The sequence below is a fragment of the Marinobacterium lutimaris genome (genome assembly GCF_900108065.1).
Lineage (GTDB): Bacteria > Pseudomonadota > Gammaproteobacteria > Pseudomonadales > Balneatricaceae > Marinobacterium_D > Marinobacterium_D lutimaris.
Genome location: NZ_FNVQ01000006.1, coordinates 1 through 230,079 on the forward strand (window position 1 = coordinate 1; position 230,079 = coordinate 230,079).

Genomic DNA, 230,079 nt, shown 5'->3' on the forward strand with positions numbered 1-230,079 from the left:
TGGAAAACCGCCTCGCTGGTCGTCTGCAACCCCGAAGGGCGTGTCGTCTCAAGCGAGGAGGCGCATTCTACAGACCTGCCGGAGGGAGTCAACAGGCTTTTTGAAAAAGTTTTCAAAAAGGTTAAAACAACAAAAAACGGCCGGATCCTAAGAGGAGTCCGACCGTTTTAGTAAGCAGCCTTAGTAGCTATCAACTATCAGCTTCGGGTTCCGTCTCAGCCTGGGGGCGGCGACCGGTAAAACGGGCCATTAACAGACCAAGTTCGAACAGCAACCACATGGGACCTGCCAGAAGACTCTGGGAAATCACATCTGGAGGAGTCAGCAGCATGCCTACAACAAAGCAGCCAACAATGACGTAGGCGCGCTTTGACGCCAGGGTTTTCACGTCGGTAATACCGGACCAGACCATCAACAGCGTGGCCACGGGGATCTCAAAAACGATACCGAAGGCAAAAAACAACTTAAGCACAAAGTTCAGATAGCTGCTGATATCGGTCATCATCGCCACGTTTTCCGGACCGGTGCTGGTAAAGAAACCAAAGATCAGCGGGAAGACCACAAAGTAGGCAAAGGCTATCCCGGAGTAAAACAGCAGAATACTGGAAAGCAGCAGCGGTACCGCCAAACGCTTTTCGTGCTGGTACAACCCAGGGGAGATAAATGCCCAGGCCTGATGCAGCAGAAAAGGTATCGCGATAAAGATCGCCGCAACCAGCGTCAACTTGAACGGCGCGAAGAACGGTGAGGTCACATCCGTTGCGATCATGCTGGTGCCTTCAGGCAACAGGGCGGTCAACGGCGCGGACAGGTACTCGTAAAGATCGTTGGCAAAGTAAAACAGCGCCAGAAAAATCACGAGGACAAGAAAAACACTGTGCAGCAGCCGCTGACGGAGCTCAACCAGGTGCGAGATCAGCGGTTGTTCGGGATCGTGGTGGGTATCAGTCATCGGTGGCGGACTTCTTCACGCTATTCGCTTGCCCGGCTTCATCGCCGGTTTTGTCTGCTTGCGGAGCTGCCTGCTGAGTCGCGTTCGATGATGTAGTGGTATCCGATTCGTTATAGGCGAACGGCTTGCGCATCTCCGCCAGCTCCTCATCGAGCTTCTCTTTTTCCATGGCTGTGGTGCGTCGCAGCTCCTCAACCCTCAACTCTTCGTTGATTTCACGCTGGATATTGTTGACCGAGCGACGGATGCGCCCCAGCCACAGGCCACAGGTTTTGGCAGCCAGCGGCAGTTTTTCTGGACCAAGCACCAGCAGAGCCACTACGCCGATTACGAGCAGCTCAGCAAAGCCGATATCAAACATGCGTCGGCCTTATTTGTCCTCAGACTTCTGCTCAGTTTTAGCTGCGGTCTGATTGTTGTCGGTGAAGTTTGCGTCGTCCTTGTTCAGCGATTTTTTAGCTTCGTCCTCTTTGGCGGACTCATCGTCATTCATCGCTTTCTTGAAGCCTTTCACCGCGCTGCCAACGTCACCGCCGAGGTTACGCAGTTTCTTGGTGCCGAACAGGAGAATGATAATTCCCAGTACGATTACCAGCTGCCAGATACTGATTCCACCAAAACCCATAACTACTTCTCCACTACCGAGAGCTACTCGGACCTTGATAATTAAACCGTTACTTGTCTGCCCTGGAGGCTTTCTCTTCCAGTCCGGAGAGGTCGAACCGGCGCGCCAGCTCGTTTAAAACCGCTTCGGGTTTTTCACCGAGGTGAGAGAGAGCAACCAATGAATGAAACCACAGGTCAGCCGTTTCATAAACCAGTTCGCTGTTATCACCGGACAGTTTTGCATCTTTAGCGGCCAGGATCGTTTCAGTCGCCTCTTCGCCGACCTTCTCAAGAATCTTGTTCAGACCCTTGGCATGCAGACTGGCCACGTAGGAGGAATCCGGTGCGGCCGATTTACGCTGTTCAAGCACTTCGCCAAGCTGCTTCAAAACATCACTCATGATTACTACCCTGCTTGTCGTAGATGGCGCGGGGATCTTTGCGGACCTCATCGGTTACCTGCCACTGCCCCTGCTCATCAAGCTTGCGGAAAAAGCAGCTTTCGCGGCCTGTATGACAGGCGATACCACCAAGCTGTTCGACCTTGAGCAGAATCACATCGCCGTCACAGTCCAGGCGCAGCTCATGAAGCTTCTGCACATGCCCCGACTCTTCCCCCTTGCGCCAGAGTTTAGCGCGGGAACGTGACCAGTAGATGGCGCGCTGCTCCTGATAGGTCAGCGACAAGGCTTCACGATTCATCCAGGCTACCATCAGTATACGCCCGGTATTCACATCCTGAGCGATCGCTGGCACCAGACCTTTATCGTCCCACTTGATCTCTTCCAGCCAGTCATTATTCATCTGCTTTTCCGTGTATCTGTATTCAGTCTAAGCGACGAAGAATAACCGATGATTCTGGCCCCGACCACTGTTGGTAAATCAGCGGCGCGGTCACGCGCGCCAGAGCAGCACCAAGCCCAGCACACCACTAAGCCAGCCGTACCAGGGCATTTCTTCAATCAGAATACGCCCTTCCGGCAGCGCGCTGATCACCCCAAACGCCAGCAGCACCGCACCTGCCAGCAGACCTCGACGTGCGCCTCTGCGACGGCTGGAATCCCGTTCGCTCTGCTTTTGTAGCATCAACTGCTGATTCTCATCCAGCCGGCGCATCTGCTGCAGACCGTCATACACCAGCTGCGGCATATGGGGCAGTTTGTCGAGCCAGTCCGGCGCCTGCTGCTTCATTTTTCGATATACCGCCTTCACGCCCATGCGCTCGCGCATCCACTTTTCCAGGAACGGCTTAGCGGTTTTCCAAAGATCCAGGTCTGGATAGAGCTGACGCCCCAGACCCTCGATATTGAGCAGAGTTTTCTGCAACAGCACCAGTTGCGGCTGCACCTCCATATTGAAACGTCGAGCGGTCTGGAACAGACCCAGCAGCACCATGCCGAAAGATATATCCTTCAGCGGCTTCTCGAAGATCGGCTCGCAGACACTTCGGATCGCGGTTTCGAAGGCATTCACATTGGTGTTCGCCGGCACCCAGCCGGAATCGATATGCAGCTGCGCCACCTGGCGATAGTCGCGCTTGAAGAAGGCCAGGATATTGCGTGCCAGATAGCTCTGATCCTCTGGTGAAAGCGCACCGATAATGCCGAAGTCGACGGCGATGTAACGGGGGTTATCGGGATCTTCACAAGCGACGAAAATATTGCCCGGATGCATATCGGCATGGAAAAAACTGTCGCGAAAAACCTGGGTGAAGAAGATCTCCACTCCACGCTCCGCGAGCAGCTTCATATCTACGTCACGTTGTTTCAGCTGCTCCACATCGGCTACCGGCGTACCGTAGATCCGCTCCATTACCAGCACCTGCTGACGGGTCAGATCCCAGAATATCTCCGGTACGTAGAGCATCTCGGAGCCTTCAAAGTTACGCCGCAGCTGGGAGCCGTTGGCGGCTTCCTTGCGCAGATCCAGCTCATCGAAGATGGTCTGCTCATACTCGTTTACCACCTCGACCGGGCGCAGCCGGCGCCCTTCTGCCCAGAGCTTCTGTACCAGATGCGCCAGCATATAGAGCAGACCCACGTCCTGGCGGATCACCGAAGAGATACCCGGGCGAATCACCTTGACCACCACTTCCTGGCCATTATGCAGACGCGCGCCATGCACCTGGGCCACCGAAGCGGAAGCGATGGGATCAACGCGGAACTCGGCGAACAGTTCACTAACCGGCTTACCCAGCGAGCGCTCGATAATGTCGCGCGCCTGGTCGCTGGCAAAGGGCGGCACCCGGTCTTGCAGACGGGCCAGCTCTACGGCCAGATCATCCGGCAGCAGATCTCGCCGCGTCGACAGCATCTGTCCAAACTTGATAAACACAGGCCCCAGGGCTTCCAGCGCCAGACGCAGACGCTCACCGCGCGGCGCCCGTGCGCGGATAAACCAGCGCGAAGGCAGGAATAGCAGGAAGAAGCGCAGGTAGCGCGGAATCGGCGCTTCCTGAATAAACGTATCTAGGCGGTAAAGCGCGATAACGCGCGCGATCCTGATCAGGCGAAAAACGGTTCGCACGAAGATAACTCCGGTAAAAGCGAAAAACGAAGGGGATTATCCAATAACCGGTTGTACCAGGCTATGCGGTCGATTCCACGACCTGGTTACGGCCCCTTTCCTTGGCTTGATAGAGGGCGGCATCGGCCCGGGAAAACAGCGACTCGGACAGATCCCCGACGTGAACCTCCGCCACGCCCAAAGAGATTGTCACCCGAACAGGTTCGCCACGGAAGTTAAACGGACTTGCCGCGACTGCTTCACAGAGTTTCTCCGACGCCGCCCGCGCATCCTCGAGGCCGGTGGAGGGAAACAGCACGACAAACTCTTCACCACCGTAGCGGGCGATAAAATCGCTGCTGCGGATATTTTTCTGCAGCACTCTGGCTACCAGGCGCAGCACCTTATCGCCAGCGAGATGGCCAAACTGGTCATTGATCGTCTTGAAGCGGTCGAGGTCGATAACCGCTACCGAAAACGCGGTGCTATAACGATCCCAGCGCTGCAGCTCGGCCGCAATGCGGTCGTCATAGGCGGCGCGATTGGGCATCCCGGTAAGCGGATCTGTGCGCGCACGCAGCTGCTCCTCTTCCATACGGGACTTCACCCGGCCGGTCTCGATCTCCATCTGGTCGACCTTATCCAGCAATGACTGATAACGCAGTTCCATGCGCTGCTCTCGCGCTTTCTCCTGCTCACGGAACTCATCCATGGTTTTCACAATGGAACTGAGCTGAAGCGCTACTTCACGCTTGAGTTCGGCCAATTCCGTGGAGGTGTGCACGCTCTGCTGCAGCCTGCTGACATCCTCACGCATTCTGACGTCCATCTGCTGCTGGGCAGCAAAGGCGGTGCCCTCCTCGGCGCGGCTCTGGGTCAGAAACTCCTGCACATAGGCCAGCTGCTCGTTGAGGTTCAGCAGGTAGTGTTCAAACTCGCGATGCTCAATACCACTGGAAAGCCGGGCCAGCTGAACCAGCTGCGCCAGCACTTCCGGTATATCCACAGCCTTGAGGCCAGACTCCACCCGCTGGATCAGCTTGCGCGCCAGCGACAGCCCTGCGGATTCCACATTTAGCGCCTCTATCAGCAGCAGCATCTCTGCCGCGACACGGCTCTCCAGCAGCTCAAGGTCAAGATCCGCGGCATCCTGTCGCCCGTTCAGGGCATAGGCCGCTTCATTAGTCTCTGGCAGCAAACCTCTCTGCAGATCGACTATTTCGAGCAACAGGGCGGAAAGCTTGTGGAGGTGTGCTGTGGCCTCAGGAATACGGCGTTCGGTACATTTGAGCACATTGGAGAAGGGTTCGCTGTCACTGAGCTCGCGCAGCTGCCCGAGCCAGCCCTCCAGCCCCACACGCAGTTGCTGGGAAACAGATAGGCGCTGGCTTTCAAGCAGTTTGACCTGTTTCTCGATATTGCGAAAAACCCTGTTGAAGCCGCTGCCGGGATCGGCATCGCTCAGTTGCTCGGAAAGCTGCTGCAACTCAAGATCCAGTGCTGGGGACTGACCTTTGAGCCCGAACATCAGCTGCCCGGCCAACCCTTTGCCACGAAGGTCAGACGCCTCCTTTGCCCGGACCAGCTGTTCGTAGTCCCGGGCCAGCGCCTGATATTTTTCCTGCCAATCGACCTGCTCTGATGTCACCGAGCTGCTCCATCTAAAGACGAACTCTGCCGCCAGCCTCTTACTGTGCAAGCAATATACCACGGCCATACGGCAGAAAATAAAAAACCGCTCACTATGGAGCGGTTTTCTGCTTCAGGTCAGCGGCTGGAAAACGCTTAGTTAGCGCGTTCCTTGTTGACCAGGTAATCCACTACTTTAAGCATCTGTTCGTGACCACCGGCGCTGCCGGCTGTGACCAGATACTTACCGTCAACGATCATCGAAGGAACACCCTCGATCTGATAGCCGCGGGCCTTGGAGTCGCCCTGTTTCAGCTTCATGTTAACGGCAAAAGAGTCGTACTGTTTGCGGAACTCGTCCGGTTCGACACCGTAATCGGCGTAGAAGTCGGCCAGATCATCTACGGAACGCATACGCTTGCGCTGCAGATGGATCGCATCAAACATCGCTTTGTGGGTTTCGTCTACTTTACCGAGCAGCTCGGCAGCGTAGTAAGCACGTGCCAGCGGCTCCCAGCTGCGACCAAACACCACCGGGATGGTGACCAGTTTTACATCATCAGGCTGTTCCGCCGTCCAGTGCTCCAGCAGCGGCTCGAAGTTGTTACAGTGCGGGCAGAGGTAACCGAACATCTCGACCACTTCTACCACGCCATCATCCGTGCTGGTTGGAACAGGCTGCGCCAGCCGTTTGTACTGAACACCTTCCTGGTATGCCGGGTCAGCAGCCCAGGCGGTAATCGAGAAACAAGCCGCCACGATAGCAAGCACCCATTTCTTCATAAGTCATGATCTCCGGTTTAAAAAGCTTGAAAGCAAAGACTGGCATCGACGACATTAGTTCCCCAGCCCCACCTTCCCACAGAAAGATTCCATAGAAAGAACTAAGGCAGCCGAAGCTGCCCTAGTGTAAATGCCTATCGCTGGCTAATGCTAATCAGTGCAAGCCCTGAACGTACTGGGAAACGGCTTTCATTTCTGCTTCGTTCAGCTTGACCGCGATATCCTGCATCATGCCGGCCGGATCGTTAGCACGTTCGCCAGCGGCGAACTTGTTCAGCGTGCTTTCCACGTAAGTGGCATGCTGACCGCTCAGAGACGGGAAGCCAGCCGCGTTGTTGCCCTTGCCGTTCGGGGAGTGGCACGCGGTGCACGCCGCTACGCCCTTATCGGCGATACCAGCACGGTAGATTTCCTGACCGGCCGCTACCTGATCAGCCGCTGCCTGGCCAATCTGAACATTCTGGCTGGAGAAGTAGGCAGCGATATCCGCCAGATCCTGCTCGCTCATGCCGTTAAGCATGCCAGTCATTTCGACCACGGTACGCGCACCGCCCTGAATATCCTTCAGCTGTTTGAGCAGATAATTTTCGTTCTGCCCCGCCAGTTTCGGGAAGTTGGGAGCAGGACTGTTACCGTCTGCGCCGTGACATGCAGCACAGACTGCAACTTTCTGCTGGCCCGCCGCCGCATCGCCTGCCGCATGAGCAACACCGGTGATACCGAGGCTTACCAGTAAACTGATCAGAATTTTGTTCATGGATTAACCCAGACCCCTGTAAGACAAATTGTGTTCGTTCACGCCGTGAATTTCGGCGAAACATCCATAATCGTGTTATCCCTGACTGGAGCACAACCCAGATCGCGGGTAAAATTGGCGGCATTATAAACCAATAACCCTACAAACTGGAACGTATATGTTCGTAGGGGGCCAGACAGCGAATCCACATGTCCTCCACCGAACCGGTCATCCGTTACAACTCCGCACGCTACCTCACCAGCGCATCCAAACTCAATCAGTGCCCTGAAGATGAGGGTGCCGAAGTCGCCTTTGCCGGCCGCTCCAACGCCGGCAAATCCAGCGCCATCAACGCGCTGACTCAGCAGGGCCAGTTAGCCCGTGTTTCGAAGACACCGGGCCGCACCCAGCTGATCAATTTCTTCGATCTGAATATCGAAGGGATGCGCCTGGTCGACCTTCCCGGCTACGGCTACGCGAAAGTGCCGATCGCCCTGAAACAGCACTGGCAGAAGCATCTCGACGCTTATCTGCAACATCGCCAATGCCTGCGTGGCGTGGTGCTGGTGATGGATATCCGCCATCCAATGAAAGAGTTCGATGAGATGATGGTGAACTGGTGCGAAGTCACCGGCGTCCCCCTGCATGTGCTGCTGACCAAGTCAGACAAACTGAAAAAGGGACCCGCTCAGAGCACCCTGCTGTCACTGCGCAAATCACTCAAGGAAGCGCTGGGCGACAAGGTCTCTGTACAGACATTTTCATCGCTGAAAAAGAGTGGTGTAGACCAGTTGAGAGAGCGTCTCGACAGCTGGTTTCTGCCTGCTGAGGACGAGTAAAAACAGCATTTCGGCTGATTCAGATCAATCAGCAAACCGCTGAAACAGCCGCTTTAGCTCAAGAAGCAAAGCGCAGATAAAAGAAAACCCCGGAACCGTGAAGGGGAGGAACGGTGCCGGGGTCAGTCGATTTGTCATGACAGGGAAGCCACTTTTCTAACTCGCTACGTCCTGAACTCTCGCGGCTTCCAGTTACTGAGAGCGTGCTGCGACACTAAAGTTCCGTAACTGATCAAAAAATTCGCAACCCTGTTCAAAAAACAGGCATCAGTGTGCCTGTTCCCAGTTATCGCCCGCTTCAGCCTCCACCAGCAGCGGCACATCCAGGCTCGCCGCCTGCTCCATCAGCGGGTGAACCTTGGCCATAAACGCCTCGACCTCTGACTCTCGCACCTCGAACACCAGTTCATCGTGTACCTGCATGATCATGCGGGCATCGAAGCCGCTGTCGGTGAGCCAGTCATCCACTTTGACCATCGCCTTCTTGATGATATCCGCTGCGGTTCCCTGCATGGGGGCGTTGATCGCGGTGCGCTCCGCCGCCTGACGGCGCATCGGGTTACGGGCGTTGATCTCCGGCAGGTAGAGGCGACGACCAAAGATCGTTTCGACATAGCCCTGCTCACGGGCGCGCTCGCGAGTATCATCCATGTAGCGCTGCACGCCCGGGTAGGTTTCGAAGTAGTGATCGATATAGGTCTGGGCGTCTTTACGACCGACACCGATCTGCTTCGCCAGACCAAAGGCGGACATGCCGTAGATCAAGCCGAAGTTGATCGCCTTGGCGCTGCGACGCTGATCGGTGGTTACTTCATCGACCTTCACCTTGAATACCTCGGCCGCCGTGGCCCTGTGGATATCTTCGCCCTGGGCAAAGGCATCCAGCAGCCCCTTGTCGCCGGACAGGTGAGCCATGATACGCAGCTCGATCTGTGAGTAGTCCGCGGCGACAATCTTGTAGCCTTCAGGGGCGATAAACGCCTGACGAATGCGACGCCCTTCGGTGGTACGCACCGGGATGTTCTGCAGGTTCGGGTCGGAGGACGAGAGTCGTCCGGTCGCCGTGTTGGCCTGATGATAGGAGGTGTGAATACGGCCGCTGGCCTTGTTGATCATCAGCGGCAGCTTGTCGGTGTAGGTCGACTTGAGCTTGCTAAGGCCACGGTGCTCGATAATCACCTTGGGCAGCGGATAGTCCAGCGCCAGCTCCTGCAGCACCTCTTCCGCAGTGGAGGGAGCACCTTTGGGGGTTTTCTTCTTCACCGGCAGGCCCTGCTTCTCGAACAGGATCTCCTGCAGCTGCTTGGTGGAGCTGAGATTAAACGGGCCGCCCGCCAGCTCATGGGCTTCCAGCTCCAGTTCGGCCAGACGCTTTTCGATCTCCTTACTCTGTTTCGCCAGCAGCGTCGCATCCACCAGGGCGCCGTTGCGCTCGATACGCGACAGCACCGGCACCAACGGCAGCTCGATATCGTGCAGCACCTTGATCAGGTCACCTTCGGCCTCCAGTTTCGGCGTCAGGGTTTCATGCAGGCGCAGGGTGATATCGGCATCTTCCGCCGCGTAGGGTGAGGCCTGTTCCAGTTCGATCTGGTTGAAGGTGAGCTGCTTCTTGCCCTTGCCGGCGATGGTTTCGAAGCTAACCGTCTCATGATTAAGGTAACGCTGCGCCAGGGAATCCATATCGTGACGGCTGGCGGTGGAGTTCAGCACGTAGGACTCCAGCATGGTATCGGAGCCAAGCCCACGGATCTCGATGCCGTACTTGGCCAGTACATTCATATCGTACTTGATGTGCTGGCCGATCTTTTTCAGCTCTTCGCTTTCCAGTAACGGTTTCAGCTGCGCCAGCACGGCGTTGCGATCCAGCTGATCCGGCGCGCCGACATAATCATGGGCCAGCGGCACATAGGCGGCCTTGCCCGCTTCCACGGCGAAGGAGACGCCGACCAGCTCCGCTTCCATATAGTTGAGGCTGGTGGTTTCGGTGTCGAAAGCGAAGCTGCCCGCTGCACGCAGTTTGTCGAGCCAGCGATCCAGCTCCGCCTGCTCCAGCACCGTTTCATACTCTGTCTCGATAGCAGCGACCGGTTCCTCGGCTGCGGTCAGCCCTTCATCTCCGGCCTCTTCCAGCTCACGCACCCAGCTCTTGAACTCGAAACGCTGGAACAGATCAATCAACTTGCCACTGTCCGGCGCCGGCAGAGTGATATCGCCCAGGCCCACATGCAGCTCCACATCGGTCTTGATGGTGGCCAGCATGTAGGAGAGCTCCGCCATCTCGCGGTTCTCTTCCAGCTTTTTCGGCATCGACTTGGCACCACGGAAGCCGAGATCCGGAATCTTATCCAGATTCTCATACAGATCCTTGATACTGCCGATCCCCTGCAGCAGCGCCAGCGCGGTTTTTTCACCCACGCCCGGTACGCCCGGGATGTTATCCACCTTGTCACCCATCAGGGCGAGATAGTCGATAATCAGCTCCGGCGGAATGCCAAACTTCTCCTTCACCCCATCCACATCCATCAGGGTGTCGGTCATGGTGTTGATCAGCGTGACCTTGGCATCAACCAGTTGCGCCATATCCTTATCGCCGGTGGAGATCACCACGTCGCAGCAGGAGGCTTCCGCCTGGCGCGCCAGCGTGCCGATCACATCGTCGGCCTCGACCCCCTCTTCAACGAACATAGGGATACCCATGGCGCGGATAATGTCGTGAATCGGCTCGATCTGGTCGCGCAGGTCATCCGGCATCGGGGGGCGTTGCGCTTTATACTCGGGGTACACTTCGTCGCGGAAGGTTTTGCCCTTGGCGTCGAACACCACCGCCACCGGGCTGTCTGGATACTGCTTGAGCAAACTGCGCAGCATAGAGGTCACAACACGCACAGCGCCGGTCGGAAAGCCCTCCGCCGTTCTCAGGTCCGCCTGCTGGGAAGCAAAAAACGCCCGGTATAAATAGGAGGAGCCGTCAACTAGAATAACGGGTGGTTTCTGTGCGCTCATCGGTGTATCCATCGCCAGGTGGGTGTATATCGGGACTTGTTCGGCCCGTCGCAAAGGCCCACAATCATAGACAAATCAGGCCGCTTCGACCAATGCGAAACGGCCACAGCTAAACAGGAAGATAGCGATGAAAAAAGCGATTCTACTGGCAGGTCTGCTGGCATTGGCGCCTGTGGCCCATGCGGAGGTCGTCACCGATACGGAAACCAGCGAGCCTGAGATCAGCATCTCCCATGATGGAGAAGCCACCTATTACGAATACACCATCAATGGGCAGGTTCGTGAAATCAAGGTTGTCCCCAAGGTGGGCAAGCCGTACTACCTGGTACCCGCTGACGGGTCCGATGAATTTATCCGTGCTGACAAGTCGCAGCTCCTGATCCCTAAATGGGTTATTTTTCGCTGGTAATTATCCACCGTGGCAGTCTATACCCCCGTAACCGAGGCCCAGCTTGATAAGCTGCTGGCCGACTATGATCTGGGCCGCTGCATCGACCTGAAAGGGATCGATGGCGGTATCGAAAACACCAACTACTTTGTCACGCTGGAGGCAGACGGAGAGCAGACCCAGTACGTACTGACGCTGTTCGAAGAGTTCAGCTACGACGAGATGCCGTTCTTCGTCGAGCTGGGCAAATGGCTGGCGGAACGCGGCGTGCCCGTGCCCTACGCCATCGAAGACCGCAACGGTATCGGCCTGAAGCAGCTCAACGGTCGCCCGGCGTTTCTGCAGCCGCGTTTCCATGGCGGCCACGTAGACCAGCAGGATCTGACGCCGGCCCACTGCGCCAGCATCGGCACCGCCCTGGCCAAGCTGCACCTGGCCGGCAAGGACTTTTTCCTCACCCGCCAGGCCCACCGTGGCGTGTTCTGGTGGCGCCGTGAAAGCGCCAGCATCCTGCCGCGCCTGAGCCAAGAGGATGCTGCGCTGCTGAGCGAAGAGGTACGCCTGTTCGACGAACTGCGTGAACAGCACGCCGACGAGATGCCCATGGGCATCATCCACGGCGATCTGTTCCATGATAACGCGCTGTTTGTCGGCGAAAATGTGGATGCCATTCTGGATATCTACAACGCCGCCACCGCCTACCTGTTGTTCGACCTGGCCATCGTCGCCAACGACTGGTGCGTCAACCCGGATGGCAGCATCGATACCGCCCGCGAGCGGGCTCTGCTCGATGCTTACGCCGCGGTTCGACCGTTCGAAGCGATCGAAAAACAGGTCTGGCCGCAGCTGTGCCGCACCGCCGCCATGCGTTTCTGGCTTTCCCGCCTGATCCCCTGGCTCGGTATCAGCCAAGCATCGCGCCAGGGCGGCGAGATGAAGCTGAAGGATCCGGATGAACTGAAACGGATTCTGCTGAGCCGCATCAAGCAGCCTTCCAGCCTCTGAAACGGGCCCTTCGGGGCCCTTTTCCTGTATACTTTTCCAGTATTTCGCGACTTCGCTATACTGCGCCTTTTCCTTTTCTACTCTCTTACAAAGCTGCACAGACCCAATGGACGTTACCCACATCATCGACTCGCTCAACGATGCCCAGCGCCAGGCGGTCACCGCCGACGTCAAAAACCTGCTGGTGCTGGCCGGTGCCGGTTCCGGCAAGACCCGCGTTCTGGTGCACCGCATCGCCTGGCTGATCGAAGCCGAAGGCATCTCGCCCTACTCCATCATGTCCGTGACCTTTACCAACAAGGCCGCCCGCGAGATGCGTGGACGTATCGAACATCTGCTGGGCCTGAACACTCAGGGCATGTGGGTCGGCACCTTCCACGGTCTGGCGCACCGTCTGCTGCGGGCACACTGGCAGGATGCGGGCCTTAGGGACAACTTCCAGATCATGGACAGCGATGACCAGCTGCGCCTGATCAAGCGTCTGTGCAAAGAGATGAACCTGGACGAAACTCGCTGGCCGCCGAAGCAGCTGCAGTGGTACATCAACGCCCAGAAGGATGAAGGCCTGCGCAGCCACCATATCGAGCGCTCCGGCGATATGTTCCAGGACACCATGGTGCGCGTGTACGAAGCCTACGAGCAGGCCTGCGATCGCGGCGGCATGATCGACTTCGGCGAGCTGCTGCTGCGTGCACTGGAACTGCTGCGCGACCGGGCTCCTGCGCTGCTCAAGCACTACCGCGAGCGCTTCCGCTACGTACTGGTGGACGAGTTTCAGGACACCAACGCCATCCAGTACGCCTGGTTGCGCCTGCTCTGCCAGGGTGAAGACAAGCTGATGGCGGTGGGCGATGACGACCAGTCGATCTACGGCTGGCGTGGCGCCCGTATCGAGAACATCCAGAACCTGCCGGAGCACTTCCCCGGTACCGAAACGATCCGCCTGGAGCAGAACTACCGCTCCACCGGTACCATCCTGAACGCGGCCAACGCCGTGATCAGCAACAACTTCGGTCGCCTCGGTAAGCAACTATGGACCAGCCTCGGTGATGGTGAGGCACTGAGCCTCTACGCCGCGTTCAACGAGCAGGACGAAGCGCGCTTTATCGTCGACCAGATCAGCAAATGGGTCGAGGATGGCAACCGCCGCGACGAAAGCGCGATTCTCTACCGCTCCAACGCACAGTCGCGCGTGCTCGAGGAGATGCTGATCCGCGCCGGGATGCCCTACCGCATCTACGGTGGTCAGCGCTTCTACGATCGCCTGGAGATCAAGAACGCCCTGGCCTACATGCGCCTGCTGGCCAACCGCGATGACGATACCGCCATGGAGCGGGTGATCAACGTGCCTACCCGTGGCATCGGCACCCGCACCATCGAGCAGATCCGCGAGCACGCCCGCGCCGAAGGTGTCTCCATGTGGCGCGCCGCCAACGAGATCATCGAGTACGGCAAACTCGCCGCCCGCGCCGGCAACGCGCTGCAGACGTTTATCGACCTGATCAACAGCCTCGACTCCGACACCACGGAAACCGAACTGCACGAGCAGACCGAACATGTGGTGAAACACTCCGGCCTGATCGAGCATCACGAGAAGGAAAAGGGCGAGAAAGCCCAGTCCCGCATCGAGAACCTTGAGGAACTGGTCACCGCCGCACGTCAGTTTGCCGGTCAGTGGCAGGAAGACGAGACACCGGAAGGCTTCAACTCAGTGCTCGCGGCCTTCCTCGACCAGGCAGCACTGGATGCCGGTGAAGCCCAGGCCGATGTAAATACCGACAGCGTCCAGCTGATGACCCTGCACTCCGCCAAGGGCCTGGAGTTCCCGCTGGTGTTCCTGGCCGGCATGGAAGAGGGTCTGTTCCCACACAGCATGTCCGCCGAGGACCCGAACCGCCTCGAAGAGGAGCGCCGTCTCTGTTACGTGGGCATCACCCGCGCCATGCAGAAGCTCTATCTGACCTATGCCGAGTCCCGTCGTCTGCATGGCCAGGAAAACTACAACCGCCCCTCCCGGTTTATCCAGGAGATCCCAGCCGAGTACGTTGAAGAGGTCAGACTCAACGCCAGCGTGCGCCGACCTTACGGCAGCAGTGGTTACCAGGATGACGGCGGTTCACTGTTCGGCAGCTCATCAAGCCTGAGCAGCAGCGAGATCCCGGAAACCAGCCTGAGCCTCGGTCAGCGTGTGCGTCACCCGAAGTTCGGCGAAGGCTTTGTTACCAACTTCGAGGGCAGCGGCCCAAAAGCACGGGTGCAGATCAACTTCGATTACGAAGGCAGCAAGTGGCTGGTGGTGGGGTTTGCAAGGCTGGAGGCGCTCTAAGCCTGAGCAACCGGCTAAGTCTAGAAACAATAAAGGTCCGCAATTGCGGACCTTTATGCTTTTTATCTCTTTATCTGACGCCCACCAAAACAGCCTAGCGCACCCATTTCCCCTTCTGTGCAGCCGAGCATCGCAGACTGAAAGAGAAATAAGGGAAGGGCTGTCTGAGCCGCGAAGCGGCGACTTACTTTAAGGTGAGGTGTCGACCCGCTTTTTCAGGCTAGAAGCACAGGGGAGTCGGCGCAGCCGACCAAACAGCAGGGGCGGTTTGGGATTGTTAAGGGCCTTGTCCGTCACAAGGCCCTTAACTCGCCAGCAGGCGAAACCTGCGCTAGAGAATGAGTGCTGAGGTTCAATATTCAGGTCCGTTAGGACCATCAAACCGCCAGATACTGCCTGATCAGTTCATCACTCAACTTATCCATGCTGTCCGCCGCCATGATGCGGCCGCGGTCTAGGATGGCGAAGCTGTCGGCGTATTTACGTGCGAAGGGCAATTTTTGCTCTACGAGGATAACGGTGAGGCCATCCTCCTCCATCAGGCGGCGGATAACCTCGCCGATCTGGGCGACGATGTTGGGCTGAATTCCCTCGCCCGGTTCATCCAGAATCAACAGCCTGGGTTCGATCACCAGGGCGCGGCCGATCGCCAGCTGCTGCTGCTGACCGCCGGAGAGGTCACCGCCACGGCGGTTTTTCATCTCCTTGAGTACCGGGAAAAGTTCGTAAATACGTTCGGGGATGGTTTTCAGGCCATCCTTGCGTACGGCCAGGCCGGTGCGAAGGTTCTCCTCCACCGTCAGCATCGGGAAGATCTGCCGTCCCTGGGGCACGTAGCCGATGCCGTGGCGGGAGCGCTGTTCGATGCTGAGTTTGGTAAGCTCGGCGCCGTCTTCCAGCTTGATCGAGCCGCTTTTCACCGACTCTTCGCCCATGATGCACTTCATCAGCGTGGTTTTACCTACACCGTTACGGCCCATGACACAGAGACACTGCCCCTTGGGGATCTCCAGGTTCAGATCCCAGAGCGTGTGGCTTTCGCCGTAAAACTGATTGAGTTGTTCAATGTTCAGCATCAGTCATCCTCTCCCAGATACACCTTGATTACCTCCGGGTCTGCGGAGACCTGATCCATGCTGCCCTCGGCCAGTACACTGCCCTGGTGCAGCACGGTCACGTTGCGGGCGATAGAGCGGACAAAACCCATATCATGCTCAACTACCACCACCGACTGCTTGCCGGCCAGGCCCGTAAGCAGCTCGGCGGTGCGTTCCATCTCCTGTTCGGTCATGCCGGCCACCGGCTCATCCACCAGCAGCAGACGCGGCTTCTGCATCAGCAGCATGCCGATCTCGAGCCACTGTTTCTGGCCGTGGGAGAGAATACCTGCCTGGCGAGTTTCCAGCGCCTTGAGGCCGATGATCGCGAGTACTTCATCGATGCGGTCGTAGTGCTCGCCGGCGAGGCGCGAGCGCAGCGATGGCAGCACCCGCTTGTCCGCGGCCATTGAAAGCTCCAGGTTTTCGAACACCGTCAGTGCCTCGAACACCGTTGGCTTCTGGAACTTGCGGCCGATACCGAGGGTGGCAATCTCCGGCTCGTTCATGGTCAGCAGATTGTGGCGGCTGCCGAACCAGACCGAGCCCTCATCCGGCGTGGTTTTACCGGTGATGATATCCATCATCGTGGTTTTACCGGCGCCGTTGGGGCCGATGATGCAACGCAGCTCGCCATCATCAATGGTCAGGTTCAGGTTGTTGATCGCCTTGAAGCCGTCGAAGCTTACGCTCACGCCTTCCAGGTAGAGAATCGGGCCGTGGCGCACATCCACCGGGGATTGCGTCGGCGCGAGGAAATCGAAGACCCGGTCACGACGGGTCAGCTCCGTCATCAGATTCATGCCGCAGCCTCCTGTTCAGTACCGCTGTTGGCGGGGCTATCCGCCTTTTTCTTTTTACCCAGGTTGGCGAACAGACCGGCGATCCCTTTCGGCAGGAACACGGTCACCAGCACAAACAGTGCGCCGAGGGCGAACAGCCAGGCGTCTGGCATCACACCGGTAAACACGGTCTTGGCGTAGTTGACGATCAGCGCACCGATCACCGCGCCATACAGCGTTGCACGACCACCCAGGGCCACCCAGACCACCACTTCGATGGAGAACAGCGGCGAGAATTCGCTGGGGTTGATGATGCCGACCTGGGGCACATAAAGTGCACCAGCCACGCCCGCTAACATTGCAGATACCACGAATACGAACAGCTGTACCCGCTCTACGCGGTAACCGATAAAGCGTGTCCGCGCTTCGGCATCACGGCAGGCCACGCTGACACGACCCAGCTTGGAGCCCACGATGGCACGGCAGATGATGTAACCCAGCGCCAGCGCAATGCCAGAGGCGATAAACAGGCCGAGTCGAGCACCGTCGGTACGCAGATCGAAACCGAGGATATCCATGAAGTCGGTCAGACCATTGTTGCCGCCGAAGCCCATTTCGTTACGGAAGAAGGCCAGCATCAGCGCGAAGGTCAGCGCCTGGGTGATGATCGACAGGTAAACGCCGGTCACGCGGGAGCGGAACGCCAGGTAACCGAAGACGAAGGCGAGGATGCCCGGCGCCAGCAGCACCATGATGAAGGCGAACCAGGCCATATCGAAGCCGGACCAGTACCAGGGCAGCTCCTGCCAGTTCAGGAACACCATGAAGTCGGGCAGATCCGGGTTACCGTATACGCCGCGATCACCGATCTGGCGCATCAGGTACATCCCCATGGCATAACCGCCGAGGGCAAAGAAGGCGCCGTGACCCAGGCTGAGGATACCGAGATATCCCCAGACCAGATCCACCGCCACCGCCAGCAGCGCGTAGCAGAGGTACTTACCCATCAACGTGACGGTGTAGGTGCTCACGTGCAGAGCGCTGTCCTGCGGCATCGCCAGGTTAAGGAAGGTTACCAGCGCCACCGCACCCAGCAGCACGCCGAGGAAGGTCAGGGTGGAGCGTTCGGTGAACGGTCGGGTCAACCAGGACTGGCTGTAATTAACTGCATGCGCCATGGATCAACCCTCCGCCGCACGGCCCTTCTGCGGGAAGAGTCCGCGCGGGCGTTTCTGAATGAACAGGATGATGAACACCAGTACCAGGATCTTGGCGAGAACGGCTCCCGCCCAGGGTTCCAGCAGCTGGTTGATGGTGCCGAGGGTCAGGCCAGCCACCAGGGTGCCCCAGAGGTTACCCACACCGCCGAAGACGACGACCATGAAAGAGTCGATGATGTAGTTCTGGCCCAGGTTCGGACCCACGTTGGTGATCTGTGACAGCGCCACGCCGGCAAGACCGGCCACACCGGAGCCCAGGGCAAAGGTCAGGATGTCGACGCGGGTCGCCTTGATCCCCATGGAGCGCGCCATGGCGCGGTTCTGGGTTACAGCGCGCACCTCCAGGCCGAGGCGGGTCTTGCGCATGATCAGCATCAGGCCGAAGAACACCACCAGCGCGAAACCGATGATGTAGAGACGGTTCAGCGTCAGGCTCAGGCCTTCGTTGATCATAATGGAGCCGCTCATCCACTCCGGCGTAATCACGGTGCGGTTCAGCGGAGAGATAACGGTACGAACCAACTGCTGCAGAATCAGGCTGATACCGAAGGTCGCCAGCAGGGTTTCCAGCGGACGTCCCTTGAGGTGCTGGATTACAGTACGTTCGATCGCCACGCCAGCCAGCGCCGCCACCAGGAAGCCGGCGGGAATCGACAGAATCAGCGCCAGACCCGGCTGGCCCGGCAACAGCTGCTGCATGCCCCAGGTGGTGTAGGCGCCGAGCATGATCAGCTCACCATGGGCCATGTTGATAACACCCATGACACCGAAGGTGATGGCAAGGCCAATCGCCGCCAGCACCAGTACCGAGCCCAGCGAGATACCGAAGTAGAGCGTCTTCGCCGCATCGTTGATCTTCAGCTTCTGCTCGATGCTCTCCAGCGCCTTCTTGGCCGCAGCGGCCAGTTCGGCGTTATCGCTGTTGGCGGCGCTGTTCAATGCCGCGCGGGCATTGGAGTTCAGACTGCCGGAGAGGACTTCTACCGACGCCAGGTCACCCTGCTCGACAACACGGTAGATCGCCACGGCCTCCTGCAGTGCGGCCTTTACCTCGGTGTTCTCTTCCGCGCTCATGATTTCGCTGAGGCGCTCAACCTGGCTTTCGCCAACGCTGCCACGCAGGTCGCGGGCGGCGGCCAGTCGCTTCGCCGGATCCTCCACGGTCAGGTCGATGACAGACAGAATGCCATCGAGCTGACTGCGCAGAGCGTTGTTGATACGGATGCTGTCCAGGTCACGCCGGGAGACTTCGCCGAGCTCTTCGCCGCTCAGTGCATCGGCCACGGTCCAGTTGCGGCCGCGGTTGGTCAGCACGATGACGAACGCACCGGTCTCTTCGTTGCGTGCCAGCTTGCCATCAGAGAAGGCTTCCAGCCATTGCCGCGCACGTTCGTCGCCGCTGGCCGCGATTTCACTGATGATGTCACCCTTTTTAGCGTTGGGCGCATCGGCCAACTGCTGTAACAGGGATTGCGCCTGTGCATCGTCCGCCTGGGCGGAAAACGCAAACAGGGAGAGCAGACAGGCAGTCAGAAGCAGTCTGAGCGACCGGGTGATCCTCATGGTTGCATCCTATCTTTGAGTTAATTCGAAATGGATCTGTCCCAGGCGGGACGGAGGGCGCAGGCACCGGGCCGTTATCGACCGGCGCCTGCGAGTATCGCTACAGCAGACAGTTACTCAGCTGCACCTCAGTTGGAAGCGACTTTCTCGGCACCACCGCAGGTCTTTTCAACCACGTTGTAGTTACCGCAGAACAGCGGCTTGCGCCAATCGCTGATCAGGTCCTTGGAGCCCGGCAGGAAGTCAGACCAGGCATCGCCAGCCACGGTGGACGGGGTTTCCCAGACGACGGAGAACTGACCGTTGTCCTGGATCTCACCGATCAGCACCGGCTTGGTGATGTGGTGGTTCGGCATCATGGTGGCGTAACCGCCGGTCAGGTTCGGTACGGATACACCGATGATAGCGTCTTTGACTGCGTCAACATCGGTGGTACCGGCTTTCTTCACCGCTTCCAGCCACATGTTGAAGCCTATGTAGTGCGCTTCCATCGGGTCGTTGGTGACAGCGTTCTCGTCTTCTTTGTAGGCGGTCCACTTGTCGATGAAGTCGTAGTTGGCGTCGGCATCCACGCTCATGAAGTAGTTCCAGGCGGCCAGGTGACCGACCAGCGGCGCGGTATCGATACCGGAGAGTTCCTGTTCACCCACGGAGAAGGCGACAACCGGGATATCGGAAGCGGAGATGCCCTGGTTACCCAGTTCGCGGTAGAACGGTACGTTGGCGTCACCGTTGATGGTGGAAACCACCGCGGTTTTCTTGCCCTGGCTACCGAATTCCTTGATGTCAGCGACGATGGACTGCCAGTTGGAGTGACCGAACGGCGTGTAGTTGATCATGATGTCTTCTTCGGCAACACCGTGATCCTTGAGGTAGGTTTCCAGGATTTTGTTGGTGGTACGCGGGTAGACGTAGTCGGTACCGGCCAGCACCCAGCGCTCAACGCCGATATCGTTCATCAGGTAATCCACCGCCGGGATCGCCTGCTGGTTAGGCGCAGCACCGGTGTAGAACACGTTTTCAGAGGATTCTTCGCCTTCGTACTGAACCGGGTAGAACAGCAGACCGTTCAGCTCTTCAACCACCGGCAGCACGGACTTACGGGAAACCGAGGTCCAGTTACCGAAGATCACGTCAACCTCTTCCTTGGCCAGCAGCTCACGCGCTTTCTCGGCGAACAGCGGCCAGTTTGAAGCGGGGTCCACAACCACCGGCTCCAGTTCGCGACCCAGCAGACCGCCTTTCTCGTTCTGCTCTTCAATCAGCATCAGCATGGTGTCTTTCAGTGTGGATTCACTGATAGCCATGGTGCCAGACAGAGAGTGCAGGATACCTACCTTGATCGGATCCGCGGCCCAGGCCGCTACGGAAAAGCCAGCTGCACCAACGGTCAGAGCGACACTTGCGGCCAGTGATTTGATCTTCATTGCATGAACCCCCTTGGGTTTAGATGAAAAGTTCTCAGCACAGAGCCGATTATTCTTCCCACTCTTATTGCGCGGTATGCGCACAATGACGCAGTGGACTACGTCATTTGACGTAGTGGGTGTTCAGGTTCGCCTTTTAAGTCAGCCTTTCACGGCAAGAGACGGAAGGGAAAGTCAGGAAAATCTCTGCGCCCAATTTATTCGAACATGCGGAAGATGCAGACAACTTGCAGCTATCTGTTAAAAAAACTAGTCTCGTACCTCCAACCTACGTCATGGAACCGACCCATGTTGAAACCGCTTTCCATCATCTGCCTGACCCTGCTTCTAAGCGCCTGCGGCATGACCGCCCACCACAACATCGCGCTGAAGCGTAATGACCTGGCAAAGCAGCAGCTGGAGCAGAGCGGAAATCTCAACGAGCTAACGGTTAACGGCACACCGCTATGTGCCGCCGCCATGACGAATAATATGGAGATGGTGCGTTACCTTCTCGATAAGGGCGCCCAGGTGAATTACGGCAATGCTGAAGGCTACCTGTCCAAATCCCCCCTGCACGCGGCGGCTGGCGTCGGAGCGGTGGGAATTGCCGAGCTGCTACTCGCAAACGGGGCGGACCTTAGCAGTCGTAACCGGGAAAACCTGACCCCGCTGGAACTGGCCAGAGCGGAGGGTCATCCCGAAATGGTTGAACTGCTAGCGCAGTACGAATCCGCGTTCACCGCCTGGGAAGCAACGAAAAACAGCAACAGCGTTACGGCTTACCAGCAATTTTTGCGCGATCATCCTGGTTCGATGTATGCGGACCAGGCACAGGCGCAGCTACAAACCCTGCAGATGGAAGCGCAGAAGCAGGCTGCTCTGGATGCCATGGAGGCGCAGCTGCCTGTTAGTGTTCGTCGCGACAAATATATGCTGCAGCTCTCCAACTACCTGAAACAGCAGGATTATCAAAAAGCACTGGAGATCTTCCCTAAGCTTGAGGCACTGCCTACGGCGATCGATCCATCGTTCAACTACTTCTACGGCGAAGCACTGCTGAGAACCAACCAGCCGCAGCGAGCGCTGGAAAAACTCTATCGCTACGTTAACCAGCAGGGATCGGGCGCCACTCACTACACCCCCGCGCTGCAGCTGATCAACCAGGCTGAATCCAGGCTTTAACGGCAAGGAGGCCAGATGTTCAATAAAACCCTGCCAGCACTGCTTCTGCTGCTGGCAGCCCTGTTCAGCTTCCCCGCCCGGGCAGAACTAAGCACCGAGGCGTTCGAGAAACAGTTGGATCTCAGCATCCGCAGCGCCTGCCACGGCTACATGGTCGACGCCCTGCCCGATTTTCTCGCCGGCGCCAGAGACTGGCTCAATGAAAACTCGCCCTTCTGTCAGACGGTACGCACACTGCCGCAGAACCGCTCCGCCTATGCCGAACTCAAACGCCAGAACAGCAGTCTCGATTACCGTCAGGACCCCGAGTACCGCGTCAAATACCTGAGCGGTTATAACGCCGACCTGTATCGTCACAGCGACTGTAACGACTGGATGTGTGAGCAGGTGCGTAACCGCGCCTATTCCGCCGGCCACCCGATCAGCCTCAGTGACTACAAGCAGGTGGAACAGTATTGCGGCGGGCGCTACGGCTGCATCGAAAGCTGGTTCAAGAGCTGGCCTCGCGCCCTGCCTCAAGCCAAGCCACAGAACAACGGCATGTCGCTGGACCAGCTGATGGCTGGCGGCGGCACGTCCGGCACCGCAAACAACAGCCGACCGGCAACGGGCGGTCTCAGCCTTGATTCGATGCTGGGTACTCCTGTGACCTCTGCCCAACCAGCGGCACAGCCTGGCGCGGGCTCCCTCGATGCCAGCCTGGCGCTGGAACAACCTTCCAACCGTGCACAAGATGCCAGCGGCGGCTCTGTAAGCCTGGACAGCGTCTTCGAAGGGCGGGAACAGATGGCGATGGAGGAGCTAAACGTCGACCTGAACTACTTCAACGAGCAAATGGAGCAGGCCTGCCAGTGCTCCCTGGGCAACAGCGGCTGTTACCAGCTACCGGCCGAGTCCCTGCTTGCCAAGGCCAACGAAACCGAACAGCAGCGCTATGCCGCCTGTACCGAATGGCAGCAGGCGCGCCAGGAGCAGCCGGCCAACTCCGACCTTCTCAACAACCTGCTGACCCGGGTCGTACATCTGAACGAAAGGGTCGACGATCTGGACGAGGACATGGAAAAAAGGATCGCGGCCTGGCAGGAAGAGCGCCGCCAGATGATCGCGCAACAACAGCAGGAAGCGGAAGATCGTTCCAACTCGGCGTTTTTCGCCGGCGTTGCAACAGTGCTGCTGCAGACAGGGGCGGTCGCCAACGGCAGCCTCTCCGCAGAGCAGGCTGCGCAAAACGCCTTCAACGTCACCCAGAGTATCGAAAACGGTGAAGACTGGGCCTCCAGCATGGACAACGCTCTGACCTCATCGATACCGCAATACTCCTCACCTCAGATAGACAGCAACATCGGCTCCGGTATGCCGGCGGCGTCCGGCACTCAGGCTCAAGCGGCTCGGCCCCAAGCGGTCGCCCAGGCTCAATCACTCGCCAGCAGCCGCTACGCGGTTTGTACCACCGAACGCTCGGGTACCGCAGTTACGGCTGGCTGCATAGGGTTCAGGGAGGAAAATAACGGCAGCAGCGCCTGTTCCGGCCCAAACTGTGCCGACAGCCTGGCAGAACTCTGTCGCCAGGTCGGCGCCAGAACCGGCACTCCGCTGCAGTGGTGGGCATCGGGCCTGGGCACTTTCGCCAGCATGGGCCAGTGCATCGCCAAGTGTGAAAACGATTACGGCGTCGCGAACTGGGGGCAATACGGCAGGAAGTGTCTCGGTTCGGTCAGCCAGTAAGCTCGCTGCAACAGAGGCTTAATCGCTGACGAGTATCCGCAGCGCCACTCCCGCTGCAGCGGTGCGGTTTTCCACTCCCAGTTCCGGATAGACCAGTTCCAGGTGCTTGTTCACCGTACGCGGGCTCATGCCGAGGATCTCACCGATCTCCTTGTTGGTCTTGCCGTTGGCCACCCAGTAGAGCACTTCGGCGGCCCTGGGTGTCAGATCCAGGCGAGCCTGCAGCAGGGTCGGGCCCGTGCCGTCTGACTCATCCACCAGCTTGAGCAGGTAATCGCCGTTCTCCTGGCGGCTCACCAGGCGCACCGCCAGTGGCTGGGGCAATCCTTTCAGCGACAGCCGTTCATTCAGCCCAGGTGTGCTTTGTAACCACTGCGCCAGCTGCGGCTCCAGTTTGTCACGCACCCGGTTTTCATCCACATCGGCTCTGGCCAGCAGCGCATGAGCCTGGGGTGTAGCCCAGCCGAAACGCCCTTCCGCCGTAACGGTGATCAGATGCTGGCCGGTGGTATCCAGCGCAGAGTAGGCGTTTTGCGTCATTCGCGCGTTGCTCAGGTGCACGCGCATCCGCGCCAGCAGTTCATCCGGGTTGATCGGCTTGGTGAGGTAGTCAACGCCACCCACATCCAGGCCGCGCACCACATCCTGGGTATCGGTCAGGCCGGTCATGAAAATCACCGGTATCGCGCAGAGATCAGGGTCCGCCTTCAGCGCCTCGCAGGTTTCGAAGCCGTTCATATGCGGCATCATCGCGTCCAACAGGATGATATCGGGCCGCATTCGCCGGGCGATGCTCAGTGCCTGCCGCCCCTCCAGCGCCACCAGCACGTCGAGCCCCGCGACTTCCAGCGTATCGTTGATCAGACTCAGGGCGTCCGGCGCATCATCGACCACCAGCACCAGATCCTGTCGTTCACTCCATTCACTCATTTGGCCTGCCCCAGATATTCGGCCAGCCGGCCGAACTGCATTCCATCAGATAACTGTGTCAGGTGCGCCAGCTGCGCGCTGCTGAGCAGCTCAGCCTCCTGAATCTGCTCCAACACCTGCCGCACACCGCGGCGATAGCCGATCTCCGCATAGCCGCGCAGCTCACGGACCAGCGGATGATCCGGCACCTCTTCGCCAGCAGCGGAGGTCAGCGGCACCAAGGTCTCAGCCTTCACCGGCTCAGGCGCTTTCGCCTGTTTGCGGGCCCAATCCAGCTTTAAAAAATGGCCAATCCGGTCCAACAGCAGTTGGCTGCTGACCGGCTTCACCAGGTAATCGTCATACACGGCGCTGCCCGCTGGCTGACGACGCTGTTCCTGTACATCGGCGGAGAGCATCAGGATCGGTTCTGAATGCCCCTGGCGGCGCAGTTCCGCCGCCAGATCCAGCCCGTTCATTCCCGGCATGGAGATATCGAGCAGGAACAGGTCCGGCTTCACCTCTGCCATCAACGTAAGGCAGGCGGCGGCATCACGCGCCTCGAAAACCCGGAAACCCAGGGGCTGCAGCATATCGGAGAGCAACCCACGCAGCACCGGATCATCATCCACCACACAGACCGTCTTGCGCTCACCCGCATAGCCGATAACCGGCTCCTGCACCGCCACGGCTGCCGGTGTATCCACCCAGGGCAGCATCAACGAAACCTTGAAACGGCTTCCCTCACCGGGCGTACTGGTAGCCTGGAGGTCGCCACCCATGATCTCGGTGAGCAACTTCACGATGGTCAGGCCCAGGCCGCTGCCCGGCAGATCCGCGGTGGAGGCGGTGCGCACCCGCTCGAACGGATCGAACACCCGCTCCAGATCGGCCTTGTCGATACCAACCCCGGTATCCTCGATCACGAATTCCGCCACCTGGTTACGATATCTCAGCCGGAAGCGTACTTCGCCCTGTGGGGTGTACTTCACGGCGTTGGAAAGCAGGTTGATCAGGATCTGGCGCAACCGTTTTTCATCGGTCATCACCACCTGGGGCAGACGTTCTGGCACCTCGGAGATAAAGTTCACCCCTTTCTGCGCCGCCTGGAAGGCAAACATCTGCTCCAGCTGCACAATCAATTCCGGCAGCAGCACCGGGCCGCGGCAGAGCTCCAGCCTGCCCGCTTCGATGCGGGAGATATCCAGCAATCCCTCGATCAGGTCCGCCAGGTACTGCCCGCTCCTGTGGATAATTTTAAGCCCTTCGCTATCGGCCTTCTCCAGTGAATCACGCCCCTGGATCAGCTGTGCATAACCGATGATCGACTGCAGTGGTGTGCGCAACTCGTGGCTTATACCGCTCATATACCGGCTCTTGGCTTCGCTGGCGCGCTCGGCCACCTCTTTCGCCGCCTGCAGCTCACGGTCGGTCTCTTCGTGGGCCTCGATCTCCTGCAGCAGCTTCAGCGTCTGCCGGTTGGACTCCTGCTGCGCCACCACCCGGCTCTCGTGGGCCAGCAGGAACAGCCAGGTCACCACACCGGCGACGATCAGCAATACAAAGAATAGAGTTATCAGCGCCTGCGCCAGCAGCTGCGCCATCTGCGGTGTAGCCGGGTCCATCTGTCGGTAAACGATCGCCATCAACCCCGCCAGCAGCAGCGTGACGGTCAACAACAGGCTGACAAAGCGCCCCAGGCGGGAATCGATCCGACGAATCCATTTCGGCGAGAAAAACAGCCGCAGAAAACCCACCACCTGGTGACCAAAACGGGCCTCGGGTTTGCAGCTGTCGAGACAGCGCGAGTCCAGCGAGCAACAGAGCGAGCAGATCGGCAGCTCATAGGCCGGGCAGTAGCTCATATCCTCATGCTCGAAGCGGTTCTCGCAGACACCGCAGGTGTGGCGGTTCGCCTTGCCCTCAGGCAGCAGTTCAAGAGTGAGAGAGTCCCTGGCCAGATAGTAACGCCCGCCAGTGGCCCAGCCGATCAGCGGCACCATGACAAAGCAGACACCAAGACTGATAAAATGACTTAACGTGCGGGCTACGTCGCCAAAAAGACCGAGATAAGCCAACAATCCGATCAATACGGCCGTGGCCATGGAGCCTACACCCACCGGGTTTACGTCATAAAGATGGGAGCGTTTGAACTCCACCTTTTTCGGGCTCAGACCGAGCGGCTTGTTGATCATCAGATCCGCCGACAGCGAACCCAGCCAGCTCACCGCGACGATGGCAAATACGCCGAGGATCGCTTCCAGCGCCTGGTAGATGCCCAGCTCCATCAGGATCAGCGCGATGGTCACGTTGAACACCAGCCAGACCACGCGACCCGGGTGGTTATGGGTCAGCCGGGAAAAGAAGTTGGACCAGGCGATGGAACCAGCATAGGCGTTGGTCAGGTTAATCTTCATCTGCGAGATAATCACCATCACCCCGGCAATCAGCAACGCGGCACCTTCCGAGTGGGTCAGGTAGTTAAACACCCGCTGGTACATCAGTGTCGGATCGGTGGCCGCAACCACCGAAGCGGTCTCGGAGAAGATCAGGTAGGCCAGGAAAGAGCCCAGCAGCATCTTGATCGCCCCGATAAATACCCAGCCCGGCCCCGACAGCAGCAACCAGAACCACCAGCGTTTGCGGTTTTCCCGGGTTTTCTCCGGCATAAAGCGCAGGTAGTCCACCTGCTCACCGATCTGCGCCACCATGGCGAAAAACACCGAGGCCGCAGCGCCGAACAGCATCAAATCGAAACCGGCGCCGTGCTCCAGCCCCCGGGGTACGAAGTTGGTCCAACCCTCGTAACGCTCCGATTCATGGGCGATCACCAGCCCCAGGGCGCTGACCTGCAACAGTAGCCAGATCGGTTGGGTTCCCACCTGGAAACGACTGATGGCGGTGATACCGTGGGTCACCACTGGTATTACCGCGATGGCACTGAGCAGATACCCCAGCGCCATCGGAATACCGAACAGCGCCTTCAGCGCGGCGGCCAGAATAGCCGCCTCAATGGCAAAGAAGATAAAGGTGAAACTGGCGTAGATCAGCGAGGTGATGGTGGAGCCCAGGTAACCAAAGCCGGCCCCGCGGGTAAGCAGATCGATATCCAGGCCATTTTTGGCGGCGTGATAGACGATCGGTACGCCGGTCACAAAGAAGAGCGAGCAGACCACCAGAATGGCGACCAGCGTATTGGTAAAACCGTAGGCCAGGGTCACCGCGGCGGCGATCCCTTCAAGCGCGAGAAACGCAGTGGCGCCGAGCGCGGTCATCGCCACGCGCTCGATACTCATCTTGCGCCCCTGGCGGGCGGTAAACCTGAGGGCGAAATCCTCCAGCGTCTGGTCCGCTACCCATTTGTTATAGCGGCGCCTGACCTTGTATATGCGTTGCGTCGCGCTCATGCCGGTGCAAACTTCCCCGATTCGCCGCCAGGCATCGAAATAGTGCCCACCGGGTAAAAAGACGATCTTACATCATAAAGGAAGCCCGCTCCGGCGGCAGGTGCTTTCTTCATCTATATATAAGCATCTACTAAAAACGATATACCCGGGCTGTAAGTGCGGCAATACTGGTTGAACTCCAGAGAGCGCTGTAGAATCCCCCCTCCACCTGACCGGCAAGCCCAAATTCGTTTCTCAAGGAGTTTTACCGTGCCCGGTAGCAAAATAACCTTTCTGATCGCTGTGGCGGTCGCTGCAGCGATCTATTTCCTGACGCCCTATGACCCGGCCCTGCGTACCGGCCTGGCCGTTCTGGCGCTGGTCGCAATCCTGTGGATGACCGAAACCTTCCACATCACGGTCACCGCGCTCCTGATCCCGGTACTGGCAGTATTGACCGGAATATTTTCGACGGCCGATGCGCTGAAGAACTTCGCCAACCCGATCATTTTCCTGTTCCTCGGCGGTTTCGCCCTGGCAGCGGCGCTGAATGAACAGGGGCTGGACCGCTACATCTCTACTCATGTGCTGAGGATCGCGCGCGGCCGTCTGGGCGCTGCAGCGATGCTGCTGTTCGTCACCGCAGCCGGTCTGTCGATGTGGATCTCCAACACCGCGACCACGGCGATGATGCTGCCGCTGGTACTGGGCCTGCTGAAGCAGCTGCCCTATGAAGACAACAAGCGCACCTACTGGTTTGTCCTGCTGGGCCTGGCCTACTCCGCCAGCATCGGCGGTATCGGCACCATGGTGGGCAGCCCGCCCAACGCCATCGCCGCTGCGGCCGTGGGACTGACCTTCCTTGACTGGCTGAAGATCGGCCTGCCGATTGTGATTGTCTCCTTCCCGCTGATGATCCTGATCCTCTGGCTGGTGATGCGCCCTGACCTGAACCATCACTTCGAGCAGGCGGAAGACCACGAAAAACTGAACGGCGCGCAGTGGGCAACCCTGGGTGTATTCGGTCTTACCGTCTGCCTCTGGCTGTTCAGCAGCCCGATCTCCAAGCTGGTGGGCGTTACCAAGGGCTTTGACGCTCTGGTCGCCGTATTTGCCATCCTGATGCTCTGCATGCTCAAGCTGGTGACCTGGAAAGCGGTTGAGAAGTCTGCCGACTGGGGCGTACTGCTGCTGTTTGGCGGCGGCCTGACCCTGTCAGCCATGCTGAAAGAGACCGGTACCAGCCTGTTCCTGGCAAACGGCATCAGCGACATGCTTCACGGCGCGCCGATGGTGCTGTTTATCCTGGTGGTTGCGGCCTTCGTGGTGATGCTGACCGAGATCGCCAGCAACACCGCCAGTAGCGCACTGCTGGTGCCGATTTTTGTCGGTATCGCCGGCGCCATGGGTATGCCGGAGGTGGTGATGGCGATGGTTATCGCGGTAGCGGCGTCCTGCGCCTTCATGCTGCCGGTGGCGACACCGCCCAACGCCATCGTCTATGGCTCGGGTGCTGTGCCCCAGTCGCAGATGATGCGGGCGGGTGTGGTGCTGAACGCTGCGATGACAGCCGTAATCACCGCTGCTGCGATGATGATGCTGTAAGAGTTGGATCTTGATTAAGGGGGGGCTCGACCTGAGCGCCCCTATCAACCGCGCTGCTCACGACTCATTACTCAAAGAGCGGCGCGGTGTTTCCTCAAAGAGCGCTTAAAAGCCTTTCCTGAAGTATCTTCCCTGAAGAGCACTCACCCTTCTGCCGGCGGCAGACGCCGGATGTGCCCATCTGCATCGATAGCCACCTGCACACACTCACAGGCAGTGACCTTGCGCGGCACCTTGCCATCGGGACAGAGCCCCCAGCATTCAACCTCAATGCGCAGCGAGCTGTGGCCACGTTCCAGCACCCGGGTGTAGAAGGAAAGAATTGTCCCCTGCAGCACCGGAGACATAAACGTCATGCGGCCCACCGATACAGTGGCGATACGGCCCTGGGCTTCCTGCCCTGCACGAATCTCACTGGCGAGGACCGCCTGAGAGCTGACCCAGCCACCATAGACATCGCCAAACATGTTCACGGCGTCATGTCCGGCAGGCAGCTGAAGGCTGAGTTCGCCTTCCGGTCGCAGCAGATGATCGTTCTCGTCAGTTCCCATATCACCTCCAATTAATATAAAGCTGGCTCTCGCTCCGGCCACCAGGGCCTCCATGCAACCAACTGCACCTATGATAATCGATTCGCAGATTAACCAAAGAGGACATTAAAAAAATCTCTATACCCAATTGGCGACTGTAACAAATCAGTCATCTTTCAGATCTATAGTGCCGCCCTATCAAGCTTCGATTCAAACACTAGAGTTTTAAGAGGGAATCAGAATGACTATGCGTAACAAGGCACTTGCTATCGCACTGACCGCTGCATCCGGTCTCGGTATGGCAAACGCCGCCGTTGCTCGTGACACCATCAGCATCGTTGGCTCATCCACTGTATACCCGTTCGCGACTGTTGTAGCAGAGCGCTTTGGTACCAACACTGAGTTCAACACTCCTAAGCTGGAATCTACCGGTTCAGGCGGTGGCATGAAGCTGTTCTGCGCAGGCATCGGTACTCAGCACCCGGACATCACCAACGCTTCCCGTCGCATGAAGCCGTCCGAGTTCGAACTGTGCCAGAGCAACGGTGTTGAAGAGATCACTGAATTCCGCATCGGTTCTGACGGTATCGTTATCGCCAGCTCTAACGAAGCAGAAAACCTGGACATCTCCCTGAAGCAGCTGTTCCTGGCTCTGGGCGCCAAGATCCCGGTTGACGGCAAGTGGGTTGCTAACCCGAACAAAAACTGGAGCGACGTTGACTCCAGCCTGCCGAACAAACCGATCCGTGTAATGGGCCCGCCGCCGACTTCCGGTACCCGTGACTCCTTCAACGAACTGGCCCTGGCGGCTGGTTGTGACGAACTGCCGGAAACTGCAGACCTGAGCAAGGACGATCACAAAGCGAACTGTGAAAGCATCCGTGAAGACGGCGCCTTCATCGAAGCTGGCGAGAACGACAACCTGATCGTTCAGAAACTGATCAGCGATCACGGAATGTACGGCGTATTCGGCTTCAGCTTCCTGGAAGAGAACGCTGACCGTCTGCAGGCTGCCAAGCTGAACGGCATGGTTCCGACCGCTGAAGATATCGCTGCCGACAAGTACCCGGTTGCCCGTTCACTGTTCTTCTACGTGAAGAAAGCACACATCGGTGTTGTTCCGGGTATCCAGGAATACATCAACGAGTTCACCAGCAACGGTGCCCTGGGTGCCAACGGTTACCTCAAGGATGTAGGTCTGATCATCCCGCCGCGCGAGCAGCTGGCTAACCTGATGGACAAGGCTGAAAACCTGACCAACCTGACGATCGAAGAGCTTCAGTAAAACGTCAGGATCAACCTGGTCCTACAGGGTGTGGTCCTTATAAAAGGCCCACACCCTTTTGCACGTCTGGAGCGAGAAAAATAAACTCTCCTTTTCAAGCCGTGCAGGCGCCTCAAATCCACTGATTAGAGCGCCCCACAGAAACATCGCAGACAGGTAGATACATGCAACCGGCAAACCTGCTTCTTATCACGCTGGCATTCGCCGCCATCGCTTACGGGCTCGGCTACTTCCGCTCCCGCGCACTGGCAATGCCTCTGGGTGGGATCCGACATCTCAAGTCGCTTCCTTTTTACTATGGCGCACGCGCCGCACTCTGGTGCGGTATTCCGGCTCTGATCGTTCTTGGACTATGGGCGGCCTTTCAGGGGCACGTTATCCAGACGCTCGTCATTGGAACGCTGCCGGAAAATCTGCTGCCGGGTAATGAGGGCGAGGCCAGCCTGCTGCTCAGCAAGATCAGCAACATAGCCTCCGGCGCTCTGCCGAAGGATTTTGCGGATCCGGCCATCGTCGCGGCTGCAGATCTGCTGGTCCACCTGCGTGAACAGAGCCTGATGTACATGACCGCACTGGTAGTCGCGGTAGCTGTACTTGCCGGTTTTATTGCCTGGGTTCGAATCCATCCGACTCTGAATGCCAGGGTTCAAGTTGAAGCCACGCTGAAATGGATATTCTTCTCCTGCGCAGCTCTGGCGATTCTGACCACTGTCGGCATCATCTTCTCTGTGGCGCTGGAAACATTCAGCTTCTTCCAGAAGATCTCGTTTATCGACTTTATTTTCGGTAGCCACTGGAGCCCGCAGACCGCTCTGCGCGCCGACCAGGTTGCTGCCGAAGGTGCCTTCGGCATGATCCCGCTGTTCACCGGGACCCTGCTGATCTCCTCTATCGCTATGCTGGTGGCGGTACCTGTGGGCCTGATGTCCGCGATCTACCTGTCCGAGTACGCCAACCCACGCGTGCGTGGCATCGTTAAGCCGCTGCTCGAGATGCTCGCCGGTGTACCGACGGTGGTTTATGGCTTCTTCGCCGCACTCACAGTGGCGCCGTTTATCAGCGATCTGGCCGCCAGCCTGGGTATCGAAGCCTCATCGCAGAGTGCGCTGGCAGCCGGTGCGGTCATGGGCATCATGATCATCCCGTTCGTTTCTTCACTGTCGGACGACGTGATCAACGCCGTGCCCCAGTCCCTGCGTGACGGATCCCTGGCACTGGGTGCGACCCAGTCGGAAACCATGAAAAAGGTGATCTTCCCGGCGGCACTGCCCGGCATCATGGGCGGTATTCTGCTGGCGGTATCCCGCGCCATCGGTGAAACCATGATCGTGGTGATGGCGGCTGGTCTGGCGGCAAACCTGACCGGTAACCCGCTGGAAACAGTGACCACCGTAACCGTTCAGATCGTGACCCTGCTGACCGGGGACCAGGAATTCGACAGCGCCAAGACGCTGGCTGCATTCGCGCTGGGTGCAATGCTGTTCCTGTCCACGCTGGTGCTGAACATTCTCGCCCTGCATATCGTGCGCAAGTATCGGGAACAATATGACTAATCACACTCAGGCGGAGATCGTCCGCAAGTCACTGAAAAAGCGCTATCGCAAGGAAAAGCGGTTCCGCGCCTACGGCATCCTGGCTATCGCCATTGCCCTGTCGGCACTGGTGGTGCTCTTTACCGATATCATCGGCAAGGGCTACACCGGTTTTATGAAAACCAGCCTGAATCTGGAGGTCGAGCTCAACCAGGAGATGATGTTCCTGGATGATGCCACCGATCCGAAGCAGATCCGCATGGCCGACTTCGTCGAGCCGCTGGTACAGGCGCTGATGAAAGAGATTCCGGGCGCCACCGAGGCTGACCGGGATGAAGTACGTACGCTGATCAACCCGTACGCATCCGCAGACCTGCGAGAAGCCCTGGTCAACAACCCGGAATGGCTGGGTACCACCCGTGAGATGAACCTGCTGGCTCACACCGACGTGGACGTTTACGTCAAACACGCCGGTGACAGCGCCTACTCCATCAAGCTGTCTGAACAGCAGCGCGAGTGGGTCGATCAGCTGGTGGAGAAAGGCGTGGTTGAAGTCGGTTTCAACGATACCTTCTTTGAGGGTGGTGACTCCCGTGATCCGTCACGTGCCGGTATCCTCGGCGCCGTTGTTGGTTCACTGCTGACCATGTTTATCACGCTGATTCTGTCCTTCCCGATCGGGGTGGCTGCAGCGATCTACCTGGAAGAGTTCGCACCGCAGAACAAGCTGACCGACTTTATCGAGGTCAACATCAACAACCTGGCAGCGGTACCGTCGATTATTTTCGGTCTGCTGGGTCTTGCGGTGTTTATCGGCCTGTTCGGTATGCCGCGCTCGGTGCCGGTAGTGGGCGGTCTGGTACTGACCCTGATGACGCTGCCGACGATCATTATCTCGAGCCGCGCAGCGATCAAGAGTGTTCCGCCTTCGATCCGTGAAGCGGCTGCCGGTATTGGCGCATCAAAAATGCAGGTTGTACTGCATCACGTCCTGCCGCTGGCCCTGCCGGGTATGCTGACCGGCTCCATCATCGGTATGGCGCAGGCACTGGGTGAAACCGCACCGCTGCTGCTGATCGGCATGGTCGCCTTTATCGTGGATGTCCCGGGAGGCTTCCTCGACTCGGCTACCGTCCTGCCGGTCCAGGTTTTCCTGTGGGCAGGCAGCCCGGAGCTGGCCTTTATAGAACGAGCTTCGGCCGCCATCATGGTGCTGCTGAGCTTCCTGATCAGTATGAATGCATTAGCCATCTGGCTGCGTAAACGCCTTGAGCGCCGGTGGTAAGGAGATCTGAGATGACAAGTATTCCTGCAAATGCAAATATGTCCGAAAAAACCCTCCACGATGAGAATCAGGAGCTGCCGACCTTGGCCGAAGAAGCAAGTCATACCGGCGAATCGATCGTCGAAGGAAAAACCGTCGGCACTCCGTACGCAGACGACGCCAAATTCAAGCTGCGCGACGTAGAAGTGTTCTACGGCGAAAACCGCGCCATCAAGAGCGTAAGTCTGGATATCGCCACCAATGAAGTAATCGCCTTCATCGGCCCTTCAGGTTGCGGTAAGTCCACCTTCCTGCGCAGCCTGAACCGCATGAACGACAGCGTCGAGAGCTGCCGCGTCAAAGGTACCCTCGAGCTGGATGGCCAGGATCTGTATGACCCGCGCCAGGATGTGGTTGAACTGCGCGCCCGCGTGGGCATGGTGTTCCAGAAGCCGAACCCCTTCCCGAAGTCGATCTACGATAACGTCGCCTACGGCCCGCGCATCCATGGCCTGGCCAACCGCAAGTCAGATCTCGATGACATCGTCGAGAGCAGCCTGCGTAAGGCCGGTCTCTGGGATGAGGTGAAGGATCGTCTGGATGCGACCGCAACCGGCATGTCCGGCGGTCAGCAGCAGCGTCTGTGTATCGCCCGTACCATCGCCGTGAGCCCTGAAGTTGTACTGATGGATGAGCCCTGCTCAGCACTGGACCCGATCGCTACCGCCAAGGTGGAAGAGCTGATCGCAGAACTGTCACAGAGCTACACCATCGTGATCGTGACCCACTCCATGCAGCAGGCGGCGCGTGTTTCTCACCGTACCGCCTACTTCCACCTGGGCCACCTGGTCGAGGTAAACGACACCAGCACCGTGTTCACCGCTCCCGAACACCAGATGACCGAATCCTACATCACCGGCCGCTTCGGCTGAGCCGGTTCAGGTTTTCGATCCAGGGGCGCTCATTTGAGCGCCTTTTTTGTAACTTAAAAGTAACAAATTCTCATTACCCTGCCGGATTCATAGTCCCGCAGGAGTTGTTATGTTTGGCACTGTCCGCTTTCGGATACTATTTTTTGCAGCTCTCTGCCTGCTGGCACTGGCGGGCCTTGCCGCTCTCTCCTGGAGCATCATCGTTAAGGCCGAAACGGCGTCCAATAACCTGATTGAGCAGCAGCTCAAGGAAAGCTGGTTATTGAGCGACCTGGGCCAGGATCACCATCGGCTGCAGGATCTTGCCTACAAGACCAAGGGCCAACTGCTGCTCTGGGACGAGATCACCCCCAGCTTTACCGAACTTAGAGAGTCCCTGCCCCAACACTGGCAGGCAGCCTCCGACAACCCTGGTCTCAGCGAATGGACCAACGCACACCAGGCTGACTTTGAGCGCGTGATCGCGCTGATGGAACGGATGGTCGAGGGGATCGAGGCCAAAAGCTATTACCAGATCGGCAAGGTGGTCGATTTTGACCTGGTACCGGCCATGGAGCCGATGCTAAGCGCCATCAGCGAACGTCAGCGTACCAACCGCGAAGATTTGTCCGGCGCCGCACAGGGCCTGATCAGCTTCCTCGCTGACCAGCAGAACTTTCTGTTCATCGGCTCCGGTGTATTTCTGATCATCGTGATCGGCATGACACTCTGGCTTAACCGGACTGTGATTATCCATCTGCTGACCATGGAGCGGGGTCTGATTACCATGGAGCGCGATGCGGACCTGCGCACCACACCGGAACTCAAGGGCAAGGATGAGGTGGCCAATGTCAGTCAGGCTATCCGTCGCCTGGTAGAGCGTTTCCGCCACTTTATCGCTGATATTCAGCAGGCAGCGACCGCCCTGACCGAGCGCTCCTCTCAGTTGGACGCCGAGGCGGAATCACTGCAGAGCACCTCCGGCAAGACCCTGCAGCTGATCAATGACGTGAACACCTCGATGGAGAGCATCATCGATCAGACCGAGTCGATCGAGACGGCGATGGGTCACTCACTGGCTACGGTCAATGAAGCGATCGCCGCCAACACCGAAGCCCAGAAAGGGATGGCCAGCAGCGCCCGGGCCGCCGAAAATACCGTGGAGATCATCGCTCAGGTGGGCGACTCGATCACCTCCCTGACCGAATCCAGCGGCAAGATCAGCCAGGTGATCGATATCATCGCCGAGATCGCCGAACAGACCAATCTGCTGGCACTTAACGCAGCGATCGAAGCGGCCCGCGCCGGCGAGCACGGCCGAGGCTTTGCGGTGGTAGCCGATGAGGTCCGCGTGCTTTCCCAGCGCACCGCAGATTCCACCCGTGATATCCGCCAATGGGTAGGAGACCTTTCCGAGGGTGTCGAGGGCGTGGGCCGACAGCTCGATTCCATGCGTGCAGCGGGCAACGAAAACCGCGCCCATATCACCACACTGCACAGTTTCCTCGAGCAACTGCAGGGACGTTTCATCGAAATGGAGCGCCACAGCGAGGGCGTCAGTAGCGCCATCGCTACTCAGCGCGACGAAAGTGGCCGCATCGGCCGGCGTGCTCAGGCGCTACGCGAGAGCGCCGATTCGCTGGGTCTGTGCGTAGAGAATACGCGCTCGGTTAGCGATGCCCTGCGGCAGGAGTCGGGCTCCATGCAAACACTGATCGCACGCTTCAAAACCTCGTGAAAAGCACTGATTTTTTATGGTTTTTCACGAAACTGTCACAAATGCAATGTACGTTGGCAGCCTCTATAATTTCGACTGATGTTAAAGCAAAAGTTGAATCCGAAGTTTACCCAATTCCCCAGTTTCCAGGCTGCCACAGACCCCGACGGAGAGCGTAACCGTGCAACACGAAGAGGATAGTTACTCCAATCATATTTCCCACCAGTTCAACGAAGAACTGGAAACGATCCGCACGCAGATGCTGACCATGGGTGGTATCGTGGAGCGCCAGGTCTACGACTCTATTGAGGCGTTGCTGACCAGCGATGAGGAGATGGCTGAGCAGGCTCGTTTGATCGACCGCCAGACCAACGAAATGGAACTTCTGATCGATGAGCAGTGCACCAAAACCATCGCTCTGCGCCAGCCAGCGGCCTCCGACCTGCGTCTGATCATCTCGATCAGCCGTGCGGTAGCCGACCTTGAGCGTATCGGTGATGAAGCGACCCGCATCGCCCAGCAGGCGATCGAGATGGCCGGGGATAGCAGCTCTTCCAAGCATGGTTTCCAGGAAGTTCGTCATATCGGCAACGTGGTGCGTGACATGGTACAGGACGTACTCACCGCCTTTGCCCGTAACGATCTTGAGCTGGCTTACCGCGTGGCCAAACAGGATCGTACCGTCGACCAGGAATATCGCACCGCCATGCGTACTCTGGTGACCTTCATGATGGAAGATGTGCGTTCAATCTCCAGCATCATGAACGTGATCTGGGTGCTGCGTAGCCTTGAGCGTATTGGCGACCACGCCCGCAACCTGGCCGAGCACCTGATCTACCAGGTCAGCGGCACCGACGTGCGTCACCAGAGCCTGAAAGTGATGAAGAAAACCGTGCGTGAGGGAACTCAAGCGCAGGACGACGACAGCGACGACGACGACGATAACTAAGTAGAGTAAGGCCTGGCCTTACTCTGTGTTGTCATCGGCTCCAGGCTCTTGTGCATCAGCTCGGGGCCAATAGTCGGCCAGCGGCGGGAAACGGGCGATCAACCCCTCCCGCCCCATCTCGCGCAGGCGCGCGATATTGCGCTCAGGTATCTGCTCCGGATCGGCATAGCTTGCCAGCGCGCGGCTCATCTCATCCTGACGGATCAAGTGCAGCGTCGGGAAAGGCGCGCGATTGGTCCAGTGGCTTAGATCGTCCGCATCCACGCCCTCAAACAGATAGCCCGGATGGAAACTGGCGATCTGAAACAGATCCTCCACACCCGCCTGCTCCAGCAGGGCTTCGGCATCCGCCACCAGATCCAGAAACTCCTCGAAATCCTGCAACAGCCAGGGAGTGATCACCAGCGTTGTGGATAACTCCGCCTGCGGTGTCTCCACCAGGTCCGACAACTGCTGCAGAAAGTCTCGCAGCAGGTCATCTTCGTTGCCCGCTTCGGATACGTGATAACGAATGGTCTCGTTGCGCACCACCGGCGCGGCGAACGGGCAGAGATTCAACCCCACCACCATGGCTTCGACCCAGGCTTGGGTCAGTGTGCGCGCCTGTTCGACCAGACGCTCATCGCTTGCAGTGCTCATAGGACAGTCCTAACTCAGGGATGCTGATGATACACTCTTGCGCGCCGGATTCACCCGCTGCCAATCCAGCAACTGCAGAGGCCAATGTGAAAGCGAACCGCCCCCAGCCCGAAACAGCGCGTCATTGGCGCCAGCTGAAACAGCCAATCTGGGCGCCGCGTCATCTGCGCCGCTGGCTCACCGACCACGGCTCGCTGACTCGGCTGCTCAAACGTGCCAGCAAAGGCCGTTTCTCCGTGCGCGTGGTGCGCCAGGGCTATCACCGTCCGGGGCCCGCCGAGGCTGCTGCGCTGCGTCTGAGGTCACGTCAGCAGGCGTTGATTCGTGAGGTCTATCTCTGTGGCGCTGGCGAGCCCTGGGTCTATGCCCGAACGGTAATCCCGGTCACCACGCTGAGTGGAAGCCACCGCACCCTGAAACTGATAGGCAGCCGCTCCCTGGGCTCACTGCTGTTCCGCGACCCGAGCATGCAGCGCCAGCCATTGCAGATCGCCCGTCTGAACGAAGGGCTCTGGGCGCGGCGTTCGGTGTTCCACCTGGAACGTAAGCCGCTGCTGGTGTGCGAGGTTTTTCTGCCGTCGCTGGAACACATACAATATCCGGCCTGCTAACACCGGCTGACCGGACGCACTGTTAATATAAGTCAGGCGTAACTCCGTCAGGCGCGCTTTCTACAAGAGGCTTTAAGGCGATGTCGAACACTAACAGCCAACAACCCGGCAAACTCGCCCTGTACATTCAGCTGATGCGCGCCGACCGCCCTATCGGCACCTACCTGCTGCTCTGGCCCACGCTCTGGGCGCTGTGGATCGCCGCCGAAGGCGTGCCGCCGCTGAAGCTGCTGGTGATCTTCTCGCTGGGCGTCTGGCTGACCCGCTCCGCAGGTTGCGTTATCAATGATTACGCCGACAGACATTTTGACCGCCACGTAAAACGCACCAAGGACAGGCCCCTAACCACGGGCCGCGTCAGCGAGCGCGAAGCTCTGAGCCTGTTCGCCGGCCTGATGCTGGCCGCTTTCGTGCTGGTACTGTTCACCAACGGCATGACCATCCTGATGTCTTTCGCCGGCCTGGCTCTGGCGTTCGTCTATCCGTTTATGAAACGCCACACCCACCTGCCGCAGGTGGTACTGGGCGCCGCCTTCGGCTGGGCGATCCCCATGGCGTTCACTGCTACTCAGGAGCAGCTACCGCTGATTGCCTGGCTAATATTCCTGGCCAAGCTCGCCTGGACCGTGGCCTACGACACCATGTACGCCATGGTGGACAGGGACGATGACCTGAAGATCGGTATCAAATCCACCGCCGTGCTGTTTGGCCGTCAGGACCGCCTGATGGTGGGCCTGCTGCATCTGGTCGCACTGGGGCTGTTGATCGTTGTCGGTCACCTGGCGGGCCTTGGACTCTGGTTCCACCTGGGCCTGGCCGGCGCCGCCGTGCTGTTTGTTTATCAGCAGTGGTTGATCCGCCATCGCGAGCGCATGCCCTGCCTGAAAGCCTTCCTGAACAACCACTGGGCTGAACTTCTGGTATTGCTGGGCATCATCGCTGATTACGCAGTGAACTGATAACGCACTTTCGTCGCCTGATTCTGCTATTGTCATATTTGTGTAACCTAAACGTCTTGTAATAGTCGCGATTAATAACAGCAGAATTTTTAGAGGCAGAGACTGATGTCTGCATCAAAACGTGTGTTGATCGTTGACGACGAAGCTCCGATCAGGGAAATGATTGCCGTGGCCCTTGAAATGGCCGGTTATGAGTGTCTGGAAGCGGAAAACGCGCAGCAGGCCCACGCCCTTATCCTGGATAAGAAACCGGATATGGTGCTGCTGGACTGGATGATGCCGGGAACCAGCGGTGTCGAGTTCGCCCGCCGCCTGCGCAAGGATGAGGTCACCGCCGATGTGCCGGTGATCATGCTGACTGCCAAAACAGACGAAGATAACAAGGTCAAAGGGCTTGAAGCCGGCGTCGACGACTACATTATCAAGCCGTTCTCCCCGCGTGAGCTGGTCGCTCGCCTGAAGGCCGTGCTGCGCCGCGCTACCCCCAAGGGCGTCGAAGAGCCGGTCACCGTTGACGGCCTGAGACTGGACCCTGTCTCCCACCGCGTCACCGCCGATGCTGCACCGATCGAGCTGGGCCCAACCGAATTCCGACTGCTGCAGTTTTTCATGACCCATCAGGATCGTGCATACTCGCGCAGCCAGCTGCTCGACATGGTCTGGGGCGGCAACGTTTACGTCGAAGAACGGACGGTCGACGTGCATATCCGTCGCCTGCGCAAGGCGCTTGGCGAGCGGCATGATTATCTGGTACAAACCGTCCGCGGTACCGGATATCGCTTTTCTTCACAGGTCGCCTGAACCTTATCAGCGACCTTAGGGACATCTTAGGGACATGAGGTCTTATGCGTCACTCCAGTAATCCGATGATTTTACCCCTTGCGGGTACGGCTCTTGTGGGAGTGGTAATCGGCGGCCTGGTTTCCTACCCGGGCTGGGGCCTGGGTATCAGCCTGCTGGCATGGAGCCTGCTGCAGGCACGCCATTACAACCGACTGATGAAATGGCTGTCGAGGGAGCTGGATGAGCTGCCTCCCGAGGATACCGGCCCCTGGGGCGATCTCCTCGACCAGCTGGCACGACGCCATAAACGCGGGGTAATCCGCGAACAACGGCTGCAATCTGCAATCAGCCGCTTTCAACAGTGCACCGCAGCTCTCTCTTCAGCCATCGTCATCATCGACCGCGACAACCACCTGGAATGGTGGAACCGCGCCGCGGGCAAACTGCTCGGTATAGACGATCGCGACCGCGGCAAATCGATCTTCAATATCGTCCGCGACCCTCGCTTTATCCGTTATTACCGCAAGGGGGTGTACCAGGAACCTCTGCAGCTGATATCACCCAATAATCACGACATGTACCTGCAGTACCAGGTACACCGTTTCGGCGACGACGACCGCGTCCTGGTGGCCCGTGACGTTACCCGACTGTTCAAACTGGAACAGACCCGTCAGGACTTCGTCGCCAATGCCTCCCACGAGCTGCGCACGCCGCTGACGGTGATCAGCGGGTACCTGGAAACCTTCCTCGATCAGGAACTGCCCCGACCGCTGCAGCGCGGTATGAGCCAGATGCAGCAACAGGCGAAGCGGATGGAAAGCCTGGTGGCAGACCTGTTGCTGCTATCCCGCCTGGAAGCGACCCAGCACACCAGCGACGAGCAGCCGATCCATATCCACTCGCTGATCGCCCAGATCCATCGCGACGCGGCCGACCTGTCAGCCGACCGCGAACACAGTTTCAACCTGGATATAGACCCGGATTACGACCTGATCGGCCAGGAGCTGGAGCTACAGAGCGCCTTCTCCAACTTGGTGTTCAACGCCGTGCGCTACACGCCGGAAGCCGGCAATATCGAAATCAGCTGGCGCGTGGATGCCAAAGGCGGACACTTCAGCGTCAAAGACAATGGTATCGGCATCGATCCGATCCATATCCCGCGTCTCACCGAGCGCTTTTACCGCGTCGATGAGAGCCGCTCATCGGCCAGTGGCGGCACAGGCCTGGGCCTTGCGATCGTCAAGCATGTACTGATGCGCCACGGCGCCCAGTTGAGTATCGAGAGTCGCAGCGGGATGGGCAGCACGTTCAGCTGCCACTTCCCGTCGGATATGATTCGCAGCATCAAGCAGGTCGCCAACGGCCAGCACTGATCAGCCTCTGACTACCGCGCTACCTGTGGCGCCGGCAGTTTTGATGTGGCTGTGTTCTTCCACCCAGTAGATAGTGGCGCCTACGACCGCTGCCGGCATGATCAGCAGGTTCACAAGCGGAATCAACATGCCCACCTGCACTACCGAACCAAAGCCTACCGCGGTGAAGCGATGCGATTTCAGCAGCCGCTTCATCTCGGGGAAGCTAACCTTGTTGTTATCCATCGGATAGTCGCAATACTGAATCGACATCATCCAGGCACCGAACAGGAACCAGACAAAAGGCATCACCAGGTTGATCACCGGGATAAAACTCAATACCAGCAGAACCAGCAGCCGCGGCAGGTAATAGAGTAGTTTCTGCACCTCGCGCTGCAACGACCGGGGTATCATTTTCACCAGCTCCGCCCAGCCTTCATCGGTACTCACCGTACCGCGCAGCTTACGCTCCACCATCTCCGACAGAAAACCGTTGAACGGCGCGGCGATAAAGTTCGCCACGATGGAGAAGCTGTAATAGACCACCACCAGTATCACCAGCGCCAGCAGCGGCCAAAGCAGGTAACGCAGAAAGTCCAGCCACTCCCAGGCGGGCAGCCAGGCATTCATCATGTAGTCGATCCAGTTGCCGAACTGGTTGATCAACAGCCAGATGGCGCCGCCAAAAAGCAGCACGTTGATAACCAGTGGGATAAGTACGAAACTGCGGATACCGGGTTCGGGCAGCATCGCCAGTCCGCGCATAAAATAGCTGGCGCCCCTGACGGGATTGGCACTCATAGACCCTCCTCAGGCCATAAAATAAACGGTAAAACGTAAAGCAACGGCGACCAGCATCAGGGTCAGGCCGACACGGTTGATTCTGAACTCCAGCGGTGTGAAGCTGATCAGCGGCTGCCAGAAACGCAGCACGGCGTGCCAGTCCTGGGTCCGTTTGACGTAAAGACCCAGCGAGGTCAGAAATACCAGCAGGCCGCCCCAGAACAGAAACGGCTCGATCATGGCCAGATAGATCATCGCAATCCTTCTCAAGCACTTGGGTTGGACCGGGGACTGCTGAACTGACGCACAGGCCCCGCCTTTTTCAGTGAACGGAGATTAACATGAAAGCGATACGACTCCACGCCTTCGGCACAGCGGAAAACCTGACCCTGGACGAGGTGGAGACGCCGCAACCGGGCCGCGGTGAAGTACGGATCCGCAACCGCGCCGCGGGCATCAACCCAATCGACTGGAAAACCTGCGCCGGTGGCGGCGCCAGTGCTGCTATCGGTGAGCTGCCGTTTATCCCGGGCTGGGAATGCGCCGGTACGGTGGACAAGGTCGGTGAGGGTGTCAGCGACTTCAAGGAGGGCGACGAGGTATTCGCCTTTATCCGCTTCCCGGAAGCCGCTGGCTGCTACGCCGAATACACCTGCGCACCGGCGAACCAGATCGCACTGCGTCCCGAGTCCCTGAGCGCTGAAGCGGCAGCCGGTCTCGGTCTTGCCGGCCTGACCGCCTGGCAGGCGTTGCACGACAAGGCACAGGTCAAAGAGGGGCAGAGAGTACTGGTATTGGCTGCCGCCGGTGGCGTCGGCCATATCGCCGTGCAGCTGGCCAAGGCGGCCGGCGCCTATGTGATCGGCACCGCCTCCGCTGCCAACCAGGATTTTATCCACAGCCTGGGCTGCGATGAGTGTATCGATTACTCCAGCGCCAACCTGGCGGTCAGCGTCAACGATGTGGATATCGTTATCGACGGCGTCGGTGGCGACACCGCTATTGAGGCGCTGCACTGTCTGAAATCAGACGGCATTCTGGTGACCCTGCCATCGGTGACTGCTGCAGAGGTGATGGCAGCGGCAGAGAAGGGGGGTTATCGCGTGCTCGGTATCCGCGTCGAACCTAACGGCAGCCAGCTGGCGGAACTGGCGGCACTCGCAGGAGACGGCAAACTGAGCCTGTCACTGGGCGGCTCTATTCCCCTGGCAGAGGTAGCCCGCGCCCATCAGCTCAGCGCCAGCGGCCATCAGCGCGGCAAGCTGGTACTGAGCATCAATTAGATCCAGCGACAGGTTACTGGCCGGCGGCCTCTGCGTTCTCGGTCAGTAGCCCAGCCTGCGCTGGGTTATTACTGCAGAAATACTGCTGCTGGCGCAGCAGCACACGGCAACCCTCACCACGGATATCCTGATCCCAGCAGGTTTCCCGCGCCCAGACTTTCTCCTCTTCGGTTTTCTCTTCCTGGTAGGCAGGCACGTTGTCACAGAAGGTCGCTGAGTCTGAAGCGGTCTCCAGGCAGGCATTCAGAAACTTGCCGTAGCGAACGGTGCAGCTGAAGCCGGTACACTGGGTATCGAACTCCTGCAGCGCCTCATCCAGACACTCCTGCTGATCGTGGGTGCGGCCATACTCAAGCCCCGCCTCGCGGTAAACCAACGCGTCTTCGGCGCGTTCCCGGTTGAACTCCTCGACAATAGAATCTTTCTTGAGCCAGAGATAACCCACGCCCAACACCGCGATCGCCAACAGCGTCAGCAGGATCTTTTTCATCATTGCAGAGACTCCGGAAAACTCAGGAACGGCCCTTGTAAAGACCGATAAGACTGAAGAAAAGGCCCACCACAGACAGCAACATGCCGCCGTTGACCAAGAGCGGATGACGCATCATGAAAGGAACAAAGGGATACTCGCCAGAGGAGACGCACTGGGCTTCGGCGTAGTGCCAGGCGCCGCCGCCATCGAGACAGGCATCCACCTGAGCCTGTTCAATCATGTACCCGGCCATCAGCGCCAGCGGCGGAACAATCAGCAGCAAAAGACCCAGTCGCAGCATGAAGGAAGCTATGGACAAGTTCATGGCATCTCAGGCTTACAGGCTGGCTCACTATCAAGGCGGACTTTTGCAGGCGTAGTGGCGCTACGGCAAAAAAGTCCAACGCAGCGAGTGGGCCAGCCTGCAAGCCCCGGAGGGCGCGGCATGAAGCACCCATCTACGGCGTTGAGCTTTTTGCCAAGGGCTACTGCCATTGGCGGCAAAGCTCGCCTTGCATCTGGGCACTTCATGCCACGCTGAGACGCTATAGAATTGGTCATAGCTTCCTTATGCGTCTTCGTCACTGATACCGATATTGCTGACGCCTTCGTTTTCAGCAAGTGTACGAAGGTCACGGATAAAGGCCGCATTGGGCTGGCGCTGACCACGCAGGCGCTCCAGCACCTCTTCGCGGAAGGACTCTTCATCCAGCATCAGCTCATGGGTGTTGATAAAGCGTACCAGCTCCTCATCGGACATCTGGTCATCGCCTTCGCTGATTTCGATAAACCCGGCGACACACTCATGGGAAAGGCTGGCCACTTCCAGCGCCTCGGCCGCATCGCCTTCGATGACGCAGGTGAGGGTGGAGTAAAGTGCAACCACCGCCGCATGTGCCGGCATGGCGCCGTACATATCGAACTCTTCCAGGTCCGGGATGTTAGCCTCGACATTGTCGAGCTGAACCTCGGCATTGATACGCGAGCCGGTGCCGGCGAGCTGATTCCAGACTCCGTCGAGAATGCTGCGCAGCTGCTTGTGATCGCCAAACTCCATCAGTCGCGAAAACAGCAGGAAGTTGGGGAACATACGTTCGCTCAATGCCGCTGAGAAAGCGACGAGCTGCCAGCTTTCCAGTCCATTGAGTTGTTTGTCGAGTTTCAGCGGCTCACTCATCTTATCTCCGGTCTAATCAGATCGATCGGGCTTGGTCCCATATTGTACGGCTTGAACGAGGATACCAACAGGCTGATACTCGGTTAATCGGTGCCAGAATAGAAAAGACCCTGTTTTAATAAGGCTTTAACCGATATTTGCGTACTCTAATTATACTGTCTAATTTAAAGAACAAACTCGGTCGCACAGTCACCGGTCAACTGCGCGAACCTTATGGACCCGGTGCCTTAAGGTGTTAACGCGAGCCGCCCAGCGTTAGCTCAGGGATAAGCACCGCACTGAAATGTGGAAGGACTCGCCTATGAGTACCGCTTTCGAACGGCTGGCCATCCCGGAACGTGCGCCCACGGCTGCCGATATAGCCCAACGTCCCGCATGCTGGAAACTTCTCAGCGTCGAGGACGACCCAACCTACCAGGCGTCACTGCTTTATAGCCTGGGAAACCTCGAATACGACGGTATTCCGGTCGAAATTCTCACCGCGGGCTCTGCTGCCGAAGCCGCTTCGCAGCTCAGCGCCCATCCCGATATCGCCGTCGTGCTGCTCGATGTGGTGATGGATGAGGATGACAGCGGCCTGCGCCTGGTCAATACCATCCGCGAGCGTCTCGGCAACCATCGAATTCGTATCATCCTGTTAACCGGCCAGCCAGGCATGGCACCGCGTAATGATGTAATGCGTCAGTACGATATCGACGATTACTGGCAGAAAGCCGACCTCAAGGCCGACCAGCTGATCACCCTGATCACCGGCAACCTGCGTACCTGGATCTATATCACCGAGCTGGAACGGGCACGGCAGGGTCTGCAGCTGCTGGTGGAAGCAAGCCGGGCGCTAACCAGCAAACGTGACCTGAAGAGTTTCAGCCACACCCTGCTGGAGCAGATCGGCAACATCATCGGCGCCGATGAAGGCGGTATTGTCAGCGCCGTCTCCAACGAGAGCGAATCCCTTGCAGAGGCCGAGGTGATGGCCAGCAGCGGCTGCTATTCAGGCCAGGCATCCAAGGTGCCCGGGCTTATCGACGACAGCGCCATACACACCGATATCGGCAACGCCCGCGCCGAGAAACGCCATATTTTCCGTGACAGTTACAGCGTGCTCTACTTTGGCAACGCAGAGATCGACCCGCGTGAATATGTCACCGTGGTGAAGTCGGATACCCGGCCTTCCCGCTACCATATCAGCCTGCTGCAGGTGTTTGCCGAACAGGTCAGCGGCGGCTTCGCCAATATTGCCCTCAACAACCGTCTCAGCGAGCTGGCGTACTACGACGACCTGCTCAACATCCCCAACCGCAACTGGCTGGTCTGGGAGATGAAACGCCTGAGCCGACAGGAACGCGCCAGGCTGCAACTGACACTGATCGACCTGGACCGTTTCTCCGATGTCACCGTAACCCTGGGAACAGCCTTCAGCGACAAACTGATCGAGCAGATGTACAGCCAGTTAACAGAGAAGCTGGAAGATTACATCAGCATCGCCCGCACCGGCCTCGACTCCTTCGCTATTCTCGGCCACCGCGATACCGCCCCCACGGACGCCACCATCAGGTCGCTGATTGGCCAGCCTCTGACTATCGATGGCGCCGAACACTCTCTGTCGATTACCGCCTCATCGCTGCCGCTTTCCGAACTGGACCATCTGCAGCCGCGAGAGATACTGCGCATCGCAGAGTGCTGTATCGATACCGCTCGGCAAAAACACCTCACATTCCTGGAGTACAGCGCCGGTTTCGATGAAGAGATACGCCAGCGCTACGCCCTGATGAACGATCTGCGCCTGGCCCTGGCACAGCGTGCACTGCATATCGAGCTGCAGCCCAAGGTCAGCCTGAGTGATAACCGGCTGATTGGCTTTGAAGCCCTGGCCCGCTGGGAACGCGAGGATGGCAGCCGGGTGCGGCCGGATCAGTTTATTCCATTGGCAGAAACCGCCGGCCTCATCAGCGAACTGGACCAGCTGGTTGTAGAGCTGACCTGTGAAGCGATCAAACAGCTCAACGCGGCGGGAATCGACGTACCGGTGGCCTTTAACGCCTCCAGTGACGAGCTGTTCGACCCGGACTACTTCGACACCCTGATCGGCACACTGAAAAAGTATGGCGTCAGGCCGGAACAGATGAACCTGGAGATCACCGAGTCCCGGGCGATGGAAAGCTACGAGAAGATCGCACCGCAGCTCAAGCGGCTGATCGAAATGGGCATGGCCGTCAGTATCGACGACTTCGGCACTGGTTATTCATCCCTCTCCCATATTACCCATCTGGCCGCGACCACACTAAAAATAGACCAGGTGTTTGTGCGCCAGATCGGCGAATCGCCGCAAGCGGCCCAAGTGGTCGAGATGATTCTGCGTATCAGCGAACGCTTCGGCCTGAACGCCGTGGCCGAGGGTGTGGAAACGCTTGAACAGCGCGATCTGCTGCTGGCGAAAGGCTGCCGGGCGGGCCAGGGGTATCTCTATTCACGTCCACAGAGGCTCGAGGTTCTGATCGATAAACTCGCCTCGAATACAGTCTTTACGCTACCGACACCCGATGAGCAGGGATAACAGCGCCGCGTCCGGGCTGCAGTCACCGCGTCGCCTGGCAACCGGGCTGATCACCCTGCTGATTCTGTTGGTCTCAAGCGGCAGCTACTTCGCCTACCAGCAGCTGCTCAAGCTCTACACCCAACCGATCAGCCAGCAGCAGAGTTCAGACCTCAACTTCAGCGCCGCAACCCTCTCGCGGGAGCTCGGCCACCTGCGTGACCTGACGCTGATGATAAAACGCAGCCCGCCGGTCAGAATCGCGCTTAACCCTTACCGCTCGCTGGATCGAAACCTACTGCAGCGGGAGCTTATCCGTTTCAGCCGCGATCATGCGCTGATCTCGCAGGTGCGCTGGATAGACGCCTCAGGGGAGGAGCGAGTGCGGATCAACTTTGCCTCGGGCGAGTCTGAGATCGTTCCCCCTGAAGAACTGCAAAACAAAGCCAATCGCTACTATTTTCAACAGGCGATGGCCTACGCACCGGGTCAGGTGTATATCAGCCCGCTGGACCTGAATATCGAGCGTGGCCAGATCGAACGCCCCCTCAAACCCACCATCCGCGCTGCGATCCGCACCACTGAAGCGGAAACGATGAGAGAGGGTGTCTTCGTGATCAACTACGATCTACGCGCCCTGCTGAACTCGATCCGAACAACCTACTCCGACAAGTCGGCCACCGAAATCATCAACACCACCGGATTCTGGTTACTGAGCCGTGCACCTGAACAGGAGTGGGGGCAGATCCTCGGCAAGCCCGAGGCGCGACTGAACCGCCAGCTTCCCAAGCTCTGGCAGCAGGTGAATGCACGCTCATCCGCCAACAATGTGTACCTGGCGGGGCGGATCTGGAGCTGGGAACGGCTGGCGCTGATCGAGCGCCCAGGCCAGGGACCGGAAGTACTGATCCTGCTGACCTCCTCATCTGAAGACCTTTTTGCCGGTATCACAGGTCAGCTCAAGCTGCTGGTAAGCCTTTGCGCGCTGGCGGTACTGGCGCTTGGAAGCTGGCTCATCTTGCTGTTTATGCGCTCGGAGGCGCGCCAGAGGCAGCTCTACCAGCGTATCAACCAGGAGCACCAGAAACTGCAGCAGGCACACCACTCGCTGGTCACTGCCCACCGGCGTCAATCCGTGCTGCAGGAAGAGCTGGTCGAAACCCGCAAGCTCTCCTCACTGGGCATGATGGTCGCGGGCGTCGCCCACGAGCTAAACACGCCCACCGGAGGCGCGCTTATGGTGCTCAGCAGCGTTGAAGGCCAACTGTCAGAACTGGAAAAATCTCAGGGCTCGTCGCAACAGCAGGCGGCGCTTGCACGGGCCCGTCAGGGCATGGAGCTGGCCACGCGAAACCTGAACCAGGTCAGCCGCCTGATTACCAGCTTCAAGCGCCTTGCGCTGGATCGCGCGGTCGAGGAGATCCGCGACGTCGACCTCAACGACCTGGTGAGCGATTTGAAGCTGGCGCTCTCTCCGCTGTTGAAGAAAAGCCCGGTCACTCTCGAGATCGATATCCCCGATAATATCCGTCTTTACAGCCATCCCGGGATAATCTCGCAGATACTGCAGAACCTGATCGACAACGCGCTCACCCACGCTTACACCCAACAGCAGTCAGGGCAGATAACCCTGAGCGCCCGTCCGATAGACGCCAGTGGCTCGGTGCTTGAGCTGAGCGTTGCAGATGACGGTGCTGGTATCGCCCCCGGCATCAGAGACACGATCTTCGATCCTTTCGTCACCTCTGGCCGGGGTCGGGGCCACACAGGATTAGGACTTCATCTGGTTCACCAGTGGGTTCACCGACTGCTCCATGGTAGCATCGAGGTCCAATCCGAACCCGGCCGGGGCAGCTGCTTTATCCTGCGTATCCCCGTTGACAGCCGGCTCAGCGCTGAACAGTAAAAGGACTGAAGGATGGCTACAACGCTCTGCGTTTTCTGTGGTTCCCGTAAGGGCGCGAACCCGCGTTTCGAAAAGGTTGCGTTCGAACTTGGCACGGCGATCGCTGCCCAGGGTTCATCGCTGGTCTATGGTGGCGGTTCCGTCGGCTTGATGGGCGCAGTGGCAGACGGCGTGATGAGTGCGGGCGGCAAGGTAACCGGGGTGATTCCGGAAAGCCTGTTCAACGCCGAGGTCGCCCACCAGGGCCTGACTTCACTTGAGGTGGTTCCCGACATGCACGCCCGCAAGGCGCGTATGGCGAGCCTCGCCGATGGTTTTATCGCGTTGCCCGGCGGCATCGGCACCTTCGAGGAGCTGTTCGAGGTCTGGACCTGGGCGCAGCTGGGTTATCACGACAAGCCGGTGGCGCTGCTCAATGTGGATAACTTTTACGATCCGCTGCTCGAATTCCTCGACTACACCCGCCGGCAGGGCTTTATTCAGGACCCGTGCCGCGCGCTGCTGGGAGTGGAAGCGGAGATCCCGGCACTGCTGGAGCAGATGAACCAGGCCATCGACCGCTCCGGCAGTCAGTGGTCACCGGAAAAGATCTAACTCCCAGTATGGGTCGGACCCGCCCATTGCTTTCTACCAACCGGATAAAGCAGAGCTTTGGCCGATACCGCCTGTTTGCTGGCTGGCTTATGGGCGCCCTGCTGACTCTCACCATCCTGCCCGGCGCCGCGACTGCAGAAACGCTGATCCTGGGCCAGGTCAGCGACCGTCCGAAGAAAGATTTCAAACAACTGCTTCCCATGGCGCGCTTTATGGCGGACCGCCTGCAGCAATATGGTTTTGATAATGCCCGGGTACAGCTTTACGACAGCGCGGATGCACTGATCAAGGCGGTCAAACAAGGCGAGGTACACTGGATCAGCGAAACGCCCTACACCTCGGCGCGGCTGCTACAGGAAACCGGCAGCCGGCCACTGGTAAAGAAGTGGAAAAACGGTCAGCGCCAGTATCAAACGCTTATATTCACCCTCAAACAGCGCGATATCCGCTCACTGCAGGAGCTGGTGGGCCAGCGTATCGCGTTTGAACACCCCGACTCGTTCAGTAGCTATCTGCTGCCCCGCCGCATACTGGAAAACAACGGACTCTCGCTGGTCGAGCTGGAGCGTCCGGAAGACCCTGTGCCCGAGGGCAAGGTCGGCTACCTGTTCAGCCGCAACGAGAAAAACAACGCTCTCTGGGTCGACAAGCAGATCGTTGCCGCGGGAGCACTGAACAACGGTGACTGGCAGGACCCGAGCCGGGTAACGCCTGGTATGCAAGAGCACTTCAGAGTTATACACAGGTCAGACTTCTATCCCCGTGCTTTCGAGCTGGCAACACCAGCGCTTGCCGCTGACGCCGCCGAGGCTCTGCAACAGGAGCTGCTGGCACTGGACCAGGACAAGTATGCCGGGCTCTTGGCGCGCTACGAAAATAGCAAAGGATTCAGTCCCGTGGATGAGCAGGACCTCAGCTTCCTTAAGGCATTGATCGAAAGGGGAACCCAGGCACAATGAAACGCCGTTTTTCGGTTATCGTCCGGCTATCTCTGCTACTCACGCTGCTATCTGCGCTAATCATGCTGGCATTGATGATGGCCGTGGATGACTCGCTGAAAACCTACTTTAAAGAATCCAACCGCGCCGATCAGGCAAAACTGACCGAAGTGGCGCGCAACCAGCTGCGCCATGATGCACAGCTGCTGCTCCAGTCCTTGAGCGACAGCCTGGGTGTGGATATCTATAACCAGGACCTGAGCGCCATCGGTGATGCGCTGCAGCGGCTGGGCAGGTTTCACACGCTCGACTACATCTACGTTTACGATCACAACGGCTCCATCCTCCACGATGGCAGCGCCGATATCCCGCTCTATGGGGAGCCGATCACCTCTCACACGCCGCCCCAACTGCTGACCGGCCTGCAGGATGCGTTGGTATGGAGTGACACGCACCTCTATCTGAACAGCCGCGTTCAGATCGGCAACGAGACGTTTGCAGCAATCAGCGCCGGTTTTGACTTCAGCCAGGCCTTCGCTGAACTCGAGGCCCATAACGAGGATCTGATCAGCGCCGAATATGGCCTGTTTCAAAATGTCCGCAAGGCGATCCTGATCACCTTCCTGATCCTGCTGCCGGTGTGCATGCTCAGCGCCGCCTGGATCACCCGTGGCATGCTCAAACCACTGCAGGTGCTGACAAACCGCAGCAGCCGTTTCGCCGAAGGGGAGCGCGACCTATCCTTCGAGCTTAACCGTCCCGACGAGTTCGGCCGCCTGGGTACAGCCCTGGAGCGGATGCGCAGAGCCCTGGAAGAGAGCCACGACCAGGTTGAACAGATGGCCTATGAGGATACCGTCACCCACCTGCCGAACCGCCGCTGGTTTCAAAACCGTCTCAGTGAAATCATGCATCGCAGCGCCAGCCTGGAGGGCGCCTTTGCAGTACTGTTTATCGATCTGGATCACTTCAAGCAGGTTAACGACACCGCCGGCCATGAGCGCGGCGATCAGCTGCTGCGGGAAGTATCCCGGCGCCTGCAGGCCTGTGTAACGGAGAACCGCTCGCGCCGCGGCCCCGCCGCTGAGCTGGCGCGCCTGGGCGGCGATGAGTTCGTCGTGCTGCTGCCGGCGGTACAGGGTGCCGAAGATGCCGCCGAAACCGCCCGTGCCCTGCTGGCATCGCTGGCCCCGCCGTTCCTGCTGCACGGCCAGTATTTCTCCATCTCCTGCAGCATCGGCATCACCCTCTATCCGGATGACGGCGTCAGCGCCAGCGAGATTCTCAAACATGCGGACGTGGCAATGTATTCCGCGAAACAGCACGGCCGTAATCAATTTGCTTTCTTCCAGCCACAGATGACCGAAGAGATTCGCGAGCACCTGGAGATCCAGCAGGGTATCAAGGAGGCGATCGACAAGGATTATCTCTACCTCGATTACCAGCCGCTCTATTCCATGGAAAGCGGCGAGATCATCGGCGCCGAAGCACTGTTGCGCTGGCAGCACCCGATTAACGGCCTGCTGTCGCCGGCACGTTTTATCCCGATCATCGAGGAATCTGACCTGATCGAGGAGGTAACCCGCTGGGTGGCCAACCGTGCCGGCCGAGACCTGCAGAAGATCCTCGGTCTGCGTGAGCAATTTTCCATGTCGATCAATATCTCCGGCGCGGCCCTGCACCAGATGGAGATGTGCGACTACATCTGTCACCTGAAACAGAAACTGGCTCTGCCGGACAACAGCCTGTGCATAGAGATCACCGAAACCAGCATGATCAGCCACCTGGATAGCTGTGAGGCGGTGCTGCGACGCTGGAAACAGGCGGGTATCGAGATCTGGATCGATGACTTCGGCACCGGTTACTCCTCCCTGGCCTACCTCAACAGCCTGTCGATCGACGGCCTCAAGATCGACCAGTCCTTTGTGCACAACCTGATAGACGGCCACTCACGACCGCTGATCGACGCCATGATCGCCCTGGCTGACTCGCTGTCCATCAGTACCGTGGCGGAAGGCATAGAAACTGACCGACAGCATGCAGAACTGAAGGCAATGGGGGTAGAGTACGCTCAGGGCTTTGGACTGGCGCGGCCAATGCGCATCGACAGCCTGATCGAGCTGCTGGATGACGAACATCGGAATGCGGAGGCGCTGGCCGAGCCATGAGATCTGCTTATCCCCTGGCGCTTGCACTGACGCTAAGCTCACCGGTATGGGCTGGCGTCGAGCTGAAAACCCAGCTTGAGTACAGCGACGGCCAGCGGCACAGCGAAACCAGTTATGAGGATGATGGCAGCTTCGACGAGCGCAGCGTGAAACGCAAAACTCGCTGGGAAAGCGACACTCTGTTCAACGCCGAACTTAACCCGGATTCCGACTGGGTCTGGAGCGCCCGCCTGGGATACAACGCCCGGCGCAGCGTAGATTTCAAGCGCGAGTACCGTGAAGATGGCTCTCTGAAGAAGGATAAAACCCGCACCGAATGGCGTCAGAGTCCATACGCCGGACTGGGTCTGCGGTGGGATTTTGGCTCCATGATCGGCGGAGATGCCTGGTCGTTCCGGGCATACCACGACCGCTTTTTCGATGTTGAGTACCGCGCCACCGGCCTGGCGGAGGATGCAAAACCGGTGGCAGGCCGTGGCAACGGCTGGGAAACCAAGCTGACGCTCCAGGCCGAATATCCTTCGCCCTGGTACAGTCTATATCTGCTGCCTAAACTCAGTATCAAGCATGAACAGTACAGCGCCTGGACCAACAGCGCCCAGGATGAGCGGGAAAAGGCGGAACAGGAGCTGCAGTATGAAGCGAGGCTCTGGCTAGACTGGATCATGCCCGTCGATGGCTGGGAGCTGATGTTCGGCCCCACCTGGCAGCTGGAGGACAAAGCCGAACGCAAACCAGGCAAAGCCTGGGAATGGGACAACGAGGAGCAGTGGATCGGCACACTGAAGCTGGAGTACGAATCCCCCATGCCCGGTTTTGAAATGGAGCTGGCCGCCGAGCACTGGCTCAACGGCGCCGACAAAGACGATACACGTTACAAACTTGAACTGAGCTACGAGTTTTAGAAAGATGTTGGATAGCTGAGCAAGGAAGCTTGGCTGGATAACTCCAGGGAAAAGGAGGAACAGAATGAACACCCCACTTTTCTGGTCGGGCGCAGCGTTGTTTTGCCTGACCACCCCCAGCGTTATAGCTGCGACCCAGGCTCCCGCCATCATGAGCGCCGAGCGGCTGCAAAGCAGCCAGACCATCGACAGCCCCGCCTATTTTGTCAGTGAGAAACTTGATGGTGTGCGCACCCGCTGGACCGGCACGGAGCTGCGCACCCGCAGTGGCTTCACGATCCAGGCGCCGGAATCTCTCAAGGCAGGGCTGCCGCCGGTCCCCATGGACGGAGAACTCTGGCTGGGCAGGGCCCGCTTTAGCGAAATGAGCGGGCTGATTCAGCGAGCCGACCCCCAGGACCCGCTCTGGCAACAGGTACAGCTGCAGATCTTTGACCTGCCTGCGCACCCGGGTAACTTCAGCGAGCGGCTAGACGCCCTGGGCCAGCTTATCGGCGCTGTGGATAACCCGCAGATCCGCCTGCTGGAACAGACGCGCGGCCTTTCCCGTGAACAGATCGACCAGTTGCTGGAGCAGACCCGCCGCAGCGGTGGAGAAGGGCTGATGCTGCACCACTTCGCCGCCCACTACGTGAACGCCCGCACCAACCTGCTGCTCAAATACCGCGGCTATGATGACGCCGAAGCAGAAGTGGTCGGCTACACCCGTGGCGAAGGCAAATACGAGGGAATGACCGGCGCGCTTATCGTCGAAACAACCGAGGGGCTGCGTTTCCGCATAGGATCTGGGTTAAGTGATGCCCAGCGCGCCACACCGCCGGAGATCGGCAGCCTGGTGACATACAGGTTTAACGGCCTGACCAGCCAGGGATTGCCGCGCTTCGCCCGGTTTGTGAGGATCTACAACTCGGAGATCTAAACGTTTGCCTTGCAATGTACGAGGCGCGCCTCGCGCCGATCGGGCTGGCTTGGCGGTGATGCAAAACCGCGGCCGGGCGATCACGACGGGGTCGTCGCTCCTAGGAAGATGCACAAAAAAGGCCCCTTTCGGGGCCTTTCTGATGCGATATTCAGGAAAGGATCAAAGTCGGACTTCGACGCCCTTCTCGCGCATATATTCTTTCGCCTGCGGAATGGTGTACTCGTTGAAGTGGAAGATAGATGCCGCCAGCACCGCATCCGCCTTGCCTTCAATACAGCCTTCCACCAGGTGATCCAGGTTGCCGACACCGCCAGAGGCGATCACCGGTACCTGCACCGCTTCGGAGATGGCGCGGGTAACACCGATGTCGTAACCGTTCTTGACGCCATCCTGGTCCATGGAGGTCAGCAGGATCTCGCCGGCACCCAGTTCAACCATCTTTTTCGCCCATTCCACGGCATCCAGACCGGTGGGCTTGCGACCACCGTGGGTGAAGATCTCCCACTTGTCCGGCTCGCCTTCCTTGGAAACTTTCTTGGCGTCGATGGCGACCACGATGCACTGGCTGCCGAAGCGCTCGGCGGCTTCACGCACAAACTCCGGGTTGAACACGGCCGCTGTGTTGATCGAGACCTTGTCGGCACCGGCGTTGAGCATCTTGCGGATATCTTCGCAGGTGCGGATACCGCCTCCGACGGTCAGCGGGATAAACACCTCTGCTGCCATGCGCTCCACGGTATGCACCATGGTGTCGCGCTCTTCATGGCTGGCAGTGATATCCAGGAAGGTGATCTCGTCCGCGCCCTGCTCGTTGTAGCGCTTGGCGACCTCGACCGGATCGCCGGCATCGCGGATATCGAGGAACTTCACGCCTTTAACCACGCGGCCGTTCTCAACATCGAGACAGGGAATAATGCGTTTTGCCAGTGCCATGATCGTCTCCGCTCTTCTTACTTGCTCAGCTCGTCGCTCAGTTGCTGAGCTTCGGCCACATCCAGCGTGCCTTCATAGATAGCACGACCAGTGATAGCACCGAGGATGCCCTGATCAGCCACAGCCGCCAGTTTGCGGATATCTTCGATATCGGTGACACCGCCGGAGGCGATCACCGGGATACCGGCTTCGCGAGCCAGCTCGACTGTGGCTTCCACGTTTACGCCCTGCATCATGCCGTCACGGCTGATATCGGTGTAAACGATGGCGCTGACGCCGTCGTTACGGAAACGCTTCGCCAGATCCACCGCTTTCACGTCGGTGATCTCGGCCCAGCCGTCGATCGCCACGTAGCCGTCCTGGGCGTCCAGGCCGACGATAATGTGACCCGGGAACTGCTTACACATCTCGGTGACGAATTCAGGCTCTTTCGCCGCTTTGGTACCGATAATGACGTACTCAACGCCCGCATCCAGGTACGCCTGGATGGTCTCGGCAGAGCGGATACCACCGCCGATCTGGATCGGCAGGTCCGGATAAGCCTTGGCAATGGCGTTGACGATTTCGCCGTTCACCGGGTTACCGGCGAAAGCGCCGTTCAGGTCCACCAGGTGCAGACGACGGCAGCCGGCTTCAACCCACTTGGCGGCCATATCGACCGGGTTGTCGGAGAATACGGTGGAGTCGTCCATGCGGCCCTGACGCAGGCGTACGCATTTGCCATCCTTGAGATCGATCGCGGGGATAATCAGCATTGTGGATAAAACCTTGAAAGTCTGTCTCGGGGACGCAGGCCTTAGACCTGACCGTCCCAGTTAAGGAAGTTCTTCAGCAGCTGCAGGCCTGCAGTATGGCTCTTTTCCGGGTGGAACTGGGTGGCGAACACGTTCTTGTGCGCCAGCGCCACATCGAAATCCACACCGTAATGGCAGGTTGCCGCGACCTGGCCACGCTGGGCCAGCTTGACGTAGTAGCTGTGGACAAAATAGAAACGGCTACCGTTGTCGATATCTTTCCACAGCGGGTGGTCGATGCTCTGCTGCACTTCGTTCCAGCCCATGTGCGGCACCTTGAGACGGTCACTGCAGCCGGCTTCGCGAAGCTCTTCGCCGAAGAAGTTAACCCGGCCTTCAAACTCGCCGAGGCAGTCGACGCCGCCGTTCTCTTCAGAGAACTCCATCAGCGCCTGGTAACCGACACAGATACCGAGGAACGGCTTACCGGAGGCGATCGCCTCGCGCACCTCTTTATCCACACCCAGACGGCGGATCTCGGCCATACAATCGCGGATCGCGCCAACACCGGGCAGCAGCACACGGTCGGCGCTGCGCACCTGTTCCGGATCAGCGGTTACGCGTACTTCAACACCAGGCTGGACATGCTCGAGCGCCTTCGCGACCGAGTGCAGGTTGCCCATGCCGTAATCGATAACTGCGATACTGCTCATCTCAGAGGCATCCCTTGGTCGACGGCATGATTCCGGCGGCACGCGGGTCTTCCTCCAGCGCCATGCGGATGGCACGGCCGAACGCCTTGAAGATCGTCTCGGCCTGATGGTGGGTGTTCTTGCCCTTGAGGTTATCGATGTGCAGCGTCACCTGAGCGTGGTTAACGAAGCCATGGAAAAATTCACTGAACAGATCCACGTCGAAGCTACCGACGCGGCCACGGGTGAAGTCCACATCCATCGCCAGGCCCGGACGGCCGGAGAAATCGATAACCACGCGGGACAGCGCTTCGTCCAGCGGTACATAGGCGTGGCCGTAACGACGGATCCCTTTCTTGTCGCCCACGGCCTGCTTGAACGCCTGGCCCAGGGTGATGCCAATATCCTCGACGGTGTGATGATCGTCTATGTGCAGATCACCAATGGCATTGATCTCCATATCGATCAGGCCATGACGGGCAATCTGATCCATCATGTGGTCAAGGAAAGGAACGCCGGTATCGGACTCGAACTGGCCTGTGCCATCGAGGTTGATCGATACGGTGATCTGGGTTTCCAGAGTATTACGGGTCACTCTGGCAGTACGATCGGCCATCTCTGTCTCCGCCGTTGCGCGTGCGTGGGCTATCAATTGAAAGTGATTGAAAGCATTTAAGGCCCACATTATACAGCAAGCCGTCGCCAACGGCAGCGCCGGGTAAGCTATGGAGTTCATAGCCTGGGAAAGCCAGCCACTTGTTAATTTCCCAGTGTTTCGAACGGTTTGACCTCCGCTTTGTCACATAGCAGCATAAAACGCACGTTTGCCGGCCAGTTCATAATAAAGACACGTATAACAGGCAATTAGCTACAATGACTGCGGCAGACTCAGCACAGACAGAGGCTTTAAGGATTAAACCCATGAAATTGCTTACACGGCTGTTAATAGGCTTGGTAGTACTGGTTGTTCTCGCGATTGGCGCAGGCGGCATTCTGCTGGGCCTCGTCTTCGACCCGAACGACTACCGCGGCGAAATAGAGCAGGCAGCCCGTGACCAGGCCGGCCTCGATCTGAAGATCAACGGCGACATCGACTGGTCGGTATTCCCCTGGCTGGGACTGGCGGTCAATGAAATCGATCTGCGCTACACCGACAAGCCGGAGCTGGCCCAGCTGCAGCAGGCGCAGGTGTCGGTAAAACTGATGCCACTGCTGAGCGGCAATGTTGAGATGAGCAGTGTTCAGGTGAATGGCCTGAAACTGAATCTCATCGCCAGCGAGCAGGGTAATAACTGGACCGGACCGGAGACAGCCGCCGGTACAGAGGAACCCGCCCAGCAGGAAAGCAGTAGCGGCGAAAGCAACGCATCCTTCCTGAAAAGCCTCAGTATCGAAGAGATAGTGCTCAGCGATGCCCAGGTAATCTACAGCGATGAAACCGCTGGCACCCGGGTAGAGGTCTCCGGGCTGAACCTGACCACCGGCCAGCTGATGCCCAACCAGCCGATCCCGCTGGAGCTGAGTGCCGAGATCAAGCAGTTCCAGAACAATGCAGAAACCCTGTCACTGAGTACTTCACTGACCGCGAATGCACTGCTGGACCTGGCCAGCCAGCGCTATCAGCTCAGCGACATCGTCGCGACTACCGGTATCGCGGGCCTGACCCCGGGAGAACCGCTTGAGCTGAACATCGAAGCCGATGTCGATGCCAACCTGGCTGAACAGCTGGCCAAACTGGATCTTCAGAAGCTGGCCCTGGCCAATCTTAACGCCAGCGCACAGGTCAGCGTGGAGCAGTTCGAATCACCTGTGATCAAGGGCGCCCTGAAGGTCGATGAGTTCAACCTGAAGCAGCTGCTCGAAACCCTGGGCCAGAGCGCACCGGAAACCGCCGATGCGGATGCACTGACCCGGATCGGCCTTAGCGCCACCCTGGCCGGTACCCGCGATACCCTGGCACTGAACCCACTGACGATCAACGTCGACGACAGCAGTTTCAACGGTAACGCAGCCGTTGATCTCAACACCCTGGGCCAGGCGGTCACCCTGAAAGGCGAGAGCTTTAACGCCGACCGCTACCTGCCGCCAGCCAGCGAAGGCTCCGCCAGCGCAGCGGGCGAGGGCAGCAGCCCTGCAAACAGCGAGCGCTGGTCGAAAGAGGAGATCATCCCGATCGAGCCGCTGCAGGCCCTGAATCTCAATGCCAGTTTTGACCTGGGTAAACTGACCATCTCCGGCATCGTCGCCAACAATGTTGGCCTGACCCTGAGCGCTCACAACAGCGTGGTTGAACTGAGCCGCATCAACGCCGATATGTACTCGGGCGCCATTCGCAGCTCAGCGAAGCTCGATGCCAGCAAAAAGCCGTTGAAGATCAATATCAGCGAAAAGATCAGCGGCATCCAGATCGGCGAACTGCTCACCGACCTCAGCGACAGCGCGCCACTCACCGGTACCTTCAGCTCTGACGCTCTGCTCAGCGCCCAGGGACAGTCGATGCATTCGATCATCAACTCCCTCAGCGGCATGCTGAACATCAAGGCCTCCGATGGTGTCATCGAGGGGATCAGCATGGCGCAGACCCTGTGTCAGGGAATCAATAACGTGGCGAGCCTGGGCGTGAATACCCAGCAGGTGGACCAGTCCACACCGTTCGCCGATATGGGTGGCTCGTTCAATATCACCAACGGCGTGGTCAGCAACAAGGACCTTACCGCCAACCTGGATGCGCTGACCCTGGGCGGCAGCGGCAACGTGGATCTGCCTCAGGCGCTGATCGACTACCGCCTGGGCCTGACCATCAAGTCCAACCTGTTCAACGAAACCTGCTCGATCAACAACCGTCTGGAAGGTGTCGAGTTCCCGGTGAACTGCAAGGGCTCCTTCGATACAGATCCGGCGCAGATGTGCCGTCCGGATGCCAGCGCCTTCACCAACCTGATCAAGGCGGAAGCGCAGAAACGGGTTGAAGAGAAAGTGGGCGGCAAGCTCGAAGAACAGAAGAGCAAAATCGAGGAAAAACTGGGCGAGAAGCTCGGCGATGAGGGCGCAAAATCCCTGCTGAAAGGGCTGTTTGGTAACTGATGACCAGTTTGACTCATATCGAAATGACGCCGGATGAGTTCCATTCGGCCGTGCTGGAATGGTTCGACCAGCACGGCCGCAAGGACCTTCCCTGGCAACAGGAAAAGCTCGCCTACAACACCTGGATCTCTGAGATCATGCTGCAGCAAACCCAGGTTGCCACGGTGATCCCTTACTACCAGCGCTTTATGCAGCGTTTCCCGGATGTACACTGCCTCGCCGAGGCCCATATCGACGAAGTGCTGCATCTCTGGACCGGGCTGGGTTACTACGCCCGCGCCCGTAACCTGCACAAAGCGGCGAATATAGTCAGCAACGATTTTGGCGGCGAGTTTCCTCTCAGTGTCGACGAGCTGGAAAAGCTGCCCGGCATAGGCCGTTCCACCGCGGGCGCTATCCTGTCGATCTCCAGCGGCCGTCGCGCCGCCATACTCGATGGCAACGTCAAGCGGGTGCTGGCACGCTGCTACGCGGTGGAGGGTTGGTCCGGCCAGACCGCGGTGCAAAAAAAGCTCTGGAGCCTGGCGGAGCAAAATACCCCCCACCATCGTGTGGGAGACTACACCCAGGCGATGATGGACCTGGGCGCCACACTCTGCACCCGTAGCAAGCCCAGCTGTCTGCTCTGCCCGCTGCAGCCCTCGTGCAAGGCCTTTGCCCTGGGCGTGACCGACAAACTGCCGTCGCCGAAGCCAAAGAAAGTGCAGCCGGTGAAGCAGACCCAGATGCTGATCATCCGCAACGACGAGGGTCACGTGCTCCTCGCACAACGCCCACCGAGCGGTATCTGGGGCGGTCTGTGGAGCCTGCCGGAGGTGCAGGACCTGCGCGACGCACCCGCCGAGCTGGGGCTGGAAATCGCCACAGCAGAGCCTCTGGAGCCGCTGCGTCACACTTTCAGCCATTACCACCTGGACATCACCCCGGTGCTGGTCAGCCTGAAAGACCCCATAAACTGCGTCATGGAAGGCCCGCCGACACTCTGGTATAACACCCGCCAACCACAAAATATTGGCCTGGCCGCACCGGTGAAAAAACTGCTGCACACCATCACCGGAGCCAGCAAAACGGGAGACAAACCATGAGCCGCACAGTGATCTGCCGCAAATACAAAAAAGAGATGGAAGGTCTGGAGCGTCCGCCGTATCCCGGCCCGGTTGGTCAGGATATCTTCGACAACGTCTCCAAGCAGGCCTGGCAGGAGTGGACCGACCACCAGACCATGCTGATCAACGAGAAGCACCTGAGCCTGATGGACCCGAACAGCCGCAAATATCTGCAGGAAGAGATGAAGAAATTCCTCTCCGGCGAAGAGTACGACAAGGCCGAAGGTTACGTGCCGCCATCCGAGAGTAACTGACTAAAGAACTAAATAAAGAAAAGTGAAAACAAGGCGTTGACACCCTCCATCAAGTCGGGTTTAATACGCGCCTCGTTGCCCGGATAGCTCAGTCGGTAGAGCAGGGGATTGAAAATCCCCGTGTCGGTGGTTCGATTCCGCCTCCGGGCACCACTACTTAGAAGGCTTGCACTAGATGCAGGCCTTTTTTGTATCTGGTGCGCGGTAAAAATTCCGAACAATCCATGTGTACTGCTTGGCTTGTGCGCGATTTTTCGCCAGGCTGGCCGCCTCTCTCGCCCGTGAAAAAGGCTCAAACGGCTCCACGCTATCGGGGCAGACGCTACCATCTCGACCTCCTCAAAACTTGTGGTCTCCCTTCCTCACAAGCCCTCTATACCTCTTGCAACAACTAGCTCCTCTTTCCTCAGGCATATTTCTAGTTGCCCGCTGGACCACCCATCCCAGTTATAGGTCTTCATTTAACAAAGTTCCTATCGAAAACCCATCTGCCGCATATCGGTAACACATTGATATTAAATGCCTATAAGCGACCGATGAAAGATTTCTTACACAAGGCGTACGTTTACCTTACCTAGGCGTTCTGCACGAGCCTCGATATGGTTTTTCAAACGAGGGGCCTGAGTCCCCACCCGAAAAACTTTGATCAAAAGGTTTAACACTCAATGCAGAACAAGGTCGTAGCGAGCGCAGTCCAGCACCAGCCAGTAGAGCTGGGCTCCATGGACGATAATCTTGCTTTCATTCTTGATCGATTGAAGGTCGAGGCTTCCCATGGCAGTGAGCTCATCGTTTTCCCCGAAGCCGGATTGACCAGCTTTTTCAAACATGAAGAGGGCGGGCTCAAGCGACTTTGGGAAGAGGGTTCCATCGACCTGGACGGACCTGAGCTAACCGCAATCGTTGAAGCGGCGAAAGAGCTTGGTGTTCACACCGTTGTCGGTTTTAACGAACGCTCGAAAACAATCGGTACCATCTACAACAGCGCGGCACTGATCGGGCCCGAAGGTATAGTGGGCGTGCAACGTAAACGCTACCTTCCAGGCATCGAGAAGCTTTACTACACGCCAGGTACAGAGCGTGTCACCTTCGAATGCTCTCTAGGCCGCATCGGCATCATCATCTGCTACGAAGCGCTTTTCCCCGAGGTTGCCCTTGAGCACTTCATGCAGGGCGCAGACATCCTTGTCGTCACATCTTCGTTCTGGTCTGGCGGTGCCAAGGGCGGTGCCGGGGATCCCGTCACCAAGAAGAGATTCTGGGAAAACGTTTCCACAATCACAGCGATTCAAAACCAAGCGTTTGTGGTGTCTTGCAACGCCTGCGGTTTCCTTGATCTGGGCAAAAAAGTAGGGACTTGGGAACGCCTGGGCTTGAGCCAGATCGTCTCCCCTACGCAAGGTGTTCTTGCTCAGGCAGGCCAGTTCGCGGCAGAGACAATCCGTGCCGAACTGAACCTCGATGACCTGTCCGATTCAAGATCCAACTACCCCTTGATGTTAGACCGAGTGCGCGGAAGAGAGCTCGCTTAACTACCGCAAGTTACCACTCTCAATTTTCACCAACGGAGATAATAATATGAAGGCAATGTTTAAATGTGCGGCTGTCGCTGCACTCGCAGGTTTTGCTGGAACCGCATCGGCAGCAGATTTTAAGTTTAACTTTGCTCATGTCCTGATGGAGGACACTCCCAACGGAAAAGCCGCACGCGCTTTCGAGAAGGAAGTTGAAGAGAAGTCCGGCGGACGTATCGACATCAACGTGATTCCGGCAGGCGGCCTGGGCGGGGATGTCGATATCATCGAACAGCTGCAGGCGAACCTGGTACAGATCGCTATCCCACCAACCGCTACTCTCGGCAACTTTGAGCCCAAGATGCAGGTGCTCGACCTGCCCTATATCCTGCCCAGTGACGAGATGATGACCAAAGTGCTCGATGGCGAAGTCGGTCGCTCAATCCTTGACACCCTGGATCAGCATGGTATGTACGGCGTGAACTTCTGGGGTGCCGGTTTCCGCCAGATCACCAACAACGTTAAGCCAATTACCTCCGTGGAAGACCTGAACGGCATCAAGATGCGCACCATGCAGGCTCCCGTCATCCTAACCCAGTACAACGAGTGGGGCGCTAACCCAACAGCCATGGCGTTCGCCGAGGTCTACAGCGGATTACAGGCTGGTGTCGTTGATGGCCAGGAAAACCCCATTGCTAACATCATGGCAATGAAGTTCTACGAAGTGCAGAAACACATGACCCTGACCTCTCACGCCTACCACGGCTACGCCGCAGTCATGAGTAAAGATGCCTGGGACTCTCTGCCAGAAGACCTTCAGCAGGTCATGACACAAGCTTTCGATAATGCTCGCGACCTGGCTCGTGATCTGACAACCCAATACGAGCAGGAAAAACTATCCGAAATCGAGTCAGATATCGCCATTCATCGCCTCACCGACACTGAGAAAGAAGCCTTCATCCAGGCGAGCTACAAGGTGCATGAGGCATTTGCTGATGTTGTTACCCCTGAACTGATCAGCTCTATCTATGAAGTGACTGGGGCTGGTCCTCAGTAAACGACCAGACCTAACTTCCAAGTCGGCTTGCAGGGAAAGCTTCTGTGAGCCGACTTTTGACGATGGTAAGCAGTATGTTGGCAAAAGTTGATAAGGTACTGGCACGGTTCGAAGATGGATCAATGATCTTCTTCATGGGGCTTGCCATTACACTCACCTTCACTCAGGTCGTTATGCGGTACGTCTTTGATGCGCCGTTATATTGGGCCGAAGAGGTGGTTCTTTATTCTATTATCATAATGAGCTTCATCGGCATCAGTATCGGTATCCGAATGGGCAGCCATATCTCTGTGAATCTGCTCGACGCCGTTGTTCCCGAGAGACACATCCGTATCTTGCGGGGAGGCGTGATGATACTGGGTATAGCTTTCGCACTCGCACTGATCTATTTCGGGGGCCAGCTATTCCTCAATACCCTGAACCGCGGCCAGCTCTCTCCAGCATTGCGGATCCCTGTTGCAGCCATTTACGGGATTATTCCACTAGCCGGCTTACTTTCACTGTTCCGCTATATCCACGCTCTTGTGCAGCTAATACAGCATGAGGAACAGCAGGAAGCGCCCGAGGAAAACCTGCGCGCTATGTAAGCAGGCCCGATATCTATGCCGTCCTGGCTGAAAAAAGGATAACTAAAACCATGCTACCCAGTTTATTGGTCTCGTTCGGTGGCCTGCTTCTGTTCGGCCTACCGATCTTTGCAGCCCTGGCGTTCGCCGTTGTCATCGCGGTTGGCGTTATGGGCCCTTTCGACCCCGTGATTGTCCCGATGCGAATGTTCGCGGGGATGAACAACTTCTCGCTGATGGCGATCCCATTTTTCATCCTTGCATCGGAGCTGATGCGGTTGGGGGGCCTATCACAACGCCTGGTTGATCTTGCGACCGTTTTGGTTGGATGGATCCCTGGGGGGCTCGCGGCAGCCGCCGTACTTTCGTGCCTGTTCTTCGGCGCCATATCCGGCTCCAGCCCCGCTACAGTGATCGCGATCGGCAGTATCATGTTTCCGGCACTGGTAGCGGCAGGTTATGACCGCCTATTCGCAATCGGCCTGATAACAGTCGCGGGTACACTCGGACCAATCGTCCCTCCAAGCATCGGGCTTATCATCTACGGTTCTGTAACCGGCGCATCTGTCGGCAAGCTTTTCGCAGCAGGGGTCGGACCCGCACTGTTAATCGGCGGTTTACTCATAGCCGCTTGCGTAGTGTTCGCCATACGTCGCAAATATCCGCGCAATCCCTTCCCAACTGGCAAGGAGATTCTGCGGGCTATCAAGCGTTCAGCCTGGGGGCTGGGCCTGCCGGTCTTATTGCTCGGCGGAATTTACAGCGGCGTATTCACACCCACGGAGTCGGCTGCGATCGCATGTATGTACGGATGGTTTGTGGGTGCGGTGATCTACCGACAGATCGGGCTTGGTGAGCTTAAAAGCATCTTGAAATCCTCAGGTGCCATTGCAGCTACTCTGTTATTGATTACCGCCGGGGCTTCCGCATTCTCCTGGTTGCTTACAATCACTGGTGCGCCAGGGAACCTGTCCTCACAGGTACTCGAAAGCACTCAAGATCCGTTCGCTGTCGCTGCACTTTTTAACCTGGTGATGCTGGTAACCGGTTTCTTTCTCGATAGCGCATCAGCCATCATCGTTCTTGCACCGCTGCTTCAGCCCATCGCGGAACAGGTTGGCATCGACCCCGTTCACTTCGGTCTGATTATGATCGTAAACTTTTCAGTTGGTATGCTTACACCGCCCGTGGGCCTGAACCTGTTTGTCGCCATGGGCGTGGCCAAAATGTCACTTCGAGATGTACTGAAAGGCTGTATGCCATTCATAGGCATCATGATCATTGCGCTGATCATGATTACCTATATGCCGTGGATCAGCACCTGGCTGCCTGATTTGATCTACTCCTGATCACTCACGCTCGGGCCTGAACTCTCAGGCCCTCATTACCTTCGTAGAAAAGGTCACGATCTCTTTCGCAGATCTCCACCAAATATTTCCAGACCTGCATAAGTCCAGGGAAACGGTGTAAATCGCTGGAAGACGAAATCCAATATTGCCTGTCGAAGGAAATTTCAGGACAAACCCGGACGAGATTAAAGGAACCAGCCAGGTAAATTGGAAATATTCCCAGGCCAAGACCTTCAGATGTTGCAAACAGCTGTGAAACCATACTTGTTCCACGAAAAGAATAATTAAGATTCGCAGATAACTCTTGATGATAATTAAGCCGTTGCGAAAAAATATGATCCCTAACATAACCAACCCACATGTGGTCAAGCACGTCCTGGGAACCTTTTAGCGGGCCAAACTCCTCGATATAAGATTCACTGGCATAGATACCCAGCGTATAGGGAGTCAGGATTCTTTTGATAATATTCTCACCTTCGGGCTCTTCCAAGGTGACACATATATCCGCTTCCCTGTTAGTTATCCGGGTTTGCTTGGGTAAAGAAACCAGTTCGAAATCGATATTCTGACCTTTAAGCCAATGGGACAGTTTTTCGGCAAGGTAGCCGTTGCCGATTCCCTCAACAACGCCAATCCTCATTTTCATGCGCTGAGCAGCACCCTTCTTGTTATCCAGCAGCGCAAGCCTCAGATGGCGTTCACACTCAAGAGCATGCTCGGCAAACTGCCTTCCCTCCTGCGTCAACACATAACCTGTCTTGTCTTGAGAGAACAAACGAACACCGGTTGTACTTTCTAGGTTGGTAATTCGGCTTTTAACGGTGACTCGTGAGGTATCCAGAGTTTTAGCGGCTGCAGAGAGCGTGCCTTCACGTGAAAGAACGAGTAAGAATTTTAGGTCGTCCCAGTTGAGGTCAAAGTGGGGTTCCTGCACTTTTATTATTTCCTGAATGCCGTTTATATTTATTGTGGTTTTTAATGATAGTAAATATTTTTAACTATCTGTCATAAAAACACCTACGTTCTCATATCTTTATATACCGATGCAGTGAAACTTATACTAAAAACCACATAAGAACACAAAAATACTTACCATAGTGGTAATAAAATTACAAAAAGCACGAAATTTTAAAAATATTTAATCCATAATAATACTTACAAAACACACAACATTGACCATGCCTAATATTTAAAAATAAGAATTCACCACAGATATCCCGCCCGTCATGAACACCGGCTTCCAAGAGGATGTAGCGGTGGGCAGAGCAGCTATCGCTTTGTTTTTTCCTAGATATTTCTCATATCAGTAGCCAGAAGCGAGCTTTGTAACCGCCCGATAACATTTGTCGTGTCTAATCCCCGGCTCTATTCGTTCAACTCCTTGTTCAATTTTGGGGGCTCTATGCTCGGCAATATCAGTATCTGGCAGTTGGTTATCGTGCTGGCGATCATCATTCTGCTTTTTGGCACCAAAAAACTGCGCAACATCGGTGGCGACCTGGGCAGCTCCCTGAAGAGCTTTAAGAAAGCGATCAGCGATGAAGACGCCAAGTTGAATGCTGACAGCGCCCAGCGCAGCGTACCTGCCGATCAGGACGCTTCCTTTGCGGAATCCGCCCAGCCGGAGAGCCGCAGCAACCCTCTGCCCAATAAGTAAAGCGCAGCTTCATGGTTGATATCGGCTTCACAGAAATGCTGTTAGTCGCTGTCGTCGCACTGCTGGTGCTGGGTCCTGAGCGGCTTCCGGTCGCGGCCCGCACCTGTGGCCTCTGGCTGGGACGCATCCGCCGCATGGTCGGTTCGATCCAGCAGGAGATCAACGAAGAGCTCAAGGTGGATGAACTGAAGCAGGCCACTGCCGCCAGGAAGGCACAGTTCAAGCAGGAGTTCGACAAGGCACGTCGTCCCTTCGCTGCGGATGCAGCAGATGATGCTGCCACGAACACCGCAACCGCACGCAGTGCCGACGATCTCGCGACAGCCAGCACTTCAACACAGACTTCGCCCAACACAGGCACTCTATGAGCACTCAAACTGCCGATCAGGCGCTGCCTTTGCGCTCGCACCTGATTGAACTGCGCCAGCGCCTGCTGCGTTGCGTGCTGGTTATTCTGGTTATCTTTCTCGCCCTGTTCTCCTTTGCCAACGATCTCTACACCTGGGTTTCCGCACCGCTGACGGCACTGATGCCGGCAGGTACCAGCATGATCGCGACGGATGTCACCTCGCCGTTCTTTGCACCGTTCAAGCTGACCCTGATGGTATCGATATTGATCGCCATGCCGCTGCTGCTGCATCAGGCATGGAGTTATATCGCCCCGGGCCTGTACGGTCATGAGAAGAAGCTGGCGGCACCGATCCTGGCTTCCAGCGTGGTGCTGTTTTACCTCGGCATCGCTTTTGCCTATGGCGTGGTGTTTCCGATCATCTTCGGCTTTTTCACCAGCGTGGGGCCGGAAAGCATCGCGGTGATGACCGATATCAGCAGCTATCTGAATTTCGTGCTGAAGCTGTTTTTCGCCTTTGGCGTGGTGTTTGAGATACCGATCGCCACGTTACTGGTGATCAGCTCCGGCATGACCAGCGTGCAAGAGCTGCAGTCCAAGCGCCCCTATGTGATCGTCGGCTGCTTCGTCATCGGCATGCTGCTGACACCGCCGGACCTGATCTCCCAGAGCCTGCTGGCATTGCCGATGTGGCTGCTATTTGAGTTGGGTCTGCTGCTGGGCAGAGCAATGACACTGGGTTCATCCCAGGCGAGTGCAGCGGTAGAGGAAAACTGAACCGCTGCTCTTTTATCTGTTTATCTGTGTTTTAGCGGCGCTTCACCAGCGCCAGCCGCGTTTAACCACGCCAGTTCCATCTGACACCAGCCCCAGCAGTCTGGCCGGCTCGTCCAGGCTGCTGCCGGGCTCAATGTTGCCCCGCAAGCGGCTGCGGCGGCTCTCCATATCTGCGTAAAACTGCAGCGTCTGTCCCGCTCCCAGGGTGTTGAGCTGCAACCGGGTTGCCTCTCCACAGTTCAACGTCAGGCGTACCTGGCCGAAATCGGTTTTAACCGGCTGCCGCAGCTGCAGCGAATCACTGGAGACCTGCCCCGAGGCTCGCTGACAGTCGATCCCGCTACCTGCCAGCGTGATCTCGCCCTGCCATTCGCCCTGCCAGACAAAGCCGGAGCCCTGCTGCGCTGCCACCCTGACAAAGCCGAACTCACTGGGCTGAGGCTGAATCCTGCTCTGCCACTGCCAGGGCCAGCCCTGCCAGATCGCTGCCCAGCGTTGCTGGGATACCTGAAGATCAACTTCAGCCTGCAGCGGCCAGCCGGGCTTCAGCTGCCAGTTCAGTGCTCCGAGCTGCCAGCCGGGCCCGGACAGGGACGCCAGGCCACCGTTAAGCAGGCTGCCATGCGCCTCGCCAAGCTGAAGATCCTTGGGCAGCGTCACCCGATCCAGCCAGAATGACAGCGGCGCTCCCAGCAGCAGAGTGACCAGGAACAGGCTCAGGGCCGCCAGCCCGCAGGCTGATCGCCAGAGCAGGGATTTAATCTTCATATTGATCCTTCCCGCAGATTGATCGCCTGGAACAGAAACGCGAACTGCACCTCATCGCCACGGTTATCCAGCTGCCAGTCGCGGCTATACCAGCCACGGGCGCTGGCATCCCTGACCAGCCGCTGTACCGCCTCAAGTTCCATCCCCTGGCCTCGCAGCTGCCAGCCATCGCCGACGGGGCTGAGCTCCTGCGCCAGCAGATCGTGTTGCTGCAACAGCTGCCGCCAGTCCGCTTCCTGCATAGGTACACTCAGCAACAGCTGCCCGCTCTGTTGCGACAGCTGCTGCCAGCGCTCGCCGTTCTGCTTCCAGTTGAGCAGCTGCTGCCCCAGCAGCCAGGCGATTAACGCCAGTATGATCGCTCCGGCCAGTGCCAGACGACGACGCTCATCCGGCGAGCGGCTGTGCCAGTATTTTTGCTTCAGGTTCATGATTGCACCTCCGCATCCATTAGCTGTGACAGCTGCAACCGCGCTTTTCCATCCAGAATTTCCAACGCCATATTCACACTCAGGTGCTCCGGAAGCTGAGCCGACCAACTCTCCCTGATCTGTTCCAGCGCGGGTGTCTCACCTTCGCCCTGCCAGATCAGGCTGGCGTGAAAACCGGTCTCGATACTGTTTCCAAGCCGCTGCAGCCGCCACTGGGGATGCTGAGCAAGCCAGTCAGACAGTGCAGTGGTGAGCACTTCCGTCTCGCTCAGCTGCTGTAACGGCAGTTGTTGCATGCGCAGCTGACGCGTCAGTTGCCGCTGCACCTGCTCCAGATCCGCGCTGGATCCAAGCCCCAGACGCTGCGGCAGCAGTTGATTCGCAGCCTGCTGCTCACGCCATTGAAAGACGCCGGTGGCGAGGAGATAAGCAAAGGCGGCCACAGCGGTCAGCTGCAGCGGACGGCGCAGCCCTGCCGGGAGCTTGATCCCCGACACCTTAGCCTGCCGTGTGGGTTTCAGCAGCGAGGTTGCTGCTGAGCTACCTGCTGCCGCCAGCGCCTCGAGTTCATCGACTTCATTGCTGTATTCGCGCCAGCTCTGCACCGCCCATTTTTCCGGCAGCGCGGGCACCTGATTACCCGGCCAGCTGAGGAAGCCCCCGGCACTTTCTTTGTCCGCCGCTTTCAACAGCAGGAGGTTGGCAGGCCCCTGCCAGCCCAGAACACCACCCGGTACGGGCGGCATCAACTGTAGATCGAACAGGACTCGCGTCAGCCTGAAACCCTGCTCAGCCAGCCAGGCTTGCCAGGAGTGCAACAGCGACTTGTCGCAGGCCAGCAGCTGCAAACGCCCCTCGGCCTGGCTGAGTTTCACAATCTGCTGAGTCTCCGGGTCAGACAGCAGCTGCTCTTCCAGCAGAAGCGCGTATTCCTGAGCCTTGAGGCCCGGCGGGGCGACCACATCAAACAGGCTGGCGTCAGCCCCCTGCAGCACCAGGGTGACCGGCAGACGCCGACACTGCGACGGCGGAAGACCCCGCCCCGACGCCTGGGTTTCGCCATGACGTCGCTGCAGCCAGCAGAGTCCTGCGCCTTCATCCGGGAGTCCGGGACTGGCAGGGCGCAGTAGCAGTTCTTCCCGGGAGGAAGCACCGAACCAGCGCTTCCTGCCAGATGCCGTCTGAGCGGTAGCTGCTGCTGTGGCCAGAGCGACCTCTTTTTCCACGTCCATTATTCTGTTCATCGTTATCAATTCTCACCCGGCAGCACGAAGGTGCAGACATAAGGCGCGGGCGCAGTGCCCGGCTTCAGTGCCATCCGGAAATTCAGTTGTACCGCTTCGGTGTGGCTGCCCGGTTGCCCGGGGTATTCCTGCCAGCGCTCACCCACCCGGAAAGCAAGCCGCACATCGCTGACCCGGTCCAGCAACGCCAGGGTTTGCCAGCGTGGAGCTGCCGGTGTATCGAGATCGGCACTGACACCCAACCAGAGCTGTCCCTCCTGCCAGTGCAGCGCCTGGCGCTGCACCGCGCTGTGCTGATGCGCCGCCACCTGCCAACCCTCGGTTACACCAAAGCGCTCCGATACAGGCCCGGCGCTGTCATCAGTCGAGGCGATCACGCCGGCAAGCCCCGGGCCGCTCAGGGCCACCCACTCCAGCCGTTGTCGATCCGGCTGCCAGTCGAGGCGGTCGTTGTAGAGCGCCAGGTTGTGCGCCTGCAACGGACGCAGCACCAGTGCTGCGAAGCGGTTGTCCAGCTGCTGGCATAGCTCCAGCACCTCGGTATCCCGTGTAGAAGCTTCCGTTTTGTGGGTGCGCAGCCCGACCCAACCATCGATCAGCGTGGCCAGCATCACTCCCAGCAGAGCGGTCATCGCCAATGCCAGCATCAGCTCGATCAGCGTCAGACCCTGCTGGCTTTTTTTATCGGCAGTCGACTTCATGGCGCCGCCAGAAACAGGCTGTAGCGATCCAGCGGGCGCTGCTTGTCGGTCTCGTCAAACAGCACCAGTTCGCCGCGTCTAACACCGCGCAGCCCGGTGGAGTTCACATCCATCTGCCAGTGACAGACACGCTCACCCTGCACCATCTCACCCTGCTGTCGCCCGGGAGATGGCCAGTAGGATTCCACTTCAAAGCGCGCCATCAATTCGCGGGCACAGAGCGCGGTGAAGGTACGGTCGAAGCTGGCCAGCTGCAGCTCTACCCGCTGGCCGATCACCTGGCTCACCGCGACTGCCATGGTGGCGGCAATAAACAGTGCCACCATGACCTCGATCAGCGTGAAACCCTGTTGCAACCGCATCACCGGCTCCCCAGATGCAGCTGGCCGCGCTCATCCAGCCGTGCCTGGCCATTGGGCCAGGACCAGCTCAGCGCCTCCCCCAGGCGTTCGCCGCCGGGCATCCAGATACGCTGAGGCTCAGGCAGATCCTCGCCACGAAATGGGTTGATGGATCGCCCGGTGTTTTGAGCCAGCAGGAGATCCTGGGGCCAGTCCTTGCTGTTGCCGGGGCCATCACGGCCCAGATCGGTCCAGCCGAGCTGACCGCTCTCCGGTGAGAGCCGCATAAAGCGGTAAGCACCGGCGCTGAAATACCAGCCGACCACCCAACCGCGCTGGCGTGCCAGGGTATCGGCCTGGGCGAAGCGCACCTCTAGCTGCTGCAGCCGCGACTCGTAGAGGCGTCCGGGATCACCGCCCAGCCAGGCCAGGCCCAGGGCGCTGATCATCCCGATCAACGCCAGCACCAGCATCAGCTCCAGCAGGGTGAAGCCGGACTGGCCCTGTCCTGCTGAGGTACCTCCACGCATCGACCGAACCCGCCGTCAGAGCGACCAGTTACCGATATCGGCATCGCTGCCTTCACCGCCAGGCAGGCCGTCGGCACCCAGGGAGAACACATCGATACGGCCATGCTCGCCCGGTATACGGTACTGGTAGGGCATGCCCCAGGGATCTTCCGGCAGACGGCGAATATAGCCATCTTCACGGTAGCTGCGCGGTTCCGGCGGCTGCGCCGGACGGGTTACCAGCGCCGAGAGCCCCTGTTCGGTGCTGGGGTAGCGCAGGTTATCGAGGCGGTACATATCCAGCGCCTGCTCCAGCGTCGCCAGGTCGGCGCGGACTTTCTGCTCCACCGCCTTGTCCTGGTTGCTGAGCACGTTGGGCGCCACGATCGCCACAAGGAGACCGATGATGAAGATCACCACCATGATCTCCATCAGCGTGAAACCGGCCGAGGAATGATGTTTGCGTTTAATGCTGGGCGACATGATCACCTCCATGAACAGTTAAATCAGAAATCAGAAATTCAGTGCCTGGTTGAGCTGCATGATCGGCAGCAGGATCGCCAGCACGATGAACAGCACCAGGGAGCCCATGCAGAGGATCATCACCGGCTCGAACAGCGCCAGCGTGGTATCCACGCGCTGGCCAAAGCTGCGCTCCTGATGCGAGGCGACGCGATCGAGCATCTCATCGAGACGGCCGCTGGCTTCACCACTGGCCACCATGTTCACCAGCAGCGGGGGAAAATGACCGCTCTGGCCCAGCGCACGGTACAGAGAAGTACCACCGCGCAGATCCTGGCAGCTGTCACGCAGCGCCGCCTGCAATACTCGATTGCCGAGGGTATCGACACTGACCCGCAACGCGTCCAGCAGCGGCACGCCACTGCTCACCAGAATCGCCAGGGAGCGCGACAGGCGTGCGCTGTCGAGCAGCACCAGCAGTCCCCCCAGGCGCGGTAGCCGCAGCAGTGCCCGGTCTCGCCGCAGCGCCCAGGCAGGCTTGCGCAGCAGGATCACCGCGACAACTACACCCAACGCCAGCAGCACCAGCGCCAGCGGCCCGAAGGTCAGCACCGCGTCACTGAGCACAATCAGAATGCGGGTCAGCAGCGGCAGCGCCTGGCCACTGTCGATAAACTGTTCGGTCAGCTTGGGCACCACGAAACTCATCAGGCCGACAACCACCGCCAGAGAGACAAACAGCAGGGCGGCGGGATAGATCAGCGCGGTCATCGCCTTGTGACGCTGCTTCTGCACCTGCTCCTGGTAATCGGCCAGGCGCTCCAGCACCAGGCCAAGCCGTCCGCTGCGCTCGCCGGCGGCCACCAGGGCGCAGTACATGGCGTTAAACTGGCCGCCGCTCTGCCTCAGGCTATCGGCCAGGCTGTGCCCCTCCTGCACGCTGGCCAGCAGCTGCAGCAGCACGGCGCGTAGTCGCGGCTGGGTGCTTTGTTCCGCCAGCAACTGCAGCGACTCGGCCAGCGGCAGCGCCGCCCCCACCAGCGTTGCCAGCTGTCGCGTCAATTCGACCCGCTCGGCATGATTCAATCGCCGGCGTGAGCCTCGCGTACTTTTTTTCTCTCCCACCTCACCCGAAGCACTAGAGGTCGTGGAGGCAAGCTGACGCGGAAACAGTCCGCGATCCCTTAACAGCTGACGCGCCTGGCGCTCGCTGTCAGCCTGAATCAGGTCGCGAACCGTCTTACCGCTGGCATCCAGAGCCTGGTATTTGAACGTCTGCATCGGCCTCTTACCTCAGCTGTTAATCTCAGCGCTCTGTATCAAGCCTGCACAGCGCCGAGCACCTCTTCGAGGCTGCTCTCGCCGGCGGCCAGCCGCGCCAGTGCGGTTTCCACCAGGCTTTGGCGACGGCCCTGGAGAAACTTCTCCAACGCGGTTTCACTGGCGCCGCTGTGGATAAGATCGGCCAGCTCTGAATCCACGCGGATAAATTCATACAGGCCGATACGGCCCTTGTAGCCGCTGCCCTGGCAGGCATCGCAGCCCACGGCCACCGGCAGCTGTTCCAGCCTGTCGAGGCCCGGCAGCAGCTCGGTTTCGGCGGCGCTGGGTACGCGCCAGTCGTGGCACTCGGGGCAGAGCCTGCGCACCAGCCGCTGGGCCATCACACCCTTCAGGGTCGAAGCCAGCAGAAACGGCTCCAGTCCCATATCCAGCAGGCGGGTGATCGCGCCCACGGCGCTGTTGGTATGCAGGGTCGACAGCACCAGGTGGCCGGTAAGGCTCGCCTGCACCGCGATACTGGCGGTCTCCTGGTCACGGACCTCACCGATCATGATCACGTCCGGGTCCTGGCGCAGAATGGCGCGCAGGCCGCTGGCGAAGGTCATACCGGCACGGGGGTTGAGCGGGGTCTGGCCGATACCGGGGATGGCGTATTCCACCGGGTCTTCGACGGTGAGGATGTTGCGCTGACCGTCATTGAGCTCATTCAGGCAGCTGTACAGCGTGGTGGTTTTACCCGAGCCGGTGGGCCCGGTGCTTAGCAAGATGCCGTTCGGCTGCGCCAGGGTTCGCTGCAGCGACTGCAGCACCTGCTCCGGCATACCCAGGTGATCCAGCGACAGCCGCGCCGCCTGCTTGTCGAGTACTCGCATCACCACCCGTTCACCGTGGATACCGGGCAGGGTCGATACGCGGATATCGATCTCACGGCCACCGGCACGCAGGCGGATACGGCCATCCTGAGGAGTACGCTTCTCGGCGATATCGAGCTGCGCCATCACCTTGATACAGGAGACCAGCATCGACGCCAGCGCACGCGGCGGCTGCAGCACCTCGCGCAGGCGGCCATCGATACGAAAACGTACCCGGATCGCATCCTCGAAGGTCTCCACATGCAGATCCGAGGCGCCGAGGCGGATCGCTTCGGCAAACAGGCCGTTAATCAGGCGGATCACCGGCGCTTCGTTCTCGCTGTCGAGCAGGTCGCCACTGCTGGGCAGATCCTGCATCAGGCTGTTCAGATCCACCTGATCGGCGAGGCCATCGAGCAGGGCGGCGGCATCGCCGTGGCGGCTTTCATAGACTGCGGTCAGGCGCGCATCGAAGGTCTCGCGATCTAGCCACTCCAGCTTGGCCGGCAAACCCTTGGTACGCTGCAGCTCCTGCAGTGTGACCGGGTCAAACTCCGGGCTGCAGAACAGCTGCTCTTCACCGTTTTCGCGGATCAGGCAAAGGCCCGAACGGCGCGCGACGCGGTAATTCAGCAGCGCCTCGATCACATCCAGCCCTCCAGCCGCGCCCGCGAGGAGGGGAACAGCTGACGCCAGGCCAGATCCTGGGATTCCTCTTCAGCCTCGCCGCGGCGCTCGCGCTGCTGCTTCAGCTCCTTATGGATATCACGGTATTTCTGCTGGCTGAGCTGCTCCAGCTGCGCCGGATCGCGGACGATTTTCGGCCGGATAAACACCAGCAGATGCTGCTTGGCGTGGCTTTCGCCGTCGGAACGGAACAGTGGGCCGACGCCGGGCAGGTCGCCCAACAACGGCACCTTCTGCTGGCTGTTCTGGCGCTCGTCGCTGATCAGGCCGCCGAGCACCACCATGCCCTGGTCATCCACCATGGCGCTGGTGCGGATCTCGCGCTTGTTGGTCACCACATCACTGGCACTGGCATCATCGGAGATGGACGACACCTCCTGGACGATATCCAGGCGCACCGAATTACCGGCGCTGATCTGCGGCTTCAGCGTCAGCTTGATACCCACATCCTTACGCTCGATGGTCTGGTAAGGGTTGGCGTTGTTCTGCGTCACCGAGCCGGTCACAAACGGCACCTCCTGACCCACCAGGATCGACGCCTCGGCGTTATCCAGGGTCAGCAGAGTCGGGGTGGAGAGCAGGTTAAAGCCACTCTCGGTCTGCAACGCGTTGAGCAGCGCGGCAAAGCTGAAACCGCTGCCGATGCGACCAACACCGGCGGTAAGTCCTTCCAGGCCGCCGAGCAGCTCACCAAGGCTGGCATCGTCACCACTGGCCGCCGCGGCGCCGATCGCGTTAAGGCTGGTGGTGTTACTGAAGTTGGTACCGGCCAGCGGCACGTTGCCGCCGGAGCCATCCCAGAACAACCACTGCACGCCGAGCTGACTGGCGCGGGAATCGGAGATCTCGGCGATGATGGTTTCCACCACCACCTGGGCGCGGCGGATATCGAGGCGGTCGATAATCCGTTTGTAGGCGAGCAGATCCTCCTCGGCGCCCACCAGCACGATCGCGTTGGTGCCCTCATCCGCCTCCAACCGCACGCTCTGTCTGACCGATACAGAGGAGACCGTTGCCGCCGCGTCACGCTCGGCAGCGCCCATATCGAGCTTGTTCAAAACCTCGACCACCTCGGAGGCGTTGGCGTGCTGCAGGTAGATCACCTCGCTGGTGACATCCGGGTTCCCCGGCCGATCCAGCTGCGCCAGCAGGGCGTCGATACGGTTCAGGTTGCTGCGCCAGTCGGTCACCACCAGACGGTTACTGGAGGGCACAGGCGTAATGACCCCGACCTGCGGATCGATCAACGGCTTCAGCGTCGCCATCAGTTCGGCACTGTCGGCGCCGCGCAGCTCATAGACCCGGGTCAGCATCTGTTCGCCGGCGGCTGTGGCCGACATGCCCTGAGACTCCACCGGCAGCGGCTCCAGACGCGCGGCCTGATCCGGCAGCAGTTTGGTCTTGCCGCTGCCCAGATCCACGGCGGCGATGCCCTGGGTACGCAACTGCGACAGGAAGACGGCGTAAACCTCGTCGGCACTGAGCGCCTCGGTACTGCTCAGGTTGACCTTGCCCTGCACCCGCGGATCGATGATGAAGGTGCGGCCGGTGATACGGCCCACGCTGCTGATCACCTCGGTCAGTTCGGTATTGTCGAAGTTGATCTCGTAGCGTGTCTGGGCAGAGGCGCCCAGCGGCAGCGCCAACAATGCCGCCAGCAGCATTCCCTGCCAGCCAGATGCCAGTTTGCAGTGGTCGTTTCGCGTATTCATTCTCTATCCATCCAGCCTGCGTACGCCTGCCAGGGGCTGCAGCTGCGGCCAGGCGAAACGTTCGAGTCGTCCGTTGTTATCGATAATCAGCCCCTGGCTGTCGATCCGCTCCAGGCGGATACCTGGCGCCAGCCGGTCTCCCTGCCCCAGCACCAGTCGCTCGTTGCCATAACCCAGCACAACGATGCTCTGCGCCAGCTGCTGCTCGCGCAGCTGTCCCAGCCAGCGCAACGGCAACTGGGTTGTGGGCAAACTATCCGATGGGGGTTTGCGACTGATGTCGCGGGGTTGCCAGTACTCAACAAGCAGAGACTGGGTAAGCAGAGGCGATGTCGGTTCAACAGAGGCCTGAGGCCCTTGCAGCTCGGCATTCGGCGAGTGCCAAAATGCCAGCACCGTCTGCGCCAGCAGCCAACCGCTTAGCAGGCAGAGCAGCAGCTGCAGCAGCCCGATCGCCAGTTTCACGCCGGGCCTCCGGCTGCCGTCGGCCAGCCCGGATGCCCCTCAACAAACTGCACCTGGGGACGAGCCAACGTCTGCAGCGTCCAGTTCTCGGGGCGGCCGCGCAGATACTGCTCCAACCTCTGCCACAGCGGTTCTCCATCGCCGCCATTGCCCCGGGCGAGGGTTCTGCAGTTCATGCGGCCATCCAGCCCCAGCGCCGGCGCCTTATCGCGCCAGTGCAGCTGATGAATACGGCGGCCACGGCCATAGTCGAAGCGGTAATCGAAATCCAGAATACGTGGCAGGTCTTCGGAGGTATCCAGCAGCAGCGGCTCGGTGAACAGCTGACCGGCACTCTGTTCCAGCAGTTGTTCAAGACCATCCATATCAGCCTCAAACTCCACCAGCCGCGCCTCGGCACTGGCGCTGAGCATCAGCAGATGTTCCCGACGGATCCACTCTCCCGCCGCCAGCGGCACCTCATAACGCCAGCCCGGCAGCACGGTCGTGCCGGCATAATCCTGACCCTGTTCTTCATGGCTCAGAGCCTCATGGATCAGCTGATCCCAGCTGCCGCCGAAAAGATCGCTACGACGCAGTTCCGCCGGAGCCCTGGCGACGGGCTGATCGAGCCAGGCTGCATGCAGCGCACGCTGTTGATCCAGGCGCTGCTGCAACAATAACTGCTGTTCGCGCCCGACGGAGTCCAGCTTTTCCACCAGCGCCGGCAGATAATCAGCCTGGAACTGCCAGCCTTCTGCAGCACCGACGATACGGATGCGAAACAGCCCGGTGCCACCTGAGCCGGGCAGGCACACCGGCGCACGGCCGGGTTCGCCAACCAACTGCGGCCAGAGCGTCTGTCCGCGGGCAGCCAGGATCAGATCCACCCCCTCCAGGCGCTGCGACAGCCAGAGCGCCGGGCCAGTGCCGGTATCAGCCAGCAGAATCACCAGACCCGCCTCGCGACGCGCCAGCTGCACCTGCTGACTGAGGCTTTCGAACCACTCTTTCAGGGAACGTTGCTCATCCAATGCATAGGGGTCGGTGGCGGCCACCACGGCGATATCGATGCCACCACGCTGCAGCAGTTGGTAGGGTTTGATACCGAGGGCCGAGCGGGCGCTGTCATCCAGCGCCCCGGCCAGTGTCTGAGTACCGGCGCGCTGCGCCTGGGCATAAAGTTGCGCGGCGCGGTCTGGCCAGAGGCTGCGCTCTTCGCTGCTGACACGGATCTCACTGCCCAACAGGCTGCTGCCCTGAACGCCGCTTTCACCCTGGGTCAGGTAAGCCAGTCCGCTGCCGTTCCAGCACTGGCCGTTTTCCAGGGTCAGGGTTTGTACGCCACGGCTGTCGGCCTCACGGCGCAGCTGATCCAGCAGTGCGCCCAGGCAGGCATAGCCGCCAACCTGAATCTGAGACTTCGCCTGAGCACCTGCGTCGAACCAGTCGACTACATGCGTATCTGCACCCGCTAACTGTGAGCGAGCCGCGTTGCCGGTAAGCCAGGGCGCCTGGCCCTGACGCGACGGCGGACCCAGCCGCAGAGCCGGCAGGGCCGGTAGCCTTTCAGCGCGCGTATCCAGGGTGTCGGCGTAATAAAGCAGTTCCAGCTCGGCACCCGCGTTGACGGAGCCTGAAGCGGTTGAGGCCTGCGGGGATATTTCCTGCCGCGCCGCGCAGCCTGCCAGGGCGGGAACGGCCATGCCGGCACCCAGCCAGTGCAGTAATCGGCGTCGTGTACGGTCGTAAATCAAAGGTCTTTCCACAACTCAAAATCACGAAGGCAAAGGATTCTAAGAGCGAAAGATGGCGGGGAGATTACAACGGCTCAAATCACAGACAAGCAATAGAAACGAAATAAAACAGAGACATAACAGTCAAATTTCCATCATGTTTCGTCCTTAAGATTGCGGCCTTTCGAACCCCCCGGGGTAATTTCAATCCTGTCAAAGAGAGCCTGAATTTCATGAGTAAATTCACTACCACCGACACTGTTCACAACCACAGCGACAACCAGCCCTTCAGCTCAGTACTGGAGAAAAACCTGTCTCGTCGCACCGTAATGCGCGGTGGTCTGGGTACCGCTATCGCACTTCTGTCCGGCCTGACCCTGAGCGGTTGTAACAGCGATGATGACGACGACGATAACAACGCCGTCAGTGAAGAAACTCTGGAAAGCATCAAGCTGGCGTTTGAATCCATCGCCGGCTCCAAAACCGATGGCTGCGCGGTAGCTGCTGGCTACACCGCCTCTGTACTGGCTCCCTGGGGTACTCCGCTGAACAGCTCAGCCGCGGCCTGGAAAAATGACGGTACCAACACCTTCACCGACCAGCTGAACAGCATGGGCATGCACCACGACGGCATGCACTTCTTCCCGATCAACGGCAGCGCTGACGACGGCCTGCTGGTGGTTAACCACGAATATATCGATCAGGACGCTCTGCACCCGGCCGGCGCTACCACCGATGGCAGCGGCAACCGCCCGGTCGACGAAGTACGTAAAGAGATCTACGCCCACGGTGTCGCTGTCGTTCGCATCCAGCGCACTAACGGCAACTGGTCTGTCGTGGACAGCGATCCGCTGAACCGTCGCTTCACTTCCGACTCTGTTATGGATATCGCAGGTCCGATGGCCGGTACCGACCACCTGGTGACTCCGTTCTCCCTGAACGGCACCCAGACCCGCGGCACCAACAACAACTGCGGTAACGGTTACACTCCCTGGGGCACTTACCTGACCTGTGAAGAGAACTGGCCGGGCTACTTCGTCAGCACTGCAGCGCTAACCGAAGAACAGTCACGTATCGGTCTGAGCACTTCCGGCACCCGCTACGGCTGGGATACCGCGGCTGGCGATGCTACCGAGGTTGACGGTGAGTTCACCCGCTGGGACGTCACCCCGACTGGCGCCGATGCCACCCAGGATTACCGCAACGAAGCCAGCACCTTCGGCTACATCGTTGAGATCGACCCGTTCGACGCCAGCACCCGCGCCGTTAAGCGCACCGCGCTGGGCCGCTTCCGTCACGAAGGCTGCTGGCCGGGCAAACTGGAAGAGGGCAAGCCGGTCGTGTTCTACTCCGGTGATGACTCCCGCTTCGAGTACATCTACAAGTTTGTCTCCAACGCGCTGTGGGATCCGGCTGATGCCAACCCGAGCGACCGTCTGGCAACCGGCGCCAAGTACATGGACGAAGGTACCCTCTACGTTGCTCGCTTCGATGAAGATGGCACCGGCGTATGGATGCCGCTGACCACCAACAGCGTTGCCCAGGATGGCCGCACTCTGGGTTCTATCTTCGGCGACCTGCCGAGCATCATCCTCAACACCCGTGGTGCTGCGGATGCGCTGGGCGCTACTCCGATGGACCGTCCGGAATGGTGTGCCGTAAGCCCGCTGAACGGCGACGTTTACTTCACCCTGACCAACAACACCCGTCGTACCGAAGCTAACGCTGCCAACCCGCGTATCGACAACGAATACGGCCACATCATTCGCTGGACCGAAGCTGACGACATGTCCGGCTTCGAGTGGGATATCTTCGTATTCGGTTCCAACGATTCTGCCGATGCCGACACCAACCTGTCCGGCCTGACCGACCTGAACGAGTTCGCCAGCCCTGACGGCCTCGGCTTCGACAGCCGCGGTATCCTGTGGATCGAGACCGACAACGGTTCCGACGTTGCTGACGACACCAACGACCAGGTTCTCGCCGTGGTACCGTCCAACGTTGTCGACGCTGACGGCAACCAGACCGTGATCACTGCCGAAAACCAGGAGATGCTGAAGCGCTTCTTCGTCGGCCCGAACGGCTGCGAGGTAACTGGCCTGGCGTTCAACGCAGACAACACTGCAATGTTCGTCAACATCCAGCACCCGGGTAACTGGCCGTACTCTGACGATGCCACCGAAGTCACTCCGGACGGCACCACCGTGCGTCCGCGTGCTTCCACCGTGGTTATCCAGAAAGCAGACGGAGGCCCGATCGGCGTCTAAGCCTTAAAGAAAACGCAAAAGGGGATGCTTAGGCATCCCCTTTTTTGTGGCTGAAATACGGCTAGCCGATCTGTTTCTTATCAAGGCTTAAACCGATGAGTGAACTGATTCTGGCCTGAGTCATACTCCTCGACTGGCTGACCAATTCTCAGAATAAGCGCTGCCGCAGCTGCCAACTGATCCGCTGCGCCGGCACCAGGGCGGCCCACTTGGAGACCCCACGCGCCTGTAGATCCTGCTGATAGGTATAGCGCTCTCCGTTTAACTCAACCTCGGTTTGCAAGCGGAAAAACTCCGAATTCAGCAACAGTCCACCCAGCACTGTACTTATCTGCTCCGCACCTGCGCCTGCCAGTACGGCACGTACCTCTTCGGCATCGGCATATCCCTTCTCGGGGCGTCTCAGCAGCAGACGACTCAGCACCGAGGTGGATACCTCACCTTGGTAGAGCGCCTCCAGCAGTGGCAATTGATCAGGCGTCAGCGCGTTCAGGTTCAGCTTCCAGGCACCGGTGTCGGCCAGGGCGCAAAGCTCCGGGTAGCGCCAGCTCCTGCTGCTGTCCGCGGGAAGCAGCAGGTTCAGTTCACTGATATCCACCAAAGCCGTCTGTGCGGGCAGCCTCGCCGGCTCAGACTGCAGATACTCCTGCGACTCGGCACCGCGCGGCATGCGCTGATTATCGGCATCGACCCAGTCCGCCAGCCGGTCTGCCAACTGTTCAGCATCGCCCGCGCCGCGGGATCTCAGCAGGAAGAGCAGCTGTTCACGGGCCTCGGCCGCCTCGGGGCCCGCCAGCGCATTGACGTTAAAACAGGCGCGCCGGTCCTGCAGACGAATGCGCACCGAGGCATCGGGCACCAGTTCGGTATCGATCCCCGCCAGCGACATATCCAGCCATTGCCCCTGCAATGCCTTGCTGAACAGGGCGCTTTCACGCCAGCGCCGCTCGGTCAGCCCCTCTTCTACCAGCAACTGTGCAGCCCGATGCAGCGCCAGCGCCTGACGGCCATCATGCAGGCCCTGCATCTGCTTAACCTCTGTGCGGCTTTGCTCCAGTACCACCGGCAGCCCCAGCGCAATCAGCGCCAGCGCAAACAGCACCATCAACAGGGCAACGCCACGCTGAGGCGGCAATGGCCGGACTTTGCGTGAACCGGCTAGAGACCCTGGCAGGCCTGGGTTCGGGGGCAAGTTAGTGACTGACGATCGGCGGGTATCTGGCATCTGCGGGCGTTCCGGCGTTAACACAACCCGCTAGTAAACGCGCGATAGATGACTGTCTGGTGACCGAAGGCCCTTTTCAGCGGACAAAAGCGGTAAAATGGCCGGAACCAGCGACAGCCTGCTTAGCGGATCAAGAACTCTCCGGAACACTTCCCCCTGGCACTTGTCTACCCAAACCTGTACCTCTTCCAGGGAGTTTATGTGTTGTTTTACCGAGTGTTCGCGTTATTGACCTCTTTCCTAGCGACGGCGGCCCAGGCCAGCAATGTCAGCATCGAGCTGGATAACGGCGACCATCTTAGCGGCGAGTTGATTGAGCAAAACGAGCAGAGCGTCGTGCTGAATAGCCCGGTATTGGGGGAGATCAACGTGCCCCGCTCCAATATTGTCGCGCTGGATTCCGACGCCGCCGTCGCAGTCCAAATGGAAGCTCAAACAGAAACGGAAGCCTCAGCCGAAAGCCCGGCCATCGAAACGCCTATTGTGGATATCGACGATATAGACAGCGCCGAGATCCGCCTGGCTATCGATACCCAGCAGGCGCTTGAGGAGGATTTCGGACTTTTCGGCACCGGCTGGCTCTCCTATTGGGAAAGGCGGCTGGACCTGGGCCTTGCCGGCAGCAGCGGCAACTCCGACAGCATGCAGGGCAACCTGTCGTTCACCGCCGAATACGAGAGCAGCGATACCCGTATCAATCACCGCATCAACTACTTCCGCGCCCAGTCCGATCATGAGCTGTCGGACCACTCCTTCTACGCCTCGGTCAACCGCGACTGGCTGCTACCCAACTCTCCCTGGTTCCGCTTTGCCGAGGGACGTGTCGATGTGGATCAGTTCAATGAGTGGGAATACCGCATCAACGCCAACGGCGGTGTGGGTTATGAGTTCTCAAATACACCGACCTGGCGGGTGCTGGGCCGAACCGGTCTCGGTTTCCAGCGCGCTTTTGGCGGTGAGGACGATGAGCCGATCCCGGAAGCGATGTTCGGCCTGGAGACGCGCTGGAAGATGAACGATTTCCAGCGGGTGGAGTTTGCCAATACCCTTTACCCCAACCTGAACGCCCCTTCGGAGGTGCGTAACCTGAGCTCGCTGGACTGGATTCTCGACCTGAACACTTATATGGGTGTGGCGCTGAAGGTGGGGCTGAGTAACGAATACAACTCCGTTACCGATGAGGAAGAAAACAACGACTTCAAATACACCGCTTCGCTGGCGTGGACGCTCTGATAGAGCTGTTTGCCTGCGCTAACGACGCGCTTGGGCTGTGTATAAGTTAGGTTGGCATTGGGAAGCGGGCGAACGCGAGCGTCTCCGCAAGGGCTGTGGATAAAACAGTTTTTGCGCGTGGAAGGAGGGTTGTGGACAAAAAAAGCCCCGGAAAACCGGGGCTCTCAGTCAGCGGAAAACCACTACTTCAACAGCAGGGCTTAGGCGCAGACTTCGCTGAACGCCTGATCCAGCACTTCGATAATGCGATCGACCTGGGCTTCAGTGATCACCAGCGCCGGCGCGAAGTTCAGCACGTTGTTGTAGCCGGCGATGCTGCGGTTGGTACGGCCGATCAGCAGTCCCAGCTCCTTGCAGCGTCCAGCCACAGCGGCAGATACCGACTCGTGAACAGGTTCGCGGGTTTCACGATCCGCCACCATCTCGATACCGCAGAACAGGCCCTTGCCGCGCACGTCACCAATAACCGGGTGCTTGGCTTTCAGGGTTTCGAAACCGGCCAACAGACGCTCACCCATGCGGGCGCTGTTTTCGATCAGGTTTTCGTTCTCAAGGATCTCCATGTTCTTAAGCGCCGCAGCCGGTGCTGAGGTGCAGCCACCGAAGGTGGAGATATCGCGGAAGAAGCCCAGGTGATCGCCTTCGGCCTCGCTCAGCAGCTCGTAGACCTTCTCGGTGGTCACGGTGCAGGAGATCGGTGCATAGCCGGAAGCCACACCCTTGGCCATGGTGACCATATCCGGCTTGATGCCGTAATGCTGGTAACCGAACCAGGCGCCGGTACGACCCAGACCACAGACCACCTCATCGATGATCAGCAGGACGTTGTACTTGTCGCAGATCTCGCGGATCTTTTCCCAGTAGCCTTGCGGCGGCAGGATGATACCGCCACCGGCGGTGATCGGCTCCAGAATCACTGCGCCAACGGTATCCGCGCCTTCACGCAGAATCACCTCTTCCATCGCTTCGGCAGCACGCACGCCGTAGTCCACGTCGTTGCCATACTGGTTGCGGTATTCCAGGCAGTGCGGGAACTCAACAAAGCCCGGAGTGAACGGGCCAAACTGTTCGCGACGCTCGTTCTGGCCGGAAGCGCTCAGTGCGGTGATGGTGGTGCCGTGGTAATCGCGCTCACGGAACAGGATCTTGTGCTTCTTGCCGCCGTAATGCTTGGCAGCGATCTGGCGCACCATCTTGAACGCTTTCTCGTTGGCCTCGGAACCTGAGCTGGAGTAGTAAACGCGGCTCATGCCCGGCATCTTGTCGATCAGCGCATCAGCAAACAGGGCGCCCGGCTTGGTGGCAGCGGCGCCAGAGAAGTAGTTCAGCGCGCACAGCTGCTCGTGCACCGCATCGGCGATCTCACGACGGCCATAGCCGACGTTGGTAACCCAGACGCCACCGGAGGAAGCATCCAGGTATTCCTTGCCTTCGCTATCCCAGAGCTGCAGGCCTTCACCGCGGACAAACAGCGGCACACCGGCTTTGGCGGCCGCGGTCGGGGTGATGTGGTGCCAAACGTGTTCCTTGTCGAGCGCTTTCAGGCTCGCCACTTCATCAGCTTTTATGTTCATAAATCTCTCCTGAGCCCTGAGGCTTATGATTCACGATGTATAGAAAAAGGTGACCAGGCCTGGGAGACCGGCATGATCTCCAGCTGGTTGACGTTCAGATGGGCCGGCAGAGACGCGATCCAGAACACAGAGTCAGCGATATCTTCCGGTTTGATCGGATTGGTGCCGGCATACAGCTTGTCGGAAGCCGCCTGATCGCCACCGGTGCGTACCAGGGTGAATTCGCTTTCCGCCAGGCCCGGCGCCAGGTTGCTTACGCGCACACCGGTGCCTGCCAGATCGCAGCGCAGCGCATGGGAGAACTGCTCCACAAACGCCTTGGTGCCGCAGTAGACGTTACCGCCCGGGTAGGGCCAGTTACCGGCGATGGAACCGATATTGATGATACTGGCGCCCTTGCCCTGTTCGATCAGGGTCGGCAGCAGGGTATGAGTCACGGTGGTCAGGCCGGCAATATTGGTGTTAATCATGCGCTGCCAGTCTTCCAGGCTGGACTCCTGGGCAGGGCCTGTGCCCAGCGCAAGACCCGCGTTGTTGACCAGAATCTTCACCTGCGCAAAGGCCTCCGGCAGGGAGGTCAGCGCGGCCACAACCGCTTCACGGTCGGTGACATCCAGGGTCAGCGTGTGTACTTCGCACTGTTCGCCCAGCTCTTTGGCGATATCGGCCAGACGCTCGGAACGACGTCCGGTCAGCACCAGGCGGTAACCTCCAGCGCTGGCGAAACGGCGTGCGCAGGCCAGACCAAAGCCCGAGGTTGCGCCTGTAATCAGTACGGTATCTGTCATAAAAACTCCTAAAAACGTAAATCCAAAAACTTTCTAAAAAAGCTTAAACCAGTTGATACAGGCCGGTGCCCAGACCGCTCAGTGACAGCATCACCAGAACGGGCACGGCCACGGGATGAAACGAACTCGGCTGGCGGCGGTGGAACGCCATCTGTCCCAGCTGCACACCTATCCAGGTGGGCAGCAGCAGCGCCAGCAGCGGTACCCAGATACCGGCGTCGATCACGCCACTTATCCACAGCAACAGCAGCGCCAGCAGATCGATACAGGCGAGAAAGATCACCATGGTGGCGCGCTGCACCTTCGGCGTCAGCGGCATGCTCAGCAGGTAGCTGACGATCGGCAGACCGCCCACCGAGGCGGCGGCGGTAAAGCCGCCGGAAAGCACACCCATAAACCGGGTGACCAGGGTGCGCTCCACTGCGGTTTTCTCGGTCTTGCGCAGCAGCATCAGCGTCATCACCAGCACCGCCACGCTGATACCGATCTTCAACGCCAGCTCAGGCAGCTGGATCAGCAGCGTGAGACCTAAGGGAATCCCCACCAGGGCGCCGCTGCCCATACGCAGCATGACGCCGCGATCCGCATCGGGCCAGGCGCCACGCAGCAGCCCCAGGGTGCCGATCACATCCAGGATCAGGATCACCGGCACGCTCTGCTGCGGTGGCCAGATCAGGTTGAGCCCGGTGATGGCGATGGCGGCATAGCCAAAGCCGGTATAACCGCGCACCAGCGCCGCCACGAAAACAGGCAAAATCGCCCAGGCCAGGTTATCGATCGCTAGAAATGAGGACATCACACGCCAGTCAAAAAAGAGAGTGCGCAGCGGCTGCCGCGCTCCAGCCAACGTTAGGGGGTAGGAGGGGAGAGCTGATAGATCCAGATAGAAGAGAATATGGGTCCAGTCTGAGATTCAGGACTGGTAGTGATCCAAGGTGTGGCGCAACAGCTCGATCCCTGGCTCAATTTTGTGCGTGGCGATGGCCGAGAAGCCAAGCCGCATGTAGTTTTTCGGCGGGTTGGGCTCAAAGAAATGGATGCTGCCCTCCTCGATCAACACCCCGTTCCGGGCCGCCTGCCAGGAGAGCTTTTCGGTATCCACGCCCTCAGGGGTTTTCAGCCAGAACGAGGAGGAACCGCCGCGCCCCGCCGGCGAATAGAGATGCGGCAGGTGACGGGCGATGGCAGAGGACATGCGGTCGCGCTTGCTGAAGTAGAGCTCGCGGATCTTACGCAGATAAGTATCGTAATAACCCTGGGAGAGAAACAGCGCGGTCAAGTATTGATTGTTCGTCGCCGGGTGGCGATACATCAGGCGACGCAGGGCACGCGCTTCCGAGATCAGCGACTCATCCGCCACCATAAAGCCGATACGCAGGCCTGGCGAAATCGACTTGGAGAGGCTGCCCACGTAGATCACCCGGTTGTCCGGGTCGTTCGCCTTGAGCGCCGGCACCGGGTTTTCCTTCATATTGATCTCGGCGTCGTAGTCATCCTCGATCAGGATGCAGTCGTGCTCACTGGCCAGGCTCATCAACTGCTGCCGACGCGCCCGTGACATCTCCACCCCGGTGGGCACCTGGTGGCTGGGGGTCAGGCAGATATAGTCACAGCCCTTAAGCCGGTCATCGATCACAATCCCCTCGTCATCCACCTGCTGCAGCTGCAGCCGGGCGCCAAAATTACGGAAGATATTGTGGGCATCACGAAAGCCAGGATTTTCGATCCCCACCACCTTGCTGCTGTCGAGCAGCAGGTTGGCGAGCAGGTAGAGCGAGTTCTGGGTGCCGATGGTGATCAGTATCTCGCCATGCTCGGCGTAGATGCCACGCTTGGGCAGCAGGCGGGTGCGCAGCTGCTCGATCAGCGCCGGGTGGTCAGCATCGACCCGATCATGGATCCAGTCGCGGGCACCGGCGCCGGTCAGCGCTCGGCGGGCACAGTCGCGCCACTGCTCGATAGGGAAGAAGTCGTGCTGAATCTGGCCGTAGATAAACGGAAATTCGAAGCTGCGCCAGTCATTGGGCTTGACGATATTGCGCTCGCTGCTGGGTTTACAGACAAAGCGGCGGTTCCAGTCCGGCCCTTTCTGGTTACGGCCACGCTGCCCCTTGAGCAGATCCGGTTCATGAAAGGCGGGGGCGATGAAATAACCGCGGCGGCTGGATGAGACCAGATAACCCGCCTCAACCAGGCTTTCGTAGATCAGCACGATGGTATTGCGCGATACCCCCAGCTGCTTGGCCAGGCCACGGGAGGAGGGCATCGGCTCACTGACCGGGATATGCCCCGCCAGGATCGCATCCACCAGTCGCTCACGAATCTGCTCCTGCAGCGTACGGTTCGGATCAAAGTCGAAAGCGAGGAAATGTTCGATCATGGGGCACTAAAAATCACTGAGGAGGGCTACTGCATTAAGTTGGAGCAACTTCTACGCCAAACCGGGCAACTGGCCCCATAAGGTGTCAAATCTGGATCTATAGCAGAGTAGCATGCCCCTTCTAAGGTGGATATAGCCAGGCTGAAAGGCTGTTTCAGCCTCCCCGAGCACAACTTCTTTCGGTCAGTACAGACGACCGGCAAGGCTCCAATTTCGACGTAGAGGTCATTATGGGTGATACCTTTCACGGCGTGATCGCATTTGCGCTGCTCGCCACCATGCTGCTTATAGGCAGCGTCCTTCGCACTCGCATTTCGCTGCTGCGACGCTCGCTGATCCCGTCGAGCATCATCGGCGGCGTGATCGGCTTTGTCCTGCTGTCGCTGGACCTGATTCCGGGCTTCTCGCCCCAGGATTTCACCGCCCTGACCTTCCACCTGTTTACCCTGAGCTTCATGTCCCTGTGCCTGACCGGCTCCAGCAAGGACAAGAGCCTTAGCGGTGGCAGCATCGTGCGCGGCGGCCTCTGGCTGACGCTGATGTGGACGCTGAGCCTGGGCCTGCAGGGCGTTATCGGCCTGCTGGTAGCCAAGGGCTACGCGGCGGTATCCGGCCAGTCGCTCAGCGAGTGGCTGGGTGCGATCATCACCCACGGTTTCACCCAGGGTCCAGGTCAGGCACTGACCTACGGCGGTATCTGGGAAGACAAATACGCGATCGCCAACGCGGCACAGGTCGGCCTGATCTACGCATCGCTCGGCTTTATCGTCGCCTTCTGCGTCGGTATTCCCTTTGCCCGTTACGTCATCAAGAAGGGGCTCAACGCCAACCAGGCCTCCAAGATCGACTCCCACTTTATCTCCGGCTTCTACACCCGTGAAGAAGCGCCCTCGTCCGGTCGCCTGGTCTCCCATCCGGCGAACGTGGATAACCTGGCCTATCACCTGGCGCTGCTGGGCGTGGCTTACCTGATCACCTATATCTGGCTCAGCGCCATGCAGCCGGTGGTAGAAGGCTGGCAGCCGCTGGGTATCAACGTATCGGTACTGTTCAGCTTCAACCTGTTCTTTATCCATGGTCTGTTCGTCGCGGTGGTCATGCGCATGGTGATCGACCGTCTGGGCCTGGACCACTACGTCGATGACGAAACCCTGAAGCGAATCACCGGCTCCTCCGTGGACCTTATGGTGGTCGGTACCGTTATGTGCATCAAGTTTGCGGTGCTGTCGGCTCTGCTGGTGCCGATCCTGCTGATCTCCCTGGTGGTCACCCTGGTCACCGCGTTCTTCTGCCTGCTGCTCGGCAAGATGAGCGGACCGCTGGGCTATGAACGCGGCATCACCGCCTTCGGCTGCTGCTGCGGTTCCACCGGCACCGGCCTGCTGCTTCTGCGCATGATGGATGCCAATTTCAGCACCTCGGTACCCAAGGAACTGGCGTTCTTCAACCTGGCGATCATCCTGGTGAACCTGCATATCCTGTTTGTTTTCGCCCCGATCGTTCCCTCCATGGGCATGGGCGGCTACATCGCTGTCTATGGCGGCACCGCGCTGGTAGCACTCTGCTGTGTACCGCTACTGCTGCGCGGACGCTCCCGTTCCACTTCAACCCAGGGCATGGAAACCAAACAGGCATGAGTAACACCAGGATTTTCTCCGCACGCAACGTCATCACCATGAATCCGTCACAGCCGGAGGCGACCCATGTCGCCGTCCGCGACGGCCGCATCCTCGGTGTGGGCTCACTGGAAAGCCTGGCTTCCTTCGCGCCCTACACCCTGGATGAGCGCTACGCCGATGCCACGTTGCTGCCCGGCTTTGTCGAGGGCCACGCTCACGCGCTGGAAGGCGCCATGTGGGAGTATGTCTACCTCGGCTACTTCGAGCGCAAGGACCCGGAAGGACAGATCTGGAGCGGCGTGACCTCCTTTGCCGCCATGCAGGAGCGCCTGCGCGAGCAGGCCGCCCAGCTGCCGGCAGATCAGCCGCTGATCGCCTGGGGCCTCGACCCGATCTACTTCGATGGCGCCCGCCTGACCCGTGAAGTGATCGATGCCGCCGTCAGTGACCGCCCGGTGGTAGTAATTCACTCCAACCTCCACGTGATCAGCGTCAACAGCGCCACCGTGGAAGCAGCGGACCTGGATCGTCATGCCGGTGTCGAGGGGATCGTCCTCGATGAGAGCGGCAAGCCCACCGGGGAGCTGCAGGAGCTGGCCGCCATGCACGCGGTGATCTCGGCTCTTGAGCTGAGTTTCGATCTGCTCAAGGGTAACGATGCCAGGGCGCTGCGCCGTTTTGCCAATGCCGCTGCCAATGTGGGCATCACCACCACCACCGACCTGATCAACCCGCTCAATGAAGCCTCCATGGATCATCTCCAGGCCGCCACCGGCAGCGATGAGTTCCCGGTGCGCCTGGTACCGGCGCTGGCTTCCATGGCGTACACCCCGGAAGCGGGTATCGAGCGGATGCACTCGGTGCAGGACAAGGGCCATAACAAGCTGGCGTTTGGCCCGGTGAAGATGGTCACCGATGGTTCCATCCAGGGCTACACCGCGCGCCTGAAGTGGCCCTATTACCATGACGGTCATCCCAACGGCATGTGGAACGCACCGCCGGAAGCGATGGTGGAGATGATCCACAGCTACCATCAGGCCGGCATGCAGCTGCATATCCATACCAACGGCGATGAAGCGGTGGAACTGGCGCTGGATGCACTGGAAGAGGCGCTGTCGCTCTGGCCCCGTGCCGATCACCGTCATACCCTGCAGCACTGCCAGATCATCGATCATGCCCAGCTCAAGCGCGCCGCCAAGCTCGGTGTCTGCCTGAACATGTTCGCCAACCATCTCTACTACTGGGGCGATATCCACCGCGACCGCACCATCGGCCCGGAACGCGCCCTGCGCCTGGAGCCCCTGGCCTCGGCACGGGCACTGAACATCACCACCACCGTGCACTGCGATGCGCCGGTGACACCGCTGGGGCCGCTGTTCGCCGCCTGGTGTGCGGTCAACCGTGAAACCTCCTCGGGCGCACAGCTCGGCGACCGGGAGAAGGTCAGCGTCGAGGAAGCGCTGCGCATGATCACCCTGGATGCGGCCTACACGCTGAAGCTTGATCATATGATCGGCAGCCTGGAGATCGGCAAGCAGGCGGACATGGTCGCGCTGGCGGAAAACCCATTGGAGGTGGATCCCCACGCACTGCGGGATATCCAGGTGCTCGGCACCGTGCTCGGAGGCGTGGTCTACGATGCTCGCTGAGGCGATACCGCTGACGCTGATCAGCGGTTTTCTCGGCGCCGGCAAGACCACCTGGCTCAACCGGCTGATCCGTCAGGGTCTACCGGCCAACAGCATCATCCTGGTGAACGATTTCGGCCGCATCAATATCGATGCCGACCTGATTGAAGCCGAGGAGGAGCAAGTACTTACTCTTGCCAACGGCTGCGCCTGCTGTTCTCTGGGGGGAACCCTGGCGGACCAGCTGGCGGAGGTACTGAGCTGGGAGAAACCACCCAGCGCGATCTATATCGAAGCCAGCGGCGTGGCCGAGCCCGCCCGTATCGCCGATATCGCCCGGGTGTCGCCACGTCTGGCCGACGCCCATATCGACTGTCTGGTGGATGCAGGGCAGATTGAGCGCCACCGCGATGACCGCTACACCGGCGAGATCTGGCACGCCCAGATCCGCAGCGCTCATCGCCTGCTGATCAACCGCCTGCCCGCCGACGAAAACCTGGCGGCACCGCTACTGGCCCAGCTAAGCGAGCTTAACCCTGAGGCTTCGCAACAGGTGGAAACCACCTCTGAGCCTACACCGGTAAGCAAGCGCGCCATCAGCGGAGGGCCAATGCACAGTTTTACCCTCAACTGCACAGCACCGCTCAGCCAGCAGAAGCTGCAAAGCCTGTTCAGCGACTACTCGGACGTTTTACTGCGCGCCAAGGGGATCCTCGCCATCGAGGAGAGCGACAGGGCGCAGGTGCTGCAGTTTTCCGGCAGTCAGCTGCGCTGTACGCCCAGCCTGCGCAAGGGCAAAGGCGGGCAGCTGGTCTGTATTGGCCTGAAAACTGAGCGTTTTGCTGAGCTGGAGCAGCGAGTGCGACAGCTGACCTGAGGTGGCTTAGCTCTTTCCGTCAGCGGTAATTGGCTTCACAATTACCGCATCGAGTGCAGCAGGAGAGCCAAGGGTGTTTGATTTCAAAGAGCTGGAGGCTTTCGTCTGGATCGTGCGCCTGGGTTCGTTCCGCCAGGCTGCGCGCCACCTGCACCTGACCCAACCCTCAATCTCGGACCGGATCGCCCGGCTTGAAGACACGCTGGGGGAGCAGATCCTTGAGCGTAACCAACGCCCGATCAAACCCACCCTGCGCGGCCGTGAGTTTTTCCGCCATGCCGAAAAGATGCTGCAGGCGCGGCAGAAGGCGCTGTTGCCGTTCCAGCCAGAGTCGAGCTTCAGCGGCACCTTTCACCTGGGCGTGGTTGAAACCATCGTGCACAGCTGGCTGCCGGCCTTTCTCACCGATCTGTCGGGGCGCTACCCGGCGATGACGCTGGAGCTGGAGGTGGATACCACCACCCGCCTGCTGCAGCGACTGCAGAGCCATGAGCTGGACCTGGCCTTTGTCACCGGCCCCGTGGAGCTCGAAGACAGCCTGCACCAGCGGCTCTGTAGCTACCCGGTCAGCTTTATCACACGTCCGTCACTGCTGGAGAGCGTCGGCTCCAGCAAGGAACTTCTGGAGCGCTACCCGCTGCTCACCTATCCGCGCGATTCGCGGCCGTTTCTCGAACTCCAGGGGCTGCTCTACGGCGCCGGCCTCAGCCATATCAAAGTGCACAACTCCGGCTCCCTGTGGACCATCGTACGCCTTGCCATGGCGGGTTTCGGTATCGGCGTTATTCCGCCGGTCATCTGTGCGCCGGAGCTGGCCCGAGGCGAGCTCAGCCTGGTGGATATGCCGATCTCCCCGCCCAACCTGAACTTCTATTCCCTCTGGTCCCCCGGCCACGACTCTTACATTGCAGAGGCAATCTCAGCCCACGCGGTCTCCTTCGATAAGGAAAAGGCGGTGGATTTCTACCGCTGATGAAAGGTTTTACCTATCGTCAAAAATCAAAAAGATCGATTGGACTTATACTCTCTCTCCTTCTTAAATAAATGTCACTAACCAACATATAAGTGCAGGTCTACTGCATATCCAGCTGGTCAGTGCTGCATGTCTGAGCCAGCGAAGTGCCCCTCGAGCAAAAAACCATTGCTCGCATATATTTATAAAGTCCAAAAATGAGGTACGTCGCATGATCAAGAGCGTAAAAACGATTGCTGCCGTCTCCGCGATTTCATCTGGCCTGGTGCTGGGTGCACAGGCGCAGGCTGCAGATCTGAGTGTCGTCGGTAGCTGGAGCAGCCTGGAGCTGTACAAGAAATTTGAGCAGCCGTTCTGGAACGAGGCTCTGCCCGCCGCAGATGCCAGCTTCAATGTCCAGATGACCACCTTTGACCAGATGGGTATCCCTGGCGGTGACGTTTACCGCTACCTGTCAGACGGCATGTTCGACGTCGGTATGACGGTCGCGGACTACACCGTACAGGATGCGCCGGAGCTGGAAGCACTGGATTTCCCACTGATCGCGCCGGATGTTGAGACTGCACGCAAGGTTGCCGAGGCATTCACTCCGATTGCGGAAAGCGCCATGAACAAGCGCTTCAACAGCCATGTGCTGGCCATCGTGCCTTACCCATCCCAGGTGGTTTTCTGTAACAAACCTATCGAGAACCTGGCTGACCTGGCCGGCAAGAAAGTACGCGCCAGCGGCCGCACCACCTCCGAGTTCATCAACGCCCTGGGTGGCGAGAGCGTCGGCATCGCCTTCAACGAAGTGCCTGCAGGCCTTGAGCGTGGCGTCATCGACTGCGCCGTTACCGGCTCCCTGTCCGGTTACAGCGCAGGCTGGTATGAAATGGCCACCCACCTGCTGCCGGTTCCGGTCGGTGGCTGGGATTACGTTATCACCGCGATCAACAACGACAAGTGGAACGGCCTCAGCGAAGCCGAGCAGCAGAGCCTGCAGAGCGCTATCGATACCGAGTTCGCCGACAAGGTCTGGGCCAACGCCGAAGTCGACACCCAGCAGGGTATCGCCTGCCTGACCGGTACTGCCGAGTGCACCAAGGGTGAAGCCGCCAACATGACGCTGGTGGAAGCCACCGACGCAGACTTCGAGCTGACCCGCAAGCTGCTTGAGGAAACGGTTATCCCGGCCTGGGTTGCCCGTGTCGATGACGCCACCGAGCAGGCGTGGAACGAGCAGGTCGGCAGCCTGGTCGGCCTGACCGCTAAATAACCGGAGTTCGTGATGCACGCTCTTGTTGCCCTGAACGATCAACTGATCGCTCTCACTCGACGCGCATCCCGCTACGTGGCTTGGTCGCTCGGCATGCTATTGCTGGCGACCATCGCCTTTATCGTTGCGGCGATCCTGATGCGTAAGTTCGCAGGCCTGGCCCTGCACGGGGTTGAGGAGTATTCCGGCTACATGCTGGCGATTCTCTCTTCCTGGGGCCTCGCCTACACCCTGTATGAGAAGGCGAATATCCGTATCGATATCGCCCACAACCGGCTGCCCGCCGCCGGGCGCGCCACGCTGGATGTTATCGCGCTGTTCTCGCTGACGTTTGTCAGCCTGGTAATCAGCTGGTACGCCTGGCCGGTGCTGGATAAATCGCTGAGCAACAACTCGCTGGCCAATACATCCCTGGCAACACCGCTGTGGATTCCGCAGCTGGTCTGGTTTGCCGGTTATGTCTGGTTCTCGTTCGTCAGCGTTGTGCTGTCGCTGCGGGTGATTCTCGCCGTGCTGCAAAAAGACGCGGGCCGCATCGATGCCCTGGCCGGTATCGAACCGGACCTGCCTGCCGACGACGACGAAACCACCCGGGATCCGGCCGCAAGCGGTCAGTCCCGAAGCTAATTACTGGAGCACCTCCATGCTTGGATTCCTTTCTGTAGGCGTCCTCGGGCTGCTGCTGCTCAGCATCCCGGTTGCCGTAACCCTGTTGTTGCTCGCGTTTGGCGTCGGCACCTTCTTTTCACCCTTCCCGCTGCTCAAGGCACTGGGACAGAACCTCTGGTCGGCGGCGGACTCCTTCCTGCTGATCGCGATTCCGCTGTTCGTGCTGATGGGCGAGATTATCGTCCGCAGCGGCATCGCCGGGCGCGCCTACCGCGCCATGGATCACTGGCTATCCTGGCTGCCGGGCGGCCTGCTGCATGCCAACGTGGTCACCTCGACGCTGTTCTCCGCCACTTCAGGCTCCTCCGTCGCTACGGCGGCCACCATCTCCACCGTGGCGCTGCCGCAGCAGCGTGCGCTGGGCTATGACCCCAAGCTGTTCCTCGGCACCATCGCTGCCGGCGGCACCCTGGGTATTCTGATTCCACCGTCGATCAACCTGATCATCTACGGCTTCCTGACCGAAACCTCTATCCCGTCACTGTTCATGGCGGGCCTGATCCCCGGTCTGCTGCTGGCCATGATCTTCATGCTGATCTCTATGGCCCTGTGCCTGGCGTTCCCGAAACTGGGCGGTCCGCGCCGCAGCTCCAGCTGGGGTGAGCGTTTCGGCGACCTGATCCATCTGGTACCGCTGCTGGCCCTGTTCGCGGCCATCGTCGGCTCGATCTATATGGGCTGGGCGACGCCGACCGAATCTGCCGCCATCGGCGTGGTCGCCTCGATGATCCTGGCCGCGATCAACCGCAAGCTGAACTGGAAAACCCTGCTCGAAGCGCTGGATGGCACCATCAAGACCACCTCGATGATCATCTTCATCATCATGGCGGCCTCCTTCCTGAACTTCGTCATCAGCGCCGCCGGCCTGCCGCGGGTACTCACCGCGTTCCTCAACGCCCATGAGTTCTCCAACTACGAGCTGCTGTTCGCGGTGATCCTGATGTACATCGTGCTCGGTTTCTTCATCGAGACGCTGTCACTGATGGTGATCACCATCCCGATCGTGGCGCCGATCATCTTTGGCGCCGGCTTCGATGCCGTCTGGTTCGGCGTCATCATGATCATCTTCGTCGAAATGGCGCTGATCACACCGCCTGTGGGCCTCAACCTCTATATCGTGCAATCGGCGCGACGGGGCGAGCCATTCAGCGATGTGGTGCTGGGCACGCTGCCCTATATCGTCGCCATGCTGATCCTTGCCCTGCTGCTGATCGCCTTCCCGGCTATCGCTCTCTGGTTACCTGAAACGCTTTGATTTTGGAGTTCTAACACCATGATTCTCAATCTGTCAGTCAACGGTCAGGCGACCGAATTCAGCATCGACAACCTGGCGATCGCCGGCTGGGCCGGCCGCGACCAGGAAGGCGTGCAGCACCATATCGACGAGCTTGCCGAACTCGGCGTACAGCCGCCGTCCACCACGCCGCTGTTCTACCGTGTTGATCCGCAGCAGCTGACCCAGGCCGACAAGGTCCAGGTGCTGGGCGAGGGCAGCTCCGGTGAAGCCGAAGTGCTGCTGATCGCTGACGCCAACCGTCGTCTGTTCGTATCCCTTGCATCCGACCACACCGACCGTGAGCTGGAAAGCTACAGCGTGGCGTTCTCCAAGCAGATCTGCGTCAAGCCGCTGGCCAAGGAAGCCTGGCCGCTGGAAGAGGTAGCACCGCACTGGGATCAGCTGCGCCTTGGCAGCGAGATCGAAGAGCAGGGCGCCCGGGTTGAATACCAGAACGGCACCCTGGCCGAACTGCTGGATATCCCGACGCTGCTGGAGCGCCTGCCGAAAGAGCTGCGCGACAACCAGGGCATCCTGCCGAACACCGCCATGCTGTGCGGTACGGTACCGGCCATCGGCGGTATCCGCATGAGCCCGTCGTTCTCCGGCAGCCTGACCGACCCGGTACTGAACCGCAGCATCCGTCTGGACTACAGCCTGGAAACACTGCCGGTTGCCGTGTAATCCAGGATCAGCCAAGGAGTCGATATGAGCGTGGAAAAAGCCTCAGCGTTCTTAAGCGGTGCGCTGAAACAGCGTCGCATCGCCGATGCGCTGAACGCCTTCAAGGCCGGGGATTTTTCTCCGGCGGAGCTGGCCACAGCGCTGGAACAGCGCAAGCAGGGGATGAACAGCGAGCGTCTGGCAAAGATCTATATCAGCCAGAGCACTGCACCGGAGCACGCCGCCCAGGGCGCCCTGGGCGGCATTCCGATCAGCATCAAGGATCTGTTTGACGTCAAGGGCGAGCAGACTCGCGCCGGTTCCAAGGTGCTGAGTTCAGCACCTGCAGCCTCCGAGGACGCGCCCTCCGTGGCGCGTCTGCGCGAGGCGGGCACCTGGTTTACCGGTCGTACCAACATGACCGAGTTCGCCTTCTCAGGGCTTGGCCTGAACCCGCATTACGGTTCGCCGGAAAACCCCTTCGATGCCAGTCTGATCACCGGTGGTTCCACCTCCGGCGGCGCGGCCTCCATTGCCGATGGTCTGGCGCTGGGGACTCTGGGCAGCGATACCGGCGGTTCTCTGCGCATTCCGGCGGCATTCTGCGGCATCGTCGGTTTCAAACCGAGCCAGGCCAGCGTGCCCGGTGATGCGGCTTTCCCGCTGTCGCCGAGTCTGGACTGCGTCGGCCCCATGGGCGCCAGCGTAGACTGCTGCGCAAGGCTCTGGTCGGTACTGTCACAAACCGAAGTCAGCGACGCCGACATCGGTGATCGCAAGCTGCGTCTGGCGATCCCGGCCGGTGCGCTGATCGACAATCTGGAAGCGCCGGTGGCGGCCGCTTTCGAGCAGGCTGTGGAGCTGCTGCGCCAGCAGGGGCACCAGATCGAGACGCTGGCGTTCGATTCGGTGGATCAGGTCTATGCCATCAACCAGGCCGGCGGTCTGGTGGTGCCGGAGGCGATTGCGATCCACAAGGAGCGCCTGGAAGCCCAGGGCGAGGATTACGATCCGTTCGTACGCGATCGTCTGCAGGGTGGTCTGGAACTGCCTGCCTGGGTTTACGCCCAGCGCCTGTTGCCCAGGGGCAAGCTGCAGCAGCAGTTCGCCGCCGAGAGCAGCGGCTTTGATGCAGTGATTCTGCCGACGGTGCCGATTCTGCCGCCGGCCATCGCCACGCTGGAAAAGGATGCCGCCGCCTTCCATGCGGCCAACCGCATGGCGCTTCACAACACCAATGTCTTCAACTACCTGGATGCCAGCGCGATCTCTCTGCCCTGGCAGCCGCAACAGGCAAAACTGCCAATCGGCCTGATGCTGGCCCGCCCCCAGGGCCAGGATCTGGCGCTGCTGGCCCTGGCACGCCGTATCGAAGCTCTGATCGAAACTCAGACAGAGACATCGATCGGCTAAGCCTGACTAAATAGCACTCGTTGCCGGTTGTACTGCCCGTTTCACGGGCAGTACGCCAAACCTGTACTTCTATCCCTCTCTGGTGAGGTGCAGGCTTTTTTCGGGGTCGGCTTGCACCAGTCAGACCCCGTTTTTTTGCCCGCCAATCACAAACCCAGCCATCCCGTAAAACAGCTGAATAACCCAGGGTGCGGGTTATCCAGCCGATCCGGTTTATCCGTCAAAGGTCTGTGCGGTTCACTTCAGCCAATGGAATACGCCGGCTTGATAAGCGGCATTCTCGGCCTGATATGTATAGGGAAGGAGCGGTGGTCAGGGGTTCGATCAGGCAGACATGAAGTCGTGCCAGCGGCGTACCAGGTAGTTGTGCTCGTCCATTACCGAGTTCCACACCGCCACCTGGCTCATGCGCTGGATGTAGCTGCCGCCTTCGCGCACTTCACCCTGGCGGATAACCGGTTTGCCTCCCGCCACGCCGGGCAGGTCCTCGCTGGCCGCCTTACCGTCGTACCAGTAATCCCATTCCGCCTTGGACATCAGCGGCCGGGAACGCTGGGGGTTGGAGATATAGTAACCCTGGCGGGCGATCATCGACCCCGGCCAGCCGGACAGCCACCAATTCATGTAGTCGTAAGCCGCATCCAGCACCCTGCCGGTCGCACAGCGGGAGATCGACATGCCGCCATACCAGGCGCGGTAGCCTTCGCGGGGCGCCGCCATGCGCAGGTCGAGCTGCTGCGCCTTGAGCTCGATCAGGGCCGGGGACCAGAGGCTTTCGATGCCGACGGCGCCCTGCTTCATCTGTTCGACCGCGGCAGAATGGTCGCTCCAGAAGGAGCGGAAATGATTTTTACGTTTCAGCTTTATAAGGCATTCGATCAGCTGATCGATCTCTTCGATCGACAGGTTGCCGATATCCTTGAACTTCGCCAGACCCTTCGCTTCCACGGCCAGCGCGGCATCCAGCGCACCGATCGCGCAGTCGCTCTGCAGACCGACCAGGCCACAGCAGCGCTCATCCACCAGCCAGCCCCAGCTTTCCTCTTCGGCAATCAGGTCCGCGGGCAACAGATCCCGGCGGTAGCCGAAGCTGTCGGCGTTGTGACTGACAGGCAGCATGGTGATTTTGCCGGTAGGGCGCGGGCCAAAGTTGCCATCCGGCTGCACGTAGAGCCTGTCCACCGGCTTGCAGCCATCGCCCAGCGGCGCATGCAGGGTGATCCGGCCGGTTTTCGGCAGCGAGTTGATCTCTTCCCAGTGGGTGATCCGCTTGATATCGATCGGCTGCACCGCCGAGGCGGGCCAGATAAAGTCCACGTTGTGGAACCACTGGTCGTAGATATCGAACGACTCCGGCGACAGCACGCCCCGGGTCTGCGCTTCCACACCGTCTAGCACCTCAAAGCGAATATCGATCCCCAGATCCTTGCGTGCCTGATCGCGAATGCAGTCGAGCAGGGTCACAGAGGTACCCAGCACACGCAGCACCGGGGCTCCTTTAAGAATCGCCGGTGCTTTAGATGTTTTCGGTGCTTCCGGCGATTGCGATGAAGAGGTTGTCGCAGATTTAGCCATTGAGGATCCTTGGCGCGGGGAAACGGCTGATGCTTTCCATAAATGTTTGCAGCGAACGCCTTATTGTAACCTCTGAAAGATTGCGAGTGATAAATATAAGGTATGAGTCACGCTCTTCCTTGGGCCACTGGGTCAGCAGCTCCGGCGGATACACCGTGTGCTGTACGCCGTGCAGCACCAGCGGGACTTCACTGTCCTTGGGGTGCAACACCCCTTTGACGCGCAGAAGATTGGCGCCGTGGCAGTCAAGCAGCAGCGACAGCCAGATACCCAGGCAGGTCCAGTCCAGCTCACCATCCAGCTGCAGGCGGAAAGACGCAATACCATCCAGGTGCTGGCCTGCAGGCTGTTGCTTATTAGAAAACGCGGAAAAGGCGGGGGATCCCAGCCAGCTCTGAATCTGCACCGGTCGCCACTGCTTGCCGCCCGAGACGCCGACAAACAGGTTCTCCAGCTGAGCAGGCTCGACCTCGCCACTGATCAGTTCAGCCGCAGGGTTGATACGCTGAACAATCTCCCGAACCTTATCCAGCTGTGCAGACTCCGCCTGGGCAACTTTCGAAAGCACGACTCTGTCTGCAGCCGCCACCTGGTCGGTCCAGACCGGATAAGACTCGTAGCTGGCCAACCCGTTCTGCGCATCGACCAGACAGATACCCGCCGCCGGCTTCAACTGATTGCGCAGCACAGTATCGGCGGCCAGGGTCGAATTGATCGGGCCGGGATCAGCTAGCCCTGTGGTCTCAAGGATAATGCGGCGGAAAGGAGGAATCTCCCCGGATTCACGCTGCGACAACAGCTTTTTCAAAGCCTCGGACAGCTCTCCACGGATGGTGCAGCAGACGCAGCCGCTTTTCAGCAGCACCGCTTCCTGCTCAAGATCGCCCAACAGCAGGTTATCCAGCCCCACCTCGCCAAATTCGTTGATCAGCACCGCGGTATCGCCGAAGGCCTCGTCACGCAGCACCCGCTTCAGCAAAGTCGTTTTGCCGGCGCCGAGAAAGCCGGTAATCACATGGACCGGAATCCTGTTATCCAGATCAGCCATTAGCCTGCTCCTCGCCGATAAAGACCGCCGACAGCGGATCGACCGCGCGCCCAGTCAGATCTGCGACCGCGCGCCAGATCTCACCCAGGTCGGTGGCCAGCGCCTGTTTACCTGTAGCCGTAGATATCAGGTAACTGGTGTTCTGAAAGTCCTTCACCGTCACCCGGGCCGATTCCAGCACACTGTTGATCAGCGCGATCCGGTAAGCCCGCTCGCGCCGACGCTCATCGGCGGCTTGTTCGGGGTCAAGCGTATGGGTCGCGCTCCAGTGGCTTTCGCCACCTAGGGCTCCGCACAGTCCGCACATCAGCAATCTCCTCTAGCGAGCATCAACGATCAGCGCCTCGACTGCGGTGGCGCTACGCAGCAGCCACTCATCCTCTCCGCAAGGAGCGCTGAGCTGCAGACCGGTGAACTGATTATCCGCATCAATCCCGCTGGGTAGCGCTACAGCTGGGCAGTCCAGCAGACTGGCCACCATCGACAGCTTGAGTGTTTTCAGGTTGGTTGCGGCAAAGAGCTCCGGGTCTTTTGCCAGCGGCTCAAGCTCCGGTGCCACATGGGCCACCGTCGGTGTCAGCAGCACGGCACCATCGAGATCCTCTTTAAGGGAGTGAATCATGCGGTTGCGTTCACGATAGAGCACCAGCAGGCGTTCACCGCTGACACTGGCCGCTCCGCCCAGGCGCTGTCTTACACGCGGGTCCATCTGCTCGCCGAGATCGCTGTTCACCAGGTGGCCATATTCTGCATAGGCCTCCACGGCGCCCAGCCAACCCAGTGCTTCAATACAATCCAGCGCCTCATGCACCGGAGCGACGGCGCGCTCCTCAACGCTATAGCCCGCGGCGCGCAGCTTATCGACGGTCTGCATCAGATTACGCCAGACCGCCGGTTCTATATCGATCCGCTCCGGCAGCGCCATATCCACCACAAACCGCACCGCGTTTTGTGCCAGCGGCTTTCTCGGCCGGTAAGTCTCGCCACGCATGGCATCATCCACCGCCACACAGTCCGCCAGCGTATGCGCCATCACGCCGATAGTATCCAGGGTATCCGCCAACGGCGTGACGCCCTCCCGGGTATGGCGGTTCTGGGAGGGGCGGTAGGAAACCAGGCCATTAAACGCCGCCGGTACGCGCAGAGAGCCTGCGGTGTCTGTCCCGATCGCCGCCGGCACCACACCCTGGGCCACGGCCAGCGCCGAGCCGGAACTGGAACCACCCGGTACACGCGGCGTATCTCCACTGGCAATCGACACCGGCGTGCCGTAGTGAGGATTGAGGCCAAGGCCGGAGTAGGCCAGTTCCGTAAGGTTGGTCTTGCCGACACTGACCAGACCGGCAGCTGCGGCGTTATACGCCGCACGGGCATCGGTTTCCGCCGGCTGGTTCGACAATACCCGGCTGCCCGCCGTGGTCACCGTGCCGGCAAGATCAAACAGATCCTTCCAGGCCAGGGGGACGCCATCCAGCGGCCCCCTGCGCAGCTTCAGCCGCGCGCGATCGGCCGCCGCCTGAGCTTCCGCCAGGGCTCGCTCGGGGCAGAGCGAGATAAATACGCCCTCAGCCTCCAGGGCCTTGGCCAGGGCTTCGCGGGTCAGGGCAATAGGGTCCAACCGACCGGCCGCTATCTGCTCACCCATCTCCAGGGCGGTCAAGGTAGGGTTACTCATGCTATCCGCCTCAGAGATCTTCGCGTTTCTGTTTCAATGCAGCGGTATCGGCATCGCTGAGCCTGCTGAAACCCCGTTCCTTATCGAATACCCAGTTACGGCCAACGCTGGTCGCAAGATACTGGTCATCAAAGCCCGAGTTGACCTCCTGCTGCGGATAGCGCGGCATGATCCAGGTTTTCATCAGCAGCCAGTAGATCAGCAGCGCCGACAGGAAGCCCACCGCGTATGCGTATTCAAGGAACAGGATCGCCAGACCACCGCCGATAACCCAGGCGATCAGGCCTGCCGGGTTAAAGCCCGATGCGAAGCGGAACTGACCATTGGGGTTGAACAGGTCAGGCACGTTGAGTCGGCGACGGCGCAGCAGGTAGTAATCCGCCACCATGATGCCGCCCACGGCGGACAGCAGCGCACCGTAGTAGCTGAGGAAGGTAAACAGGTTATTCAGGATCAGCCAGGGCATCGCCAGGGTGCCGATAATACCGGCCAGCACCAGTGCAACGGCATAGGAGACGCGCGGCGCGCCGGCATTCACAAAGGTCAGCGCGGCGGGAATCAGGTTAGCGGCATTGTTGGTGGACCACTGCGCCAGGATCACCATCAGCAGTAGAACCACCAGGGTAAAGCCTGCGCCCTGGGCCTGGATCACACTGACCGGGTTCCAGTCGCCCGCGGCGATAAAGGAGACGCCGCCGATCAGCGCGATCCACGCCTGGGTCGCAGGCAGCGCGATGAACTGAGCCACGAACACATTGCGGTTACGCTGACGGAAGCCTTTCGGGTTTGCGGGCACTTTCAGGAAGCGGGTCAGGTTGGGGATATCCACAGCCAGCGCAGACCAGAAGGCCATGTTGGCGAAAAACAGGCCGATCACGGACACATCTTCGCCACCGGCGAAGGTCCAGATATTGATGCCCTGGGTCTTCGCCAGCACATCGAGGGTGTAATACATCCAGATCGAGATCGCCAGAATGCATGGCGCTGCAATAGAGGCGAGCATCTCAACCGCGCGGATACCCAGCGCCGTATTGACGATCTGCACCACCGCAAAGATCAGGTACCAGGTCACCCAGCTGTCAAAGCCGGTGAGGTACTCGACGATACCGTTGAGCGCCAGCGCCCCCAGGTAGGTCTGGATACCGAACCAGATGGCGGCAACCACGCCGCGCGATACCGCCGGCAGATGCGTGCCCTTGATACCGAAGGGCGCCCGCAGATAGACCGAGAACGAGAGCCCGTGCTCGGTGCCGATATCGGCGGTCAGCGTCATCACCACGCCCAACACCAGGTTGGCCAGGAAGATCACCACCACCACTTCGGCCAGTGACAGCCCCGCAACGCCGCCGGCGCCCAGCTGGAAGGTGGCGATGATGACGGCCATACCGATCCAAAGCCAGATAAAACCCCAGAATCCAATTGTTCTTTGAGAACGCCATACCGGGAGAATCGACTCCTCCAGCAAATGGCTGTCTGTCTGTGGGCTTGTTCCATCTGCCTCTTGATGACTTTGATGACCGTTCAAACCCTGGCCTCCGCTATAGATGAATTTTGAATACAGAATTCATTTATAGAACACAAAAAGTAGCCAGATCAACCAAGAGTTGAAAAAAACCGTTCATAGACATGTTTCTGTCGCACTGATCAACTTTTCACCAAAAAATATCCAACCCACATCAAATAAAGTCATTTTTCACTAATAAAAACAGAATAACTGGTCTAAAAAACTAACAAAAACCGCAATCACACCATGAAAAATCAATAATCCAGAATCAGGCAGTCGATTTATCAACGCCTGGAAATCTTGCCATATAAAGAAGGGAAACACCGATACCCTTCCAATCCCACATTGACTTAAATGAATTTTGTATCCAGAGTTCATTTTCGATCATGCGAGACCGATCATTTGAGGCAAGGGTTAGTCACTGTCTCTCTACCCCAAATTTCAGAGAAATGCCGCGACCGGGCGGTCTAGGAGATGTTTGCAATGGCCAAGAAAGAAATACTTTGCGCCTTCGGGATTGATGTGGACGCCGTAGCCGGCTGGCTGGGTTCTTACGGTGGTGAAGACTCACCTGACGATATCTCCCGCGGCCTGTTCGCCGGCGAAGTGGGTGCCCCACGACTGCTCAAACTGTTCAAAGAGCACAACCTGAAAACCACCTGGTTTATTCCGGGGCACAGCATCGAGACCTTCCCCGAGCAGATGCAGGCTGTCGCAGACGCAGGCCACGAGATCGGCGTTCACGGCTACAGCCATGAAAACCCGATCGCCATGACCCGCGAGCAGGAACGCGATGTGCTCGATCACAGCATCGAGCTGGTCACCAAGCTGGCGGGCAAGCGTCCCACCGGTTATGTAGCACCCTGGTGGGAGTTCAGCACGATCACCAACGAGCTGCTGCTGGAGCGTGGCATCAAGTATGACCACAGCCTGATGCACAACGATTTCCACCCGTACTACGTTCGTGTCGGCGACTCCTGGACCAAGATCGACTACTCCAAGTCTGCCAAGGAGTGGATGAAGCCGCTGCAGCGTGGCGAAGAGACCGACCTGATCGAGATCCCGGCCAACTGGTACCTCGATGACCTGCCGCCGATGATGTTCATCAAGAAGTCCCCCAACAGCCACGGCTTCGTCAGCCCGCGCCACCTGGGTGAAATGTGGCAGGACCAGTTCGACTGGGTCTACCGCGAAAATGACTATGCCGTATTCACCATGACCATTCACCCGGATGTCTGCGGCCGCCCGCAGAACCTGATGATGCTGGAACGTTTGATCAAGCACATCCAGAGCCATGAAGGCGTGCGTTTCTGCACCTTTGATGAGATCGCTGACGACTTCGCCAAGCGCAACCCGCGCAGCAAGTAAGCCGGCGCCGAGGCTCCAATTCAAATAACTCAAAAAGTGAGATTCAACTCATGAACAGCAAGACTTCTCCGGCTGTGGACGCGGGCACCCGCGTCCCGGCCGACGGGGTCGCTCCCTGGGATGTGGAAATCACCCAGGGGCAGATCCTCTACGCTTCCTTGACCTGTTTTATCGCCTGGGTAGCCTCGGTTTACGACTACACCCTGTTTGGCACCCTGCTGCCGGTTATCGCTGAAGACTTCGGCTGGACCACAGCCCAGGCCACGGCGGTCAACACCTGGGCCACCATCGGTGTGTTCGCCATCTCGCTCATCGTCGGTACCATTCTGGATCGACTGGGACGTAAAAAAGCGCTGATCCTTTTGGTGATCGGCGGCGCGATCAGCTCCGGTCTGTCTGGCCTGGCTGCCGGTGTTGCCTCCATGGTGATCATCCGCTCCTTCTCCGGCTTCGCCGTCTCCGAAGAGGTGGTGAACTCCGTTTACCTGAACGAAATCTACAAAAAGGCCAAAAACCGCGGCCTGATGTTCAGCCTGGTACAGAGCGGCTGGCCGGTGGGCGCACTGCTGGCGGCGTTCATGGTCTCCTGGCTGCTGCCGACCGTGGGCTGGCGTGGCAGCTTCTTCATCGCTGCTGCCGCATCGATCATCGTTATCGTCATGGCGCTGAAACTGCCGGAATCACCGGTGTTCGCCGCCATGAAAGAGGTGGAGCGCCGCCGCAAGGCCGGCGATATGCAGGGCGCGCAGCAACTGGCCGCTAAGCACGACATTGAAGTCGACCACGGCCACGACCTGGGCCTTAAGGGCGTCTTCACCCCGGAACTGCGCAAGCACACCATCTCACTGTCACTGGTATGGCTGCTGAGCTGGATGGCGATCCAGGTATTTGCGGTACTCGGCACCACCGTACTGGTGGAAGCCAAGTCGGTGAGCTTCGAAAACTCCCTGCAGGTACTGATCCTGGCCAACGCGGTCGGCTTTGTCGGCTACCTGTTCCACGGCTGGCTGGGTGACCGTATCGGCCGTCGCGCCACCGTACTGATCGGCTTCGTACTCGGCGGTATCGCCAGCCTGGCTATGCTGGTTGGCCCAAGCTCAGACAGTTTCGTCTACGCCATGTACGCGCTGACTCTGTTCTTCCTGCTCGGCCCCTTTGCCGCGATGCTGTTCTACATGGGCGAATCCTTCCCACCGCAGGTACGCGGCATGGGCGCCAACGTAGCCCACGTTATGGCACCGATCGGCGCGATCATCGGTTCAGCCCTGGTTTCCGTGCTGCTGACCCTGGGCCTGCCCATGGGCACAACCGCCATCATCGCCGGCTCAGTGCCGCTCGTGATCAGCGGCCTGCTGATGTTCGGTACCCGCCGGGTTGACCACACCGCCACCTAATGAGCTTAAGGAATCAGATTGTGGATAGTTTAAAACGAGACGATGGCCTTGCCGGCAAGGTCGCCATTATTTCCGGTGCCGCCAGCGGCATCGGCCAGGCCCTGGCAGTAAGTTATGCACAGGCTGGCGTAAAGGTCGTAGCCGGTTATTTTCCCGGCGACCCGCACGACATCCAGCAGACTGTGGATAAAGTTATTGCTGCCGGCGGCCAGTGCATCCCGGTCTCTCTGGATGTGCGCAGCCAGCAACAGTGCGACGACCTGGCCAGCACCGCGGTACAGGAGTTCGGCAGACTGGATATCGTTGTTGCCGCGGCCGGCATCCTGCGCCAGGCATCGATTGGCGAGATGAGCGATAACGAGTGGGACGACATGCTGTCGGTGGACCTCTCCGGCGTCATGCGCCTGTTCCGCTCAGGCTCCAGGCAGATCGAAGAGGGCGGCTCCATGATCGCCATCTCTTCAATTGCCGGCGGCGTTTACGGTTGGGACCACCACGCTCACTACGCCGCGTCAAAGAGCGGTGTGCTTGGCCTGGTACGCTCGCTGGCCGTTGAACTGGCGGAGCGCAAGGTTCGCGTCAACACCATCATTCCAGGGCTGATCGAGACTCCCCAGTCGCTGGATCCGGTCAACTCTCTGGGTAGCGACGGCCTCAAAGCCGCTGGCGCCTACATCCCGCTGGGCCGCGTTGGACGCGCCGAAGAGGTGGCCAAGGTTGTGCGCTTCCTCAGCGGCGATGATTCCAGCTATATCACCGGGCAGGAACTGATTGTCGACGGCGGCCTGACCGTACGCTGGCCGGGTTGATACAGAGGTAGATAAAGAGGGAGCTTCGGCTCCCTGCTTTTGGAGACTTGAATGAACAAACTAGACAACAAAGTTGCGCTGATCATCGGCGCCGCCAGCGGCATCGGCCAGGCGATCGCGAAACTGTACCAGGCTGAAGGCGCGACTCTGGCGCTGGCCGATCTTAACCAGAATGCCTGCGCCAGCCTTTGCACAGCTGAGGATTCGGCTTATCGCGTCGACGTCAGCTCCGCCGAGTCGGTGCAGGCGCTGGTAAACGCAGTGGTCGAGCGTCATGGGCGGATCGATATTCTGGTCAACAGCGCCGGCATCCTGAACGAATGCCCGATCACCGAGATGTCTCCGGATATCTTCGATCAGATGATCGCCGTTAACCTGCGTGGCGTCTTCCTGGCGTGTCACTACGTGGCGCCGCTGATGGTTGAGCAGCGCTCGGGCCGCATCATCAATATCGCTTCCCAGCTGGCCCACAAGGGCGCCATCGGCATGTCCCACTACAGCGCGGCCAAGGCCGGCATCCTGGGGATGACCAAGTCCATGGCACGGGAACTGGCACCCTACAACGTGCTGACCAACGCCATCGCTCCCGGCCCGATCAGCACCCCGCTGCTGGGTGATGTCAGCAGTGAGTGGATCGGTGAAAAAGAGGCAGAACTGCCGCTGGGTCGCTTCGGAAAACCCGAAGAGGTGGCGCCTTCAGCCCTGCTGCTCGCCGCATCCCCGGACGGCGATCTTTACCTCGGGCAGGCGCTCGGTCCCAACAGCGGCGACGTCATGTAACTCTTCGTCTGACTCTTCATGTAAAGCCGCCCCTCCGATACCGGGTCGAAGGCCCGGTATCCTTCCAAAGACGCTGTACACCTAATATCAGCAGCGCACATAATAGTTCGGCACCCCCTCCAAGCCGGCATCCTAGATTGCCTATTTAATGGACTAGAAGAGAGAACCCGTTCTGTCTGCTCTACAACTAAAACCAGATGATCAACAGACGCGCGAACCGATGTACGAGGTCATCCGCAAGGCCCTCAGAGAAGCGATTCTGGACCGCCGTATTCAACCCGGCCTGGTATTGCTCGAAGGACCTATCGCGAAGCTGTTCGACACCAGCCGTGGCCCTGTTCATACCGCCCTGGAAAAACTGTTTGAAGAGGGGCTGATTCAGCGCTTTGACGGCCGCGGGTTTATACCGAAAACCTTTGCCAGCGATGTTGAGCCGGTCAGAGCCAAGCTGACGTTTGAAAATCTGGGTATCACCCAGGTCGCTGCGCAGCCGGTGGAAAGCAGGCCCGCCGCCGATCGCATTTTTGATGATGTGGAGGAAGCCGTGGCCATGTCCATCGCCTTCGGCCACTTCAAAATCAACGAGATCGCCCTGAGTGAGTACTACGGCGTCAGCCGCACCGTCGCGCGCGAGGTGCTGGGACGTCTGAAAAGCCGGCAACTGGTGGAGAAAACCAAGCAGTCGCCCTGGCTGGCCGGGCCTCTGACCGCAAGGGCCGTGGCCGATGACTTCGAGATTAGAGCGTTACTGGAGCCTGCGTTGCTGATCGATTCAGCCCCGCAGCTGGATCCGGACAAGGTGTCCGCCATGCAACGCCGCCTGGCGCACCTGATTCTGCACCCGGAAGAGCAGACCGCATCCGCGGTCGCCAAAATAGAATCGGAGCTGCACTCGGAATGGCTGAGCTTCGCTCATAACAAGAAAGCGCTGAAGATGATCGCGCAGAGCCAGCTGCCACTGATGGTAAACCGCATCTTTTTCAGCACCCTGGGCATTCCGCCCGGGGACCCGGTGTTCATGGAAAACAAACTGGTGGTCGATCACATCGCCCAGGGCGCTTACGAGGCCGCCGCCGCGAGCCTCAAGGCCCACCTGAAACATGCCGCAGAGCGCACCCGCAAACGCCTGAAGGTGCTTTCGGTGTTCCCGGAACCGCAATTACCGCCCTATCTGGTCCGGGTCACCTGATACCAGCACCCCAAACGCTGAAGCCCGTTCAGGCTTCAGCGTTACTCAGGTCTGACCTCTCTATCCAGTCACACACAATCATCGCCCGTAACAGGACGCATCAGTCAGATGAGCGGATCAGCAGCCGGTCCAACAGCCCGTACGGCAGTATCCTGCGCATCAGTCCCATAAAATGGGTGGGGAAGGTGACGTAATAACGCGGCTTGGGACGACGGCTTTCAATGGCGTGCAGAAGGGGCTTGAGCACCGCCTCTGCCGTCAGGGTGAAGGCTGGTTCTTTGCCAGGCTCCTGGTTAGCCAGCCGAGCGACGACCGCTTCATAGGTTTGGCGGTGGGCGCTGGCCTCAACATCGATATTTTCGTTGAACTTGGCAAAGGCGTTTTTGCGGAAAGCGCTCTCGATCGGGCCCGGCTCGATCAGGCTGACAGCGATGCCGCTGCCTTCAAGCTCCAGCCTCAGGGTGTCCGTCAGCCCCTCCAGGGCAAACTTGGAGCAGTTATAGGCGCCACGATACTTCAACGCCACCATACCCAGCACCGATGAGTTCATCACGATACGGCCATGCCCTTGGCGCCGCATCACCGGCAGTACCCGGTTGGTCAGCTCCAACGTACCCAACAGGTTGGTTTCCAGCTGGGCGCGCATCACATCACGGCTCAGATCTTCCACCGCACCGGGCTGACCGTAAGCAGCGTTGTTGAACAGGGCATCCAGGGTGCCTCCGGTGCGCTCCAGTACCTGATCCACGGCACGGTTGATCGAGTCGCTGCTGTCCAGGTCCAGCTGCAGGCTCTCAAGGCCTGCATCGCTGAGCACCTGTAAGTCGCTTTCCTTCCGCGCGGTGGCAAACACGCGGTAGCCGAGCTCTTTAAGACGCAGTACGCAGTGCCTACCGATACCGCTGGAGCAGCCGGTGACGAGGATCGACTTCATACTCTTTTCCCTGAGGTGATTCCCTGTGGTGATTCCCTATGAAAAGCGTCAGCAGGCATCAGTCCGCTGCCTGAGCGCTCTCGGCAGCTTCCAGCTCTTCAATCTTGGCGTTCTGGCGCTCAATAAAGCCTTTCTGCGAATCCAGATTCAGCTTGTCCAACACCCCCTGAATCTTCAGTTGGGCGTTTTCCTCCGTCAGGCTCTTTACCTGGAAGTACTGAAAAGCATTCAGACCCAGCGAAAGGGCAACGACCAGGGCGATCACGATCGCCGCATCCAGATGAAGGGTGAACTTTTTCAATGCTATGTCCTTAACAGGAGCCAGGAGTAAAGCCGGTTCTACGGCGGTGCCTGCCTGTTATACGCGCAACGGCGGGGCTGGAAAAGATCAGTGCTCAGCGCCGCTTATGTCAGCCATGCCAAATAAGGTACGACGATATTGACAGTCTTTTTGAAAAAAGCTCGGCGCAAGGAATTAAAACATATTAAAAACAGACAGTTAGCATTAATAACCCGCATAACCAAAACTGGCACCCATGTTGCGATAGAAGATGCAGGCAGTCAGCCTCAACCCGAGCAGCAAGGAGAAAGACGATGGTTGCTACTCACAATGACGAGAAGTACGAAGAACTCGGCCTGGTACCCTCAATCCTGATGGTCGTCGTCGGTCTGGTTATCGCTATCATTCCAGCCCTTGTCCAGATCGGGATACTGGCGGCTGGCTAACCTGAAAGACTCCCAAGCAACTGTTTTAGCCCCGGCTCTGTCCGGGGTTTTTTATGCAAAAAACACGGAGATATGGCTGGATGACCCGGCTCATGGGATATGCAGACAGACTAAGCCTGGAAATGAAGCACGGAAAAAGTACGTGAAAAACTGTGTTGAGAGACTGTACTGAGAAGCTGTACTTAAAAACTACACGGGAAAACTTTTGGAGGGGAGATCACCATCGGTGAGTACCGATGGTGCAGATGGGGAGACTCGAACTCCCACGCCCGTGAAGGCACTAGCACCTGAAGCTAGCGTGTCTACCAATTCCACCACATCTGCGTCGGTTATGGCTTTATGTTCCGAGAGAAGTCTCTCTTCGCAACATGCGGCGCCGGACCGATTTAACTTTTGCTTCTTACTGATTCTTGCGAATCTGCACTTTCGAACTTTGCTGTTCAACACCACTTCAGGGAAGTGGTGCAGATGGGGAGACTCGAACTCCCACGCCCGTGAAGGCACTAGCACCTGAAGCTAGCGTGTCTACCAATTCCACCACATCTGCTTCGAAAGTGGGGCGCATTATATAGAGCGCCCCGGGGGTTGTGAACCCCCTTTAGAGATCTTTTTTAAACTCTTTTCAAAAACGCCTCAAGGCTCCAGGCATTTTTCAAAACGACCAGCCAAATCAAGCAGATAGTCCGCGTAGGCGGTCGCGCTCAATTTGGAGTCCACGGCCAGGGGGTCGATCTCGGCGGTTTTCAGCTCCAGACCATCGGTAATCCGCTCCACCAGGGCGCTGCTGAACTGGGGCTCGGTCAGTACACAGGCCGCCTGCTTCTGCTCAAGTGTCTCGCGGATCTCCGCCAGATGGCGAGCACCAGGGCTACGGCCCGGGTCCACGGTGAAGTAGCCCAGCTGGTTCAGGTTGTAGTGTTTTACAAAGCCGGTATAGGCATCGTGGAACACAAAGAAGCCACGCTCATGCAGCGGCTCCAGCTTATCCCAGATCTGGCGGTCTACAGCATTAACCGAGGCTTCGAAGCGTTCAAAGTTGCTGACCAGCTGCGCTTCCTGCTCCGGATAGACCTCGATCAGACGGGCGAGAATATTGCGCGCGGCTTCAAGGCCGGTCATCGGATCCAGCCAGGGGTGTACGTCCAGACCGCCATGATCATGTTCATGGCCGTGGTCATGAGCAGCCTCTTCGTGCCCGTCATGTTCGTGCTCGTCATGATGACTCTCTTCATGCTCATCGGCATGTGAGGCATGCTCGTCGTGATGATCGGCATGTTCATCCGCTTCATGATCCTGGCCCTGTTCATCATGATCCTCATCTTCGGCATGATGCTCATGGCCAGCCTGTCCCTCAGCCTCGCCCGAGATCAGAGCCACCTGTGCCACACCGGCCTGATTCAGGGGCTTTTCGAGAAAGCGCTCCAGCTCCGGCCCGACCCAAACCACCAGGCGAGCGTCATCCAGAGAGCGCATGTCCGAGGGCTTCATGGCATAGTGGTGCGGTGATGCGCCATCCGGCAGCAGCACACGGGTTTCGGTGACCCCTTCGGTCAGCGCCGCCGCAATCATGCCCAAAGGCTTTATACTGGCGACCACCCCGCCGTCATCGGCCATGGCCGGGGCTGTAGACATCAGCGCTGCTGCCGAAACGGCCAGGGCCAGGCTGCGTCGCGCATTGGACAACAATAAATTTTGGATCGAAATCACACACACCTCTAACGTACAGAAATTGCCATGTTATACTATAACAAACCTAATTTCTGACGTTGTCAATACGAGACGATATGAACTGCGAAGACCCGGGCTTTGAAGCCAATCACGACCACGACCACTGCATGGAGTCGGCGTTATCCACTGCCAAGGAACTCTGCCGTGAGCGCAAGCAGCGCCTGACGCCGGTGCGTGAGCTGGTGCTCAAACTGATCTGGGAAAACCACCAGCCGATGGGCGCTTACGAACTCCTGCCCGCACTGGCCGCTGCCGGCTTTAACTCCGCGCCGCCGACGATCTACCGTGCGCTGGAGTTTCTGCAAGAGCAGGGGCTAGTGCATCGCATCGCATCGCTAAACGCCTTTATCGGCTGCCCCCATCCGGAAAACCCGCACCGCAGTGGCTTTCTGATCTGCAGCGGCTGTCAGCGCGCGGTAGAGCTGGATACCGCACCGGTGCACAAAGCGCTGAGCGAGTCCGCTTCGGAGCTGGGCTTCCAGATTGCGCACGAAACGGTCGAGGTGGTTGGTCTCTGCGCCGATTGCCAGAACCAGGAGGCAGTCGATGCCTAATCGCGATCTCGTCCGCCTCAGCCAGATCAACGTGCGCTTTGGTGACGATAACGTACTGCAGAACATCAGCCTGAACCTGCACGATGACTGCATTACGACGCTGATCGGCCCCAATGGCGCCGGGAAAACCACGCTGGTCAGAATCGTGCTCGGCCTGATCAAGCCCACCGACGGCAACATCTGGCGCCGCCCCGATCTGCGCATCGGTTACATGCCGCAGAAACTGCATATCGACCGCACCCTGCCGCTGACCGTAGCCCGCTTTATGCAGACACCGCAGCGCAGCGAAAAAGCCGCCGTACTGGAAGCGCTGAAGGCGGTCGCAGCGGATCATCTGCTGAACAAATCGATCCACGACCTCTCCGGCGGCGAAACCCAGCGCGTACTGCTGGCCCGGGCGCTGCTGCGTAACCCTACGCTGCTGGTGCTGGACGAGCCGGTACAGGGCGTGGATCTGAACGGCCAGATCGAGCTCTACAACCTGATCGCGAGGATCCGCCGCGAGCGCAAGCTTGGCGTATTGATGATCTCCCACGATCTGCACCTGGTGATGGCCTCCACCGACCACGTGGTCTGCCTGAATCACCATGTCTGCTGCTCCGGCCACCCCGAGGCGGTCAGCGCCGACCCCTCGTTCCGCGAGCTGTTCGGACCTGCACAGGCCAGTGCCCTGGCCCTGTACAACCATCACCACGACCATCACCACGATATCCATGGCGATGTGGTCGATGATCAACCCTCTCCCTGCTGTAACGGACACTGAACCATGGCGGATTTTCTTCTACTGGCCCTTGCCGGAGGTATCGGCATAGCCGCTGTGGCGGGGCCTCTGGGCTCTTTTGTGGTCTGGCGGCGGATGGCCTATTTCGGCGATACCCTGGCGCATTCGGCGCTGCTCGGCATCGCTCTGGGTTTTCTGTTCCAGATCAACCTAAACCTGGCCGTGGTGGCCTGCTGTGTTCTGCTGTCGCTGATCCTGGTAGCGCTGCAGCGCCAGCACCTGGTCGCCACCGACACTCTGCTGGGAATCATGGCGCACAGCTCTTTATCGCTCGGCCTGGTGGCGATCGCGCTGCTGGATGATGTGCGTATCGACCTGATGCAGTACCTGTTTGGTGACCTGCTGGCTATCGCCCCCGGCGATCTGATCTGGATTTACGGCGGCGGCGCCCTGGTGCTGCTGGTGACCTGGCGGCTGTGGAACCAGCTGCTGGCGATTACCATCAACGAGGAGCTGGCCCAGGTCGAGGGCGTGAATACCCTGGGGGTCAAACTGGCGCTGATGCTGCTGATCGCCACCGTCATCGCCGTGGCAATGAAACTGGTGGGCATCCTGCTGATCACCTCACTGCTGATTATCCCGGCAGCCGCGGCACGACGAATCTCCTCCACGCCGGAGCAGATGGCGCTCTTCGCGTCCCTGCTGGGCGTGATCGCGGTGGTTGGAGGTCTGTGTGCTTCCTGGTTCTGGGATACACCGGCAGGCCCCTCGGTTGTGGTCGCCGCGCTGGTCGAGTTCCTGCTGCTCTATGCCGCGCCACGCGGCTTATCCAGAGCCTAAACCCGGGTCATGAGGTCGATTACCACCTGGCAGTACTGGCCAGAGAAAAAGCTGCACTCGCGGATCTGGGCACTGGCCTGGCCGATGATGCTCTCCAACATCACCGTGCCGCTGCTGGGCCTGGTGGATACCGCCGTAATCGGCCATCTGCCGTCGCCGCATTACCTCGGCGCGGTGGCCGTGGGCAGCATGATCTTTACGGTCATCTACTGGACCTTCGGTTTTCTGCGAATGGGCACCACCGGCATGGTAGCCCAGGCTTCTGGGCGCGAGGATGGCACCGCGGTGCGCACGCTGCTGGCCCAGTCGCTGATACTCGCCACGGTGATCGGCAGCCTGATTATCCTGCTGCGCACGCCGGTCACCGACCTGGCGCTGCGACTGATGGACCCGGAGGTGGATGTACTGGGCGAAGCCCATGCATACGCCGCCATACGGGCTTTCGGGGCGCCTGCCATGCTGTGCAACTACGCGCTGCTGGGCTGGTTTGTGGGAAATCAGAACACCCGAATTCCGCTAGTCCTGCTCACCGTCAGCAACCTGATCAACATGCTGCTGAACGTGTTTTTCGTCTACGGTCTGGGCATGCACGCCGACGGCGTGGCGCTGGGTAGCGTGATCGCCGAGTGGTCCAGCCTGGCGCTGGGTCTCTGGTTTGTGCGCCGCATGCTGAAGGATATTCCGGGGCAATGGCTGACCGGGCCGCTGAAGCGCCTGCGCGACTACTCAGAGATGTTCCGGGTCAACCGCTACCTGTTCGTGCGTACGGTGATTCTGCTGCTGACCCTGGCGTTTTTTACCTCCCAGGGCGCCAAGCAGGGCACCGATATCCTCTCCGCCAACGCCGTGCTGCTCAACTTTGTCATGCTGATCTCCAATGCGCTGGACGGCTTTGCCCACGCCACCGAGGCGCTAAGCGGCAAGGTACTGGGCAAAGGGAGACGAGAGGAGTTCTATCGCACCGTTGTCAGCGCCGCTATCTGGTCGCTGGTCAGCGCACTGCTGCTGGTAGGGGTCTTCGCTCTCGGCGGTAACCTGATCATCTCCATGCTCACCGGCATCGAAGCGGTGCGCAACGAGGCGGCCATCTACCTGCCCTGGCTGATCGTGCTGCCGTTGATCGGAGTCTGGAGCTTTCTGCTGGACGGGGTGTTTATCGGCACGACTCAGGTGAAGGCGATGCAGAACACCATGCTGTTCTCGGTCTTCTGCGTTTTTGCACCGGTCTGGTGGCTGAGCCAGCCGCTGGGAAATCACGGCCTGTGGATGGCGCTGCTGAGTCTGTTTGCTGCCCGCGGCGCCAGCGGTGCCTGGGTTTTCTGGCGTATCAGTCGGCGTGATGCCTGGGGAGAGAGGGGCTGATTGTTCCGCCCCTGTTTGAACTCACGCCTGGTATCAAAAGCGCTTAGTGATCCCGGCGGTTCAGGCCGGTATCGAAGTTGATCACCTGCACCTGGTCGCGCTCACTGTCGCTGCTGCCCGGCGCTTTGTCGCTGCGCTCGGCGCTGACGCGGGTTTCCAGCTCTTCAGGATCTGGGCGTCCATCCAGACGTAGCGAATCCTCAAAGCCGCATTTCACGCACTCGCGGTATTCACGCTCTTCGTCGCGGTACATCCGTACCGAATCCATCTGCGCACAGCGCGGGCAGACCGCACCGGCAATAAAACGTTTTACTGCACTCATTTCTAGCCTCTCTCGTCCCTTCCGTCCGGCTAACTGAGCCGGACGAACCGAACCTTGATCTATTGAGCCCAGGCTCCTGGGGCCTGGGCTATTGAGACTATTGTACCGTCATTCGATGCCGGAATGGCGCAACAGAGCATCCACGCTGGGCTCACGACCGCGGAAGGCGATAAACAGCTCCATCGGCTCGCGGGAGCCGCCCTGCTCAAGAATACTTTCGCGGAATGACTGACCGGTTTCCGGATTGAAGATCCCTTCCTCCTCAAACCGCGAGAAGGCGTCTGCGGAAAGCACCTCGGCCCATTTGTAGCTGTAGTAGCCTGCGGCATAGCCACCGGCAAAGATGTGGCTGAAGCCGTGCTGGAAGCGGTTCTCACGCGGCGGCTGGAACACGGACACCTCCTGACGCACGCCATCGAGCACCGCCTGGATATCGGTCTTGCCCGGCTCGTACTGGTGATGCAGGCGGAAATCGAACAGCGAGAACTCCAGCTGACGCAGCATCATCATGCCGGACTGGAAATGTTTCGCCGCCAGCATCTTGTCGAGCATCTCCTGCGGTAGCGGCTCGCCGGTTTCGAAATGGCCGGAGATCAGCGCCAGCGCCTGGGGCTCCCAGCACCAGTTTTCCAGGAACTGGCTCGGCAGCTCCACCGCATCCCAGGCGACACCGTTGATGCCACTGACATCGGGGCACTCCATGCGGGTCAGCATGTGGTGCAGGCCGTGACCGAACTCGTGGAACAGGGTGGTCACCTCATCGTGGGTCAGCAGCGCCGGCTGGCCCTTGGAAGCTGGGGTGAAGTTACACACCAGGTAAGCCACCGGCAGCTGCAGGGAGCCATCCGGCAGGCGGCGACGGATCTGGGCATCGGCCATCCAGGCGCCACCGCGCTTCTTGGCGCGGGCGAAAGGATCCAGGTAGCAGTAGGCGATCTCTTCACCATCGCGGCTCAGGCGGTACAGACGGGCGTCCGGGTGCCAGCTGTCGAACGCTTCGATCTGTTCAAACTCGACGTCGAACAGACGACCAGCCACGGCGAACAGGCCATCGAGCACCTTCGGCAACGGGAAGTAGGGCCGTAGCGCCTGCTGGGAAATATCGAAACGCGCCAGCTTCAGCTTCTCGCCGTAGTAGGTCATATCCCAGGCACAGAGCTCATCCAGACCATCCGTTTCCAGCGCGAAGGCTTTCAGCTCGCCCAGCTCGCGCTCGGCCATGCCGCGGCTTTTTGCGGCCAGATCTTCGATAAAGCCGACCACCTGCTCGGGCGACTGCGCCATTTTGGTGGCCAGGGAGTAATCCGCGTAGGAATCAAAGCCGAGCAGCTTCGCCAGCTCCACACGCAGATCCATGATTTCGCTCATCACTGCAGAGTTGTCCCACTGGCCGGCGGTCGGCCCCTGGTCAGAGGCGCGGGTGCTGTAAGCGCGGTACATCTCTTCGCGCAGACCGCGGTCTTCGGCGTGGGTCATGATGGCGTAGTAGGGCGGGAAATCCAGGGTGAAGACCCAACCTTCCAGTTCGCGCTCTTCGGCGGCTTCTTTCGCCGCGCTGACGGCATGATCCGGCAGCCCTTTCAGCTGCGCCTCATCGGTGACCTGCTTGTACCAGCCCTGGGTGGCATCGAGCACGTTCTCGGAGAACTTGGTGGTCAGCTCGGACAGGCGCTGCTGCAACTCGGCATAGCGCTTCTGTTCGGCTTCCGGCAGGGCGATACCGGAGAGACGGAAATCGCGCAGGGCGTGATCGATCACGGTTTTCTGCGCCTGACTCAGACCGGCATAGGCGTCACTTTCGGCCAGCGCCTTGTAGGCTTCATACAGCGCCTGGTTCTGGCCCATCTCGGTGTAGTACTGGGACAGCTTGGGCAGGCAGGCGTTGTAGGCTTCGCGCAGCTCGTCGGAGTTCATCACCGAGTTCAGGTGCGATACCGGAGACCAGGCCTGGCTCAGCTCATCGTTCAGCTGATCCAGCACGCCGATCAGGGAATCCCAGTCCCGCGCCTCTGTATCCTGCGTCAGCTGGGCTATGCGGCTGCGGTTGCGCGCCAGCAGCTCATCGATGGCCGGCTCCACATGCTCAGGAAGAATCCGGCTAAAAGGGGGCAACAGGTGCTGTTCAAGCAGGGGATTGGACATACGTGTAAGTCTCCGGAATCGATATCGTTGCTATACCAGTCGTTAAGATACAATGGAGGGCATTCTGAGCCATTTCAACAGGAGTACCCCATGAAGATTCGCAGTTATCAGGGAATGACCCCCAAGCTGGGTGAGCGTGTTCTGGTCGACCCAAGCGCCGTGGTGCTGGGTGATGTGGAGATCGGCGATGACTGTTCGATCTGGCCCCTGGTGGTGATCCGCGGCGATATGCACCGTATCCGCATCGGCAAGTCCACCAGCATCCAGGATGGCTCCGTGCTGCATATCACCCACGCCGGGCCCTATAACCCGGACGGTTTCCCGCTGATCATCGGCGATCATGTCACCGTGGGTCACCAGGCGATGCTGCACGGCTGCACCATCGGCAGCCGCGTGCTGGTGGGCATGGGCGCCACCGTCATGGATGGCGTGGTTGTTGAAGATGAGGTGATCATCGGCGCAGGTTCCCTGGTACCGCCGGGCAAACGTCTCGAAAGCGGCTATCTCTACGTGGGCCGACCGGCCAAGGCGCAGCGCGAGCTGACCCAGAAAGAGCGCGAGTTCTTCACCTACACCGCCAACAACTACGTGAAACTGAAAGACAAGCACCTGCAGGAAGAGTGGGCTAACGCCGACTGAGCCTGTCCGCTGGCCCTGCGCTAACCTAGATCGGCGCGGGGCTATCCTCTCGATACAGCGATTGTAGGAGCGACGCCCCCGTCGCGATAAACCGCCTTGGGTTGATCCAACTCCGTGCCGGATTCAATCGGCGCGAGGCGCGCCTCCTACAGCTGCTTATTCTCGGTGCGTCGATTGTGGAACGGCGACCCCGCCGCAACTAACCACCCGGTTTGAACGACCTCCGCGCCAGCGCCGATCGGCACGGCTTCGTGCCTCCTACGAAACCACTCCTAAGCCTAAAACCCCCCTGTTTTCAGGGTAAATTTCATTAGGCGTATTGCTATTGATAACAGTTTTCATTTAGATTGCATCAATACTGCACTAACAATAGCAACAGACAGTTTCAAAGGAGTTTTGCCAGGATGAACTTTCGACGCGCTCTGGGAGCAGGCCTGATCGGTGCCGCTCTGTTCGCCCCGCTGCCACTGACCACTGCCGTACAGGCGGCTACGCCTTCCCAGGAAGCCGTGGTTGACCACTATGCAGATATCGCACAGGCGATTTTCGAAGATTCCCTGACCACCGCCAAGACGCTGCAGAGCGCCGTCGATGCGCTGATTGCGAATCCCTCTGAAGAGACGCTTCAGGCTGCACGCGAAGCCTGGGTCGCAGCCCGTGTGCCTTACCAGCAGTCCGAGGCTTACCGTTTCGGTAACGCGGTTGTTGATGACTGGGAAGGCAAGGTCAACGCCTGGCCGCTGGATGAAGGTCTGATCGACTACGTCAGCACCGACAGCTACGGCACCGAGTCTTATGAAAACCCCTTCTACACCGCCAACGTGATCGCCAACCCTTCCCTGGAGATCAGCGGCCAGACCATCGACGCCAGCGAAATCACGCCGGCACTGCTGGAGCAGCTGCACGAAATCGATGATGTCGCCGCCAACGTGGCCAGCGGTTACCACGCTATCGAATTCCTGCTCTGGGGCCAGGATCTGCACGGCACTAATCCCGGCGCGGGCGAACGTCCCTACACCGACTACGACAGCGCCAACTGCACCGGCGGCAACTGCGAGCGTCGTGGCGATTACCTCAAGGCCGCTACCGATCTGCTGATCTCCGACCTGGAAGAGATGGTCGGCAACTGGAAAGAGGGCGGCGCCGCCCGCGCCGATCTCGAATCCAAGTCAGCGGTTGAAGGCCTGGCGGTCATCACCACCGGCATGGGCAGCCTGGCTTACGGCGAGCTCGGCGGTGAGCGCACCAAGCTCGGCCTGATGCTGCATGACCCGGAAGAAGAGCATGACTGCTTCTCCGACAACACTCACTGGTCGCACTACTACGATGCCAAGGGCATTCAGAACGTCTACCTGGGTAGCTACACCCGTGTCGATGGCACCGAAGTGACCGGACCCTCCCTGTCTGACCTGGTAGCGGGAGCCGACGGCGACCTGGACAAGTCGATGCGCGAGCACCTGGACAGCACCATGGCGCAGGGCCAGGCGATGGTGGACTCCGCCGCAGCCGGCGCACCGTTCGACGTCATGATCGCTCCGGGTAACACCGAAGGCGGTCAGCTGGTACAGAACTTCGTCGATGCCCTCGTTGCACAGACCGGCGTAACCGAACAGATCATCGCCAAACTGGAACTGGGCGATGTTCAGGTTGAAGGCTCCGACAGTCTGGATAACCCGGACGCCGTACTGAGCGAGTAAATCTATGGCGTTTGCAGTATTCAAACGCCGCGCCCTGAGAACCTGCCTGCTGGCGTTACTGCCGGCGGCAGGTTTCTCTGTTTATGCCGCCGATGAAAATCCAACGCTGAGCGGCGGCGACACCACCTTTACCGGTGCCAATCACCACTCACCCTTTTCCCAGCCCGCTGCCAACCTGAGCCTGGAACGGCGCATGGACTTTGTTCTGGGCGAGGCGATCTTTGAAAAGATCTGGGTACCCTCTCCCTCATCCACCACCGCCAGTGACGGCCTAGGGCCTCTGCATAACGCCCGCTCCTGCAGCCAGTGCCATATCAACGATGGCCGCGGCCACCCACTGAATGGCGAGAACGATCGCCTGGCCTCTCTGCTGCGGCTCAGCGTGCCGGCCAATACGCCGGAGCGTATGCGCGAAGCCGAAATAAACGGCCTTGCCGGTGACCCGGTCTATGGCGGCCAACTTCAGCCCTTCGCCGTGGCAAGTATTCCTCCCGAGGGCCGCGTCGATCTGAGCTACGAAACCCATAGTGTCGAGCTTGCCGACGGCACCGAGTTTGAACTCCGAAAGCCCGTGGTAAGGGTTATCCAGCCCGGTTACGGCGAGTTCGATCCGGCGCTGCGCAGTTCGTTTCGCATCGCCCCACCGATGATCGGCCTCGGGCTGCTGGAGCAGATTCCCGCCGAGCGGCTGGAGTCGCTGGCCGACCCCGATGACCAGGATGGCGATGGTATTTCCGGCCGTATCAACCGGGTTTATGACCGCAGCAGCGATTCGATAGAGATCGGCCGCTTTGGCTGGAAGGCGGGGCAACCGACACTGGCACAGCAGAACGCCAGCGCACTGAACAACGATATCGGCATCGGCAACCCGATCTATCCCGCCGCGAGCGGAGGCTGTACCGAGCGCCAGCCGGAGTGCCTGAACCAGCTGCACGGCAATACCGAACAGCAGGGCGGCTTTGAAGCCTCTCCGGAGATGGTGCGAGTACTGGAGTTTTATACCGCCATGCTGGCGGTACCGGCAGCGCGGGAGCAGTCGCATCCGGAGGTACAAAAGGGGCGTGAGCTGTTCAAGCAGATCGGCTGCGCCAGCTGCCATACACCCTCGCACCGCACCGCCGACACTGCTGATCGCAACACTGAGTTCCCTGAGCTTGCGGGGCAGACGATCTTTCCCTACACCGATCTTCTGCTGCACGATATGGGGCCTGGACTTGCCGACGAGCACAGTGAGTTCAGTGCCTCTGGCCCAGAGTGGCGCACTCCGCCACTCTGGGGTCTTGGCCTCACCCAAGCCGTGGGTGGCGCCAGCTTTTATCTGCATGATGGACGTGCACGCTCCCTGCCTGAAGCGATTCTCTGGCATGGCGGCGAAGCCGAGCGTACAAAACAACAATTCAGCCAACTTGATAAAGTCGACCGGAGCGCTTTGATCCGGTTCCTGGAGTCACTATGAACCGATCAAAACAGACAGGCCTGATACCTGTGATTACCGGCGCGGGCGCCATGTTCCTTCTCTCCGGCGTGCTGCACAGCCAGATCGCCACCGCCAATGATGTGGACTGGTCCTCCTACAACCGCGAAACCATCGAACAGGATATCCTGCCGGCCTACGCTCGTTTTGCAGAGCAGACAGAAGCTCTGCAAAGCACCACAGCCGCGTTATGCAGTGCCGCCGACGCCGAACACCTGCAGCAGGCGCAGGACGCCTTTATCGCCGCCCAGAACGCCTGGCAGGGGATCTCCGCCGTCCAGTTCGGGCCGGTGCAGTTCCTGATGCGCAACTACAGCATTCAGTACTGGCCAGATCGCAAGAGCATCGGCCGTCGCCAGTTGCAGAGCACCCTGCAGATGCCCGCCGATACCCAGTTCGACCAGGAGTTTTTCCACCAGGCCAGCGTATCGATCAAGGGTTTTCCGGCACTGGAGCAGTTGCTGTTTAGTGAAGATGCACTGGATAAGCTCAACCGCGAGGGCGTCGATTGCCGCCTGACCGCCGCTATCGCGACTAACGTCAACGAGATGGCGCAGGGGATCTACAGCGACTGGCAGAGTTCCAGTGAAGAGATGCTCAGCCAGGAAAGCAGCAGCGATGACGACGAGGAGAGCAGCAGCGATGTGCCCGAACTCAGCGTCAACCTGATGAAGTCGCTGGTGGAGCCGATCGAGCTGATCCGCGACACCAAACTACTGGCGGTGCTTGGCCGCGGCGCCGAAGCCACCTACCCGCATCGCGCCGAGAGCTGGCTGAGCGAGCAGTCACTGGCCAACATCCGCACCAACCTGGATGCCGCCCATGCGCTGTACACGGGTGAATCCGCTGGCCTCGACCAGATGCTGCGCGCTCAGGGGCATGGCGAGATTGCTGACCAGATCGAAGCCGATTTTGCCCAGCTGAACAAAGAGCTCGAGCCTTTGGGTGACTCCCTCGTCGCTGCGCTGGAGACCCACTACGACGAGCTCAAGACGCTCACCGCATCGCTGCGCAAACTGGACGAGTCTCTCAATAGCGCCATGCAGGTGCTGGGTGTACAGCTGGGGTTCAATAGCCGTGATGGAGACTAATCGCCGCAAACTGCTGCAGCTGTTAGCCGGCGCGCCGCTGCTGGCTGCCCTGCCGACCCCTGCCTTTGCCACCAGCAGCACCGGTGATCAACTGCTGATCGCCAGCGCTGCCGATGATGCCCAGGGCAACCACTGGCTGATCGCCATGAATGAGATGGGTGAAGAGAGGCTGCGTCATCCGCTGCCGGATCGCGCCCACCACGTAGCGGCACACCCAAACCGCCCACTGTTGGCCGTGGTGGCGCGCCGCCCCGGCTACTATATCGACCTGGTCGCTTCCGACACCGGTGAACTGGTTCGCCGGATCGAGCCACAAGAGGGGCGTCACTTTTACGGTCACGCGATCTTCACCCCGGATGGTCAGGGCCTTCTCGCTACCGAAATGGACGTGGCCAGCGGCCAGGGCCGGGTAACCCTCAGGTCACTCGACCAGGCCGGCGCCCCGTCAAAGGATATGAGTAGTGGCGGTATCGGCCCCCATGAGCTGCTGCTGGCGCCGGATCAGCGTACTCTCATCGTCGCCAACGGCGGCATTCTTACCGACGGCCGCGACAAGCTGAATATTGAGACCATGCAGCCGTCGCTGGCCTATATCGATCTGGAGTCGGGGGAGATCACGGAACAGCGTTTCCTGGCGGAGCAGGACCATCAGCTCAGCATCCGGCATATGGACGTAAACGCCCTGGGCGAGGTGATTATCGCGTTGCAGTACCAGGGCGACCTGGACGATGACAAGGCGCTGGTTGCGCTGCACCGTCGCGGACAGCAGATCAAACTGCTGCGTGCGCCCGATGCGGTCAACCGGGAGATGACCCAGTACTGCGGCAGCGCCCGCTTCGACAATAGCGGCCGCATCGCCGCCGTCAGTGCTCCACGTGGCAATCTGATCACCTTCTGGGATATGGAAACGGACAGTTTTCTGACCAGTATGCGTGCTACCGATGGCTGCGGGTTAGCGGCCACTTCGGAAGACGCCAGCTTTATCGCCAGCACCGGACGTGGCAACTGCTACGCGCTCTACCCGCTGGAGGATTATCGCGAGGCGATGATGCTGCCACCTGGACTGAGCAGCCTCGCCTGGGACAACCATATGGCGATCAAGGCGCTGACCAGTTAACTCAACTCTTAACTGAGCTGCTAACCGGTCAGCCCGGGTTTAAGCCTGGTTCAAAACAGCCAGGGCGAAGGTCAGGCCTTCGCCTTGGCGATCTCTCTCAAACGTTTGACGATCTCCGCCCCCATACTGCGCTGGGTAAACTGACCATCCGCTTTCACCCGTCCCGCCGGTCTGCCGGTGAGGATCTCCAGGCACTCATCCACGGTCGCTACCGAATAGACGTGGAACTCGCCATCCTTCACCGCCTGCACCACCTCGCTTTTCAGCATCAGGTTGCGCACGTTGGCTTTGGGAATGATCACTCCCTGTTTTCCGGTCAGGCCACGGGTTTTGCAGAGTCGGAAGTAACCCTCGATCTTCTCGTTTACGCCGCCGATCGCCTGCACCTCGCCATACTGGTTGATAGAACCGGTAAGGGCGTACTGCTGACGAATCGGGATATGGGTCAACGCCGAGATCAGCGTGCAGATCTCCGCCAGTGAGGCGCTGTCACCATCGATATAGCCGTAGGACTGTTCCATCGCGATGCTGGCGGACAGGGTGAGCGGGAAGTCCCGTGCGTATTTATGGCCCAGGTAACCCTGCAGAATCAGCACCCCCTTGGAGTGGATCGGCTGCCCGAGAGTCACTTCGCGCTCGATATCGACAATACCGCGGTTGCCCGGGTTAACGGTGGCGGTGATACGCGCCGGCGTACCGAAGGAGACATCGCCCACCTGCAACACGGTCAGGCCGTTGGATTTACCCACCGCCTCGCCATCGGTATCGATCAGCACGGTTTCATTCATGATGCCGTCGAGGATCTTCTGCGCCAGGCGTCCGGTGCGTCGTTCCTTGGAGGCAAGGGCATGTTCCACGTGGAGCGATCCTATCAGATCGTCGCCTTTCTCCTTGCGGCGGTAATCTGCCTCGCAGAGCAGGTCCACCAGTTCACCGATATGCGCCGACAGCAGTTCCTGATCTTCCGCCAACCTTGAGCTGTGCTCCACCAGCCGCGCCACGCCCTCCCGGGTCAGGTGCGCCAGGCGCTCCTCGCTGGCCAGGGTTTTCATCAAACGGGCATATTGACGAATTGATTTTGGATTACGAGCCACGTCCTCGTCGAAGTCCACGACGACACGGAACATCTTCTCAAAGTCGTGATCCAGCTCCTGCAGCAGGTAGTAGGTATCGCGACCGCCGATCAGCACGATCTTAACACCCAGCGGCACCGGCTCAGGGTTCAGTGTGATGGTGTTCACGCCGGTGTATTCGCTGACCGGGTTTTCGATACGGATCTCGTGGGACTTGAGCGCCCGCTTCAGTGCGCCATAAACGAACGGCTGCTCCAGCAGCTTCTCCGCCTCAATCACCAGGTAACCACCGTTGGCGCGGTGCAGGGCACCGGGGCGGATCAACTGGTAGTTGGTCACCATGGCACCCATTTCACTGGTGTATTCGATACGGCCAAACAGGTTGTCGTAGCTCGGGTGTGCTTCGAACACCACCGGCGCGCCCTTGGTCTTCTCGTTGTCGACCAGCAGGTTGACGCCGTAGTTCTCTTCCAGCCAGGCACGGCGCGTGGCATCGGTGCGCAGTTCCACCGGGCTTTCCGCCACCAGCTCGGCGCCGTTCTTGATCAGATCCTTCTCCACATGCACCAGGTACTCGGGCACACCGGAAAGGTTGGTGTAATGCTCCTTAAGCGCCTGGATCGGGCCGGAAACGGCCTGGCGTGAGGTATCGTGCTCAAGCTCACGAATCTGTTCCGCCACCTCACGGCGCCATTTCGGCAGCTCCGTCAGGTTGTCATTCAGCAGATCTTCCAGCTCGGAGATGTTGCGCTGAAACGCTTCGCGCTCCTCCTCCGGCAGGGCGGAGAACTGCGCCTCATCCATCGCCTGGCCGTTGGCCACCGGCGTGAAACCGACCTGGCCCGCCTCACGGTAGACGGCGATGCTGTATTCCCGGCCCTGGCGCTCCACCTGTTCCACGGCGGTGTCATAGCGGCGGTTAAAATCGCGCTCGATGCGGCTTTTCAGACGCTGGTAGGCCGGGCTTTCGAAAGCGGCGGGCAGTTCACTGAGAATATTGTCGAACAGCCGGTCCATATCACGACGAAAACGAGCCGCCTTACCAGCGGGCAGTTTCAGAATCGTCGGGTAGCGGTTGTCGCTGAGATTATTGAGATAGCACCAGTCCTGTGGCTTGCGCTGCTTCTTCGCCACATTGCGAAGGCTGACGGTGGCAAAGGAGAAACGACCGGTGTGCGGGTTGCCCATCACGAAGAGGTTATAGCCTGGGCGCTGCATACCCACACCGAACTCCATCGCCTCAATGGCGCGCTCCTGACCGAAGAAACCGCTGAAAGGCTCCAGCGTTTCAGTGGTCTTGAACGGCAGAAGATCGGTGTCGCAGGTACGGTAAAGAGCCTCGGGCGAAAGCGGAGAGTGCTTGTCCATAGGGCGACCCCTGAGCAGAGAGTTTCACCCCGTTATACCGCCCAAGACTTTGATTATGCAAGGGTCTTAGCTGGTCAATTAGCACTCAATTGTCGCCGAATGACCTCGATCACCTCTGCGGTCTGCGGCTTCACGCCGCGCCAGATACGGAAGGATTCCGCCGCCTGCTCCACCAGCATACCCAGACCATCCATCACTTTGCCGGAGCCCGCGGCCGCTGACCAGGCGCAGAACGGCGTCTGTTTGGCGCCGTACATCATGTCGTAGCAGGTGGTGCGTCGCGCCACCACATCCACAGGGATCGGCGGCAGATCGCCCTGCAGGCTGGCGGAGGTGCCGTTAAGCACCAGGTCAAAGGGCGCCGGGTCGATCTCTTTGAAACCGCAGCCGGAAACCACGCCCAGATCACCGAACGCCTGCGCCAGCTCATGGGCCTTGGATGCAGTGCGGTTAGCGATGACGATCTGCGCGGCGCCCGCCGAGAGGAACGGCTCAAGCACACCGCGCACCGCACCGCCAGCACCGAGAATCAGGACGCGGGCACCCTGCAACCGTGTGCGGTGATTTTCCAGGTCACAGACCAGGCCGATGCCGTCGGTGTTGTCGCCGCAGAGCTGCCCCTGCTCGTTCATGTAAAGCGTGTTCACGGCTCCTGCGCGTTCCGCGGCCGGTGAGCGCCACTGCGCCATAGTCCAGGCGCGCTGTTTAAACGGCACGGTGATATTCAGCCCCTTGCCGCCTTCGCGAAAAAACGCTTCGACGCTGGCCTCGAACTGATCTTCATCGATGCATTGAGCGCTGTATTCCACCGCTTCGCCGGTCTGCACGGCAAAAGCGGCGTGAATCTGCGGTGACTTGCTGTGGTTGATCGGATTACCGAATACCGCGTAGCGATCGCTCATACTCATTCCTCCAACCAATTACGCGGTTTCAGGTAGCGCTCGTAGAGTACCGCCTCTTCGCTGCCCGGCTCGGGCGCCCAATTGTAATCCCAGCGCACTTCCGGCGGCAGCGACATCAGAATAGATTCGGTACGGCCTCCGGACTGCAGCCCGAACAGGGTGCCCCGGTCATACACCAGGTTGAACTCCACATAACGGCCACGGCGATGCAGCTGGAAGTCACGCTGACGTTCGCCGTAAGGAATATCACGACGCTTCTCGATAATCGGTACGTAGGCGGGCAGGTAGGCATCGCCGATGGAGCGCATCAGCGCGAAGCTGTCATCAAAGCCCTTATCGTTCAGGTCATCGAAGAAGAGGCCACCGACCCCGCGCGGCTCATCACGATGCTTGAGATAGAAGTAATCGTCGCACCACTGCTTGAAGCGCGGATAGATATCTTCACCAAAGGGGGCGCAAGCCTGCTCGGCGGTCTTATGCCAGTGAACGCAGTCTTCATCGAAGCCGTAGTAAGGGGTCAGATCGAAGCCGCCGCCAAACCACCAGACCGGAGGCTCTCCCTCTTTTTCCGCAATGAAAAAGCGCACGTTGGCGTGAGAGGTCGGCACATAGGGGTTACGCGGATGGATCACCAGCGACACGCCCATCGCTTCAAAACTGCGGCCTGCCAGCTCCGGGCGATGCGCCGAGGCAGAGGCGGGAAGACCGGCACCGTAAACATGAGAAAAGTTGACGCCGCCTTTCTCGATCAGCGCGCCATCCTTGATAACGCGACTGCGACCGCCGCCGCCCTGTTCACGCTCCCAGCTGTCCTCTTCAAAGCCGGCACCACCATCAACCTGGCCCAGCGTATCGCTGATTCGATCCTGCAGGGCCAGCAGATACTCTTTTACCGCCGCAGCGTCAGGTGCCGACATAATACCTCCGAAGTGAATACTAACTTACGATCTAACCACTTTATTATCAGATATATCTCTGATTGTTGTGGGCTTGGTTTGTGATCCCAGCGCGCCATCAACTATGTAATCAACATCAGAACCGAAGTAAGTCCTTACTTTCAGTTTTGATTTCGCTGGAGGCGCCGCACTAACATTGGCCGACGTGGAAACGATGGGGCCACCGTAGGCACGGCAAAGTGCCTGTACTACCGGGTGTGCGCTGACCCGAACGGCAACACCGGAATGGTTGCCCTTGATCCAGCGAGGGATCAGTTGCGTAGGATCGGGAAGCAACCAGGTATTCGGACCTGGCCAGGTGCTGCTCAGCAACTCCCGCTGCTCGTCATTCAACGGCGCCAGCAGGCCACTGACCTGGAACTCGCTGGCCGCAGCCAGAATCAAACCTTTATGCTCGGGCCTGCGCTTTATTTCGAGAAGACGCGCCACAGCGTCTGGATTAAAAGGATCGCACCCCAGCCCCCAGACAGCTTCTGTCGGGTAGGCGATGATACCCCCCTGGCGCAGAACCCTGACGGCTTGATCTATATGCCAGTCGTTCACAGCGTGTTTCCGTTTAAAAGGCGTGAAATTAGCGACTTGCCGGGGGCTTTGCAACCGCCACACCGATGCTCTTTGGAACTTATCACCGCGTCAGCAAGTCTCGGTACGTATATCTTAAAGGGAAATGTATGATGAATGGATCCTCTGGCAACGCTTCTCTATCACCAAATCGTCAACGCATAATTGCGCTGCTTCTCTGTCTGCTACCGATGACAGCCCTGGCCGACGCCCGGTTTGCAAAAACCGGCGACTTCACCCGTGACCAGGTGACAAAGATGGCGCGAGAGCTGGCGGAGTCTTCGTTTGAGCCTTTGCCGGAAGCCCCCGAATATCTGCGAGAGCTGGATTACGACGAATACCGGGCGATCCGCTTTCGCCCCGACAAGGCACTCTGGGCCGACAGTAATCGCCCCTACCGCATGCAGCTGTTCCATCCGGGAGTCTATTTCAATAACCCGGTGGAGATTGCCGTGGTCGAAGGCAACAAGGCCACGCATCTGAGCTACTCGCCAGACCTGTTTACCGTCGAGCCTCCCGCCACCATCCAGCTGCCCCAGGAAGATATAGGTTTTGCCGGCCTGCGCCTGCATACACCACTCAACAAGCCCGATATCTGGGACGAGCTGGTGGTATTCCAGGGCGCCAGCTACTTCCGCTCCATCGGCCGCCACCAGAACTACGGCCTGTCGGCACGGGGCCTCGCCGTAAAAACCGGCGCCCCCGAGGGTGAAGAGTTTCCCGTGTTCCGCGCATTCTGGGTTGAAAAGCCCAGCGACAAGGCCAACTCGGTAGTCGTCCACGCCCTGCTCGACAGTGAGAGCCTGACCGGCGCCTACCGCTTTACCATCCGCCCCGGCGACCAGACGATGATGGACGTAGAAGCCACTCTGTTCCCCCGCGTAGAGCTCGACAATATCGGCCTCGCACCGGGCACCAGCATGTATTACTTCTCCCAGTCCAACCGCCAGGGCATCGATGATTTCCGTCCCCAGGTGCATGACTCCGATGGCCTGCTGATGGTCAACGGACGTGGTGAACGCATCTGGCGCCCGCTGGCCAACCCCAGCGAGCTGCAGATCAGCGCTTTTATGGATACCTCGCCCATCGGCTTTGGCCTGATGCAGCGCGATCGCGACTTTGCCCATTACCAGGATCTGGAAGCCCAGTACGAAACACGCCCAAGCCTGTGGGTTGAGCCGGTCGGCGACTGGGGCGAAGGCGAGGTGGTGCTCACCGAAATCCCCACCAACGCGGAGATACACGACAACATCGTCGCCTTCTGGAAGCCTGCGACACCGCTGGAGCCGCAACAGCCGTTCAGCTTCGCCTACCGCCTCAGCTGGGGCAACGGGCCTCAGGCCTCACCGGACACCCTCAAGGTGTTATCTACCCGTCAGGGCCGGGCCAACATCGCCGAACCTGGCCCAGAGCGGCTCTTCGTGATCGATTATGCACCGGTGAATGAATCGGCAGCCCTGCCTGAGGCGCTGCCTGAAGCCACCCTGAATGCCTCTGCGGGCCGCACCAGTAACCTGGTGGTGCGCAAGAACCCGAAGACCAACGGCTACCGCGTCTCTTTCCAGCTCGACCCTCAGGACGCGGATCTATCCGAGCTGAGCCTGAGTCTGAAGCTGCCTGACCAACGCCAGGCGGAAGCCTGGGTTTATCGCTGGACCGCAGAATGAGCCCTGAGCAGGCCAACAAACCGGGCATGCCGCCGATAAGAGCGGCCGAGATGCAGACTCAGGATCTGCGTCGCCCGCTGGGCCCAAAAGCCACTCCTGACCGCGCCCCCGGCGCACGCTATGCGGTGTTCGGCGCCAGTGCCCTGCTGCTGGGCTTCGGCGGCTACGAGATGTATGGCGTGCTTTCGCTGGGGGGCACCACACCGCTGGAATGGGCGATGCTCGGCCTGTTCCTGATCACCTTTGCCTGGATAGCCCTCGCCGCCGTCAGCTCCGTCGCCGGATTTATCATCCTGCGCAAACGGGATCGCGCTAACAGCAGTAAGGGCCCGCTTAGGCTCGAAGCCAAGGGCCGCACCGCTGTTCTGGTGCCCTGTTACAACGAAAACCCCGCGTCGGTGGCCACCGCCATCGAAGCGATGGTGCGTGAGCTGGAGCAGCATGGCGCCAACTCAGGCTTCGACTGGTGCCTGCTGAGCGACACCCGGGACCCGCAAACCGCACTACAGGAAGAGGAGGCGGTCAGCCTGCTGCGCCAGCGTCTGGGGAACAGCAGCCGGATCTATTACCGCAGACGACTGGTCAATACCGACCGTAAATCCGGCAATGTGGCGGAGTTCTGCCGCAACTGGGGCAGTCACTACGACTACCTGCTGGTGCTCGATGCGGACAGCCTGCTCAGCGCCGAGGTGATCATCGAGCTGGCCAACAGAATCGACCGGGATCCCAACGCGGGCCTGATCCAGACGGTACCGCGTCTTGTCGGTGGCACCAGCCTGATCGCCCGCCTGCAGCAGTTTGCCAACGCGGTCTACGGACCGATTATCGCCACGGGCCTGGCACGCTGGGCCGGGTCGGAAGGTAATTTCTGGGGCCACAACGCAATCATCCGCCGCCAGGCGTTTATGGAATGCTGCGGCTTGCCGCACTTGAAGGGACGGGCCCCCTTTGGCGGCACAATTCTCAGCCATGACTTTGTCGAGGCCGCGCTGCTGAGGCGCTGCGGCTGGAAGGTGATCATCGCCGATGATCTGGAGGGTTCCTACGAGGAAAGCCCACCCTCCATCGTCGACCTGGCCGTGCGTGACCGGCGCTGGTGTCAAGGCAATCTTCAGCACTCCAAGGTGATCGGCAGCCGCGGCTTTCACTGGGTTAACCGCTTCCACTTGCTGACAGGCATCTTCTCTTATCTCTGCAGTCCGCTCTGGTTCGCGCTGATAGTGGTCGGCGTCATGCTGGCATTACAGGCGCAGTACATTCGCCCCGAATATTTCGACAGCACCCTGTCCCTGTTTCCCTCCTGGCCGCGCCAGGACGCGCCCCGGGCGGTCAGGCTATTCCTGCTGACCATGCTGGTGCTACTGGTGCCGAAAATTCTCGGTATCGCCAGGGTACTGATGGACCCTGCGCAACGTCGTAGCCTGGGCGGCAGCGCCCGCACCCTGACCAGCATGTTGGCGGAGATCCTGCTGTCGGCAGCCATAGCGCCGATCATGATGTGTGTGCACTGTGGCGCGGTGTTTTCAACCCTGATGGGCGGAGACAGCGGCTGGAACCCGCAACGCCGCGACGATGGCAGCCTGCCGTGGAAGCAACTGTTCTACCGCCACCGCTGGCATACCGTCATCGGCATACTGTTGACGCTGATCGCCTGGAACAACTCACCGGCGCTGCTGGCCTGGCTTTCGCCGGCGATCTTCGGGCTGCTGCTGGCTGCGCCTCTGTCGGCGCTGACCTCATCTCTGTCGATTGGTCGCTGGTTTAAGGGCCGACAGATACTCGCCACCACGGAAGAGCTCAACGAGCCATCGATACTGCGTACCTACCGCAGCCTGGAACCGACAATCGAAGCCAAGCTTGCCTGCATCGCCCCCCTGGCCACACATTTCAGTGATCCCGCCCTGGTGCGTCGTCACGAGGCGCTGACACCCACCTATGAAGGAACCCCGTTTAGCGCCGAAGAGGCCCTGGCGCGGGTGAAGATCATGGATGCGTCGAATCATCGCCAGGCGCTGGAATGGCTGAGCCAGAAGGAGCTGGATAAGGTACTGCTGACCCCCTATCTGTACCGGATGATGGTCTCGCTGGCACAGAACCCACGGACGCAGCTTGAGGCCAGAACCGGCTAACCGATACGGGTAATCAGGCTTCCACGTAGTTCAATGTAACCCTCCAGCTCCAGCCGCATCAGTTGCTGCTGAAGTTGCGAGGGCTGCAGCGACAGCCGCTGCGCAAGGTCATCGAAGCTGATCGGGGCGAAGGGCACTGCGCTCAGTACCGGGTCATCCGTGGAGGGTTCGCCGGTCGCTTCCTCAGCCACCGCCTGCGGCAGCAGACTGCCCAGCAGAGGCGCCAGCTCCTCAATGATATGCGCGCTGGTCTCCACCAGCGTGGCTCCCTCACGGATCAGCGCGTGACAGCCTCTGCTGAGCGGGTTGTGAATTGAGCCGGGCAGGGCAAACACCTCACGTCCCTGTTCCAGGGCCTGCCGCGCCGTAATCAGCGACCCACTGCGCGGCGCCGCCTCCACGACCAGAGTGCCTACACTGAGTCCGCTGATAATACGGTTACGGCGCGGAAAGTTCTGCGCCAGCGGCCTCGTTCCCGGTGGGTATTCCGAAACCAGCGCACCGCCGCCATCACGGATCTGTTGCGCCAGCTTCAAATTGACCGCCGGATAACAACGGTCCAGACCGGTACCGATAATTGCCAGGGTTTTACCGCCCGCATCCAGTGCTCCACGGTGCGCTGCAGTGTCTATGCCCCGCGCCAGACCGCTGTTTATCACCAAACCACCCGCAGCCAGATCGGTGGCGAAACGCGAAGCCTGGTTGATGCCGTCAGCACTGGCATGACGACTGCCCACTACCGCCAGCTGCGGCAGGCACAGGAGATCCGGATCACCATCAACCCAGAGCAGGATAGGCGGGTCATGGATCTGTTTCAGCAGGTCAGGGTAAGCGGGAGAATCAAGGTTCAGGAGAGTCCAGCCACGCGCTTTGGCAAGCTCTGCCAGCTCGCTCGCGCGCTGGTAAAGATCGCCACCAGTACGGTAGCTGGCAATGGCATCCCGCACCTGGGGTTTGAGCCCCAGGGCAGCAGCCAGAGATTGATTGGAGAAAAGGTCGGGAGGCGCTACTCCTTCCACCCTGAGTCGTGCCAGCCTGGCGGGACCTATACCGGGTAGAAGACTTGCAGCGATCCATTCCCTTGGATCGCTCATCGGGAAGATTCCTAAGTTTCGAGAAGCCCCTGATCAGGGGGTTCTCAATTCGTCACCGACCTTGATCACGTTGGTGGCGCGCATCACCAAGCCATAGCTGACCTTGTCGAAGGCGCGGAATACCATCAGCTCGCCGGCACGCTCGGAGGGCAGCATCACCGTGTCGTTGGTGACCGGATCCTTGACCACTTCGCCTTTGTTGAAGACCGCAAACACGTTGCCGGTTTCAACCCCTTCGCGTTCGCCCACGTTGAGTGCAACCACATCGAACTGGCCGATCTGTTCGATGCCGCTGAGCACTTCCATGATCACCGCGTTATCGAGATCCGGGCCAGCAGAGGGGTAGAACACAGAGTCGACACGCTGCTCGTCATTCGGAATAACCCGGTCACGGACGCGAACCTCTTTCTCGAAGGAGTCATAGAGGTCCATGGTCAGCACCTGGGTATCGTCATCGCGGGCAGTGATACGACCGTCAGCCACCTTGTCGAGCTCGTAACCGAGCAGCTCGTTGGTCATCGGATCATGGTAAGCGCGGGCCGGACGGTAAACACCCTGCTGGGAAACATCCTCAACCGGCACACCGCGGGCGTATACGCGGTCGCCTGCGCCGGCAACGATACGCTCGTTCTTGCCGCCGATGACGTAAGGAGCACGTTCCAGAATATCCTCATCAACCACCAGGTTCTGGTTGAGGAAAGCAGAGATATCCTTCAGCGGAATCGCCGGGATAGCACGATCCAGCGGGGAGACGCGCGCTGTCGGGCTGAGCTTTTTGACGCCACGCTGCAGGCCGAGTCGCGGCTGACCATCGACCCAGGTCAGATAAATAATATCGCCAGGGTAGATAAGGTGAGGGTTGTCGATCTGGGGATTTACATACCAGACGTCTGGCCATTTCCAGGGGGATTTCAGGAAGTGTCCCGAAATATCCCAGAGCGTATCGCCTTTGACGACGACATACTCTGTCGGGTGACCTTCAGCGAGCTGGATCCGGTCTTCGCGGACCTCTGCCTGTGCCGGGCTGCCAAGCAGCAGAAATGCCGCTGTCAGCGACGCGCAAAGCATTCGGTTCATTCTTCAGTTCCCTTGTAATGCCAACGTCCTTCCGGTTGCGCCGGAATGGCGGATACCCGAGGCGTCTGAGCATGCATTAGACAACATTATCAGTATAATAGGCTGCATCTTACAATTCTCCATCCGACATGCCCGTCGAACAGCGTTTAAGCAGATACTATGTCCAAACTCAAGATTCTTGAATTTCCTGATCCTCGACTACGCACTATCGCCGAACCCGTCGACGTTGTCGATGACAGCATCAAGCTGCTGGTCGACGATATGTTCGAAACCATGTACGACGCACCGGGCATCGGCCTCGCGGCCACCCAGATCAACGTGCATAAGCGTATTGTCGTCATCGACCTGTCGGAAGACCAGTCTGAACCTCTGACCTTGATCAATCCCGAATATACGGTACTGGATCAAACTCTTGAAGAGATGCAGGAAGGTTGCCTGTCGGTGCCCGGCTTTTTCGACAACGTGGTGCGCCCACACAAAATACAGGTCACCTCGCTGAACCGCGATGGCGAAGAGCAGAACTTTGTCGCCGACGGTCTGCTGGCGGTATGTATCCAGCATGAGCTCGACCACCTCAACGGTAAGCTGTTTGTAGATTACCTGTCGGGGCTGAAGCGTAACCGCATCCGCTCCAAGCTGGAAAAGAAACACCGCGCCGAAGCAGCCGGCTGATTCCGGCCTGGCAAGCACCACTTTCAGACAGGTTTGCTTCGGCAAGCCTGTTTTTCTATGCCCGAGACGAAACCGACCATGACCCGCACGCCACTTCGAATCATCTTTGCCGGTACACCCGACTTCGCCGCCTCCAGCCTGGACGCCGTGCTGAAAACCGGGCACGAGGTGATCGCCGTCTACACCCAGCCGGACCGTCGCGCCGGTCGCGGTAAAAAGCTCACTCCCAGCCCGGTCAAGGCCCTGGCGCTGGAGAACGGTCTGCCGGTCTATCAGCCCCTGAGTCTGCGTGACGAGGAAGCTCAGGCCGAGCTGGCGGCCCTGAACGCAGACCTGATGATCGTGGTGGCCTACGGCCTGATCCTGCCCCAGGCGGTGCTGGATACCCCGCGTCTTGGCTGTATCAATGTGCACGCCTCGCTGCTGCCGCGCTGGCGTGGCGCCGCGCCCATCGAGCGCGCCCTGCTGGCCGGCGATACGGAAACCGGTATTACCATCATGCAGATGGATGCGGGCCTGGATACCGGCGATATGCTCAGCATCTCACGCTGCCCGATCAACCCCGAGGATACCGGTGGCGTCCTGCATGACCGACTGGCCCTGCTTGGCGCCGAAACGCTGGTGAATGCTCTCGATCCGTTGGCCGCTGGTGAGCTTACCCCTGAGCCCCAGGACGACGCCGGCGCCTGCTACGCCAGCAAGCTGGACAAAACCGAGGCTGAGCTGGAGTGGAGCAAAAGCGCCGCCGAGCTCGCCCTGCAGGTTCGCGGACTCAACCCGCGGCTGGTGGCCTACACTGAATCTGAAGAGCAGAAGCTCAAGGTCTGGAAGGCCAGCGCTGAAGACCAGGCTGCAGATGCAGAGCCCGGCACTATCCTCGAGCAGCGCCGCAACGCTCTGCTGGTGGCGACGGGGCAGGGCTGCCTGGCTCTGGAGGAACTGCAGTTGCCGGGCGGAAAGCCGCAGCCGGTATCTGCTCTGCTGAATGCGCACAGGGAGCGCTTTGCCGTCGGCAAGCGCCTGGGTTAAGACAGAATGAATATACGGGTTAGGGCGGCGACACTGATCGCCTCACTGCTGCAACAACGTGGCTCACTGAAATCCCTTCTGCCGGAAGCACTGGACGGTTGCGAACCCCGCGACCGTCCGCTGCTGCGCCAGCTCTGCTATGGCACCCTGCGCGACCTTTACCGGCTCGACAGCATCGCCGGCAAACTGCTCAAGCGACCATTTCGCGAACAGGACCAGGATCTGCGCGCTCTGCTGCTGATAGGCCTGTACCAGTTACGCTCCCTGCGCATTCCCGCCCACGCCGCCGTCAGCGAAACAGTCGATGGCGCCGAGCTGCTGAGCAAGGAGTGGGCCGGTAAGCTGATCAACGCCGTGCTGCGCCGCTACCAGCGCGAGCAGGATAAGATCGAGTCCGGTCTCGCTAATGACGAAGCCTTTCGCTGGAACCATCCGGACTGGCTGATCGAAAAGCTCAAGCACAACTGGCCAGATCATTGGCAAGCGATCCTCGCTGCCAACGATAACCAGGCTCCGCTGACTCTCAGAGTTAATAAACGCTTACTAACCCGAGAAGAAGCGCTGCAACAGCTTAGCGATGCCGGCATTGCGGCCACGCCCGGTGAGTTTTCAGCCGAGGCGATCACGCTGGCCGAAGCCCGGGATACCAGCGAGATACCCGGATTTGCCGAAGGCCGGTTCAGTGTTCAGGATGAAGCCGCCCAGCTTGCCAACCTGCTGCTCAACGCCGAGAAAGGCGATCGGGTGCTCGACGCCTGTGCCGCGCCAGGGGGCAAGCTCTGCCACCTGCTTGAGGCAAACCCAAGCCTGGGCGAAGTGGTCGCCGTGGAGATGGAGCCCGTCAGGGTAGAGCGCACCCGCGATAACCTGGAGCGCCTGAAGCTGTCACACGAGTGCGTATTGCACCTGGGCGATGCCAGCGCCGGTGACTGGTGGGACGGCAAGCCGTTCGACCGCATCCTGGTCGACGCGCCCTGCAGCGGTACGGGAGTTATTCGTCGCAATCCCGATATCAAGCTGCTGCGTCGTAACGAAGAGATTCTTGCGCTGGCCAACCTGCAGTTGAGCATCCTCAGCAACCTCTGGCGCATGCTCAAGCCCGGTGGCAGGCTGGTCTACGCGACCTGCTCGGTATTCCCACAGGAAAATGAGCGGATTATGCAACGCTTTGTTAAACTCCACGCCGATGCCCAGGCCGAGCCCGTACCGCTCGCATGCGGTATCGAACGCCCCTTCGGTCGTCAGCTGTTTCCGGTCGATGGCGGGCATGACGGTTTCTTCTACGCGATTCTGACAAAACAGCCCGACGCGGGCACAGACAAGTAACCGAGGCTCTGAGTGAAGATCATTATTCTGGGTGCCGGACAGGTCGGCGGCTCGCTCGCCGATCACCTTGCCAACGAAGCCAACGACATCACCGTAGTGGATACGGACACCGGTCGTCTGCGCGAACTCCAGGACCGCCTGGACATACGTACCATCGAGGGCAAGGCCTCCTATCCCAGCGTACTTGATCAGGCCGGCGCCCAGGACGCCGATATGCTGATCGCGGTGACCAACAGCGATGAGGTCAACATGATCGCCTGCCAGGTCGCGCAGACGCTGTTCAACGTACCGACCAAGATCGCCCGTGTCCGCGAGCATGACTACCTGCAGCGCAACAAGGCGATCTTTGACGCCAAGGCGATCCCCATCGACGTTTTGATCAGCCCGGAAGAGCTGGTCACCATGCATATCAAGCGCATGATTCAGCACCCCGGTGCTCTGCAGGTGCTCGACTTTGCCGAGGGCCAGGCCCAGCTGGTGGCGGTCAAGGCGTATTACGGCGGTCCGCTGGTGGGTCGCGAGATCGCCTACCTGCGCGCGCACATGCCCAATATCGATACCCGCGTTGCTGCCATCTTCCGTCAGGACCGGCCGATCATCCCCACCGGGGATACGGTGATCGAGGCCGATGACGAGGTGTTCTTTATCGCCGCGCGCAACGACATTCGCGCCGTCATGAGCGAGCTGCGCCGCCTGGATAATCCGTATAAGCGAGTGATTATCGCCGGTGGCGGTAACATCGGTGCACGCCTGGCCAGCACCATCGAAAACCAGATGCAGGTGAAGATCATCGAGCGCGATATCGGCCGCTGCAACCTGCTGGCACGACAGCTCGACAAGACCATCGTGCTGCATGGCAGCGCCTCCGACCGTGACCTGCTGCTGGAGGAGAACATTGAAGACACCGATGTGTTCTGCGCCCTGACCAATGATGACGAAGCCAACATCATGGCTTCCATGCTGGCCAAGCGTCTTGGTGTGCGCACCGTAATGACACTGATCAACAACCCGGCCTACGTGGACCTGGTTCAGGGTGGGGCGATCGATATCGCGATCTCACCGCAGCAGACCACCATCGGCGCCCTGCTGACCCACGTTCGCCGCGGTGACGTGGCAGCGGTGCACTCTCTACGTCGTGGTGCTGCCGAAGCGCTGGAAGCGGTCGCACACGGAGATCCCCGGTCATCCAAGGTGGTTGGCCGCACCATCGAAGAGATCGCGCTGCCGCCGGGCACCACCATCGGCGCCATTATCCGCAAGGACAAGGTGCTGATCGCTCACGACGATGTAGTGGTGGAAAACGGTGATCACGTCATCCTGTTCCTGGTCGATAACCGCCGCATCAATGATGTGGAGCGGCTGTTCCAGGTCGGACTGACTTTCTTCTAAGCAAAAGCTTACTCACACGGATCAACCACAGCGAGCCTGGTACATGCATTTCAAAGTGATACTGCGCATCCTGGGTATCCTGCTGATGATCTTCAGCATTACCCAGCTTCCGCCCATGGCGGTCTCGCTGTACTTCAATGATGGCGCGGTCCATGCCTTTGCCATCGCGTTCTTCATCACGCTGCTGACCGGCTTTTTGATCTGGATTCCGGTGCACCAGGTGCGTCAGGACCTGCGCACCCGCGACGGCTTCCTGATCACGGTGCTGTTCTGGAGCGTGCTGGCCGCCGCTGGTAGCCTGCCGCTGCAGCTCTCCGAATCACCGCACCTGAGCTTTACCGATGCGATATTCGAGTCGCTTTCGGGGCTCACCACCACCGGTGCCACGGTGATGACCGGCCTGGATATGCTGCCGGAATCGCTGCTCTATTACCGCCAGCAGCTGCAGTGGCTTGGCGGTATGGGGATTATCGTGCTGGCGGTAGCGATACTGCCGATGCTCGGCATCGGGGGTATGCAGCTTTACCGCGCCGAGACGCCGGGCCCGGTTAAGGACTCCAAGCTGACACCGCGTATCACCGAGACCGCCAAGGCGCTCTGGTATATCTACCTGTCACTGACCATCGCCTGCGCGCTGGGCTACTGGGCTGCCGGCATGTCGCTGTTCGACGCCATCGGCCACAGCTTCTCTACCGTGGCCATCGGCGGTTTCTCCACCCATGACGCCAGTATCGCCTACTTCAACAGCCCGGTGATCGAGGCGATCTGCGTGGTGTTCATGATCGTCTCCGGGGTCAACTTCGGTCTGCATTTCTTCGCCTGGCGCCAGAAAAGCCTGCTGCATTACTTCAAGGATCCCGAGTTCAAGTTCTACCTGACGCTGCTCGGTGTGATTACGCTGATCACCTTTGTCGCCTTGATCCTCAATGCGGTCTACGAGCCGCTGGAAGGGGTCCGCAGGGCCGTTTTCATGGTGGTATCGATCGCCACCACCACCGGCTTCAGCACCGCTGATTTCGCCCACTGGCCGGCAATGCTGCCGTTCATGCTGTTTGTGGCCGCGTTCGCCGGCGGCTGTGCTGGCTCGACCGGCGGCGGCATGAAGGTGATCCGTATACTGCTGATCATCAAGCAGGGGCATCGCGAGCTGCTGCGCCTGATCCACCCCAGTGCGGTGATTCCGGTCAAGCTGGGGCGTCGCCCGATCAGTGACAATGTGCTGGAAGCGGTATGGGGATTTTTCTCGGTTTACCTGCTGGTGTTCGTGATCATGCTGATCGGTCTGCTGGCAACCGGACTGGACCAGGTGACGGCCTGGTCCGCGGTAGGAGCAACGCTGAACAACCTGGGGCCAGGTCTTGGCGGAGTGTCGCTGCACTATGGTGATCTGAACGACACCGCCAAGTGGATTCTCTGCCTGGCGATGCTGCTGGGCCGCCTCGAAGTATTTACCTTCCTGGTACTGCTGTCACCGGCCTTCTGGCGCCGCTAACAGGGCTTTAGCGGCGGGGCAGACGGTAGGGGTTATCCGAACCATCTTCACGACTGTGGAAGCGTTTGTACTCCCACTGGTACTGTGCCGGGCACTCATGGACACAGCGCTCGATACTGCGGTTCATCGCCGCTGCCGCCTCGTTCACATCCTTGCTGTTAACCCCCGCCTCAGCCCGGGAAAAGCGCAGCTCAAAGCCTTCGCCGTTATCCAATCGCTGCGCATAGCCACAGATCACGGCAACGCCGGTCTGTGCAGCCAGTTGGGGGAACAGCTTCATGGTCAGCGCCGGCTGGCCAAAGAAGGGTACAAAGACTCCCGCATCGCGATCCGGCTCTTGGTCCGGCAGCACACCGACAATCTCGCCGCCGCGTAGCGCCTTGATCAGCATCCGCACGCCACGGGTATCCGCCGGCGCCATCTTTGAACCCAGGCGGGCGCGGCGTTTCAGAATCAGCTCGTCGAACTTTTTCTGCCGTGGCGGCTTGTACATGGCGGTGACCGGGTAGCGGCGGGAGAGGTAGAGGTTCATCACCTCCCAGTTACCCAGGTGCGGGGCTATCAGCAGGATGCCGCGGCCGTTGTTGAGCTCATCGGCGATCAACTCTTCGCCCACGACAGACTTCACCTTTTTCAGCACCCGTTCCGGTGACCAGATCCAGGACACCCCCATCTCGGCCAGCGAACAGCCGGTATTTTCCAGGCTCTTCTTCGCCAGTTTGTCGCGCTCGGCCTCCGGCATTTCGGGGAAACAAAGTTCCAGGTTGATCCGCGTGTTGGCGTACAGCCGCTGGCTGTCACCCTGACGGTAGATCCAGCGCCCCATAAACCGGCCTAGCCACTGCGCCACACCCAGCGGCAGCAACGCTATCAGGCGCATGCAGAAGATCCCCAGAACTGCTTTAAACTCTTTCAAATCAGGCCTTCCCGTTGTTGATCCTTAGCCGCATTATAGCGGCCCGCGTTTATGATCCAATGATAAAGCCGGCGCCGTTGTGGCCATCTCGCCCCCAGGCCAGCAATTTAGCGCCTTCTCTTGCCATACCGGCTCCGCAATAAGCGGTCCAATCATGTATAATTCGCGTCTTATTTTGTCCACTTCGAATTCAATGGTGATTTCCGTGACTGACAAGGTTAAACCAGACGTTAGCACTTTCCAGGGACTGATCCTGGCCCTGCAGCAGTTTTGGGCCGAGCAGGGCTGCGTCGTGATGCAGCCGCTGGATCTCGAGGTTGGCGCCGGCACCTTTCATCCCGCGACCTTTTTGCGCTCCATAGGTCCCGAACGCTGGCGTTCAGCCTATGTCCAACCGAGCCGCCGCCCCACCGACGGTCGCTATGGCGAAAACCCGAACCGTCTGCAGCATTACTACCAGTTCCAGGTGGTTCTCAAGCCGAACCCCGACAATATCCAGGAACTCTTTCTGCAGTCTCTTGAGCATATCGGCGTAGACCCGCTGGTTCACGACGTTCGCTTCGTCGAAGACAACTGGGAATCGCCCACGCTGGGCGCCTGGGGCCTTGGCTGGGAGATCTGGCTCAACGGTATGGAAGTCACTCAGTTCACCTACTTCCAGCAGGCTGGCGGTCTGGAATGCTACCCGGTCACCGGCGAGCTGACTTACGGTCTTGAGCGTATCGCCATGTACCTGCAGAAAGTGGACAGCGTTTACGACCTGATCTGGTCCCGCGCTCCTGATGGCAGTGTTATCACCTATGGCGACGTCTACCACCAGAACGAAGTAGAGCAGTCCACCTACAACTTCGAACACGCCGACGTAGACACCCTGTTCAACAGCTTTGACTACCACGAGCGCGAGTGCAACAAGCTGCTGGCACTGGAAACCCCGCTGCCGCTGCCGGCTTATGAGCACGTCCTGAAGGCCTCTCATACCTTCAACCTGCTCGACGCTCGCCACGCGATCTCCGTTACTGAACGTCAGCGTTATATCCTCCGCGTTCGTACGCTGGCCCGCGAGGTTGCTCACGCTTACTTCAACTCCCGCAAGGCACTCGGTTTCCCGCTCGCTGATCCGGAGATTCGAGACGAAGTCATGGCCGCTAGCCAAGAGGAGAACCACTGATGTCGGCAAAAGATTTTCTGTTTGAACTTGGCACCGAAGAGCTCCCGCCGAAAGCGTTGAAGTCCCTTTCCAGCGCGCTGGAAAGCGGTATCCGCAGCGGCCTGGAAAACCTGCTCGGCAAAGAGCAGCTGTCCGGCACCACATTCAAGGCGTACGGCGCTCCGCGTCGCCTGGCCGTTCTGGCTACTGATCTGCCCACCGAAGTTCCTGAAAGCCGCATCACTGTTCAGGGCCCGCCGGAAAAGATCGCCTTCGACGCCGATGGCAATCCTTCCAAGGCGCTGCAGGGCTTCGCACGTAAATGCGGTACCGAAGTGGACCAGCTCAGCGTTATCGGCGGCAAGTACAGCTTCGAGAAAGTCACACCCGCACAGCCGGTAGCACCGCTGCTGAGCGAAGTAATCACCCAGGCACTGGATAACCTGCCGATTCCGAAACGCATGCGCTGGGGTTCATCCCGGGCGGAATTCGTGCGTCCAGTGAAGTGGGTTGTTCTGCTGTTCGGCGATGAAGTCGTTCCCTGCGAGATCATGAGCCACACCGCCGGCCGCCATACCCGTGGTCACCGCTTCCATTACAACGAGCCGATCGAACTGTTCGACGGCCGTCAGTACGCCGAAACCCTGAAGCAGAAGGGCAAGGTACTGGCTGACTTCGAAGAGCGCCAGGAACTGATCCGCGGTCAGCTGCTGGCCGAGGCCGAAAAGGTTGGCGGTAACGTGGTTATCGACGAAGGCCTGCTCGAAGAGGTTTGCGCCCTTAACGAATGGCCGGTGGCACTGACCGGACGCTTCGAGGCACGCTTCCTGGAAGTGCCGTCTCAGGCGCTGATCTCCTCCATGGCGGACCACCAGAAGTATTTCCACCTGCTGGATAACAACGGCAAGCTGATGCCGTACTTCATTACCGTGGCCAACATCGAATCCCGTGATCCCCAGCTGGTGATCGAAGGTAACGAGAAGGTGATCCGTCCGCGTCTGTCTGATGCGGCATTCTTCTTCGAGACCGACAAGAAGCAGACTCTGGAATCACGCACCGAAGCGCTGAAGAAGATCGTGTTCCAGAACGAGCTGGGCACTGTCTACGAAAAGAGCACCCGTATCAGCGGGCTGGCTGGCCTGATCGCCGACCAGATCGGTGGCGACGGCGTCCATGCATCCCGCGCCGGCCTGCTGTGCAAGGCGGACCTGGTGTCTGAGATGGTATTGGAGTTCCCCGAGCTTCAGGGCCTGATGGGTTACCACTACGCACTGAACGACGGCGAGCCGGAAGAAGTGGCACTAGCTCAGAACGAGCACTACATGCCGCGCTTCCACGGCGACGAACTGCCGCAGACCAAGACCGGTATCGCTGTAGCCATCGCTGACCGCCTCGACACACTTGTTGGCCTGTTCGGTATCAACCAGCCTCCTACCGGTTCCAAGGATCCGTTTGCGCTGCGTCGTGCCACCCTGGGCACACTGCGCATTATCGTTGAGAACGATCTGGCTCTGGACCTGCGCACACTGCTTCAGGCTGCGGCAGACCAGTACGGTCAGCTGCCGGCACAAAACACTGTAGTTGAGCAGGTACTCGAGTTCATGCTCGAGCGCTTCCGCGCCTGGTACGAAGAGCGTGGTATCAGCGTCGATAACTACATCGCCGTTCACACCCTGCGCCCGACCAAGCCGCTGGATTTCGACCGCCGCGTACGTGCAGTATCTCACTTCCGTACACTGCCGGAATCAGCATCCCTGGCGGCCGCTAACAAGCGCGTCAGCAACATCCTCAGCAAGCAGGAAGGCGAAGTCGCAGACAACGTCGATAGCTCATTGCTGACCGATGCAGCGGAAGTAGAGCTGGCCAAGCAGGTCACTGCACTGGAAGCGGAGCTTGCTCCATTCTTCGAGAAGGGCGACTACCAGAACGCGCTTGAAGCCCTGGCTAAACTCCAGGCACCGGTGGACCGTTTCTTTGAAGAGGTCATGGTCATGGCGGACGACGAGAAGGTTCGCGGCAACCGTCTCGCGCTGCTCACCAAGCTCCGCAACCTGTTCCTTGGCGTTGCTGATATCTCTCTGATCGCTGGCTGACAAAGTCACGCATCGATCATCAAAGGCCCCGAAAGGGGCCTTTTTTTTGTTCCACGTGGAACAGCAATTTGGTACCGATTCCAATCTGACATCCGATGCAGTTACCTGTCGCCTTTTCAGGGAGCGTTTCACGTGAAACACCCTAACCAACAAACGTTGATTCGTATGTGCTCCATTTCGTCCCATCAATAAACGCTCGTGAAATTACCAGAAGATTCAGGTTGCAAGCCGAGCTGGACCCGCCGCTTTCCGAACCCGATCTATACGCTCACTGCAAGGATGAGAACGGTTTCAAGCTCGCAGACTGAGCTCACAATCAAGTTAAGAAAACGATCGAATCTTCGAAAGGATATGGCCGATCGAGACGGCCCCGGATAACCACGCCTAAACTATTGGGCCGATGCTATATGCGAGACGCTTCTATATATGCAAGTAACAGCTGCACTTAGCAGGCGTTTTAAGGCAGAACTGAAGACCCCTGAATTGACACCTGATACTGAACTAAGAGCGGGGCAGACAGGGCATATCCCGACTTAGACGGCCACGCTAGCCGGCTAATAGACCAGCACAGCGTTGAACCTGGACGGATCATTACCACTGCGGCAAGGACGTCTCAGCATCTTTAGAGCAGTCAACTGTGCCTCCCTAACAGGGGACTCGACCTTTGCTGAAACCCTAATTGCGTCCCACGTAAAAACGCCAAACGTAGATTAGAGACAACCTCCTTACTTCAGTTATCTCGCGCTTGCAGAGATAGGCTATCGATTCTCCTTTCTCAACCCGTCACATTCCACTCCGGTATTGAGACGGCATACCGCATTAACAACGCGTCAGACTCAAAAGCAAAACTAATAAATTTCGCGCCAGCGTGAGATGAGCAGCCTGACCGCAAGCGGTCTACCAACGCGAAGCGCCGTCAGTTAACCTCCACGTTAATAAACCTCACACAACAATAATCAGAGGACGTACACACGCCAATTAGCGATGTGCAGGTTCATGGCGCATTGCCACTAAGGCTAGAAGAGCGCCCGCGCGCAGTGCACCTGAAACACCCACCGCAAGGTTGTTTGTCAGATACCTGGGTGACACCAACGTTAAGACGATCTCAGCGCAGCAACGCTGGTAGACCGCCGCAACTACCCGTGCGGGAAGAAAACTGATCCGGCACCCGTCTAAACTAAACATGCAAGACAAAGCACAGCTGCGCTGATCTTCAGTCGCCCCTAAAGCTCCTATATCGGTATAAGTTACCTTTGGGCATTCTTAGCGCTGCCGGCCATCGTTATTACTCGTGCATCCGTACAGGCAAAAGAGCCGTAGTAGAACGTCTTTACGGCGGAGCGCATATCGCTTTCCACCCTTAAGCAAAGCCCGATTCGAATGGATTAAACGTAAGATCGGACAGCCACTCGACCACATCAACTGAATTTCATTCGGCGTTAACTACAACCCTGATCCCATCGAACCGCTCCACTGGCCTTCGGCCTTCTTCCTTCGAATACAATCAGAGCGTCGGGCAGCAGACGCGGGTAAGTGGTAGTCGGTTACGTTACGGGCCGGCTTTTATTTCGGTGACTCGTTACCGGCTGAGTCTGGAGGCGTCAGCGCCCATGGGAGCCTGACATGAAATATATGCTGATAAGAGAAGAGCCCAAACACTGTTCCATAGCAGGTTTTAAGGTGGCCGACTGACTCCTACACGGTCATTCTGAGGGTCGCATCTACGAGCAGATCGGTAGAGATGATTATCGGTCTATGGATGTTAAGAAGATCTATGCGAAGGCATCCGCTTGATGCTCACTCAATGGCTTCGATCGATGACGCGAATGCCTCAGCAGATATCCAATTTAATGCGTTGATCATCACCCTCTGAGTTTCAGCGCAGCTCAGGATAGTAGTCCAGGGTCGGTCAAATATGAATTTATCTCCCGCAATCACCTTTGGTTTAACAGATCAATCAACCACGCATTTTGAACCCGGACATGTTCCACGTGAAACCTTGCGGCGTTCTCGCAGAGAGCTTGGTCTCACCTGACCAAGATCACTACCTGACACGGATAGTCCCGAGCGCTCACGATGAACTTATCACTGTTCACCGAGATAAATTGACCGCTAAGCCTAACCACTTTCTCAGTAAGCTATGTCTGACCGTAGATTCGAAACCGACTTTATTAAACAAGTAACTAAGCAGCCGCTCTGAGACTGAACACAATCGTCAGCGACTATTCTTGTTCCACGTGAAACATCCTTTCGTCGGCTTTGCGACGAAACTCCTCAGCCAATTCTAACGAAACTCTCCTGGCTGGAATCCAGAACGAGCACCGGCCGCGTGTCCCCGCATATTCCGAAGAATATCCTTAAGCTGGTACCCGTTTTGCAAAACCTTGAAGTTGACCACCAACGGAAGAGGACAGGGCAATGTTGTCAGCCGCCGAAATGCTTTCCCAGTTTGAAAACTGCTACCAACTGGGTGACGCCAGCATGGACAAAACACACCAGGAATCCCTGCGCCACTGCCACGAGACAGCAGCCTCCAGCGGCCCTCAATTTGCTATCGCATTTCAAAGACTGTTGGATCACACGCAAGCGCACTTTGATGAGGAGGAGCAGAGAATGCTGGCGACGCGACACGGTTCGTACAAGGAGCACCGTGCAGACCATCAACGCATCCTCGGAGATATGACGCGTTTCAACGAACGAGTGCAAGCAGGGCGCGGAATGATGGCCAAGGCCTGGCTGACTGACAGCCTCCTGGCCTGGTTCGACATCCATGCCAAAACGATGGACAGTGCGCTTGCGTCCGATCTGAAGGCGGATGCTTGATGAATACCTGGACCGGAAATCTGCAGCAGGGAAGGCGGGATCGCTTCGATACAGGCGCTCTCATCAGCGCACCGCACAACACGAACAATCGTGTATTTGTCATCGAACAGGGGCGTGCCCGAGTCTGCCTTGTTGGCGGAGCAAAGGAGCAGACCCTGCGTTACCTTAAGGTTGGCAGTCTGTTTGTCACTCACACGCCGACCTGGATTGAAGCGGTCGAGCCATCAACGATCCTGAGCTGGCCCATGAGTGAGCTGCGTGACCTGATTATCCGCCAGCCTGATATGGCCATTGTCGCCCTACGCGAGATCGGCGGCATCGTCAGCACCTGCCTCGAGGTGATCGAAGACCTGGCGTTTCGGTCCGTGGAGAGTCGGCTAGCTCGCTATCTACTCACCAAGCATCGAGAGTCCGGCGCTGTACCTTTTACCCTGTGCGACAGCACCGAACGCCTGGCAACGTTGCTGGGTACCTCACGTCAAACCCTTTCCACCATCATCAACCGTATGGAGCGGGAGAACCTGATTCAACGAACCGGCCGACGCAGTTACCAGGTTCTCGATAGCGAGACGCTGACACTGACCACAGACGACCTGTCAGCTGGCTGACAGACAGCCGGATGATGGCGACATAAGCTGACCTCCTGACCAATCATCAGGAAAGGAGGGCAAGAATATGAATGATCTTTCGGTCAAAAAAGACAGGTATGTGAGCTTCTGCGGACTGGACTGTGACCAGCGTGCCACCGATTTTATGCTGCGTATAAATCAGCACCTGGAGACTAAAAATGGCGCAACACCCTGGATCGATTACTTCACCCACAAGCTGAACGAGAAAGCCAAGATGGGCGTGGATGATCTGTTCTTTATCGGTGCGCAGATGAACACGCTGAACGAATACCTGGAGCAGATCGAAGATGAAGAGGGGCTCGAGTTACTTTGGTACCTGGAGCAGGAATGCTGCTGACCGATGCAGGCAGGAGACTTAAACGCCATCCTGCCTCTTTCGACCTAAAGAGCTGCATCCCACAACAGGCGTCCCGCCTGTTTAGCGTTACTCACAAGAGCCTCGCTGCAGCCCTGAACCTGACTCGTAACGATAAGACCTTCCCCCAGCAGGAAAAGCGCGTCAGCCACAGGAGCGGGCTCTCTGGCGCCTGCAGCACTACATAAACCCAGCAGCAGCGCCTTGATCTCCTCCTTGTGCTGATCCGCCAGCCGGTGCGGAACCTGCTCCCTGGCGGCAAATTCCGCTGCGGCGTTGATAAACGCGCAACCGCAGAACTCAGTCTCAGCCACCCAGTCCCCGATAAAATCGAGGTAGGCCAGCGGCCTTGCCTCAGCCTCTACAGCCAGCACATGCTGTTTAACCCTGCCGATAAACTGCTCATGCCGCAGTAGAAGTGCCGACTCAATCAGGTCGTCTTTACTGGGAAAATATTTGTAAAGAGTGCGCTTGGTTACGCCCGCTTCCGCGCTCAACAGATCAACCCCTGAGGCGTGAAAGCCGTTTCGATAAAACAGCGCAAGCGCAGCTGTAACTATTCTGTTTGCGGTCGGCATTGTTGCTCTCTCTGGAATATACCGTTCTGTTTACCTTTGTACACCGATCGGTATACTTACGCAACAAATCAGCAGCAATTAGAAGGCAGGAGCCTCAGTATGCGTTTCCCCTCAGTGTTAAAGTCCGGCGCGCCGGCCGCTCCCTCTCTCAGGTTTATCTTCCTATCGTCCCTGGGCGCTGGCCTGGCGATCGCAATGACCGGCTGGCTCAGTGTCGTATCGGGAACCCCCTGGCTGATGGCGCCCTTTGGTGCCAGCTGCGTACTGGCCTTTGGCGTACCGGACTCACCGCTGGCCCAGCCGCGCGCCATTATCGGTGGCCATCTGATCGCAACACTGATCGGGATTATTACCGCACAACTGCTTGGTGATTCGTGGATCGGCATGGCACTGGCCGTAGCCCTGGCGCTGGCAGCGATGCAAATTACCCGTACCGTGCATGCGCCTGCCGGCGCCGACCCCATCGTAGTGATCATGGCGCATGCGCCATTCAGCTATCTGGTGTCACCTGTCCTGGCCGGATCCCTGGTTATCGTGGCATTCGCCTGGGCGATCAACCATCTGCAACGGCCTGGAACCTATCCTCGCTACTGGCTGTAAATCCAGCCCTAAGCGATGTTTGAACCCAAACGCCAGACACAAAAAAAGCAGCCGAAGCTGCTTTTTTATTACCCGAAACCGATCAGACGTCCAGGTTGGATACGTTTAGCGCGTTGGCCTCGATAAAGTTACGGCGCGGCTCGACCTCATCACCCATCAGCGTGGTGAACAGCTGGTCAGCAGCGATCGCATCTTCAATCGTCACCTGCAGCATACGGCGGGCATCCGGATCCATGGTGGTTTCCCACAGCTGATCCGGGTTCATCTCACCCAGACCCTTGTAGCGCTGTATAGCGTTACCACGACGCGAAAGGTCCATCAGCCAGCGAATACCTGTACCCAGATCGTTCAAGTCAAAACGACGCTCTCCGCGCTTCAGGAAGGCACCATCTTCCAGCAGTGACTGCAGCTCTTCACCCAGCTGAACAATGCTGGTCACATCCCTGGAACGGAACAGATCAGAGTCCAGCACATAATCGTTCGCTACGCTGTGATGGATATGGCGCACATGCGGGATGTAGATGCTCTTTTCCTTGTCCAGCTCAACCCTGCAGGTGTAGCTTTCGGCGCTGTTGGTGGCATAGGCGATCAGCGCTTCATCCAGTGCCTTGACCCAGTTTTCCACAGCTTCCTGTGAGGCCATATCCTCGGCTTTCAGCGTCGGCAGGTACAGCAGCTGGTTCAATACCGCCTGTGGATAAATACGGCTCAGGCGAGAGATGGTTTTTTCCACCTTGCGGTAGCGGCTGACCAGATCTTCCAGTGCCGCACCGGATACCGGCGGCGCGTCTTCATTGATATACAGCTCAGCACCGTCCAGGGCGCCCTGCAGCAGGTAGTTTTCCATCGCCTCGTCATCCTTGAGGTACTGCTCCTGCTTACCCTTCTTGACCTTGTACAGCGGCGGCTGAGCGATGTAGATATAGCCGCGCTCGATCAGCTCCGGCATCTGACGGAAGAAGAACGTCAGCAGCAGCGTACGGATGTGCGAGCCATCCACGTCCGCATCGGTCATGATGATGATGCGGTGGTAACGCAGCTTGTCGATGTTGTACTCGTCACGCCCGATACCACAGCCCAGCGCGGTGATCAGCGTGCCCACCTCGGCAGAGGTCAGCATCTTGTCGAAACGTGCCTTCTCCACGTTAAGGATCTTACCCTTGAGCGGCAGAATAGCCTGGGTACGGCGGTCACGTCCCTGCTTGGCGGAACCACCTGCGGAGTCACCCTCCACCAGGTAGAGTTCAGACAGTGCGGGATCCTTCTCCTGGCAGTCAGCCAGTTTGCCGGGCAGACCTGCGATATCCAGCGCCCCCTTACGACGGGTCATCTCGCGGGCCTTACGTGCCGCTTCACGGGCACGGGCCGCATCGATCATCTTCTGCACCACGGCCTTGGCGTCCTGCGGGTTCTCCAGCAGGTACTCGCCAAGCTGCTGGGACATCAGCTGCTCAACGGCAGTTTTCACCTCAGAGGAGACCAGTTTGTCCTTGGTCTGGGAGGAGAATTTCGGATCCGGCACCTTCACCGAAATGATCGCGGTCAGGCCTTCACGGCTGTCATCGCCGCTGGTGGCGACCTTGCCGCCCTTGTTGAGCTGCTCGGATTCGATGTAGTTGTTCAACGAACGTGTCAACGCAGCGCGGAAACCGGACAGGTGGGTACCACCGTCACGCTGCGGAATGTTGTTGGCGAAGCAGTGCAGGCTTTCCTGGAAGCTGTCGTTCCACTGCATAGATACCTCTACGCCAACACCGTTTTCATGCATGGCGTTGAAGTGGAAGATCTTGTTAACCGGTGATTTGTTCTGGTTCAGGAATTCAACAAACGCTGCCAGACCACCTTCGTATTCGAACACTTCTTCACGACCGCTGCGCTCATCCTTCAGACGGATACGCACGCCGGAGTTCAGGAATGACAGCTCACGCAGGCGCTTGGCCAGGATGTCATACTGGAAGTGGATGTTGCTGAAGGTCTCTTCGGAAGGCTTGAAGCGAACGATGGTACCGCTGGACTCGGTTTCACCGATCACATCCAGGGGCTTCTCCGGCACACCGTGGCGATACACCTGCTCATGCACCTTGCCGGCGCGACGGATGGTCAGGCGCAGCTCGCTGGACAGGGCGTTAACCACGGAGACACCTACACCGTGCAGACCACCGGAGACTTTGTAGGTGTTGTCGTCGAATTTACCGCCGGCGTGCAGCACGGTCATGATAACTTCGGCAGCGGATACGCCTTCTTCCTTGTGGATATCAGTCGGGATACCACGGCCGTTATCGGATACGGTGACGCTTTCGTCCGTATGAATGATGACTCCGATCTCGGAACAGTAGCCGGCCAGCGCCTCGTCGATACCGTTATCGACCAGCTCGAACACCATATGGTGCAAACCGCTGCCGTCGTCCGTGTCCCCGATGTACATCCCGGGCCGCTTGCGGACGGCATCAAGCCCCTTCAGTACCTTGATACTGGACGAATCATAGCTCTGGTTTTCACCGCTCATCTTGTTCTCCTGGTGCAGCAGACTGCGATATTGTTCCCTGGTCGACCCTGAACAGCGCCAACGGCGTGTCGGGCTCCCAAACCTGGCTCAGCAGGCCGGGATCAACGCAGGTGATGAAGCACTGGTTGGCACTGTTTTCCAAAAAACGGCAGAACTGGCGGCAGTGCCTCTCGTCCAGTTCCGACGGCAGGTCGTCAATCAGGTAAACGCAGGCTCTCTGGCTCTGACGATAAAACAACGCCCCCTGAGCCAGCTTAAGTGCGCTGACGACCAGTTTTTTCTGCCCCCGTGACAGTCGCTCTGCGGCGTCCTGCCCATCGGCGCGAAAACGAAGATCCGCACGCTGGGGGCCGCTACTGCTGAAACCCTGACGCAGATCGCGCTCGAAACTCTCTTCCAGCACCTCTGCCAGTGATCGCTTGGCGTCCCATCCACGCGAGAAACGCAGCTCCACGCTGACGCCCTTGAGAAGCTCTCCGAGTATCTCATCGAACACCGGTTTCAGCGCTTCGACATAGGCGGCTCTGAGCTCGCTGAGCGGTTCGGCAAAAGCCACCAGCTCCGCATCCCAGAGCGCCCTGACGCGGGCGTCGATTTTACCACATTTCAGTAATGAATTTCGCTGTTTAAGTACACGATGGAAGCCGCGCCAGAGGCGGATAAAGCCCGGATCCGAGTGGAATCCACCCCAGTCGACAAACTGCCGCCGGATCGACGGCGAGCCTTCCAGCAGCGCAAAGGTATCCGAGTTGATCACCAGCAACGGCATCAGGCTGGCGAGCTCAGCAGAACCGAGGCTTTCGCCGGCGTAACGCACCTTCAGTTCACCCTCCCGGGCGCGACTGATACCGAGCGCACGCTGCTCGCCGCTGCCCTGCGGATCGATCTGCGCGAACACCAGCAGCTCTTCGGTGCCGGCCTGGATCACCTGGCGGTATTGCTGGGTGCGGAAAGAGCGACCAAGTCCAAGTAGATGGATCGCTTCAAGAAGGCTGGTTTTACCGCTGCCGTTCTCGCCGTGCAGCAGATTGATCCGTCGGGAGGGTGTCAGATTAACGTCTGCGAGATTTCGCAGATTACGGACCTGCAGTTGAGAGATCAGCATAAAAGAGGATCAAAGGAGAAGTAAGCGCTCACATTTATGTAAGTGAGCGCTTACTTCAAGATCACATGCGCATCGGCATGACGACGTAAGTGGCATCCGGCTCTTCAAAGCCTTCGATCAACGCGCTGCTGTTCGAATCAAACAGCGTAAAGCGCACCACGTCGGAATTCAGGATGGAAAGCACATCCAGCAGGTAGTTCACGTTGAAGCCGATCTCAAGGGTGCTGCCCTCGTAGTCAACCGCTACGGTCTCTTCCGCTTCTTCCTGCTCCGGGTTGTTCGCCATCACCTGCAGCATGCCGTCAGACAGCGACAGACGCACGCCACGGTATTTCTCATTGGAGAGGATGGCGATACGGCTGAATACCTGGCGCAGTTCCAGGCGATCACCCAGCATCACCTTGTCGCCGTTACGCGGGATAACGCGCTGGTAATCCGGGAACTTGCCATCCACCAGCTTGGAGGTGAAGGTAAAGTCGCCCACGTTGGCGCGGATGTGGTTGGCGCCGATCACGAGGCTTACCGGGTTGTCCCCACCCTGCAGCAAACGGGCCAGTTCCAGGATACCCTTGCGCGGCACGATGATCTGGTGCTGCAGCTCCTTGTCCATCTCCACATCGCTGATAGCGGTGGCAAGACGGTGGCCATCGGTGGACACGGCGCGCAGAGTGCCATCCTTCACCTCGAGCAGCATACCGTTAAGGTAATAACGCACATCCTGCTGCGCCATGGAGAAGCCGGTCTGGTCGATCAGGTGACGCAGTGCAGACTGTGGCAGCGTCAGCTGCATCGCCTGCGGGCTGTCTTCCACGTTCGGGAACTCGCTGGCAGGCAGCGTGGAGAGCGAGAAGCGGCTACGGCCGGCCTTGATGATCATCTTCTGACCGGACAGCTCAAGCTCGATGCGGGCATCGTCCGACAGGGATTTACAGATGTCCATCAGCTTACGCGCCGGAACCGTCACGGAGCCAGCGTCGGCGGGCTCATCCAGTTCGACACGACCGATCAACTCGACCTCCAGATCCGTACCGGTCAGGGAGAGCTGGTTGCCCTCAGCGACAAGCAGGATATTGGAAAGCACCGGCAACGTCTGACGACGCTCCACTACGCCGGCTACCAGCTGCAGCGGCTTGATAAGTGCTTCACGGGAAATTACGAATCTCATGGCTGTCTACCTTGTCAGGATCCGAGTACTACGCCGTCAGATGACGCAGCAGGTTTTTGTAATCTTCGGCGATGTCCGTATCACTCTCGCGCAATTCTTTGATCTTGCGACAGGCATGGAGCACCGTGGTGTGATCGCGACCACCAAAAGCGTTGCCGATCTCCGGCAGGCTGTGGTTGGTCAGTTCTTTCGCCAGGCTCATCGCCACCTGACGCGGACGTGCCACCGACCGGCTACGCCGCTTGGATAGCAGGTCGGACACTTTAATCTTGTAGTAATCCGCAACAACACGCTGAATGTTGTCAATACTAACCTGTTTGTCCTGCAATGCCAGCAGGTCCTTAAGTGATTCTTTTATAAAGGGAGTATTGATGGCATTGCCGGTGAAATGGGCGTTGGCGATAACCCGCTTCAGCGCACCTTCCAGCTCACGGACATTGGAGCGGATTTTCTGCGCCAGGAAGAAAGCGGAATCGTCCGGCAGATCGACCTTCGCTTCCTGCGCTTTCTTCATCAGGATCGCTACGCGGGTTTCCAGCTCTGGCGGCTCGATCGCCACCGTCAGGCCCCAGCCAAAGCGGGATTTGAGTCGCTCCTCAACGCCGCTGATCTCTTTCGGATAGCGGTCGGAGGTCAGAATCATCTGCTGGCCGCCTTCAAGCAACGCGTTGAAGGTGTGGAAAAACTCCTCCTGGGAGCGCTCCTTGCCGGCAAAGAACTGGATATCATCGATCAGCAGCGCATCAACGGAGCGGTAGTAGCGCTTGAAGTCGTTGATGGCATTCAGCTGCAGCGCCTTGACCATATCGGCCACGAAGCGCTCGGAGTGCAGGTAGACGATGCGCGCATTTGGGTTGCGCTTAAGCATCTCGGTACCTACGGCATGCATCAAGTGGGTTTTACCGAGACCAACGCCGCCATATATAAACAGCGGGTTGTAGGCGCCACCCGGGTTATCCGCCACCTGCTGTGCCGCCGCCAGCGCAAGCTGGTTGGATTTACCCTGTACGAACGACTGGAAGGTAAACGACGGGTTCAGGTTCGACTGATGGCGCACGCTGCCTTCGACTTCGACACGACGCTCGCTGCGCATCGGCATGCGATCATCGCTGGGCAGCATATCAAGCTCAAGCTGAGGCTCTATGCTGTAGCCCTCATCCACCGGCTGAGTAGACGCAGGCATCGTCTGAGTCGGCGCAGCGGGCGCTGACGCTGTCATGCTGGGAGCAGCGGGCGCAGGCTCGGGAGCCAGATCCGCCGAGGGTGCCATCTCGTTCATGGCGCTGGTCTGGGGACGCTTGCGGATCGGAGCTGTACGACGGCGCGCGGCCATAGAGCTGGCCGCGCCACTGCTTTGGCCAGCCTTACCGGCAATATCCAGGCGCACCTCAGTGCTGATATCACCGGTGACATCGGCCACCACCTGGCGAATACGGGACAGAAACTTGTCGGCAACCCAGTCGCGGACAAAGCGGTTCGGCGCCAGCAATACCAGTGCAGTATCGGCGTCATCGGCCCGCAACGGACGAATCCAGGTATTGAACTGCTGGGCAGGAAATTCCTGCTGCAGGCTCTTCAGGCACTGCTCCCAAAGTTCGACCGACATTCCTTGACCCCTGAAAATGCACTAAAACGAACGCCAGGAGGTTACCGCTCAGAAGGGTGACCCGCCCGGTCTTGTTATCGATGGTCCGCTATTCTAACCACTCGAACCAAACTTATACACAGCTGTGAGCAAACTTTTTTAGATTAGCTGTAATCGCTTTCTGCAGCGGGATAAACGGCTTCACAAACCCTGCTTATCCACCTTTTGACGATCAGCCACAGTTTGAAAACAGCCTTTCAAAAGACTTACAAACACCTTATCTGTTTATTTTTTAAAAGGTCTTTTAAGTTACGAACAGAAATTCACATAATACTTGTGAAGAACTTTGTGCCATCGCTGATACGATAACGCTGCCCACCTATATAAAGAAGAAACAGGAGACCATCCTGGCTGGTGAGCTGGATAGGGAATCGATAGATAATGTCAGACCTGGCGAAAAACGTTCAAAAAGCATACAAAAGGTTTGCATCCCCCCTGGGGATTCACTAGAATCTCGCGTCTTAATTTTTTTGACCTATACGTGGATCAGCACCTCACGTACAGAACGTAAGTAGGACTGAGGCAATGAAAAGAACATTCCAACCGAGCGTACTTAAGCGCAAACGCAACCACGGTTTCCGTGCCCGCATGGCAACCAAGAACGGCCGTCAGGTTCTGAACCGTCGCCGTGCTAAAGGCCGTAAACGCCTTTCTGCTTGATTCAGCCAGCAGGGTTAAACGACTGCATGGCCGATTTCGATTATCCCCGCCAGTTACGCTTGTTGACTGGCAGGGATTTCAAGCGTGTATTCGACAATGCAGCCTTCAAGGTCTCCGAGCAGCCGCTGCTCATACTTTCCTCGCCCAATGACCTTGGACACCCGAGAATCGGGTTCGTCATTTCCAAAAAAAACATCCGTCGGGCTGTCAAACGCAACCGCGTTCGGCGTATCATTCGCGAGTCTTTTCGCCTGCATCAGCACGAACTCCCTGCCGTGGATATCGTCATTCTCGCCCGTCGTGGCCTGGATACGCTCGATAACCCCGAGTTACACCGGATGATTGAACGCTGCTGGTCCAGATTGATCAAGAAAGCCCAAAAAGCTCACAAAAAAGGTTGATGGTTTCTTCGCCATGGATGTACAGCGAGTCATACTGATTGCCGCCCTGGCATTAATTTCCTACATGCTGGTTTTGCAGTGGAACGACGATTACGGTCCCGCTCAGCAACAGACTGCCAGCGCGCAGCCGGCTGAAACCGTATCGGCCTATGCCAACAGTGGCGAAGCCGAACTGCCCGTCGTTGGCGCAGCTTCCGATGCCGGCGCGGATGTGCCCGAGGCCGCCAATGCTGACGCACAGACCGCTGTTGCAGAGACTCAGGTCAGCGAAGAGCTGATCAATGTCTCCACCGACGTCCTGCAGGTCGTTATCGACCCCCGCGGCGGCGACATCATCAAAGTAGCCCTGCCTAAACACGAAGATGTGCTGAACTCCGGCAACCCGTTCGTGCTGCTGGAACAGAACAGCAACCGCACCTACGTCGCTCAGAGCGGCCTGGTCGGTCGTGATGGTCCTGATGCGCAGAAAGGCGGTCGCCCGCTGTACAGTGCAGCCAGCACCGAATACAGCCTGGATGACAACGACAGCCTTAATGTAGACCTGACCCTGACCCAGGAAAACGGCGTTGCCGTGACCAAGCGCTTCACCTTCAACAAGGGTGAATACCGTGTCGGTCTCGACTACATCGTCGACAACCAGAGCCAGGAATCCTGGAACGGCGTGCTGTTCGGTCAGATCAAACGCGATGGCAGCGCCGACCCGTCTCAGCAGACCTCCATGGGCATGAAGTCCTACCTCGGTGCGGTGTTCTCTACCGAAGAGAACAACTACCAGAAGGTCAACTTCGGCGATATGGATGAAGAGCGCTTCAAGCAGAACAGCCCGGACGGCTGGGTAGCTATGGTGCAGCACTACTTCGTCAGCGCATGGATTCCTGCGCCTGGCGCCGAGTACACCTACCAGTCGCGCAAGCTGAACGGCAACTATATCGTTGGCTTCCTGTCGCCATCATTTGATGTAGCGCCGGGTGAAAGCCAGAGCGTCAGCGCTACCCTCTACGCCGGTCCGAAAGACCAGGAGCAGATGGAAGCTACTGCGCCGAATCTGAAGCTGACCGTGGACTACGGCATCCTCTGGTGGATCGCATCACCGCTGCACACCATCCTGACCTGGATCCACTCCGTCGTGGGTAACTGGGGTCTGTCGATCATCGGCATCACCCTGCTGGTCAAGATCGCCCTGTTCCAGCTGAACGCCAAAGCGTTCAAATCCATGGCCAAGATGCGCAAGTTCGGCCCTGAGATGACTCGCCTGAAAGAGCAGTATGGCGACGACCGTCAGAAGATGTCCCAGGAGATGATGAAGCTCTACCAGAAGGAGAAGATCAATCCTCTGGGTGGCTGTCTGCCGATCCTGGTACAGATGCCGGTATTCATCGCACTGTACTGGGTACTGATGGAATCGATCGAGCTGCGTCACGCGCCGTTCTTCGGTTACATCCAGGATCTGTCGCAGATGGACCCGTACTTCATCCTGCCGATCCTGATGGGCGGTACCATGTTCATTCAGCAGATGCTGAACCCGACACCGCCAGACCCGATGCAGGCGAAGATCATGAAGCTGCTACCGATCATCTTCACCTTCTTTTTCCTCTGGTTCCCGGCTGGTCTGGTACTGTACTGGCTGTGCAACAACGTACTGTCGATCGCCCAGCAGTGGCTCATCAACCGCCAGATCGAGGCGGGAGACGACAAGAAGGCGTGATCGCCTAAGCTTAAAAGGCTCCCTCGGGAGCCTTTTTTGTATCCGGGAAAAGCTCTCCGGTACGCTGTAGCCAAACAATCAACGCGCTCCATCAAGCAACGAGAACAGAACGCTATGCAGATCGCACAGGACACCATCGTCGCCCAGGCCACGGCTCCCGGACGTGGCGGCGTCGGCATTATTCGTCTCTCCGGCCCCCAGGCGCTGGAACTGGGCAAGCGTATACTGCGCTTCGAACCCCTGCCCCGACACGCGCATTACTGCGGCTTTTACGCCCAGCAGGGCGACGAGATCGATCAGGGCATCGCGATCTATTTTCCCGGCCCGAACTCCTTTACCGGCGAGGATGTGCTTGAACTTCAGGGCCACGGCGGGCCCGTGATCCTCGATCTGCTGCTGCAGGAGCTGATCGCTCTGGGCGCTAGGCCTGCACGTCCCGGTGAATTCTCCGAGCGCGCCTTCCTCAACGACAAGCTCGATCTGGCCCAGGCGGAAGCGATCGCGGACCTGATCGACAGCTCCTCGGAACAAGCCGCCCGCAGCGCACTGCGTTCACTCCAAGGGGTGTTCTCGAAACGGGTGCATGCTCTGGTGGAAGCACTGATTCAGCTGCGCATCTATGTGGAAGCGGCCATCGACTTCCCTGAAGAGGAGATCGACTTCCTCGCCGACGGCAAGGTGCTTAACGATCTCAAAGAGATCATCGCCCAACTGGCCGAGGTACGTCAGGAAGCCCGCCAGGGAAGCCTGCTGCGCGAAGGGATGACCGTGGTCATCGCCGGCCGCCCCAATGCCGGCAAATCCAGCTTGCTCAACGCCCTGGCCGGACGCGAGACCGCTATCGTCACCGATATCGAGGGCACCACCCGCGACGTGCTGCGCGAGCATATCCATCTCGACGGCATGCCACTGCATATCATCGATACCGCAGGCCTTCGCGATGCACCCGATGCGGTGGAACAGATCGGCATAGAGCGCGCCTGGGCGGAGATTCGCAAGGCGGACCGCATCCTGATGATGGTCGACAGTACCCGTTCTGCCACCACCGACCCGCTTAATCTCTGGCCAGAGCTCGGCGATCACCTGGATAACCTCAACCATGTCACTCTGATACGTAACAAGGCGGATCTGAGCGGAGAACCCACCCGTATCGAACAGGCGGGTGAACACACCCTGATCGCACTCTCCGCGAAGGAAGGTGGCGGCGTGGAACTGCTGCGTGAGCATCTGAAATCCGTAATGGGGTTCAGCGCCACCACCGAAGGCGGATTTATGGCACGCCGCCGTCATATCGATGCGCTGGAAAGGGCGGATGAACTGCTGCATACCGGCCTGGTGCAACTCCAGACCGATAGCGCCGGCGAGCTACTCGCCGAAGATCTGCGCCTGGCACAACAAACGCTGGGGGAAATTACCGGTGAATTTACCCCCGATGACCTGCTGGGACGAATTTTCAGCTCGTTCTGTATCGGCAAGTAAAAGGGGCAAGTAACAGGGGCGAAAAACCGCCCAGAAACAAACCAGGACACTGTGCAGATACACTGGAAGTACGCCTACAGTGTCCTGGGCTTTTCAGCGAGCAGCGCCCCAGCTTGGGCATTGCGTCGCGTTTTCGCTGAAGCATCTCAGACTGCCCCCCGACCAAGTTCGGCACCTGCTCTATGCCTGCCAGCTCTAGCTGGAGCCGCCGTCATGCAAGAGCATCAACACCAAACGCACTGAACTGGCCATCCCCAAGCGATAGAACGCCTATTCGGGCACAGAGGTCTGCAGGTTAAAGTCAGTCTGAATTGATACCTGCCGACTTTAACCTTACCCCATCCATCTTACTGGTGTGCATCACCGCCCGCCCGACGGAATGTCAGGTTCAGCCGCAACGCTCCCAGCTCTGGATGCTCTCCCTGTGCCAGCGGCGCTACACCGTGGTAGACCATTCTCGACGCACCTCCCCAAACCAGCATATCGCCGTGTTCCAGCGGGAAACGCTTCACCGGATCCTTGCGGTTTAAACCACCGAACATAAAGGTCACAGGCAAGCCGAACGAGAGCGAGACGATCGGAGCACTCCTGTCCTGTTCATCTTTATCCTGGTGCAGCCCCATTTTAGCCCCCGGTCGATAGCAGTTGATCAAGCAGCTGTCCGGGATAAACCCAGGGTAGTCGGCGGCGGCGGCTCCGGTAGACACCAGATCCAGCAACGCAGCCGGTATCTCAGGCCAGGGTCTTCCGGTCATCGGATCGATATCGCTGTATCTATAGCCGGAAAGATCACTGATCCAGCCCAGGGATCCACAGCTACTGGTTCTCACCGACATGCGATGCCCACCGGGAACCTGCATCTGCCGTAGCGGTGAATAACGTAGAACTTCACGCAAAGCGGGCAGTATCCAGGTAGTGGATTGAGCCACATAACCCTTGAATAACCAGCTGCCCTGTTCAATAAACAGCCTATCAGGGGTGCTGAAGAGATCATTATTGATCATATGGGGGAAAAATCGTCACCTGTGGATAAAAAAATTGAAAAACTTACTCACACATTGTCTGCTTTCTGACCAAATGTTTATCCACTTCTCTTTGGCGGAAGCCCATGTTGATAACTTTCAGAGGAGGAAACCGGTCACTTGAAATCAGTTACTTACAGTTTATCCACAAAAAACAATGGATAAATACTCTCGTAGGCATTTGACTTATAAGAATTAAATTATAAAACCAGGTTTTCCACTCTATTTTTATTCACAACCAGAATAGGATGGTAAAACGTTGTGAGTAATTTCAATACCCACTGCTAATCCACAGGCTAGCATAGAAGCTCACGAAGCTGACACAGGGATACACACAGGATCCCCAAAATTTGTGCTACATCTCGTCAACAAGCCCAATTACGCCTGTGTTATTCACAAATATCTGTGTGTAATGTGTATAAGAATAGCGGACTAACAGGTGGACGGTGTGTTGACAGAAAACACCTGTGTAAAACTCCCCTTTTTATCAACAAAGAGTCCAGAGACTGTATCCAGCATGACTGCAGGTGTTTTACAGTACGGCGCACAGGGTTAAGCTATTGATATAAAGGATTTTTAGACGCTTATTCAGGGAAAATTGGCTGCTTAATAGATACAACCACAACAATCTTTCTTTATTTAAAAAGATATATTCTTCTTTATCTCTATACAGAAAAGCGGAAAAACAGAGCTGTACAAACTTTGATCATTCCTTCCGTAGGGCTAAGAAGCTATAATCTGTTCCCCTTTTTCAGCGGCTCACTTCTCGAGCCGTGTAACTCCAAATCCTATGAGGTGCTGAAGTGGACTATCCCGACCACTTTGACGTGATCGTTATTGGCGGCGGACATGCCGGTACAGAAGCCGCATTGGCCTCTGCTCGCATGGGTGCAAAAACCCTGCTGCTGACTCATAACATCGAAACGCTGGGGCAGATGTCCTGTAATCCGGCGATCGGTGGTATCGGGAAAAGTCATCTGGTCAAAGAGATCGATGCCCTCGATGGCGCCATGGCCAGAGCTACCGACCGTGGTGGTATCCAGTTCCGTGTGCTTAATGCCCGTAAAGGACCTGCCGTCAGAGCCACACGTGCTCAGGCAGACCGTATCCTCTACAAAGCGGCTATCCGCGATATTCTGGAGAACCAGCCCAATCTGCAGATTTTCCAGCAGGCTGCTGACGATCTGATGATCGAGGGTGAACGGGTCGTTGGCGTGGTAACCCAGAGCGGTATCCGTTTCCGTGCTCAGAAAGTGATTCTCACCGCAGGTACCTTCCTCGGTGGAGTGATCCACATCGGCCTGGAGCAACACTCGGGCGGTCGCGCTGGTGATCCTCCTGCACTGCGTTTGGCACAGCGATTACGGGAGTTACCCTTACGCGTTGAACGCCTGAAAACCGGAACCCCTCCGCGTATCGATGCACGCAGTGTCGATTTCTCGGTCATGCAGGTTCAGCCTGGTGATACGCCTACGCCGGTGATGTCTTTCATGGGCAGCCGTGATGAACACCCGCAGCAGATCAACTGCTACATCACGCACACCAATGCTCAGACCCACGACATCATCCGCAGCGGCCTGGATCGCTCACCGATGTTTACCGGAGTGATCGGCGGTGTCGGTCCACGCTACTGCCCGTCAATCGAGGACAAGATCCATCGCTTTGCCGATAAGGATCAGCATCAGATATTTGTTGAGCCTGAAGGCCTGACCACTCATGAGCTCTACCCCAACGGCATCTCAACCAGTCTGCCGTTCGATATTCAGCTGGCGCTGGTACGCTCGATGCGTGGTTTTGAAAACGCCCATATCACTCGTCCGGGCTACGCCATCGAGTACGATTACTTCAATCCTCAGGATCTGAAGCACACGCTGGAAACGAAATCGATCAGTGGTCTCTTCTTTGCCGGTCAGATCAACGGCACCACCGGTTACGAAGAAGCCGGCGCCCAGGGATTGCTGGCCGGTATCAATGCGGCTGCTCAGGCACTGGGTCGTGATAGCTGGTATCCGCGTCGTGATGAGGCGTACATCGGGGTAATGATCGATGACCTGATCACCCTGGGTACCTCTGAGCCATACCGCATGTTTACCAGCCGCGCCGAATACCGCCTGCTGCTGCGGGAAGACAACGCCGATCTGCGTCTTACCGAGCAGGGGCGTAAATTAGGCATCGTGGGTGACGAGCGCTGGGCCGCATTCTGCGCCAAGCGTGAAGCGATTGAACTCGAAGCCCAGCGTCTGAAAGAGACCTGGATCCAGCCGGGCAGTGAAGAAGAGGCCAAAATCGCCGCCAAGCTGACTTCGCCGATGACCCGCGAGTACAGCCTTGCGGATCTGATCAAGCGCCCGGAGCTGGGGTACACCGACGTGGCGAATCTGAAAGGTGAGCCGGTCGATCACGAGCAGGCTGCTGAGCAGGTCGAGATTCAGCTGAAGTATTCCGGTTATATTGATCGCCAGAAGGATGAAATTGCGCAGATGCAGCGCCAGGAAAACACCGCGCTGCCGGCGGATTTCGACTATGACTCGGTGGGCGGTCTGTCCAACGAGCTCAAGTCCAAGCTGAAGGAACATCAGCCGGAAACCCTGGCACAGGCATCACGCATCCAGGGCATGACTCCGGCGGCGATCTCTCTACTGCTGGTCTATCTGAAAAAACGTCAGCTGCAGCAGAAGGTGGCCGGTTAATGCAGGAGTACAAAGCAACTCTGCAATCCCAATTGGCAGCGATCGATGTTGAGGTATCTGAGACCCAGCTTGATCGCCTGCTGCAATACCTGGCCCTGCTGGTGAAGTGGAACAAGGCATACAACCTCACCGCGGTGCGTGATCCGCAGGAGATGATTACCCGTCACCTGGTCGACAGCCTCAGCATCCTGCCCTGGATCGGTAAAGGACGCCTGATCGATGTAGGCAGCGGTCCGGGTCTGCCCGGTATCCCGCTGGCGATCATGCTCCCCGAGCTCGATGTCACCACGCTCGACAGCAACGGCAAGAAAACGCGCTTCCAGAACCAGGTAAAGATGGAGCTGGGGCTGAAAAACCTCAAGGTGATCCACGGTCGTGTCGAACAGTGCGAGGGGGGCCCCTACGATCAGATCGTCTCAAGGGCGTTCGCATCACTCAACGATATGCTGAAATGGACGGCGCATCTCTGTTCCGAGCAGGGTGTTTTTCTTGCCATGAAAGGACTGTATCCTGAAGCGGAAGTAGAGCAGCTGCCGCCGGGTTTCCAGTTGCGGGCCAGCCACAGGCTCAACCTGCCGGCTACGGACGGTGAGCGGCACCTGCTGATCCTTGGGGGCATTCCCGAATCCTCGGCCAACGCCACTGCCCCTGATGAATTAGGGAGAGCCTGAGCGTGGCGAAAATCCTCACGATCACCAACCAGAAAGGCGGTGTCGGCAAGACGACGACTGCGGTAAACCTGGCCGCGTCACTGGCGGCCACCCGCAAACGCGTGCTGATGATCGATCTCGATCCCCAGGGCAATGCGACCATGGGCAGCGGAGCCGACAAGCATCAGCTGGAAACCTCGGTTTACGAGTTGCTGACCGATCAGGCCAGCGCCGAAGAGGCGATCCTCAGTGATCTGTCGGTGAAATACGACCTGATCGGCGCCAATGGGGATCTGACCGCGGCCGAGGTGGAGCTGCTGCAGCTGCCGCGCCGCGAATTTCGCCTGAAAATGGCGCTGCTGCCAGTGATGGATCGTTACGATTTTATTCTTATCGATAACCCGCCGTCGCTGAACCTGCTGACGGTGAACGCCCTGTCGGCCTCCCATGGCGTGATCATTCCGATGCAGTGCGAGTATTACGCGCTGGAGGGGATCAGCGCCCTGGTCGGCACCATCGACAAGATCAACCAGCGTCTCAATCCCAAGCTGAAGATCGAGGGCATACTGCGCACCATGTTCGACCCGCGCATGAGCCTGACCAAGGATGTTTCCGATCACCTGGTCGAGTACTTTGGCGACAAGGTCTACCGTACCGTGATTCCTCGTAACGTGCGCCTGGCAGAAGCGCCCAGCCACGGTATGCCGGCGTTGCAGTACGACAAGAATTCACGCGGAGCCCTGGCTTACCTGGCACTGGCCGGTGAGCTGATCCGCCGTACCGAGCAGGAGCTGGCCAGCGAAGACCTGGCCACTGAACAGGAAGACTGAACATGGCTGTCAAAAAGCGTGGACTGGGGCGTGGTCTGGATGCCTTGCTATCGAGCGTGAGCCCGGAAGCGGAAGAGGTTTCCATCGAGCCTGCGGTTGAAGCCGCGGCCGGGACTGAAGAGCGCAAGCCGGTCGATGGCGACCTGATGATGATGGCGGTGGGCCGCATTCAGCGTGGTCGCTACCAGCCGCGTCGCGATCTGGAACCCCAGGCGCTTGAGGACCTGGCCGCTTCGATCAAGCTGCAGGGCGTGATGCAGCCGATCGTTATCCGTCCCGTGGATGACGAGATGTACGAGATTATCGCCGGTGAGCGCCGCTGGCGCGCCGCCCAGATGGCGGGGCTCGATGCGCTGCCGGTGATTATTCGCGATGTCCCCGATGAAGCTGCCATAGCGATGGCGCTGATCGAAAATATCCAGCGCGAGAACCTCAACCCGATGGAAGAGGCGATCGCTCTGCATCGTCTGCAGACCGAGTTTGAACTGACCCAGCAGCAGGTCGCCGATGCGGTGGGTAAATCCCGCTCCACCATCACCAACTTGCTGCGCCTGATGAACCTCACCGATGAGGTCAAAACCCTGCTCGAACATGGCGATCTGGAGATGGGCCACGCCCGTGCATTGCTGCCGCTGAATCCGGAGCTGCAGATCGAAGCGGGTAGAGAGGTGGTTGGCAAAGGTCTGTCTGTACGCCAGACCGAGGCACTGGTGCGCAAGATCTCAGAAGGCCGGAACCAGCCCAAGCCGAAACCCGAGCCCAGTGAGCGCTGTAAATCACTGTCGAGCGAGCTGAGCCGCCGTTTCTCGGTGCCGGTTCAGGTGAAAGCCAACGACAAGGGCAAGGGCAGCATCAGCCTGAACTTCAAGTCAGAAGAGGAACTGGAAGCAATTCTGGACCTGCTGCGCTAAATTTTCGCGTAGAAAAACAGCGAGAGGAGCCGTTCTGGCTCCTTTTTTGTGGCTGATCGGTACAGATCCAGTGAGCGCCTGCTGGCAAAAAGTTGAATTGCAGGTAAATTTTTTTCAGCAGCCCTCCCCACCCTAAGCACTGCCGCAGCGGCCCCGGGGCCTGATTGACGCCCTGCTTTAGTGCTCACCGGTAAGACCTTAGTGCAAAAACTACAACCTTTTATTGAGTGCAGCCCCCTTAGACCCTATAATCTTGCCGCTATTTGAAGGGGACTTTGCGTCCGAAATAGGGTGCCTTTTGCAAAGATCAGGGCCGAGCGAGCAGCCAAATACTCAACCCGTAGTACGTAGCGGGCGGCTGCAAAAACGCAGCAGGCAGGCGTTTCTCAAGGTTTATCTGATCCAGACTGGTGTACTGGCCGTTGTGGCGGCAGCCTGTCTTGTCAAAGGCCCGGTTGAGGCATATTCGGCATTGCTTGGCGGTATGCTGTATCTGCTGCCCAACCTCTATTTCACCTGGCGCGTGCTCTTCAGTAAACGACCGGCCGAGACAGCTCAGCAGGTCGTGATCAGTCTCTATTCCAGTGAAATAGGGAAAATGGTTTTGGCAGCAGGCCTGTTCAGCGCAACTTTTGTGCTGGTAAAGCCGCTGAGCCCATTTCCCCTATTTCTCACCTTCATACTGCTGCAACTATCGGGGTGGATGCTGCAGTGGAGGCTGAATAACCGTTTCCTGAAACTTTGACAATGAGAGACTGAGAATGGCGAGTGGAACAGTTACATCCTCAGAATATATATCGCACCACCTGACCAACCTGACCTTCGGTAACCACCCGGAGCACGGCTGGGGATTCGCACACAGTGCCGCTGAAGCTGCTCAAATGGGCTTCTGGGCGATCAACGTGGACACCATGTTCTGGTCCGTGGCCCTGGGTGTACTTTTCGTATGGTTCTTCAACAAGGTCGCCAAAAAAGTGACCTCTGACGTGCCGAGCGGCGCGCAGAACTTCGTCGAATCGATCATCGAATTCGTCGACGACAACGTGAAGAGCATCTTCTCCCATAAAAATGCCGTGATCGCTCCGCTGGCGCTGACCATCTTCGTCTGGGTTTTCCTGATGAACCTGATGGACCTGGTGCCGGTTGACTGGATTCCGTTCGTGGCCGGTGAAATGGGTATCCACTTCATGAAAGTGGTTCCGACCACCGACGTAAACGCTACTGGCGGCATGGCTATCAGCGTGCTGTTCCTGATCGTTTACTACAGCATCAAAATGAAGGGCATTGGCGGCTTCATCGGCGAGCTGGCGTTCCAGCCGCTGCCGAAGATCTTCGCGCCTTTCAACCTGTTCCTCGAGCTGGTTGGCCTGCTGGCCAAGCCGGTCTCTCTGGCCCTGCGACTGTTCGGTAACATGTACGCTGGCGAGATGATTTTCATCCTGATCGCTCTGCTGCCTTTCTGGGCGCAGTGGATCCTGTCCGTTCCCTGGGCGATCTTCCACATCCTGGTTATTACGCTGCAGGCGTTCATCTTCATGGTGTTGACGATCGTGTACCTGGCGATGGCTCACGATCATCACTAAGCGTAGTGACGGATAGATAAAAACCGAGTTCGTTTTAAAACTTTAACTTCAACTTAAACCTTGAAATTGCTGGAGAAAAAAAATGGCTGAACTGCTGTATATCGCTGCTGCTCTGATGATGGGTCTGGCTGCAATCGGTGCCGCTATTGGTATCGGTATCCTCGGTGGTAAGTTCCTGGAAGGCGCTGCGCGTCAGCCGGAACTGGTACCGCTGCTGCGCACCCAGTTCTTCATCGTAATGGGCCTGGTCGACGCGATCCCGATGATCGGTGTTGGTCTGGGTCTGTACGTCCTGTTCGCTGTTGCTTAATAAGTAGAAATGGCGTTTTACCCAATGTCGGGTACCAACTACTTAATCAACAACCGCGAGAGGTAATGGCGTGAATATCAATCTCACCATCATTGGTCAGGCCATTGCATTCTTCCTCTTCGTCGTATTTTGCATGAAATACGTCTGGCCGCCGATCACCGGTGCGCTGGCTGAGCGTAAGAAGAAGATTGCCGAAGGTCTTGATGCGGCCGACCGTGCAGAGCGCGACCTGCGACTGGCTCAAGAAAAAGCCGCCGCAGACATGCGTAAAAGCAAGGAAGAGGCAGCCGCCATCATTGAACAGGCCAACAAGCGGGCTAACCAGATCGTCGATGAAGCCAAGGACAAAGCGCGCGAAGAAGCTGATCGCGTAAAAGCTTCTGCCCAGGCTGAAATCGAGCAGGAAGTTAACCGGGCGAAGGAAGCACTCCGCGCTCAGGTGGCTACGCTGGCAATTGCCGGTGCTGAAAAGATCCTGGAAGCCTCTGTTGACGAGAAAGCGCACGCACAGCTGGTTGAGAAACTGGCCGCGGAGCTTTAAGCGAGGTTAACGATGGCTGAACTCAATACAGTCGCTCGGCCCTACACCAAAGCCGCGTTCGAGTACGCGCGCGATAAGGGTAGCCTCGATCAGTGGTCTACGATGCTGTCCACCGCCGCTCTGGTGGTTAAGGACAGCACCATGGCCCAGGTGCTGAACAACCCGGCCCTGACATCCGGTCAGAAAGCCGAGGTGCTGATTTCTGTCTGCGAAGAGCAGATGGATGATGCCGGCAAGAACTTTGCGTTCCTGCTGGCGGAAAAACAGCGTCTCGCGCTGCTTCCGGAGATTTCTCTGCAGTTCGATCAGCTCAAGGCAGCACAGGAAAAGTCGGTTGATATCGACCTGACCACCGCCTTCGAACTGGACGATGCCCAGCAGCAGAAACTGGCTCAGGCGCTCAGCACCAAGTTGGGTCGCGATGTGAAGATCTCCTCCCAGGTGGACAAGTCCATCCTTGGCGGTGTCGTCATTCGCTCCAATGACCTTGTGATCGACGGTTCTGTTCGTGCACGACTGGCGAAACTGGCCGAAGCGATGAATTCCTGAGTGTGAGGAATAACAATGCAGCAACTGAATCCATCTGAGATCAGCGAGATTCTCAAGAAGCGCATCGAGAAGCTCGATGTGACTTCTGAAGCCCGTAACGAGGGCACTATCGTCAGCGTTTCCGACGGTATCATCCTGATCCACGGTCTCGCCGACGTAATGTACGGCGAAATGATCGAATTCCCGGGCGGTGTCTACGGTATGGCACTGAACCTGGAGCGTGACTCTGTCGGCGCCGTAGTACTGGGCGACTACCAGACTCTGGTCGAAGGTATGACCGCCAAGTGTACTGGTCGTATCCTTGAAGTACCGGTTGGTCCGGAACTGCTCGGTCGCGTTGTAGACGCACTGGGTAACCCGATCGACGGTAAAGGTCCGGTCGAAACCAAACTGACCGACGCCGTAGAAAAAGTAGCACCGGGCGTTATCGCCCGTCAGTCGGTTGATCAGCCGGTTCAGATCGGTCTGAAAGCGATCGACGCCATGGTCCCGGTTGGCCGTGGTCAGCGTGAGCTGATCATCGGTGACCGTCAGATCGGTAAGACCGCTATCGCGATCGACGCGATCATCAACCAGAAAGACACTGGCATCAAATGTATCTACGTTGCCATCGGTCAGAAGCAGTCCACTATCGCCAACGTCGTGCGTAAGCTCGAAGAACACGGCGCTATGGACCACACCATCGTGATCGCAGCTGGCGCGGCCGATCCTGCAGCAATGCAGTACCTGGCTCCGTACGCGGGCGCGACCATGGGTGAATACTTCCGTGACCGCGGTGAAGATGCTCTGATCATCTATGATGACCTGACCAAGCAGGCGTGGGCGTATCGTCAGATCTCCCTGCTGCTGCGTCGTCCGCCGGGCCGTGAAGCTTACCCGGGTGACGTCTTCTACTTGCACTCCCGTCTGCTCGAGCGTGCTGCGCGCGTTAACGCCGACTACGTAGAAGAGTTCACCAAGGGCGAAGTGAAAGGCAAAACCGGTTCTCTGACCGCGCTGCCGATCATCGAAACCCAGGGTGGCGACGTTTCCGCGTTCGTTCCGACCAACGTAATCTCCATTACCGACGGTCAGATCTTCCTGGAAACCAGCCTGTTCAACTCCGGTGTACGTCCGGCGATCAACGCGGGTCTTTCCGTATCCCGAGTTGGTGGTTCCGCCCAGACCAAGATCATCAAGAAGCTTGGTGGTGGTGTACGTCTGGCACTGGCACAGTACCGTGAGCTGGCGGCATTCGCTCAGTTCGCTTCTGACCTCGATGAAGCTACCCGTGCTCAGCTCGAGCATGGTCAGGCTGTTACCGAGCTGATGAAGCAGAAGCAGTACTCGCCGATGTCCGTCGCTGAGATGGGCCTGAGCCTGTACGCGGCGAACGAAGGTTTCCTGAAAGGCGTGGAACTGGACAAAATCGGTGCTTTCGAAGCGGCTCTGATCTCCTACTTCAACAGCGAACACGCTGATCTGATGGCGAAGGTCAACGAGAAGGGCGATTACAACGACGAAATCGCTGCGTCCTTCAAAGCCGGCATCGAGAAGTTCAAGTCTACCCAAACTTGGTAAGTGCTCTGACAGAACCTTATGTCAGAGTCGGGGGCCGGTCCCTGACCGGCCTGTACTGAGACAAGTTTAATAGGCGGAACTATGGCAGTCGGAAAAGAGATTAAGACGCAAATCGCGAGCATCGGCAGCACGCGCAAGATCACCAGCGCCATGGAAATGGTTGCTGCGTCGAAAATGCGCAAGGCCCAGGATCGCATGCAGTCTTCACGTCCGTACGCCCAAAGCATCCGTGGTGTGGTTCAGCATCTGGCGAAAGCCAATCCTGAATACCGTCACCTCTACATGCAGGAGCGTGAGGTCAAGCGCGTCGGTTTCATTATCGTCGCTTCTGACCGCGGCCTCTGTGGCGGCCTGAACGTCAACATGTTCAAGGCAGCCATTGCCAAGATGAAGGAGTTCAAAGAGCAGAACGTCGAGATCGACATCTGTGCACTGGGCTCCAAGGCGATCAGCTTCTTCCGGAACTACGGCGGCAACGTCGTGGCAGCGAAAGGCGGCCTGGGTGATGCACCCGAGCTAGGCCAGCTGCTGGGCTCCGTGAAGGTGATGCTGGACAGCTTTGACGAAGGCAAACTGGATAAGTTGTACGTCGTGTCCAACGATTTTGTGAACACGATGACCCAGAAGCCCGCTGTTCAACAGCTGTTGCCGCTTCAGGCAGGTGAAGACGAAGAGAAGCTCAGCCACCACTGGGACTATCTGTATGAACCGGACGCGAAAGAGCTGCTGAATGGCCTGCTCAAACGTTATATCGAGTCTCTGGTTTACCAGGCAGTGGTTGAGAATAACGCCTGTGAACAGGCAGCACGTATGCTGGCGATGAAGAACGCAACAGACAACGCCGGCAACCTGATCGATGAGCTGCAATTGGTTTACAACAAAGCCCGTCAGGCGGCGATCACTCAGGAAATCTCCGAGATCGTCGGTGGTGCTGCTGCTGTTTGATGCAGTGAACAGGTTTAAATGTTAAGAGGATCCGAACATGAGTAGCGGACGTATTGTTCAGATTATCGGTGCGGTCGTCGACGTGGAATTCCCGCGTGACAGCGTACCGAAGGTTTACGACGCACTGGTCGTCGATAAAACCGGCCTGACACTGGAAGTTCAGCAGCAGCTGGGCGACGGTGTCGTACGAGGCATTGCAATGGGTCAGACCGAAGGCGTAGCCCGTGGTCTGGAAGTGTCCAATACTGGCGCACCGGTTTCCGTACCTGTAGGTATCGAAACTCTGGGCCGTATCATGGACGTACTGGGTAACCCGATCGACGAGTGTGGCCCGATCGGTGAACAGGAGCGTTATCCTATTCACCGTAAAGCACCGTCTTACGCTGATCAGGCTTCTTCCAACGAACTGCTGGAAACCGGCATCAAGGTTATCGACCTGGTTTGCCCGTTCGCCAAGGGTGGTAAGGTTGGTCTGTTCGGTGGTGCCGGTGTAGGTAAGACCGTAAACATGATGGAGCTGATCAACAACATCGCCCGTCAGCACTCCGGTCTGTCTGTATTCGCAGGTGTAGGTGAGCGTACTCGTGAGGGTAACGACTTCTACCACGAGATGCAGGAAGCTGGCGTTGTTAACGTCGAGCAGTTCGATCAGTCCAAGGTAGCGATGGTCTACGGTCAGATGAACGAGCCGCCTGGCAACCGTCTGCGTGTAGCCCTGACCGGCCTGACCATGGCTGAGAAGTTCCGTGACGAAGGTCGTGACGTACTGTTGTTCGTCGACAACATCTACCGTTACACCCTGGCGGGTACCGAGGTATCTGCACTGCTGGGTCGTATGCCTTCTGCGGTAGGTTACCAGCCGACACTGGCGGAAGAGATGGGCGTTCTGCAGGAACGTATCACCTCCACCAAGACCGGTTCTATCACTTCTATCCAGGCGGTATACGTACCGGCGGATGACTTGACTGACCCGTCTCCGGCGACCACCTTCTCCCACCTTGACGCGACCGTCGTACTGTCTCGTCAGATCGCGGAGCTGGGTATCTACCCGGCGATCGACCCGCTGGATTCCACCTCTCGTCAGCTGGATCCGCTGGTTATCGGTCAGGAACACTATGAGATCGCTCGTGGCGTGCAGTCTACCCTGCAGCGTTACAAGGAGCTGAAGGACATCATCGCGATCCTGGGTATGGACGAGCTGTCTGAAGAAGACAAGCAGATCGTATCCCGTGCGCGTAAGATCCAGCGCTTCCTGTCTCAGCCGTTCTTTGTAGCGGAAGTCTTCACCGGTTCTCCGGGTAAGTACGTATCGCTGAAAGACACCATTAGCGGCTTCAAAGGCATCCTCGAAGGTCAGTACGACGAGCTGCCGGAGCAGGCGTTCTACATGGTCGGTACTATCGACGAAGCTGTAGAGAAAGCTAAGAGCCTGTAAGCGGTTCCGTAGAAACCTTTAAGAGGTAACCAAGATGGCTATGACTGTTCATTGCGATATCGTGAGTGCCGAAGAAGAGATCTTCTCAGGCCTGATCGAATTCGTCTCCGCAACAGGTAGCCTGGGTGACCTGGGTATTTTCCCGGGTCACGCTCCGCTTCTGACGGAACTGAAACCAGGCCCTGTCGAGCTGCGCAAGCAGGGCGGTGAGGAAGACGTGTTCTACGTGTCCGGTGGTTTCCTTGAAGTACAGCCGCACAAGATTACGGTACTGGCAGATACTGCTGCCCACGCCGCTGATCTGAGTGAGGCCGCTGCTATCGAGGCCAAGAAACACGCAGAGCATGCAATGGCTGACAAGTCTGGCGAGTTTGAATACTCCCGGGCCGCCGCTCAGCTGGCGGAAGCTGCCGCGCAGCTCCGCACACTGCAGCAGATTCGTCGCAAATCGGGCAAATAAGCTCGTTGCAGCGATCAGGAAAGGCAGCTTCGGCTGCCTTTTTTATTTTTCCCTTCCGTTAAACTTTCCCCAGCACATGAAAGGGATTACCCAGTTGAGGTAATCTGCACCTGAGGCTCCTCCGTTCGTTACCGGGTCAGGGAATTGTCGCCGTGCCAGCAAAAGGGAAACTGCTCAAATTACTCACCTATGCCGTTATCGCCGTCGTTGCGCTGGTGTGGGTGCTTCGCTTCGATATCAAAGCCGCGCGGGACGATGCCCCGCCTCAGCCCGAGACTGAAGCCGCCAGTCTGATCTCCGTGCAGTTCAGCGAAAGTCGCGCGCTACCCTACACCAAAACCCTGGAGATACAGGGCCAGGTTGAACCTAACTACTCGGTTGATCTGCGTGCCGAAGTGGCAGCGCGCGTGCTGTCGCTGCCGGTAAGCAAGGGTGACCAGGTTGCCGAGGGGGACCTGCTGTTGCAGCTGGATCAGGATGCACGCAAGGCCCAGTTGGCTCAGGCCGAAGCGGACCTGCACTACAAACAGCAGGACCTGAGCGCCAATCAGCGTCTGGTGGATGCCGGTGGCAGTACGCGCAGTGATGTGCTGCGCCTGGCCAGCGAAGTAGCCGATGCAAAGCTGGTGCTGGAGGAGGCTCGTCTGGGGCTCTCCCGTACCCGTCCCGTTGCGCCGTTCAGCGGTGTTGTCGACCGCCTCGATGTGGACCCCGGCGATTACCTGAGTATCGGTGACAGCTGGGGACGCCTGGTGGACATCAGTACTCTGAAGGTTCGCGCCTGGGTGGCGCAGCAGGATGTGGCCGAACTGGCACTGGGCCAGAAGGTGAGGGTGCGTCTACTCGATGGCAGCCTTCTTGAGGGCGAGCTGAACTTTATCGCTTTCAGCGCCGACGAAGAGACTCGCAGCTACCAGATCGAAGCGATCGTACAGAACCCGGATGCCCGCCGTATCGCCGGTGCGAGTGCGTCGATGACTATCGATACCGGTGAGGTACAGGCACACCGGTTATCGGCGGCACTGCTGACGCTGGATGACCATAACCAGGTTGGCGTGAGAGTACTGGACGCCGACAACCGTGTTCATTTCCGCCCGGTGAAACTGCTCAGTGGCGAGATGACTCAGGCCTGGGTATCCGGGCTTGAGGAAGAGGAACGCCTGATTACCCTGGGTGCCGGTTTTGCCGAAGAGGGCCAGCAGGTCAATCCGGTCCCGCTTGAAGAGAGCGTGGAGCAGGGAAGCCGCTGATGAAAGCCCTGATCGAAGCCGCAATCGCCCGGGCCCGGGCGTCGGTACTGCTGCTGGTGCTGATTATCGCTGGCGGTCTGGTTGCCTTTCAGACCCTGCCGCGTGAGGCCAACCCCGATGTCACCATCCCCTATATCTATGTCTCGGTAACCCTGGATGGCGTCAGCCCCGAGGATGCCGAGCGTCTGCTGGTGCGGCCGCTGGAGCAGGAGCTGCGCTCGCTGGAGGGGATCAAGGAGATGACCTCCTTCGCCGCCGAGGGCCACGCCTCGGTGCTGCTGGAGTTCGATGCCGGCTTCGATCCGGACCTGGCGCTGCAGGATGTGCGCGACAAGGTGGACACGGTGAAAAGCGATCTGCCCTCGGAAGCGGACGAGCCCAGTGTCGATGAGATCAACATTTCCGAATTTCCTGTGCTGACTCTGGGGTTGTCGGGACCGATCGCGCCGGAGCAGATGGTCTATATCGCCCGGCAGCTACGCGACCATATCGAGGCGATTCCTGAGGTGCTCGAGGTCGATATCGGCGGTGATCGCGAGGATCTCCTGGAGATCACCGTGGATCCGCAGGTGCTGGCCGGCTACGGCGTCGATTACTCGAGCCTCTATTCGCTGGTCAGCAATAACAACCGCCTGGTGGCGGCTGGCAGCATCGACACCGGCTCCGGGCGACTGACGCTGAAGGTCCCCGGCGTGATCAGTGATCTTGAAGACCTGATGAGCATGCCGGTGAAGGTGGATGGCGATTCGGTGGTGACCTTTAACGAGGTGGCCAGCGTGCGCCGCACCTTCAAGGATCCCACCGGTTTCGCCCGCCTTAACGGCCAGCCGGCGCTGGTGCTTGAGGTATCAAAACGGGCAGGCGCCAATATTGTCGAGACCATCGATCAGGTAAAAGCCCTGCTGGCCGAGGCCGAGCCGTCGCTGCCGCAGGCGCTGAAGATCACCACGATCACCGATCAGTCCACCGAGGTGCAGGATCTGCTCACCGACCTGCTTAACAACGTGCTGACGGCGGTGATCCTGGTGCTGCTGGTGATGCTGGTGGCGATGGGCCCAAGGCCTGCGCTGCTGGTGGGGCTGACGATCCCGGGAGCCTTCCTGGCCGGGCTGCTGATGATCCAGCTGCTCGGTTTCACGCTGAACATTATCGTGCTGTTCTCGTTGATCCTGGTGGCGGGGATGCTGGTGGATGGCGCTATCGTCGTCTCTGAACTGGCGGATCGTAATCGGGAGCAGGGGCTCAATCCCAGCGCTGCCTGGAGCCAGGCGGCTATCCGCATGTCCTGGCCGGTGATCGCCTCTACGGCCACCACCCTGATGGTGTTCCTGCCGCTGCTGTTCTGGCCGGGTATCGTCGGTGAGTTTATGAAATACCTGCCGGCCACGGTGATCGTCTGCCTGCTGGCTTCGCTGGCGATGGCGCTGGTGTTTCTGCCGGTGCTGGGGAGTCTCGCCGGCGGCAAGGGCGCGGCGAAGCCACCGCAGCAGAACAGTCTGTCGCGTCGCTACCGCGCCTTTCTCGCCGCTCTGCTAAAGCGTCCTGCGCTGGCACTGGCGGCCAGCCTGGTTGTGATGCTGCTGGTGTACCTCACCTATGTCCGTTTCAATCACGGCGTGGAGTTCTTCCCGGAAACCGAGCCGGAATCCGCCCAGGTGCTGGTGCATGCCCGTGGGGATCTGTCGGTTTATGAGCGCGATGAACTGGTGCAGCGCGTGGAGCAGCGTCTGATGGGGATGCCGGAGATCGAGGCGCTTTACGCTCGCTCCCAGGTCAGCGCCGACAGCCAGCAGCAGGAGGATGTGATCGGAGTGTTGCAGTTCCAGTTTATCGACTGGGAGCAGCGCCGCCCGGCCACCCTGATTCTGCAGGATATGCAGCAGAGAACCGCGGATATGGCCGGTCTCAGTCTGGAGTTTCGCAAACAGGAGGATGGCCCCACCGAGGGCAAGCCGGTGCAGCTGCATTTTGTATCCAACGACAGCGAAGCCAGCTCCCGCGCCGTGGACCAGGTGCGCTTGCAGATGCAGCAGCTGGGCGGCTTTATCGATATCGAGGATGACCGCACCCTGCCGGGCATCGAATGGCGCCTGAACGTGGACCGCGAGGCGGCGGCGCGTTTCGGTGCCGACGTGGCCAGTATCGGCAACGCCATCCAGCTGGTGACCCAGGGACTGCTGCTGACCACCTACCGGCCGGCGGATGCCGATGACGAGGTGGATATCCGCGTGCGCCTGCCGCGGGACAAGCGCACCCTGGATCAACTGCGGCAGCTGACGCTGAACACCAGCCGAGGCCAGGTGCCCCTGTCGCTGTTTGTCACCCTGGAAACGGCGCAGAAAACCGGCGTCATCAATCATCGCGATGGCTCCCGTACGCTGACCCTGGAAGCCGATCTGGCCGAAGGCTACCGCCTGGATGAGCGCCTGGCGGCGCTGTCAGCGGCGGTAGATGATCTGCCGGAAGGTGTTGAGCTGGAGGTAGCCGGTGAGCAGGAGGATCAGCAGGAGGCGGCCACTTTCCTTGTTGGCGCTTTCCTGGTGGCGCTGCTTCTGATGACGCTGATCCTGGTGGTGCAGTTCAACAGCTTTTACCAGACGCTGCTGGTGCTGTCGGCGATCGTGTTCTCCACCGCCGGCGTGCTGATCGGGCTGCTGGTGAACCAGCAGTCGTTCGGCATCGTCATGGTGGGTATGGGCGTCATCGCCCTGGCGGGGATCGTGGTGAACAACAACATCGTCCTGATCGATACCTACAACCAGCATATCAACGACGGTTATTCACCCTTTGATGCGGCGCTGGAGACCGGCTGCCTGCGCCTGAGGCCAGTGCTGCTGACCGCACTGACCACGGTGCTCGGTTTGATGCCGATGGTACTGGGCATCAACGTGAACCTGCTGGAGCCCAGCCTGGGGCTGGGCGCTCCGTCGACGCAGTGGTGGACCCAGCTTTCCAGCGCTATCGCCGGTGGTCTCGCCTTTGCGACCTTCCTGACGCTGCTGCTGACTCCCTGCATGCTGGTGCTGGAGTCCAACCTGCGCCAGTGGCTGCGCCGTCGCCTGGCGGGTTAGTAAAACCAGCTATCAGTAGCCAACGGTAAAGCGAGACTTCAGATTAGCCGGTTTTTCCAGCTCATCGACCAGGGCGATGGCGAAGTCCTCGAAGGAGATGCTGGAGCCGTTCTCGTTGACCAGCAGCTCGTCTTTGCCGAGGCGGAAGCTGCCGGTGCGCTCACCGGGCACGAACATCGCTGACGGCGACAGGAAGGTCCACTCCAGATCGTCCACCTGCTTCAACTGATCGAAGAAGACCGCGCCGGCACTGGCTTCGGGTTTGTATTCTTCCGGGAAGTCCGGCTGATCGATAACGCGTTCGCCGTTGGGCACCAGCAGGGAACCTGCACCGCCGACCACCAGGTAGCGCTTCACGCCGGATCCGCGCACCGCTGCGACCAGGGTGTCAAAGTCGGCATCGAGAAAACGTACGGCGCTGATCACCGCATCATGGTCGCGCAGAATATCTGCCAGGGCGGCGCTGTCATTGAGGTCAGCGGCAACGCTGCTGACGCCCTCAAGCGCCGGGATTTTGTCGATATGGCGGGCAATGGCAGTGACCTTATGGTGACGGTCGCTGAGTTCTTTCAGGAGGCGGCTGCCGACATTGCCGGAGGCGCCGATAAGAGCAACATTAGGCATGGTATTTCTCCACAAAGGGCTAGGTTTTTTGGTAGTCTATTTTGTAGACCTATGGCTAACCTTAGGCCTGTAGAGATCAGCAAACAAGAAGTCACCCGAGCCTGACCAGGTCACTGCGCGCTGACCTGCTGTGTTGCTGGGATAAACCGCAATCGCGCGCAGGCCAGAGTAAGCCGTCAATAAATCTTTCTGAGGAGGTAGACGCATGCCCCTTTCCAAGAGCCTGAACTTTGAGCAGCCCTGCCCGATACGCGATGTACTCGACCGTATCGGCGATCAATGGAGCCTGCTGGTGCTGCACTCGCTGCAGGGGGAGCCGCGCCGCTTTAACGAGTTGCTGCGCGAGATCGGTGATATCTCCAAGCAGATGCTGTCGAAAACACTGAAACGTCTGGAGCAGGATGGTTTTGTCACCCGCACACTCTATGCCGAGGTGCCGCCCAGGGTGGAATACGCGCTGACCGAGCTGGGCAGTTCTTTTCTGGTGCCTATGCAGCAGTTGGTGGACTGGGCGAAAGCGAACCATGGCGGCATCGTTGAGGCGCGCCAGACCTACACGCCCGCCGACAACAGCTGGCAGCAGCCGCGCTGAGACAGTCGCTGCGAAGTGCTAGAGCAGGCGCCAGAGAGTATCGAAGACGATCTGCTGCGCGGCGGCCACCTCCCGGGAGTCGATCACCACGGCGGTGGGGTAGTTGTCCGAGGCCAGCGAGATGATCGCGCAGCGGGGCGGGTAGATTGCGATATAGGCGGCATCCACCGGCCCCTCGGTGCGGATCCATTTACGCTCCGACAGTTCGGCACTTTCACCGCCATCGCCGATGGCGATAACGCGAACCCGGATATTGCGGGCGATCCGCTGGGCGGTAAAGGTGGGAAAGGGGCGGTAGAGGTGCGGCCGGATCGGCTTTGACGAGAATACCGAGTAGACCGGATTCTCTTCTGCGCTGACACGATTGAGGATATCGCGCAGTACCTGCTCGATACCGGCGTCGCCCTCGAAAAACTGTACGTTGGCGGCGCTGAAGTCGGGTTTGAGGTGATGCAGATCGGGAATGATCCGGTTTTTCAGCTGTCCCATCGCCAGCTCGAGCCGCTTCTGCTTCTCTTCGGCCAGCTGCAGCAGCACCTCCGGTTCGCGGGCGCTGAAGTAACGTCGTCGTCCTTTCGGCAGATAAGTGACAACGCCCTGTTGCTGCATCGCTTTCAGGCACTCGTAAGTGGTGCCGCGATTGACGCCGGCGCGTTCGGCTATAGTACGTATGGCGCTTGGCCCGAGGGCCAGCAGAGCACGGTAGATGGCGACGGAGCGCGCGTCGAGGCCAAGCTGGGAGAATATCTCCTGATCCATTTTGTCAATTTTCCTATGACAAAAGCTATTGGAACGATTCTGCGCATTCTGTAAATTGCGGTCAAATTGAGAATACCGGATCGATGTCCAGATTCAGGAGCGAATCTGTATATCGATCCACCACACGGGAAAACCGATGAAGATTGATGTTGTGATTCTGGCGGCGGGCCAGGGCAGTCGAATGAAATCCTCCCTGCCGAAGGTGATGCACCCGGTCGGCGGCAAGCCGATGGTGCAGCACGTGATCGATGCCGCCCGCGCACTGGAAGGCGATGTACACCATCATGTGGTCGTCGGTCATGGCGCTGACCGGGTGCGCGAAGCCCTGGCGAGTCAGCCGCTTCACTTTGCTCTGCAGGCGGAACAGCTCGGTACCGGCCATGCGGTGGCCCAGGCGATGCCTGAGATCGATGAAGAGAGCCAGGTACTGGTGCTGTACGGCGATGTGCCGCTGATCGCCGCTGAAACCCTGGATGCGCTGGCGCATATCTCCGCCCGCGGACACCTGGGGCTGCTCACCGTCACCCTGGACGACCCCACCGGCTATGGCCGCATCCTGCGCAACGATGTGGGCGAGGTCACCGCCATTGTCGAGCATAAGGATGCCAGCGAAGCGCAGCGCGCGGTGCGCGAGGTGAATACCGGTATCCTGTCGCTGCCGGCGCGCTACCTGCATGAATGGCTGCCGCTGCTCTCCTCCGATAACGCCCAGGGCGAGTATTACCTCACCGACGTGATTGCCATGGCGGCGGAAAGCGGCGTGCGCATCGAGGCGATCCAGCCGCAGCATGAGCAGGAGGTGCAGGGCGTCAACAACCGTTCACAGCTGGCGGCTCTGGAGCGCTGGTATCAGCGTAACCTGGCGGAACAGCTGATGGCCGATGGCGCGACCCTGGCCGATCCCGCCCGTGTCGATATCCGTGGCTCAGTGACAGTGGGGCCGGACTGTTTTATCGATATCAATACCCTGTTCCAGGGCAAGGTCGAGCTGGCCGAGAACGTTCATATCGGCCCCAACTGCGTGATCATCGACAGCCGCATCGGCCCGGGCACCCGGATCGAGGCGAACTCCATTGTTGAGGGCACCGTTGTCAGTGCCGAGGCGAGCGTAGGGCCCTTTGCCCGCCTGCGTCCAGGCACAGAGCTGGCCGAGCGTACCAAGGTCGGCAACTTCGTCGAAACCAAGAAGGCGGTGATCGGCGAGGGCAGCAAGATCAACCACCTCAGCTATGTCGGCGATGCCAGGGTCGGCAGGGACGTTAACGTGGGTGCGGGCACCATTACCTGCAACTACGATGGCGTCAATAAATCCCTGACAGAGATCGGCGATGGTGCCTTTATAGGCTCCAACACCGCGTTGGTGGCGCCGGTCAGCGTCGGCAAAGGTGCCACCGTGGGCGCTGGTTCAACGGTCACCAGGCCGGTGGATGATGAGGAGCTGGCCGTGGCCCGTGGCAAACAGAAGAACATTCAGGGCTGGAAACGGCCGCAGAAGCGCAGCTAAGGAGCAGATCAGATGTGTGGAATCGTAGGCGCCGTTGCTGCGCGCCAGGTATCGGGAATCCTGCTGGAAGGACTACGTCGCCTTGAGTATCGCGGTTATGACTCCGCCGGTATGGCGCTCTGGGATCAGGGCCATATCGAGCGGGTACGCCGTATCGGCAAGGTACAGGCGCTGGCCGAGGGGCTGCAACAGCATCCGCTCAAAGGCACCCTGGGCATCGCCCACACCCGCTGGGCCACCCACGGTGCCCCCGCTGAGCGTAACGCCCATCCGCACATGTCCGGCGAGCGTCTGGCGGTGGTGCATAACGGCATTATTGAGAACTTCGAGCTCCTCAAGGAGGAGCTGATCGACTCGGGTTACCAGTTCAGCTCCGAAACCGATACCGAAGTCGTTGCGCACCTGATCGACCGCGAGGTGCGCTCCGGCGAGACGCTGCTCGATGCCATGCGCAACGCCATGGCACGGCTTGAGGGAGCCTTCGCCCTGGGCGTTATCCATATGGATTATCCGGATCAGCTGCTCACCGCCCGCAAGGGCAGCCCGCTGGTGATCGGCGTGGGTATCGGCGAGAACTTTATCGCCTCGGATCAGCTGGCGCTGCTGCCGGTGACCGACCGTTTCATGTTCCTGGAAGATGGCGATATCGCCTGCCTGACACCGGAAAAGATCAGCGTCTGGGATAGCGCCAACCATCCGGTTGAACGCCCCGTCAGCCGTTTCGAGCATGGTGCCGGCAGCGCCGAGAAGGGCGAGTTCAAGCACTTCATGCTCAAGGAGATCTACGAGCAGCCTGCGGTGATGAAGGCGGTGCTCGAAGGCCGTATCAACAAGGGACACCTGCTGGAGCAGGCGTTCGGCAGCGAGGCGGGCGCGCTGTTTGATCAGGTGAAACAGGTGCAGATCATCGCCTGCGGCACCAGTTACCACGCCGGCATGATCGCCAGCTACTGGATCGAGCAGCTGGTGGGAATTCCCTGCCGCGTGGAGGTGGCCAGCGAATTTCGCTACCGCCCGGTGGTGATGCCCCAGGGCACGCTGCTGCTGACCCTGTCTCAGTCCGGCGAAACCGCCGATACCCTGGCGGCCCTGCGTGAAGTGAAGGACCGGGTGATCGGCACCCTGGCGATCTGCAACGTGCCGGGCAGCTCCCTGGTGCGCGAATCCGACCTGTCGCTGATGACCAATGCAGGCCCCGAGATCGGCGTGGCGTCCACCAAGGCGTTTACCTCCCAGCTGGTGGCGCTGATGCTGACCACCCTGGCACTGGGACGTCGTACCGGCCTCAGCGCCAAGCGCGAGCAGGAGATCCTGGCCGAGCTGCAGCAGCTGCCCGAGCTGCTTGAAAAGCTGCTGGCGCTGGACCCTGAGATCGAGGCGATGTCCGCGGCGTTTGCCGAGAAACACAACGCCCTGTTCCTGGGCCGTGGCACTCTTTATCCGGTAGCGATGGAGGGCGCGTTGAAGCTCAAGGAGATCTCCTACATCCACGCCGAGGCCTACCCGGCCGGCGAGCTCAAGCACGGGCCGCTGGCGCTGGTGGACAAGGATATGCCGGTGGTTACCGTGGCGCCGAACAACGCCATGCTGGACAAGCTCAAGGCGAACCTGCAGGAGGTGCGCGCCCGCGGCGGCGAGCTATTCGTCTTTGCCGGACAGGATCAGAGTATCAAGCAGCAGGATGGCATCTCGGTAATTCGCCTGCCGGCGATCCCGACGCTGCTGGAACCGATCGCCTATACGCTGCCGCTGCAGTTGCTCTCCTACCACGTAGCGGTGCTCAAGGGCACCGATGTGGATCAGCCGCGTAACCTGGCCAAGTCCGTTACCGTGGAGTGATCCAGCGCGCAGCTCTTCTGAACACTGCCTTGAAAGGCAGGTTGTTCAGGAGGGCTGTGTAGCTTCCTGTGTAGTTTCTTGTGTAGTTTCTGGCCGGATTCTCAGGCTGGCCTCCAGGTGAGTGATCAGCGCCTGCACTTTCACCGAATGTTCCCGGTTTTTCTGCCAGACGATATGCAGCGGCAATCCCTCAATGGCCAGCTGCGGCATTATCGGTACCAGGCTGCCGCTGCTGATCTGCGGCTCCACCAGCCAGGTGGCCAGTTGCGCAACTCCCATACCCGCCTCGACGGCCGCCACCTGCGCCTCGGCCTCGCCGACGATTAAACGCCCTTCCACCTGTTGCCGCGATACCCGCGAATGCTCACCCCTGATCCGCCAGGGACCGACGCTGCCATCGCCCCTGGCGTAAAGCACGGCGTCGAGCTCAAGCAGCTGCTCGAGAGTCTCGGGCGTGCCATTGCGCGCAAGAAAGCCGGGCGATGCGCAGAAGATCAGCTCCTCATGGCCGAGATAGCTGTGTCCGACGGAGCTGGGCCAGGAGTCGCTGCCGCCTATTCTTACCGCCAGGTCCAGGCCATCCTCGGCCAAGTCGACAAAACGATCGGTAAAGGAGATCTGCGGCCTGACCTGGGGGAGCTGTTTGGCGAACTCCAGCAGTGCCGGCAGTGCCTGCAGCCGGCCGAAGGTGGAGGGGAGGCCGATGCTGAGGCGTCCCGAGGGGATCGGCTCTGCGGCTGCCAGGCGGTGTTCTATCTCTTCGACCTCATCCAGCACTCGCCGGCAGACCTGGTAAAAGGCATGGCCGGCATCGGTCAGCTCCAGGCGACGTGTGGTTCTGTCGAACAGCTGCTTTTGCAGCCGCTCCTCGAGCCTTGCCACCGCTTTGCCCACCGCAGAGTTGGTCAGGCTCAGCCGTTCGGCGGCAGCGGTAAAGCTGCCGGCATCCGCCACGGTGACAAAGGTATCCAGGCCTTTCAGGCGTTCAGAAGATCTCATGGTCGATAGTAGGTGGAATTAAATTCCAGAATAGTCAGGAAATAATATCGAAGAGTAGACGTTAGATCCAATATAGAATGGGCGCAAATTTTTAAGTCATTAAACTGCTAAGCCTTTAAACGCCTGGGCCTTCAAACCCCTCAGTTTTCAAAACGCTAAGCCTTCAAACCACTAAGTCATCAAATCAGCGAGCCATATCGTTTCAGACGCTACGCATTAAGCGTCTCGTGTAAGGCCTTTCAATTAAGGAGTTTCGTACCATGTCTACAAGTCGTGCGCTGGAGGGAGAAGTCCCGGCGCAGGGGGATGCCTCCCACGGCAACGCGTTATCCATCGTTATTCTTGCGGTGGCGGCGTTCGTTATTGTCACCACGGAGTTTTTGATTGTCGGTCTCCTGCCGGCGTTGTCCCGGGATCTGGGTATCTCCGTGGCCACCGCCGGGCAGCTGGTTACCCTGTTTGCCGTCGTGGTAATGCTCTGCGGCCCCTTTTTGACCGCCACGCTGGCGCACCTGAACCGCAAGAAGCTGTTTATCTCCATCCTGTTGCTGTTTACCGGCGCCAATGCGCTGGCGGCAGTCGCGCCCAATATCTGGGTGCTCTCTCTGGCGCGTCTGATCCCGGCGATGGCACTGCCGCTGTTCTGGGGGACGGCCAGTGAGACTGCGGCGCAGATCGCCGGCCCCGAGCGGGCGGGCAGGGCGGTGTCCCAGGTATATCTGGGTATCTCCGCGGCCATGCTGCTCGGTATTCCTCTGGGCACCCTGGCCGCCGATGCCATCGGCTGGCGTGGTGCCTTTGCGCTGCTTGCGGCGCTGTCGCTGCTGATTGCGCTGCTGATCTACCTGAGCATGCCGACGGTGAAGACCAACGAGCGCGTGGCTGCCTCGCACCAGGCGCGTATTCTCAAAGATCCCTATTTCCTCGGTAATGTGGCGCTGTCGGTGCTGGTATTTACCGCGATGTTTGCCGGCTATACCTACCTGGCCGAGGTGCTCGAGTCCTCCGCCGGCATCGCTTCCGGCCAGGTCGGCTGGTGGCTGATGGGGTTTGGTGCTGTGGGCCTGATCGGTAACTGGCTGGGCGGTCTCTGGGTAGACCAGAAGCCGCTGCTGAGCACCGCGCTATTCTGCCTGCTGCTGGCGCTGGGTATGGCCGGGAGCATGGCGCTGGTGGAAGCTCCCTTGTGGTTCGCGCTGGCGCTGGGTGTCTGGGGTATCGCCAACACGGCGCTCTATCCGCTCTGTCAGGTACGGGTAATGAAAGCGGCCTCGGGGGCTCAGGCGCTGGCGGGTACTATCAATGTTTCCGCGGCGAATGCCGGGATAGCGCTGGGCGCGATAATCGGTGGCGTGGCCATCTCTGTCTGGGGTGTGGCCAATATTGGCTACCTGTCTGCAGCGCTTGCTCTCGCGAGTGCCGTCGTCGCTCTGCTGGTATCCCGGCTTAAGCCGGCCTGAGCATAAGCCCGCGGGTTCTGGCCCGCGGCCTCAGGGTGTTGGCGGTAGCTCGAGCCATAGATTCAGGGCTTCGCTGATACGTTGTACTGACAATGGTTTGGTCAGGAAGTCGTTCATTCCTGCGTCCATGCAGGCCTGGCGGTCCTCCTCCATGGCGTTGGCGGTCATGGCGACAATCGGGATCTGGCGATAGGCCTTGTCCCGCGCCGCCCGGATCGCGCGAGTCGCCTCGACGCCGCTCATCACCGGCATCTGCATATCCATAAACACCAGGTCGTAGCGCTTCTGCTCCAGGGCATCGACGCCTTCCTGGCCGTTGTTCGCCACATCCACCTGGCAGCCCAGCTTTTTCAGCAGACCAACGGCAACCTTCTGGTTGATCAGGTTGTCCTCCACCAGCAGTAGCTGCGGCGGCGATATCTGCTCTCCGGCCTCCGATATGGGACCGGTCTGCACGGCAGCACTTCCCTGTGTGGGCCCTGATTGTGGTTCTGGATCGGGCTCTAAGTGCGGTTCTGCAGGCCGTTGAGGCGCTGTATCCAGGGTATCGGCAACAACCTGCTGGCTCAGGGTGAAGCGGGCGGTAAACCAGAAACGGGAGCCCTTGCCCTGCTCACTCTCAACGCCGATATCGCCGCCCATCATGTCGCTGAGTCGCTTGCAGATCGCAAGGCCCAGTCCGGTACCGCCGTGGGTGCGGGTGGTCGATGAGTCCACCTGGGAAAACTGCTGGAACAGGCGGTCGAACTTGGCGCGGGGAATACCGATTCCGCTGTCGCTGACGATAAATTTCAGCAGTACGCTGTCGCCGTTGCGCGCAAGTGTTTCGACCTCGACGCGCACCTGTCCTGCCTCGGTGAACTTGATCGCGTTGCCGGTCAGATTGTTGAGTATCTGGCGCAGCCTGCCGGGATCACCGCACAGCAGTCGCGGCACATTGGCGGATATCGCAAAGCTGAACTCCAGCCCTTTTTGCTGTGCCGCCAGTGTCAGGGTCTGGGCAAAGTGGTCAAGCAGAGTGTAGAGGTCGAAATCGATCTGCTCTATATCCAGCTTGCCCGCCTCGATCTTGGAGATATCGAGGATATCGTTGAGCAGCACCAGCAGCGCGTCGGCACTGTGCTGAATCGTGTGCGCATAGTCCTGCTGCTCGCAGTTCAGGCCGCTTTGCAGCAACATCGTATTCATGCCGATGATGCCGTTCATCGGTGTGCGGATCTCGTGGCTCATGGTGGCGAGAAACTCGCTTTTCGCCCGGCTGGACTGCTCGGCCGCCAGTTTGGCATCAACCAGCTCACGCTCCACCAGCTTGCGCTCGGTGATATCGCGCAGGATGGCGATGCACATCAGCCCGTCGGCGGTTTCATAGGGCGAGAGTGCCACCTCGATAGGAAACTCGCGCCCCTGTTTGTCCTCGGCAAACAGGGAGGAGGTCTGACTGCCCATCTGTCGTACCCTGGGAGCCGCAAAAAAGCTGGCCAGGTGCGCGGCGTGTCCGCTGCGCAGGCGCTCGGGCAGCAACATGCTGATATCCCGCCCGATAAACTCCTCCTTGGTGTAGCCGAACAGCTCGCTGGCGCGTCGGTTAACCACCTTTATGCGGCCGCTTCTGTCCACTGTGAACAGAGCATCGGGGGTCGATTCCACCAGGCCGGTCAGCAGCACCTCACGGCCTTTTATCTCCTCCAGCAGTTCAGTGATCCGGCCGGCACTCTCGAAGCGCGCCTGACTCTCACGGTGCACGGTAATCAGCATCATGCCGATCATGATGAACACGGCCAGACCGATCACCAGCGACAGGGTGACCGGGTCGAAGCCGTTGCTTACCGTTTGGCTCAGGTTGCCGATCTCGAAATAGGCCGCGGTCATCGCTGTGTAGTGCATTCCGGACACGGCCAGGCCCAGCACCAGGGCGGAGAGCAGCAGGCTGATCTGCCCCGGCAAACGCAGCTGCCCGAGTACCCCGGTACGCAGCCAGAAAGCGGAAATTGAGAGCAGCACTGCGACGAGGATGGAGAGGGTAAACAGACCCGGGTCGTAGCGCAGATAGGCGTCCATGCGCATCGCTGCCATGCCAGTGAAGTGCATCAGCCCTATGCCGCCGCCGAACAGGGTGCCGCCCAGCAGCAGGTCGCGCTTGCGTGATTGACCGGCGGTGATAAAGCGCAGCGCGTAGATACCGGCGAGAACGCCGGGCACCATCGACAGGGCGGTGGCCCAGGGGCCGTAACTGATATTGCAGGGCAGGGAAAACCCCAGCATACCGATAAAATGCATCGACCAGATGCCGACACCAAAGCCGATGCCGCCCAGAATCAGCAGCATCCTGCGGCTGCGTCCCGGAGCGGCCTGTTCGGACAGTTGCACCACCAGCAGCGACACATAGGCGGCAAACACCGCGATGGCGATAGAAAGAGCCACCAGTCCGGGGTCGTATTGACCGACGTACAGACGGCTGGGGTCGGGTGTGCCGGTCAGAAAAGACAGAGGCTGAAAGTGTATGTCCATGATGGTGTGTTCCCGCGAATCGTTCTCTCCCGCCTGCGCATGCAGCGCCATCGCCGGCTTAAAACATGCACGCAGCAGGCTAGTTTAAAAAGTTCGCTTGGTTCATCATGTGGAAATAGCGGATCTGAGCATATTTTTCTAATTATTCCTCGCTCTCAAAGACTGACACTGCGTTAGTTCAAGATAGACCTGTTCGGGCGAAGCTGGGTCTTGCGCTAAAAATATACAAATTCTCTTATAAAGTGTATCTGGACGGTAACATTTATGATGAAATATTCATCAGAGGTTATCATTCATCCCCTGCCTCTTGGCGCTTTTGCCGTTTTGGCGGGGAACTTGCTTATCTTCATACCGCTCCTAATGGGACGGGTCCTCTATCGAGTCGACCACCGGCTGATCTTCTGCAAAAGGTTTTATACATGACGGAAAAGTTTATACGCGACGCGCTGATTCTCTGGACCACCATCGATCCGATCGGCACGCTGGCGATCTTTTCCGCGCTGACAGCCCATATGACGGCCACCGCAAGGCGCCGTACGGCCATCAAGGCCACGATCTATGCCACTGTTATCCTGTTCTTCTCCATCGTCGTGGGTCAGCTGCTGCTGTCCGCCATGGGCATCCGCCTGATCTCGCTGCAGCTCGCGGGTGGTCTGATCCTGTTCCTGTTCGGTCTGAAGATGATCTTTGGCGATATGAACAAGGATGCGCGCAAGGTGGAGGATGCGGGGCACGATATCGCGGTGTTCCCGCTGGCGGTGCCCTCCATCGCCACGCCGGGCGCGATCATGGCGGTGATCCTGATGACCGATAACCATGTCTACTCCATCCCCACCCAGATCGGCACCACGCTGATCATGCTGGCGATCATGCTGGTGACCTTCCTGCTGATGCTGGCGGCGGGGCCGATTATCCGGGTGATCGGTAATAACGGTTCGGCGATCCTGGTGAAGGTGATGGGGATGATCCTGACCGCGCTTTCCATCGAGTTCGTGATGGAGGCGCTGAAAATTTCCCAGTGGATCGGCGGCGACTCAATTACATCCGCCGGTTGAGCCAATAGAGCGACGTGCAAAGCGTCAGTGTCGTTCAGCCGGGTATCCGGGTTTACTCTGGGGTGAGGGTGGTGAACTTGGGCTCCGGGCGGCTCCAGAGCCAGCTGGCGACCAGGATCATGCTGCTCATTGCCAGGCAGACCCAGAGACCGAAGCCCAGCGTCAGGGCCAGAATCAGACCGCTGAGCGCCATGCTCAGGCTGGCGAGCCATTTGGCCCGGCGCGGTACTGCGCGCTGTTCCTGCCAGTTTCTCAGGTGTTCGCCGTAAACCGGATGGTTGAGCAGCCAGTCGTGCAGCTGTGGCCAGCCCCGGGCGGCGGCCCAGAGGGCCAGCAGCAGAAAAACGGTGGTGGGCATGCCGGGCAGCACCGCGCCGATCATCCCCAGGGCCACGAACAACAGGGCGAGCAGTCGCCACGCCAGCCTGATCAGCATCGACTCAGGCGCCGGCCGTTTTAGTGGCATTCTGTTCCAGAGGCATCAGAGTTCCAAAGGCATTAAAGTTTCGGCGTTGGCGAATACAAAGGCGAGCGCATTTTCCGCACCCTTCATCGCTTCACCGCGCTGCTCGTCGCTCAATGGCAGAGCATCCAGCTGCTGTTTGAAATTGAGCCAGTGGCGACCGCGGCCGTCGGCGTGACCGGCCAGATGTCGTGCACCCTTCTCCTCCGAGAGTCCCAGATCCTTCTTGGCGTGACGCAGCAGGATAGCAGCGCCCAGGGATGAGCCCTGGTGGGCGTAAAGCCAGCCGATCGCCTCTGCATCGCTAATCGGATGAGAGTCAGCCGCCTGCTGACGGTCGCACTCGATCTGCTCGTCGGGCAGGGATAGATCGGCGCAGTCCTGCAGAATTGGCTCCAGCCTGCCGCGCTGCTCAAGATCCGGCAGCCACTGCTTGAGCTGCTCGCGCTGATAGAGCGAAGCGGTGGCGTAGTTCAGCCGCAGCTGCATACGCAGGAAGGGCAGATAGCGCTCGATAGCGCCAAAGGGCTCAAACTCCATGATGCGGCGGTCCAGCCGTTCATGGGTGCCGGAGGTGTGTGATTTCAGTGCCTCGCTCAGCGGCGCCTGGGCGGTTTGTGTCTGTTCCATCGGGTGATCCTCGATCCATATCCTTGGGGTCTATATCTGATTAACGAACGAGGCGGGTCATATCCGTAATCAGCCGGCCCGGTTTTCATCGCGAAGCGCCCGCAGCTGCTTGCGGTAACGCGACTTTTCACTGGCCTTGCCCCAGGCGTCGTAGAGCGTTATCAGGTTATTCAGCACCGTCTCCAGCGCCGCCGTATCGGCATTTGCCCGGCGCAGTAGCTGCAGGGATTGGACGAAATGGGGTTCGGCGTCGCTGTAGGCTTTTTGCTGATAGAGCAGGGCGCCGATACGGCCCTCGGTATTGCCACGCTGGATAAGATCGGCGTTGCCTGACGCCTGCGCAGCGTCCTGCTTAGAGTCCTGCTCTGGCCCCGGCATCAGTGCCAGGCTCTGGCGGAAGTAGTCCAGCGCTTCGTCCCGCTGCTTTCTTATCTCACTGACAACACCCAGGTTGCCGAGGATCGCGGCCCGGGCGCTTTGGCTTTGCGCCGTCTCGCTGGCCCCGGTGTCGCCCAGCCGCTCCAGCCGGGCCAGAGCGTCTTGCAGCAGTTGCTCGGCCTTGTCGATTTCATCCTCTTTCGCTTCACCGCCCTGCAACATCGATTGCGCCTGCACATAGAGGTTGATCACGCCGGCCAGCGACAACTCGCCGGAGCGTTCGCGGATCTGCTGGGCCTCGGCACGCAGCGCGACGCTGTCCTGCTGCGGCAGCTGCTCTTCGATGAGCTGGGCCATCCGCTCCAGGGTCTCGGCGCGGCGGGTATCCTCTTCCGACAGGGTGTGGGACTCCCTGTCGCGCTGTTGCTCCAGCACGGCGAGCGCCTCACTGGCGGCGCCTCGGGCGCTGTAAAGCTGCGCCAACTGGTAGCTCAGCTGGCGCCGGTTTTCCTGAAAAGAGTTATAGAAGTCGCTCTCTGCCGAGGTCTCCAGCGCGCTGCGTGCGACCTCGATGGCTGCCTCGGGTTGACCCTGCTGCAGCAGCGCGCTTAACCCCAGTGCGCCCTGTAGCCGGGCTGCCATCTGCTCTGGGTGTTGCCGGTAGATCGCCAGCGCCTGGCGGTAGGCATCGATCGCTTTGTCCGTCTGGCCCGCGCTTTCAGCCAGGCCCGCCAGGTTCAGCAGCAGCCGGGCCTGGGCCACACTATCGCTGCCGCGGGCGCGCCCGTTCAGCACGAGTGCCCGCTGTTGGGTTTCCAGGGCGCTGTCGCTCTGGCCCTGCGCCATCTGTACATAGGCCAGCAGGCTCAGGCTTGCGGCCTCAAAGGCGGCGCCATTATCGGCCCTGCGTGCCCGGGCGATGGCGCGTTGCAGCAGGGTCTCGGCCTTGGCGTAGTCGCCGCCCTGGTAGGCGGCCTGTGCCTGCTGCTGCAGTGGCTGCCAGTTATCCGCAGCGTCGGCGTTGAGGCACAGCAGTATCAGTAATGCGGCGAAAAAAGAGGTGCGAATCATCATGGTCAGAAGCGTTTTTCCAGTTTCAGGCTGACGCGGTTCTGGTCGTAGTTGTAGAGCCAGTCCACGTTGCTGTCGTTACTGCGGTGGGTGAGGTTCAGGCTGGGGTAGAAGCCGGCCAACTCAAGCCGCGGCGCTTTCAGGATCAGGGTGTAGTTCTGCTCGGTGTCACTGCGCTTCTCGCCGAGGATGGGGCTGTAGCTGGCGTACTCGCGCTGGCGCCGGGAAACCAGCAGGGTGGCATCGATACCGACGTCAAACTGCTTGGAGGCACCGACCCTGAGCCCCGGCTGGCGGTAGGCGTAGATCGATTCACTGGCCTGGCGATAGAGCCAGTCGACCCCGGCGAACAGCACCCAGTTGTCCGGCAGCTGATGCCAGTAGGTGGCGTTGGCCGAATAGGAGGGGCCGTTGTAATGGCGGTAGCGCTCGCTGCGGTAGTCCAGGTATTGGTACTCGCCCTCCAGCTTGAAAAACTGCGTCGGCGAGAGGTGGCGCATCCACTCCGCATGCAGGCCCCAGGCGCCGTAAAGGCTGTCGTTGGCGTAGCGCGAAAACTCGAACGAGGGGGCGATGCGGATCTGGTCATCCAGATCCTGGTAGCGATAACCGAACTCTGCGGTCAGGGTGCTCTCGTCGTAGTCGGGCGTTTCCTCGTAGCTCTGGCCGTAAAGCAGCGAGCGGAAATAGACGCCGTGGTGGCCCGACAACGGCATCTGTTTGTTGAGCGTGGCCTCGTAATCGATCCCTGTCGATGTGACCGCATCCGGTATCCGGCGCTCGTAGAAACATTGGCCGGCGTAGGAAAGCAGGCAGGTGCGGCTTTCGGATGACTGGTTGAGGTTGTCGTTCCAGGTCGGTCCGAACGCGATGGAGCCGTTCCAGGCACGGCGCTGCGTCAGCGCGGCGCGAAAGTGCCCGACGGTGCTGCGTACGCCGTCCTGGCGCCTGTCCAGCGGATCCAGGCTGAGCTCTATCTGTTTGAACAGCGTCTCGGCCTCTGCATCCTTGTGGTTTTCAAACAGTATCCGTGCAAGCTCCAGGCGGGCGGGCAGAAAGCCGGGGTTCAGCTCCAGCAGGCGGCGATACTGCTGCTCGGACTCTTCCATATCGCCGCGCACCCGCGCCAGGGCGCCACGGGCGTAGGCCAGCAGCAGCGGGTCGGCGTTGGGCAGGGTTTCATACTCCTGCATAAAGGCGAGTACGGCGCTCCACTGCTTGCGCTGCAGCGACAGATAGATGGCGCGGCCCAGGTCGCTGGCGTTTTTACCCACGGAGTAGCGCTTGCCATCGATCACAAGTTGGGGCCGTTTGCCGGGCAGGTAGTCCTCATCGGCCAGCAGCTCACGTTCGGTCTCGCGGTTCTGGCGCTCGATGGACTGGTTCAGCCGCAGCTGGGTATCGAGATCGTCGGCCCAGACCGGAGTCAGGGGGCAAACGGCGATAAGGGCGGCGAGAGTGGCCGGTTTGCAGCTGCGGCAGATTGAAACTGGGAGCATGTTGATCATCTATGCCATAACGCGGAAAAAGCCGGGCAGCAACGCTGCCCGGCCCGGGACACTGCGGTATTCAGCCGCGCTTACTGCTGGGAGCCACCGAAGGCGGTGTCAAAGTCGGTACCGGCAAAGTCTACGATGCCGGCGAGGTCCGCCTGGCCGTTGTAGAACTGGGCGGAGACTTCGCCGCCAGTGACCAGGCTGCCGTTGAAGTTACCGAAGGCACCATTGCCGCTGACAGACGCATCGTTGTTGATTGTGGCCGTTCCAATGGAAACCTGGGTGTTAGCGTTGGCCAGGGTTCCGGTCAGGGTGCTGGCGCCGAAATCGGCGGTGAACTGGCCGGACAGCGCGTTGCTACCGCTGAAGTTGTTAAGGCCGGTTACGGCATAGGTAGCGGTGCCGGCGCTTGGTACAGCGGTATCCGCATTGGAGCCGGAGTAGTAGACGGTACGGGTGGCGTCGCTGTTGCCGTAGGCGGACCACTCACCGAACCAGACATCGCTGCTGCCCACCTGGGCGAAGTTGAATACGCCGAGGCTGTCATGATCTTCCGGCGCGCCGGAGTAGGGGAAGTTCAGGGTATAGACGCCGTTGGTTGGAGTGCCTCCGTACGAGGTAAGCCCGCCAAAGTCGACAAATTGATTGATGCCCGTGGAGTTTACGGCGACACCCGCCATTCCTGCCGTATGAGGCCCAAAAGGAACGGTGGATGCACTGATCGCTACGTTCGATGTATTGGTCGATCCCCCGACCACATCCGCCTGAACGGCACCGGCCAGTGCCAGGGAAGCCAGGGTCAGTGCAACTGCGTTTGCCAGTTTTAGCTTATGCATGGTGTTACTCCTTTCAATTCCATTTAAGGTGTTGGATTACCACGATTGGTGAGCATCCCTGCTCGTTGCGGGCGCCGTGGCCGAGGCCCGCTCCCTGTTGAGCGGTCGTCAGAAACGGCCGGTCAAACTCAGTTTGATATTGCGTCCCGGGGCGGCCATGGCGGAGCGGGTCGCCGGGTCGACGTAGTACTGGTCGGTCAGGTTGGTGCCGGTCAGCTCTATATCCAGGTGTTTGTTCAGGTTAAAGCGGGCGTAGGCATCGAGAATCAGCGTTTCGCCCCAGCTGAACGGGATATTGTAGAAATAGACATAGCCTTGTTGGTCGGAGGCCAAAACAGCATGGTCGGTGTACCACTCCAGGTCTTCGTTCTCGTACCCCTTGTAGTAGGTGGCGCGCCCACCCAGCTCCAGGCGTCGGTCCAGGAAGCGTCCGCCCAGCTCCCAGTTGGCGGAGAACTCCGGCGTGGCCTGGGCCAGCAGGTAACCGTTGGGGAAGCCGTAGTCAAAGCAGCGCGGCACCAGGTCGTTATTACCCCACCAGTTCATGTTGCCTGATGCCGATGCGGCGCTGTCCTCGTCGCAGACCTGGTTTTCCAGGTTGTAGTTAAGCCCCAGGCTGGTAAAGAAGCGGCCGTTGTCGTAGCGGCCGCTCAGCTCGATACCGCGGATCAGCTGCTTGTCGATATTGTTGAACCGGAAGCGGTCGTCCCGCTCGATCACGTCGCGGGTCAGGTTGTGGTAGTAGGCCAGCTTGATATCGGCGTACTCGGCGCTGGGCAGCCACTGGGTCAGGTCGTGCACATAGGCCAGCTCCCAGTTGTAGGCGTGTTCCGGCTCCACCCCCCAGGGGGTGAGCGAGGCGGAAAACGCCATGGTGCTCTCGAACATGCTGGGAAAGCGCAGGGTCTCGCTGTATTTCAGGTAGGCACGGCTGTAGTCGTTAAAGCGGTAGCTGACACCCCAGTGAGGCACCCAGCCGTGGTCCTTGCGCTTCTTGTCTTCGGCGGTCACGATTTCGCTTACTGCTTGGGTTTCGCAAGAGACCACATGCTCGCCGCTGACCTGGCCGTTGAGGCAGGGGTTACCGGCGTAGCTGTAGTTGCCGTCGGAATCGGGCTCCCAGGTGCCACCGTCGCTGGTGACCGTTCGTGAGGTTTCGATAGTTTCGGCGACTCTAGCCGCCTCCTGGTCGAACTGCTCCTGCGTAATCCAGCCCAGGTCTAGCATTTGTTGGAGGCCGGTAAGGCCTCTATCGATCGCGCTTTGAATCTCCTCCTGACTGAGCGGAATCTCCTCCCGGTAGGTCACATTGGAGTATTTACTGTATATCGAATTAAATTCGCCCGGGTTGTTGGCGATCAGATCATCGCGGGCCCAGTAGCCGGAGAAGGTCAGGCCGCCATTGAGGCGCAGCCTATCCGTGGGGCGCCAGGCGAAGTCGAAGTTGGTCTGCCACTCTTCGCGCCGGCCGGCGCGGGGCAGCATGCGCCAGTTGTCGTTGGCGTCGGGGTTATAGCGGTCATCGGAGCCCAGATCCTCATGCTGGAAGCGTCCGCCCAGGGTCAGGTCCAGGCTGTCGCTGAGCGTGATCTTGTTGCTGACCGTAACGCCGTCGCGGGTATGCTGGGCGTTAATCAGTGCGGTATTTCTCAGCAGCGGGTCGCCGTCATACTCAAAACTGGTGTAGTTGGGGTAGCCACCGGCACTGTAAGTGTCGCTGACGGTGTCGGTGCGCCAGAGGTTCAGGTGAAAGTCGAGCCAGTCGTTATCCTGGGGTTTGTAGCGGTACTCCAGGTTATACGCCTTGGCGTCCACCTTGCTCTCCGGCCACTGGATGGCGCCCTTGTCTTCTGAACGACTGATCCGCGAGGGCATGATCTCGCCGTAGTGGCTGGTGCTGTCGCGGTAGTTGAAGCTTAGCTCTTCATCATCGGCAATATGCCAGGTGGTCTTGAACAGCCAGGACTCCATGGTGCTGGAGGTATTCGCGACCTCATCGCCCGGTTTCCAGTACCGCGCCAGGTTGACGATGTAGTCCTTGTCTTCGGTTCGCTCGGGGTTGTCGTAGTAATCGGCGTTGTTGCGCCCGGAAAAGTAGTTGCCGCGTTCGCGGTAGGCGTAGGCGGCGAGTACGTCGAACTGCTCTCCCTTGCGGGCGGCGGCAAAGCGGTAGGCGTAATCCTCACCGTTAAGAGGGTTGGCATCGCGGGAGGACTTGGACTCCGGGTCGATCACCAGTGTCTGGTCATTGTAAGGGTTTGCCATTTCCCCCCATTCCTGCGGGTAGCCCTCCACGGTGCGATAATCCTCGCCGGTGTGCAGACTCGGCAGCCGCGGTGAGGTGGCGTTGCCGCTGCCCTCTACCATCAGCTCCACGCCAAACTCTTCGCCCTCCCGAATAATGTCGTCCGGCTGCAGGGTGGTTACCGTCATGGCGCCGCCGACGCCGCTTTTTACGTCGCGTTCGTTGACGGCGCCCTGGTAGATGGTCATGCCGCCGATCAGGCTGGGGTCGATGTAGTTACGGTTGGTGGCGCCGTTGTAGCCGCGGGAGACGGTGATCGCCTGTTCGGTACCGTCGATGGTGACCGGCACCCGGCCAGGGCCCTGGATACCGCGGATGTTCAGATCGATGGCGCCGCTGTTGCGTGCCTCGCCACTGAAGACGCCGGGCACGCCCTGCAACAGATCTGAGGGGTTGGTGCCCTTGTAACGCTCGATTTCAACCTTGCCGAGGTAGCTGGTGGAGGTGTCCTTGTCATAAACATCGTTATGGCCCTGTACGTCGCGGCTGAAGCCGTTGGCGCCATAGTCGGTGATATTGATGGTGGAGAGGTTGGCGGCGTCTTCGCTGAGCTGGGCGGTGACCATGTAGCTGCCATCAGCCTGGCGCTGGGCGATCAGCGCGGTACCGGCAAGCAGCTGGTTAAGGCCGCTGTCGATGCTGTAGTGCCCCAGCAGTGCGCTGCTTCTCAGCCCCTGGGTGGTGCTGGCGTCAAAGTAGATTTCGATGCCGGTTTGCAGGGCAAAGCGGTTCAGCGCTTCATCCAGCGCCCCCGCCGGGATGTCGATCTCGCGCTGCTGCACCGAAACAGGCTGGCTTGCGGCTTCGTCGGCGGCGAAAGCCGGGGCCGCCAGGCTCAGGGTGGCCAGGTGCACCGCGAGGATCAGCGGCTTGATCGCCGGCCGACGAGGCGCAATGGCCGGAACCGCCCGGCGGGTTGAAGACGGCGTCACAACGGTTTGTGGGTGAGAAGCTCTGTTTACCGACTGCATAGGAAGCCCTTATTTCTTCGTCGCTGTTATCAGGTCTATACCCTTCACACCGAACGAGCCGATAAGAACCGTAATCTAAATGATAATTATTTTTAAATGGGCGCTGGTTAGCGAATGAAACAGAGCGGAACAGATAGCGAAAGAGAGAGTTAAGCGGGTGCCGACGCTGTTATTGCGGCTGTCGCAGAAGGGGTAGGTAGCGTTACGTCTGTGAGCTCAGAGACCCCAGCCCACACCACCTGCAGGGGCGTCAGGCGTGGGAAACGTTGACCAGAAAAGGGGTCAGGTAGGTGATGCTGACCGGCAAAATACGGCTTAGCTGATCCAGGGCGCGGTCGGTATCCCGAACCGAGAAAACGCCACTGACCTTGAGCTGGTTCAGCGCCGGGTCTACTCGCAATATGCCGCTGCGATAGCGCGCCAGTTCATGGATAAACCGGTCTACCGGCATCTGCTCGGCCACCAGCCGGCCCTCTGTCCAGGCGCTGGTGTCGGCGCTGGCGGCAACGGGGGCAGTAATGCTGGTGCCGATCAGCCGGGTGCTCTGCCCCGGGGACAGCGCCAGGCTGCTGCCGGCCGCGGAAATCAGCCGGGCGGAGCCTTGATAAAGCTCGATTCGGGTCTGCTGTTCGCTACGGTAAAGATCAAGCCGCGCCGGCCCCGCGGTTTCCAGGGAGCCCTCGGCGGTGAGAATCCGGAACGGGGTCTGCGCCTGGTTTGCCACCAGCATGATCTGCCCCTGTTGCAGCCGGATCAGGCGTTGCCGGGCATCGATATCGAGATCCAGTTCGGTGGCGGTGTTGATATTCAGCTCGCTGCCGTCGCTGAGGAAGAGGTGGCGGATCTCGCCGGTGGCGGTGGCCAGGTGGTTATCGCCTGCCGAACGCGGCAGGTGACCGGTTCCGTCCAGGCCGAGTACACCGGCACCGAGCCCGAGCCCCGCCAGGCTGAGAAACTTGCGTCGTGACAGCCGGCGGCTGCGGCCCAGCACCCGTGCCCCGGCACCTGCCGGCAGGCCGTCAAACCTTGACTGCGCCTGCTGCAGGCACTGCCAGGCGCGTTCATTCTCGGCGCTGGCCTGGCGCCATCGCAGGCAGGCCTGCTCGTCGGCGTCGGTGGCATCTTCCGACCAGAGTCGCGCCATCCAGTCGGCGGCCTGGGCGATCTGATCCCGGGAAAGGCGGCTCATGGTTCCTCCCTCAGGCTGGCAGTGAGGCATACCTGCAGCGCCCGGGCGACATACTTCTCCACCGATGAGACGGAAACACCCAGCTGTTCAGAGATCTCCCGGTAACTCAGGCCATCGACCCGGCGCAGCAGAAAGGCGCGACGCGCCTTGTCGGGCAGGCTGTGCAGCAGGGTATCGGCTTCAATCAGCGCATCGATCAGCTGCAGCTGATCTTCCGGTGACTGCACGAACTCCTCGGGCCTCAGCGCCAGTTCCTCGAGATAGGCCTGTTCGATCCGCTTGCGGCGGAAATGATCCACCACCAGCCCCTTGGCGATGCGGGTCAGATAGGGGCGGGCGTAGTCGGAATCGGGCAGCCTGCCGCTGACCAGCAGGCGCAGATAGGTATCCTGCAGCAGATCCGCCGCCTGCTGGGAGCAGCCGAGGCGTTTGCGCAGGAAGCTCGACAGCCAGCCCTGGTGCTCCCGGTAGAGGTGCTCCAGCTGCTGTTCCTGGCGGAGGGTCAATGTTGAAGAACTCATTGCATCCATGCGAGAAGTCAAATGATAATGGTTATTATTACATTCTGTGGCTCTCGACATTGGCTTGTCAATGCATCGCTGCAAACTGGTAACAGTTTTTAATCAAGTTTAATGCTGGCTGGACGCCGGCTGGAAAACGCCAGCACCCGGCGATTGGCCGGGTGGGCGTTGGCTGAAGGGATAGGGGACGGGCGGGGCAAACAGGCGCTACATATTTTTGATATAAGCAGCCATTTCAGGTGAGATGCGTTCCATATCCAGCTTTTTCTGCACGATTTCACCGGTTTTTGTTTCCACCGTCAGCCACAGGCCATCGTCCAGCTTGGCCGAGGGGGGGATCATGATATCCACCTCTTTCTCCGGGCCCCGACGGCCGAGGAAGACGTTACCGGCGGCCCTCAGTGAGCGCGGTTTGCGGATCTTCAGGTAGGCGTTGCGGATCTCCGAGTCACATTCCGCGCAGAAGCGAATAACGAACTTTTTCATCGGCACATCGATGATATCGGTGCGCGGCGGTTCCTGGTAACGCTGCGCCAGGGAGAAACTCCAGGGTCCGATACTGTCGTGCAGCGCGTCCGCCCGCAGCAGTGGCCGGGTCGGCGTATCGAGCATCTGAACGGCGAACGCCGCCACCGGAACCAGCAGCAGGATGCCTGCTATCAGGGCTTTCACTGGACTGCGCTTGTCCGCGCCGGCGGACTGGGATTCTCTGGCGGGTGCTTTAACGGCCGGGTGCGGCTCTCGCCTTGGCAGTGCCTCTCGTCTTGGCAGATAAAACGCCAGCAGCAGGCCGGCGACCATCAGCCAGGCGACCCAGGTAACGGCGCCCACATCGGCGCGCCACTGCCAGGCGCAGAAAGCGAACGCCAATAGCAGGGTGATCCAGCCGCCGCTGCGCACCAGCCGACTGGCTTTGCTGGACAGCGCGCGTCCAAACAGCTGGCGTTGGTGGTTCGGCATCGATGCGGCCAGCAGGGTAAAGGCGAGAATAACCAACAATGCGGTGATCAGATGGCCCCAGCTCATGCGATACCTCCCAGCAGCCAGATCAGGCCGACGCAGAGCAAGGTAGAGATCAGCAGACCGGCGCAGACATTTCGCAGGCGCTTAACACTGAAGATCCAGATAACCACGGCGACATAGACCAGAAAGCTCAGCATGGTCGATGCTGCCAGCGCCTGGGCCTTGGGCAGCGGCCATACCAGTGCCAGCAGTATCAGAATGGCAGAGGTCAGAATGTAGCCGCCCACCAGGGCCAGCAGTACCCGGGCGGTAACCGCCAGCCGGTAACGGATACCACTGCTTGCAGTAGTGCGCGCAGTGGAAGAGCGTTGAGGGATTGAGCTCGTCGGCATCAGTGCGCCTCCCTGGCAGCTGCTGCCACCCGCGGTTGCTGTTCGACGGCGGTTGCCTTCTGCGGGCTTGGCAGCCAGCGCTTGCGTACCTTGATGCCCATGTAGGCAAACAGGGCGCCGAGACCTAAGAAGGTCAGGTCGACACCGGCCAGGGCCCAGTCGCCCCGGGCCAGGGTGTTACCCAGGTGAATGTCGGTGGTGAGCAGGTTCAGCAGCGGCAGCAGCGCGAAGGCGGCGCTGGCGAAAAACAGCAGCTCGACCCAGGCGCGACGGGTATCGCGCAGCAGACCGTAGAGCAAGGCCTCGCCAAAGATCAGGAACAGGCAGTGAACCTCCCAGGCGCTGCGATCCGCCATATCCAGCGGCAGCAGACGGTTGGCCCAGAAGTAGCCGGCAACCCCGGCGGGCAGGCCGACGATGGTGGCCAGGTTCAGCGCTTCCACCAGGCGATGACCCAGGTTGCTGTCGCCTTGATTGCGCTTGCGCCGCTTTACGCTCCACAACACCATGCCGGTGCCGATCATGGCGCAGCCGAGCAGGCCGGAGAAGAAGTAGAGCCAGCGCAGCCAGGGGCCGGCGAAGATCCCTTCATGCAGGGCGCGCAGGGTTTCGTTGGTGAGCATGGTGGCGTTCAGGGGGGGATCGCTCGGCAGCGGCGAGCCATCGGCGGCATCGAAGCGCAGGATCTGGCGCTCGTAACGCACCTTGTCACCGGCCACGCGTTCGATATCCACGTGCTGGGGCTGGCCCTGCAGATGCTCGACACGGATAGAGGCGACCTGGCCTTCACCCCAGCGCTCTTCCGCGGTGCTGAGCATGGTTTCGATATTGGCGGCGGGGCGGGTGACCGCCAGGTAGACATCGCCCTCGCGCTCGGTCAGCTCATCGAAGAAGGCACGGGCGGCGGGACGGTCGGTGCCGTAGAGAGTGGCGATGCCGGCCGGCATGTACTGGGCGGCAAAGAACACCAGGCCGCTGTAGGTGATCATCAGAAAGAACGGCAGCGCCATGACGCCACAGAGGTTGTGCGCGTCGAGCCAGCTGCGCCGGTTCTTGTTGGGCCTGAAGGTGAAGAAGTCCTTGAAGATCTTTTTGTGGATCACCACCCCGGTGATCAGCGCCAGCAGCATCAGCAGGGTGCAGAGCCCGACCAGGCGGATCCCCACCGGGTAGGGCATGTAGCTGAGTGCGTAGTGCATGCTGTAGAGCTGCAAACCGCCGCCGGTCTGGCGCACCTCCACCGGCGGCAGCGGCGCGGCGGTTTCGGTGCTGAGGGTTTCCCGGCCGCGCAGGCCAAACGCCTGGCCGCGCTTGGGCAGGTCCTGCCAGCCCAGGGTGAAGTCGTGCCAGCCGCGCGGCGTCAGCGAGGCGTGGGGCAGGGTGACCACCCAGTTCTGCGCCTCGGGCGCCACCTTTTGCAGCCGGTCCAGGGCGGTGTTTATCAGCTGTTCGCGGTCGCCGCTGAGGCTCTGCTGCACCGGCAGCGGGCGTTCCGGCTCCATCCAGCGGGTGATCTCGTCATCGAAATAGCCGGAGGTGCCGGTCACGAAGACGAAAAAGAGGATCCAGCCAGCGATTAGGCCGGTCCAGGTGTGTAGCCAGGCCATGCTCTGTCGAAAGCTCTCTTTCATGATCTGAATGACCGCCCTGGTTAAGTGATGAGTCTGAATATGAGTTTGAATATGAGCCTGAAACAGACGCAGACCAGCCGCCCGTGGACAGGCCCGGGCGGCTGGTCTGGATCTTTTTATCAGTCCTGGGGAGATCGTTGAGCGGCCATAGCCGGCCAAAGATTCCGCTGTTCTCTATCTATGACGAACGAGAGGGACAAAAGGGGAAAGCCCGGCGGCAATTTTTTATCCCCTTGTGCTTATGCGTGCCGATTAGAAGTCGATCTGGGCTCCCAGCTTGATGGTGCGCGGGGTGCCCTGGGCGATATAGCCGCTGCCGGCGGAGGTGAGCCAGTAATCTTCATCGGTCAGGTTGTCGATATTCAGGCGCAGGGTCAGCGGCAGGTTACTGACCGAGCCCTCGTAACGGGCGCCCAGGTCATAGAGGGTGACCGAACCTACGTAAATGTCGTTGTTGGCATCCAGCGGTCGCTTGCCGGTGTACTGGGCACCGCCGGTGATGACGAACGGGGAGTTCTTGACGTCATATTCGCCGTAGAGACGGAACTGCTTACGCGCCACGCCCTGCACATGCTTGCCCTTGAGGCTGGCGTCGCTGACCTTTTCATTGCGTGGGTCCAGCCACATGGCGCTGGCCGCCAGCATCCACTGGCTGCCGAGGCGCGCCTTGCCGGACAGCTCAACGCCTTCGTACAGTGCTTCGCCATCCTGGCTGTAGACGTTATTGCTGTCGGTGTAGCCCTGGCCGCGATTGAGCTGAAAAACCGCCAGGTTGGCGGACCAGCGCTCGCGATCCAGCTTCAGCCCCAGCTCGCGCTGTTCGCTGATCATCGGCTCGAACACCTCGCCGGCGTTGGCGGCGGTGTTCGGTGCGGTATTGCCCTGCACAAAGGCTTCCACGTAGCTGGCGTAGAGCGACAGCCCATCGATGGGGCGGTATACCGCGGCCAGGGTCGGGGTGGTGGCGCTTTCATCGTAGTCGCCGTATTCATCCTCCAGCTGGCCGTGGCGCAGGCCCAGAATCAGGTCCAGGTTCTCGCCCAGGTGGGCCACATCGGAGGCGAAGAGTTCGCGGCGTTTCACCCGCGAGTACTCGGTGGCATCCGCATCGGAGCGGTGCACGGCGCTGCCGATCTCGTCGAACATGGTCGGGTTGGCGAGGTTGCCGGGGCCGTACATGCCGTCGCTGCCGATGCCGCGGCTGTTGGAGGAGACGGTCTCCAGCAGAGAGGTGCCAAGGGTGACCTCATGGTCGATAAAGCCGGTCTGCAGCTTACCCGCCAGCTTGATCTGTGCCTGGTCGCTCTCGAACTTGTTGACGTAGTTGTAGACGTAGGCGGAGTAGTCGCCATCGGCATTGGTAAACAGGTAGGGCGAGTAGAGCAGGCGGTAGTTGTTGGAGTAGCGGTAGGCCAGGTCCAGATCCCAGTCGTCGTTGATCTGCCAGTTAACGCGGGTGCCGACGATCTCGTGGCGCGAGCCATAGTAGGACCAGTCCGGGAACAGCGCCTTGCTGCCATCGATCGGCTTGAGCGGCTCGGCGATGGTGAAGTCGCCGATCATGCCGCTGGCGTTGGGAACGATGCCGCCTGCGGCGGCGGTGCGCTCGCTGTGCGCGGTGAGGGCGTCGAACTCCCAGGTGACCGCCGGCGTAATGCGCCAGTCCAGCGCGATAGAGGCGGAGGAGCGCTCGGCGCTGCCGTTATCCAGGTAGCTGTCGCCATCTTCACCCACCAGGTTGATGCGGTAGCCGAAGCGGTCGTCGCTGCCAAAGCGTCCGCCCAGATCGGTATGTACCAGCAACAGACCTGTATCCATCAGCTGGGTGCTGACGCTGCGCACCGGCTCGTCGGTGGGGCGTTTGAGGCGGTAGCTGATGATGCCGCCGGGTTCACCGAAACCATACAGGAAGCCGCTGGCGCCCTTGAGGATCTCGACCTGCTCCATGTGCTCCAGCGGCAGATCCTTGGCGCGACTGCGCAGGTTGAGGCCATCGAGCTTCTGCCCGGTATCGAAGTCCGGCGCTATGCCGCGGATCATAAAGGCGTTGTTCTCGGCGCCCAGGTCACCGGCGGAGAGGCCCACGGAGGCGTCCGTCTTGGTGATATCGGCCAGGGAGCGTGCCTGCAGGTTGTCCATCTGCTCACGGGAGTAGACCTCGATACTGTACGGGGTGTTCTGCAGGCTGAGGTTGCCCAGGCTGCCGATGGAAGCGGCTTCGACGCGGTAGGCGTTGGCGGCGGAGCCGGCCAGGGCGTCGGTATCGACAAACAGGGTTGGCAGGGTGGTTGCGGCGCTGTTGGCGCTCTGGCGGATCAGCGTCACCGTGCGATCGTCACTGAAGCGGTAGCTGATGCCGGTGCCCTGCAGCAGCAGGCTGAGGCCTTCGCGCACCGAGTAGCTGCCGTTCAGGCCGCTGCTGTTCAGGTTGGCAGTGAGTTCGCCATTACCGGTCAGGTACAGCCCCGCCTGCTCCGAGAAGCGGTTAAGAGCGCTGGATAACTTACCGGCCGGTACGTTGAAGGCGATCTGTTCGATGGCGGCTTGAGCGGTCAGCGGCATGACCACCGAGCTGGTGGCGGCAAGGGCGATCCCTTTTATGGCCAGGTGCATCGCCAGCACAAGCGGGGCTTTGCGTGGACGGATTTTGTTCGAGCGGATAGCACCGGCGTTGGTATGAAATGATTGCAGCATGACTACTCCTGAGCTGTCACCGTTAGGTTTCTGGCAGATTTTGAAATCTGCTTTACAGCCTTAAACGGACAGCCGCCGGAAAGGGGAAGGCGTTCGGTAAAAAATCGTCAGTGAGTGTTTGCTTCGAGCCTAACCCACCAGGGCATGCGTCTGTTGATGCGCAGCGGCAGGCTGTCCGCCAGCATGGCCAGGGCGTGATCCGGGTTGTCCGCCGGGAAGGAGCCGACCACGCGCAGATCGGCGATGGCTGGATCCAGGCCCAAGTGGCCGTGACGATAGCGGCGCAGCTCCTCCACCAGCCGTGACAGCGGTATGTTGTCCGCCAGGATCAGGCCCGAGGCCCAGGCACGGTGAGCGGGGTTGGCTGCCTCGGGAGGGTCGATCTGCTGCGCTGAAAAGCGAGTCTGCTGGCCGGCATCGATGCGCTGCCGCTCGCCTTGCTCGGTAGTGATCTCAACCGCGCCTTCAAACACCGCCACATAGGTTTCATCCTCATTGCGGCGCACGCTGAAGCGGGTGCCCAGCGCCCGCAACTGGCCCTGCTCGGTGGTGATCAGGAAAGGACGGTTCAGGGTGTCGTGGTAGCCGGTCTGTACCTGGAGTTCGCCGCGCTGCAGATGGATCCTGCGAACCTCGGCCTGATAGTCGATCTTCAGAGCGCTGTCGGTATTGATCCAGAGAGTGCCGCCGTCGGTTAGCGCGAGTTTGCGGATCTCGCCGATGCCGCTGCTTTCATCGCTGTTGATCCGGGCGTAAAGCCGCTCGCTGTAGTCGGAGAGCGGCGAGTAGCGCCAGGCCAGCAGGGCGCCAAAAACCGCCAGCCCGGAGCCCAGTACCCGACGCCGGCTGCTGCTCTTGGAGCGAGAGGCACCGAGAATGCGGCGGGATTCTTCACTGCTGGTCTGCTCGGCAACCTGATGGAAGCGCTTACTAACCTGCTCTACATACTGCCATGCGATGCGGTGCTGAGGGCTGCTATCGAACCATTGCTGCCAGGCCTGACGATCGCCGTTGCTGCACTGGTCATCACTGAGCAGCGCGAACCACTCGGCCGCCTCCTCCAGGGTTTGATGATCGGGCTTGGCGGTGCTGGGCGAGGGGGAATGTGCCGGCATCAGCAGAGCGCCGCATCGTTAAAGTTGGCTTCGATCAGTACGCATTCGAGCATGGCACGCGCCATGTAGGATTTGACGCTGCGTTCGGATACGCCCAGATGCATGGCGATCTGGCGGTAGGTCAGCCCCTCAAGTTGGGACATCAGGAACGCCTGGCCCACCCGCTCCGGCAGGCGCTGCAGCATTGCATCGATCTCACAGAAGGTTTCCACGATCACCGCGTGCTCTTCCGGCGAGATATCGGTGGCTTCCGGGCGTGCGGACAGCACATCGAGCCAGGCCTGTTCCACCGCCTGACGACGCCACATGTCGGTACAGAGATTTTCCGCCACCACCTTGAGATAGCTGCGCGCCTGCCCCGGCGTCTGCAGATCCCGGGGTTTGCGCAGCAGGCGGATAAAGGTGTCGTGGGCCAGATCCGCCGCCAGCTCGCTACAGCTGACGCGGCGGCTTAGCCAGGCGTGCAGCCAGCCGTGGTGGCTGCGATAGATCTGCTCCTGAGCGCTTCTCTGTTCGGTGGTGAGTGTTGTCATGATCGGTCTGGTCGCCTGGGGCGAGTTATTATTGTTTAAAGATACGAAATGATAACCATTATCATAATCGTTATCAAATGATTGCGCTTTACGTAACACCATGATTCTTGAAGAATTTTTTGATCGGCCGAAATTTTCTTCGGATCGTATTTCCCTTTTTGCCTGCTTCGTTCGTCTTTAGAGGTAACAGCCTGTTGCGGAGTCTGCGGATATGTTCCGTCGATAACGGCCAGGGATTGCACACAGATCAACCGGCGAGATCCGGTGAAGCGAGGAGGCGTAATGCAGCTGACAGTTCAGGGACCGGGGAACCGGAGGGCGCAGAAAAACGGAATGGGTAGACGGGGGCTGTCCCGGATTTACCAGCTGGGGCTTCTCAAACTGGCTGTCGGAAGTATCGCGCTGCTGGCGGCGTCCCAGGCCAGTGCGCATTACCCGTTTTGCAGCTGTGAGCTTAACGAGGGCGAAATTCACTGTACCGGCGGTTTTTCCGATGGCAGCAGCGCCAGCGGTGTGACCGTGGATATGATCTCCTACGACGAGGAGATTCTGGCCAACGCGGAGTTCGACGGCGATTCTCGCATCCGCTTTGAACGCCCGGATGGGGAATTTTATATCCTGCTCGATGCGGGCCCCGGGCATGTGGTTGAGGTGGACTGGCACGACGTTGAAGGCCTGATGTAATGGCCTCGGTTGTTGTCCGCCCTGCCGGAGCCCGGCAGGAGACCGCCTGGCTGCTGTTGCTCTGTGCGCTGATTCTGCTGGTATCTGCGGCGATCGTCGCCTGGCGGGTGGTGCCGGATGAGAGTCGCCAGATCGAAATCTGGCAGCTCGATGCCCGCGTCGATCTCAACGCGGCGGAGCAGGGCGTGAATGCCGACCTTCAGGCCGCGGCCGATGAGATTCTCTGGGCGCTGGAAGAGGGCAGTACGCCGACGCCGGAGCAGCTGGCTGCCGACTGGATTCCGCCGTTTATCGAGGATGTGGCCAGTGCCGAGCGCGGCGGTCACCATTGGCAGTTGCACAGCCTTGGCGATGAGTTGGCCTATATCGGTTTGAGCGAACAGACCGCTACCGCCGGTCACTTTCTGCTGCGTGTTGAGGCACCCGACGCTGGGCACAGCCATGAAGGTGAGGCGCCGACGAGCGTCTGGATCAAGCGTGATGGATCGGCTGCCGCGTCAGAGCGGCTGGCACTGAACAATATGGAACTGAGCAATCTAGAGCTGAGCAATAACGCGTTGATCGCCGCGGGTTGGCAGCAGGTGGTCAGCCACTTCGACGCCAGCGTGACCCGTGGCACGGGAGGTGGCTCATGAAGGCGCTTGTTTCTAAACCTCTCCGTTTTAACCCCCTCCGTTTTAAACCCCTGCGCTGCGCTCTGGCGGCGCTGCTCAGCTGCTTTAGTCTGGCTCTTTCCGTGAGCAGCGCCCAGGCCGATCCCCTGCGTATTGGTGTCACCCTGCACCCCTACTACAGCTATGTAGCGAATATCGTCGGCGATAAAGCCGAGGTTGTGCCGCTGATTCCTCAGGGTTTTAACCCCCATGCCTATGAACCCCGCGCCGAAGAGATCAAGCGGGTCGGCAGTCTGGATGTGGTGGTGCTTAACGGCATCGGCCATGACGATTTCGCCGAGCGGATGATCGCGGCATCGGAGAACCCCTCGCTGCCGGTGATCGAAGCGAACCGCAATGTGCCGCTACTACCGGCGGTGGGCAGCATGTCCCAGGGACGCAACGGCAGCGGCAAGGTGGTCAATGCGCACACCTTTCTGGCGGTGACCGGCGCGATCCGCCAGATCCAGACCATCGCTCGCGAGCTGGGTCAGCTCGACCCGGACAATGCCGACAGCTATCGCCGCAACGCCCGCGAATACTCGCGCAAGCTGCGCCGGATCCGTGCCGAGGCGCTGTCCCAGCTGGCCAGCATTGAAAACGTGGAGCTGCGCGTGGCCACTATCCACGGCGCCTATGACTACCTGCTGCGCGAATTCGGTCTGGAAGTGACCGCCGTGGTGGAACCCGCCCACGGCATAGAGCCAAGCCCTGCGCAGCTGGCGCGCACTATCGATGATATCCGTCGTCTCGATGTGCAGGTGATCTTCTCCGAGCTGCATTTCCCCTCCACCTATGTCGATACTATTCGTCGCGAGACCGGCGTGCGGCTCTATCCGCTCTCTCACGTGATCTCCGGTGATTACCGCGCCGAGAAGTTCGAGCAGGAGATGGCGGAAAACTTCGCCACCGTGGTGCGGGCGATCCTGGATACGCGGGAGGCCGGGCAATGAATGCGATGAACGGATGGTTCAAGCGCGGTGCTGAGCCCATCGCCGCCGCGGGGCCGCAGGTGCAGTTCGACAATGTCTCGCTGCAGTATGGCCAGACCCGCGTGCTCGATGGGATCGACCTGACCCTGAGCGCCGCCGAAGTCCACGCCCTGGTGGGCCCCAATGGCGGTGGTAAATCCTCGCTGGTGCGCTGCCTGCTGGGGCTGGCGCCGCACCGCGGCACGATAAAGCTGGCGTGGCCGGGCAGCCCGGGCCAGATCGGCTATGTGCCTCAGGCGCTGGAGTTCGATCGTTCGCTGCCGATGAGCGTGATCGACTTTCTCGCCGCGATGCAGACCCGTCGACCGGCGTTTCTGCGTCCGGCCCGGCGCCAGCGCCAGCAGATTGTCGATGCGCTGGAACGCGTCGGCCTTGGCAGCAAGGCGGAGCGGCGCATGGGCGATCTTTCCGGCGGCGAACGCCAGCGGGTGATGATGGCGCAGGGCCTGATGCCTGAGCCAAAACTGCTGATTCTGGATGAGCCGATGGCGGCGCTGGATGAGGCCGGCGTGGCTATCTTCGAGTCTCTGATCTGTGAGCTTAAGACTGAGGGCGTGACCCTGCTCTGGGTCGAGCACGATCTGGCCGCGGTGCGCCGGTTGGCCGACCGGGTTACCGGGCTGAATCGGCGCTTGCTGTTCAGTGGCGATCCCGCTGAGGAGCTGACGCCGGAACGGGTGCTGGATCTGTTCTCCAGCCATCCGACACAGCGGCCCAAGAAGATCCTGCAACGGAAAGATCAAAAGGAGATGATCAGTGACTGAGCTGTTTGAAGCCTTCCGCGTTACGGTGCAGGGCTGGGCCGAAGCGGGTTTGCTGCCCTCATCGCTAGCCTACGGTTTCGCCGTTAATGCACTGCTGGCCGGGGTGATTATCGGCCCGGTGCTGGGGTTGCTCGGCACTCTGGTGGTGGTGAAGCGCCACGCCTTTTTCTCGGAAGCGGTGGGCCACTCGGCGATGACCGGCGTGGCTATCGGCATTCTGCTGGGCGAGCCCTACAGCGGCCCCTACGGCGCCCTGTTCGGTTACTGCCTGCTGTTCGGCCTGGGGCTTAACTACCTGCGCAACCGCACCGGCCTCTCGGCGGACACCCTGATCGGCGTGTTTCTCTCCATGTCGCTGGCGTTGGGCGCGGCGGTGCTGCTGGTGCTGGCCGGGCGTATCAACGTGCATATCCTGGAAAACGTGCTGTTCGGCTCGATTCTGACTGTCTCCGGCGTCGATATCGCACTGCTGGCGGTGGTGGCGCTGCTGGTCACGGTGCCGATGCTGCTGTTCTACAACCGCTTTATGCTGGCCAGCTTCAACCCGGCGCTGGCGCAGGTGCGGCAGGTGCCGGTAAAGGCGCTGGATTATCTCTTTGTGGTGCTGGTGACGCTGGTCACCGTGGCCTCGGTGAAGGTGATCGGCGCCATTCTGGTCGGTGCGCTGCTGGTAATTCCCGCGGCGGCGGCGAAGATTCTCGCCACCAGCCTGTCCCGCTTTGTCGGTTTGAGCATGCTGTTCTCCTTGATCGCCACGCTGTGCGGCATCCTGATCCCCATGGAGATGGAGCTGCCGATCCCCTCGGGTGCGGCCATTATCCTGGTGGCCGGTTCTCTGTTTTTGTTGTCTGTGCTGGCGCGTTCACTGCTGCCGGGACTTCGTGGAGCGGTTACATGAAACGCCAATCTCTTATCTGTCTGTTGCTGGCGCTGTTCAGCCTGAATGTTTCTGCCGCAGCGCAGGATGAACCCCTGAGCGTGATGGTGGCGCATCCGGCGCTGCAGGCGATCAGCGAGCGGCTGGTGCAGCAGACCGGTATCCAGATCCTGCCGGTGCAGCCGGCAAAACTGCCGCCTTCCCGGTTACGCTCCTATCTGGGGGGCCGTGGTGAGAATCGCCTGGCAGAGGTTAGCCAGCAGGCCGATGCGGTGATTACCCTGGGATCGCTCTGGCAGCAGGACCCGATCTACCCCTTTGCGCGGCGCTTCAATATCCGTATCGCCGAGATCGATGCGACCGAGCCACTGGATCAGGCGCTGCCCGGTATAGCACGACTGCGGCATGAGGCGCCCAGCGCGCTTTATGCGACTCTGGGGCTGGAGCCGATGCCCGCCAATGGCGAGGAGTCCGCACCCTGGCTCTCTCCCACGGCGCTGGGCAGCATCGCCGATATCCTGGTGCATGATCTGGCGCGCTTCTCACCGGCCGATGCGCAGCAGCTGGAGACTAACCTGGCGGCGTTCAAGCGCGAGCTGATCAAGACCAAAAGTGAGGCGGACCTGGAGCTGGCGCTGGCCTATAACCTGACCACCCTGTCGCTGTCGCCCCATTTCGATTACCTGGCATCGGACCTGGGGCTGGATCTGCTGGCCTCGCTTTATGCCGCTCCCAATGAGTGGACCGCAGAGCGACTTGCTCAGCTGGCCGACTATATTCGCGATAACGAGGTCGCCGTGGTGCTGGTGGATCATCCGCTGGACGAACAGGGGCAGCAACGGCTTGAAGAGGCCGGGGCACGGGTTATCCAGCTGAATCAGCTGAAACCGGTTTCGCGGCAGGAGATCGCCGCGCCACTGGAGGTGATCCAGGCAAATCTGGCCAAACTGGTAGAGGCTTACATGGCGGACGCCGACAGCTGAAGATAAAACCAACTAACGATATTTGTAATAATAACGATTCGCATTTAGTATCTGTGCTCATTGGAACATCGTCATATCAAGGACGCGCCGATGAGCGGGAACCATTCAAGCAGTAACTCAGCCAGCTGTGCGGCAACGAATCTCGGCAGCATGTACGCTGAGCACAGCAGTTGGCTGCGCAGCTGGCTGTATAAAAAGCTCGGTTGCAGCAGCCAGGCGGCGGATATCGCCCAGGATGCCTTCGTGCGCCTGCTTCAGGTGCGTGAAAAAGAGGGCGCGCTACCGGAGATTCAGCAGCCGCGCGCTTACCTGACCCGGGTGGCGGGGCGGTTGGTGCATGATCACTTTCGGCGTCAGTCGCTGGAGCGAGCCTATCTGGAGGCGCTGGCGCAGATTCCGGAGGATCTGGCCTGTTCAGAACTGGACCGGCTGCTGCTGCGCGATGCGTTGGAAGAGCTGGATCGGATGCTCGACAGCCTGAAGCCTGCGGTGAAAAGCGCGTTTCTTCTGTCTCAGCTTGAGGGGCTCACCTACGCCCAGATCGGTGAGCGCCTGTCGGTGACCGAACGTTCGGTAAAGCGTTATATGGCGCAGGCGTTCGAGCACTGCCTGCTGACTATTTCGCTGTAAGCATCTCGTTATAAGTATCCGCTCATATGCACCTCCCTCTGACTACGACCCTATGAATCCGGGCTGACGATAGATATGACCGCTTCCAACCAAGAACCTGAACGTATCGCAATCAGACAGGCGGCGCGCTGGCTGACAGAGCTGCATGACGAGGGGCTGGATGCGGCCGGTGAGGCGGAACTGGATCGCTGGCGTAGCGCCTGTGCCGAAAACGAGGCCGCCTGGCAGAAGGCGCTGCATCTGCAGGCACAGTTTGAACGCGTTCCCGCGAATATCGGCCACAAAACCCTGAACCGGCGCCCGGATGCCGGCCGACGGGCACTGCTGCGTTCCCTGGCGGTGGCGGCGGTTGTGCTGCCCAGCGGTTATCTGGGCCTGACTCAGGAGCCCTGGAAAGAGTGGCTGGCGGATTACCATACCCAGGTGGGCGAGCAGCGTCGGGTGTCACTGGCCGACGGCGGCTTTGTTCTGCTCAATACGGATACCCGTATCGATCTGGCCAGCGACCGGGATAAGCAGCTGATCCGTCACTACAGTGGTGAAATTCTGGTGCAGAGCAGTGCGGAGCTGGGCAGCAATGCCAGCACGCCGCTGCGTGTGGCTACCGAACAGGGCGAGCTGGAAACCCGCAACGCCCGCTTCCTGGTCAAGCAGGAGCCGGATAAGGATCAGGCGCGGCTGGCGGTACTGGATGGCAGCGTACGGGTGCGTAGCCGCTCTGGTCGCTATCAGGAGATTAACGCCGGCAGCACGGCACGCCTGTTCGCTGGCCAGGCCTATGACCTGCGGCCAGTGGGCGAGCGGCAGCTGGATAGCTGGAGCCAGGGGGTGATTCTGGCCAGCGATATGCCGCTGAAACAGTTTCTCGCAGAGCTCAGCCGCTACCGCAACGGTTGGCTGCGCTGTGATCCGGCGGTGACGGACCTGCGCATCAGCGGGGTTTTCCAGCTGCGCGATATCGAAGTGATCCTTGATGGCCTGCCGGTTACGCTGCCGGTGCGCGTCAATCGCCGCACTGACTTTTGGGTAACCGTGGCCCCGGCTTAGATAAGAAGGAGTATTGTCCCCTTGGGGCAGCCCCATCCGTCATAGGCATAGACAGATTTAAAAAAACGAAGGTTCTATGCCATGACTAACTCATTCAACAAAGCGCGCCGCATGCGTGCTGTCTCCGCTTATCCGGGTATGCGCAACGCCCTGTTTGTCTCGATGCTGGCGCTGGGTGCAGTCAGCGCGCCAGTGTCTGTGGCCGCTGCGGAAATCACCAGCCCGGTCAGCTACGACATCCCCTCGGGGGCGCTGGACCGGGTGCTGAGCCGGTTTGCGACCTCCACCGGGATGACGCTGCAGTTTAATCCCAGCCTGACTCAGGGACTGCAAAGTGCCGGGCTGCAGGGCAGCTATTCTCCGGAGCAGGGGCTGGACCAGCTGCTCAGCGGTACCGGGCTGATGGCCACCCGCAGGGCGCCGGGAGTGTATATCCTGGAAAAGATCGCCGCCGGTGATGAGATGGTGATGGGGCCGATCCGTATCGGCGCGGAATCACTGGCATCGACCCAGGATGGGATAGGCGCAGTCACCGAGGGTACCGGCAGCTATAAAACTGAGGCGATGGGAACCGCAACCCGCCTGAGCCTGAGCGAGAAGGAAACCCCGCAGTCGGTCACCGTAGTCAGCCGTCAGCTGATCGACGATATGGGTCTCGAGACAATTACCGATGTGGTTAACCACGTGCCGGGCGTGACCGCACGCTCTTATGATGGACGCGGCGCCGGCTTTTCAGCCCGCGGTTTCGATATCGACAACCTGCAGGTGGATGGCGTGCCGACGACCTGGACCGCCGGCTGGTCCGCCGGTGAAACCCGCGCCAACACCCAGCTGTATGACCGCGTCGAGGTGGTGCGTGGCGCCTCCGGTCTGGTTTCCGGTGCCGGCAACCCGGCAGCGGCGATCAACCTGGTGCGCAAGCGGGCCAACAGCAAGGAGTTTACCGGCAAGACCTCCATCAGCGGCAGCCGCTGGGATACCTATAGCGGCAGCTTCGACGTTTCCGGCGGGTTGAATGAGACTGGCTCACTGCGTGGCCGTGTTGTGGGCAGCTTCCAGCAGGGCGACTCCTTTATGGATCTGGCCAGCGACGAGGAGACGCTGTTCCTGGGCACCATCGGTGCCGATCTGACCCCGAATACCGAGTTCAACGCCGGCATCAGCTACCAGCAGAACAAACCGGAAGGCAGCGCCTGGGGTGGTCTGCCCACCTGGTTCAGCGATGGCAGCAAAACCGACTGGGATCGGTCCAAAACCACGGCGGCGGACTGGAGTGAATGGAGCTCCGAGAACACCAACTACTACGCCAACCTGGAGCACCGTTTCGATTCCGGCGTACGCCTTTATGGTGCTCTGAGCCGCAGCGTCAGCGATGCCGACCTGCGCCTGATCTATCTCTACGGCTCGCCGGACAAGGCGACGGGTCTGGGGATGGGCGCCAGCCCCTCCTGGTACGATGTGGAACGCACCCAGGATAATGTCGACCTTTATGCGTCGATCCCCTTCGATACCGGTGCTCAGTCCCATGAGCTGGTGGTCGGTGTGATGCACAGCGAACAGGAGCTGACCACCTACAGCCGCGCCGCCCTGTCACTGGACGACGTGGGTAACTTCTACGACTGGGACGGCTCCTTCGCAGAACCCGAATGGGGCGAGAAAAGCCTCAATAGCAAGGAGCGCACCACACAGCTGGGCGGCTACGCGGTGGCGAGGTTGAGTCTGGCCGACCCGCTGAAGCTGATCATCGGCAGCCGTATCACCGACTGGAAGAAAGAGGGGATGAGCGTCGGCGATCCGATCGAGCATGATGGCGTGGTCACTCCCTACGCCGGGCTGATCTACGATATCAACGACACCTACTCCACCTATGTCAGCTACACCGATATCTTCAACCCGCAGAACCAGAAGGACCGTAACGGCAACTACCTGGATCCGCTGGAGGGCAAGAACTATGAAGCCGGTCTGAAAGCCAGCTTCCTGCAGGATCGTCTGGACGCCTCGCTGGCGGTCTATCGCATCGAGCAGGACAACCTGGCTCAGACAGATGACGGCTACTTTGTCCCGGGCACCACCGACAGCGCCTACTACGCCGCCCAGGGCACCGTCAGCGAGGGTTACGAGATCCAGGTGACCGGTGCGATCACCGATAACTGGAACCTGACCGCCGGTTGGTCTGAGTTCAGCGCAAAGGATGCCAACGGTGATGCGGTCAACACCCGCCACGCCCGTCGCACCGCCAGCCTGTTCACCACCTATAACCGCGATAAATGGACCCTGGGTGGCGGCATCAACTGGCAGAGCGAGTCCTACACCCTGGCGACCAACCCGGCCGGCGACGCCGACAAGATCAAGCAGGGCGCCTACACCCTGGTGAATCTGATGGGCCGTTACCAGTTCAGCCCGAACCTGTCGGCTCAGCTGAATATCGATAACCTGTTCGATGAGGAGTACTACTCCAACGTGGGCTTCTACAACCAGCTGGCCTATGGTGAGCCGCGTAACGCGAAGATCTCGCTGACCTATAAGTTCTGATATGGCTAGCCCGGCTGTCAGGCCGGGCTTATTTTAGAATTCTTAGGGATTTACTTGTTCCAAGAGGCTCTGCATCTGACTCACTTTGTGGGAGTTGGGCAGTACCTAAGTACCGATATTTGAATCATCCCATTTCAGTGTTCTTTTTGAGGCCGGTTTCGCCTGCTGGCGAGATAAGGTACTTGTGCGGACAAGTACCTTATCAATCCCAAACCGCCCCTACGGCTTGGTCGGCTGCGCCGACTGCCCTGTGTTTCTCGTCTGAAAGAGCGGGACAGGAAACTCGCTCCTGCGTCGCTCAAACAGCCTGTCCCTTTATTCTCTTTCAGCCTGCGATGCTCGGCTGCGCCGAAGGGGATCGGCGGATGCGCTCAGACGGCTATGAGACATTGAGCCTTGTTAACCGTTTGGCACAAGAACGTCTTCGTTTCGATTAGACGATCACCACCTTTATAAAATGTGCTTGGAGAGCGGCAATAAAAAAAGAGGTGCGCAATGGCACCTCTTTTTCGTTAACCGGGGCTGACTTATCAGGCAGCCTGCAGCATTTCCCGCTTTAGCTGCTCGCACCAGGTGGCGATGCGGTCGTCGGTCATATCGCGCTGGGAATCTTCATCCAGGGCCAGGCCGACAAAGTATTTGCCATCCGGGGTCAGCGCCTTGGATTCATCGAACTCGTAGCCTTCAACCGGCCAGTGGCCGATAACGCTGGCGCCGCGGGCGACCACCTGGTCGTGCAGCATGCCCATGGCATCGAGGAACCATTCGGCGTAGCCGTACTGATCGCCGAGGCCGACGAATGCGCAGACTTTGCCGCTCAGGTCGAAGAACTCGAAGGTTTCCCAAAGCTCGAGCCAGTCTTCCTGGACTTCGCCGTAATCCCAGGTGGGGATGGCAAAAATGATCTGGTCATACTCTTCGGTAATCTCCAGTCCGATCTCCTGGACGTCGAACAGATCGCCTTCGCCCAGCTGCTGCTGAATTTTAACGGCCACGTCGGAAGTGTTACCGGTGGTTGAGCCATACAGTATTGCCAGCATCTCTATCCTCCTTCTCTATCTATGAGAATGAAAATAATTATTAATTAGATTACTGGCAAGTGTATCAGCTTTTTTAGGGTATAACCTAGTATTAGAGTCGGTTATTTTTAGAATAAGCTGTTGCGCCGTTCCGGGAGGCTCTCTATGAACTTTCCGTCGCGATACCGGGTCTACTTTTGGCGACAGGGAGAAAAACTATGTTCAACAAAATTAAAGCTGCGCTGGAGGACCTGTTCGAGACGGACAGGGTGGCCGGGGCGGAAGACAGCCAGGAAACTTTCGCGCTCACCGCCGCGGCACTGATGGTAGAGGTGATCGCTGCCGATTATGAACGCAAGCCGGAAGAGCGCGAGGCGCTGCTGGCGGTGGTGCGCGACAGCTTTGGGCTGGATCCCGCCGCGGCGGAAGCGTTGCTGGAGAAAGCGGAAGAGAAGCATCAGCAGTCCACCGACTATTTCCGCTTCACCTCAGAGATCAACCGTATCTGCTCCCAGGAGGAGAAAGTCCGCCTGATCGAAAATCTCTGGCGCGTGGCCTATTCCGATGGCGAACTTCAGGATGTCGAGGATCATGTGATTCGCCGCATCGCCGACCTGATCCATGTTCCCCACATGGAGTTCATCGCCGCCAAGCACCGGGTACAGCCCTCTTAAGCCTTCGCCTCTGCCTTACGTCCGAAGAAGGGTGGTTTGGTAATCCAGATCACCGTAATCAGCGCGAGAAATATCCATCCCAGCAGGGTCATGATTTCGGTAAACGAGATCATGAATGCCTGGCTGGTGATTACCTCATTGATCCGCGCATAATTCTGCACCGAATCGCCTCCCAGCAGGTTCAGATACTCCCGGGTTTGCTGGCTGTATGCAGTGACATGCTCAGTCAGCAGGGCGTGCTGTACCGATGCCTCCCGGTGCCACCACCAGGTGGTCAGCGATGAGGCGAAGCTGCCGCCCAGGACGCGCAGGAAGGTAGCCAGACCTGAGCCATCGGCGATCTCGTTGGGCGCCAGGCTCGACAGCAGGATGGTGGTGGCCGGCATGAAGAACAGTGCGACCCCCAGACCCATCGCCAGCTGCACCAAGGCGACATGCTCGAAATCCACGAAGATATTGAAGCCCGCGCGCAGGAAGCAGGTGGCGCCCATCGTCATAAAGGCGATGGTGGCGAGCATGCGCATATCCACGTGATGGCCGAAGCGACCAACGATCGGTGACAGAAACAGCGGTATCAGGCCGATAGGCGCTGCGGCGAGCCCCGCCCAGATCGGTGTGTAGTCCAGCCTTGTCTGCAACCAGACCGGCAACAGCAGGTTGATAGAGAAGAAAGCTGCAAACGCCAGCACCAATGCCAGGGTGCCGAAGGTGAAGTTGCGGTAGCGGAACAGGCGCAGGTTGATCACCGGATGCTCTTCGGTCAGCTCCCAGATCACCAGCGCGATCAGAGATACCACCGCAATGGCAGCGCCGTAAAGAATGAAGCTGGACTCGAACCAGTCCAGGTCATTGCCCTTGTCGAGCACCACCTGCAGCGTACCCACGCCCAATACCAGCAGCCCCAGGCCGACGTAATCAATCGGCTGGCGCACGGTTTGCTCGGGGCGATCCTTCATCTGGTTCCAGACCACGGCGGCGGCAAAGGCGCCGATCGGCAGGTTGATAAAGAAGATCCAGGGCCAGGAGAAGTTATCCGTTAGCCAGCCGCCGGCGATGGGGCCGGTGATCGGCGCCACCACGGCCACCATCGCCAGCAGCGCCAGCGCCATACCGCGCCTTGCCGGTGGATAGATGGCGATCAGCAGGGTCTGGGTGATCGGGTAGAGCGGGCCGGCCACAAACCCCTGCAGGGCGCGAAAGGCCACCAGTTCCGGCATGGAACTGGCGATGCCGCAGAGCAGGGAGGAGGCCATGAACAGCACCACCGCCAGCATATACAGGCGGACCTCGCCGATACGCCGCGCCATCCAGCCGGTAATCGGCAGGGCGATGGCGTTGGCGACGGCGAACGAGGTGATCACCCAGGTGCCCTGTTCGGAACTGGCGCCCAGGTTACCGGCGATGGAGGGCAGCGCCACGTTGGCGATGGTGGTATCCAGCACCTGCATGAAGGTACCCAGTGCCAGCGCTATGGTCGCAAGTACCCGGCTCTTCGGCGTGAATTGGGCCGCTTCACTCATGGTTCAACTCTCATGGTTCAACTTTGGCGATTGAGGCGTGGATGTCGCCCGCAGCGTTGGCGGCGATCACCTGATGTACCAGGGCGTCGGCATCGGCGAGCAGGCTGTCGTAGATATCGGTGCTGTAACGGGCTTCCTTATGGGGCTGCTGCGGCAGGGTATCGCCCTGCTGCTGATGCAGGTCGACGCTCACCTGGGTGGAGAGCCCGATCCGCAGCGGATGGCTCTGCAGCTCCTGCGGGTCCAGCTGGATCCGCACCGGCACTCGCTGGACGATCTTGATCCAGTTACCGCTGGCGTTCTGTGCCGGCAGCAGTGAAAACGCGCTGCCGGTGCCCATGCCTAGGCTTTCGATCTGGCCGTGGTAGGTGACATCGTCGCCGTAGAGGTCGGCGTGGACCTCAACTGGCTGGCCGATACGCATCTGGCCGAGCTGGGTTTCCTTGAAGTTGGCGTCGATCCAGACCTGGTCCAGCGGGATTACTGCCATCAGCGGCTCGCCGGAAGCGATATGGGCGCCCGGGTGAACGCTGCGCTTGGCGACATAGCCGCTGACCGGCGACTGGATAGTAGCGCGGGCGTGGTTGATGTAGGCCTTGCGCAGGGTGGCGGCGGCGGCTTTAACCTCTGGATGGCTATCCAGCGTCGTGCCTTCAACCAGCGCCAGGGTGCTGTTGAGCTGCTGCTTGGCACTGGTGAGCGCGTTTTCTGCCGATTCCAGGGTGTCACGGGCGTGGGTGACCTCTTCCCGGGCCACGGCACCGCTGCGGCCGAGCTCGACACGGCGCTGGTAATCGTCACGGGCCTGTTTCACGTCCAGTTCACGGGTGGAAACCTGGGCGCGGTAGTGGCTGACGTCGGCATAGAGGCCGCGCACGCGGCGTACCGTGGCGGCGAGATCGGCCTGGGCTTCCTCAAGGGCGACTTCGGTATCGCTGGGGTCCAGCTGGACCAGCGTCTGCCCCTGCTCGACATAATCGCCATCGTCCACGTTGATGCGGGTGACGGTGCCGGCGATGCCAGCGGCGATCTGCACCTGGTTACCATCGACATAGGCGTCTTCGGTGTCTTCGAAGTGACGGCCGTAAAGTTCGTAATAGGCGAAGGAGGTGGAGGCTACGCCGAGCACGGCCAGGGCCAGTGCGCCCAGCAGCAGCTTGCGGCGTGAGCGCCGGCTGCCTGTGCTGGCTTCGGTGGCGCTGGTTTCAGTGTCTGTTGGATTACTCATTTGGACTCTCTATCTGTTTCTGCCTGTTTGCCGGCGTTAGCGAGGGTGCCGCAGCAGCTCTCCTGCAGCAGGCCGGGGGCATCGAGTATCTTGCGCATCAGCCTCTCCAGTTCGCTCAGCTCGTCGCTTTCCAGGTCGCCGGTCAGCTCATTCAGCAGGTCGGCGGCGATGGTGCGGATCTTTTGGTAGAGAGTGATCCCCTCTTCGGTGGGCTGCACACGGATCTGGCGGCGGTCTTCGGGATTACGCTCGCGACATAGCAGATTGCGTTGTTCCAGCTTGTCCAGCATGCGGGTCATGGCGCCGGCATCGATCGACAGGGCCTGACTCAGGGCCGATGGTGTATTGGCGATTTCGCCGACCACCAGGCGCAGAACTCTGAATTGAGCGCCGGTGATATTGAACGGCTGCAGATGCTTCTCCAGCAGCCGATCCTTGTGCTGATTCAGCAGGTGGATCAGATGCGCAATGTTGAGATGCGTCGGCACGTTGTCTTCGGTGTAGTGAATCATGGCTCAGGCTGTCGTTAGCGGGACGTTTAGTGGGAAGGCTTAATTGCTTAGGCAAGTAATCTAACATTATTTGCCAGGGCAAGTAAATATCCGAGTTGATTTGTCGGATTTTTGCCGGCTGTGCTCGGGGTGGCTGGATCGGGTAGGATAGGCGCGAATAGACTGCAGGGATTCATCTCTATGAACGATACGATCTCGTCCCTGGCGATCAACTTTATCGCCGTTATCGGACTGCTGTTGCTGTTGGTGATTTTGGGCGCGGTGATTGCCGCTATCGTCATGTACCAGGTCGACAAACGTCAGACGGTGCATACCATCCGGCGCAACTACCCGCTGCTCGGGCGTTTCCGCTATCTCTTCGAGGAGCTGGGCGAGTTCTTCCGGCAGTATTTCTTTGCCATGGACCGGGAGGAGATGCCGTTCAACCGGGCGCAACGTTCCTGGGTGTATCGTGCATCCAAGAACATCGATAACACCGTGGCTTTTGGTTCCACCCGCGATCTGCGTCGTCCCGGCACCTACTATTTCCTTAATTGTCCGTTTCCGACGCTGAGTGAGGATGCGGTGACGACCCAGTCCATGCGGATCGGGCCATACTGCCGTGAGCCCTATGACGCGCCGTCATTCCTCAATATCTCCGGCATGAGCTTCGGCGCGCTGTCGCGGCCGGCGGTGCGGGCGCTTTCCAACGGCGCAAAAAAGGCGGGCTGCTGGATGAACACCGGTGAGGGCGGCCTTTCCCCCTATCACCTGGAAGGTGGCTGCGACATCGTTTACCAGATTGGCACCGCCAAGTACGGCCTGCGCGATGAGCACGGCAAACTCGATGACGCCAAGCTGATCCGCGCCGCGGCGATTCCGCAGGTGCGGATGTTCGAGATCAAGCTGAGTCAGGGTGCCAAGCCCGGCAAGGGCGGTATTCTGCCGGGCGACAAGGTGAATGAAGAGATCGCCGAGATCCGCGGTATTCCGGTGGGTCAGGCGTCGATCAGCCCGAACCGCCACCCGGAGATCGCTTCGATCGACGATCTGCTCGACTTTATCCATCACGTGCGCGAAGTCTCCGGCAAGCCGGTGGGGTTCAAGATGGTGTTGGGCACCACCAGCTGGCTGGACAGCTTCTGTGAGGCGGTGAACAAGCGCGGCAGCGACAGTGCGCCGGACTTTATCACCCTGGATAGCGCCGATGGCGGCACCGGTGCGGCGCCGCTACCGCTGATAGACAGCGTTGGTCTGCCGTTGAAGGAGAGCCTGCCAGTACTGGTGAACAAGCTGACCCAGCATGGCCTGCGCAACCGGGTGCGGATTATCGCTTCAGGCAAGCTGATCAATCCCACGGATGTGGCGGCGGCGATCTGCATGGGCGCAGACTTTGTCGTCACCGCGCGCGGCTTCATGTTCGCGCTGGGCTGTATTCAGGCGTTGCAGTGCAACAAGAATACCTGTCCGACCGGGATCACCACCCACGATCCTAAACTTCAGCAGGGGCTGGTGCCCGAGGTGAAGTCGGAGCGTGTGGCGCATTTCCACCACAACCTCGTGCATGAGGTTGAGACGATTGCCCACTCCTGTGGCGTGGCCGAGCCGCGCCAGCTGCGTCGCGAGCACGCGGCGATGGTCGTGGATGGCGGCAGTTCAGTGCCGCTCAACATCCTCTATCCCGACGACTGATTCCTGGAATCAGTTCGGCGCAACGACTGCCTGAAAACGCGAAAGGCCAGCATGTTGATGCTGGCCTTTCTGTATCTGGCTATTTTTCGTCGTCGAACCAGGAATCCTCGCCGATAAAGGTCGAGAGCTCCTTCTCCTCCCGGTGGCGCTCTATGGCGCGGCGCGCATCGAGAAGTCGCTTGGATGCGTGTTGCTTGCGGCGGTTCTTCTCCTCGACATCGTAGCTGACAAGGATATCGAACACTTCGGTCTGAATTTCGTTCAGTTCCTGCTCTTTCAGCATAATACCTGCTCCGATCAACCAGTCTGAGCGGCGACCAACAGGGCGTTCCCTTCAGGGCGTTCTATTCCCCGCTGGTTCCCGCGAAGACAAACGACATTTCTGTTTTACCGCAACACTGTTCAGATTTCAAACAGAGAGGGTTGGCAGTGAGGATGCTAAAGAGGAGCTGTTTCAGTCAGGTGACAGGCGCAAACAGTTGAGAGAAAGACAGGGCGGGCGCCCTGTCAGTCGTTATCGGCTTCGCCGGGACGGCGCGTCGGCAGGCGTTTGTCGTTCTGACGCAGGCTGCGCAGGCTGCGTTTGATCGTTTTCAGGTGATCAAACAGGCCCGGGCCCAGTTTCATAGCCACGCCCACGGCGAGGACATCAATCACCACCAGGTGCACGACGCGTGAGGACATCAGCGTGCTCAGATCCTTGTCCTCTTCCACATCGATATGGATCGGGATGGTGGCCAGGTCCGCCAGCGGTGTACCGCCGGGGCAGAGCGCGATCACCGTGGCGCCGGTATCGCGAACCAGGCGCACGGTGTGCAGCAGATCCTTGGTGCGGCCGGTCTGGGAGATGGCTACGACCACGTCGCCTTCGCCAAGGGTAACGGCGGAGATGGTCTGCATATGCGGGTCGGAGTAGGCCGCCGCAGACACCATCAGGCGATAGAACTTGTGCTGGGCGTCGGCGCAGACCGGAGCCGAGGCGCCAAAGCCATAGAATTCCACGCGCTTGGCCTTGGCCAGGGCGTCGATCGCCTCTTCCAGCGTGGTAGGGTCCAGCTGTTCGCGGATGTTGATCAGGTTGCCAATCATCGAGTCGAAGATCTTTTGCTTGAACTCGATCACCGTGTCGGTGGAGTTCAGCGCGAACTGCTCAAAGCTGGTATTGCTGGCCAGCCCCTGGGCCAGGGTCAGTTTGAAGTCCTGAAAGCCGTCATAATCCAGGGCGCGGCAGAAACGCACCACCGTGGGCTCGCTGACACTGGCCTCGGAGGCGAGATCGACGATACGCATATGGATAACTTCGCTGGCGTTGGCCAGCACATAGTCCGCCACTTTCTGCTCTGATTTACGCAGTCGAGGGCGGGCGTCGGCGATCGATTTGAGCAGATTGAAGGAGTTCAATGTCTTTCCCTGCCGGATCAGAAAATTGCGTTGCATTTGAGTATAACAAGGCTGTTTGGCCTCGCCTAACTTTCTGCTTAATTAGCTAAATGTCTGAGGAATAACGATTTTCAAGGATAACCCGGATCACATTGCCGAGGGAGTGTGCGAAGGTAATGGCTTGCTTTATACTTTGGTCCGATAGGCCGAAGCCTCTGGAAGGTGTTTTCGGTAACGCGCCACCGATCCATAAAAAAGACCGAATCATGTTGTACCGTATTCGACTGACACTGACATTTATCCTTCTCCTGTGGTCCGGTCTGGTTTCCGCCCGGCAGGAACCCGATGCCGCCAACCTGCAACTTGCATCGGTCAACGCCCTGGTCGTTAATCTCGACACCGGACGGGTGCTCTACCAGAAAAATCCCGATGCAGTGGTACCCATCGCCTCCGTCAGCAAGCTGATGACAGCGCTGGTTGCCCTGGAGGCGGACCAGCCGATGGATGAACCGATTCCGATCCAGGTGCGCGATTCGATCCAGATGCAGAATGTGATCTCACGCATCCGCATCGGCAGCGAGCTGCCCCGCGAGGATGTGCTGCAGCTGGCGATCATGTCCTCGGAAAACCGCGCTGCCACAGCGCTGGCCCACGCTTATCCCGGTGGTTACTTCGCCTTTGTCCGGGCGATGAATCTCAAAGCGGAAGAGCTGGGCATGAGCAGCACCCGTTTCGTCGAACCGACGGGCCTGTCGTACTTTAATGTCTCCACCGCCAATGATCTGGTGAAGCTGATCCGGGCCGCGCGCAAGCATCCTGAAATCCGCAAGATGACCACCAGCTCGAAAATGGATGCGCGTTTCCGAGAGCCGCGCTACGTGCTGGCTTTCTATAACACCAACCGCCTGGTCAACAGTGACGACTGGGACATAGAACTGAGCAAGACCGGTTATAACGACGCCGCCGGCCGCTGTCTGGTGATGGTCAGTGAGATTGAGGGGCAGGATATCGCCATGGTGTTTCTCGATTCTTTTGGCAAACGTTCCCATATCGGGGATGCCGGACGTGTAAAACGCTGGCTGGAAACCGGGGATGGCGGTGATGTGCCAAGAGCCGCAGCCCGTTACGAGCGGGACAAAAACAAGGTAGGGCGCAGAACCCTGCTGGCGGAAAAGAACCGCTAAGCTGTGCAGGCTTAACTAAAAATGCCCCGGACCGAAAGGCCGGGGCATTTTTAATGCGCTTTTTTAAAGCCTGGAGCTTGGTGTGTCAGACCTTTGAGTAGATCTGCGCACCGGCGTCACGAAACTCTTCCGATTTCTCCCGCATACCCAGGTCGGCCTGGGCATTGATCGCCGCGACCTGGGTCTCGTCCAGCTCGCGTACCTCCTGGGAGATCTTCATGGAGCAGAACTTGGGTCCGCACATGGAGCAGAAGTGCGCCACCTTGGCGGACTCCTTCGGCAGGGTTTCATCGTGATAGGCGCGGGCGGTGTCCGGATCGAGACCGATATTGAACTGGTCTTCCCAGCGGAATTCGAAGCGCGCCTTGGACATGGCGTTATCGCGGATCTGCGCACCCGGATGGCCTTTGGCCAGGTCCGCGGCGTGAGCGGCGATCTTGTAGGTGATGATGCCGGTCTTTACGTCATCCTTGTTGGGCAGACCCAGGTGCTCTTTCGGCGTTACGTAGCAGAGCATGGCGCAGCCGTACCAACCGATCATCGCGGCACCGATGCCGGAGGTGATGTGGTCGTAGCCCGGTGCGATATCGGTGGTCAGCGGCCCGAGCGTGTAGAAGGGCGCTTCGTCACACTCGCTGAGCTGCTTGTCCATGTTCTCCTTGATCATATGCATCGGCACATGACCGGGGCCTTCGATCATCACCTGCACATCGTGCTGCCAGGCGATCTTGGTCAGTTCGCCCAGTGTTTCCAGTTCGGCGAACTGGGCTTCGTCGTTGGCGTCGTAAACCGAGCCCGGACGCAGGCCGTCTCCGAGTGAAAACGCCACGTCGTAGGCCTTGCAGATCTCGCAGATCTCTTCGAAGTGGGTGTAGAGGAAGTTTTCCTCATGATGCGCCAGGCACCATTTCGCCATGATTGAGCCACCGCGGGAGACGATGCCGGTCATTCGCTTGGCGGTCATCGGCACGTAGCGCAGCAAGACGCCTGCGTGGATGGTGAAGTAATCCACACCCTGTTCCGCCTGCTCGATCAGGGTGTCACGGAACACCTCCCAGTTCAGGTCTTCGGCCACGCCGTTAACCTTCTCCAGCGCCTGGTAGATCGGCACGGTACCGATCGGCACCGGGGAGTTGCGCAGGATCCACTCGCGGGTTTCATGGATGTTCTTGCCGGTGGAGAGATCCATGATGGTGTCGGCGCCCCAGCGGG

Annotated in this window: 204 protein-coding genes and 3 tRNA genes (1 of these 207 only partly in view); 111 read left to right on the forward strand and 96 right to left on the reverse strand. The window is 59.3% G+C overall.

The genetic code is table 11. The annotated features are described in order from the left end of the window. Positions 1–190: 190 nt before the first annotated feature. The 9 genes from tatC (C4S72_RS21490) to C4S72_RS21530 form a co-directional block, all read right to left on the reverse strand. Positions 191–952 carry a twin-arginine translocase subunit TatC gene (gene tatC / locus C4S72_RS21490; RefSeq protein WP_104005259.1) on the reverse strand — a complete coding sequence of 254 codons (762 nt, stop codon included), beginning with the start codon at positions 950–952 and terminating at the stop codon, positions 191–193. Beyond that, positions 945–1,313, reverse strand: a complete 369-nt coding sequence (tatB, locus tag C4S72_RS21495) for a Sec-independent protein translocase protein TatB (protein WP_104005260.1) — start codon at positions 1,311–1,313, stop codon at positions 945–947. The genes tatC (C4S72_RS21490) and tatB (C4S72_RS21495) overlap by 8 nt, the downstream gene beginning before the upstream one ends. Positions 1,314–1,322: 9 nt before the next feature. Beyond that, the gene (tatA, locus tag C4S72_RS21500) at positions 1,323–1,577 is read right to left on the reverse strand and encodes a Sec-independent protein translocase subunit TatA (protein WP_104005261.1); all 255 of its coding nucleotides are present in this window, start codon (positions 1,575–1,577) and stop codon (positions 1,323–1,325) included. A 49-nt stretch (positions 1,578–1,626) separates the two neighbouring features. Continuing rightward, entirely contained in the window at positions 1,627–1,959 is a 333-nt protein-coding gene (locus tag C4S72_RS21505; RefSeq protein ID WP_104005262.1) for a phosphoribosyl-ATP diphosphatase, read from the reverse strand. After that, positions 1,952–2,362, reverse strand: coding sequence for a phosphoribosyl-AMP cyclohydrolase (gene hisI, locus C4S72_RS21510; RefSeq protein WP_104005263.1), 411 nt, complete (start codon positions 2,360–2,362; stop codon positions 1,952–1,954). Before hisI ends, C4S72_RS21505 begins: the two co-directional genes overlap by 8 nt. A 90-nt stretch (positions 2,363–2,452) precedes the next feature. Next, positions 2,453–4,084, reverse strand: a complete 1,632-nt coding sequence (ubiB, locus tag C4S72_RS21515) for a ubiquinone biosynthesis regulatory protein kinase UbiB (protein WP_104005264.1) — start codon at positions 4,082–4,084, stop codon at positions 2,453–2,455. A gap of 61 nt (positions 4,085–4,145) precedes the next feature. Continuing rightward, positions 4,146–5,711 carry a GGDEF domain-containing protein gene (locus C4S72_RS21520; RefSeq protein WP_160115566.1) on the reverse strand — a complete coding sequence of 522 codons (1,566 nt, stop codon included), beginning with the start codon at positions 5,709–5,711 and terminating at the stop codon, positions 4,146–4,148. Between the two features lie 137 nt (positions 5,712–5,848). Next, positions 5,849–6,475: a thiol:disulfide interchange protein DsbA/DsbL gene (locus C4S72_RS21525; protein WP_104005266.1), complete on the reverse strand. Its 627-nt coding sequence runs from the start codon at positions 6,473–6,475 to the stop codon at positions 5,849–5,851. A gap of 154 nt (positions 6,476–6,629) precedes the next feature. Next, the gene (locus C4S72_RS21530) at positions 6,630–7,232 is read right to left on the reverse strand and encodes a c-type cytochrome (RefSeq protein WP_104005267.1); all 603 of its coding nucleotides are present in this window, start codon (positions 7,230–7,232) and stop codon (positions 6,630–6,632) included. Between the two features lie 188 nt (positions 7,233–7,420). On the opposite strand from C4S72_RS21530, the gene yihA reads away from it, so the two are divergent. After that, positions 7,421–8,050: a ribosome biogenesis GTP-binding protein YihA/YsxC gene (gene yihA, locus C4S72_RS21535; RefSeq protein ID WP_104005268.1), complete on the forward strand. Its 630-nt coding sequence runs from the start codon at positions 7,421–7,423 to the stop codon at positions 8,048–8,050. 267 nt (positions 8,051–8,317) lie between these two features. On the opposite strand, the gene polA is transcribed toward yihA, so the two are convergent. Then, positions 8,318–11,056, reverse strand: coding sequence for a DNA polymerase I (gene polA, locus C4S72_RS21540; RefSeq protein ID WP_104005269.1), 2,739 nt, complete (start codon positions 11,054–11,056; stop codon positions 8,318–8,320). Between the two features lie 127 nt (positions 11,057–11,183). On the opposite strand from polA, the gene C4S72_RS21545 reads away from it, so the two are divergent. The 3 genes from C4S72_RS21545 to uvrD all read left to right on the forward strand — a co-directional run bounded on the left by C4S72_RS21545 (position 11,184) and on the right by uvrD (position 14,775). Continuing rightward, the gene (locus tag C4S72_RS21545; RefSeq protein ID WP_104005270.1) at positions 11,184–11,465 is read left to right on the forward strand and encodes a DUF2782 domain-containing protein; all 282 of its coding nucleotides are present in this window, start codon (positions 11,184–11,186) and stop codon (positions 11,463–11,465) included. A 9-nt stretch (positions 11,466–11,474) separates the two neighbouring features. Further along, the gene (locus C4S72_RS21550; protein ID WP_104005271.1) at positions 11,475–12,449 is read left to right on the forward strand and encodes a homoserine kinase; all 975 of its coding nucleotides are present in this window, start codon (positions 11,475–11,477) and stop codon (positions 12,447–12,449) included. Positions 12,450–12,555: 106 nt separating this feature from the next. Next, on the forward strand, positions 12,556–14,775 hold the full coding sequence (gene uvrD, locus C4S72_RS21555; RefSeq protein ID WP_104005272.1) for a DNA helicase II: 2,220 nt from the start codon (positions 12,556–12,558) through the stop codon (positions 14,773–14,775). Between the two features lie 377 nt (positions 14,776–15,152). On the opposite strand, the gene urtE is transcribed toward uvrD, so the two are convergent. The 5 genes from urtE to urtA form a co-directional block, all read right to left on the reverse strand. Next, positions 15,153–15,851 (reverse strand): urea ABC transporter ATP-binding subunit UrtE, encoded by a 699-nt coding sequence (gene urtE, locus C4S72_RS21560; RefSeq protein ID WP_104005273.1) that lies wholly within the window; start codon positions 15,849–15,851, stop codon positions 15,153–15,155. Then, positions 15,851–16,675: an urea ABC transporter ATP-binding protein UrtD gene (urtD, locus tag C4S72_RS21565; protein ID WP_104005274.1), complete on the reverse strand. Its 825-nt coding sequence runs from the start codon at positions 16,673–16,675 to the stop codon at positions 15,851–15,853. The genes urtE and urtD overlap by 1 nt, the downstream gene beginning before the upstream one ends. Continuing rightward, positions 16,672–17,832, reverse strand: coding sequence for an urea ABC transporter permease subunit UrtC (gene urtC, locus C4S72_RS21570; protein ID WP_104005275.1), 1,161 nt, complete (start codon positions 17,830–17,832; stop codon positions 16,672–16,674). The genes urtD and urtC overlap by 4 nt, the downstream gene beginning before the upstream one ends. 3 nt (positions 17,833–17,835) lie before the next feature. Continuing rightward, the gene (urtB, locus tag C4S72_RS21575) at positions 17,836–19,437 is read right to left on the reverse strand and encodes an urea ABC transporter permease subunit UrtB (protein WP_104005276.1); all 1,602 of its coding nucleotides are present in this window, start codon (positions 19,435–19,437) and stop codon (positions 17,836–17,838) included. 128 nt (positions 19,438–19,565) lie between these two features. After that, on the reverse strand, positions 19,566–20,864 hold the full coding sequence (gene urtA / locus C4S72_RS21580; RefSeq protein ID WP_104005277.1) for an urea ABC transporter substrate-binding protein: 1,299 nt from the start codon (positions 20,862–20,864) through the stop codon (positions 19,566–19,568). 288 nt (positions 20,865–21,152) lie between these two features. Between urtA and C4S72_RS21585 the strand changes: the two genes are divergently transcribed. Continuing rightward, positions 21,153–22,028, forward strand: coding sequence for an ankyrin repeat domain-containing protein (locus tag C4S72_RS21585; RefSeq protein ID WP_160115567.1), 876 nt, complete (start codon positions 21,153–21,155; stop codon positions 22,026–22,028). A gap of 15 nt (positions 22,029–22,043) precedes the next feature. Continuing rightward, positions 22,044–23,753: a hypothetical protein gene (locus C4S72_RS21590; protein WP_104005279.1), complete on the forward strand. Its 1,710-nt coding sequence runs from the start codon at positions 22,044–22,046 to the stop codon at positions 23,751–23,753. An 18-nt stretch (positions 23,754–23,771) separates the two neighbouring features. Here the strand turns inward: C4S72_RS21590 and C4S72_RS21595 are convergent, their stop codons facing one another. Both C4S72_RS21595 and C4S72_RS21600 read right to left on the reverse strand, forming a co-directional pair. Continuing rightward, the gene (locus tag C4S72_RS21595; protein WP_104005280.1) at positions 23,772–24,683 is read right to left on the reverse strand and encodes a response regulator transcription factor; all 912 of its coding nucleotides are present in this window, start codon (positions 24,681–24,683) and stop codon (positions 23,772–23,774) included. Then, entirely contained in the window at positions 24,680–28,069 is a 3,390-nt protein-coding gene (locus C4S72_RS21600) for a hybrid sensor histidine kinase/response regulator (protein WP_104005281.1), read from the reverse strand. The genes C4S72_RS21595 and C4S72_RS21600 overlap by 4 nt, the downstream gene beginning before the upstream one ends. A gap of 249 nt (positions 28,070–28,318) precedes the next feature. On the opposite strand from C4S72_RS21600, the gene C4S72_RS21605 reads away from it, so the two are divergent. Then, entirely contained in the window at positions 28,319–29,653 is a 1,335-nt protein-coding gene (locus C4S72_RS21605) for a DASS family sodium-coupled anion symporter (RefSeq protein WP_200826859.1), read from the forward strand. Positions 29,654–29,796: 143 nt separating this feature from the next. Here C4S72_RS21605 and C4S72_RS21610 read toward each other — a convergent pair whose 3' ends face one another. Then, positions 29,797–30,204, reverse strand: a complete 408-nt coding sequence (locus C4S72_RS21610) for an acyl-CoA thioesterase (protein ID WP_104005282.1) — start codon at positions 30,202–30,204, stop codon at positions 29,797–29,799. A gap of 220 nt (positions 30,205–30,424) precedes the next feature. On the opposite strand from C4S72_RS21610, the gene C4S72_RS21615 reads away from it, so the two are divergent. From C4S72_RS21615 to phoU, 6 genes are all read left to right on the forward strand, one after another. Then, positions 30,425–31,468: a substrate-binding domain-containing protein gene (locus C4S72_RS21615; protein ID WP_235009235.1), complete on the forward strand. Its 1,044-nt coding sequence runs from the start codon at positions 30,425–30,427 to the stop codon at positions 31,466–31,468. A 164-nt stretch (positions 31,469–31,632) separates the two neighbouring features. Continuing rightward, positions 31,633–33,021 (forward strand): phosphate ABC transporter permease subunit PstC, encoded by a 1,389-nt coding sequence (pstC, locus tag C4S72_RS21620; protein ID WP_104005283.1) that lies wholly within the window; start codon positions 31,633–31,635, stop codon positions 33,019–33,021. Next, entirely contained in the window at positions 33,014–34,285 is a 1,272-nt protein-coding gene (pstA, locus tag C4S72_RS21625; protein ID WP_104005284.1) for a phosphate ABC transporter permease PstA, read from the forward strand. Before pstC ends, pstA begins: the two co-directional genes overlap by 8 nt. Positions 34,286–34,296: 11 nt before the next feature. Next, positions 34,297–35,196, forward strand: coding sequence for a phosphate ABC transporter ATP-binding protein PstB (gene pstB, locus C4S72_RS21630; RefSeq protein ID WP_235009236.1), 900 nt, complete (start codon positions 34,297–34,299; stop codon positions 35,194–35,196). Between the two features lie 109 nt (positions 35,197–35,305). Then, a complete protein-coding gene (locus C4S72_RS21635) occupies positions 35,306–36,913 on the forward strand; it encodes a methyl-accepting chemotaxis protein (RefSeq protein WP_104005286.1) in 1,608 nt (535 codons plus the stop codon). Between the two features lie 160 nt (positions 36,914–37,073). Next, the gene (gene phoU, locus C4S72_RS21640; protein WP_104005287.1) at positions 37,074–37,841 is read left to right on the forward strand and encodes a phosphate signaling complex protein PhoU; all 768 of its coding nucleotides are present in this window, start codon (positions 37,074–37,076) and stop codon (positions 37,839–37,841) included. 18 nt (positions 37,842–37,859) lie between these two features. Here the strand turns inward: phoU and C4S72_RS21645 are convergent, their stop codons facing one another. Continuing rightward, positions 37,860–38,480, reverse strand: a complete 621-nt coding sequence (locus C4S72_RS21645) for a DUF1415 domain-containing protein (RefSeq protein WP_104005288.1) — start codon at positions 38,478–38,480, stop codon at positions 37,860–37,862. A gap of 26 nt (positions 38,481–38,506) precedes the next feature. Here C4S72_RS21645 and C4S72_RS21650 point away from each other — a divergent pair, with 26 nt between their 5' ends. The 4 genes from C4S72_RS21650 (at position 38,507) to phoR (ending at position 42,206) form a co-directional block, all read left to right on the forward strand. After that, complete coding sequence (locus C4S72_RS21650; protein WP_104005455.1) at positions 38,507–39,091, forward strand: chorismate--pyruvate lyase family protein; 585 nt, start codon at positions 38,507–38,509, stop codon at positions 39,089–39,091. Positions 39,092–39,171: 80 nt separating this feature from the next. Continuing rightward, the gene (gene ubiA, locus C4S72_RS21655) at positions 39,172–40,050 is read left to right on the forward strand and encodes a 4-hydroxybenzoate octaprenyltransferase (RefSeq protein ID WP_104005289.1); all 879 of its coding nucleotides are present in this window, start codon (positions 39,172–39,174) and stop codon (positions 40,048–40,050) included. Between the two features lie 105 nt (positions 40,051–40,155). Next, on the forward strand, positions 40,156–40,851 hold the full coding sequence (gene phoB, locus C4S72_RS21660) for a phosphate regulon transcriptional regulator PhoB (RefSeq protein WP_104005290.1): 696 nt from the start codon (positions 40,156–40,158) through the stop codon (positions 40,849–40,851). Positions 40,852–40,895: 44 nt separating this feature from the next. After that, the gene (gene phoR / locus C4S72_RS21665) at positions 40,896–42,206 is read left to right on the forward strand and encodes a phosphate regulon sensor histidine kinase PhoR (RefSeq protein WP_104005291.1); all 1,311 of its coding nucleotides are present in this window, start codon (positions 40,896–40,898) and stop codon (positions 42,204–42,206) included. On the opposite strand, the gene cysZ is transcribed toward phoR, so the two are convergent. Beyond that, positions 42,207–42,986, reverse strand: a complete 780-nt coding sequence (gene cysZ / locus C4S72_RS21670; protein ID WP_104005292.1) for a sulfate transporter CysZ — start codon at positions 42,984–42,986, stop codon at positions 42,207–42,209. Positions 42,987–42,995: 9 nt separating this feature from the next. Next, positions 42,996–43,223 carry a hypothetical protein gene (locus C4S72_RS21675; RefSeq protein ID WP_104005293.1) on the reverse strand — a complete coding sequence of 76 codons (228 nt, stop codon included), beginning with the start codon at positions 43,221–43,223 and terminating at the stop codon, positions 42,996–42,998. A gap of 86 nt (positions 43,224–43,309) precedes the next feature. Here C4S72_RS21675 and C4S72_RS21680 point away from each other — a divergent pair, with 86 nt between their 5' ends. Continuing rightward, positions 43,310–44,251: an NADP-dependent oxidoreductase gene (locus C4S72_RS21680; RefSeq protein WP_104005294.1), complete on the forward strand. Its 942-nt coding sequence runs from the start codon at positions 43,310–43,312 to the stop codon at positions 44,249–44,251. A 13-nt stretch (positions 44,252–44,264) separates the two neighbouring features. Here C4S72_RS21680 and C4S72_RS21685 read toward each other — a convergent pair whose 3' ends face one another. The 3 genes from C4S72_RS21685 to C4S72_RS21695 form a co-directional block, all read right to left on the reverse strand. Then, on the reverse strand, positions 44,265–44,744 hold the full coding sequence (locus C4S72_RS21685) for a hypothetical protein (protein WP_104005295.1): 480 nt from the start codon (positions 44,742–44,744) through the stop codon (positions 44,265–44,267). A gap of 19 nt (positions 44,745–44,763) precedes the next feature. Further along, on the reverse strand, positions 44,764–45,048 hold the full coding sequence (locus tag C4S72_RS21690; RefSeq protein ID WP_327332988.1) for a hypothetical protein: 285 nt from the start codon (positions 45,046–45,048) through the stop codon (positions 44,764–44,766). A 243-nt stretch (positions 45,049–45,291) separates the two neighbouring features. Continuing rightward, on the reverse strand, positions 45,292–45,900 hold the full coding sequence (locus C4S72_RS21695; RefSeq protein ID WP_104005297.1) for a YjaG family protein: 609 nt from the start codon (positions 45,898–45,900) through the stop codon (positions 45,292–45,294). A 301-nt stretch (positions 45,901–46,201) separates the two neighbouring features. Between C4S72_RS21695 and C4S72_RS21700 the strand changes: the two genes are divergently transcribed. The 7 genes from C4S72_RS21700 to C4S72_RS21730 all read left to right on the forward strand — a co-directional run bounded on the left by C4S72_RS21700 (position 46,202) and on the right by C4S72_RS21730 (position 55,863). Then, positions 46,202–48,454 (forward strand): putative bifunctional diguanylate cyclase/phosphodiesterase, encoded by a 2,253-nt coding sequence (locus tag C4S72_RS21700; protein ID WP_160115568.1) that lies wholly within the window; start codon positions 46,202–46,204, stop codon positions 48,452–48,454. Then, positions 48,441–50,339: a sensor histidine kinase gene (locus tag C4S72_RS21705; protein ID WP_104005299.1), complete on the forward strand. Its 1,899-nt coding sequence runs from the start codon at positions 48,441–48,443 to the stop codon at positions 50,337–50,339. Before C4S72_RS21700 ends, C4S72_RS21705 begins: the two co-directional genes overlap by 14 nt. 12 nt (positions 50,340–50,351) lie before the next feature. Next, positions 50,352–50,933, forward strand: coding sequence for an LOG family protein (locus C4S72_RS21710; RefSeq protein ID WP_104005300.1), 582 nt, complete (start codon positions 50,352–50,354; stop codon positions 50,931–50,933). 8 nt (positions 50,934–50,941) lie between these two features. Further along, entirely contained in the window at positions 50,942–51,892 is a 951-nt protein-coding gene (locus C4S72_RS21715; RefSeq protein ID WP_104005301.1) for a phosphate/phosphite/phosphonate ABC transporter substrate-binding protein, read from the forward strand. Next, complete coding sequence (locus C4S72_RS21720) at positions 51,889–54,039, forward strand: putative bifunctional diguanylate cyclase/phosphodiesterase (protein ID WP_104005302.1); 2,151 nt, start codon at positions 51,889–51,891, stop codon at positions 54,037–54,039. Before C4S72_RS21715 ends, C4S72_RS21720 begins: the two co-directional genes overlap by 4 nt. Then, positions 54,036–54,944: a hypothetical protein gene (locus C4S72_RS21725; RefSeq protein ID WP_104005303.1), complete on the forward strand. Its 909-nt coding sequence runs from the start codon at positions 54,036–54,038 to the stop codon at positions 54,942–54,944. Before C4S72_RS21720 ends, C4S72_RS21725 begins: the two co-directional genes overlap by 4 nt. 64 nt (positions 54,945–55,008) lie before the next feature. Beyond that, positions 55,009–55,863 (forward strand): DNA ligase, encoded by an 855-nt coding sequence (locus C4S72_RS21730; RefSeq protein WP_104005304.1) that lies wholly within the window; start codon positions 55,009–55,011, stop codon positions 55,861–55,863. Positions 55,864–56,025: 162 nt separating this feature from the next. Here C4S72_RS21730 and hisF read toward each other — a convergent pair whose 3' ends face one another. The 4 genes from hisF to hisB are packed head-to-tail and all read right to left on the reverse strand — an operon-like array spanning position 56,026 to position 58,841. Beyond that, a complete protein-coding gene (gene hisF / locus C4S72_RS21735) occupies positions 56,026–56,799 on the reverse strand; it encodes an imidazole glycerol phosphate synthase subunit HisF (protein WP_104005305.1) in 774 nt (257 codons plus the stop codon). Between the two features lie 17 nt (positions 56,800–56,816). Beyond that, positions 56,817–57,554, reverse strand: a complete 738-nt coding sequence (hisA, locus tag C4S72_RS21740) for a 1-(5-phosphoribosyl)-5-[(5-phosphoribosylamino)methylideneamino]imidazole-4-carboxamide isomerase (RefSeq protein ID WP_104005306.1) — start codon at positions 57,552–57,554, stop codon at positions 56,817–56,819. Between the two features lie 41 nt (positions 57,555–57,595). Next, complete coding sequence (gene hisH, locus C4S72_RS21745; RefSeq protein ID WP_104005307.1) at positions 57,596–58,246, reverse strand: imidazole glycerol phosphate synthase subunit HisH; 651 nt, start codon at positions 58,244–58,246, stop codon at positions 57,596–57,598. A 1-nt stretch (position 58,247) separates the two neighbouring features. Further along, on the reverse strand, positions 58,248–58,841 hold the full coding sequence (gene hisB, locus C4S72_RS21750; protein ID WP_104005308.1) for an imidazoleglycerol-phosphate dehydratase HisB: 594 nt from the start codon (positions 58,839–58,841) through the stop codon (positions 58,248–58,250). Positions 58,842–59,146: 305 nt separating this feature from the next. Here hisB and C4S72_RS21755 point away from each other — a divergent pair, with 305 nt between their 5' ends. From C4S72_RS21755 to C4S72_RS21790, 8 genes are all read left to right on the forward strand, one after another. Next, a complete protein-coding gene (locus C4S72_RS21755) occupies positions 59,147–61,309 on the forward strand; it encodes an AsmA family protein (RefSeq protein WP_160115569.1) in 2,163 nt (720 codons plus the stop codon). 23 nt (positions 61,310–61,332) lie between these two features. Next, positions 61,333–62,394: an A/G-specific adenine glycosylase gene (gene mutY, locus C4S72_RS21760; protein WP_104005456.1), complete on the forward strand. Its 1,062-nt coding sequence runs from the start codon at positions 61,333–61,335 to the stop codon at positions 62,392–62,394. After that, on the forward strand, positions 62,391–62,669 hold the full coding sequence (locus C4S72_RS21765) for an oxidative damage protection protein (RefSeq protein WP_104005310.1): 279 nt from the start codon (positions 62,391–62,393) through the stop codon (positions 62,667–62,669). The genes mutY and C4S72_RS21765 overlap by 4 nt, the downstream gene beginning before the upstream one ends. A 77-nt stretch (positions 62,670–62,746) precedes the next feature. Continuing rightward, positions 62,747–62,822 (forward strand) — tRNA-Phe (locus C4S72_RS21770). Between the two features lie 512 nt (positions 62,823–63,334). Further along, a complete protein-coding gene (locus C4S72_RS21775; RefSeq protein WP_104005311.1) occupies positions 63,335–64,201 on the forward strand; it encodes a carbon-nitrogen hydrolase family protein in 867 nt (288 codons plus the stop codon). 46 nt (positions 64,202–64,247) lie between these two features. Further along, positions 64,248–65,240 carry a TRAP transporter substrate-binding protein gene (locus C4S72_RS21780; protein WP_104005312.1) on the forward strand — a complete coding sequence of 331 codons (993 nt, stop codon included), beginning with the start codon at positions 64,248–64,250 and terminating at the stop codon, positions 65,238–65,240. Positions 65,241–65,314: 74 nt separating this feature from the next. Further along, the gene (locus C4S72_RS21785) at positions 65,315–65,827 is read left to right on the forward strand and encodes a TRAP transporter small permease (RefSeq protein ID WP_160115570.1); all 513 of its coding nucleotides are present in this window, start codon (positions 65,315–65,317) and stop codon (positions 65,825–65,827) included. A gap of 50 nt (positions 65,828–65,877) precedes the next feature. After that, complete coding sequence (locus tag C4S72_RS21790; protein ID WP_104005314.1) at positions 65,878–67,155, forward strand: TRAP transporter large permease; 1,278 nt, start codon at positions 65,878–65,880, stop codon at positions 67,153–67,155. 4 nt (positions 67,156–67,159) lie between these two features. Here the strand turns inward: C4S72_RS21790 and C4S72_RS21795 are convergent, their stop codons facing one another. Beyond that, a complete protein-coding gene (locus C4S72_RS21795; RefSeq protein WP_104005315.1) occupies positions 67,160–68,089 on the reverse strand; it encodes a LysR family transcriptional regulator in 930 nt (309 codons plus the stop codon). A 468-nt stretch (positions 68,090–68,557) separates the two neighbouring features. Here C4S72_RS21795 and tatA (C4S72_RS21800) point away from each other — a divergent pair, with 468 nt between their 5' ends. Genes tatA (C4S72_RS21800) through tatC (C4S72_RS21810) form a run of 3 tightly spaced genes read left to right on the forward strand, consistent with a single transcriptional unit; the run spans position 68,558 to position 69,938 of the window. Beyond that, positions 68,558–68,812, forward strand: a complete 255-nt coding sequence (gene tatA, locus C4S72_RS21800) for a twin-arginine translocase TatA/TatE family subunit (protein WP_104005316.1) — start codon at positions 68,558–68,560, stop codon at positions 68,810–68,812. Between the two features lie 11 nt (positions 68,813–68,823). Then, the gene (gene tatB / locus C4S72_RS21805) at positions 68,824–69,180 is read left to right on the forward strand and encodes a Sec-independent protein translocase protein TatB (protein ID WP_104005317.1); all 357 of its coding nucleotides are present in this window, start codon (positions 68,824–68,826) and stop codon (positions 69,178–69,180) included. Beyond that, the gene (gene tatC, locus C4S72_RS21810; protein ID WP_104005318.1) at positions 69,177–69,938 is read left to right on the forward strand and encodes a twin-arginine translocase subunit TatC; all 762 of its coding nucleotides are present in this window, start codon (positions 69,177–69,179) and stop codon (positions 69,936–69,938) included. Before tatB (C4S72_RS21805) ends, tatC (C4S72_RS21810) begins: the two co-directional genes overlap by 4 nt. Positions 69,939–69,980: 42 nt before the next feature. On the opposite strand, the gene gspN is transcribed toward tatC (C4S72_RS21810), so the two are convergent. Genes gspN through C4S72_RS21870 form a run of 12 tightly spaced genes read right to left on the reverse strand, consistent with a single transcriptional unit; the run spans position 69,981 to position 81,129 of the window. Then, complete coding sequence (gene gspN, locus C4S72_RS21815; protein WP_104005319.1) at positions 69,981–70,706, reverse strand: type II secretion system protein N; 726 nt, start codon at positions 70,704–70,706, stop codon at positions 69,981–69,983. Further along, the gene (locus C4S72_RS21820; RefSeq protein WP_104005320.1) at positions 70,703–71,137 is read right to left on the reverse strand and encodes a hypothetical protein; all 435 of its coding nucleotides are present in this window, start codon (positions 71,135–71,137) and stop codon (positions 70,703–70,705) included. The genes gspN and C4S72_RS21820 overlap by 4 nt, the downstream gene beginning before the upstream one ends. After that, positions 71,134–72,381 carry a hypothetical protein gene (locus C4S72_RS21825; RefSeq protein WP_146071929.1) on the reverse strand — a complete coding sequence of 416 codons (1,248 nt, stop codon included), beginning with the start codon at positions 72,379–72,381 and terminating at the stop codon, positions 71,134–71,136. Before C4S72_RS21825 ends, C4S72_RS21820 begins: the two co-directional genes overlap by 4 nt. Positions 72,382–72,386: 5 nt before the next feature. Further along, complete coding sequence (locus C4S72_RS21830) at positions 72,387–73,082, reverse strand: PulJ/GspJ family protein (protein ID WP_104005322.1); 696 nt, start codon at positions 73,080–73,082, stop codon at positions 72,387–72,389. Next, on the reverse strand, positions 73,079–73,444 hold the full coding sequence (locus C4S72_RS21835) for a type II secretion system protein (RefSeq protein WP_200826860.1): 366 nt from the start codon (positions 73,442–73,444) through the stop codon (positions 73,079–73,081). Before C4S72_RS21835 ends, C4S72_RS21830 begins: the two co-directional genes overlap by 4 nt. Beyond that, positions 73,444–73,953, reverse strand: a complete 510-nt coding sequence (locus tag C4S72_RS21840) for a prepilin-type N-terminal cleavage/methylation domain-containing protein (RefSeq protein ID WP_104005324.1) — start codon at positions 73,951–73,953, stop codon at positions 73,444–73,446. Before C4S72_RS21840 ends, C4S72_RS21835 begins: the two co-directional genes overlap by 1 nt. A gap of 15 nt (positions 73,954–73,968) precedes the next feature. Then, on the reverse strand, positions 73,969–74,415 hold the full coding sequence (gspG, locus tag C4S72_RS21845) for a type II secretion system major pseudopilin GspG (protein ID WP_104005325.1): 447 nt from the start codon (positions 74,413–74,415) through the stop codon (positions 73,969–73,971). A 30-nt stretch (positions 74,416–74,445) separates the two neighbouring features. Then, complete coding sequence (gspF, locus tag C4S72_RS21850) at positions 74,446–75,675, reverse strand: type II secretion system inner membrane protein GspF (RefSeq protein ID WP_104005326.1); 1,230 nt, start codon at positions 75,673–75,675, stop codon at positions 74,446–74,448. A 38-nt stretch (positions 75,676–75,713) separates the two neighbouring features. Further along, positions 75,714–77,177: a type II secretion system ATPase GspE gene (gene gspE / locus C4S72_RS21855; RefSeq protein WP_268807732.1), complete on the reverse strand. Its 1,464-nt coding sequence runs from the start codon at positions 77,175–77,177 to the stop codon at positions 75,714–75,716. Continuing rightward, positions 77,174–78,928 carry a secretin N-terminal domain-containing protein gene (locus C4S72_RS21860; protein WP_200826861.1) on the reverse strand — a complete coding sequence of 585 codons (1,755 nt, stop codon included), beginning with the start codon at positions 78,926–78,928 and terminating at the stop codon, positions 77,174–77,176. The genes gspE and C4S72_RS21860 overlap by 4 nt, the downstream gene beginning before the upstream one ends. Before the next feature lie 3 nt (positions 78,929–78,931). Continuing rightward, entirely contained in the window at positions 78,932–79,393 is a 462-nt protein-coding gene (locus C4S72_RS21865; RefSeq protein WP_104005327.1) for a type II secretion system protein N, read from the reverse strand. After that, positions 79,390–81,129: a bifunctional UDP-sugar hydrolase/5'-nucleotidase gene (locus tag C4S72_RS21870; protein WP_200826862.1), complete on the reverse strand. Its 1,740-nt coding sequence runs from the start codon at positions 81,127–81,129 to the stop codon at positions 79,390–79,392. Before C4S72_RS21870 ends, C4S72_RS21865 begins: the two co-directional genes overlap by 4 nt. A gap of 212 nt (positions 81,130–81,341) precedes the next feature. On the opposite strand from C4S72_RS21870, the gene C4S72_RS21875 reads away from it, so the two are divergent. Next, complete coding sequence (locus C4S72_RS21875; protein ID WP_104005328.1) at positions 81,342–83,375, forward strand: PhoX family protein; 2,034 nt, start codon at positions 81,342–81,344, stop codon at positions 83,373–83,375. Positions 83,376–83,523: 148 nt separating this feature from the next. Here the strand turns inward: C4S72_RS21875 and gspK are convergent, their stop codons facing one another. Further along, complete coding sequence (gene gspK / locus C4S72_RS21880; protein WP_160115571.1) at positions 83,524–84,510, reverse strand: type II secretion system minor pseudopilin GspK; 987 nt, start codon at positions 84,508–84,510, stop codon at positions 83,524–83,526. Positions 84,511–84,801: 291 nt separating this feature from the next. Between gspK and C4S72_RS21885 the strand changes: the two genes are divergently transcribed. Next, on the forward strand, positions 84,802–85,833 hold the full coding sequence (locus tag C4S72_RS21885; protein ID WP_200826863.1) for a DUF481 domain-containing protein: 1,032 nt from the start codon (positions 84,802–84,804) through the stop codon (positions 85,831–85,833). A 200-nt stretch (positions 85,834–86,033) separates the two neighbouring features. Here the strand turns inward: C4S72_RS21885 and C4S72_RS21890 are convergent, their stop codons facing one another. The 4 genes from C4S72_RS21890 to pdxR all read right to left on the reverse strand — a co-directional run bounded on the left by C4S72_RS21890 (position 86,034) and on the right by pdxR (position 90,575). After that, positions 86,034–87,407, reverse strand: coding sequence for an aminotransferase family protein (locus C4S72_RS21890; protein ID WP_104005331.1), 1,374 nt, complete (start codon positions 87,405–87,407; stop codon positions 86,034–86,036). Between the two features lie 23 nt (positions 87,408–87,430). Then, the gene (locus tag C4S72_RS21895) at positions 87,431–88,195 is read right to left on the reverse strand and encodes an SDR family oxidoreductase (protein ID WP_104005332.1); all 765 of its coding nucleotides are present in this window, start codon (positions 88,193–88,195) and stop codon (positions 87,431–87,433) included. 43 nt (positions 88,196–88,238) lie between these two features. Further along, the gene (locus C4S72_RS21900) at positions 88,239–88,991 is read right to left on the reverse strand and encodes a sulfite exporter TauE/SafE family protein (protein ID WP_104005460.1); all 753 of its coding nucleotides are present in this window, start codon (positions 88,989–88,991) and stop codon (positions 88,239–88,241) included. A gap of 117 nt (positions 88,992–89,108) precedes the next feature. After that, positions 89,109–90,575 carry a MocR-like pyridoxine biosynthesis transcription factor PdxR gene (gene pdxR, locus C4S72_RS21905; protein ID WP_104005333.1) on the reverse strand — a complete coding sequence of 489 codons (1,467 nt, stop codon included), beginning with the start codon at positions 90,573–90,575 and terminating at the stop codon, positions 89,109–89,111. 230 nt (positions 90,576–90,805) lie between these two features. Between pdxR and C4S72_RS21910 the strand changes: the two genes are divergently transcribed. The 9 genes from C4S72_RS21910 to C4S72_RS21950 all read left to right on the forward strand — a co-directional run bounded on the left by C4S72_RS21910 (position 90,806) and on the right by C4S72_RS21950 (position 100,951). Beyond that, the gene (locus C4S72_RS21910) at positions 90,806–92,212 is read left to right on the forward strand and encodes a sodium/glutamate symporter (protein ID WP_104005334.1); all 1,407 of its coding nucleotides are present in this window, start codon (positions 90,806–90,808) and stop codon (positions 92,210–92,212) included. Beyond that, complete coding sequence (locus C4S72_RS21915; RefSeq protein WP_104005335.1) at positions 92,209–93,843, forward strand: amidohydrolase; 1,635 nt, start codon at positions 92,209–92,211, stop codon at positions 93,841–93,843. Before C4S72_RS21910 ends, C4S72_RS21915 begins: the two co-directional genes overlap by 4 nt. Beyond that, positions 93,833–94,699 (forward strand): CobW family GTP-binding protein, encoded by an 867-nt coding sequence (locus C4S72_RS21920; RefSeq protein ID WP_104005336.1) that lies wholly within the window; start codon positions 93,833–93,835, stop codon positions 94,697–94,699. Before C4S72_RS21915 ends, C4S72_RS21920 begins: the two co-directional genes overlap by 11 nt. 73 nt (positions 94,700–94,772) lie before the next feature. Further along, the gene (locus tag C4S72_RS21925; protein WP_104005337.1) at positions 94,773–95,672 is read left to right on the forward strand and encodes a LysR family transcriptional regulator; all 900 of its coding nucleotides are present in this window, start codon (positions 94,773–94,775) and stop codon (positions 95,670–95,672) included. A gap of 211 nt (positions 95,673–95,883) precedes the next feature. Then, positions 95,884–96,930 (forward strand): TRAP transporter substrate-binding protein, encoded by a 1,047-nt coding sequence (locus C4S72_RS21930; RefSeq protein ID WP_104005338.1) that lies wholly within the window; start codon positions 95,884–95,886, stop codon positions 96,928–96,930. Between the two features lie 12 nt (positions 96,931–96,942). Further along, entirely contained in the window at positions 96,943–97,557 is a 615-nt protein-coding gene (locus C4S72_RS21935; protein ID WP_104005339.1) for a TRAP transporter small permease subunit, read from the forward strand. 16 nt (positions 97,558–97,573) lie between these two features. Next, positions 97,574–98,854, forward strand: a complete 1,281-nt coding sequence (locus C4S72_RS21940; RefSeq protein ID WP_104005340.1) for a TRAP transporter large permease — start codon at positions 97,574–97,576, stop codon at positions 98,852–98,854. 18 nt (positions 98,855–98,872) lie between these two features. Next, positions 98,873–99,559, forward strand: a complete 687-nt coding sequence (locus C4S72_RS21945) for a DUF2848 domain-containing protein (RefSeq protein WP_104005341.1) — start codon at positions 98,873–98,875, stop codon at positions 99,557–99,559. Positions 99,560–99,583: 24 nt separating this feature from the next. Then, positions 99,584–100,951, forward strand: a complete 1,368-nt coding sequence (locus tag C4S72_RS21950) for an amidase (protein WP_104005342.1) — start codon at positions 99,584–99,586, stop codon at positions 100,949–100,951. A gap of 324 nt (positions 100,952–101,275) precedes the next feature. On the opposite strand, the gene C4S72_RS21955 is transcribed toward C4S72_RS21950, so the two are convergent. Genes C4S72_RS21955 through C4S72_RS21975 form a run of 5 tightly spaced genes read right to left on the reverse strand, consistent with a single transcriptional unit; the run spans position 101,276 to position 106,774 of the window. Beyond that, complete coding sequence (locus tag C4S72_RS21955) at positions 101,276–102,526, reverse strand: ABC transporter substrate-binding protein (RefSeq protein WP_200826864.1); 1,251 nt, start codon at positions 102,524–102,526, stop codon at positions 101,276–101,278. Continuing rightward, entirely contained in the window at positions 102,519–103,574 is a 1,056-nt protein-coding gene (locus C4S72_RS21960; protein ID WP_104005343.1) for a CobW family GTP-binding protein, read from the reverse strand. Before C4S72_RS21960 ends, C4S72_RS21955 begins: the two co-directional genes overlap by 8 nt. Further along, positions 103,567–103,881, reverse strand: coding sequence for a hypothetical protein (locus C4S72_RS21965; protein WP_104005344.1), 315 nt, complete (start codon positions 103,879–103,881; stop codon positions 103,567–103,569). The genes C4S72_RS21960 and C4S72_RS21965 overlap by 8 nt, the downstream gene beginning before the upstream one ends. A gap of 12 nt (positions 103,882–103,893) precedes the next feature. Continuing rightward, positions 103,894–105,249, reverse strand: coding sequence for an amidase family protein (locus tag C4S72_RS21970; protein ID WP_200826865.1), 1,356 nt, complete (start codon positions 105,247–105,249; stop codon positions 103,894–103,896). A 10-nt stretch (positions 105,250–105,259) separates the two neighbouring features. After that, positions 105,260–106,774, reverse strand: a complete 1,515-nt coding sequence (locus tag C4S72_RS21975) for an NCS1 family transporter (RefSeq protein ID WP_104005345.1) — start codon at positions 106,772–106,774, stop codon at positions 105,260–105,262. 462 nt (positions 106,775–107,236) lie between these two features. On the opposite strand from C4S72_RS21975, the gene C4S72_RS21980 reads away from it, so the two are divergent. The 5 genes from C4S72_RS21980 (at position 107,237) to C4S72_RS22000 (ending at position 112,293) form a co-directional block, all read left to right on the forward strand. Next, entirely contained in the window at positions 107,237–108,121 is an 885-nt protein-coding gene (locus tag C4S72_RS21980; RefSeq protein ID WP_104005346.1) for a polysaccharide deacetylase family protein, read from the forward strand. 50 nt (positions 108,122–108,171) lie between these two features. Beyond that, complete coding sequence (locus C4S72_RS21985; RefSeq protein WP_104005347.1) at positions 108,172–109,515, forward strand: MFS transporter; 1,344 nt, start codon at positions 108,172–108,174, stop codon at positions 109,513–109,515. Positions 109,516–109,535: 20 nt separating this feature from the next. After that, positions 109,536–110,324, forward strand: a complete 789-nt coding sequence (locus C4S72_RS21990) for an SDR family NAD(P)-dependent oxidoreductase (protein WP_200826866.1) — start codon at positions 109,536–109,538, stop codon at positions 110,322–110,324. 51 nt (positions 110,325–110,375) lie between these two features. After that, entirely contained in the window at positions 110,376–111,104 is a 729-nt protein-coding gene (locus C4S72_RS21995) for an SDR family NAD(P)-dependent oxidoreductase (protein ID WP_104005349.1), read from the forward strand. Between the two features lie 220 nt (positions 111,105–111,324). Beyond that, the gene (locus C4S72_RS22000; protein ID WP_104005350.1) at positions 111,325–112,293 is read left to right on the forward strand and encodes a GntR family transcriptional regulator; all 969 of its coding nucleotides are present in this window, start codon (positions 111,325–111,327) and stop codon (positions 112,291–112,293) included. Positions 112,294–112,393: 100 nt separating this feature from the next. On the opposite strand, the gene C4S72_RS22005 is transcribed toward C4S72_RS22000, so the two are convergent. Both C4S72_RS22005 and C4S72_RS22010 read right to left on the reverse strand, forming a co-directional pair. Continuing rightward, positions 112,394–113,227, reverse strand: a complete 834-nt coding sequence (locus C4S72_RS22005) for an SDR family oxidoreductase (RefSeq protein ID WP_104005351.1) — start codon at positions 113,225–113,227, stop codon at positions 112,394–112,396. Positions 113,228–113,285: 58 nt separating this feature from the next. Beyond that, the gene (locus C4S72_RS22010; protein WP_104005352.1) at positions 113,286–113,528 is read right to left on the reverse strand and encodes a hypothetical protein; all 243 of its coding nucleotides are present in this window, start codon (positions 113,526–113,528) and stop codon (positions 113,286–113,288) included. 293 nt (positions 113,529–113,821) lie between these two features. Between C4S72_RS22010 and C4S72_RS26150 the strand changes: the two genes are divergently transcribed. Further along, positions 113,822–113,953, forward strand: a complete 132-nt coding sequence (locus tag C4S72_RS26150; protein WP_268807734.1) for a hypothetical protein — start codon at positions 113,822–113,824, stop codon at positions 113,951–113,953. A 237-nt stretch (positions 113,954–114,190) separates the two neighbouring features. On the opposite strand, the gene C4S72_RS22015 is transcribed toward C4S72_RS26150, so the two are convergent. The 3 genes from C4S72_RS22015 to C4S72_RS22025 all read right to left on the reverse strand — a co-directional run bounded on the left by C4S72_RS22015 (position 114,191) and on the right by C4S72_RS22025 (position 115,585). Further along, positions 114,191–114,277, reverse strand: a tRNA-Leu gene (locus C4S72_RS22015). A gap of 136 nt (positions 114,278–114,413) precedes the next feature. Continuing rightward, positions 114,414–114,500, reverse strand: a tRNA-Leu gene (locus tag C4S72_RS22020). Between the two features lie 86 nt (positions 114,501–114,586). After that, on the reverse strand, positions 114,587–115,585 hold the full coding sequence (locus C4S72_RS22025; protein ID WP_104005353.1) for a zinc ABC transporter substrate-binding protein: 999 nt from the start codon (positions 115,583–115,585) through the stop codon (positions 114,587–114,589). 152 nt (positions 115,586–115,737) lie between these two features. Between C4S72_RS22025 and C4S72_RS22030 the strand changes: the two genes are divergently transcribed. The 4 genes from C4S72_RS22030 to C4S72_RS22045 are packed head-to-tail and all read left to right on the forward strand — an operon-like array spanning position 115,738 to position 119,158. Beyond that, positions 115,738–116,235 (forward strand): Fur family transcriptional regulator, encoded by a 498-nt coding sequence (locus tag C4S72_RS22030; protein ID WP_104005354.1) that lies wholly within the window; start codon positions 115,738–115,740, stop codon positions 116,233–116,235. Beyond that, positions 116,228–116,998 (forward strand): zinc ABC transporter ATP-binding protein ZnuC, encoded by a 771-nt coding sequence (gene znuC, locus C4S72_RS22035; RefSeq protein WP_104005355.1) that lies wholly within the window; start codon positions 116,228–116,230, stop codon positions 116,996–116,998. Before C4S72_RS22030 ends, znuC begins: the two co-directional genes overlap by 8 nt. A 3-nt stretch (positions 116,999–117,001) precedes the next feature. Continuing rightward, positions 117,002–117,796: a zinc ABC transporter permease subunit ZnuB gene (gene znuB / locus C4S72_RS22040; protein WP_104005356.1), complete on the forward strand. Its 795-nt coding sequence runs from the start codon at positions 117,002–117,004 to the stop codon at positions 117,794–117,796. A 9-nt stretch (positions 117,797–117,805) separates the two neighbouring features. Beyond that, entirely contained in the window at positions 117,806–119,158 is a 1,353-nt protein-coding gene (locus C4S72_RS22045; RefSeq protein WP_104005357.1) for an MATE family efflux transporter, read from the forward strand. Between the two features lie 43 nt (positions 119,159–119,201). On the opposite strand, the gene C4S72_RS22050 is transcribed toward C4S72_RS22045, so the two are convergent. Both C4S72_RS22050 and prlC read right to left on the reverse strand, forming a co-directional pair. After that, complete coding sequence (locus C4S72_RS22050; RefSeq protein ID WP_104005358.1) at positions 119,202–119,480, reverse strand: YheV family putative zinc ribbon protein; 279 nt, start codon at positions 119,478–119,480, stop codon at positions 119,202–119,204. Positions 119,481–119,588: 108 nt separating this feature from the next. Continuing rightward, positions 119,589–121,622, reverse strand: a complete 2,034-nt coding sequence (gene prlC, locus C4S72_RS22055; protein ID WP_104005359.1) for an oligopeptidase A — start codon at positions 121,620–121,622, stop codon at positions 119,589–119,591. 90 nt (positions 121,623–121,712) lie between these two features. Here prlC and C4S72_RS22060 point away from each other — a divergent pair, with 90 nt between their 5' ends. From C4S72_RS22060 to C4S72_RS22080, 5 genes are all read left to right on the forward strand, one after another. Continuing rightward, positions 121,713–122,261: a gamma carbonic anhydrase family protein gene (locus C4S72_RS22060; RefSeq protein WP_104005360.1), complete on the forward strand. Its 549-nt coding sequence runs from the start codon at positions 121,713–121,715 to the stop codon at positions 122,259–122,261. Positions 122,262–122,665: 404 nt separating this feature from the next. Further along, on the forward strand, positions 122,666–123,958 hold the full coding sequence (locus C4S72_RS22065; RefSeq protein WP_104005361.1) for an imelysin family protein: 1,293 nt from the start codon (positions 122,666–122,668) through the stop codon (positions 123,956–123,958). Positions 123,959–123,962: 4 nt separating this feature from the next. After that, a complete protein-coding gene (locus tag C4S72_RS22070) occupies positions 123,963–125,414 on the forward strand; it encodes a di-heme oxidoreductase family protein (RefSeq protein WP_104005362.1) in 1,452 nt (483 codons plus the stop codon). Beyond that, positions 125,411–126,523: an imelysin family protein gene (locus C4S72_RS22075; RefSeq protein WP_104005363.1), complete on the forward strand. Its 1,113-nt coding sequence runs from the start codon at positions 125,411–125,413 to the stop codon at positions 126,521–126,523. Before C4S72_RS22070 ends, C4S72_RS22075 begins: the two co-directional genes overlap by 4 nt. After that, positions 126,513–127,640 (forward strand): DUF1513 domain-containing protein, encoded by a 1,128-nt coding sequence (locus C4S72_RS22080; RefSeq protein ID WP_104005364.1) that lies wholly within the window; start codon positions 126,513–126,515, stop codon positions 127,638–127,640. Before C4S72_RS22075 ends, C4S72_RS22080 begins: the two co-directional genes overlap by 11 nt. A 71-nt stretch (positions 127,641–127,711) precedes the next feature. On the opposite strand, the gene C4S72_RS22085 is transcribed toward C4S72_RS22080, so the two are convergent. From C4S72_RS22085 to C4S72_RS22100, 4 genes are all read right to left on the reverse strand, one after another. Then, positions 127,712–130,081, reverse strand: a complete 2,370-nt coding sequence (locus tag C4S72_RS22085) for a Lon protease family protein (protein WP_104005365.1) — start codon at positions 130,079–130,081, stop codon at positions 127,712–127,714. Between the two features lie 74 nt (positions 130,082–130,155). Then, on the reverse strand, positions 130,156–130,983 hold the full coding sequence (aroE, locus tag C4S72_RS22090; protein ID WP_104005366.1) for a shikimate dehydrogenase: 828 nt from the start codon (positions 130,981–130,983) through the stop codon (positions 130,156–130,158). A 2-nt stretch (positions 130,984–130,985) separates the two neighbouring features. Then, positions 130,986–131,900: an oxygen-dependent coproporphyrinogen oxidase gene (gene hemF, locus C4S72_RS22095; protein WP_104005367.1), complete on the reverse strand. Its 915-nt coding sequence runs from the start codon at positions 131,898–131,900 to the stop codon at positions 130,986–130,988. A gap of 24 nt (positions 131,901–131,924) precedes the next feature. Beyond that, a complete protein-coding gene (locus tag C4S72_RS22100) occupies positions 131,925–132,482 on the reverse strand; it encodes an L-threonylcarbamoyladenylate synthase (RefSeq protein ID WP_104005463.1) in 558 nt (185 codons plus the stop codon). 131 nt (positions 132,483–132,613) lie between these two features. On the opposite strand from C4S72_RS22100, the gene C4S72_RS22105 reads away from it, so the two are divergent. After that, the gene (locus tag C4S72_RS22105) at positions 132,614–134,167 is read left to right on the forward strand and encodes a glucan biosynthesis protein G (protein ID WP_200826867.1); all 1,554 of its coding nucleotides are present in this window, start codon (positions 132,614–132,616) and stop codon (positions 134,165–134,167) included. Further along, positions 134,164–136,296, forward strand: coding sequence for a glucans biosynthesis glucosyltransferase MdoH (gene mdoH / locus C4S72_RS22110; protein ID WP_104005369.1), 2,133 nt, complete (start codon positions 134,164–134,166; stop codon positions 136,294–136,296). The genes C4S72_RS22105 and mdoH overlap by 4 nt, the downstream gene beginning before the upstream one ends. On the opposite strand, the gene dprA is transcribed toward mdoH, so the two are convergent. Next, a complete protein-coding gene (gene dprA, locus C4S72_RS22115) occupies positions 136,293–137,390 on the reverse strand; it encodes a DNA-processing protein DprA (RefSeq protein WP_104005370.1) in 1,098 nt (365 codons plus the stop codon). The genes mdoH and dprA overlap by 4 nt on opposite strands. Positions 137,391–137,423: 33 nt before the next feature. Beyond that, positions 137,424–138,467, reverse strand: a complete 1,044-nt coding sequence (locus C4S72_RS22120) for a LysM peptidoglycan-binding domain-containing protein (RefSeq protein WP_104005371.1) — start codon at positions 138,465–138,467, stop codon at positions 137,424–137,426. A gap of 159 nt (positions 138,468–138,626) precedes the next feature. Between C4S72_RS22120 and def the strand changes: the two genes are divergently transcribed. From def to C4S72_RS22145, 5 genes are read left to right on the forward strand one after another with little or no spacing between them, the layout of a single operon-like run. Further along, the gene (gene def, locus C4S72_RS22125) at positions 138,627–139,139 is read left to right on the forward strand and encodes a peptide deformylase (RefSeq protein WP_104005372.1); all 513 of its coding nucleotides are present in this window, start codon (positions 138,627–138,629) and stop codon (positions 139,137–139,139) included. Between the two features lie 57 nt (positions 139,140–139,196). Beyond that, complete coding sequence (fmt, locus tag C4S72_RS22130) at positions 139,197–140,168, forward strand: methionyl-tRNA formyltransferase (protein WP_327332989.1); 972 nt, start codon at positions 139,197–139,199, stop codon at positions 140,166–140,168. Between the two features lie 6 nt (positions 140,169–140,174). Then, positions 140,175–141,494, forward strand: coding sequence for a 16S rRNA (cytosine(967)-C(5))-methyltransferase RsmB (rsmB, locus tag C4S72_RS22135; RefSeq protein WP_104005373.1), 1,320 nt, complete (start codon positions 140,175–140,177; stop codon positions 141,492–141,494). Between the two features lie 12 nt (positions 141,495–141,506). After that, positions 141,507–142,883, forward strand: coding sequence for a Trk system potassium transporter TrkA (gene trkA, locus C4S72_RS22140; RefSeq protein WP_104005374.1), 1,377 nt, complete (start codon positions 141,507–141,509; stop codon positions 142,881–142,883). 43 nt (positions 142,884–142,926) lie between these two features. Continuing rightward, positions 142,927–144,375 (forward strand): TrkH family potassium uptake protein, encoded by a 1,449-nt coding sequence (locus C4S72_RS22145; protein ID WP_104005375.1) that lies wholly within the window; start codon positions 142,927–142,929, stop codon positions 144,373–144,375. A gap of 7 nt (positions 144,376–144,382) precedes the next feature. Here the strand turns inward: C4S72_RS22145 and C4S72_RS22150 are convergent, their stop codons facing one another. After that, positions 144,383–145,291 (reverse strand): lysophospholipid acyltransferase family protein, encoded by a 909-nt coding sequence (locus C4S72_RS22150; RefSeq protein WP_104005376.1) that lies wholly within the window; start codon positions 145,289–145,291, stop codon positions 144,383–144,385. A gap of 193 nt (positions 145,292–145,484) precedes the next feature. Between C4S72_RS22150 and glyQ the strand changes: the two genes are divergently transcribed. The 5 genes from glyQ (at position 145,485) to cowN (ending at position 152,320) form a co-directional block, all read left to right on the forward strand. After that, on the forward strand, positions 145,485–146,459 hold the full coding sequence (gene glyQ / locus C4S72_RS22155) for a glycine--tRNA ligase subunit alpha (protein ID WP_104005377.1): 975 nt from the start codon (positions 145,485–145,487) through the stop codon (positions 146,457–146,459). Further along, positions 146,459–148,531, forward strand: a complete 2,073-nt coding sequence (glyS, locus tag C4S72_RS22160; protein WP_104005378.1) for a glycine--tRNA ligase subunit beta — start codon at positions 146,459–146,461, stop codon at positions 148,529–148,531. The genes glyQ and glyS overlap by 1 nt, the downstream gene beginning before the upstream one ends. A gap of 2,418 nt (positions 148,532–150,949) precedes the next feature. After that, positions 150,950–151,354, forward strand: coding sequence for a hemerythrin domain-containing protein (locus C4S72_RS22165; protein ID WP_104005379.1), 405 nt, complete (start codon positions 150,950–150,952; stop codon positions 151,352–151,354). After that, positions 151,354–151,962, forward strand: coding sequence for a Crp/Fnr family transcriptional regulator (locus tag C4S72_RS22170; protein ID WP_104005380.1), 609 nt, complete (start codon positions 151,354–151,356; stop codon positions 151,960–151,962). Before C4S72_RS22165 ends, C4S72_RS22170 begins: the two co-directional genes overlap by 1 nt. A gap of 67 nt (positions 151,963–152,029) precedes the next feature. After that, positions 152,030–152,320: a N(2)-fixation sustaining protein CowN gene (cowN, locus tag C4S72_RS22175; RefSeq protein WP_104005381.1), complete on the forward strand. Its 291-nt coding sequence runs from the start codon at positions 152,030–152,032 to the stop codon at positions 152,318–152,320. Positions 152,321–152,364: 44 nt separating this feature from the next. Here cowN and C4S72_RS22180 read toward each other — a convergent pair whose 3' ends face one another. Then, positions 152,365–152,916, reverse strand: coding sequence for a TetR/AcrR family transcriptional regulator (locus C4S72_RS22180; protein ID WP_104005382.1), 552 nt, complete (start codon positions 152,914–152,916; stop codon positions 152,365–152,367). A 99-nt stretch (positions 152,917–153,015) separates the two neighbouring features. Between C4S72_RS22180 and C4S72_RS22185 the strand changes: the two genes are divergently transcribed. Beyond that, positions 153,016–153,516 carry an HPP family protein gene (locus tag C4S72_RS22185; RefSeq protein WP_104005383.1) on the forward strand — a complete coding sequence of 167 codons (501 nt, stop codon included), beginning with the start codon at positions 153,016–153,018 and terminating at the stop codon, positions 153,514–153,516. An 82-nt stretch (positions 153,517–153,598) separates the two neighbouring features. Here the strand turns inward: C4S72_RS22185 and gyrB are convergent, their stop codons facing one another. The 4 genes from gyrB to dnaA all read right to left on the reverse strand — a co-directional run bounded on the left by gyrB (position 153,599) and on the right by dnaA (position 159,898). Beyond that, positions 153,599–156,022, reverse strand: a complete 2,424-nt coding sequence (gene gyrB, locus C4S72_RS22190; protein ID WP_104005384.1) for a DNA topoisomerase (ATP-hydrolyzing) subunit B — start codon at positions 156,020–156,022, stop codon at positions 153,599–153,601. Beyond that, the gene (gene recF, locus C4S72_RS22195; RefSeq protein WP_104005385.1) at positions 156,012–157,127 is read right to left on the reverse strand and encodes a DNA replication/repair protein RecF; all 1,116 of its coding nucleotides are present in this window, start codon (positions 157,125–157,127) and stop codon (positions 156,012–156,014) included. The genes gyrB and recF overlap by 11 nt, the downstream gene beginning before the upstream one ends. 61 nt (positions 157,128–157,188) lie before the next feature. Next, a complete protein-coding gene (dnaN, locus tag C4S72_RS22200) occupies positions 157,189–158,292 on the reverse strand; it encodes a DNA polymerase III subunit beta (RefSeq protein ID WP_104005386.1) in 1,104 nt (367 codons plus the stop codon). 28 nt (positions 158,293–158,320) lie between these two features. Next, on the reverse strand, positions 158,321–159,898 hold the full coding sequence (gene dnaA / locus C4S72_RS22205; RefSeq protein ID WP_104005387.1) for a chromosomal replication initiator protein DnaA: 1,578 nt from the start codon (positions 159,896–159,898) through the stop codon (positions 158,321–158,323). 564 nt (positions 159,899–160,462) lie between these two features. Here dnaA and rpmH point away from each other — a divergent pair. The 4 genes from rpmH to mnmE all read left to right on the forward strand — a co-directional run bounded on the left by rpmH (position 160,463) and on the right by mnmE (position 164,182). Continuing rightward, a complete protein-coding gene (rpmH, locus tag C4S72_RS22210; RefSeq protein WP_104005388.1) occupies positions 160,463–160,597 on the forward strand; it encodes a 50S ribosomal protein L34 in 135 nt (44 codons plus the stop codon). A 26-nt stretch (positions 160,598–160,623) separates the two neighbouring features. Further along, the gene (gene rnpA / locus C4S72_RS22215; protein ID WP_104005389.1) at positions 160,624–160,998 is read left to right on the forward strand and encodes a ribonuclease P protein component; all 375 of its coding nucleotides are present in this window, start codon (positions 160,624–160,626) and stop codon (positions 160,996–160,998) included. Between the two features lie 13 nt (positions 160,999–161,011). Then, positions 161,012–162,703, forward strand: a complete 1,692-nt coding sequence (gene yidC / locus C4S72_RS22220) for a membrane protein insertase YidC (RefSeq protein WP_104005390.1) — start codon at positions 161,012–161,014, stop codon at positions 162,701–162,703. A 114-nt stretch (positions 162,704–162,817) separates the two neighbouring features. After that, positions 162,818–164,182, forward strand: a complete 1,365-nt coding sequence (gene mnmE, locus C4S72_RS22225; RefSeq protein WP_104005391.1) for a tRNA uridine-5-carboxymethylaminomethyl(34) synthesis GTPase MnmE — start codon at positions 162,818–162,820, stop codon at positions 164,180–164,182. A 347-nt stretch (positions 164,183–164,529) separates the two neighbouring features. On the opposite strand, the gene alkB is transcribed toward mnmE, so the two are convergent. After that, positions 164,530–165,186: a DNA oxidative demethylase AlkB gene (alkB, locus tag C4S72_RS22230; RefSeq protein ID WP_104005392.1), complete on the reverse strand. Its 657-nt coding sequence runs from the start codon at positions 165,184–165,186 to the stop codon at positions 164,530–164,532. 821 nt (positions 165,187–166,007) lie between these two features. Between alkB and mnmG the strand changes: the two genes are divergently transcribed. From mnmG to C4S72_RS22305, 15 genes are all read left to right on the forward strand, one after another. After that, positions 166,008–167,894 carry a tRNA uridine-5-carboxymethylaminomethyl(34) synthesis enzyme MnmG gene (gene mnmG, locus C4S72_RS22235; protein WP_104005393.1) on the forward strand — a complete coding sequence of 629 codons (1,887 nt, stop codon included), beginning with the start codon at positions 166,008–166,010 and terminating at the stop codon, positions 167,892–167,894. Continuing rightward, positions 167,894–168,565, forward strand: a complete 672-nt coding sequence (gene rsmG / locus C4S72_RS22240; protein WP_104005394.1) for a 16S rRNA (guanine(527)-N(7))-methyltransferase RsmG — start codon at positions 167,894–167,896, stop codon at positions 168,563–168,565. Before mnmG ends, rsmG begins: the two co-directional genes overlap by 1 nt. 2 nt (positions 168,566–168,567) lie before the next feature. After that, on the forward strand, positions 168,568–169,374 hold the full coding sequence (locus C4S72_RS22245; RefSeq protein WP_104005395.1) for a ParA family protein: 807 nt from the start codon (positions 168,568–168,570) through the stop codon (positions 169,372–169,374). Between the two features lie 2 nt (positions 169,375–169,376). Next, the gene (locus tag C4S72_RS22250; protein ID WP_104005396.1) at positions 169,377–170,285 is read left to right on the forward strand and encodes a ParB/RepB/Spo0J family partition protein; all 909 of its coding nucleotides are present in this window, start codon (positions 169,377–169,379) and stop codon (positions 170,283–170,285) included. A gap of 298 nt (positions 170,286–170,583) precedes the next feature. Next, positions 170,584–171,030: an ATP synthase subunit I gene (locus C4S72_RS22255; protein ID WP_160115572.1), complete on the forward strand. Its 447-nt coding sequence runs from the start codon at positions 170,584–170,586 to the stop codon at positions 171,028–171,030. A 16-nt stretch (positions 171,031–171,046) separates the two neighbouring features. Continuing rightward, the gene (gene atpB, locus C4S72_RS22260) at positions 171,047–171,868 is read left to right on the forward strand and encodes a F0F1 ATP synthase subunit A (RefSeq protein ID WP_104005398.1); all 822 of its coding nucleotides are present in this window, start codon (positions 171,047–171,049) and stop codon (positions 171,866–171,868) included. Between the two features lie 82 nt (positions 171,869–171,950). Beyond that, a complete protein-coding gene (atpE, locus tag C4S72_RS22265; RefSeq protein WP_027853452.1) occupies positions 171,951–172,178 on the forward strand; it encodes a F0F1 ATP synthase subunit C in 228 nt (75 codons plus the stop codon). Positions 172,179–172,248: 70 nt separating this feature from the next. After that, positions 172,249–172,719, forward strand: a complete 471-nt coding sequence (locus C4S72_RS22270) for a F0F1 ATP synthase subunit B (protein ID WP_104005399.1) — start codon at positions 172,249–172,251, stop codon at positions 172,717–172,719. A gap of 12 nt (positions 172,720–172,731) precedes the next feature. Further along, positions 172,732–173,268 carry a F0F1 ATP synthase subunit delta gene (locus C4S72_RS22275; protein WP_104005400.1) on the forward strand — a complete coding sequence of 179 codons (537 nt, stop codon included), beginning with the start codon at positions 172,732–172,734 and terminating at the stop codon, positions 173,266–173,268. 15 nt (positions 173,269–173,283) lie between these two features. Continuing rightward, positions 173,284–174,828, forward strand: a complete 1,545-nt coding sequence (atpA, locus tag C4S72_RS22280; RefSeq protein ID WP_104005401.1) for a F0F1 ATP synthase subunit alpha — start codon at positions 173,284–173,286, stop codon at positions 174,826–174,828. Between the two features lie 81 nt (positions 174,829–174,909). Further along, positions 174,910–175,773, forward strand: a complete 864-nt coding sequence (gene atpG, locus C4S72_RS22285; protein ID WP_104005402.1) for a F0F1 ATP synthase subunit gamma — start codon at positions 174,910–174,912, stop codon at positions 175,771–175,773. Positions 175,774–175,810: 37 nt separating this feature from the next. Further along, entirely contained in the window at positions 175,811–177,208 is a 1,398-nt protein-coding gene (gene atpD / locus C4S72_RS22290) for a F0F1 ATP synthase subunit beta (RefSeq protein ID WP_104005403.1), read from the forward strand. 34 nt (positions 177,209–177,242) lie between these two features. Then, positions 177,243–177,668: a F0F1 ATP synthase subunit epsilon gene (locus C4S72_RS22295; protein ID WP_104005404.1), complete on the forward strand. Its 426-nt coding sequence runs from the start codon at positions 177,243–177,245 to the stop codon at positions 177,666–177,668. A gap of 152 nt (positions 177,669–177,820) precedes the next feature. Continuing rightward, positions 177,821–178,918, forward strand: coding sequence for an efflux RND transporter periplasmic adaptor subunit (locus tag C4S72_RS22300; RefSeq protein ID WP_160115573.1), 1,098 nt, complete (start codon positions 177,821–177,823; stop codon positions 178,916–178,918). Then, positions 178,918–181,989, forward strand: a complete 3,072-nt coding sequence (locus tag C4S72_RS22305) for an efflux RND transporter permease subunit (RefSeq protein ID WP_104005406.1) — start codon at positions 178,918–178,920, stop codon at positions 181,987–181,989. The genes C4S72_RS22300 and C4S72_RS22305 overlap by 1 nt, the downstream gene beginning before the upstream one ends. Before the next feature lie 12 nt (positions 181,990–182,001). Here the strand turns inward: C4S72_RS22305 and C4S72_RS22310 are convergent, their stop codons facing one another. Continuing rightward, positions 182,002–182,613, reverse strand: a complete 612-nt coding sequence (locus tag C4S72_RS22310; protein ID WP_104005407.1) for an NAD(P)-dependent oxidoreductase — start codon at positions 182,611–182,613, stop codon at positions 182,002–182,004. Between the two features lie 205 nt (positions 182,614–182,818). Here C4S72_RS22310 and C4S72_RS22315 point away from each other — a divergent pair, with 205 nt between their 5' ends. After that, positions 182,819–183,205, forward strand: a complete 387-nt coding sequence (locus C4S72_RS22315) for a winged helix-turn-helix transcriptional regulator (RefSeq protein ID WP_104005408.1) — start codon at positions 182,819–182,821, stop codon at positions 183,203–183,205. An 18-nt stretch (positions 183,206–183,223) separates the two neighbouring features. Here C4S72_RS22315 and C4S72_RS22320 read toward each other — a convergent pair whose 3' ends face one another. Continuing rightward, positions 183,224–183,964: a TrmB family transcriptional regulator gene (locus tag C4S72_RS22320; RefSeq protein WP_104005409.1), complete on the reverse strand. Its 741-nt coding sequence runs from the start codon at positions 183,962–183,964 to the stop codon at positions 183,224–183,226. Positions 183,965–184,100: 136 nt separating this feature from the next. On the opposite strand from C4S72_RS22320, the gene glmU reads away from it, so the two are divergent. After that, entirely contained in the window at positions 184,101–185,468 is a 1,368-nt protein-coding gene (gene glmU / locus C4S72_RS22325; RefSeq protein WP_104005410.1) for a bifunctional UDP-N-acetylglucosamine diphosphorylase/glucosamine-1-phosphate N-acetyltransferase GlmU, read from the forward strand. A 12-nt stretch (positions 185,469–185,480) separates the two neighbouring features. Then, positions 185,481–187,307: a glutamine--fructose-6-phosphate transaminase (isomerizing) gene (gene glmS / locus C4S72_RS22330; RefSeq protein ID WP_104005411.1), complete on the forward strand. Its 1,827-nt coding sequence runs from the start codon at positions 185,481–185,483 to the stop codon at positions 187,305–187,307. Positions 187,308–187,352: 45 nt separating this feature from the next. On the opposite strand, the gene C4S72_RS22335 is transcribed toward glmS, so the two are convergent. Continuing rightward, positions 187,353–188,306 carry a LysR family transcriptional regulator gene (locus C4S72_RS22335; RefSeq protein ID WP_104005412.1) on the reverse strand — a complete coding sequence of 318 codons (954 nt, stop codon included), beginning with the start codon at positions 188,304–188,306 and terminating at the stop codon, positions 187,353–187,355. A gap of 260 nt (positions 188,307–188,566) precedes the next feature. Here C4S72_RS22335 and C4S72_RS22340 point away from each other — a divergent pair, with 260 nt between their 5' ends. Further along, positions 188,567–189,766, forward strand: a complete 1,200-nt coding sequence (locus C4S72_RS22340; RefSeq protein ID WP_104005413.1) for an MFS transporter — start codon at positions 188,567–188,569, stop codon at positions 189,764–189,766. A gap of 30 nt (positions 189,767–189,796) precedes the next feature. Here C4S72_RS22340 and C4S72_RS22345 read toward each other — a convergent pair whose 3' ends face one another. Continuing rightward, positions 189,797–192,274, reverse strand: coding sequence for an MHYT domain-containing protein (locus tag C4S72_RS22345; RefSeq protein ID WP_160115574.1), 2,478 nt, complete (start codon positions 192,272–192,274; stop codon positions 189,797–189,799). A 419-nt stretch (positions 192,275–192,693) separates the two neighbouring features. Between C4S72_RS22345 and C4S72_RS22350 the strand changes: the two genes are divergently transcribed. Beyond that, the gene (locus C4S72_RS22350; RefSeq protein WP_104005415.1) at positions 192,694–193,329 is read left to right on the forward strand and encodes a MarC family protein; all 636 of its coding nucleotides are present in this window, start codon (positions 192,694–192,696) and stop codon (positions 193,327–193,329) included. A gap of 52 nt (positions 193,330–193,381) precedes the next feature. Here the strand turns inward: C4S72_RS22350 and C4S72_RS22355 are convergent, their stop codons facing one another. The 14 genes from C4S72_RS22355 to C4S72_RS22420 form a co-directional block, all read right to left on the reverse strand. Beyond that, entirely contained in the window at positions 193,382–193,795 is a 414-nt protein-coding gene (locus C4S72_RS22355) for a YbaN family protein (RefSeq protein ID WP_235009239.1), read from the reverse strand. A 15-nt stretch (positions 193,796–193,810) separates the two neighbouring features. Continuing rightward, the gene (locus tag C4S72_RS22360; protein ID WP_104005416.1) at positions 193,811–194,422 is read right to left on the reverse strand and encodes a biliverdin-producing heme oxygenase; all 612 of its coding nucleotides are present in this window, start codon (positions 194,420–194,422) and stop codon (positions 193,811–193,813) included. A 69-nt stretch (positions 194,423–194,491) separates the two neighbouring features. After that, complete coding sequence (locus C4S72_RS22365) at positions 194,492–195,874, reverse strand: tetratricopeptide repeat protein (RefSeq protein WP_104005417.1); 1,383 nt, start codon at positions 195,872–195,874, stop codon at positions 194,492–194,494. Between the two features lie 2 nt (positions 195,875–195,876). Then, positions 195,877–197,370, reverse strand: a complete 1,494-nt coding sequence (locus C4S72_RS22370; protein ID WP_104005418.1) for a surface lipoprotein assembly modifier — start codon at positions 197,368–197,370, stop codon at positions 195,877–195,879. Positions 197,371–197,450: 80 nt separating this feature from the next. Continuing rightward, a complete protein-coding gene (locus tag C4S72_RS22375) occupies positions 197,451–198,203 on the reverse strand; it encodes a Slam-dependent surface lipoprotein (protein ID WP_104005419.1) in 753 nt (250 codons plus the stop codon). Between the two features lie 108 nt (positions 198,204–198,311). After that, complete coding sequence (locus tag C4S72_RS22380; protein WP_104005420.1) at positions 198,312–201,479, reverse strand: TonB-dependent receptor; 3,168 nt, start codon at positions 201,477–201,479, stop codon at positions 198,312–198,314. A 250-nt stretch (positions 201,480–201,729) separates the two neighbouring features. Beyond that, positions 201,730–202,668 (reverse strand): FecR family protein, encoded by a 939-nt coding sequence (locus C4S72_RS22385; RefSeq protein ID WP_160115575.1) that lies wholly within the window; start codon positions 202,666–202,668, stop codon positions 201,730–201,732. Continuing rightward, positions 202,665–203,189: a sigma-70 family RNA polymerase sigma factor gene (locus tag C4S72_RS22390; RefSeq protein WP_200826868.1), complete on the reverse strand. Its 525-nt coding sequence runs from the start codon at positions 203,187–203,189 to the stop codon at positions 202,665–202,667. The genes C4S72_RS22385 and C4S72_RS22390 overlap by 4 nt, the downstream gene beginning before the upstream one ends. Positions 203,190–203,396: 207 nt before the next feature. After that, positions 203,397–204,215, reverse strand: coding sequence for a DUF3325 domain-containing protein (locus tag C4S72_RS22395; protein WP_104005423.1), 819 nt, complete (start codon positions 204,213–204,215; stop codon positions 203,397–203,399). After that, positions 204,212–204,544 carry a hypothetical protein gene (locus C4S72_RS22400; RefSeq protein ID WP_200826869.1) on the reverse strand — a complete coding sequence of 111 codons (333 nt, stop codon included), beginning with the start codon at positions 204,542–204,544 and terminating at the stop codon, positions 204,212–204,214. Before C4S72_RS22400 ends, C4S72_RS22395 begins: the two co-directional genes overlap by 4 nt. Further along, on the reverse strand, positions 204,544–206,175 hold the full coding sequence (locus C4S72_RS22405; protein ID WP_104005424.1) for a PepSY-associated TM helix domain-containing protein: 1,632 nt from the start codon (positions 206,173–206,175) through the stop codon (positions 204,544–204,546). The genes C4S72_RS22400 and C4S72_RS22405 overlap by 1 nt, the downstream gene beginning before the upstream one ends. A 252-nt stretch (positions 206,176–206,427) precedes the next feature. Beyond that, positions 206,428–208,869: a TonB-dependent siderophore receptor gene (locus C4S72_RS22410; protein ID WP_104005425.1), complete on the reverse strand. Its 2,442-nt coding sequence runs from the start codon at positions 208,867–208,869 to the stop codon at positions 206,428–206,430. Between the two features lie 107 nt (positions 208,870–208,976). Further along, positions 208,977–209,984, reverse strand: a complete 1,008-nt coding sequence (locus C4S72_RS22415; RefSeq protein ID WP_104005426.1) for a FecR domain-containing protein — start codon at positions 209,982–209,984, stop codon at positions 208,977–208,979. After that, positions 209,984–210,517: a sigma-70 family RNA polymerase sigma factor gene (locus C4S72_RS22420; protein ID WP_104005467.1), complete on the reverse strand. Its 534-nt coding sequence runs from the start codon at positions 210,515–210,517 to the stop codon at positions 209,984–209,986. The genes C4S72_RS22415 and C4S72_RS22420 overlap by 1 nt, the downstream gene beginning before the upstream one ends. 282 nt (positions 210,518–210,799) lie before the next feature. On the opposite strand from C4S72_RS22420, the gene C4S72_RS22425 reads away from it, so the two are divergent. The 9 genes from C4S72_RS22425 (at position 210,800) to C4S72_RS22465 (ending at position 219,679) form a co-directional block, all read left to right on the forward strand. Beyond that, entirely contained in the window at positions 210,800–211,201 is a 402-nt protein-coding gene (locus tag C4S72_RS22425) for a hypothetical protein (RefSeq protein WP_200826870.1), read from the forward strand. After that, positions 211,201–211,836: a DUF6162 family protein gene (locus C4S72_RS22430; protein WP_104005427.1), complete on the forward strand. Its 636-nt coding sequence runs from the start codon at positions 211,201–211,203 to the stop codon at positions 211,834–211,836. The genes C4S72_RS22425 and C4S72_RS22430 overlap by 1 nt, the downstream gene beginning before the upstream one ends. 101 nt (positions 211,837–211,937) lie before the next feature. Continuing rightward, on the forward strand, positions 211,938–212,807 hold the full coding sequence (locus C4S72_RS22435; protein ID WP_235009240.1) for a metal ABC transporter solute-binding protein, Zn/Mn family: 870 nt from the start codon (positions 211,938–211,940) through the stop codon (positions 212,805–212,807). Then, positions 212,804–213,610 (forward strand): metal ABC transporter ATP-binding protein, encoded by an 807-nt coding sequence (locus C4S72_RS22440; protein ID WP_200826871.1) that lies wholly within the window; start codon positions 212,804–212,806, stop codon positions 213,608–213,610. Before C4S72_RS22435 ends, C4S72_RS22440 begins: the two co-directional genes overlap by 4 nt. After that, positions 213,603–214,508 (forward strand): metal ABC transporter permease, encoded by a 906-nt coding sequence (locus tag C4S72_RS22445; RefSeq protein WP_104005429.1) that lies wholly within the window; start codon positions 213,603–213,605, stop codon positions 214,506–214,508. Before C4S72_RS22440 ends, C4S72_RS22445 begins: the two co-directional genes overlap by 8 nt. After that, positions 214,505–215,470: a metal ABC transporter solute-binding protein, Zn/Mn family gene (locus C4S72_RS22450; RefSeq protein ID WP_104005430.1), complete on the forward strand. Its 966-nt coding sequence runs from the start codon at positions 214,505–214,507 to the stop codon at positions 215,468–215,470. Before C4S72_RS22445 ends, C4S72_RS22450 begins: the two co-directional genes overlap by 4 nt. A gap of 90 nt (positions 215,471–215,560) precedes the next feature. Beyond that, positions 215,561–216,100, forward strand: a complete 540-nt coding sequence (locus tag C4S72_RS22455) for a sigma-70 family RNA polymerase sigma factor (RefSeq protein ID WP_104005431.1) — start codon at positions 215,561–215,563, stop codon at positions 216,098–216,100. 75 nt (positions 216,101–216,175) lie between these two features. Further along, positions 216,176–217,147, forward strand: coding sequence for a FecR domain-containing protein (locus C4S72_RS22460; protein ID WP_104005432.1), 972 nt, complete (start codon positions 216,176–216,178; stop codon positions 217,145–217,147). 81 nt (positions 217,148–217,228) lie between these two features. Continuing rightward, on the forward strand, positions 217,229–219,679 hold the full coding sequence (locus tag C4S72_RS22465; RefSeq protein ID WP_200826872.1) for a TonB-dependent siderophore receptor: 2,451 nt from the start codon (positions 217,229–217,231) through the stop codon (positions 219,677–219,679). A 530-nt stretch (positions 219,680–220,209) separates the two neighbouring features. On the opposite strand, the gene C4S72_RS22470 is transcribed toward C4S72_RS22465, so the two are convergent. Continuing rightward, the gene (locus C4S72_RS22470; protein ID WP_104005433.1) at positions 220,210–220,719 is read right to left on the reverse strand and encodes a flavodoxin; all 510 of its coding nucleotides are present in this window, start codon (positions 220,717–220,719) and stop codon (positions 220,210–220,212) included. 197 nt (positions 220,720–220,916) lie between these two features. Here C4S72_RS22470 and C4S72_RS22475 point away from each other — a divergent pair, with 197 nt between their 5' ends. Beyond that, on the forward strand, positions 220,917–221,372 hold the full coding sequence (locus tag C4S72_RS22475; RefSeq protein WP_104005434.1) for a tellurite resistance TerB family protein: 456 nt from the start codon (positions 220,917–220,919) through the stop codon (positions 221,370–221,372). On the opposite strand, the gene C4S72_RS22480 is transcribed toward C4S72_RS22475, so the two are convergent. From C4S72_RS22480 to C4S72_RS22490, 3 genes are read right to left on the reverse strand one after another with little or no spacing between them, the layout of a single operon-like run. Beyond that, positions 221,369–222,892, reverse strand: coding sequence for a DHA2 family efflux MFS transporter permease subunit (locus C4S72_RS22480; RefSeq protein WP_104005435.1), 1,524 nt, complete (start codon positions 222,890–222,892; stop codon positions 221,369–221,371). The genes C4S72_RS22475 and C4S72_RS22480 overlap by 4 nt on opposite strands. Before the next feature lie 10 nt (positions 222,893–222,902). Next, positions 222,903–224,120, reverse strand: coding sequence for an HlyD family secretion protein (locus tag C4S72_RS22485; protein WP_104005436.1), 1,218 nt, complete (start codon positions 224,118–224,120; stop codon positions 222,903–222,905). Continuing rightward, on the reverse strand, positions 224,117–224,632 hold the full coding sequence (locus C4S72_RS22490; RefSeq protein ID WP_104005437.1) for a MarR family winged helix-turn-helix transcriptional regulator: 516 nt from the start codon (positions 224,630–224,632) through the stop codon (positions 224,117–224,119). The genes C4S72_RS22485 and C4S72_RS22490 overlap by 4 nt, the downstream gene beginning before the upstream one ends. 180 nt (positions 224,633–224,812) lie before the next feature. Here C4S72_RS22490 and C4S72_RS22495 point away from each other — a divergent pair, with 180 nt between their 5' ends. Further along, positions 224,813–226,303, forward strand: a complete 1,491-nt coding sequence (locus tag C4S72_RS22495) for an FMN-binding glutamate synthase family protein (protein WP_104005438.1) — start codon at positions 224,813–224,815, stop codon at positions 226,301–226,303. Between the two features lie 79 nt (positions 226,304–226,382). On the opposite strand, the gene C4S72_RS22500 is transcribed toward C4S72_RS22495, so the two are convergent. Together C4S72_RS22500 and hexR are read right to left on the reverse strand one after the other, a co-directional pair. Beyond that, positions 226,383–226,586 (reverse strand): PA3496 family putative envelope integrity protein, encoded by a 204-nt coding sequence (locus C4S72_RS22500; RefSeq protein WP_104005439.1) that lies wholly within the window; start codon positions 226,584–226,586, stop codon positions 226,383–226,385. A 224-nt stretch (positions 226,587–226,810) separates the two neighbouring features. Continuing rightward, positions 226,811–227,704 (reverse strand): transcriptional regulator HexR, encoded by an 894-nt coding sequence (gene hexR / locus C4S72_RS22505; RefSeq protein WP_200826873.1) that lies wholly within the window; start codon positions 227,702–227,704, stop codon positions 226,811–226,813. 245 nt (positions 227,705–227,949) lie between these two features. Between hexR and pbpG the strand changes: the two genes are divergently transcribed. Beyond that, positions 227,950–228,867, forward strand: coding sequence for a D-alanyl-D-alanine endopeptidase (gene pbpG, locus C4S72_RS22510; protein ID WP_104005471.1), 918 nt, complete (start codon positions 227,950–227,952; stop codon positions 228,865–228,867). Positions 228,868–228,952: 85 nt separating this feature from the next. Here pbpG and thiC read toward each other — a convergent pair whose 3' ends face one another. Next, positions 228,953–230,079, reverse strand: the 3' portion of a protein-coding gene (thiC, locus tag C4S72_RS22515; protein ID WP_104005441.1) for a phosphomethylpyrimidine synthase ThiC. The gene runs 757 nt beyond the window's last position; the window shows 1,127 of its 1,884 coding nt (coding positions 758–1,884); the start codon falls outside the window, past its right edge; the stop codon is at positions 228,953–228,955.

Excerpts from the sequence above, each read along its gene's own strand:
- C4S72_RS21860 (WP_200826861.1), bottom strand. The coding sequence starts at position 78,928 with ATGAATACGCGAAACGACCACTGCAAACTGGCATCTGGCTGGCAGGGA.
- C4S72_RS21645 (WP_104005288.1), bottom strand. The coding sequence starts at position 38,480 with ATGAGCACTGCAAGCGATGAGCGTCTGGTCGAACAGGCGCGCACACTG.
- C4S72_RS22005 (WP_104005351.1), bottom strand. The coding sequence starts at position 113,227 with ATGAAGTCGATCCTCGTCACCGGCTGCTCCAGCGGTATCGGTAGGCAC.
- C4S72_RS21980 (WP_104005346.1), top strand. The coding sequence starts at position 107,237 with ATGGCCAAGAAAGAAATACTTTGCGCCTTCGGGATTGATGTGGACGCC.
- C4S72_RS21695 (WP_104005297.1), bottom strand. The coding sequence starts at position 45,900 with ATGAGTGAGCCGCTGAAACTCGACAAACAACTCAATGGACTGGAAAGC.
- C4S72_RS21525 (WP_104005266.1), bottom strand. The coding sequence starts at position 6,475 with ATGAAGAAATGGGTGCTTGCTATCGTGGCGGCTTGTTTCTCGATTACC.
- cowN (WP_104005381.1), top strand. The coding sequence starts at position 152,030 with ATGAATGATCTTTCGGTCAAAAAAGACAGGTATGTGAGCTTCTGCGGA.
- C4S72_RS21940 (WP_104005340.1), top strand. The coding sequence starts at position 97,574 with ATGCTTGGATTCCTTTCTGTAGGCGTCCTCGGGCTGCTGCTGCTCAGC.
- tatA (WP_104005261.1), bottom strand. The coding sequence starts at position 1,577 with ATGGGTTTTGGTGGAATCAGTATCTGGCAGCTGGTAATCGTACTGGGA.
- C4S72_RS22500 (WP_104005439.1), bottom strand. The coding sequence starts at position 226,586 with ATGCTGAAAGAGCAGGAACTGAACGAAATTCAGACCGAAGTGTTCGAT.
- C4S72_RS22490 (WP_104005437.1), bottom strand. The coding sequence starts at position 224,632 with ATGATTCACTACACCGAAGACAACGTGCCGACGCATCTCAACATTGCG.
- urtC (WP_104005275.1), bottom strand. The coding sequence starts at position 17,832 with ATGGCGCATGCAGTTAATTACAGCCAGTCCTGGTTGACCCGACCGTTC.
- glmS (WP_104005411.1), top strand. The coding sequence starts at position 185,481 with ATGTGTGGAATCGTAGGCGCCGTTGCTGCGCGCCAGGTATCGGGAATC.
- C4S72_RS22395 (WP_104005423.1), bottom strand. The coding sequence starts at position 204,215 with ATGAGCTGGGGCCATCTGATCACCGCATTGTTGGTTATTCTCGCCTTT.
- C4S72_RS22390 (WP_200826868.1), bottom strand. The coding sequence starts at position 203,189 with ATGAGTTCTTCAACATTGACCCTCCGCCAGGAACAGCAGCTGGAGCAC.
- C4S72_RS22470 (WP_104005433.1), bottom strand. The coding sequence starts at position 220,719 with ATGCTGGCAATACTGTATGGCTCAACCACCGGTAACACTTCCGACGTG.
- C4S72_RS22370 (WP_104005418.1), bottom strand. The coding sequence starts at position 197,370 with ATGCTCCCAGTTTCAATCTGCCGCAGCTGCAAACCGGCCACTCTCGCC.
- dnaN (WP_104005386.1), bottom strand. The coding sequence starts at position 158,292 with ATGAGATTCGTAATTTCCCGTGAAGCACTTATCAAGCCGCTGCAGCTG.
- C4S72_RS21875 (WP_104005328.1), top strand. The coding sequence starts at position 81,342 with ATGAGTAAATTCACTACCACCGACACTGTTCACAACCACAGCGACAAC.
- C4S72_RS22145 (WP_104005375.1), top strand. The coding sequence starts at position 142,927 with ATGCATTTCAAAGTGATACTGCGCATCCTGGGTATCCTGCTGATGATC.
- hisI (WP_104005263.1), bottom strand. The coding sequence starts at position 2,362 with ATGAATAATGACTGGCTGGAAGAGATCAAGTGGGACGATAAAGGTCTG.
- pstA (WP_104005284.1), top strand. The coding sequence starts at position 33,014 with ATGACTAATCACACTCAGGCGGAGATCGTCCGCAAGTCACTGAAAAAG.
- C4S72_RS22030 (WP_104005354.1), top strand. The coding sequence starts at position 115,738 with ATGAACTGCGAAGACCCGGGCTTTGAAGCCAATCACGACCACGACCAC.
- atpG (WP_104005402.1), top strand. The coding sequence starts at position 174,910 with ATGGCAGTCGGAAAAGAGATTAAGACGCAAATCGCGAGCATCGGCAGC.
- C4S72_RS22000 (WP_104005350.1), top strand. The coding sequence starts at position 111,325 with ATGTACGAGGTCATCCGCAAGGCCCTCAGAGAAGCGATTCTGGACCGC.
- C4S72_RS22275 (WP_104005400.1), top strand. The coding sequence starts at position 172,732 with ATGGCTGAACTCAATACAGTCGCTCGGCCCTACACCAAAGCCGCGTTC.
- C4S72_RS22415 (WP_104005426.1), bottom strand. The coding sequence starts at position 209,984 with ATGCCGGCACATTCCCCCTCGCCCAGCACCGCCAAGCCCGATCATCAA.
- C4S72_RS21720 (WP_104005302.1), top strand. The coding sequence starts at position 51,889 with ATGAAACGCCGTTTTTCGGTTATCGTCCGGCTATCTCTGCTACTCACG.
- tatA (WP_104005316.1), top strand. The coding sequence starts at position 68,558 with ATGCTCGGCAATATCAGTATCTGGCAGTTGGTTATCGTGCTGGCGATC.
- C4S72_RS22405 (WP_104005424.1), bottom strand. The coding sequence starts at position 206,175 with ATGAAAGAGAGCTTTCGACAGAGCATGGCCTGGCTACACACCTGGACC.
- C4S72_RS22305 (WP_104005406.1), top strand. The coding sequence starts at position 178,918 with ATGAAAGCCCTGATCGAAGCCGCAATCGCCCGGGCCCGGGCGTCGGTA.
- gspN (WP_104005319.1), bottom strand. The coding sequence starts at position 70,706 with ATGAAGATTAAATCCCTGCTCTGGCGATCAGCCTGCGGGCTGGCGGCC.
- C4S72_RS21545 (WP_104005270.1), top strand. The coding sequence starts at position 11,184 with ATGAAAAAAGCGATTCTACTGGCAGGTCTGCTGGCATTGGCGCCTGTG.
- recF (WP_104005385.1), bottom strand. The coding sequence starts at position 157,127 with ATGCTGATCTCTCAACTGCAGGTCCGTAATCTGCGAAATCTCGCAGAC.
- C4S72_RS21995 (WP_104005349.1), top strand. The coding sequence starts at position 110,376 with ATGAACAAACTAGACAACAAAGTTGCGCTGATCATCGGCGCCGCCAGC.
- C4S72_RS21600 (WP_104005281.1), bottom strand. The coding sequence starts at position 28,069 with ATGAGCGCGACGCAACGCATATACAAGGTCAGGCGCCGCTATAACAAA.
- C4S72_RS22045 (WP_104005357.1), top strand. The coding sequence starts at position 117,806 with ATGAGGTCGATTACCACCTGGCAGTACTGGCCAGAGAAAAAGCTGCAC.
- C4S72_RS21910 (WP_104005334.1), top strand. The coding sequence starts at position 90,806 with ATGGGTGATACCTTTCACGGCGTGATCGCATTTGCGCTGCTCGCCACC.
- def (WP_104005372.1), top strand. The coding sequence starts at position 138,627 with ATGTCCAAACTCAAGATTCTTGAATTTCCTGATCCTCGACTACGCACT.
- glmU (WP_104005410.1), top strand. The coding sequence starts at position 184,101 with ATGAAGATTGATGTTGTGATTCTGGCGGCGGGCCAGGGCAGTCGAATG.
- C4S72_RS21590 (WP_104005279.1), top strand. The coding sequence starts at position 22,044 with ATGTTCAATAAAACCCTGCCAGCACTGCTTCTGCTGCTGGCAGCCCTG.
- hemF (WP_104005367.1), bottom strand. The coding sequence starts at position 131,900 with ATGTCGGCACCTGACGCTGCGGCGGTAAAAGAGTATCTGCTGGCCCTG.
- C4S72_RS22400 (WP_200826869.1), bottom strand. The coding sequence starts at position 204,544 with ATGCCGACGAGCTCAATCCCTCAACGCTCTTCCACTGCGCGCACTACT.
- C4S72_RS22335 (WP_104005412.1), bottom strand. The coding sequence starts at position 188,306 with ATGAGATCTTCTGAACGCCTGAAAGGCCTGGATACCTTTGTCACCGTG.
- C4S72_RS21930 (WP_104005338.1), top strand. The coding sequence starts at position 95,884 with ATGATCAAGAGCGTAAAAACGATTGCTGCCGTCTCCGCGATTTCATCT.
- C4S72_RS21705 (WP_104005299.1), top strand. The coding sequence starts at position 48,441 with ATGAGCAGGGATAACAGCGCCGCGTCCGGGCTGCAGTCACCGCGTCGC.
- C4S72_RS22460 (WP_104005432.1), top strand. The coding sequence starts at position 216,176 with ATGACCGCTTCCAACCAAGAACCTGAACGTATCGCAATCAGACAGGCG.
- C4S72_RS21635 (WP_104005286.1), top strand. The coding sequence starts at position 35,306 with ATGTTTGGCACTGTCCGCTTTCGGATACTATTTTTTGCAGCTCTCTGC.
- C4S72_RS22355 (WP_235009239.1), bottom strand. The coding sequence starts at position 193,795 with ATGCCACTAAAACGGCCGGCGCCTGAGTCGATGCTGATCAGGCTGGCG.
- C4S72_RS22295 (WP_104005404.1), top strand. The coding sequence starts at position 177,243 with ATGGCTATGACTGTTCATTGCGATATCGTGAGTGCCGAAGAAGAGATC.
- C4S72_RS22185 (WP_104005383.1), top strand. The coding sequence starts at position 153,016 with ATGCGTTTCCCCTCAGTGTTAAAGTCCGGCGCGCCGGCCGCTCCCTCT.
- C4S72_RS22455 (WP_104005431.1), top strand. The coding sequence starts at position 215,561 with ATGAGCGGGAACCATTCAAGCAGTAACTCAGCCAGCTGTGCGGCAACG.
- urtD (WP_104005274.1), bottom strand. The coding sequence starts at position 16,675 with ATGAATCTGATGACGGAGCTGACCCGTCGTGACCGGGTCTTCGATTTC.
- C4S72_RS21755 (WP_160115569.1), top strand. The coding sequence starts at position 59,147 with ATGAAATTGCTTACACGGCTGTTAATAGGCTTGGTAGTACTGGTTGTT.
- rnpA (WP_104005389.1), top strand. The coding sequence starts at position 160,624 with ATGGCCGATTTCGATTATCCCCGCCAGTTACGCTTGTTGACTGGCAGG.
- C4S72_RS22380 (WP_104005420.1), bottom strand. The coding sequence starts at position 201,479 with ATGCAGTCGGTAAACAGAGCTTCTCACCCACAAACCGTTGTGACGCCG.
- C4S72_RS21615 (WP_235009235.1), top strand. The coding sequence starts at position 30,425 with ATGACTATGCGTAACAAGGCACTTGCTATCGCACTGACCGCTGCATCC.
- C4S72_RS22070 (WP_104005362.1), top strand. The coding sequence starts at position 123,963 with ATGGCGTTTGCAGTATTCAAACGCCGCGCCCTGAGAACCTGCCTGCTG.
- tatB (WP_104005260.1), bottom strand. The coding sequence starts at position 1,313 with ATGTTTGATATCGGCTTTGCTGAGCTGCTCGTAATCGGCGTAGTGGCT.
- pbpG (WP_104005471.1), top strand. The coding sequence starts at position 227,950 with ATGTTGTACCGTATTCGACTGACACTGACATTTATCCTTCTCCTGTGG.
- C4S72_RS22250 (WP_104005396.1), top strand. The coding sequence starts at position 169,377 with ATGGCTGTCAAAAAGCGTGGACTGGGGCGTGGTCTGGATGCCTTGCTA.
- uvrD (WP_104005272.1), top strand. The coding sequence starts at position 12,556 with ATGGACGTTACCCACATCATCGACTCGCTCAACGATGCCCAGCGCCAG.
- C4S72_RS21830 (WP_104005322.1), bottom strand. The coding sequence starts at position 73,082 with ATGAAGTCGACTGCCGATAAAAAAAGCCAGCAGGGTCTGACGCTGATC.
- C4S72_RS21765 (WP_104005310.1), top strand. The coding sequence starts at position 62,391 with ATGAGCCGCACAGTGATCTGCCGCAAATACAAAAAAGAGATGGAAGGT.
- C4S72_RS21675 (WP_104005293.1), bottom strand. The coding sequence starts at position 43,223 with ATGATCTATCTGGCCATGATCGAGCCGTTTCTGTTCTGGGGCGGCCTG.
- C4S72_RS22440 (WP_200826871.1), top strand. The coding sequence starts at position 212,804 with ATGAATGCGATGAACGGATGGTTCAAGCGCGGTGCTGAGCCCATCGCC.
- C4S72_RS21920 (WP_104005336.1), top strand. The coding sequence starts at position 93,833 with ATGCTCGCTGAGGCGATACCGCTGACGCTGATCAGCGGTTTTCTCGGC.
- urtE (WP_104005273.1), bottom strand. The coding sequence starts at position 15,851 with ATGCTGAACATTGAACAACTCAATCAGTTTTACGGCGAAAGCCACACG.
- glyS (WP_104005378.1), top strand. The coding sequence starts at position 146,459 with ATGTCGGCAAAAGATTTTCTGTTTGAACTTGGCACCGAAGAGCTCCCG.
- C4S72_RS22165 (WP_104005379.1), top strand. The coding sequence starts at position 150,950 with ATGTTGTCAGCCGCCGAAATGCTTTCCCAGTTTGAAAACTGCTACCAA.
- pstC (WP_104005283.1), top strand. The coding sequence starts at position 31,633 with ATGCAACCGGCAAACCTGCTTCTTATCACGCTGGCATTCGCCGCCATC.
- C4S72_RS21715 (WP_104005301.1), top strand. The coding sequence starts at position 50,942 with ATGGGTCGGACCCGCCCATTGCTTTCTACCAACCGGATAAAGCAGAGC.
- C4S72_RS21890 (WP_104005331.1), bottom strand. The coding sequence starts at position 87,407 with ATGAACATAAAAGCTGATGAAGTGGCGAGCCTGAAAGCGCTCGACAAG.
- C4S72_RS22485 (WP_104005436.1), bottom strand. The coding sequence starts at position 224,120 with ATGAGTAATCCAACAGACACTGAAACCAGCGCCACCGAAGCCAGCACA.
- C4S72_RS22365 (WP_104005417.1), bottom strand. The coding sequence starts at position 195,874 with ATGATGATTCGCACCTCTTTTTTCGCCGCATTACTGATACTGCTGTGC.
- phoR (WP_104005291.1), top strand. The coding sequence starts at position 40,896 with ATGCGTCACTCCAGTAATCCGATGATTTTACCCCTTGCGGGTACGGCT.
- C4S72_RS22385 (WP_160115575.1), bottom strand. The coding sequence starts at position 202,668 with ATGAGCCGCCTTTCCCGGGATCAGATCGCCCAGGCCGCCGACTGGATG.
- C4S72_RS21895 (WP_104005332.1), bottom strand. The coding sequence starts at position 88,195 with ATGACAGATACCGTACTGATTACAGGCGCAACCTCGGGCTTTGGTCTG.
- C4S72_RS22320 (WP_104005409.1), bottom strand. The coding sequence starts at position 183,964 with ATGGATCAGGAGATATTCTCCCAGCTTGGCCTCGACGCGCGCTCCGTC.
- tatB (WP_104005317.1), top strand. The coding sequence starts at position 68,824 with ATGGTTGATATCGGCTTCACAGAAATGCTGTTAGTCGCTGTCGTCGCA.
- C4S72_RS22025 (WP_104005353.1), bottom strand. The coding sequence starts at position 115,585 with ATGTCTACAGCCCCGGCCATGGCCGATGACGGCGGGGTGGTCGCCAGT.
- C4S72_RS21700 (WP_160115568.1), top strand. The coding sequence starts at position 46,202 with ATGAGTACCGCTTTCGAACGGCTGGCCATCCCGGAACGTGCGCCCACG.
- C4S72_RS22085 (WP_104005365.1), bottom strand. The coding sequence starts at position 130,081 with ATGGACAAGCACTCTCCGCTTTCGCCCGAGGCTCTTTACCGTACCTGC.
- C4S72_RS22425 (WP_200826870.1), top strand. The coding sequence starts at position 210,800 with ATGCAGCTGACAGTTCAGGGACCGGGGAACCGGAGGGCGCAGAAAAAC.
- C4S72_RS22410 (WP_104005425.1), bottom strand. The coding sequence starts at position 208,869 with ATGCTGCAATCATTTCATACCAACGCCGGTGCTATCCGCTCGAACAAA.
- C4S72_RS22065 (WP_104005361.1), top strand. The coding sequence starts at position 122,666 with ATGAACTTTCGACGCGCTCTGGGAGCAGGCCTGATCGGTGCCGCTCTG.
- C4S72_RS22360 (WP_104005416.1), bottom strand. The coding sequence starts at position 194,422 with ATGGAACAGACACAAACCGCCCAGGCGCCGCTGAGCGAGGCACTGAAA.
- C4S72_RS21950 (WP_104005342.1), top strand. The coding sequence starts at position 99,584 with ATGAGCGTGGAAAAAGCCTCAGCGTTCTTAAGCGGTGCGCTGAAACAG.
- C4S72_RS22420 (WP_104005467.1), bottom strand. The coding sequence starts at position 210,517 with ATGACAACACTCACCACCGAACAGAGAAGCGCTCAGGAGCAGATCTAT.
- C4S72_RS21785 (WP_160115570.1), top strand. The coding sequence starts at position 65,315 with ATGTTGGCAAAAGTTGATAAGGTACTGGCACGGTTCGAAGATGGATCA.
- ubiA (WP_104005289.1), top strand. The coding sequence starts at position 39,172 with ATGTCGAACACTAACAGCCAACAACCCGGCAAACTCGCCCTGTACATT.
- C4S72_RS21825 (WP_146071929.1), bottom strand. The coding sequence starts at position 72,381 with ATGAACAGAATAATGGACGTGGAAAAAGAGGTCGCTCTGGCCACAGCA.
- rpmH (WP_104005388.1), top strand. The coding sequence starts at position 160,463 with ATGAAAAGAACATTCCAACCGAGCGTACTTAAGCGCAAACGCAACCAC.
- C4S72_RS21985 (WP_104005347.1), top strand. The coding sequence starts at position 108,172 with ATGAACAGCAAGACTTCTCCGGCTGTGGACGCGGGCACCCGCGTCCCG.
- C4S72_RS22170 (WP_104005380.1), top strand. The coding sequence starts at position 151,354 with ATGAATACCTGGACCGGAAATCTGCAGCAGGGAAGGCGGGATCGCTTC.
- C4S72_RS21710 (WP_104005300.1), top strand. The coding sequence starts at position 50,352 with ATGGCTACAACGCTCTGCGTTTTCTGTGGTTCCCGTAAGGGCGCGAAC.
- C4S72_RS21780 (WP_104005312.1), top strand. The coding sequence starts at position 64,248 with ATGAAGGCAATGTTTAAATGTGCGGCTGTCGCTGCACTCGCAGGTTTT.
- C4S72_RS22450 (WP_104005430.1), top strand. The coding sequence starts at position 214,505 with ATGAAACGCCAATCTCTTATCTGTCTGTTGCTGGCGCTGTTCAGCCTG.
- C4S72_RS21960 (WP_104005343.1), bottom strand. The coding sequence starts at position 103,574 with ATGGCTGATCTGGATAACAGGATTCCGGTCCATGTGATTACCGGCTTT.
- phoB (WP_104005290.1), top strand. The coding sequence starts at position 40,156 with ATGTCTGCATCAAAACGTGTGTTGATCGTTGACGACGAAGCTCCGATC.
- atpB (WP_104005398.1), top strand. The coding sequence starts at position 171,047 with ATGGCGAGTGGAACAGTTACATCCTCAGAATATATATCGCACCACCTG.
- C4S72_RS21915 (WP_104005335.1), top strand. The coding sequence starts at position 92,209 with ATGAGTAACACCAGGATTTTCTCCGCACGCAACGTCATCACCATGAAT.
- pstB (WP_235009236.1), top strand. The coding sequence starts at position 34,297 with ATGACAAGTATTCCTGCAAATGCAAATATGTCCGAAAAAACCCTCCAC.
- C4S72_RS22480 (WP_104005435.1), bottom strand. The coding sequence starts at position 222,892 with ATGAGTGAAGCGGCCCAATTCACGCCGAAGAGCCGGGTACTTGCGACC.
- znuC (WP_104005355.1), top strand. The coding sequence starts at position 116,228 with ATGCCTAATCGCGATCTCGTCCGCCTCAGCCAGATCAACGTGCGCTTT.
- cysZ (WP_104005292.1), bottom strand. The coding sequence starts at position 42,986 with ATGAGTGCCAATCCCGTCAGGGGCGCCAGCTATTTTATGCGCGGACTG.
- C4S72_RS21835 (WP_200826860.1), bottom strand. The coding sequence starts at position 73,444 with ATGCGGTTGCAACAGGGTTTCACGCTGATCGAGGTCATGGTGGCACTG.
- alkB (WP_104005392.1), bottom strand. The coding sequence starts at position 165,186 with ATGATCAATAATGATCTCTTCAGCACCCCTGATAGGCTGTTTATTGAA.
- yidC (WP_104005390.1), top strand. The coding sequence starts at position 161,012 with ATGGATGTACAGCGAGTCATACTGATTGCCGCCCTGGCATTAATTTCC.
- C4S72_RS21690 (WP_327332988.1), bottom strand. The coding sequence starts at position 45,048 with ATGAACTTGTCCATAGCTTCCTTCATGCTGCGACTGGGTCTTTTGCTG.
- pdxR (WP_104005333.1), bottom strand. The coding sequence starts at position 90,575 with ATGATCGAACATTTCCTCGCTTTCGACTTTGATCCGAACCGTACGCTG.
- gyrB (WP_104005384.1), bottom strand. The coding sequence starts at position 156,022 with ATGAGCGGTGAAAACCAGAGCTATGATTCGTCCAGTATCAAGGTACTG.
- C4S72_RS21680 (WP_104005294.1), top strand. The coding sequence starts at position 43,310 with ATGAAAGCGATACGACTCCACGCCTTCGGCACAGCGGAAAACCTGACC.
- C4S72_RS22075 (WP_104005363.1), top strand. The coding sequence starts at position 125,411 with ATGAACCGATCAAAACAGACAGGCCTGATACCTGTGATTACCGGCGCG.
- C4S72_RS21530 (WP_104005267.1), bottom strand. The coding sequence starts at position 7,232 with ATGAACAAAATTCTGATCAGTTTACTGGTAAGCCTCGGTATCACCGGT.
- C4S72_RS26150 (WP_268807734.1), top strand. The coding sequence starts at position 113,822 with ATGGTTGCTACTCACAATGACGAGAAGTACGAAGAACTCGGCCTGGTA.
- C4S72_RS21730 (WP_104005304.1), top strand. The coding sequence starts at position 55,009 with ATGAACACCCCACTTTTCTGGTCGGGCGCAGCGTTGTTTTGCCTGACC.
- C4S72_RS21725 (WP_104005303.1), top strand. The coding sequence starts at position 54,036 with ATGAGATCTGCTTATCCCCTGGCGCTTGCACTGACGCTAAGCTCACCG.
- atpA (WP_104005401.1), top strand. The coding sequence starts at position 173,284 with ATGCAGCAACTGAATCCATCTGAGATCAGCGAGATTCTCAAGAAGCGC.
- glyQ (WP_104005377.1), top strand. The coding sequence starts at position 145,485 with ATGGTGATTTCCGTGACTGACAAGGTTAAACCAGACGTTAGCACTTTC.
- mutY (WP_104005456.1), top strand. The coding sequence starts at position 61,333 with ATGACGCCGGATGAGTTCCATTCGGCCGTGCTGGAATGGTTCGACCAG.
- C4S72_RS22475 (WP_104005434.1), top strand. The coding sequence starts at position 220,917 with ATGTTCAACAAAATTAAAGCTGCGCTGGAGGACCTGTTCGAGACGGAC.
- C4S72_RS22465 (WP_200826872.1), top strand. The coding sequence starts at position 217,229 with ATGACTAACTCATTCAACAAAGCGCGCCGCATGCGTGCTGTCTCCGCT.
- C4S72_RS21790 (WP_104005314.1), top strand. The coding sequence starts at position 65,878 with ATGCTACCCAGTTTATTGGTCTCGTTCGGTGGCCTGCTTCTGTTCGGC.
- znuB (WP_104005356.1), top strand. The coding sequence starts at position 117,002 with ATGGCGGATTTTCTTCTACTGGCCCTTGCCGGAGGTATCGGCATAGCC.
- C4S72_RS21945 (WP_104005341.1), top strand. The coding sequence starts at position 98,873 with ATGATTCTCAATCTGTCAGTCAACGGTCAGGCGACCGAATTCAGCATC.
- C4S72_RS22350 (WP_104005415.1), top strand. The coding sequence starts at position 192,694 with ATGACGGAAAAGTTTATACGCGACGCGCTGATTCTCTGGACCACCATC.
- C4S72_RS22120 (WP_104005371.1), bottom strand. The coding sequence starts at position 138,467 with ATGAACCGAATGCTTTGCGCGTCGCTGACAGCGGCATTTCTGCTGCTT.
- C4S72_RS21965 (WP_104005344.1), bottom strand. The coding sequence starts at position 103,881 with ATGTGCGGACTGTGCGGAGCCCTAGGTGGCGAAAGCCACTGGAGCGCG.
- atpE (WP_027853452.1), top strand. The coding sequence starts at position 171,951 with ATGGCTGAACTGCTGTATATCGCTGCTGCTCTGATGATGGGTCTGGCT.
- tatC (WP_104005318.1), top strand. The coding sequence starts at position 69,177 with ATGAGCACTCAAACTGCCGATCAGGCGCTGCCTTTGCGCTCGCACCTG.
- C4S72_RS22430 (WP_104005427.1), top strand. The coding sequence starts at position 211,201 with ATGGCCTCGGTTGTTGTCCGCCCTGCCGGAGCCCGGCAGGAGACCGCC.
- urtB (WP_104005276.1), bottom strand. The coding sequence starts at position 19,437 with ATGAGGATCACCCGGTCGCTCAGACTGCTTCTGACTGCCTGTCTGCTC.
- hisB (WP_104005308.1), bottom strand. The coding sequence starts at position 58,841 with ATGGCCGATCGTACTGCCAGAGTGACCCGTAATACTCTGGAAACCCAG.
- C4S72_RS22060 (WP_104005360.1), top strand. The coding sequence starts at position 121,713 with ATGAAGATTCGCAGTTATCAGGGAATGACCCCCAAGCTGGGTGAGCGT.
- fmt (WP_327332989.1), top strand. The coding sequence starts at position 139,197 with ATGCCCGAGACGAAACCGACCATGACCCGCACGCCACTTCGAATCATC.
- C4S72_RS22310 (WP_104005407.1), bottom strand. The coding sequence starts at position 182,613 with ATGCCTAATGTTGCTCTTATCGGCGCCTCCGGCAATGTCGGCAGCCGC.
- C4S72_RS21955 (WP_200826864.1), bottom strand. The coding sequence starts at position 102,526 with ATGGCTAAATCTGCGACAACCTCTTCATCGCAATCGCCGGAAGCACCG.
- C4S72_RS21840 (WP_104005324.1), bottom strand. The coding sequence starts at position 73,953 with ATGCGTGGAGGTACCTCAGCAGGACAGGGCCAGTCCGGCTTCACCCTG.
- hisH (WP_104005307.1), bottom strand. The coding sequence starts at position 58,246 with ATGAGCAGTATCGCAGTTATCGATTACGGCATGGGCAACCTGCACTCG.
- C4S72_RS22375 (WP_104005419.1), bottom strand. The coding sequence starts at position 198,203 with ATGCATAAGCTAAAACTGGCAAACGCAGTTGCACTGACCCTGGCTTCC.
- hisA (WP_104005306.1), bottom strand. The coding sequence starts at position 57,554 with ATGCTGATTATCCCCGCGATCGATCTCAAGGATGGCAAATGCGTACGC.
- rsmG (WP_104005394.1), top strand. The coding sequence starts at position 167,894 with ATGCAGGAGTACAAAGCAACTCTGCAATCCCAATTGGCAGCGATCGAT.
- C4S72_RS22340 (WP_104005413.1), top strand. The coding sequence starts at position 188,567 with ATGTCTACAAGTCGTGCGCTGGAGGGAGAAGTCCCGGCGCAGGGGGAT.
- C4S72_RS22105 (WP_200826867.1), top strand. The coding sequence starts at position 132,614 with ATGAATGGATCCTCTGGCAACGCTTCTCTATCACCAAATCGTCAACGC.
- aroE (WP_104005366.1), bottom strand. The coding sequence starts at position 130,983 with ATGAGCGATCGCTACGCGGTATTCGGTAATCCGATCAACCACAGCAAG.
- gspG (WP_104005325.1), bottom strand. The coding sequence starts at position 74,415 with ATGTCGCCCAGCATTAAACGCAAACATCATTCCTCGGCCGGTTTCACG.
- rsmB (WP_104005373.1), top strand. The coding sequence starts at position 140,175 with ATGAATATACGGGTTAGGGCGGCGACACTGATCGCCTCACTGCTGCAA.
- C4S72_RS22050 (WP_104005358.1), bottom strand. The coding sequence starts at position 119,480 with ATGAGTGCAGTAAAACGTTTTATTGCCGGTGCGGTCTGCCCGCGCTGT.
- mdoH (WP_104005369.1), top strand. The coding sequence starts at position 134,164 with ATGAGCCCTGAGCAGGCCAACAAACCGGGCATGCCGCCGATAAGAGCG.
- urtA (WP_104005277.1), bottom strand. The coding sequence starts at position 20,864 with ATGAAGATCAAATCACTGGCCGCAAGTGTCGCTCTGACCGTTGGTGCA.
- C4S72_RS21935 (WP_104005339.1), top strand. The coding sequence starts at position 96,943 with ATGCACGCTCTTGTTGCCCTGAACGATCAACTGATCGCTCTCACTCGA.
- atpD (WP_104005403.1), top strand. The coding sequence starts at position 175,811 with ATGAGTAGCGGACGTATTGTTCAGATTATCGGTGCGGTCGTCGACGTG.
- C4S72_RS21650 (WP_104005455.1), top strand. The coding sequence starts at position 38,507 with ATGATACACTCTTGCGCGCCGGATTCACCCGCTGCCAATCCAGCAACT.
- C4S72_RS21685 (WP_104005295.1), bottom strand. The coding sequence starts at position 44,744 with ATGATGAAAAAGATCCTGCTGACGCTGTTGGCGATCGCGGTGTTGGGC.
- yihA (WP_104005268.1), top strand. The coding sequence starts at position 7,421 with ATGTCCTCCACCGAACCGGTCATCCGTTACAACTCCGCACGCTACCTC.
- C4S72_RS21595 (WP_104005280.1), bottom strand. The coding sequence starts at position 24,683 with ATGAGTGAATGGAGTGAACGACAGGATCTGGTGCTGGTGGTCGATGAT.
- polA (WP_104005269.1), bottom strand. The coding sequence starts at position 11,056 with ATGAGCGCACAGAAACCACCCGTTATTCTAGTTGACGGCTCCTCCTAT.
- prlC (WP_104005359.1), bottom strand. The coding sequence starts at position 121,622 with ATGTCCAATCCCCTGCTTGAACAGCACCTGTTGCCCCCTTTTAGCCGG.
- dprA (WP_104005370.1), bottom strand. The coding sequence starts at position 137,390 with ATGAGCGATCCAAGGGAATGGATCGCTGCAAGTCTTCTACCCGGTATA.
- C4S72_RS21970 (WP_200826865.1), bottom strand. The coding sequence starts at position 105,249 with ATGAGTAACCCTACCTTGACCGCCCTGGAGATGGGTGAGCAGATAGCG.
- C4S72_RS22180 (WP_104005382.1), bottom strand. The coding sequence starts at position 152,916 with ATGCCGACCGCAAACAGAATAGTTACAGCTGCGCTTGCGCTGTTTTAT.
- C4S72_RS21610 (WP_104005282.1), bottom strand. The coding sequence starts at position 30,204 with ATGGGAACTGACGAGAACGATCATCTGCTGCGACCGGAAGGCGAACTC.
- C4S72_RS21820 (WP_104005320.1), bottom strand. The coding sequence starts at position 71,137 with ATGAACCTGAAGCAAAAATACTGGCACAGCCGCTCGCCGGATGAGCGT.
- C4S72_RS22495 (WP_104005438.1), top strand. The coding sequence starts at position 224,813 with ATGAACGATACGATCTCGTCCCTGGCGATCAACTTTATCGCCGTTATC.
- gspF (WP_104005326.1), bottom strand. The coding sequence starts at position 75,675 with ATGCAGACGTTCAAATACCAGGCTCTGGATGCCAGCGGTAAGACGGTT.
- tatC (WP_104005259.1), bottom strand. The coding sequence starts at position 952 with ATGACTGATACCCACCACGATCCCGAACAACCGCTGATCTCGCACCTG.
- C4S72_RS22345 (WP_160115574.1), bottom strand. The coding sequence starts at position 192,274 with ATGGACATACACTTTCAGCCTCTGTCTTTTCTGACCGGCACACCCGAC.
- dnaA (WP_104005387.1), bottom strand. The coding sequence starts at position 159,898 with ATGTCGGTCGAACTTTGGGAGCAGTGCCTGAAGAGCCTGCAGCAGGAA.
- C4S72_RS22080 (WP_104005364.1), top strand. The coding sequence starts at position 126,513 with ATGGAGACTAATCGCCGCAAACTGCTGCAGCTGTTAGCCGGCGCGCCG.
- C4S72_RS21505 (WP_104005262.1), bottom strand. The coding sequence starts at position 1,959 with ATGAGTGATGTTTTGAAGCAGCTTGGCGAAGTGCTTGAACAGCGTAAA.
- C4S72_RS22315 (WP_104005408.1), top strand. The coding sequence starts at position 182,819 with ATGCCCCTTTCCAAGAGCCTGAACTTTGAGCAGCCCTGCCCGATACGC.
- C4S72_RS21775 (WP_104005311.1), top strand. The coding sequence starts at position 63,335 with ATGCAGAACAAGGTCGTAGCGAGCGCAGTCCAGCACCAGCCAGTAGAG.
- C4S72_RS21585 (WP_160115567.1), top strand. The coding sequence starts at position 21,153 with ATGTTGAAACCGCTTTCCATCATCTGCCTGACCCTGCTTCTAAGCGCC.
- hisF (WP_104005305.1), bottom strand. The coding sequence starts at position 56,799 with ATGGCACTGGCAAAACGCATTATTCCCTGTCTCGATGTTGAGAACGGC.
- C4S72_RS21900 (WP_104005460.1), bottom strand. The coding sequence starts at position 88,991 with ATGTCCTCATTTCTAGCGATCGATAACCTGGCCTGGGCGATTTTGCCT.
- mnmE (WP_104005391.1), top strand. The coding sequence starts at position 162,818 with ATGCAGATCGCACAGGACACCATCGTCGCCCAGGCCACGGCTCCCGGA.